This window comes from Mycobacterium gallinarum (assembly GCF_010726765.1).
Classification (GTDB): Bacteria; Actinomycetota; Actinomycetes; order Mycobacteriales; family Mycobacteriaceae; genus Mycobacterium; species Mycobacterium gallinarum.
Genome location: NZ_AP022601.1, coordinates 5,915,162 through 6,090,007, shown reverse-complemented (window position 1 = coordinate 6,090,007; position 174,846 = coordinate 5,915,162). Strand labels below are relative to the sequence as shown.

Sequence of the window (174,846 nt, the reverse complement as noted above, 5' to 3'; positions counted from 1 at the left end):
CGTAACGAAAACGACCGGCCCGGTACTGCTGCGCACGGGCAGGCATGCGTGGGATGCCAGCAGCTGTCAGCGGTACTGGCCGAGCAGATTTCGTCGGAGATTTTGCGCCGCCTACGGATTGGACTGGTCACCGACGACGACGCCGCGGGAAGCAAGTCTGCGGACCGCCCGGGCCGACGGCGGTGCCAGATGTTGTTCGGTCAGGCGACATTTCGCCGCCGATGCCTGAGCGTCACGATTCTTCGAGCTGCATTCGGCTTTCACCGCGGTAAGGTCTCTGTCATGCAGAAACCTCCTGTCGCGGGCATGGAGCATGACAGCACCGGAAAGCTCCCGCAATATCCGATCGAGTCTGTCGACAATGCTCTTCGCCTAATCCTCCTCCTGGGAGACCGCTCTGAGATCCGGCTCACTGACGCCAGCGAGTACCTGCAGGTCGCTTCGTCGACCGCGCATCGCCTGTTATCCATGCTTCAGTACCGCGGGTTTGTCCGCCAAGATCCGATCACCAGGGCATACCAGCCCGGACCGTCCTTGACGAACGTGGCGTTCGCTGTGCACTCCAGGATGGACATACCGCGCACCGCCGCGCCGATTCTGCGCCACCTCGCGGAGACGTTGCAAGAAACCGTGCACGTAGGAACGTTGGACGGCAGACTCGTTCGCTTCATCGCGGCACTCGAAAGCCCTTCTGCTGTTCGAGTGATATCGCGTTTGGGTACTACACGTCCTGCACATTGCACGTCGACAGGTAAAGTCCTACTCGCCGGACTATCCGATGACGAGCTTGACCAGTTGTATCCCGACCCACATTTGGAGCCACTCACCGAGCATTCCGTGCGTACCCTTACCGAACTGCGCGCTCAATTGGCAGAGGTCAGAAAGAGTGGGTTTGCGACCAGCAACCAGGAAAGTGAGGAAGGCGTCGCGTCCGTTGCCGTGGCCGTACCCGTAGGAGGTTCCCAGATGAGGCTGGCACTGAATGCGTCAGCGCCCAGTTATCGATTCCGGCCCTCGGATATCCGCAAAGCGCGCACTGCCCTAACAGACGCCGCCGCCGAGCTAGCTCGCAATCTCGGCTGATGACGTCCAAAAAAGTGAAAGCCAACAGTGAAATGCCCAGCGGCGCCCCAGATTTGCCAGGCTACATTGCCACCCTCGACGCGTTCCTAAACATGGAGAAGCAACGGAATGCCGAACCGATGTTCGCGGCGGTTCTCACCGACGACTTTCAGATCGGTTTTCGTGGTGGTTACCAGTGGAAAGGCCGCGATGGTCTGCAGACGTACCTTGATCAACGGGCCGGGATCTTCGACGAACGCCTGGAACTGCGCCACGTACTTTCCTATATCCCGGCGAAGGAGGGTGTGGTCGAGCTGACGACCCATCTTGAGTTCTACTTTCGACGCTGGAAAGCACCCTCGTTGGCCAGCGAAGAATTCACCGGGTCGGCCTTTCGCACGTGGCTGATTCGCATAGCTGACAACGAGATGCGCGTGAAGCAGGTGATTATCGATGGATTCGCCAATCTCAACGAAAACGCACGGGCGGTGTTTGCCATCCCAGATGAAGGGTTCGACGAATAAGCGCTACAGCGACGAAGGCGGTAGACGTCCACCGACGCCGAGGCGCACGATCAAACCTCGCTTCTCTATAGCACGATGTCGATCTCGTCGAAATGAGACATCGCAATCTGGCCCTGTAGCCCCTCACGAGTTATTGGAAACCGACATCTCCCCCTTGCGACGCCGGCTAGCGGGATCTATGCCCACCATCCCGGCGACGTCCAGTACCGCGGTAATGCGCATGATGTTCTGCAGTAGGTCGGTGCCAGGTTCCCCGAACCGATGATGGCGACTTTCGTCATTGCCATCATGCCTCTGAGAACGCGGCGGAAACCGATCCCAGAGGCTCGATCTCCGCTTCGACATGAACTCCGGGCCTGACCGCGGCCATGGGTCCAAGCGCTCCCGAAAGAACGATCTGGCCAGCGCGAAGTGGCTGCCCGTACGCAGCAGCTGTCCTGGCCAACCACATCAATGCAAGGATCGGGTCACCCAGACAGGCAGCCCCAGAGCCCGCTGATACCGGAACGCCATCGGCCGACATTCGCATGACGACGTCCCGGGGCTCGAATTCGTCGATTTCGAGCCGGTTTTCCCCCAGAACGAACAGCCCGCTGGAGGCGTTGTCCGCCACGGTGTCAGCGATACTCAGGTCCCAATTCGCTATGCGGCTGTCCACGATCTCCAGTGCCGCAACGGCGTAGCGAATCGATCCTCGAATTTGATCTTCGCTTGACACGTCTCTGTCGATATCTTCCGCGAGTACGAAGGCGACTTCGGCTTCGACCTTGGGCTGCAACAACTTTCGATAAGGAACGAGCGTCTCGCCGGATGCGTCCATGTCTGCAAATAGGACACCGAAATCCGGTTGGTCGACGCCGAGTTGGTGCTGCACTGAAGGAGCGGTCAGGCCGATCTTTCGACCGATTACCACTCCTCCCGCCGCCACCCGGCGAGCGTTGAGCTCCTGCTGAACCGCATACGCCGAATCAATGTCCTCCGCGCCGATCAGCGTGCGCACCGGTAGTGCCGGTTGCCCTGTCACGAAAGCGGTTTGGATACGGTCTACGGCAGCTCGGATGATGCTGATATCGCGAACTGTGGTTGTCATATGTGACCTTCCCTTTTTGGCGGCAACGTCATCGACGTTATGGACAGGGTTGATGGGGTTCGCGCAAGTGTTGCCAGGCAAGCCCTTCTTACTGCCGAGGGCTTTTCGCATGCCGGTCGACGTCGGCCACCCCGGCAATGGACTTGAGTCGAAGATGGGAGGAGATATCGAGCGAGCCGCCGACTCCGCTGTCTTTGTATCCCTCGGCTGGGTCGGAGACACCGTGGCTCCGCGCGTTAATCGAGATGCGCCCGGTGTGCATATTGCGCGCCACTGCCGTCGCACGCTCGACGTCACGACTGAACACCGCACCGCCAAGCCCATATGACGAATCATTGGCCATTCGTGTCGCGTCCTCATCTCCGTCATGAGGAACCACGACCAGCACGGGCCCGAATATCTCTTCGCGGAACACGCGCATCGTACGGTCGACGTCGACGATCACCGTGGGCTCGACGTAGAAGCCGGTCGCAATGGACGGACGGCCACCTCCGAGGGTCACCCGAGCTCCTTCGGCACGAGCCGAGTCGATGTAGTCCTCGACACGTGCACGCTGCGCCGCGCTGACAAGCGGACCGAAGACTGTCCCTGGATCCAGCGGGTCACCCACCTGAGCACTGGCCAAGCATGATGTGACGACCTCGAGTACATCGCTGAAGCGTGCGCGAGGCGCGATGACACGCGTGCACGAGTAGCAGACCTGCCCCGTATTCGGCAGGCAGGTGGTGACCAAGTTGTCGGAGAAGAGCTCGAGGTCCGCATCGTCGAGCAACACCGCCGCCGACTTCCCACCCAGCTCCGCTACGACCGGCTTCAACAAATGCCCTGCACGCGAGGCGATTACGCGACCGGCATCCGTGGAACCCGTGAAGGACACCATGTCTATGTTCGGATCGTCAACAACCGCGGACCCTGTCGTGCGGCCACCGGTGACGACGTTGATCACACCGGGGGGGAATCCGACTGCCGCAGCGAGCTCCCCGATGAGCAATGAGTCCAAAGGTGTTTCCTGCGCAGGTTTCACGACGACCGTGCACCCTGCGGCGAGAGCCGGAGCCAGCTTGTGGGCTAATAGTGACTGGGGCGCATTCCACGGGATGATGATCCCGACGACGCCCACCGGTTCACGTCTGACGATGTTATTGCCGTCGGCACTGGCAACTTCGGGCTCGAACGATTCGGCTTCCTCGGCATAGTGACGGTAGAGAGCTATGGGACGAGTGCCATTGGTACGACGTGACCTCGAGATGACGGCTCCATTCTGGGCCGTCACGAGGTGCGCGATCTCCTCGCGTCGTTCATCGAAACGGTCGGCCAGCGCGGCGATCAGGGCTGCACGATCTTTGGATGGCGCTTCGGCCCACCCCCGCAGCGCGGCGTGCGCCGCCACCGCCGCTGACGCTACATCGGCGGGGCTCCCGTCTGGGACGCTCCCGACCCAGTCCTCGGTGGCCGGATCGGTGAGGTCGATGAAGGCATCGGAATTGGACGTCCGCCAGACACCATCGACATAGATATGGCTGTGGCGACTGCCAATCACGCCGATTCTCCGGAAAGTACTGGATTCTTGACCGCAGCGGGCGTGAAAGTCGCAGGGACACTACGGAATCCACGCAACACGTTGTTGAGCTTGCGGATGGGCTCGCCAATCGTGATCGTCTCGACGCGCTCGATCATCGATTCTAATACCGCTTGGAGCTCGATCCGGGCCAACACCTGACCCGCGCAGGCATGAAGACCGGTTCCAAACGTCAGATGACCCGCGGCGTTTCGGTGAATGTCGAATTTGTCTGGCTCCGGATATTGGCGCTCATCGCGATTGCCGCTTCCATAGATGACAGCAACCCGCTCACCCGCGGCGATCTCAATTCCGCTTACCTCGGCGTCCACCGCTGCGACACGGGAGAAGAGCTGCGCAGGTGCTTCGATCCTCAACACCTCATTCACGACGGCGTTGACCCGGTGGGGTAACCCGCGGAGTTCGTGCCACTGCTCAGGATGCGTCCCGAGCAGCCACACCATCGCCGCAAGCGCATTGACGGTCGTGTCCATCCCCGCCGTAAGGTACGCCGAAAGTAGGTGCAGGCAGTACTCCTCGGGGATGATCCCAGCGTCGGCCGCTTCGTATACCGCGGCACCCATGCTGCCCGGCGCCAGTTGGTCCCTCGTTGCGACGGTGCGGATGTACTCGAACTGCTCTGCGATGTCGGCCAGGCCTGCGGAGGTGCGATCACTTGGCGGCCCAAAGGCGTTGAACGCACCGCTGGCCCAGCGCAGCAACTCCGAGCGAGCATCAACGGGGAGGCCGATCAGCTCTCCGACGACCTCTACGGGAAAGACCTGACTGAAGTCGGTCACCGCATCGAAGGAGCCTCTTCTGGTCATCTCGTCGACAAGCGATTGAGCTCTGGGCCGAATGATCTGCTCCACATTGCGAATTGAGCGAGGCCCCAAACGATCCTGGAGAACACCGCGCAGCATCTCGTGGCGTGGCGGGTCGGACGCGATGACGCTATGTCTACGGACCTCGTTGAACTGATTGTTGAAGCCGACACCTTTGCCGGATATGAATCGCGTGTGGTCAATGAGGACTGCCCGCACGTCGGCATACCGCGCCACCGCGAGCACGCCATTAGCGGTCAGGCGGACGACCGGCCCCAGCTCACGCATGCGGGCGTACGTGGGAAACGGATCACGCAACACCTCGTCGGAGAAGATATCGACGTCGAACTCTGGGATCGTGCTCACCGACTCTCGGCTCCTTCTGTTGTATTGGGTTGCCCCCCGCTTGCCGTGCGAGACCTATCCATGTCGCCCGTCCCCTCATCAGAAGCGGACGTCGGCTACGGCGGATCCGGTGCCGGCGAGATCTTTACTGGCCAAATGCCGGTCCAGCCGGGGATACACCCTGCGCGCGTTACCCTCCACCACTGCGTGGTGTTCTCTCTCACTCAAATCGAGTTCGTTGATGTAGACCAGCGTGTCGTCCCATGCGACACCGGTGTCCGGGTCAACTCCGCGAACCGCGCCGAGCATTTCGGACGCGAAGAGCAGGTTCGCCGGACCGATCACCCGGTGCAGCAGATCGATTCCAGCCTGGTGATAGACGCAAGTGTCGAAGTACACATTTTCGAGGAGTTCGCTTGGGTCTGGTCTGCCCAGCCGAGCCGCCAAGCCGCGGTAACGGCCCCAGTGGTACGGGACGGCGCCACCTCCGTGCGGGATCACAAAGGTCAGCTTCGGAAATCGCTGGAACAAGTCAGACTGCACGAACTGCATGAAAACGCTCGTGTCAGCGTTGAGGTAGTGCGCGCCGAGCGTGTGGAAGTTTGGATTACACGAGGTCGAAACATGCACCATTGCAGGCACTTCCAACTCAATCATGGCCTCGTACAGCGGGTACCAGTATTCGTCCGTCATCGGGGACGTCGTCCAGTACCCGGCCGTCGGGTCCGGGTTGACGTTGCACCCGACGAAGCCGAGTTCATCCACGCAACGTCGTAGCTCGTCGACCACCGCACGCAGGTCTCCACAAGGCGTCTGCGGCAACTGAGCCACTGGCGCGAAAGCGTCGGGATAAAGTTGCGCCATACGGTGGACCAGGTCGTTGGACGCACGGGCCCAAGCGGTGGCGGTGGCCTGGTCCGCTATATGGTGCTCCATCCCGGAAGCTTTCGGCGAGAACAGCATCAGATCACCACCTCGCTCGCGAAGCACGCGCAGCTGATTGTTCTCGACGCTCTCTCGGAGCTCGTCGTCACCGATCCTCGGCGCTGCCGGCGCGGGCACGCTGGGATCTTCCAACGCCGCGAGCTGTTGGTCACGAAACGCCTGATGCGCCGGCGGTGACGTGGTGTAGTGACCGTGGATGTCAATGATCACCGCACGGCGTCCTCATAGTCGACATAGCGCAACCCCGCGCAGGCAAGGTCGGCACGCATGTTGTTGACGTCCAGGCTAAGTTCACCGTGCATGTAACGCTTTCGGTTCTCAGCTTCCCTGGTCTCGCGCAGCCTGGCGGCCGCTGCGACCGCAGCGGCCTCTGTGCGGGGGACGACGACGACACCGTCGTCGTCGCCGACCACGACGTCACCCGGTTCGACCCATGCGCCGGCGCACGTGATCCCAATATTGACCGAACCAAGGCGTTTTTTAACCGTCCCCTGTGCTGAGACACATTTTGACCAGACCGGGAACTTCATGGCGGCGAGTTCAGCGACGTCCCGGCATCCGGCGTCGATCATCAGACCACCGACACCCCGGGCCGCGAGTGCCGTGGCCAGCAGTTCACCGAAATACCCATACTCCGAGGGCTCTTCGGGAGCGATCACCAAGACATCGCCTGCCTGACACTGCTCCACCGCCACATGGACCATCCAGTTGTCATCTGACGGGACACTGACAGTCACCGCCGATCCGCAGACCCGTGCACCGGTGTAGATCGGCCTCATGTACGCAGCGAGCAGCCCGGTGCGGCCCTGTGCTTCATGAATGGTCGCAACTCCGAACTGGGCGAGTTCATCCCGCACCGCGGGATGGGCGCGAGGCGGATTGCGGATGACGACAGACACCGTCAAGACTCCCTTCCCAGCCAAGGCATCAGCGAAATGTGGATCACGTCGGCGTCCTCTGTGTCACCAGCCAGCGCTCGGATAGCCCTGTCGACCTGATCGAGCGGGAATTTGTGCGTCGACAGCCGCTCCAGCGGAAACCTGTGCGACGCAAGCTGTTTGAGTGCAAGTTCACACGCGCGGTAACTATGGCCGCGTGCGCTTCTGATCGTGATGGCCTTCTCCGTGAGCTTTTTCACCGGGAAATCAGGGAACGCGGCAAGTTCCCCCTGGATGAGCATTGTGCCCTCACGGCGTTTCAAGGCGTCGATACCGAGCAACACCGGTTCCACACCAGCCCGCGAGGTGCAGTCGAGCACGAAGTCGACGCCGCGCCCGTTGGTCAGATCCATGATCCGGTCGTAGGGAGCTTCTGCGTCGATGTCGATGACCTCGTCTGCACCGAGCTCCAACGCGAGGTCCAGGCGAGCTTTGTCCCGAGAAGCGCCCGTAACGATGATTTGGGACGCGCCGGCTTGCTTGCAAGCCACGACTTGCGACAGTCCCTGCTGGCCCGGCCCTTGAATCAGAACAGTGTCGGCGTAACCGACACCCGCGGCGATCAGTGCCCACTCGATGCCGTTCGACAAGGGAGTAACGAGACCGGCCAGTTCAGCATCGACACTTTCGGGCACCTTGTGTACCACGGCATTCCACGGCAAGTACATGTATTCGGAGAAGCCACCCCACAGCGTTCCGGCGTTGTTGGCTGAGGTGTAACCGTATCTGCGCGCATCGGCGTTCGTTCGCCAGTCCGTTGCCTCGCAGTGGCGGTACTCGCCGATTCGGCACCATTCGCACTGATAGCAACCAACGTAATGCTCGACGAAGATTCGGTCGCCTTCGCCCACACCGTGCAACCGCGTGAACTTCTTTCCCACCGCGGCGATGATGCCGACGTTCTCGTGGCCCATAATCACCGGCTCGTCGAACGGCGGTTTGGAATACATCTTGACATCCGTGCCGCATATCCCCGCGACCTCGACCTTCAGCAGCGCGGAATCATCGGACAGTTCCGGCCGGGGCAACTCCCGCAACTCTGTGGTGTTCGGCGCCGTACGTACAGCAGCCAGAACGCGCTCGACCAACTCATCCTCGCAATCACCTTATGGCACGATGGTCATGCCAATTTACCATCTGCAGCGTCGGCCGCCCTTGCCGGTAACTGCCCGTTTTCCAAGGCGTTGCCACGCCGCCTGTCCTTCGACCCTCGGGAATGATCGTTTCGGCAACACACTCCGCGACACGATCCGGATACGGTGCCTCAGCATCAGCGCGATGTGCTCAAACCCGGCGCCTAAGACTGCCGCGCGCGCCGCAGGGCGGTCCGCAAATCGCCTGTTCTGCCGCGGTGATGCTTCCGAATAATGGCATGACTTGCTACTGCCCACAGCGACCGTGACACAATGGTCATGCCAATTTACCAATTTGCTATCCAAGCCGCCAGTGCCCGGAGACTGATGCCCGAAAACCGCCGCGTGCTGACCACGCTGACGCGCTCTCAAGGAGCCAACCAAGCCGTCAAGGACGGCTCGGTAGCTCCTGCAGGATTTCAGCTGAAGTTCGAGGAAATACCCGTGTTGGTCAAGGGGTTCCGCCGAATGGTTCGGCACCTGGAGTTCGACGTCAGCGAGATGGCGCTCACGACCTACCTGACCGCACGTGAACACGGTGTCGCCTTCACCGCCTTACCAGTCTTTCTCGTGCGGGGGTTTCACCACGGGGCCATCCTGTACAACCGGGACTCGACGATCCGACACCCGAAAGACCTCGAAGGCCGGCGGGTCGGCGTCAACCGCGGGTATACCGTCACCACCGGTGTGTGGGCGCGCGGCATTCTCGCCTCGGAATACGACGTCGACCTCGACCGAGTGACTTGGCTGCTTTCCGGCGACGAACACGTGGAGTCGTACGTCCCTCCGTCCAACGTGGTCTCCGCCGGCCCCAGCGCAGACATGGCCGATATGTTGATCGCAGGCGAAATCGATGCGGTCATCGGCGTCGACGTCGACCATCCTGATATCGCGCCGTTGATCGCCGACCCCCACGGTGCCGCAATCACCGCCCTGCGTGATCGTTCGTTTTACCCCATCAATCACCTCATAGTCCTCAAGGACGAGGTGCTGCAGCGCTACCCGGACGCTGCGGCTGCAGTGTACGCAGCATTCAGTAAAGCTAAGGAGCGCTATGTCGCTCGGCTCGCCGACGGACAGGTGACCAGCCCAACCGATCGGATGTACGCCGAGGTGATGAAGACGACGGGCGCAGACCCGCTGCCCTATGGTGTCGAGCTCAACCGGCCAATGCTCGAGCAATTGTTGGACTTCGCACTGGCGCAACACATTTTGAGCCGACCGATCAAGATCGATGACGTATTCGTCTAGCTTCCGCGGGTGCGGGACGGATCAGTTCGCGAAGCGAAACCGAGACATCGCGGGCATCCTGGGCCCGGATTGTGGATCCTTGGGTGAGCACCTTTTGTACTGCCATGTAGTCACCTGGCGCGTTGACGGAGTCAACCGCCATCAAAGCGTCGTCGTGGTAATAGAGCACGGAGAATGACTCACGTTCGGGAGCGCCGCGAACCAAGTAATAGTCGTGTCCCCTCGACAGGCCGGCGATACGAAGCTTGAGATCGAACTGTTCGGACCAGAACCGCGGCACCGGCAGGTCTGACTCCACCCTGCCCGTCAATGTCGCGGCAGCCGCTTTGGCCTGAATTATGGCGTTTTGAACCGACTCCAAGCGCACTTTGCCGCTGCCGGTACGCCAATCGGGTTGAACAGTGCAATCGCCCGCCGCTACGACGTTCGGATTGCTGGTACGTGCGAAGCGGTCGACGACAATGCCACCGTCACAAACAAGATCCAGTTGGTCCGCCAGTTCGGTCCGTGGCACGACTCCGATACCGATAATTACAAGATCTGCGGGAAGGCTGCTGCCGTCTGATAATTCCACCGACTGCACGCGCGCATCCTGCCCGGTCAACGACATTACTTCCGCGTTCAGACGTATGGTGACGCCGCGGCGCGCGTGCGCATCGAGGTAGAAGTCGGAGACCACGGGTGCCACGGCTCGCCCCATCAACCGATCGGCGGCCTCAACAACGGTCACCGTTTTACCTTGGGCACGCGCAACCGCCGCGGCTTCGAGTCCGATGAACCCGCCGCCGACCACGACGACGGATTCTGCTTCGCCCTGGAGCTGTCGCAGCTTCGCGGCGTCATTCGCTGTCCGGAGATAGATCACCCCATCGAGATCGGCGCCCGGCACGGCCAGTCGTCGCGGACTGGCGCCAACAGTCAACGCCAACTTGTCGAACCACAGCGTTTCTCCTGACGCCGTAAGGGCGACTCCTGACGGCCCCTCGCCCTCGAGTTCAAGCCAATTGACAAGCTCACCCGTGAGTACCGAAATGTCCTGGTCGGCCAGATACTTCGGGGCACGGAGTAGTAGCTGTTCGAAGCCGATGCCGCCTTGCAAGTAGGACTTCGACAATGGGGGCCGTTGGTACGGCGCGTGCGGCTCCTCGCCCACTAGTGTTATTGGTCCGCCTTCTCCTGCTTCACGAAGCGAAAGGGCCAGTTGCATTCCTGCTTGACTGGCACCGACGATCAACGTCCCTGCGCTCACCCTCACTGCTCCTCAGGGATGTGAACGATCAGGCCGTCGAGCGACTCGATCATCGTGATCTGACAAGACAATCGGCTGGACTCACGCCGCTCGGCGGCAGCACCGAGTTCGAGCACGTCCTCTTCCATTTCCTCAGGCCCACCAACGTACACAGCGAACTCTTCGTCGACATAGATGTGGCAGGTGGCACAGCTGCAGTTTCCGCCACACTCGCCGACGATGCCGGGGACGCCGCTGCGTACTGCGGCGGCCATGACCGACTCGCCGGGATGCGCGTCCACCACGCGCTGCACACCGTCCAAAGCGATGAAGACAACCTTCGGCATCTAATGCTCCAGTCAAAAGATTAAGGACTGACCATAATACCTTGCGGTTGGCACCTACGGGGTACGGGACGGAAAAGGATGCCCATCGACGCGAACGGCTGTGAATCGCACGCAATCGTGGCGAGCTGCCACAGGGATTTCCGCCGCTGCTCGCGGCGGATCGACTGATGACACGGGTTCTGCCCTATTAGAATTCCGCTATAGCAGTGGAATGGCGGACCAGCCAGTCACATTAGTTGTGGCACATGGGAATCGACTGCGAATGATTCGTACGATCGTGGAACAGATGATGCCCGCGCAGGTACGTGCCCTGGACATACCGACCGGAGCGGCGCTGCGTCATGACACAGGCGATAAGCTAGTGCCACTGTTACGAGGAGGCGTCTACCTCTAAGCCCCCCGCCACGCCGGCGCTCAAGTGGCGGATGGCCGCCATACTGCCGGGGCGATCTTGGCCTTATCATTGGTCCATGCCTGCATCCGAGAGTCCCGCGACGACGCCACCGCCGGCTGATTCGATGTTCAGCCCGGTCAGTCCGGGCCGGGCCTCGGCGATGATTGTCGACCAGATACGTGTGTTGATTCGGGAAGGTCAGCTGCGGCCGGGCGACCGCCTGCCTGCCGAACGTGAACTTGGTGACAAGCTCGGGGTGAGCCGGGTTACGGTGCGCGAAGCACTGCGCGGCCTCGAGGCGAACGGCATGGTGCGCATCAAGGTCGGCGCCCACGGCGGCGCGTTTGTGACGGCGCCAACGAGCCAGCGTATTGGTGAAGGCATCGAGGATCTGCTCAGCTTGTCGGGCCTGACCGACAAAGATGTGACCGAAGCGCGGCAGGTTTTCGAGATCGGAATCATCCCGCTCGTGTGCGAGCGTGCGACTGAACAGGACATCGACGAACTGACAGAGATCTGCAACCGGGGCGACGCGGCTTTGAAAGAAGGTTTCTATCCGATGGAACTGTCAGCGGAGTTCCATACACGCGTCGCCCAGGCCAGCCATAACAAGGCAATCGCGATGCTGGCTGACTCTTTCCACGGACCCACTCTGCTCTCGATGCGCCACGTCCAGCAGTCACACCCGGAGATGGGTATCCGAGGCATTCGGGAGCACCGCCAGTTTGTGGCGGCGATCAAGAAGCGCGATGTTGACAAAGCGACTTCCGTGATGCGTACCCATATCGGCCGAACGGCAAAGCACGTCTCAAAGGGCAACTGAGCCCAGAAAACTCATGACCCGCGCCGGCGCAGTTTCGGCGGTCTGGGCTGCGACCGGAACGTCCCAATACTCGTTGATGGGAAGGCACTCCTGTAGATAACGCGCCGCCGAGGGCGCATGCGATGCATCTTCACCCGGCACGATGAGCGCGGGCACGTCCGATACCAGTAGGTCATCGGGTTCAGGGCCAGGCACGGTGTCACGGTCGAACAACAGAGCCGCCATCGCCGCGACAGTGATCTGGTATTGAAGGCTGCCGAGATCACGGTACTGCGCGGCGAAATCAGGGTCGGAGCGCAACACGCTGACCCACGGACCCAGTCTGGCGTCTGAGGTGAAGTTGCCGTCGGTCGTCGCCGCAAGGTCGGCAACACCGGCCAGCCCCTGCTCCGCGGCGTAGGCAAGGTGGGCGCGGAACCGTTCGAGCTGCTTTCGCCGGTACTGTACGCCGCCGGCCGGCGAATACAGCACCATCCCTCCAACGCGCTCGCGATGAGCGCTCGCGATGCACGCCGCGATCGAACAACCAACGCAGGCACCCATGATATGCACTCGGCCCAGCCCGAGATGGTCCAACAGGCCGACACCCTGTCTCACGTAATGAGCCCATGAGACACGCTCGACGCGCCCCCCAGACTCACCGGCCTCACGCTTGTCGAACGTGATGCATTGGAACCGCTCCTGCAACTGTGACAGCATCCGCGTTCGACGATAGAGGCCGTGCGTCTCCCACGCGTCCATCGAGGCGGCGAAGCCGCCAGGCGAGAACATCAGCAGCGGCGGCCCCGAACCCGCTACCGCATAACGGGTTTCAATGCCATCGATCTTCGCCGAAGCCACGCTCAACGTCAAAGACCTCCCTTGATCTGGCGAGCAGCCCGCACGTCATCTGCATACGCCGTGATGGCGTCCAGCGCGATCTGGGCGACGTTGGCATAGGTATCTGGTGGGCTGTCGAGACCATCGACGCTGTAACCGATGGCGGCCGTGGCCATCCGGATCCGGCCGTCCAGCCACGGGCCGCCACCGAATCCACCGAGCACCGGGATGGACACCGCCTCGGCCACTGCCGCTCCAACGACGGGTCCCGAATTCGTGAAGTTCAGCAGCACCGCGCCCGCATCAGCGAGACGACGAGCCTCACAAACCATCTCGTCGAGAAATTCGTCTGAAACCGCATCCTTGGCGCTCGGTGTGGCGCTATACCTCGCACCGTATTTGAGAGAAGTCTGCGGTGTGATCCCGAACTGAGCAAACACGGGAATCCCTGCACGCGCCACCGCCGTCACGGCATCTAGATGATCGCATGCCCCGTCTAGCTTCACCATGTCGACGCCGGCTTCCTTGGCGAGACGAATTGCCGCCCGCACAGCACTCTTTCGCCCGTCCTGCAGCGGACCGAACGGGAAATCACAGGACAGCAAGGCGCGCCGGACACCGCGGCGCACTGCCTGACACACCACGACCATCTGATCCATGGTGATTTCAAGCGGACTCGGCTGACCCCACAGGTTGATTCCCACAGTGTCACCAACCGACACCAAGTCGACGCCGGCACGATCGACTATCCGAGCCATCTGGTAGTCCCACGCCACCACACCGACGATCTTCTGCCCTCGCAGTTTCATGTCCTGCAGGTCAGTGAGTTTAACGTTCGTGCCCACGACGGATCCTTTCAGGCTCGCAGCGCTGAGGGCAGATCGGAAACGTCTTCTTCGTGAGCGCTGACGACGAGTACGCGCGTGTGAGGCCGCAACACAGCCACGGTCTCACTCGCCGCTGCGCCTTCCCCAACGACGACGCCAGCGGTCATGATCGCGCGAACCGTGCTCGCCGCACTGATGATGTTGCTGCAGCGGCATCCCCACCGGTGGTGGAGACCATGACGACCACATCGGCGTCGGCAAGTTCCTCCGCAAGAGTGGTGACGGCGCCGTCGGTGTCGAGCAGCGAAACCCAACGCCGCTCCCCCGCATGCCCTCTCGGTTCGGCTACCGACAGGAAGCGTGCATGTGCCCGCGACTGAGGTGAAACCCGCTCGATGATCGCTCGTGCACCACCGTCGAGCGCAATGACGCGCACGCCCTTCCGCCCGGCGATCGGACGGTTGATCCGATATCTCATCTCGGCAGCAGATGTCGGCCGCGCACAACTACGACCGAGAATTGGCTGGAGCGGACTGGTCATACCGATGTCTGCCGCACGCCTTCGCGCACCCTGAGATCTTCTCGGCACGACTCGCTGAACGATGCGTCACGCGGGAGGACGACGGCGGCAGACCGAACACGATGATGCTCTGGGTCGACACCTGGTGGAGTCATACCCTTGTCGCGCAACGCTTCAGCCGCCCGCTTCAACTTCTGCCGCGCTTTGATGATGCCACTGTCGGCAGACACCAACCGCTCCTTGGTCCGATCGACGATCGGCCCCATACTCTCCTGCAGCGACGAGTCTTGGATCGCGATACCCCGCACGCCCGAGTACGTGTCTCCACGCTTCTGCGCCGCACGATCCATCAGATAGTCGTTGTCCTTATTCGCCTGCGGTCGGTACGTGCCAGGGATGTTGGCACTGTGCACCCCGTGCCCGACCTTCATCGCCTGAACTTCCTGCGAAGTCAACGGTCTCACGGGGTGATAGTCAAACGAGTACGCCCAACAGTTCTCATCGTCGATGGGAATCCAAAAGTGGCCGTGGACAGGATGATCCCCTCGTGGCGGCACCATCGTGAAGCACGGCATCACCCACGGCGTGATGCGCCAGTAGTAGTTGTCGGCGTCAGCGGTGCGGCGGGCACCAACGAACAAACCACCCTCGGACTCCGCGACCTCGAAGAACGGCTTGAGGTCCGCCATGTTGTACTCGTTAGCCTTGCTGCCTTTGAACAGCGGGTCCGACTTCAGGCCCCCGGAATGCAGGAACGACACATGACTGGAATCGATGCCACCCTCGAAGGCTTGCAGCCAATTGCACTCCTGCCATCGTTTGGACGTGAAGGTCTGATCGGCCGGCACGAGAGCAAATTCGAATTCCGGTAACGGCGGCTGCTTCGCGGGGTCGCCCATGTAGGTCCACAGCACGTCCCCGATCTTGACCAGCGGGTAGGACGTCAGTTTGACGTGCGCACAAAAGGTGGACCCCACAGGTTCGGACGGCACCTCGACGGCTTGTCCCGTGACGTCGTACTTCCAGCCATGGTAGGGACATCGAAGACCGCCCTCTTCGTTGCGGCCAAACCACAGTGAGGCGCCACGGTGCGCGCAGAACTCGTCGATCAGGCCGAAGTTGCCGTGACTGTCACGAAAAGCGATCATTCGCTCGTTCAGCAGCTTCACGCGTACCGGTGGGCAATCATCCTCCGGCAGCTCCTCGGCGAGCAAGGCTGGAATCCAGTACTGGCGGAACAACTCACCCATCGGCGTCCCCGGCCCGGTCCTCGTCAAAAGCTCGTTGATCTCTGCGCGTAGCACCGTTACCTCAGCTAGTTCTCTCCCACCATCCGGCGGTGACGCCCCGATCACACTGTCCTAATTGTAATACCATTAGGCATTCGGGAGCAACCAGACGCCAAGCTCGGCTCGAAATCATGGACGTTGGTCGAGCCTCACGCCGATGGTGCGCGGGTCGTCCCGCGACGGGCCGCCAAAGACGCCCGGACCTGAATTTGCCGTCGGCGGTGTGGGTGAGCGCAGACTTGCGCCGTGGAGGGATCATCGCCGGCGACTCACTTAGTCAAGAGCTCACGGTACGGCGGAGCTTAAACAAATACCCCCCCGCCATCGACGATCAGGACTTGACCGGTGATGAACCCGCTGCCGCCGCTGCACAGAAATCGCACCACGGACGCGACATCCCCGGGTGAAAGCGTCCGCTTGATCGACCGACGGTTGACCGCCTGCGCGACGTAGATGGGATCGTTGAGTTCGTTTGTGGCCTCGTCGTCCACGAGCCCTGGGGCGACTGCGTTGACGGTGATTCCGCGCGCGCCCAGCTCTCGGGCTGCAGCGCGGGTGAGGCCCTCGACCGCAGCCTTGGAGGCGACGTAGTGCGGAAAACCGAGTGTTCCCGTCCGCGCAGTCGTCGAGGACACGTTCACAATGCGACCGCCCCGCACTGGCACCGCCGGCAAAATGGCTTTCATCGCTTGCCACGTACCCCGCACATTGATGCGTAGAACGTCGTCCCATTCTTGGATGGTCAACTCTTCCAAGGTCTTCTTGGCCCCAAGCGCCCTATACATCGCAGCGCAATTGACCAAGCCGTCTATCTGGCCGAAGCGCTCCACGGTGTCTTTGACGAGTCCAGCCAGGCCGTCTTCGTCGGTGACGTCGAGACGGTGATAGATCACCGTCGGCCGCCAGGGCGGTGGCGCGAGGTCGGCAACCACCACGTTGGCGCCAGCGTCCACGAGATCTGCAACCACTTCATCGCCTATGCCACTAGCGCCGCCGGTTACCACGATGACGGTGCCGGCCACGTCGAACGGGTCCCGGTCAGCCACGGCAGCGGATCAAAGGCGAACGACGGGAGGGGTCGGCATCAGTGAGGTGCGCCGAGCTAGATGCGTGGCGTCCGTTACCGAGGACAACCGCATCTGCGAACAGGGCCCTGTCTTCATTGCCACTCATGCCCTGCCGCGCGCAGGTCGCATATTTCATCAGCTTCTCTGTCTGCGCGGTGTTTTCGAGACGTGCTAGTGGTCGGCCGCGGACATCTGCTCGAGTGCGAAGCGCTGCGACCGGATAGCTGCGCGCGGACTCATCGACATGCTCACGCTCGGAGCTCTCGATCTCATCGCGTAGCAACATGACGATGCCATCATCGTCCAAATCAAACACATCCGGCGCAGCGACAAAGTATCCCTCGCGCCGTTCCTGGTCTGCATGGATCTTGATCACGGGAATCCTGGTTCAAATATCTGACGGGCTGTTTCTGCTAAACAGAGCTTTGTTCTGTAAAATAGCAGTGGATATTACCTGGGTCAATCGACAACGACTGGTCAAACCACGAGCATTCGAGGAGCCATTAAGTCCTTGTGCGGCAATTTGTTCGGCTATATTCGCGCCCTTGCGCCTCTTGGAACAGCTGGGTGGGCGCGAGCGTTTCACTTGTGTTGCGGAGGCGGGACGTTGGAGGCGAGTCAATGGCGTCGGTGACAGCGTACGAGACCAAGGCCGGCCGAAGGTGGCGCGTGCGTTACCGGACACCGGACCGACGGCAGACCGATAAGCGCGGGTTTGCGACTAAGCGAGACGCCCGGGCATTCGCCGCAACTATCGAAGTACGAAAAGCGATGGGCACGTTCGTATCCCCGGCAGCCGGACGTGTGACTGTGGACGAACTTGCGGCAGCGTGGCTGGAAAAAAAGAAGCACTCCGCGGCCTCGTCTCACTACCGCACGCTGGAGTCATCCTGGCGGACCCATGTTCACCCGGTCTGGGCGACGCGGTCCATCGTCGAGATCACCACGATCGAGGTCGAGGGCTGGGTCACCGCGATGGCACGTCGATGACATGGGACGACCACAGTGCGTCGCGCGCACGCCGTGCTGTCAGGAATTTTGAGCGATGCGGTGAAGTCCCACCGGCTGGCCGTCAATCCAGCTCGCGGTGTGGAGAACCTGCCGCGCCGGGTCGCGCGCCGACACCGCTACCTGACTGCGTCTGAGGTTCACGCCTTGGCTGTCGAGGCGGGAGAGCACCGAGTGTTGGTGCTGCTGTTGGCGTTTTGTGGTCTGCGATGGGGGGAGGCCATTGCACTACGGGTCGGCGACGTGGAATTCCTTCGGCACCGAATCCTGGTCTCGACCAATGCGGTGCAACTAGGAGGGGGCCATCAGATTGGGCCCACAAAGGAACGCCGTTCGCGAACGGTGCCAATTCCGCAATTCGTTCTCGACGAGCTCTCACGCCTTTGCGTGGGCAAGGCACGCGACGCCCTGATCTTCCCGGGCCCTAATTGCGGCTACCTCCCCCGTCCGCGCTCCTCTACTGGGTGGTTCGCCGCGGCGTTGCGACGAGCCGGGTTGCCGTCGATCACTCCGCACGATTTGCGACACACCTGTGCTTCGTTGGCGGTATCGGCCGGAGCCAACGTGCTCGCGCTACAGCGCATGCTTGGGCACCGCAGCGCAAAAGTGACACTCGATGTATATGCCGACTTGTTCGATTCCGATCTCGACGATGTGGCGTCGAACTTGGACGACGCATACGCGCAGAAAAATGTGGGCACGACGTGGGCAGGAAGCGCGGGAATCAGTACGAGCTTTCACGCAAAAAGCCGGTTGATCAGCGAAGACGCCGACGACATACCGCCCTCGGTGGAGGTAGGGTAACCCTCCGACCGATAAAGCACCTGCACATATGTGCTGCCGTCCTTGCGTGTGCCGGGCCTTAGAGACGCGATGCCGCCGGCGTAACCGCAACATGTTGATGAGATGTTGATGGGGAACAGAAAACAGGCCAGGGATTTTGTCCCTGACCTGCTGTTACTTCGGTGGAGCTGCCGGGAATCGAACCCGGGTCCTACGGCATTCCCTCGAGGCTTCTCCGTGCGCAGTTCGCTATGCCTCTACTCGGATCTCCTGATCACGCGAACAAGTCAGGATGACGATCCCAGTCGCTGTTTGATGTCCCCACGGATTCCGCGACCGAACCCGTGGGTGGGTCCCTCTAGCTGATGCCAGGGTCCGGGCCGAGGGCGCTCCCGGTCTGACAGACTCACAGTCGCTTAAGCAGCGAGTGCGAAGTCGCGCTGATTGGAATCGGCGCTTAATTGGTTGCAACGACGCTTACGGTGGTCTCTTGCCTGCACCGGCACGCTTCCCTTGATTCGATGCGCGAAGTCGAAACCGTTCAGCCCCTCGCACCCCTGCCGACTTTCAGCAGGACATTTCATTCTACCTTTGAGCACAACACCCGCCAGCGAATAAATAGTCCCAGCTAGATCACGTAGTTCAAGTGCTCGACGACGCGCCGGCCTACGGCCTCGTCACCGCCGTACTCGATCGCATCCGCGTGCTCGGCCAGCGGCACCCGCCCGCCGGCCAGGCGGGTGAACAGCAGGCCGTCGAGCTGGATCGTCGTCGTCGGATCGTCGTCACCGAAGTCGTCGACCACCTTGGCCCTGCCGTCGACCGCCACATTGATCGTGCGGCCCAGCGGTCCCGTCAGCTCCAACGAGACCCGCGACCCGTCGGGGGCGCCGGCCAGCTTGCCGACCACGAAGCCCATGCTGGTCGCCATCTCATCCAGCGCGAGGTCGCCCGCGGGCCCGACAAGCTCCCCCGTACTCGCAGGCGCGCCGATGGCGTCGCGGATGTCGTGTTCGTGCATCCAGCAGTCGAACGTGCGCACCCGCATGAACCGCCCGTAACTGTCCGGCCCGGCCGGGGTGAAACCGACCTCGTTCCACTGGGTATTCGACAGATCCGACAACGCCTGACGCCGCTGCGCCGTCGTCGAACGGAACGTCTCGAGCAATTCCGCCCCACTGAGGTCGCGCAGCGAGCACACCCAACGCTCGTTCATTACGCCGATGTCGTTGCGCACATGATCGAGCGTCGAGACGTCGATGTCGACCACCGGGGTGTCGGCGCCCTGCAGCATCGACTCGACACCGATGACGTGGGCGATCACGTCGTGCACATTCCAACCGGGTAGCGGCGTCACCGTCTGCCACTGGCTGTCGTCGAGGTCGGCGACCAGCGCGTCGAGGTCCCTCCACACCTCGAAGAGGCCGGCGAGGACGGCCGGCTTGTCGAGCACGGTCACGGGGCGCGAGGGGCTGCTCACGGAGCCGACGCTAGCCCTCGTGGCCCACGAGCGTCCGCGAAATGCTCGGCGCCGTCAGACGGCGGTGCCATCGGCCACCCACGGCACCTTGTCCGCGGTCGAGCCGTCGAGCACGATCGACGCGACCCGGTCCCGGTGCTCCTCGGCGCTACCCAGCAGCACCGCATTGGTGGTGGCGCGCTTGTAGTAGAGGTGCGCCTGATGCTCCCAGGTGAAACCGATGCCGCCGTGCACCTGGATGGTGTCGGTGGCGACGTGACTGAGGGCCGCCGAGCAGACCGCTTGCGCGATGCTCGTCGACAATTCCGCGTCGTCGGATCCGTCGCTCAGCGCCCAGATCGCGTGGTATGCCGTCGATCTGGCGTGCTCGACGTCGACGAGCAAATTCGCGAGGCGGTGCTTCACGCCCTGGAACGACCCGATCGGCCGACCGAACTGCAGGCGCGTTTTCGCGTACTCGACCGACAGGTCGAGCAGATGCTGCGCGGCGCCGACCTGTTCGATCGCCAGCAGCGCCGCACCGACCTGCAGTGCGTGGTCGAGGACTCGCTGAGCCGCGTCGGGCCCGGCGATCAGCGTGGCCGGTGCGTTGGCGAAGGTGACGTTGGCCGCCGAGCGCGTGAGGTCGAGTGTCGCCAGCGGGGTGCGGTCCACTCCGTCTGCCGTGGCGTCGACGGCGTACAGCGCGACCCCGTCGGGTCCGCGCGCGGCCACCAATAGCGCGTCGGCGAAACCGCCGTCGACGACCTGATTGACCGTGCCCGACACCGCGTCGCCCGCTGCGGTCACCGAAACTGCCTCAGGGTCGAAGACGCCCACACGATCCACGACCGCGACCGCGGCGGTACGGCGTCCCTCGACGAGGTCGCCGAGCAGCTCGTCGCGCGCGGCTCCGGACTCCGCCGCGACCAATGCCGGGATCGCGAGGTAGACAGTGCCGAAGAACGGGCCGCACGCCAGTCGCGCGCCGAGCTCCTCGATAGCCACCGCCTGATCGACGAGCGTGCCGCCGACTCCCCCGTCGGCTTCGGGAACCGACAGGCCGAGGACCCCAAGCTCGCCGCCGAGCCGCGCCCACACCTTCGGGTCGAACGGCGGGTCGGACTCCATCAGCGTTCGGATCTTGTCCTCGGCGAAGTGGTCGCCGCTGAACTTGCGCACCGCATCGCGCAGCTGATTCTGCTCGTCGGTGAACTTGTACTCGCGTTGGACGTCGGGCTGATCCGCAAGCTTCTCAACCACGCGGAATCTCCTTCCAGGGCATGCCGGCGTCGGCACGCATGTCGCCGGGCAGTCCGAGAATGCGCTCGCCGAGGATGTTGCGCATGACCTCCGACGTGCCGCCCTCGATGGTGTTCGCACGGGCGCGCAGATACTTCTGCTGGATCGGCCCCTGCCAGTCCCGTTCGCCAGTGGGCGTGCCCCCGTGGTAGCCGCGATACAGAAGTCCTTCTGGCCCAAGGAAATCCATGCACCACTCGTAGATGTGCTGGTTCAGCTCGGCGCCGACCAGTTTGCCGATCGACCCCTCCGGACCCGGACCGCCGACCGTGGCGGCGGCGCGCGAGCGCTCCGAGGTGAGCCGCTGCGCCTCCGAGCGCAACCACAGCTGCGTGAGCCGATCCCGCAACACCGGTGTGTGACGCTCGGGGCGCGACGCCCACAGCGCGGTGGCGTCGGAGATGGTGCCCGCGCCGCGCCGGCTGCCGCTGCCGCCCAACGCGGTGCGCTCGTTCATCAGCGTCGTCATCGCGACGTTCCAGCCGTTGCCCACCTCGCCGAGGCGATGCTTGTCCGGGATGCGCGCGTCGGTGAAGTAGACCTCGTTGAACTCGGCCTGCCCCGTGATCTGACGCAGCGGACGCGTCTCAACACCCGCGCCGTGCATGTCGATGACGAAGTAGGTCAACCCCTTGTGCTTGGGCACATCGGGGTTGGTGCGGGCCAGCAGCAGACCCCAGCGGGCGCGATGGGCCAGGCTCGTCCACACCTTCTGGCCGTTGATCACCCATTCCTCGCCGTCGGGCACAGCGGACGTGGCCAGACCCGCCAGGTCAGATCCGGCGCCGGGCTCGGAGAACAGCTGACACCACAGGTCCTCGGTGGTGGCCAGCGGACGCAGCCATTGACGCTTCACCTCCTCGGTCTGCGCGTGCTCGCGGATCGTCGGCGCGGCCATGCCGTAGCCCATCGGGTTGAGCCCGAGCGGCACCGGTCCGCCGGCGCCCTGCAGGATGCGGTCGGCGACGGCCTGCAGACCGCGGGACACCCCGAGCCCGCCGAGGCCTTCGGGAAAGTGAACCCACGACAAGCCGGCGTCGTAGCAGGCGCCCAGATACTCCTGGACCGGAGCCGTTTTGGGATCGTGGTCGGTGACCACACCCCGTGCCAGATCGGCGACCTTTTCGGCATCAGCGTCGTTGCTCATAACCAGTCACGATAGGAACTCGACACCCGTCGAGTTTCACCGGCCCCCGATAGTGCCGCCGGGAGGGTTCTGGGCCGTTGCCAGCCAAACGATCGTTTCGTATTCGTTATTAAGGTTTGTCTCAGTTGTCACACGGGTAACAGGAGTAACAAGGGAGGCGTGGCTCGCCACACTCCATAACAAAGAAAGAGTGGAATGGATTATCCGAATGCACACTGTCCTGTACTGCAGCCCCAATGGCCTCGTATATGAAACCCGCGCCTATACCAAGGCCGATATCGACCAGCTCGTTCAGACTCAGGGTTTGCACTGCTTGAGCAGTGCGGATCGACAGTTCGATTTCTGGTTCTCCGCGTCCCCGCGCAAGTGCCAACGCCAAACCAACACCATCGCCACCGAACTACTGATGGCGACGACGAACTTCTCCGCCAGAACCGTTCCGCTGCTGCGTGGCTGCGTGGTCATCGCCACCCATGACTCAGACGGCGACCTCGACGGGCTCAGCTGGCAACAACTCGACCTGCTGGCCGCGAAGAACCGCGCGATCACCAATCGTCACGCGCGCGTTCTCGCCCGCCGCATCGCGCGGGATGCGCGCAAGCAGCGTCCTGAGGCCGACCGCATCGCGGCCCGCCCCGCTCCCGCCGCACCTGCCCAACTCGCGTCCACTCAATAGCCGCTATGAGCCGGACGACTTCGGACTCGATGCGGACGAGCTACGCGAACGCTTCGCCTTCCTCCCGCAGTTGTGACCTGGCGGTGGGTGCCCGGAATTCACGCCGGACGTCTCTGGTTGCCGTTACCGAGCACAGGGAGGAAGACGATGACTGGAACAGAGGTGTCAGGCCACGACGAGGCTGAGGCTCTCAAGTCGGTGGTCAGGCGCAACACGGAGCAGGTGCAGGGTCAAGGCGATTTCGCTCTGTTCGAGGAGTTGTTCGCCGACGACTTCGTCGATCACACTCCCCAACCCGGTACCACGCCTGACAAAGCGGGTGTATTGGTCCTGTACAAGCGGTTACGCGGCGCATTCCCCGATTTCAGACCCGAGATCCATTGGCAAACAGTCGATGCCGGAATCGTCACCACGTTCAAGACGTACCACGGAACCCATCTCGGTGAGTTTCTCGGCATCGCCGCGACCGGCAGGGTCATTCAATTCGAAACGGTCGATGCGATGCGAGTTCGCGATGGACGAATCACCGACCATTGGGGTGTAGCCAACCTCTACTCCGTCTTGCAGCAACTCGGCCAGCTTCCGAACCCCTGACCCGTCACTGCGGAGGCGGGGCAAATCCCGACTGCGCCACCGAAACGGATGTGCTGCTGCCGATCTCGCCGTCCTCGTCGAAAAGGATGGCGGATCCAGTCGCGATTCCGTCCTGTGTGGAATGACTGTGCGACGCCATACCGATATGCACACCCTCCGGGAGCCGGCTCAGCGTCAGCGTGTAGTCGGCGTTGATGAACTTCAGACCCTCTGAACTCCAATTCACCAGGGACGCCGTCACATCCGCCGCCATGGCTGCACGCGTGAAGGGTGTCAGCGGCGTGTCGTCGAGCAACGGCTGCGTCAACCGCAGCCATGTGTACTTCTGACCGCCGTCGCCCGGCCAGTCTTCGTCCGGATTTTGAATCGACAGTCCCCAGCCATAGGTGCGGACGAACAACGGATTCTCGTGTGGCTGCGCATCCGCTGGAAATGACGGCATTTCGACATGGGGTGACCAGATGGTCCCGCTCGGCTGGTCGCCACGACGCAGGAAAAGACCCGTCGCCTGGCCGACGATCTTGCCCTCCTGGCGAACGACGGCCTCCACCAGACGTAACCGCTTTCCGCCGCGAATCTCGCGGGTGTGCACCTCCACGGGTTCAATGGCGGCCGGTCTCGGCAGGTCGACGGTGAGCCGGGCTGGCAAAAAGTCCGGATCGTCAACGATTTCTCGACCGCCCAGCCCAACAGTCCGCCGACCACGTGTCCGCTGATCAGTGCGCCCCAGCCACCCCTGGCGAAGGCACGAGGGTGGAAGGTGTCGTCACGACGCTCGAAATACGCGGTGCCCGGCGTGCTCGTCGACTCGGCCAACGGGCTGCTCCTACAATTCGGCAATCTAACTAAATCGCCACCAGTATCACCTAGAGCAGCAGCGCCCTGGCGAACCGCTCCCCGATCAGTCGATGCGTCGCCGCGTCGGGATGCAGGTTGTCGGGCAACGGATGCGCGTCGGCATCTGCCGGACCGTAGAGGGCCAGACCGTCGAGGTAGCTGATCGCAGGGTCGTCGACCTGTCGGCGTGCGACGATCGCGGCCAACTGATCGCGAATGTACGTGAGCGTCAGCCTCCCCAGCCCGCCTGGCCGATCAGCCTGCGCCGGATCACCCGTCGCGACGAAGCGGACCTCGCCGCGGGCCAGCGCGGCGACGTCGAAAGCGCCTGGCCCCGGGGTGGTTTCGTGGATCGGGCAGTACAGGGGGCCGACAACGATCAGCGGCGTATCGGAATGTCCGTCGCGGATGGTGTCCAGGAAACCGTGCACAGCGGGACCGAAGGCACGCTGGGACATCAGATCCGCGTTCACGAGGTTGATGCCCAGCTTGACGCTCACGATGTCGGCGGGCTGGTCCCGGATGGCACGGGCGACGAACGGATCGAGCAGCGCGCTTCCGGAGAATCCCAGGTTGACCAGATCCACACCCGCCGACCCGGCAGCGAGCGCAGGCCACGTCGTCGTCGGACTCGAGGCGTTCGACCCCTGGCTGATCGAACTGCCGTGGTGTACCCAGCGCCTTCGCTCCTCCGGTAGCGCGCCGATCGGGGCGTCGGCGCGCAGCGCCACCAGCTCGATGCGCTCGTAGTGCGGCAGCCAGATCTCGACGTCGTTGTCTCCGGCGGGCAGGTCGAATCGGACTGTTGCGACGGGGCCCGGGTCCACCCGGGTGTCCCCGGTGGCCGGGTCGACGCGCACCACGTCGCCACCGCTGGTCGCCGCCTGCCGGGCCAAGCGGCCATTGACGACGAGATCGACTGTGCCGTCGGGTCGTTCCGGTACGCCGACCAGCACCACGCGCGTACGGATGACGTCGAGCTCGATCGCACTCGCGGCCGTCCGGAGCGCGAAACGCACTCCGGACGGCTGTGATTCAGCACCGAGCAACTGCGGGTCGTCGCACTGCGCGCGGGCTCGAGCAGGGAGTCGGTGCGGCAGCCAGCCTCGCCCGGTGCGCTGGAGCTCGGCGAGTCCGCGCAGCAGGCCGACCTCGATCTGGTGCTGGATCAGCTTCACGCCTCCACTGTTTGGCCGACCATCCGCTCGTTGGCCTCATCGTCGACGCGCCGCCGATTGGCGCGGCGCACCGCCCAGTACACCACCAGCAACGCCAGCGCCAGCAGCGGATAGCCCATCGCGATCCGCGCGAACGCCAGCCACCCCGCGGACCCCGCGTCGTACAGCGAATCCTGGACGACGAACCGCGCGGCGAAGACCGCGGCGAACGCCAGCGTCGCCATGTCGAATGCGTGTAGCACCGTCTTGTCACTCCGCCACGCCGGATCCGGGCCTGCACTGCGCATTAGATTCCACGCCACTCCTATCAGCGGACGTCGCACGATGAGGGACGCGGTGAACACCGCGGTCATGGCCAGGCTGAGCCAAATCCCCGGCAGGAAATAGTTTTCGGCGGACCCCGTGTAGTACGCGATCAGCGCCGCGACGACGACGCCGAGCAGCCCCGACACCGCCGGCTGCAACGGCTCCTTGCGGAGCAACCTCACGACGATCAGTCCTGCGCCGGCGCCGACGGCCACCACGACGGCCGCTGTCAACCCCGCGATCGCATCCACGATCACGTAGGCGATTGTCGGCACGCTGGCGTACACCAGTCCCGACACACCGCCCATCCGCTCGAGCACCGTCGGGGTGTGGGCGTCGGTCATGCGTTTTTCCGCTTGCCGAGGTGCCTGGCCAGGAATCGGTCGACGGCGTTGAACATGTCGATCACGTTGTCCGGGTTGACGAATCCGTGGCCCTCGTCCTCCTTGACCATGTACTCGACCTCCACGACCCCGCGACTACGCAGCGCCTCGACCAGGTTGTCGGATTCGGCCTGCACGACACGAACGTCGTTGGCGCCCTGGACAACAAGCAGCGGCGTGCGGATCTGGTCGACCTTCGTGATCGGGGATCGAGCCAGCATGTCGGCCAACTGCTCCGGGTCGTCGGGGTTGCCGACGAACAGATGCCAGTTGTTCGCCAGGTGCGGACGCGCGATCTCGGGCAGCGTCCGCATGAAGTTGGACAGATCGGAGATGCCGACGTAGTCGATCGCTGCGGCGAACACCTCCGGGGTGAACGTGACACCGACCAGCGTCGCGTAGCCGCCGTAGGAGCCACCGAAGATGGCGACCCGATCCGGGTCCGCGTAACCCTGTTCGACGGCCCAGTTGACGCCGTCGATCAGATCGTCGTGCATCTTGCCCGCGAACTGACCGATCGCCGCCTTCTGGAAGGCCTTGCCGTATCCCGCCGACCCGCGGAAGTTGACCTGCAGCACCGCGTATCCGCGATTGGCGAGCAACTGGACGGCCGGCGCGTACATCCATCCGTCGCGCGCCCACGGTCCGCCGTGCACCACCAGGACGAGCGGCAGGTTCTTCGACGGCACCCCGACCGGCAGCGTCAGATACGAAGGCAAGTCGAGCCCGTCGCGCGAGGGAATCGTCACCGGGAGCATCGGCGCCAGCTGCGCTGGATCAAGATGCGGATAGGGACGGTACAGCTCGCGGCTTTCGCCGGTTTCGTGGTCGTAGAGGAAGGTGACGCCGGGTTCGCGGTCGTGATTGAAGCTGACTACCCAGTTGCGTCCCTTGAGGTCGGAGGACAGCGCGCCGATGTCACCGTCGGACAATTTCTCCAGACCCGAGAGCACCTCGGCGAAATGCGGGTCGAGTGCCTGAATGACCTGTCGCTCACCGAGATAGCGGACGCCGAGCAGCTTGCCGGTGGCCCGGCTCTGGATGAGCGGCTCCGGTAGGCCGGCCCACACCTGGGCCCGGGTGTCGACGTCGAACGTCGGGTGGCTGTCGACGGCGTACTGCTTGCCGTCGGCGACGTCGAGCCGCACGAGCCGGGTGCGGTCGGTGCCCTCGTTCGACCCCATCCAGATCCCGGTGCCGTCGGGCGTGACCACCATGGGATACATGCCCATGGTGTAGTCCTTGCCGTCGTAATGCGCGATGGAGCGCAGCGATTCGGCCTGCTTGTCCCACTGAAGGACTTCCAGATCGCCTTCCCGGTTCAGCTTCGTCGCGAACAGATCACCGCGACGGCTCGCCAGCCAGCCGATCACGTCACCGGGGTTCTCGGCGAGCATCGTCAGCTCACCCGAGGCGATATCGAGCTCGTAGGCGTCCATCTGCGTCGGGCCGCGCTTGTTGGAGTGGACGAGCGCCTTGCCCGGTTTGTCGGGCAACAGCTCGAAGGCCGACATGACCCCGGGGAACGGGGTGAGGTCGACGGCGGGGGCGGCCGGGTCGTCGAGATCGACGCGAAAGATGTGCCAGTTCTCGTCGCCGCCGGTGTCCTGGAGGTACAGCAGCCAACGCGGGTCATCGGTCCACGAGAAGTGCAGGATGCTGCGGGTCTCGTCGGCGGTAACGCGGCGCGCGTCCGCGCCGAAGTCGCCGTCGAGGGATGCCACCCAGATGTTCAGGCGGTCCTGCCACGGCGCGAGGTAGGCGACGCGAGTGCCGTCCGGGGAGATCGCCGCCCCCGCTCGGACAGGCGACTTGAACAAGTCTTCGACGGAGATGCGCTCGGGTTTGTCCATGTCTCCATCGCACACTCGGACGTAACGGCATAGTCAACTCGCGCTGATCAACCATGATGGAACCCGTGGCGTGGAGCACCCGGGAAGTCGCCGAACTCGCCGGCACCAGCCTGCGGGCGGTGCGGCACTACCACCAGATAGGCCTGCTGCCCGAGCCGGAACGTCGCAGCAACGGCTACAAGCAGTATGGCGTCGCGCACCTCGTCCGGTTGGTGCGCATCAAACGGCTGACCGACCTCGGCTTCTCCCTCCCCCAGATCGCCGCGATGGGCGAATCCGACGATCATCCCGAACAGGCGCTGCGCGAGCTGGACGCCGAACTGACCGAGACGATCGACCGCCTGCAGCGCGCCCGCGACGAACTCCGCGAGCTGCTGGAGCACGCGGCGCCGACGGATCTGCCCCCCGACTTCGTAGCGCCAGACACCGCGGCGAAGATGACCGACGCCGATCGCAAACTCGTCGTCGTGCTGAGCCGTGTGCTGGGACCGCGCGGCAGGCGAACCTACGCGGACATGATCCGTGAGACACCGGATGACCCCGCGGCGACCGAACTAGACAATCTGCCTGCCGAGGCCGACGAGGCGACCCGTCGCGACCTCGCCGAACGACTCGCCCCCTACATCCGGGCGATCAACGACGCGCACCCCGAACTCGCGGAGTTCCGCTCGGATGCACCGCGAGGAGAACGATTCGCCGAGGAGGCGATCGGTGCCGCAATGGTCGACCTGTACAACCCGGCACAGTTGGACGTGCTGCGCAGGGCGGGCGAGATCGTGCGCAATCTCAGTGCGCGAGAGGATCATCCACGCGGATGAACACGCTCGGTCCGCGACGAGCGGCCCCAAAATGCACGCAGTTGGCGGCGTGTCGCGGGGCAAACACGGCCGCTCGCGGAAATCGCGTCGTCAGAACTCAGACCCGCCCGACGCGCGCCGGCGTCACGCTCAGTTCGGATATCGGCACCGGATACCCGTACAAATGGCCCTGGGCCAGGCGGCCACCCGCGCGGTACACCGCGTCGGACTGCGCGGCAGACTCGATGCCCTCGACGATCACGGTCAATCCGAGCTCGTCGCACAGTCCGATGACCGAGCGGTACAGCGTCAGGTCCCGTGCCTGATCGGCGGTGGCCAGGCCGCGGTCCAGCTTGACGATCTGCACCGGCAGGGCGTGCATGTACATCAGCGAATTGAACCCCGCACCGAAGTCGTCCAGCGCCACCTTCACACCGAGCGCATTCAGTCGTTTGATCTGCGCCGCAGCCTGGGCGAGGTCGACGATGGGCAGCGTCTCGGTGATCTCCACGACCAGGCGGTTCGGCGGGAGGTGATGTCGCGTCAGCGCGAGTCGCACCTGCTGCTCGAAGGTGGGGTTACCCAGCCGGCCCGCGCCGATGTTCACGTGGATGTCGAGGTCCAGGCCTGCCTGCTGAACGTCACGACATGCGGTGTCGAGTACCAGCGCATCGAGGTCTGCCGCCAGCCCCGCCGCCTCCGCCGCGGCAACGAACGTCTCGGGTGATATCTCGATTCCGGTCGGTGTGGTCCACCTGGCCAGAGCTTCGACGGCGACCGGGTTGCCCTCGGGCAACTGCACCACCACTTGATAGACGAGCCGGAAGCCGGGCGGGGCCTCGCCGTCGGCATTCCGCAGTGCCGTCGGAAAATCGATGGTCGAACCCGAAGACGGTTGATAGACCACGGCGGTGTCCTTGCCGAGCCGCTTGCCGGCATACATCGAGATGTCGGCCTGCCTCAGCAGATCGTCGGACGTCTGCGCCACGCCCTCGGTTCCGGGCCTGACCAGGCCCATACTGGCCTTGACTCGCACCGAAGTACCGTGCAGCGCAAATGGATCGCGCAGTGCGACCCGCAGACGTTCGGCCGCGCCCTCCAGCTGTTCCACCTCGCCGTCGATCAAAATCGCGAACTCGTCGCCGCCGATCCGCGCCAGCGTGTCGGTGTCGCGGACACACCGTTCAAGGCGCTCCGCTATCGCGCGCAGTAGGTCGTCGCCCGCCGCGTGCCCGAAGCGGTCGTTCACCTCTTTGAAGTCATCGAGGTCGATGAAGATCAAAACAAACCGGCCATCCAGCATCGCCTCGTCGAGACGTTCGGTGAACATCAGCCGGTTAGGCAGACCAGTCAATGCGTCGTGGTACACCTGGTGGGCCAGTCTGCGCTGGGCTTCGTAAAGGCGCCTGGTCAGGTTCCATTGTGACCGCACCTCGATGAGCTGGCGGGCCGCGACGAGCGCGACCATGACCAGGGCCCCGCAGACGACGGGTAAACTCAGCCGCTGCCCGATCATCACGTGAAACCCGAACAACACCGCAGTGCCCACGAATCCGAGATACGGCAGTAGGACCCTCAGCCAGTCCATGGCGTCGCGGTCGATGGCCGGGACCGGTGGTTGTTTCAGCTCCAGCATCCCGTATGCGATCAGCAACAAGCCCAGGACGAACCCGATGCCGCCCCACAGATCGCCGCGTTCGAATCCGACCGTTCGCAGATATGCGACCACACGGTCGGAGCTGATCAGCATCAATGAGCCGGCGGCGAGCAGAAGGACGTTCGCACGATAGGGCCGATCGGTCCGATACAGCATCGCGATCAGCACCGCCGACACGACCACCACCACTTGGAACGCGGTGTATGTGATCACCACCGCCGTGTTACCGGATCGGGGTAAGGCAGCGCCTTTGAGAGCGCCGACTCCAGCGATCATCGCGAGCGTCACAAACGCTATGGCTGCTACCAACCCGTCGATTCCGTTGACCACGCGGGCGATGCGCATCGGACCGCGGCGAGGTGGAGCTATGCCGACTCCAACCGATGCGAGCACGCCGAGCGCTGCCAGGGCCAAGGAAGCCGAGACGAAATACGCGACGACGGCCGGCCACGGTGCAGTGCCGCCTGCAGTTGCGCGGCTCGACCACCAGATCACATCACCGACCAGGTGGCACAGGATGGTTGCGACACCGAGCAGACGCCACGTTCGCGCATGGCCGGTCACCCGCCACGCCACCGTCAATGCACACACCAACGCCGCCATGCCCGCGATTGTCTGGAGCGCGAAATGCACCTGCCGCGCTGTGGCCTCGCCCCACAGTGCCAACGCGTTGACACACAGCAGCACCAGGACGCCGGCAAACAGTCCGAGGCGCAACTGGCCGTTCGTCACCGACACCCGGTTCATTTCATCCCGCTATCTCGCGAAACCTGGATGCAATGATGCCCTACCTGAGCAAACTGCATACATCGGTTAGCCCGCCGCGATCATCGCGACGGCCGCCAACGCCAACGCCATGCCGACCGCCTGCCAGCGGGTCACCCGCTCGCGCAGCACGACAATCGCCAACACCACGGTCGCGGCCGGATACAGCGCGATCAGCACCCCCGCCAACGACAGCATGCCGGACTGCAGTGCGAGCAACGTAGCGACGTTGGCGACGGTGTCGAGCGCCGCCGCTGTGAGCGCAAGCCGCAACGGCACACCCCGTTCAATGGTCAGGTTCGCGGTGAGCACCGCTGCCAGCAGCACGATCGCTGTGGCGGCGAGCCTGCCGAACACCAGCGGCCACAGCTTGGCATCGACCGGCACTTGGTCGAGCAGGACGAAATTCATGCCGAACGCTACGCCGGAACCCACCGTCAACCACGCGACCTTCACGGTGAACCTGTGCCGCGTGTCGTCCTCGTCGGTATCTGTCGCTCTTCGCGCAAGCGGCTCATCGGTGGCATCCCGGCTGACGAGCACCACCGCCACCAACGCCACAACGACACCGACGGCGGCCAACGGACCCGGACGCTCACCGAGTGCCAGGCCGACTCCAACGGGGATGCCCGCGACCAGGATCGCAGTGAGGGGTGACACAACGGAGATCGGACCCGCGCCCAAAGCGGCGTAGAACCACCAGACGCCGAACGCCTGCGCGACACCGGAGGCCAGCCCCCACACCACGGCCGGGGTCGAGACCACTCCCCCGACCGGTATGGCGATCACCGTCAACAGGATCAACGCGACCGGGTAGGAGATCACCACCACGCGCAGCGCGGCGACCCGGCGTGAGGCGATACCTCCCACGAAATCGCTTACGCCGTAACCGAACGCCGCGATCAGCGCGGTGACGAAGCTGATCAGGTCATGCCCTTGGCCCGGCGGCCGAGCTCCCGGGTGATCTCCCGCTGCGCGTCGCGCTTCGCCATGTCCTGCCGCTTGTCGCGGGCTTCCTTACCCCGTGCCAGCGCCAACTCGACCTTGACCTTGCCGTCGGAGAAGTAGAGCGACAGCGGCACCAGAGTGAGGTTGCCGTCGCGGATCCGGCCGATCAGATTGTCAATCTGGCTGCGGTGCAACAACAACTTACGATTGCGCCGCGGCGTGTGGTTGGTCCAGCTGCCGTGGTGATACTCCGGGATGTGCAGGTTGCGCAGCCACACCTCACCGTCGTCGATCGTGGCGAACGAGTCGGCCAGCGATGCCTGCCCGTCCCGCAGGCTCTTCACCTCGGTACCCACCAACTGCACTCCGGCCTCGAACGTCTCGAGCACCGAATAGTTGTGCCGCGCTCTACGATTCGTGGCGACGACCTTGTTGTTGGCAGACCGTGTCGGGTCAGCTTTTTTCGCCATGGCTATCTTCGGACGTACAGCCGCAGCGTGACATACGCGGTGACGCCCGACATCGCCAGACCGAGGAACAACATCCAGGGCGCACTGAAGTACAACACGTCCGCGTAGTCCACCTTGGCGATCAAATTGGCCCGATAGAACTGGTCGAGAGCGCTTTCCAGGAACAAGGCGCGAACCAGAATGAGCCCGACGATCGCGATCACCACACCGACGAACGCCGCCAGCATCGCTTCGACCAGGAACGGCAGCTGTGTGTACCACCGGCTGGCGCCGACGAGTCGCATGATGCCGATCTCTGTTCGCCGGGTGTAGGCGGCGACTTGAACCATGTTGGCTATCAGGAGAATTGCTCCGATCGCCTGTACAAAGGCCACCGCGAACGCCGCGTTCCTGACGCCGTCGAGGACGGCGAACAGCCGGTCGATCAACACCTTCTGGTTGAGCACCTGCTGCACCCCGGGCTGGCCGGCCATCGCCTCGTCGAACTTCTGATGCTGTTCAGGGTCGTCGAGCTTGACGATGAACGACGACGGGAACGCATCCTGTCCGGCGAATTCCTTGAATTCCGGGAACTTCTTCACAGCGTCGGCGTACGCCTCTTCGCGGTTGAGGAAGCGCACCGAGCGCACATCGTCGCGGTCCTCGATCTGCTGACGCAGCGCCTTGCACGGATCTGCGTCACACGTGGGGTCGTTGGCGGAGACGTCGTTGGTCAGAAAGACCTGGCTCTCGACGCGATCCAGGTAGATGTCGCGCGACTGGTCGGCCAGCCGCACCACCAACAGGCCGCCGCCGAACAGGCCGATCGAGATCGCCGTGGTGAGGATCATCGCGATAGTCATCGTCACATTGCGACGAAAACCGGTGAGGACCTCATTGATGAGGAATCCGAAGCGCACTAGCGATCCATTCCGTAGACGCCGCGCTGCTCATCGCGAACCAGCCTGCCCAATTCCAACTCCACGACACGCTGCCGCATCGAGTCGACGATGTGGTGGTCGTGGGTTGCCATCACCACCGTCGTCCCGGTGCGGTTGATGCGCTCGAGTAGGTCCATGATGTCCTTGCTGGTCTCAGGGTCGAGGTTGCCGGTCGGCTCGTCGGCAAGCAGCACCAGCGGCCGGTTGACGAACGCCCGGGCGATCGCCACCCGCTGCTGTTCACCACCGGACAGCTCGGTCGGCAGCCGGTTGGCCTTGCCGGACAGGCCGACCATCTCCAAGACATCGGGCACCACACGGTTGATCACCTCTGAGCGCTTCCCGATGACCTCCAGCGCGAAGGCGACGTTCTCGAACACCGTCTTCTGCTGCAACAGCCGGAAGTCTTGGAAGACGCAGCCCAGCACCTGCCGCAGGTCCGGGATGTGGCGACCGGCCAGCTTGTTGACGTGAAATTTCGACACTCGGATGTCGCCTGAGGAGGGAGTCTCCTCGGCGAGCAACAACCGCATGAAGGTGGACTTGCCCGAACCTGACGGGCCGATGAGGAAGACGAACTCACCCTTGTCGATCTTGACCGACACATTGTCGAGCGCGGGCCGCGCCGACGACTTATACATCTTGGAGACATGGTCAAGGGTGATCATCACGGCACGCCAGTGTAGCGGTGTCTGTCCGAGGGCCTAGCTCTGCGGAGCCGTGGTCGCCGGGGCTGGGCCCGGCGCGGCCGGTGCCGGGCTCACCTGAGTCGGTGTGACGATCGTCTGGGTCGTCGGTGGCAGCGGCCCGAATCCGTCGGGATCCACGACGGTGGTCGTAGGCGTGGTCGGGGTGGTCGTCGTCGGTGAGGTCGGTGACGTCGGACTGGTGGTATCCGTCGGGCTGGTGGTGGTCGGTGTCGTGGTCGTTGTGGTGGCGGTCGTGGACTCGGAAGTCTCCTTGGGCCGTCGCACGTTGGTGCGTGGCACCCACGTGTAGTTGGGGTCGGGCACGAAGCCGGGCGGCACGACCGCAGGCGCGGGCGGCTCGGGCTTCGGAGCGGGTTCGACGTTGTGATACACCCAGAACAGCGCGAAGAACGCGACGATGAGTACCGCGGTCGAGACCCGGATCCGGCCCCCGAGCTTGACCTTCAACCACGATGTCATTTGCGGTCCTCCGGCGGACCCTGCGTTTCGCCCTCCGCACCGCCGGTCGTCGCCGGATGCACGATGGCCTCCACCATCGGCTTCGCGCCTTCGGCGGGCGACGCGATCCCAGCACGCCGCAGCGCACGGACAACCAGCACACGTATGCGGCGTCCCACCTCGAATTGCTTGCCCGGCAAGGTGCGGGCCACCATCCGCAGATTGACGGTGTCCAGTTCGATGCTCTCCACACCCATCAGCTGAGGCGCGTCGAGGAGGAGCGCGCTCAGGCTGGGATCCTCCATCGCCTTTTCAGCGACCCCGTGGAGCAGATCGTTGACGACGTTGAGGTCCGCCGACGTCGGCACCGGGATGTCGATGACGGCGCGCGCCCAGTCCTTGGAGAGGTTGATCGTCTTGACGATTTGACCGTTGGGGATGGTGAACATCTCGCCCTCGCTGGAGCGCAGCTTGGTGACGCGAAGCGTGACGTCCTCCACGGTGCCCTCCGCGGGCAGCGCGATACCGGCGACGGTGAGCGACACCAGGTCACCGAAGCCGTACTGCTTCTCGGTGATGATGAAGAACCCCGACAGCAGATCCTGGACGACGCGTTGAGCGCCGAAGCCGAGCGCGGCGCCCAGCACCGCAGCCGGCGCGACGAGCGAGCCGATCGGGATCGCGAGGATCGACGTCACCTGCATGATCACGATGACGAAGAGCAGCGCGACCGTCACCCAGGAAATCACCGACGCGACGGCTTGACGGTGCTTGGCACTCTCGGTGCGCACCAGTTGGTCGCTTTCCTGATACTCGGCGTCGATGCGCTTCACGATTCGCCGCGCCGACCAGTTGATGAACCTGGCGGCCAGCAGACCGCCGATCAGGTAGAGCGCGATCGGCACGCCGCGCTCGAGGATCCACACGCCGATGGTGCCCTGCCAGAAACCGGTCCACCGGTCTCCCAAGGCGAATGCGATCAGGTTGCTATTCGTCATCTCGTCTATTGCGCCAACGAATTCCGGCCTCGAGGAATCCGTCGATATCACCGTCCAGTACCGCGGCCGGATTACCGACCTCGTACTCGGTGCGCAAGTCCTTTACCATTTGATACGGGTGCAAAACATAGGAGCGCATCTGATTTCCCCACGAGCTTCCGCCGTCGCCCTTCAAGGCGTCCATCTCGGCGCGCTCTTCTAAACGCTTGCGCTCCAATAACTTTGCCTGAAGAACCCGCATTGCCGAGACCTTGTTCTGCAACTGCGACTTCTCGTTCTGGCAAGTGACCACGATACCGGTCGGGATGTGCGTGAGTCGAACCGCCGAGTCCGTGGTGTTCACCGATTGGCCGCCCGGTCCGCTGGATCGGTAGACGTCGACGCGCACGTCGGCCTCGGGAATGTCTATGTGGTCGGTGGTTTCGGTGACGGGCAGCACTTCCACTTCGGCGAAAGACGTTTGGCGCCTGCCCTGGTTGTCGAACGGGCTGATGCGCACCAGTCGATGGGTGCCCTGCTCCACCGACAAGGTGCCGTACGCGTACGGCGCGTGCACCGCGAACGTTGCGCTCTTGATGCCCGCCTCTTCGGCGTAGGACGTATCGAACACCTCGACGGGGTAGTTGTGCTGTTCGGCCCAGCGCACGTACATCCGCATCAACATCTCGGCCCAGTCCGCCGCGTCGACGCCGCCTGCGCCGGAGCGGATGTTCAGCAGCGCCTCACGCGAGTCGTACTCGCCGGACAGCAGTGTGCGGACCTCTATCGCCTCGAGGTCCTCGCGCAGCTTCTTGAGTTCGGCGTCGGCCTCGGCTTTGGCTTCCGCCGCGCCCGCCCCCTCTTCTTCGGCGGCCATCTCGTAGAGCACGGGCAGGTCGTCGAGGCGCTGCCGGAGTTCCTCGACGCGGCGCAGCTCGCCCTGGGTGTGGGACAGCTCACTGGTGACCTTCTGCGCCCGGGACTGGTCGTCCCACAGGTTGGGGTCAGAGGCCTCGTGCTCGAGCTTCTCGATGCGGACACGCAGGCCGTCGACGTCAAGCACCCGCTCCACCGTCGTCAGGGTGGAGTCGAGTGCTGCGATATCGGCTTGCCGGTCGGGATCCACGGGAATTCAGGGTACCTGTGGAAGAACCCGACACTGTTATCCCTGACTGGCGGCAATTCGGCAGGGTTCGCCTTTAGCATCGGAGATGGCAACCAGCCCTGCCGCGACGCGACAGCCCCTTGCGCGCGGCCGGGCAGCAACAACCTTCAACAAAAGGTATTCATGCGCCCCTACCACGTGGCGATCGTCGGCTCCGGCCCCTCGGGCTACTTCGCTGCCGCTTCGCTTCTGAAATTCGCCGACGCCTCGCAAAAAGAGGGAATCGACGCGGACGTCCGCGTCGACATGCTGGAGATGCTGCCCACGCCGTGGGGGCTGGTGCGCTCGGGCGTCGCACCCGACCACCCGAAGATCAAGTCGATCAGCGCCCAGTTCGAGAAGACCGCGCTGGATCCCCGTTTCCGGTTCTTCGGCAACATCGTGGTCGGGGACCACGTGCAGGCTGCCGAGCTGGCCGAACGCTACGACGCGGTGATCTACGCCGTCGGCGCGCAGTCCGATCGGTCGTTGGGTATTCCCGGCGAGGATCTGCCCGGCAGCGTTCCCGCCGTCGACTTCGTGGGGTGGTACAACGCCCACCCCCACTTCGAGGAGATGGCACCCGATCTGTCGACCGGGCGAGCCGTGGTGGTCGGCAACGGCAACGTCGCGCTGGACGTGGCACGCATCCTGGTGACCGACCCCGACGTGCTGGCTGCCACCGACATCGCCGACCACGCGCTGCAGTCCCTGCACGACCGCGGCGTCGAGGAGGTCCTCATCATCGGCAGGCGCGGTCCGCTGCAGGCCCCGTTCACCACGCTGGAACTGCGGGAACTCGGCCACCTCGAAGGCCTGGGCGACGTCGACGTGATCATCGACCCCGCCGACTTCGCCGATATCTCCGACGAGGATCTGGAAGCCGCGGGCAAGACCGTCAAGAACAACATCAAGGTGTTGCGCGGATACGGCGAGCAGACACCGAAGGGCGCCAAGCGCCGCATCGTGTTCCGGTTCCGCACGTCGCCGATCGAGATCAAGGGCACCGACAAGGTCGAGTCCATCGTGCTGGGCCGCAACGAACTCGTCGAAGAGGACGGACGCGTCGTCGCCAAGGACACCGGCGAACGCGAGGAGGTACCTGCCCAGCTGGTGGTGCGCGCGGTCGGCTACCGCGGGGTCAAGCTGGAAGGCCTGCCGTTCCACGAGCGCAACGGCACGATTCCGCACACCGATGGCCGCATCGAGGGCCGTCGTAACGAGTACGTCGTCGGCTGGATCAAGCGAGGCCCCACCGGAGTCATCGGGAGCAACAAGAGTGACTCGCAGGAAACCGTCGACACGTTGGTCGCCGACCTGTCGTCGGCGTCGCTGTCAGATTTCGGCAGTGATCATGCCGAGCGGCTGGCGGAATGGCTGGTCGAGCGTCAGCCCAAGGTGATCACCGATGACCACTGGAAGCTGATCGACGAACACGAGCGCACCTCGGGTGAGCCCCACGGGAGGCCGCGGGTGAAGGTGACCAGCGTCGCGGAGCTGCTGCGCATCGCGCACGGTTGAAGCCGCTAGTAGATCTCGGGCCCCGGCGGTGGTGGCTGCGGCGGGGCCGCGGTCGGTGCGAATCGCCAGTTGTCGGGGTTCTTGGGCGAGTACACGACGGGAAACAACGTAGACATCGTCGGCCACTGGTCGACGTCGACCGCCATGCGCTGATAGATCACATGTTCGTTGACCGTCGGGCCGTTGATGACGCCGGTGATCGTCACGAATTGCTCTCCGGTGACGTCCTCCGGCCGCGGACTGACGCCGGTGACCAGCAGCTGGCCCTGCACCCAGTCGCTCCCCCCACCGCGCCGTCTCATGATCCAGGGGGCGGCGATGGCGACGAGCACCCCGACCATGACCAGGACCATCGCGATTTCCCACACACCGACATGGTAGGACGTGTTGCATGACGACCGTCGGTGATGACCTTGCCTTCGCGCTGCAAATGGCCGACGCCGCCGACGCGCAGACGCTGGCTCGTTTCGGCGCGCTGGATTTGCGGGTCGAGACAAAACCCGACCTCACTCCCGTGACGGACGCCGATCGCTCGGTCGAGGAGCTGGTCCGAGAGGCGCTGGCGGCGCACCGGCCCGACGACGTCGTGCTCGGTGAAGAGTTCGGCGGCACAGCGGTTTTCAGCGGCCGCCAGTGGGTTGTCGACCCCATCGACGGTACGAAGAACTTCGTCCGCGGCGTTCCGGTGTGGGCCACGTTGATCGCGTTGCTCGACGACGGCGTGCCCGTGGTGGGTGTCGTCAGCGCTCCCGCGCTGCACCGGCGCTGGTGGGCCGGCGGCGGCGAGGGCGCGTTCACGTCGTTCGGCGGGCAGACGCGGCGCATCTCCGTGTCCGGCGTCGACGACATCGCCTCGGCGAGCCTGACGTACTCCGACCTCACCACCGGGTGGGACGGTCTGCGCCCACGATTTCTGGAGCTCACCGACGAGGTGTGGCGGGTTCGCGGCTACGGCGACTTCTGGTCCTACTGCTTGGTCGCCGAGGGCGCCGTGGACATCGCCGTCGAACCGGAGGTCAAGCTGTGGGACCTGGCGGCCCTCGACATCCTGGTGCGGGAGGCGGGCGGCACGTTCACGAGCGTCGCGGGGGAACCTGGCCCTCACGGTGGAAGCGCTGTCGCCACCAACGGGAAACTGCACGACGCTGTGCTCGCGCGTCTTCGATAGCCCGATATCTGAGTTCGAATGGCGTCATCATGTGATGACGCCGTCGCGTCGATCGATTCTGCTCAGAGGGGAGCATCCGTGCAGCAGCTGAGCTGGACCGATGACATGATGTTGCGCGCCGAGCGTCCCGAGACTCCGATGCAGATCCAGATGCTGCTGATCTACGACCCGGCGACGGCGCCCGGCGGGCGAGTCACCTTCAAAGGCATCCTCGACGAGGTCGACAGTCGGTTGCACCTCGCGCCGACCTTTCGGCGGCGGCTGACCGAACTCCCCGGCGGCCTGCACATGCCGTATTGGGTGGACGACCCGAACTTCGATCTCGAGTACCACGTCCGCCACATTGCGTTGCCGCAGCCAGGAGACTGGCGCCAGTTGTGCATCCAGATCGCGCGCATCCACGCTCGGCAGATCGATCTGCGTCGTCCACCGTGGGAGATGACCGTCATCGAGGGGCTCAACGCGGTGCCCGGTGTCCCGCTTGGATCGTTCGCGGTCGGCGTGAAACTGCACCACTGCGCCGCCGACGGCATGGAAAGTGTCGAGCTGCTGGCCGCCCTGCACGATCTCGCACCCGACGGTCCTCGCCCCGCACCTCCCGAAACACCCTGGGAGCCAGACGAACTACCGTCAACGTCCACTCTGGTGTCCAAGACCGCGGTCAATATCGCGCAGTATCCAATGCGCGCGGGCAGCGTCGTCGTGCCAAGTGCGCTGAAGGCGTTCCGCCAGGTCGCCGGGCTGCCCGCCAAGGTTGCCGGTGGCGTCGCCGCGGCGCTCGGTGGCGACCCGCCGTCCTTGTTCGCCCCGACCACTCGGTTCAACGGGTCCCCTTCTCCCCACCGGGTTTTCGAGGCTCGGTTCCATGACCTCGCCGACTTCCAGCGCATCAAATCGACCGTGCCGGGGGCGACGATCAACGACGTCGCGGTGGCATATGTCGGCGGGGCGTTGAGGCGCTACCTCGAAGACCATGACGAGTTGCCGGAAGAGACACTCGTCACTGCGTGCCCCGCGTCGATAAGGGATTCCAGCGAGAAAGGGGCGGGCGGAAATCGGTTGTTCGGCAGACTGCAGTCGCTGCAGACTACTATGTCGGATCCACACAAGCGGCTCGTCTCGGTCGTGGCCGAGGCATCCGCGTTCCGTGAGAACTCCGATACGTCCAACACCAACCGGCTGATGGAGCTCGTCGGTCTCGTTCCCACCACGCTGCTCGGCCTGACCATCAAAGCGGCGTCGGCGCTGCCCTTCAGCAGTCCGCCGATCGCCAACACCAACTTGAGCAATGTGCCCGGACCCGCAGAACCGATCTATTTCAACGGCGCACGCCTGATTCGGGTCACCGGATTGGGGCCGTTGATCGCGGGCTTGAACCTGTTCCACGTCATTGCCAGCTACAACGGAACCGTCTCGATGGGCGTCACCGCGGACCGCGACGCGCTACCAGACCCCGCGCACTATGCCGAGTGCATGCAGGCCGCGTTCGACGAGCTCTTGGCCACGGTCTGACGTTGTGAACTACACAACATTCCCACCGAACTTACTGGTGAGTCAGTTCGCATACCTTACTCTGGAGTCAGTTCCGGAAATGTGAACTTCAATTTTCTAAGCGAGGCGGTCGACATGACCAATACCCTGCCGTCGAACAATGGATCCGCACCGCGGCGAAAGCGCAAAGGCAACGAAAGTGCGGTCGGCCTGCGCAAGCACAAGCGCACCGCGACAGACGTGGCGCTGGCACTGGTCACACCGCTGGTCGGCCAGGAGTTCCTCGACCGCCACAAACTGCGCGAGCCGCTGAACGGCGGTCTCAAGTACGGCGTGAAGCAGGTGTTCTCCGTCGCCGGCGCGGCCAGCCGTCAGTTCAAGCGCGCCTCCGGCGCCCAGGGTGGGCCCACCAGGCTGAAGAAGAGCGGCTCGGACTACTTCGACCTGACGCCCGACGACGAGCAGCAGATGATCGTCGACACGGTCGGCGAGTTCGCCGAGGAAGTGATGCGCCCCGCGGCCCGCGATGCCGACGAGTCCGCGACCTATCCGCCCGATCTCGTCGCCAAGGCCGCCGAACTCGGTGTCACGGCGATCAACGTCCCCGAAGACTTCGACGGAATCGCCGCCCATCGCGCAGCGGTCACCAACGTGCTCGTCGCCGAGGCTCTCGCCTACGGCGACATGGGTCTCGCGCTTCCGATCCTGGCCCCCGCAGGCGTCGCCTCGGCTCTCACCCACTGGGGAAGCGCCGACCAGCAGACGACCTACCTGAAGGAGTTCGCAGGCGAGAATGTGCCGCAGGCGTGCGTGGCGATCTCCGAGCCGCGCCCCCTGTTCGATCCGACCTCGCTGAAGACGACGGCGGTTCGCACCCCGAGCGGCTACCGCCTCGACGGCGTCAAGTCACTGGTGCCCGCCGCCGCAGACGCCGAATTATTCATTGTGGCAGCACAACTCAACGGCAAGCCAGCCCTGTTCATCGTTGAATCGTCGTCGCAAGGGGTATCCGTCAAGGCGGACCCGAGCATGGGTATCCGGGCCGCGGCTCTCGGACAGGTCGAACTGGAGAACGTCATCGTCCCGCTGTCCGCGCGTCTTGGCGAGGACGGAGCCAGCGATCAGGACTATTCGGAGGCCATCGCGCTGTCCCGCCTCGGCTGGGCGTCGCTTTCGGTCGGCACGGCGCATGCGGTGCTCGACTACGTGGTGCCATATGTCAAGGAGCGGCAGGCATTCGGCGAACCGATCGCGCACCGGCAGGCGGTCGCGTTCATGTGCGCCAACATCGCGATCGAGCTCGACGGTCTGCGATTGATCACCTGGCGCGGCGCCGCACGCGCCGATCAGGGTCTGCCGTTCGCCCGGGAAGCTGCGCTGGCCAAGCGACTCGGCGCCGACAAGGGCATGCAGATCGGACTCGATGGAGTGCAACTGCTCGGTGGCCACGGCTACACCAAGGAGCACCCGGTCGAACGCTGGTACCGCGATCTGCGGGCGATCGGTGTCGCCGAGGGTGTCGTCGTTATCTAGTCTTCTAACGAAAGTCGAATCATGGCAATCAATCTGGAACTGCCGAAGAAGCTCGAAGCAGTGATCGACATGGCGCACAACGGCGCCGCCGAGATGCTGCGGCCGATCTCACGCAAATGGGATCTGCGGGAACACGAGTACCCGGTCGAACTCGACACGCTGGCCACCCTCTTCGAGGGTATCTCGGGCGCCAACGCCATCGCCTTCGCGGGCGCCGAAGCGTTCGCGGCCGGAGAAGCCAGAGACGTCAACCACAATGGCGCCAACATGTCGGCCGTGCTCAACGTGATGGAAGTCAGTTGGGGCGACGTCGCATTGATGTTGTCGGTGCCGCGCCAGGGCCTCGGCAACGCCGCGATCTCCAGCGTGGCGACTCGTGAACAGCTCGACAAGCTCGGCAAGGACGTATGGGCCGCGATGGCGATCACCGAACCGGGCTTCGGGTCCGACTCGGCCGCGGTGACGACCACGGCGAAGCTCGACGGCGACGAGTACGTCATCAACGGCGAGAAGATCTATGTCACCGCGGGATCGCGCGCCACCCACATCGTGGTGTGGGCGACCCTGGACAAGTCGATGGGCCGCGCGGCGATCAAGTCGTTCATCGTGCCGCGCGAACACCCCGGCGTCACCGTCGAACGCCTCGAGGACAAGCTCGGCATCAAGGCCTCCGACACGGCCGTCATCCGGTTCGACAACGCGCGCATCCCGAAGGAAAACCTGCTCGGCAGCCCGGACGTCGAGGTCGAGAAGGGCTTCGCGGGCGTCATGGAGACCTTCGACAACACCCGTCCGGTGGTGGCCGCGATGGCCGTCGGCATCGCGCGCGCCGCGCTCGAGGAGCTGCGCAAGATCCTCACCGAAGCCGGTGTGGAGATCTCCTACGACAAGCCCTCGCACGCGCAAAGCGCGCCCGCCGCCGAGTTCCTGCGGATGGAGTCCGATTGGGAGTCGGCGTATCTACTGATGGTGCGTTCGGCGTGGCAGGCCGACAACAACATCCCGAACTCCAAGGAAGCGTCGATGGGCAAGGCCAAGGCCGGCCGCGTCGCCAGTGACATCACGCTCAAGGCCGTCGAATTGGCAGGCACCGTCGGCTATTCCGAGCAGACGCTGCTGGAAAAGTGGGCCCGCGACAGCAAGATCCTCGACATCTTCGAGGGCACCCAGCAGATTCAGCAGCTGGTGGTTGCCCGTCGGCTGCTGGGCCTGTCGTCGTCCGAGCTGAAGTAGGTTTCTTTTCGCCGAGTGTGGGCTCGATACACACCCTGGGCGCATTTCGCGTGCGGGTAACCCACGTTCGGCGAGCTGAACTCAGAATCCGTCGTGCACGACCACGCGCGTGCGGCCGGTGACGCCGCCGCCGATGATCGTGCGCAGCGTGTGCGGCGCCTCGAGCACCGAGACGTCCTTGGTGATGCTGCCCAGGTGACGCGGCTTGAGCTCGCCCGCGAGTTGACGCCACACGTCGCGACGCGCCCCGATCGGCAGCTGTACTGAATCGATGCCAGCCAGGGTTACGCCGCGCAGAATGAACGGCATCACCGTCGTCGGTAGGTCAGCCGACCGGGCCAGACCTGAAATCGCCGCAGTCCCACCGTAATTCAATGTGCTCAACGCGTAGGCCAGGGTGTCGCCGCCCACGCTGTCGACGACGCCGGCCCACTGCGACTTGCCGAGCGCCCGCACCTTCTCCCCCTCTGCGGGTAGCCGACCGATCACCTGCGTGGCGCCCAGTTCCATCAGCCAGTCGTGGGCTTCGGCCTTACCGCTGGACGCGACCACCTCGTACCCGAGTCCAGCCAGCAGATCGACGCTGACGCTGCCGACCCCGCCCGTCGCACCGGTAACCAGAATCGGGCCGTCGGCCGGCTGTATGCCCGCCGCACGAATCGCGTTGACGCTCATGGCCGCAGTGAATCCCGCCGTGCCGATAGCCGCGGCCTCGGCGGTGGTCAACTCGTCGAGCTTCACCAGATAGTCGGCGGGGTAGCGCGCGGTGTCCGCGTAGCCGCCGTGGCGACCGGTGCCGATGTCGTAACCATGGGCGACGACGCGGTCACCCACGGCGAATTCAGGGGACGAGCTCGAGGTGACCGTTCCGGCGACATCGATGCCGGGAATCAGCGGGTACGCCCGCGCGACTCCGCCCTTCGGCGTGATCGCCAGGGCGTCCTTGTAGTTGATCCCCGAGTATTCGACGCCAATCTGGACATCGCCGTCGGGCAGGAAGGACGCGTCGACGACCTCGTGCTGCAGCGTGATGGATCCCTCGGCGTCCTGGTGCGCGACCAACGCATTGACTTCAGACATGGAACCCATTCTCATCTGGGCCCACACCGAAGGTAGGGGAACGCAAAAGTCCCCGATCACCCGGGCAAGTCCGAGTGTCGGGGACCTTTGCGTCGGCGCTACGAGCCCAGGGTCGAGATCAGGTCGGGCTTCATCTGCTGAAGTTGCTGGCCCCAGTACTCCCAGCTGTGCGTGCCGTAAGGCGGGAAGTTGAACACGGCGTTTTTGCCGCCCGCGGCGATGTAGTTGTCGCGGAACGTCTCGTTCGTCCGGATCGTCAGACCCTCGAGGAAGGTGGCGGGGAGGTTCGCGCCGCCCAGTTCGTTGGGCGTTCCGTTGCCGCAGTAGACCCACAGGCGGGTGTTGTTGGCCACCAGCGCGGGGATCTGAAGCATCGGGTCATTGCGCTTCCACGCGCTGTTCGGGTCTTCGGTCGGGCCCCACATGTCGTTGGCCTTGTATCCGCCGGCGTCGCCCATCGCCATGTTGATCAGGAACGGCCACTGTCCCTCGGACGGGTTGAGGAAGGCCGACAGCGACCCGGCATAGATGAACTGCTGTGGATGATAGACCGAGAGGATCATCGCCGAGTTGCCCGCCATCGACAGGCCGACGGCGGCGTTGCCGGTCGTGGACACTCCGCGTTCGGCGGCCAGCCAGTTCGGCAGCTCGCTCGTCAGGAAGGTCTCCCACTTGTAGGTCTGGCAACCGTTCTTGCCACAGGCCGGCGCATACCAGTCGCTGTAGAAGCTGGACTGACCGCCGACCGGCATGATGATCGACAACGGGGTGTCGAAGTACCACTCGAACGCCTGGGTCTCGAGGTCCCAGCCGTTGAAGTCGTCGCGGGCACGCAGACCGTCGAGCAGGTACACAGCCTTCGACCCGGTGCCTTTCTGGAACTGCACCTTGATATCGCGGCCCATCGACGGCGAGGGGACCATCAAGTACTCCACCGGCAGACCGGGCCGCGAGAACGCCTCAGCGGTCGGAGACTGCCCCGTGAGGCCCACTACGCCGGGCAGCAGGGCCGCCGCTACGGCAGCCATGGTGAGCCGGCGCGCCCAGGGACGTCGAATCTTGTCAATGAAGCTCATACTGCAAACCCATCCATCTTCCGATTTCCGCTTTTCCCACGATCGAGCAATCGTCATCGACAGCGCAGCGGATTGCTGCGTTGTCGTGCCCGCTCGACTGAGCCCGGTGGCCCATGGAGCGGACCGAGAAAATTTCAGTTGTCGCGTGTGCAGTAAAACATGTGACCAGCGCGAGGAGAAAGTCCGAACGGCGGCGTCGGCGAGATTCCCGTGAACAATCTGTCTGGTGTCGATGCCGACGTGACCGGCCGTGGGCACCGTAGGCTTCGGGGTATGGCAAAGGCTCGCGCCACTCGCCTGGCCGTGGAGGACTGGATCCAGGCCGGCTATGCGGTCCTTGCCGAGGAAGGCATCAAGTCGCTGAAGGTTGACCGGTTGTGCACCCGCCTCGGCGTGACCAAAGGCAGTTTTTACTGGCATTTCGCCGATATCGCGAGCTATCGCGTCGCGCTGGTCGACGCGTGGGGCGCCTCCAGAGACGAGGAACGGCGCCACTTCGGCACGTCGACTGACGTGCCTGCCCGGGAGCGGCTCTCGCAAATGATGACAACGCTGGTTGACGCTCGGCATTGGACACTGGAGCGCGCAATGCGGGAATGGGCCCGCACCGACGAGAGAGTGGCCGCCAGCGTCCGCGCCGCGGACCGGCGTGTCGTGGCCGCGGTGCGCCAGGCATTTCTCGACTACGGGTTCGATGCCGAGGAGGCCGACCTGCGCGCAACCGCCACTTTTGCGGTCGGAATAGGGTTCCTGCATCTGTCCGGGGCGAAACCCAGCGCCCGGGGAGCCGCGCGGCGGGAACGCTTCCTCGACATCATGCTGACGCGCTGAGACACACTTTCCATACTAAAAGGTATGGTAGCGTTGAGGATCGTGACCGCGGTTTCGGCCACCCCGGCCATCACCCCCGAGTTTGTCGCCCGGCTGGCCGAGCGCGCGCCAGAAGCCGAGCGGATACGCCGCTTACCTGCCGAAACGGTCGCCGACGTCACCGCTTCGGGCTTTACCGAACTGCTGGTGCCCGCCCGCTTCGGCGGTCAGCAGGCCGCGTGGCCGTCGATCCTCGATCCGGTTCGGCGGATGGCGCACGGCTGTGCGTCGAGCGCGTGGACGCTTGGCTTCTATGCCCTGCACAACTGGATGCTTGCGCTGTTCGACGAGCGTGCTCAGGAGGAGGCGTTCGCGACGCGCCCGTTCCTCGCGCCCGCGCCGCTGGCGCCGACGGGCCGAGGCGTGCCGTCCGGCGACGGCATCCGGTTGACCGGCCGGTGGTCGTGGGCGACGGGCGTGATGGACGGCAACTGGATCATGGTGGGTGCGATCTGCGGCCCCGATGAGGATCCGGCCGCTATTTATCCGGCGCTGGCCCTACTACCCATCTCCGACGTCCGCATCGAGGACGTCTGGCACACCGACGGCATGCGGGCCACTGGATCCAACGACGTGGTCATCACCGATGCGTTTGTCCCCCACCACCGGCTTGTCCGCGTCGCCGATATCTATTCCGGCACCGCGCCGGGCGCCGGGCTTCACGACGCCGACACCTACCGTTGGCCGATGGTGCCCGCCCTGTCGCTGTTGGCGGCCATGCCGGCACTGGGCAGCGCGGAGCGCGTCGCGGAGGTCTACGCCGAGCGGCTCGGCGAGCGCATCCTCGCGTACGAAGGCGTCACGCAGAAGGAGAAGCCGCTGGCGCAGGCACGGCTTGGCGAGGCGCGCGTCCGGCTGCGTGCGCTGCGCGGACTGCTGGCCGACACCGTCGGAGATATCGAAGCCGTTGTCGCGTCGGGTGACCCGGTGCCGCGGCCGGTACGAGCCGAGGCCCGCCTCGCGGCCGCGCACATCGTGCGCGAGTCGCGGTCGGTGATCGCCGATCTGCTGGAGGCGTCCGGCGCCAGCGTGCACTTCGCCGACAATCCGCTGCAGCGCATCAAACGCGACGTCGATGTTCTTGCCGGTCATGTGGTGTTCGACTACGACACCAGTCGCGAACTTGCCGGAGCGCTCACACTGGGCATGAAGGTCTCGCGCACCGCGATGGTCTAACAAAGGGGAATCATGGCCGACGATCTGCGTGATCGGATCACGAAAACCTTCCAGAAGAACGTCGCCAACCGAATGATGCGGCTGATGCCGTTCCAGACGCTGCTGGAAACCACCGGCCGCAAGAGCGGTGAGCCCCGCCGCACGCCTCTGGGTGGACGCCGCGAGGGCGACCAGTTCTGGTTCGTCTCGGAATTCGGCGACAAGTCGCAGTACGTCAAGAACATCCAGGCGAATCCGAAGGTCCGCGTCCGGATCAACGGCAGGTGGCATCGCGGCACTGCGCACTTGGTGCCCGACGACGACCCGCACGCACGGCTGCGCTCACTACCTCAGTTCAACAGCTTCGGCGTGCGGACGTTCGGCACCAACCTGCTGACCATCCGGGTCGACCTCGAGAGCTGATCCGAGGGTTGACCCCTGCCCGAAAGTAAAACTAAACTCATTTTTAGTTCGGATCGCCCATTGTCGATGGAGACACCATGGAATCCTTTGTTCACCTCCGAAAAGGCCGTACTCCCCGACGACTGCACGCCGATCTGGATGGGCTGAAAGACGACGAACTCGGGCGCGGCGGCTTCACCGGCCGCACGGCGAACATGTATCGGCGCAACGACCCGACGGCATTCCGCTCGGTCGGCCCATTGCGGCCCGTCGACGTGCTGTCGTCGGAGCTCAAACCGAGCGACGCGAGCGACGCCGCCGGCGGTCCACTGCTGATGTTCAGCAATGCCGACTGCCTCGTGATGCTGTCGCGGCGCAGCGAGCCGATGCCGTTCTTCGTCCGCTACGTCGACGGCGACCTGCTCAGCTTCGTCCACAAGGGCTCGGGTCTGCTCGAGACGGAGTTCGGGCCCCTGCGCTACCGCGAGGGCGACTGGGTCTACATACCCAAGGCGTGCACCTTCCGCCAGGTGCCCGACGAAGAGTCGACACTGCTCATGATCCAGGCCACTGACGAGTTCCGGGTCCCGGCACCGGGGTACCTCGGTCGGCACTTCCCCTTCGATCCATCGCAGGCCGTCATCCCGGAGGCGTCGCCCATCGACGACGATGGGCGTGACGAGTACGAGGTCCGGCTGATCCACTCCCCAATAGATGGGGTGGGGACGACTTCTCTCTTCTACCAACATCATCCGCTGGACGTGGCGGGCTGGCGCGGCGACAATTTCGCGTTCACCTTCAACATCGACGACTACAACGTGGTGACGTCGAACAGCGTGCACCTGCCACCCACGGTGCACCTGTTCATGGAGGCCACCGGCGTCTACGTGATGAACTTCCTGCCCAAGCCCGCCGAAAGCGTGCCAGGCACCGAGCGCACGCCGTGGTACCACCGCAACGTCGACTTCGACGAGATCGCGTTCTTCCACGGTGGATCGCTCTACGGGATCCCGATGCCGCCCGGCTTGGTTTCCCATGCGCCGCAAGGGGTTCACCACGGTGCACCAGAGAAGGCGCGCGAGCGGGCCCGCCGCAAGTTCGATGACTACGACAAGGTCGACTGGTCGGTGATCGCGATCGACACCAGGCGTCGCCTCGTCCCGTCCGAAGAGGTACTCGCCAACGATCTGGGGCAGCACTAGATGACCACCGCGGTGAAGTACGAGTACGACCGAATCCCCTATCTGGTCGCTTACCAGAACAATTCGGGCGTCCGCGACGTCTACGGCGGCGTCGCCGAGCTCGTCATCCTCGAAAGCCATCTGCTGCGTCCGAAGGACAAGCCCTCAGACACCGTATTGGTGTTCATGCATCCCATCGGCGGGGGCGCGTACCTGCCGATGATGAACGCGCTCGCCCGCGCGGGGCACCACGTCATCTACTGCAACAGCCGCTTTCGCGGTACCGACTCCGCGCTGCTGATGGAGAAGGTGGTCGAGGACCTGGGCGAGTGCATCGAGGACGCCAAGAACCGGCTGGGCTACTCGAAGGTGGTCCTCGCCGGGTGGAGCGGCGGCGGATCGCTGTCGGTGTTCTACCAGCAGCAGGCGCAGAACCCGACCGTGACGGCCAGCCCCTCCGGTGACGGCCCCGACCTCACCAAGCTCGGCCTGATCCCGGCCGACGGCATCATGCTGCTGGCCGCGCACGTCAGCCGCCACGGCACGATGACCGAATGGCTGGACGCGTCGATCCTCGACGAGTCCGACCCGTCCAAGCGCGACCCCGAGTTGGACCTGTACAACCCCGACAACCCTAACCAGCCGCCCTACACCGCGGAGTTCCTCGAGCGCTACCGGGCCGCCCAGATCGCACGCAATCGCCGAATCACCAAGTGGGTCAAGGGCAAACTGGCCGAGTTGAAGGCGCAGGGCCGTCCCGAGGACGAGTTCGCGTTCGTCGTGCACGGCACCATGGCTGACCCGCGGTGGCTCGACCCCACGGTGGATCCGAACGAACGCACCCCCGGACAGTGCTATCTGGGCGATCCTCAGGTGGTGAACAACAGTCCCGTCGGATTGGCCCGGTTCTGCACACTGCGCAGCTGGCTCTCGCAATGGAGCTACGACGACGCCAACGGTGATGCGGTCAAGTGCGGGCCCGACATCGCGGTGCCCGCGCTGGTCATCGGCAACATGGCCGATGACGCCTGCACACCCAGCCACACACAGCGTCTGTTCACCGCGATCGGGCATTCTGACAAGGAGATGTACGAGATCCCCGGCGCGAACCACTACTACTCCGGACCCGATCAGCGCGGCACGCTGCGCGAGGCGGTCGGAATCTGCACCGACTGGCTACACAGGCACGAGTTCTCGACATGACGGTCACCGGCCCGCTCGACGGCATCCGCGTTATCGAGGTCGGCACGCTGATCTCCGGACCGTTCGCCGGACGGCTGCTCGGTGACATGGGCGCCGAGGTCATCAAGATCGAGCCGCCTGGGGCCCCTGATCCGTTGCGCACCTGGGGGCAGGCCGAACTCGAGGGTCACCATTTCTTCTGGACGGTGCACGCGCGCAACAAGAAGGCCGTCACGCTGAACCTGCGCAAGGATGCCGGACGCGAACTGTTCCTGGACCTCGTCGAGCGCTCCGACATCATCGTGGAGAACTTCCGGCCCGGCACGCTGGAGAAGTGGAACCTCGGCTACGTCGTGCTGCGTGAACGCAATCAGGGCATCATCCTGGTACGGGTCTCCGGATACGGGCAGACCGGACCCGAGGCGCACAAGGCGGGTTACGCGTCGGTCGCCGAGGCGGCCAGTGGCCTGCGGCACATGAACGGGTTCCCCGGCGGTCCGCCCCCGCGACTCGCCCTTTCGCTCGGCGACAGCCTGGCCGGGATGTTCGCCGCCCAGGGCGCACTGGCCGCGCTGTATCGACGCTCGGTCACCGGCAAGGGACAGGTCGTCGACGCCGCGCTCACCGAATCCTGTTTGGCCGTTCAGGAATCCACCATTCCGGACTACGACGTGGGCGGTGTGGTTCGGGGACCCTCCGGTACCCGACTGGAGGGTATCGCCCCGTCGAACATCTACCCGACCGCCGACGGCAGCTGGGTCGTCATCGCCGCCAACCAGGACACCGTGTTCCGTCGGCTGTGCGCCGCAATGGGACAACCAGAGCTCGCCACCGACGATCGATTCGCCACTCACGTTGCCCGGGGCCGCAATCAGGATGAACTCGACAAGATCATCGGCGACTGGGCGGCCGCCAGACAACCTGCCGACATCATCGCGACCCTTTCGGAAGCCGGGGTGATCAGCGGACCCATCAACACCGTCGCCGAGGTCGTCGAGGATCCACAGCTGCAGGCCCGCGGGATGATCGCCGACCACTGGGACGAACGCATCGGGCGAAACATCAAGGGTCCCGGCGTGATACCGGTGCTCTCGGATACACCGGGCACGATTCGCAACGCCGGCTCCGCCCGGCCCGGCCAGCACAATGACGAGGTCTACGGTGGTCTGCTGGGCCGAAGCGATGCCGAGATCATGCAGCTGGCAGAGGAGGGCGTGTTATGAGTGTGCTTCCGACGCATGTCGACATTCGCGACGTCTCACTGCGCGACGGACTACAGATCGAGGATCCGATTCCGTTGTCGGCCAAACTCGAACTGCTCGCGGCCGTCGCCGCCACCGGCGTGCGGGAGATGGAGGCGACGGCGTTCGTCTCGCCATCGAAGGTGCCCGCGCTGGCCGACGCGGCCGAACTCGCCGCCGAGCTGCACAACTTCGGAGACATCGAGTTCTCGGCGCTGGTGGCCAGTCCCAACGGCGCCAAGCGCGCGATCGCGTCGGGTTTGCGGTCGATCGAGTACGTGGTGTCGGCCGCCGACGGCCACAGCCAAGCGAACGTAGGTCGCACCACGGCGGAAGCCACCGCGCAGATTCCCGAGATCGTCGCGATCTCCCACGACAGCGGCGTCACCGTCGAGGTCATCATCGCCACGGCGTGGGACTGCCCCTTCGACGGCCCGACACCACCGCAACGCGTGCTGGACATCGTGACCGCCGCCCGCGACCACGGCGCCGATCGCCTCGCGATCGCCGACACCATCGGCACCACCACCCCGCGCCGGGTCAGCGCTCTGGTGGCGCAGGTTCGTCCCCTGATCGGTGACATCCCGCTGGGGGCGCATTTCCACAACACCCGCGGTGCCGGACTGGCCAGCGCCTACGCCGCAGTCGAGGCCGGTGTCACCCGGCTGGACGCGTCAGTCGGCGGGCTCGGCGGCTGTCCGTTCGCGCCGGGCGCCAGCGGCAACATCGCCACCGAAGACCTGGTTTATCTGTTACGGGACAGCGAGATTGACGTCGACGTCGACCTGGAGGGCGCCATCGCCGCCGCCCGCGTCGCTCAGAAAGTCGTCGGGCACGACCTACCGAGCTCGCTGCTGCGTGCCGGCGACCGGATTCTCGGCGACTGACGTGAAGGGACTTGCTCACGTCTCGGCTGTAACCGCATGGCGGAAATGCCGGCCAAAACTCGCCGTCAGGTTACACGCGCGGTCGTTCAGGGCCGGGATGTGACCGTGCCAGCCGAAACCCTCAGTGCCAAGGGTCGCCAGACCAGGGAGGCTATCGAGCAGGCCGCCCGGAAACTCTTCGCCGAGCGCGGGTTTCACGGCACCACCCTTGGTGACATCACGTCGGCGGCCGGCAAATCACCGGCGGCGTTCTATCGCTACTTCGCCGACAAGGAAGATCTGCTGGCCGTCCTCGCTGAGTCCTTCCTGCACGAGGTGGTCGCGCCGTCCGGCCTGAGCGTCGAGCTGCCGGAATCCCCGGACGACGATACGTTCTTTCGCACCGTGGTCACCGGCTACTGGAACATGTTCAAGCAGAACATCGGGATCATGATCGCGGTCGCCCAACTCGCGGCCACGCAGCCCCGCTTCGCCGCGGTGCAGAACGAATTCCGCCGTTTCGGCATCGACATCGTCGCCGCTTCAGTGCGCCGTGCCCAGGAACAGGGCCACGGTGCCGATCTGCATCCCGAGCACACCGCCGCGGCGATCGCGTTGCTCTTCGAGAACTTCACCACTGTTTTCGTCGGCACATCCGGTCTCGGGCTCGAGATGAGTGACGAGGACGCAATCGCCACGCTGTCGAGGATTTGGAAGAAGACGCTGTACGGGTTCTAGAGACCCTGGACGTAAGGAGACACAGTGGATTTCGCCCTCCCGGAGCATCTTCCGGGCCTGCTCGCCGAGATGGATGCGTTCATCGAAACCGAGATCAAGCCGCTGGAACGCGAGAACATGCAGTATTTCGACCATCGCCGGGAGTACGCTCGCACCGACTGGGAGAACGGCGGCATCCCGCGCCGGGAATGGGAGGACCTGCTCGGCGAGATGCGCAGGCGTGCCGATGCGGCCGGTTGGCTGCGTTACGGCCTGCCGTCGCAGTTCGGCGGCCGCGACGGCTCCAACATCGACATGGCTGTCATCCGGGAACACCTGGCGCACAAGGGACTCGGTCTGCACAACGATCTGCAGGACGAATCGTCTATCGTCGGGAACTTCCCGCAGGTCATCATGATGGACCGGTTCGGCACCGACGCGCAGAAGGACGAGTGGATCAACGCCATGTTGACCGGAGAGCGGTCGATGGCGTTCGGGCTGACCGAGCCCAACCACGGGTCGGATGCCACTTGGCTGGAAACCACCGCGATACCGGAAGGTGACGAGTGGGTCATCAACGGCGCCAAGCGGTTCAACACCGGTGTGCACCGCGCCACCCACGACCTCGTCTTCGCCCGTACGTCCGGTGAGCCGGGCCAGGCTCGCGGCATCACCGCGTTCCTGGTCCCGACCGATACGCCGGGCTTCACGGTGCCGTACTACTGGTGGACCTTCAACATGCCGACCGACCACGGCGAGGTCGAGCTCAAGGACGTTCGAGTGCCTATCGATGCGGTGCTCGGTGAAGTGGACCGTGGCTTGGAGGTCGGCCAGACGTTCCTGCACGAGAACAGGATTCGGCAGGCCGCCAGCAGCCTTGGCGCCGCGCAGCACTGTATCGACCGCGCGGTCGCCTACGCGGGCGAGCGCATTGTGTTCGGCAAGCCGCTGTCGGTGAACCAGGCTGTGCAGTGGCCGCTCGTCGAATTGCACACCGAGGCCCAGATGGTGCGGCTATTGGTGAGGTACGCGGCCTCCGAGTTGGACCGCAACCACCACATGGAGGTCTCCGACAAGGTGTCGATGGCCAACTATCGCGCCAACCGGCTCGTGTGCGATGCGGCCGATCGGGCGATGCAGGTGTTGGGCGGCATCGGCTACAGCCGTCACGAGCCGATGGAGCACATCTACCGTCATCACCGCCGGTACCGAATCACCGAGGGCGCCGAGGAGATCCAGATGCGACGGGTGGCGCAGCGGCTCTTCGGATTCGGGCGCAAGTGAAGGATCAGCTCGAGGCCGTGCTCCGCACGGAACTGGGCGACGGCGTGGTCGTCGAGAACCTGCGCGCCCTCACGGGCGGGGCGAGCAGGACGACGTGGGCATTCGACGCGGTCACCGATGAGCGGCGGCCGTTGATCCTGCGCACCGGGCCGCCCGACGACGTGCACGCAAGCATGGAGCTGGAGGCCGCTGTGCAGAAGCGTGCAGCCAAAGCCGGCGCCCCTGTCCCCCAGATCGTGACCGCCGATAATTCCCCTGCCGCACTGGGCAACCCGTATCTGATCTGCAACGCGATCGCCGGCGAGACGATCGTCAGGCGGATCTATCGCACCCTCGACGACGCGGGCCGGGACCGGCTGTTGCATCAGTGCGCCCAGGCGCTGGCGGCCGTCCACCGGGCAGACACCGATGTGCCCGGACTCGACGGGTTCGACGACCTTGCCGAGTGGCGGGACCGGCTCGACGAAATGAAGGACACCACAGCAACGTTCGAGTGGGCGTTCCGCTGGCTGGCCGCGAATCGTCCTGCGCCCACCCGGCAGGTGCTCGTGCACGGCGACTTCCGAATGGGCAATCTGATCGTCGACGAGAACGGGTTGGCGGCGGTGCTGGACTGGGAGCTGGTTCATACCGGCGAGGTGTACGAGGACCTGGCGTGGTTCTGCATCCGCGCCTGGCGCTTCGGTGCGCCCGAAGACATGGGCGCGGGTGGTCTCGGCAGCGTCGAGAGTTTCCTGTCGGCCTACGAAGCCGCCGCGGGAACCGAGCTGGATCGCGACGTGTTCCGCTGGTGGCTCACCGTCGCGACCCTGCGCTGGGGAGTCATCTGCCGATTCCAGGCCGAACGGCATCTATCGGGCCTGAACCGGTCGGTCGAATTGGCGGCGATCGGTCGCCGCGTCGCCGAAACCGAATGGGACGTGCTGGATCTGCTCACGGGAGGTGGTCCGAAATGAGCGGGCTGTACGGCCGACCGACCGCGGCCGAACTGGTCGGGGCGGTCGCTGATTTCCTTGACAACGATGTGCGCGGCGCCGTCGGGCCGCCGGTCAACTTCCACGCCCGCGTCGCCGCCAATGTATTGCGCATCGTGGAGCGCGAACTGCTAGACGGGTCCGCCGATGACGTCGCCGCTGCACTCAACGGGCTGGGCTACGCGGACGAAACCGAGCTCGCGATGGCGATCCGCGCCGGCGACCTCGACGACCGGTGCGACGAACTGCTGGCCGGTCTGCGCACGATCGTGCGACGACGCCTCGACGTCAACCACCCCGGCTATGCCGAGTGAATCGGGCGCGCAAACCGACCGCCACGGGCGATACGCGCGCCGGATTCACGAGTCAGAGGCGGCGGATGCGGGCCAGCCAGGCCGGTTCGTCGACCACGGTCCCGACCGGCCGACCGATCGCCTCGACATGCGGTTCCTGGACCACGCCGCGATAGGTGGTCTCGTCCAGCGCCTCCAGCGTCCAGCCGTCTCGGAACGCCTCGCGAACCACCGCCTCACTGACCTCGGGGCCGAATCCGCGGCCCTTGTCGGACAGCGCCAGCACGTGCACCACCGCGCCCGGCCTGCACACGGCGTGCAGACCGGCGACGTATCGGACGCGGTCCGTGTCGTCGAATATGTGGAACAGCGCGCTGTCGACAATCGTGTCGTAGCGCGGCTCGTCGCCGAGGTTCATCGCGTCGGCGACCTCGAAGTGGGCGTCGACGCCTTTGGCGGCCGCGTTCTCGCGGGCCTGCTCGATCGCCGTCGGGGCGGCGTCGACGCCGAGCACGTCGTACCCGAGGCGGGTGAGCAGGATCGTGTGCTCGCCGGTCCCGCAGCCGGCGTCGAGTACGGCACCGCGGATGAGACCGGCCCGTTCGACGCCGACGATCGCCGGCTGAGGTTCGCCGATCACCCACGGCGCGGTTCGGGTCTTGTAGGCATCGTCGAATCGGGAGAAGGTTGGGGTGGAATCCATGAAGTCCAGGGTTCTACCTCAACCTTGCTTTAGGTCAAGAGAGGTCAGGTGAATGTCCGTTACGGAATCGAGCGTGCTCGTCGACGTTGCCGATCGGCTCTTCGAGGCGATCGCCAACAGCGACATCGTCACGGTGAAGCAGCTGTTCAGCGATGAGGTACTGGTCTGGCATTCGGGCGACACCCGAGACAGCGCGAAAGATCGGGCGGCGCGGATCATCGACTGGTTCATCAATGCGACGACCTCCCGCCGCTACGAGGTACTCGATCGCCAGTTCTTCGACGGCGGTTTCGTACAGCAGCACATCCTGCATGCCGACAGCCGCAACGGGACATCGATCCATATGCGTGTCTGCATCGTCATCAAAGTGGGTACCGCCGGACTGATCACCCGCATCGACGAGTACTTCGACCCGGCGGAAATGGCCCCACTGCTCGATACGTCCAACTGATAGGAGACGACATGGCAAGCCTCAGCGAATTTTTCAGCGACCCGGCGTCGGCCGGAACCTGGACCGCCGTCGCAGATCAATCGACCGTCACGGCGACGAGCAAGTCACTCTGGGGTGTGATGCCGGTAAAGGTACGGTTCACCGAGTTCGACGCCGAGGGCCAAGTCACTGCCCCGCAAACGGTTTCCGGCCGCGTCGACGTCAAGGCGGCATCGCTACGCAGCGGCATCGGCAAACGCGACGAGCATCTGCGCTCCGCCGACTTCTTTGAAGCCGACAAGTTTCCAGACATCAGCGTGGTCGTCAGCTCGGCGGATTCGGTGACCGCCGACACCGTCGGACTGCGCGCGCAGCTCACCATCAAGGGCACGACGAAGCCGGTCGAGTTGAAGGCGAAGGTGACGCCCGTCGGCGACGGCGGAATGCGGCTGACGACGAAGACGACCATCAACCGTCAGGACTTCGGAGTCGACGGCAACCTGATGGGGATGATCACCGACAACGTGACGATCTCCGGCGACCTCGTGTTCCGACGCGCAACCTAGCCGTACGATCGGGCGCATGGTCGAGCAATCACCACTTCGGGTCCTTGTCTACAGCGACAATCCCAGGACTCGAGAGCAGGTGCAGCTCGCGCTTGGAAAGCGCGTGCACCCGGACCTGCCGGAGCTGACGTACGTCGAGATCGCCACCGGTCCGATGGTCATCCGACAGATGGACGAGGGCGGTTTCGATCTGGTGATCCTCGATGGCGAGGCCACTCCGACGGGTGGTATGGGAATTGCCAAGCAGCTCAAGGATGAGATCGCCGACTGCCCGCCCGTCCTCGTGCTCACCGGACGCCCCGACGACGCTTGGCTGGCCAACTGGTCGCGCGCCGAGGCCGCTGTCCCCCATCCGATCGACCCGATCCGGCTGGGCGACGCGGTGGTTTCGCTGCTGCGCACACCCGTGCAGTAACCCAAAACACCAAACTCGCTGTCGCACTTGCCCATTCGCGGCACGACGACATAGCGGAAGTGTGATCTTAGCCATACTAACCCCAAGGTGTGGCGCTCATCCCCATGCCCGCTAGGGTGTGGGTAAGCTCACATCGACAGCCCACGAGGGAGCGTTTGCTCGGCATGGATTTGTACACCCCGATACTGGTACTCGGCGGAATCGCGGCGGTGTTCGCGGTCGGCTCGGTCGGCATTGCTCTGCTGGTCGGCCCGAGGCGCTACAACCAGTCCAAACTCGAAGCCTACGAGTGCGGCATCGAACCAGTCCCGGGACTGGCCAGTGCCCACTCGGCGGGCCAGCGATTCCCGATCAAGTACTACCTGACCGCGATGTTGTTCATCATCTTCGACATCGAGATCGTCTTCCTCTATCCCTGGGCGGTCGCTTTCGACAATCTCGGACTGTTCGCGCTGGTAGAGATGCTTCTCTTCATGGTGGTGGTGTTCGTCGCCTACGCGTACGTCTGGCGGAGAGGTGGCCTGGCATGGGACTAGAAGAGAAACTGCCCGGCGGAATCATGCTGTCGACGGTCGAGAAGGTCGCCGGCTACATCCGCAAGGGCTCGCTGTGGCCGGCGACGTTCGGGCTGGCCTGCTGTGCGATCGAGATGATGGCGACCGCGGGCCCGCGGTTCGACATCTCGCGCTTCGGCATGGAGCGCTTCTCGGCGACGCCTCGGCAGGCCGATCTGATGATCGTCGCAGGTCGGGTGAGTCAGAAGATGGCTCCGGTGCTGCGCCAGATCTACGACCAGATGGCCGAGCCCAAGTGGGTGCTGGCGATGGGCGTGTGTGCGTCCTCGGGCGGGATGTTCAATAACTACGCGATTGTGCAGGGCGTCGACCACGTTGTGCCGGTCGACATCTATCTGCCCGGCTGCCCGCCGCGCCCGGAGATGCTGCTGCACGCAATCCTCAAGCTGCACGACAAGATTCAGGAGATGCCACTCGGCGTTCACCGCGAGGAGGCGATTCGCGAAGCCGAGAAGGCAGCCCTGTCGGTCACGCCGACCATCGAGCTCAAGGGTTTGCTGAGGTGACGGAACACAGCAATGGCACCGGTCACGGCCCGCAGGCTGACATCGATCCGCCCGAAGTCATCGGTGTGCGCCGCGGCATGTTCGGCGCCCAGGGCTCCGGTGACACGTCCGGTTATGGCCGCCTCGTCCGCTCCGTCGCGCTGCCGGGCAGTTCGCCACGCCCCTACGGCGGCTTCTTCGACGAGGTGGTCGACACACTGGCCGCGGCACTGGGCGAGGACGGCTACGCGGAGTCGATCGAGCGGGTGGTGGTCTATCGCGATGAGCTGACGCTGGAGGTTCGGCGTGAGCAGCTGCCCGCGGTGGCCCAGGCGCTGCGCGATGATCCCGGCCTGAAGTTCGAACTGTGCCTTGGGGTCAGCGGCGTGCACTACCCGGACGACGAAGGGCGTGAGCTGCACGCGGTGTATCCGCTGATGTCGATCACGCACAACCGTCGCATCCGCGTGGAAGTCGCCGCTGCCGACGCCGACCCCCACATCCCGTCGCTATACGCGGTGTATCCGACCGTCGACTGGCACGAACGCGAAACCTACGACTTCTTCGGCATCATCTTCGACGGCCATCCCGCGCTGACGCGCATCGAGATGCCCGACGACTGGGTAGGCCACCCGCAGCGCAAGGACTACCCGCTAGGCGGTATCCCCGTCGAGTACCACGGCGCTGAGATTCCGCCGCCCGATCAGCGGAGGTCCTACAACTGATGAATTCACCGGACAATCCGGCCAATCCTTCTGATTCGGGCGGAACCGAAACCGTGGTCGTCGTCGGCGGCCAAGACTGGGATCAGGTCGTGGAGGCCGCGAAACAAAACGCGGCCTCCCACGCCGGGGAACGCATCGTGGTCAACATGGGCCCCCAACATCCCTCCACGCACGGGGTGCTGCGCCTGATCCTGGAGATCGAGGGCGAAACGATCGTCGAGATCCGTTGCGGCATCGGCTATCTCCACACCGGCATCGAGAAGAACCTCGAGTTCCGCACCTGGACTCAAGGTGTCACCTTCGTCACCCGAATGGATTACCTGTCACCGCTTTTCAACGAGACGGTGTACTGCCTGGGTGTCGAGAAGCTCCTCGGCGTCACCGACGACATCCCCGAACGCGCCAGCGTTATCCGCGTGATGATGATGGAACTGAACAGGATCTCCAGCCACCTGGTCGCCCTGGCCACCGGCGGCATGGAACTGGGCTCCATGGGCGCGATGTTCTACGGATTCCGCGAACGCGAGCAGATCCTGTCGCTGTTCGAAACCATCACCGGGCTACGGATGAACAACGCCTACATCCGCCCCGGCGGGGTGGCCATGGATCTGCCCGACGAAGCCATCGGCCAACTACGCGACATGCTCACGTTGATGCCCAAGCGGCTCAAGGACCTCGAGGACCTACTCAGCGAGAACTACATCTGGAAGGCGCGCACCCAGGGCATCGGCTATCTGGGTCTGGAAGGGTGCATGGCGCTGGGCATCACCGGTCCCTGCCTGCGCTCCACCGGACTGCCCCACGACCTGCGCAAGTCGCAGCCCTACTGCGGGTATGAGACCTACGACTTCGACGTCATCACCGACGACGCCTGCGACTCCTATGGCCGCTACCTGATCAGGGTCAAAGAAATGCACGAGTCGCTCAAGATCATCACCCAATGCGTCGACCGACTCGACGTGCCCAATCCCGGACCGGTGATGATCCAGGACAAAAAGCTGGCCTGGCCCGCCGACCTCAAACTCGGCCCCGACGGGCTCGGCAACTCCGAAGAACACATCGCCAAGATCATGGGCCACTCCATGGAGGGCTTGATCCACCACTTCAAGCTTGTCACCGAAGGCATCCGCGTCCCCGCCGGGCAGGTCTATGTAGCGGTCGAATCCCCGCGCGGCGAACTCGGAGTACACATGGTCTCCGACGGCGGCACCCGGCCCTACCGCGTGCACTACCGCGACCCCTCCTTCAACAACCTGCAAGCCGTCGCCGCCATGTGCGAAGGCGGCATGGTCGCCGACGCCATCACCGCGGTGGCGTCGATCGACCCGGTAATGGGAGGCGTGGACAGGTGACTGTGTTCCTCGAGCTCGGTCAGCGCCCCGATGAGCCGGGCCCGCCGATTCACGGCGCCAAGATATATCCAGCCGAGGTGGCGGCACGCCTGGCGGCAGACGCCGAGACGGTCATCGCCCGCTATCCGCAGAGCCGTTCGGCGTTGTTGCCACTGCTGCACCTCGTCCAGTCCGAAGACGGATGCCTGACACCCGCGGGTATCGCGTTCTGCGCCAAGCAGTTGGGGCTGACCGACGCCGAAGTCACCGCGGTGGCCACCTTCTACTCCATGTACCGCCGCACGCCGACCGGTGAATACCTGGTCGGCGTGTGCACAAACACGCTGTGCGCGATCATGGGCGGCGACGCGATTCTCGAAGCGCTCGAAGACCACCTGGGTGTACACGCCGGCGAAACCACCGAAGACGGCAAGGTCACCCTCGAGCACGTCGAGTGCAACGCCGCATGCGACTACGCACCGGTCGTGATGGTCAACTGGGAGTTCTTCGACAACCAGACACCGTCATCCGCCCGCGACCTCGTCGACGGCTTACGCGACGGCACGCCGCCCATGCCGACCCGTGGCGCGCCGCTGTGCAAGTTCAAAGAGACGGCGAGAGTCCTTGCAGGCCTGCCTGATCCGCAGGCAGCCGCCGCGCAGACCCCGACCGGGGACGCGACGCTGGCCGGGCTGCGGATCGCCAAGGAACGTGGCATGGAGGCGCCCGCCGCCGACGCGGTGACGGATTCTCACAGCGGGCCTGACGACGAGAAGGTCGCGACCGAGGCGACAAAGGATCAAGCGGCCCCCGCACCGTCCGCCGACGTACCGGCCAAGCCGAACGAACCCGAAACCGACCCGGACGCAACGGAATCGAAGACATGACACCACTGACTCCCGTTTTGAGCCGGTTCTGGGACGAACCAGAACCCTGGTCGATGGAAACCTACCGCCGGCATGACGGCTACCAGGCACTCGACAAAGCGCTCAAAATGGACCCCGACGACCTCATCGCCACCGTGAAGGATTCGGGCCTGCGGGGGCGCGGCGGCGCAGGCTTCCCGACAGGCACCAAATGGTCGTTCATCCCGCAGGACGACTCCGGCGCCGGCGCCAAGCCGCACTACCTCGTCGTCAACGCAGACGAGTCCGAACCCGGCACGTGCAAAGACATTCCGCTGATGCTGACCACCCCGCACTTCCTGGTGGAGGGCGTCATCATCGCGGCGTACGCGATTCGCGCGCATCACGCGTTCATCTACGTCCGCGGCGAGGTGGTGCCGGTACTTCGGCGACTGCAGGCGGCTGTCGCCGAGGCGTACGAGGCCGGCTATCTGGGAACGAACATCCTCGACTCGGGCTTCGATCTGGAACTGATTGTGCACGCCGGGGCGGGCGCTTACATCTGCGGTGAGGAGACAGCGCTGCTGGACTCCCTGGAGGGCCGTCGCGGGCAGCCGCGCCTGCGCCCACCGTTCCCCGCCGTCGCCGGTCTGTACGCCTCTCCGACGGTGGTCAACAACGTCGAATCCATCGCCAGCGTGCCGCCGGTGCTGCTCAACGGAGTGGACTGGTTCCGGTCGATGGGAACCGAGAAATCCCCGGGCTTCACGCTGTACTCGCTGTCCGGTCACGTCACCACCCCCGGCCAGTACGAGGCGCCGCTGGGCATCACGATGCGCGAACTGCTCGACTACGCAGGCGGTATCCGGGCCGGCCACAGTCTCAAGTTCTGGACACCAGGCGGTTCGTCCACACCACTGCTGACCGACGAACACCTCGACGTGCCTCTGGATTACGAAGGCATGGCGGGGGTCGGAACGATGCTGGGCACCAAGGCGTTGCAGGTCTTCGACGAGACCACCTGCGTCGTCCGCGCGGTGCGCCGCTGGACCCAGTTCTACGCTCACGAATCGTGCGGCAAATGCACACCGTGCCGGGAGGGCACTTACTGGCTGGCGCAGATCTATGCACGGCTGGAGACCGGCACGGGTACCGAAGCCGATATCGAGAAACTGTTGGACATCGCCGACAACATCAACGGGAAGTCGTTCTGCGCGTTGGGTGACGGCGCGGCCGCGCCCATCCTGTCGTCGATCAAGTTCTTCCGCGACGAGTACTACCAGCATCTGTCCGGCGGCTGCCCGTTCGATCCGCACGCCTCGGCTCTGATGGCAACGGAAGGGGTGGGGGTCTAGATGACCGTGACCGAACCGGCCCACGACGCCCCGCCCGTCGAAATGGTGAACCTCACCATCGACGGTGTGGAGGTCAGTGTCCCCAAGGGCACCTTGGTGATTCGCGCCGCCGAGCTGATCGGCATTCAGATCCCGAGGTTCTGCGACCACCCACTGCTCGACCCCGTCGGCGCGTGCAGGCAGTGTCTGGTCGAGGTCGAAGGCCAGCGCAAGCCCATGGCCTCGTGCACGATCACGTGCACACCCGACATGGTGGTGAAGACCCAGCTGACGTCGGAGTCCGCCGACAAGGCACAGCAGGGTGTCATGGAACTCCTGCTGATCAACCACCCACTCGACTGCCCCGTGTGCGACAAGGGCGGTGAATGCCCGCTGCAAAACCAGGCGATGTCCAACGGCCGCCCCGAAACCCGCTTCGAGGACGTCAAGCGCACCTTCCCGAAACCGATCAACATCTCGTCGGAGGTGCTGCTCGACCGGGAGCGCTGCGTGCTGTGCGCGCGCTGCACCCGGTTCTCCGAGCAGATCGCCGGCGACCCGTTCATCGATCTGCTCGAACGCGGTGCCCTGCAACAGGTCGGCATCGCACCCGGCGAGCCGTTCCAGTCGTACTTCTCCGGCAACACCGTGCAGATCTGCCCGGTCGGTGCCCTCACCAGCGCGGCCTACCGCTTCCGCGCCCGGCCGTTCGACCTGGTCTCCAGCCCCAGCGTGTGTGAACACTGCGCGTGCGGGTGTGCCGAACGTACCGATCACCGCCGCGGAAAGGTCATGCGCCGGTTGGCCGGTGACGACCCGGAGGTCAACGAGGAATGGAACTGCGACAAGGGACGGTGGGCGTTCACCTACCCGACCCTGGGCGATCGCATCACCACCCCCCTGGTTCGCGAGGACGGTGAACTTCGACCGGCGTCGTGGTCGGAGGCCATCAGCGTGGCATGCGCGGGGCTGGCCGCGGCACGCGGCAACGCCGGAGTGCTGGTCGGTGGGCGACTGACCGTCGAGGACGCCTACGCGTACTCGAAGTTCGCCCGAATGGTGCTGAATACCAACGACATCGACTTCCGGGCCCGCGCTCACAGCGCGGAAGAAGAGGAGTTCCTCGCCGCGCACATCGCAGGCCAGCCGCTGACAGTGACCTACGCCGACCTCGAGAACGCACCCGCGGTGCTGCTGGCCGGGTTGGAGCCCGAAGAAGAAGCACCGATTGTGTTCCTGCGGTTGCGTAAGGCCGTCCGCAAGCACGGGTTGCAGGTGAAGTCGATCGCGCCATTCGCCACCCGGTCGCTGGGCAAGCTGCGCGGCGAACTGATCGCCACGATGCCCGGCGGTGAAGGCGCGGCACTCGACGCGCTTGCCGATGACGCTCAGCTGAAACTGCCCGGTGCCGTCATCGTGGTCGGTGAGCGCCTCGCCACCTCGCCCGGAGCGCTTTCAGCCGCAGGCAGATTGGCCGCAGCGACCGGTGCTCGACTGGCATGGATACCGCGCCGAGCCGGTGAGCGCGGCGCGCTGGAGGCGGGTGCGCTGCCCGGCCTGTTGCCCGGTGGCCGACCGGTCAGCGATACCGCGGCCCGCGAGCAGACCGCCGCCGGCTGGCATGTCGGTGAGCTACCGAGCTCCCCAGGCCGCGACACCGCGGGCATTCTGGACGCCGCCCGCACGGGCGAGCTGGGCGCGCTGCTGGTCGGCGGCGTCGAGCTCGCCGACCTACCCGATCCGGACGCGGCGCTGGCAGCGATCGACGCAGCGCCGTTCGTGGTGAGCCTCGAGCTGCGCGAGAGTGACGTCACCGAACGCGCCGACGTGGTCTTCCCGATCGCGCCCGTCGTCGAGAAGGGCGGAGCGTTCATCAACTGGGAGGGCCGGATTCGCCCGTTCGAACCCGCGCTGCAAACCAACGCCACACCCGACCGGCGGGTCCTGCAATTCCTCGCCGACGAGCTCGGCGTCGACCTCAACATGCCGACGGCACTGGCCGCCGGTGAGGAGTTGGCGCAGCTCGGGCTGTGGGCGGGCGAGCGGACGGGCGCGCCGACGGTGTCGTCGTCGCAGCCCGAAAAGCCCGGCGAAGGCCAGGCGGTGCTCGCCGGTTGGCGGATGCTGCTGGACGACGGACGCCTGCAGGACGGTGAACTGCATCTCGCAGGCACCGCCCGCCAACCGGTCACTCGGCTGTCGTCGGCCACCGCGGCCGAAATCGGGGCTGCGGACGACGATCTGGTGACCGTGCGCACCGAACGCGGCGAAGTCACGCTGCCCCTGGCGATCACCGAGATGCCCGACGGCACCGTGTGGCTGCCGATGAACTCACCCCAGTCGGCGGTGTACCGCCAGCTCGGTGTGACCACGGGAACCGTCGTCTCGATCGAACGGGCCCACCTGTGACGCCGGATATGACCTACCCCGACCCGACGCTCTTCGGGCACGACCCGTGGTGGCTGATCGTCCTCAAGGCTGTGGCGATCTTCGCGTTCCTCATGTTGTCGCTGCTCGTGGCGATCCTGATGGAACGCAAGATCCTCGGCTACATGCAGATGCGGCCCGGCCCCAACCGTGTCGGCCCATGGGGCCTGCTGCAATCGCTGGTCGACGGCGTCAAGCTGGCCCTCAAAGAGGGACTGATTCCCGCCGGCGTCGACAAGTTCATCTATCTGGCAGCGCCGGTCATCTCGGTGGTCCCCGCGTTCATCGCATTCTCCGTGATTCCGATGGGCGGTGAGGTGTCGATCTTCGGCCATCGGACCGCCCTTCAACTGACCGATATGCCCGTCGCGGTGCTGTTCGTCCTGGCCGCCACGTCGATCGGGGTCTACGGAATCGTGTTGGCGGGCTGGGCCTCCGGCTCCACCTACCCACTGTTGGGTGGGTTGCGCTCCAGCGCTCAGGTGATCTCCTACGAGATCGCGATGGCCCTGTCCTTCGCGGCGGTCTTCATCTACGCGGGCACGATGTCGACGTCGGGCATCGTCGCCTCGCAGGCGGGCCTCTGGTTCATCTTTCCGCTGCTGCCATCGTTCATCATCTACCTCGTCTCGATGGTCGGCGAAACCAACCGGGCCCCTTTCGATCTGCCCGAGGCAGAGGGCGAACTCGTCGGCGGATTCCACACCGAGTACTCGTCGATCAAGTTCGCGATGTTCATGCTCGCCGAGTACGTCAACATGTTCACGGTGTCGGCGCTGGCGACCACGCTGTTCTTTGGCGGATGGCACGCCCCGTGGCCGATCAACATGTGGGACGGCGCCAACACCGGCTGGTGGCCACTGCTGTGGTTCGTGGCGAAGGTGTGGGGCTTCATGTTCATCTTCTTCTGGCTGCGAGGAACGCTGCCCCGCATGCGATACGACCAGTTCATGGCGCTGGGCTGGAAGGTCCTCATTCCGGTCTCGCTGGTCTGGATCGTGATCGTGTCGTCCGTCCGGACCTTGCGCAACGAGGGCGTCGATCAACTGACCACCTACCTGATCACTATCGCCGTCGTGGTCGGATTGCTGGTGCTGTTCGCGTTGTGGAGAACGGTGCGCGCCAGAAACATTCGGAAGATCCCTGAGCCGACAGCGGAGCCGGGCACGTTCCCGGTACCACCGCTGCCCGACAAGGAGATGGCTTCAAAGGAGAAGACGCATGCCTAAGTTCCTCGACGCGATCGCGGGTTTCGGGGTCACCTTTTCCACGATGTTCAAGAAGCGAATCACCGAGGAGTACCCGGAGAAGCCGGGCCCGGTCGCCAAGCGCTACCACGGGCGGCACCAACTCAACCGTTACCCCGACGGGCTGGAGAAATGCATCGGCTGCGAGTTGTGCGCGTGGGCCTGCCCCGCCGACGCCATCTTCGTCGAGGGCGCGGACAACAAAGAGGACGAACGGTTCTCCCCCGGTGAGCGTTACGGCCGCGTGTACCAGATCAACTACCTGCGCTGCATCGGCTGCGGGCTGTGCATCGAGGCATGCCCGACCCGGGCACTGACGATGACCAACGAATACGAAATGGCCGACGACAACCGCGCCGATTTGATCTGGGGCAAGGACAAACTCCTCGCCCCATTGAAGTCCGGCATGCTTCCCCCGCCCCATCCGATGCAACCGGGAAGCACCGACGAGGACTACTACCGCGGCAACATCAAGCCCGTCACCGAGGATGTGACGTGACACTGGAGTTTCTCGCATCAGCGGCCGCCGACGTCGCCGGCCACACCTCCACCACCGAAGCAGTCCTGTTCTGGGTGCTGGGCACCGTCGCGGTCGCCGGCGCGGTCGGTGTGGTCGCCGCACCGAAAGCGGTGTACTCGGCGATGTTCCTGGCCACCACGATGATCGTGCTCGCGGTCTTCTACATCGCGCAGGACGCGCTGTTCCTCGGCGTCGTGCAGATCGTGGTCTACACCGGCGCCGTGATGATGCTCTTCCTGTTCGTGCTCATGCTCATCGGCGTCGACACCTCCGAGTCGCTGGTCGAAACGATTCGGGGACAACGCATTGCGGCGATCGTCGTCGGCCTGGGCTTCGGCATCATGCTCATCGCGGGCATCGGCAGCGTCTCGGTGGGCGGATTCGTCGGCCTGGCGGAGGCTAACGCCGGCGGCAACGTCCAGGGTCTGGCCGCCCTCATCTTCACCGAGTACCTGTGGGCTTTCGAGCTGACCGGTGCGCTGCTGATCACCGCCGCTCTTGGCGCGATGGTGCTGGCACACCGCGAACGCTTCGAACGACGCAAGACCCAGCGTGAACTGGCGCAGGAGCGTTTGCAGCCGGGCGGGCACCCGACGACGTTGCCCAACCCCGGTGTCTACGCACGTAACAACGCCGTCGACATGGCGGCCCGTCTTCCCGACGGTTCGGCGTCCGAGCTGTCGGTGAGCGCGCTCCTGCAGAAGCGAACCGTGACCAGCGACGGTGGTGACGACAAGTGAACCCGGACAACTACCTGTACCTGTCGGCGTTGTTGTTCACCATCGGCGCCTCCGGTGTGTTGTTGCGCCGCAACGCCATCGTCATGTTCATGTGTGTGGAGCTGATGCTCAACGCCTGCAACCTGGCGTTCGTGACGTTCTCACGCATGCACGGGCATCTCGACGGCCAAATGGTCGCCTTCTTCACCATGGTGGTCGCCGCCTGTGAGGTGGTGATCGGATTGGCCATCATCATGACGATCTTCCGAACCCGCCGTTCGGCCTCGGTCGACGACGCCAGTCTGCTGAAACACTAAGGTGCGATGACGATTCCAGTGTGGCTCACTATCGCCCTGCCGCTGGCGGGCGCGACGATACTTCTGTTGGGCGGACGGCGCACGAACGGCTGGGGCCACCTGCTGGGCACCGCGGCCTCACTCGGCGCCTTCGTGGTCGGCGCGGTGCTGTTCACCGACATGCTCGGTCGCGACGCCGAACAGCGCACCGTCCATGAATCGTTGTTCAGCTGGGTGCCCGTCGCCGGCCTGCAGGTCGACTTCGGGCTGCACCTCGACCAGCTGTCGATGTGCTTCGTGCTGCTCATCACCGGGGTCGGCTCGCTGATCCACATCTACTCCATCGGCTACATGGCCGAAGATCCCGAGCGGCGACGCTTTTTCGCCTACCTCAACCTGTTCCTGTCCGCGATGCTGCTGCTGGTGCTCGCCGACAACTATTTGGGGCTGTACGTCGGCTGGGAGGGCGTGGGCCTGGCGTCATACCTGCTGATCGGGTTCTGGCAACACAAGCCATCGGCGGCGACCGCGGCGAAGAAGGCGTTCATCGTCAACCGTGTCGGTGACATCGGCCTGGCCGTCGCACTGATGGTGATGTTCGCCTACATCGGGTCCATCTCCTTCGAGGGCGTCTTCGCCGCCGCGCCGAATGTCAGCGAGGGCGTGCTCACCGCGATCGGCCTGCTGCTGCTGCTGGCGGCGTGCGGCAAGTCCGCGCAGGTGCCGCTGCAGTCCTGGCTCGGCGACGCCATGGAGGGCCCGACACCCGTGTCGGCGCTCATCCACGCCGCGACGATGGTGACCGCAGGCGTCTACCTGATCGTGCGATCCGGCCCGGTGTTCGACCTCGCGCCGTATGCGCAACTCGGTGTCGTGATCGTCGGCGCGGTGACGCTGCTGTTCGGCGCGATCGTCGGCTGCGCCAAGGACGACATCAAGAAAGCGCTCGCCGCGTCGACGATGAGCCAGATCGGCTACATGGTGCTGGCGGCCGGCCTCGGACCGGCCGGGTACGCATTCGCGATCATGCACCTGCTCACCCACGGCTTCTTCAAGGCCGGCCTGTTCCTCGGTGCCGGCTCGGTGATGCACGGGATGAACGACGAGGTCAACATGCGCCGCTACGGCGGCCTGCGCAAGGCGCTGCCGATCACCTTCGCGACGTTCGGGCTCGGCTACCTGGCGATCATCGGCGTACCGCCGTTGGCCGGCTTCTTCTCCAAGGACGGCATCATCGAAGCCGCGCTCGGCGCGGGCGGCGTCAAGGGCTACCTCCTGGGCGGCGCGGCGATCCTCGGCGCAGGCATCACCGCGTTCTACATGACCCGGGTGATGCTGATGACGTTCTTCGGCGAAAAGCGTTGGGCGCCTTCGGGGGCGAGCGAAGCGACGGGAGAAGCCGAGTTCCATCCGCATGAGTCACCGAAGGTCATGACGTGGCCGATGATCCTGCTGGCCATCGGATCAGTCGGCTCCGGCGCGGCGTTCGCCATCGGCGGCACGCTCGAGCACTGGCTGGAACCCGTCGTCGGCGCACACGAGATCCACCACGTCGCCCCGGTGTGGGTGGTCACCACCGTGATCCTGGCCGTGGTGGCCGTCGGCATCGCGATCGCCTACCGCATGTACGGCAAGCGTGAGATTCCCGTCGAGGTTCCCGCCGGGTCGGTACTCGCCGTGGCGGCACGCCGAGACCTCTACGGCGACGCACTCAACGAAGAACTGTTCATGCGGCCGGGTCAGCTGGTCGCCAGGGGGTTGGTCGAAATCGACGATGAGGTAGTCGACGGCGCGGGAACCGGATTGGCGGCGCTGGTGTCCCGCTCCTCCACCGGGCTGCGTCAGTTGCAGACCGGGTTCGCCCGCTCCTACGCGTTGTCGATGTTGGCCGGCGCCTTACTCGTCGTCGGCGCGATCCTGGCGGTGCAACTGTGGTGACCTCATTCCCGTGGTTGACGGTGCTGTGGGTGGTGCCGATGGTGGGCGCCGCGATCGTGATCCTGCTGCCCGCGTCGCTGCGCGCGGCCTCCAAGTGGCTGGCGCTGATCGTCTCGGTGGTGGTGCTGGCCATCACGGTGCTGCTCGCGGTCAACTTCGATCCCGCCGGAGACCAATACCAGTTCGTCGAATCCCATAAGTGGATACCGTCATTCGGCACCGGCTACATCCTCGGTCTGGACGGCATCGCACTCGCGATCGTCGCCCTCACCGCGGTGCTGGTGCCACTGCTGCTGATCGCGGGCTGGAACGACGTCAGCGACCAGGCCGCCTGGGGCGGACGCTCCACCCACGCCTACTTCGCGCTCACGCTAGCCGTCGAGGGCATGGTCATCATGTCGCTCGTCTCGCTGGACATCCTGCTGTTCTACGTCTTCTTCGAGGCGATGCTGATCCCGATGTACTTCCTCATCGGCGGCTTCGGGGGATCTGGAGGAAGCCGAACCCAGGCTTCTAAAGCAGCCGTGAAGTTCCTGCTGTACAACTTGTTCGGCGGTCTGGTCATGCTGGCCGCGGTGATCGGCCTGTACGTCGTGACCGCGGGCAGCGACGCCTTCGAGTCGGGCACGTTCGACTTCCGCTTGATCGTCGAGGCGGTGTCCAGCGGCGAGTTCGTCGTCAATCCGGCCGTGATGAATCTGCTGTTCCTCGGCTTCATGTTCGCGTTCGCGGTGAAGGCTCCGCTATGGCCCTTCCACCGCTGGCTGCCCGACGCCGCGGTCGAGGCCACGCCCGCCAGCGCCGTGCTGATGATGGCGATCATGGACAAGGTCGGCACGTTCGGCATGCTGCGGTACTGCCTGCAGTTGTTCCCCGACTCGGCAACGTATTTCCGGCCGATGATCATCACGCTCGCCGTGATCGGGATCGTCTACGGAGCGATCGTCGCGATCGGCCAGACCGACGTGATGCGCCTGATCGCCTACACGTCGATCTCCCACTTCGGCTTCATCATCCTCGGCATCTTCGTGATGACCAGCCAGGGCCAGTCCGGGTCGACGCTGTACATGGTCAACCACGGCCTGTCGACGGCGGCGCTGTTCCTGATCGCGGGATTTCTGGTGTCGCGCAGGGGCAGTCGCCTCATCGAGTCGTACGGCGGGGTGCAGAAGGTCGCACCGGTGCTCGCCGGCACCTTCCTGGTATCAGGCCTGGCGACCCTGTCACTGCCGGGTCTGGCACCGTTCATCAGCGAATTCCTGGTACTGGTCGGCACGTTCACCCGCTACCCGGTATTCGCGGTGTTCGCGTCGACCGCGCTGGTGCTGTCCGCGGTCTACATCCTGTGGATGTACCAGCGGATGATGACCGGGCCCGTCAAGGACGGCAACGACAAGCTCCGCGACCTCGTCCCACGCGAAATCCTGGTCGTCGCACCGCTCATCGCGCTGCTGATCGTGCTGGGCGTCTATCCCAAACCCGCGTTGGACGTGATCAACCCGGCGGTCACTCACACGCTGACCACCATCGACCAACCTGATCCGGTTCCTCAGTTCGCAGAAGGGCCGACGCGATGAACCTGCAAACGCCCGTCGTCGAATATGACCTGCTGTCCCCGATGCTGATTGTCTTCGGCGTGGCCATCCTCGGTGTCCTTGTCGAGGCGTTTCTGCCGCGCCAGCGCAGGTACACCGCTCAGCTGGTGCTGTGCCTCGGCGGCCTGATCGCCGCACTGGTCGCCGTCGTGATGCTGGCCCGCGATCTGCACGGCACGATCGGCCACACCGCGATCATGGGCGCCGTCGTCATCGACAAGCCGGCGTTGTTCCTCCAGGCCACGATCCTGCTCGTCGGGGTGCTGGGCATCCTGCTCATCGCCGAACGTCAGATCGGGTCAGAACCGGAGGGCGGCAACGGATCTCGAGGGTTGGACGGGTTCACGCCGCAGGCGTCCGCGATTCCCGGGTCGGTCGCCGAACAGCTCGCCACCAAGGCCGGGGTGATCCAGACCGAGGTGTTTCCGCTGACCATGTTCGCGGTCGGCGGCATGCTGCTGTTCCCCGCCGCCGACGACCTGCTGACGATGTTCATCGCGCTCGAGGTGCTGTCGCTGCCCCTGTACCTGCTGTGCGGCCTCGCCCGCAGGCGCCGTCTGCTCTCGCAGGAAGCCGCGCTCAAATACTTTCTGCTCGGCGCCTTCTCGTCTGCGTTCTTCTTGTTCGGTGCCGCGATGCTGTACGGCTACTCGGGGACGCTGGATCTCCGTGAGATCGCCGCGGTCGTATCCGCCGGGTCAGGCAAGACGTCACTGGCCCTGATCGGTACCGCGATGCTGCTGGTGGGGGTGCTGTTCAAGGTCGGCGCCGTGCCGTTCCACTCGTGGATCCCCGACGTGTACCAGGGCGCTCCGACCCCGATCACCGCGTTCATGGCCGCCGCCACCAAGATCGCCGCCTTCGGTGCGATGCTGCGGGTGTTCTACGTCGCGCTGCCCGAACTGCGTGACGACTGGCGGCCGGTCCTGTGGGCGATCGCGATTCTCACGATGGTCGTGGGCACCGTCACCGCGATCACGCAGACCGACGTGAAGCGCATGCTGGCCTACTCGGCGGTGGCGCATACCGGGTTCATCCTCACCGGTGTGATCGCCGAGAACGAGTCCGGCCTGTCATCGACCCTGTTCTATCTGTTCGCCTACGGATTCAGCACCGTCGGCGCCTTCGCCGTGGTGAGCCTGGTCCGCAATGCTGCGGGTGAAGAAGACACCGCGATGGCGCGCTGGGCGGGGCTCGGCCGACGGTATCCGGTCGTGGCGGTGGTCTTCTCGCTGTTCCTGCTGGCGTTCGCGGGTATCCCGTTGACGAGCGGATTCGTCAGCAAGTTCGCGGTCTTCAAAGCAGCGGGCGAGGGCGGCGCGATACCGCTGGTCATCGTCGGCGTGCTCGCCAGCGCCGTCGCCGCGTACTTCTATGTGCGGGTCATCGTGTTGATGTTCTTCACCGATCCGCCCGACGACGCACCGACCGTCGTGGTGCCCAGCGTGCTCAGCACCGCCGTTGTCACGGTCACCGCGGCCGTCACGTTCGCCCTCGGCGCGCTGCCACAGCCGCTGCTGGACCTGGCGAACACCGCCAATCAATTCCTGCGCTAGCTTCGCGCGCTACGCTCGGCGTTCAGGTGAGCAGCCCGACTTGGCGATACGCCGATTCGAGGTAGCGCCGCATCTGCCGAACATTGGGCGGATTGGGCTGCAGCACACGGTAAGTGACGGCGCCCGCCAGCATGTCGACGAGCACGTCGAGATCTGCGTCAGGTGGGACCGAGCCTTCGCTTTGGGCCCGCTGGAGCATCGCGATCGCCAATGTGCGGCGGGGACCGACGTAATGGTCCCAGTAAGTCTGCATCAACAAGGGATGCGTCACCGCAGACCCGTAGATCTGCGCGACGAGCGCGCGGAACCTCGCGTCGGCGGCGGTGCGCGCGGCGGTATCGATGTTACGGCGGATCAGCTCCTGTGGTCTGACGGCGTCGATCTCGTCGCGAGACGGCCATTGCACTCCGGTGGCGACAAACGCCTCGATCGCATCCGCGACGAGCTGTTCCTTACTCGACCAGCGACGGTAGACAGTCGGCTTTCCGACGCCCGCGCGCCTGGCGACCTGTTCGATGCTCATCCCCGCGATGCCATTTTCGATGAACGAGTCCAGCGCGGCGGTGATGATCGCCTTGTCCAGTGCGGGGTCACGTGGCCGGCCACGAGTGGCGGTCATCATCGAACGCCGCCGCTTTTCAGAGCGGACCGAAGCCAGCGTTGCATCGCATCGCGATCATCACCACGCCAGGCCAGGTGGCCATCCGGACGCACCAACCAGCTATCGTGATCTACACTGCGCAACAAGGCAATTCGATGTCCTAAGTGCACACGGGCGGTCTGCATCAGCGACTCGTCGGCGCTCAGCAGCGCCCACCGTCCACGCAACTCCACATACAGCCGTGTTGACGCACCGTCAGCGCGGAAGCAGTCCCGGTCGGCTACGCGGTCTCCCGGTCCGGGCTTTTCTGTCAGCTTCCCTTGCAAGAGCGAAGTCTCGGCCAGCGGACCCCGTCGGTAGCTCACCCACAGCTGCGAGGCTCGAGAAGTGACTGAACGTTGAAGGGCGGGAATCTTGAAGATGGGCGCGACGACCCGATCGCGGATGAAGCGCCCGATGCGGCTTTGGGCCACATTGATACGCGTGACCGCGCTGGTGCCGCGTAACACCTCGGTTGCCAGCGGCCGACGCTCTGATTCATAGGTGTCGAGCAGCGCCACGTCGGCGCGGCCGTCGACGACGAGGGCGAGCTTCCACGCGAGGTTCTCCGCGTCACCGGGGCCGGTCAGCATCCCTTGCCCACCGAAGGGAGCGTGGATGTGGCCGGCGTCCCCGGCGATCAGCACCCGGCCACGCCGATATGTGTCGGCCAGCCCGCGGTGCACGGTGAACATCGACAACCAATGCGCGTCCAGAACACGAACGTCACGGCCGGTCCGCTCGGGCAGAATCTGCACGAGTCGAGCAAGGATTTCCGATTCGGTCGGCTTGTCGGCCTGCTGACCAGGATCGTACGCGAAGACACGCCACAGCCCCCCGGGCATCGGCATCACGCCGATCAATCCGCTCGGGTGGATCCAGCCAGTGGTCCCCGAACGATCCAGATCCCAATCCAATGCGACGTCGGCAAGCAGGAACCGCTCGCTGATCTTCACCCTCGGGAAGCCGATACCGGCGAGCCGGCGGGTGGCGCTGCCCGCCCCGTCGCAGCCAACCAGCCACGCCGTCGTCGTCTCCTCGTCTCCAACGGTGGCAACGACTTCGGACGCGTCTTGCCGTAGGCCGAGCAGCGGCTTTCCCCACTCGATCGCGCCGCCGAGTTCGGAGAGCCGGACCCGCAGTGTTGCCTCGACCTCGGCCTGCGAGATCACCATCGGTGGAGCGGCCGTCTTCATACCTGGGTCGCCGAAGCGGATCCGCCCAATCGGCTTGTCGCCCAAGAAGTTGGTGATCTGCATGGCGCGGACGGATCGCTGCGGCAGATCGCCGAGAGCGTCGAGTCGGTCGAGCACCTCCGACCCACGCGCGTGCAGGAAGTTCGCCCGCGATGTGGTGGCCGGGCCGGCCGCTTTGTCCACCACCCGGACCGACACATCGTGTTGCAACAGAGCACACGCCAGGCTCAACCCTGTTGGTCCGGCACCTACAACCAATACCTGCGTCATCGTCGTCACCTAAACATTACGGAACGAGTACGTAATTAAATGTACGCCTGCCGAGCGTGGCTCGCGAGACCGCAATCAGTTGACACCACCCACCTTCCGCCCTAATCTCGGATGCAAGCAAGCACTTACATGCACCTGGAGGTCGTGATGCCGCGTCGGGAGTGGGATGCAACGCAGACCGCGGTACTCGACGCAGTCATCGCGTGTGCCGAAGAAAGTGGGTTCCATGCGCTGACCACGCGCCGAGTTGCGGAAGTAGCCGGCGTCAACGAGGTGACGATATTCCGCCGGTTTGGTTCGAAGGCCAAGCTCATCACCGCGGCATTCGAGCGCGAAGCCGCTGCCATCGGTGATCAGGTCGGCGAATACAGCGGCGACTTGCACGCGGATCTCGAGCGCATCGCCGCCGCCATCTGGGACGCTGCCGGACGCCGACGGCTCACCCTGCCCGTGATCCTCTCCGAACTGTCCACCAATGCCGAACTGCGTGCGGCGGCGGGCCATTCGATGGACGCAGTCGCGCGAGTCGCCGCCATGCTCGAGCGCTACCAGGATGACGGGCTGCTGCTCAAGGAACCGCCGCTACAGGCTTACGCGTCGCTCGTCGGACCGCTGGTGTATCTCGGCATCGTCAGCCGTCTGTTACCCCAACCGCCGGAAGTCGACATAGCCACCCACGTTCAGCGCTTCCTCGACGGACACGCCGTTCGAGTGAAATCCCACCCAAGGAGGTAATGATGACCACAGCAACAACTTCGCAAGCGCCGAGATACTCGGTAGACGATTATCACCGGTACACGCGCGCCACTCAGTGGCTCAACACCGCCGGCGCAGTCGTTGCCGTGGCCCTTGGCATCTTCATTCTCATTGATCCTGTGCGCCGCACGGACCCGGATTGGGTGTTCTGGTTGATCTGGCCGATGGCCACACTGCACACGATCGAGGAATACGTCTGGCCGGGTGGCTTTTTGCGCTACTTCAACGGCGTCGCGTGGGGCAGCGCGGATCCCCACGGCCCGCTGACTGCGCGTCGAGCTTTCCTGACTGACGCCGTCGCCGGTCTTTTAAATCCCATCGCGGTGCTGGTCCTCAGCATCACGTACCTGCCCGCAGTGTGGTTCTTCATCGCAGTTCTGTTGATCAACGGGTTCTTCCATATTTGCGAGACTCTGAAGACAGGCCGCTACTTCCCCGGCGCGGTCACCGGCGCAGTTCTCTACATCCCCGGCTTCACGGTCATCACTTACTTCTACGTCGAGCGCGGTCTCGTTTCCGGTCTCGATCTAGCAGTGACATTCGCCTGCGGCCTGGCCTTCACCGCGGCGTTCTTCTACCAGGTTCGCCGCTGGCAGCGCACAGACGAGAAGGCGAGTTTGCCGGCATGACTCCTACACAAATCGTCGCCCGGACCGACATCGGCGCGGTCCGTGTGCTGACGCTCAACCGCCCCGAAGCCCGAAATGCCCTGAGTCGCGGCCTGATCCGCGCGACCCACACCGCGTTGACCGACGCCGACGCCGACGATTCGGTGCGCGCCGTCGTACTCACCGGCGCCGACCCGGCCTTCTGCGCAGGCGTCGACCTCAAGGAGGCGCAGCGCTTCGGCGCCGAGTACTTCGCGGAATTCCGGTCACACAGCTGCATCGAGGCCACCGGGGGAATGCGCACCCCGATCATCGCCGCGATCAACGGGGCGGTGTTCACCGGTGGCCTCGAAATGGCGCTCGGCTGCGACTTTCTCATCGCATCGGAGCGGGCGGTGTTCGCCGACACGCACGCCCGCGTCGGCATCCTGCCCGGCGGCGGCATGACGGCACGCCTCCCCCAGCTCGTCGGCCTCGGGATGGCCAGGCGCCTTTCGATGACCGGCGAAGTCATCGATGCGGTGCGCGCCGAGCGCATCGGCCTGGTGACCGAGGTCGTCCCCCACGACCGTCTTCTCGACCGGGCGCTTGAGCTGGCGGCGCAGATCGCCGAGGTTCCCGGCCCAACGATGCTGGGGCTCAAGGAGATCTACACGACGGGCGCGGCCGCCGTCATCGATCCGGCGCTGGCCGCCGAAGACAGCATCGCGAACGCGCAGAGCCGCGATTTCGCTGGTCTCGGCGATCGGTTCCGTGCGGTGACCGAGCGCAACAAGGGTCAGATAGAGGGCTAGCGCGGACGCTTGAGAATGAACTCGACCGTGCGGTGACCATTGAACTCCGGCCGCGGCTCGGTGGTCATGTCCACCTGCTGGCGCGCCTGTTCGAGCACAGGCGTATTCGGGTCGAGCGCCGAAAGGTAGACCTCGTGCGCGGCGAGCGAGGCGACTGCCCGCTCGTAGCACCTGTCGTCGATCACCTCGGCATGGGTCACGTCGGGACCGTTCTCGAACAACCACCGTGGCGGGTCGGATAGCAAATCGTAAGCGTCGGCAACGGCATTGGAGAACTCGATGTGGTCGCGCTGATTCGGCGCGTCGGGCGCCCATCGAGGGCCGCTGTAGATCGTGACGACCACATCGGGCGCCAGGTCGCTGATGGTCTCGGCGATCTTGGCCCGCAGTTCAGGCGTGTTGCGGATGTCGCTGTCGGGAAAGTCCCAGAAGTCGACGTGCTCGACGCCGACGATGGCGGCCGAGCGACGCTGTTCGCCTTCGCGCAACGGGCCGGCCTGCTCCGCAGGCATACCGGCTATGCCTGCTTCGCCTCGGCACGCCAACGCGTAACGCACGGTCTTGCCCGACGCCGTCCACTTGGCGACTGCGGCGGCGACGCCGTACTCGGGATCGTCGGGATGCGGCACCAGCACCAGCGCGCTGTCCCAGTCGGAAGGGAACGGTTGAAGATCGGCCACGCCTGCTATGCGACCACACCGTGGACGACGATCGCGGTGGTCTGGTCAACCCAGTCGGCCCCGAGGGGCTCGTCGGGCCACAACAACATCCGCAGCAGCGTGGCACCGCCGATCACCTCGACGAGCCTGTCCGGGTCGATGTCGGCATGTACTTCGCCGCGCACGACGGCGTCGGCCAATCGGGTACGCACAGCGGCGTACGCACCGGTGAAGCGTTCCATGACACGGGCGTTGAGATCGGCGTCGGCGGACATGTCGGAGATCAGTCCGGGCAGCGCAGCGCGCACCAGCGGGCTGGTGAACACCTCTCGGGTGGCGTCGATCATCGCGCGGATGTCGGCGGTGATGTCGCCGGGCGGCGTCTCGATCGCAGTGGGCGCTGCGGGAAAGGCCGCCTCGTGCACCAGCTCCGCCTTACTCGACCACCGGCGGTACAGCGCCGTCTTGGTGGTGCCCGCCCGCTCGGCAACGGCGGCCATCGTGAGATTCGAATAGCCAATTTCCACAAGTAGTTCGGCGGTGGCGCGAAGTATGGCAGCGTCAATGCGTGGATCGCGGGGCCGCCCGGCGCCCGGGGTCTTGTCAACGATCGACGCGTCTGATTTCATATCGCTACGGATCGTATCGTAATTACCGGCCGAAGGAACAGTTCTGATGCCAAGCGAACCGGCTGTCGAAGACATCAGCCGTCTAGAACACTCAAGCCGCGACCTGACCGCGCTACCCGAGGTGATGTCGCAATGGCTGTCGACTGTGATGCCCGGCGGGGCCGTTCCCGAGATCACCGTGGAAAGCGGGGTGGACTCCAACGGGATGTCGTCGGAGACCATCATCCTGACCGGCCGCTGGGACGAGGACGGCGAACGCCGCGAGCAGAAGTTCGTAGCCCGGGTCGCCCCCGCCAAGCAGGACGTACCGGTGTTCTCGTCCTACCGCATGGACCATCAGTTCGACGTCATCCGCATCGTCGGTGAGAAGACCGATGTGCCGGTCCCCCCGGTGCGCTGGTTGGAAGCCACCGGCTCGGTGCTGGGCACGCAGTTCTTCCTGATGGACTACGTCGACGGACGCGTGCCACCCGATGTGATGCCATATACGTTCGGCGGCAACTGGTTTGCCGACGCGCCCTACGAGAACCAGCGCGAACTGCAGGACAGCACCGTCGAGGTGATCGCCAAGCTGCATGCCATCCCCGAGCCGGAAAAGGTGTTCGACTTTCTCGACGACGGGTCGGAGCCAAACGCGTTGCGGCGCAACTTCAACTGGTTGAAGTCCTGGTACCAGTTCGCAGTTCCCGACATCGGCACCTCATCGCTGGTGGAGCGCTCCCTCGAGTGGCTGGAGGCGAACTGGCCAGAGGACGTCGCCGCCACCGATCCCGTTCTGGTGTGGGGCGACTCCCGCATCGGCAATGTGCTCTACGACGGATTCAAACCAACCGCCGTACTCGACTGGGAGATGGCCACGCTTGGTCCGCGCGAGATGGACGTGGCATGGATTATCTTCGCTCACATGGTCTTTCAGGAGCTGGCCGGACTGGCTGGCCTGCCCGGACTGCCCGACGTCATGCGCGAAGAGGACGTGCGCGCCGTCTACTCCCAGCACAGCGGCGTCGAGCTGGGCGACCTGAAATGGTTCTACGTGTACTCCGGCGTGATCTGGTGCTGCGTTTTCATGCGGACCACCGCGCGGCGGGTCCGCTTCGGCGAGATGGAAGCACCCGAGGACATCGAATCGCTGTTCTACCACGGCTCTGTACTCAAACGACTCATTGGAGATGACGCCTGATGCTCGGCCCCACCGACGAATTTCCTATCCACCAGATCCCGCAACCCATTTCGTGGCCAGGGGCGTCTGACCGGAACTTCTACGACCGCTCGTATTACAACGCTCACGACCGCACCGGCGACATCTTCCTGATCACCGGCATCGGTTACTACCCCAACCTCGGCGTCAAGGACGCATTCGTCCTCGTCCGCCGCGGTGACACCCAGACTGCCGTCCATCTCAGTGACGGCATCGACCAGGACCGGCTGAACCAGCATGTGCTGGGCTACCGCGTCGAGGTCAGCGAACCGCTGCACAAATTGCGGATCATCCTCGAGGAGACCGACGGCATCGCCGTCGACCTCACCTGGAACGGGCTCTTCGATGTGATCCAGGAACAGCGCCACGTGCTTCGGTCGGGGACGCGCGTGACGCTGGACGCGCAGCGGTTCGCCCAGGTCGGCAGTTGGGCCGGGTCGATCGCCATCGACGGCGACGAGATCAAGGTCGATCCCGATGTCTGGATCGGCAGCCGTGATCGTTCTTGGGGTATCCGGCCGATCGGTGAGGCCGAACCCGCGGGACGGCCGGCGGATCCGCCCTTCGAGGGCATGTGGTGGCTGTACGTGCCGATGGCGTTCGACGACTTCGCGATCTGCCTGATCATCCAGGAGGAGCCCAACGGGTTCCGCAGCCTCAACGATGTCACGCGGATCTGGCGCGACGGGCGGGTGGAGCAGATGGGCTGGCCGAGAGTCAAGATCCACTACACCTCGGGCACGCGTATCCCGACCGGCGCGACGATCGAGGCCACCGCGCAGGACGGCTCCCCCGTGCGTTTCGACGTGGAATCCAAGCTGCCGGTGCCTATCCACGTCGGTGGCGGCTACGGCGGCGATTCGGACTGGCTGCACGGCATGTGGAAGGGCGACAAGTTCACCGAACGCCTCACCTACGACATGACCGATCCGGCGATCGTCGGGCGTGCGGGCTTCGGGGTCATCGACCACGTGGGCCGCGCGGTGTGCGTCGAGAACGGCAAGTCCGTCGAGGGCTGGGGCCTGTTCGAGCACGGCGCGCTCGGTCGCCACGACCCGTCCGGTTTCGCCGACTGGCTCACCGTCGCCCCGTAATCAGTGATTTGGGTGCGCGAACAGTCGCTCAGCGATCGTTAGCGCACCGAAATCGCAAAGAGGGCGGCCGCGGCGACGGCTTCGACCAGCAAGTAGAACCAGTTCGGGTAGAACGCCGTTCGTTCGTCGAGCACCGCTGACACCAGGCGGCCGAACGCCATGCCGGCCAGCGCCGCGCCGACGGCGATCAGGATGCCCGTACGAACGGCGCCGTCGGCAACCACCGCGTATCCGAGCACCCCCGCGATCGCGAGCCCGAACCCGCCGTAGACCGCGCGGACCTCCGAGCGCGCCGCCGCCGACCCGAGGGTGATGTCGAACGGACGGATGATCGCGTCCGGGACCGCGAGCGCATAGCAGCCCATGCCCGCGAAGAACACGCCGATTACGGCGATGACCGCGATCGTCACGGTAGCCTCCTGTGCGATTGAAGTAGGAGCTTCAGCATGACGGCACACACGGCGGCGGCGCTTCCACAAACCTGCTGCCCCACGGTCTGGCTGTGGCCGGGCCAAGCGCTGTATGCCGGTCCGAGCCTGAACCTGGAACCCCATTCCGGGTCGGTGTGGTGCTTCGCCGTCGGTATCGACGGACCGTTGTCGGTGACGACGCCCGACGGCTCCACCCGCGAAGGCGCCAGCCTGCTCATCCCCCCGCGGCTGACTCACCAACTGACGTGCCGCGGCCGCGGGCTGGTGTCCTGCTACCTGGAGCCGACATCCGTGCGCGCCGAGTCCTGCCGGACGCGGATGTCGGAGTGGACCGGCGAGATCGGCATGGTCCACACGGCCGAGACGGAGCTGACGTTCACTCCGGCCGACGACGAAAGCGCTTGCCGCTGGCTCGACTTGGCAGCACCAGCAGCGCAGCGGAATATCGATGCACGCATCGCGGCCGCAGCCCACCGGATCCGTACGGACCCTGCGACGGCGGTCCCGTCCCACGAACTCGCCGCCGAAGCCGGGCTCTCAGAGTCGCGGTTCCTGCACCTGTTCCGCGACGAAATGGGAACGAGCCTGCGGCGCTACCGGATCTGGGTGCGACTCGTGCATGCGGGCACCGCGATCGCGGGAGGCGCCAACCTGACCGAAGCTGCGATGAAGTCCGGCTTCGCGAGTCCCTCGCACCTGGCCGACCGATTCAAGTCGACGTTCGGGCTATCGGCTAGCCGACTGCTTCAGACTGGGCTCGCGGTGCGGACGCCGTAGTGGCGCGGCCGAACACCATCGATTCCTCGATGTCCTCGAACGGCTTACCGATGGCGTCCCGCAGATAGTTGTGCGTCACTTCCCACGGCCCATCAACGCCGGACTTCGGCAGCGCACCCTGCCCGCGCTGCACGTAGCCTGACTGCAGGTTGAACACCGGCTGCTCTGCCATGTCGACATCCCCGAGATGCGGGTAGGCGTGGGTGTAGCCATGGGAATCCATATACGCCAACAGTTTCGCCACCGAGCGGGCCGTCATGTCGGCGCCTAGCGTCCATGACGCGTTCGAGTATCCGAAGCACCATGCCGCGTTCGGCACGTCTTCGAGGAGGTGCCGACGGAAGGTGAACCGGTCGTGGGGGTCGAGCTTCTCACCGTCGATGCTGACGGTGACCCCTCCGAAGGCCTGCAACTGAATCCCGGTCGCGGTGATGATCACGTCGGCGTCGAGGTGTCGGCCCGACTTCAACGCGATGCCGGTGGCGTCGATGTGGTCGATGTGGTCGGTCACGACATCGACGTCATCCCTGCCGACAGCTTTGTAGAAGTCGCCGTTGAGGATGAAGCACAGCCGCTGATCCCAGGGGTTGTACGGCGGTGTGAAATGGGTGTCGACGTCGTATCCCTCGGGCAGGTACTTCTCCGCGCCGCTGCGAAGCAGACGCTTGCTGAACTCGGGTGCCTTTCGTGCGACCAGCCAGAGCACCGAACCGAACAACGACAAGATCACGCGAGCGAGCGCATGGGAGATTCTGCGCGGCAGCACTTTCCGGATGCCGTTGATCACCGGCTGCACTCGCTGCAACGACAGCAGGTAGGACGGTGTGCGCTGCAGCATCGTGACGTGCGCGGCTTTCTCGGCCAGCGACGGGATCATGCTGATGGCCGTCGCGCCGCTGCCGATGACCACCAGCCGCTTGCCCGCATAGTCGAAGCCGTGCGGCCAGTGCTGCGGATGCACCACCTCGCCGGTGAAGTCCTCGATGCCGGGGAACGGCGGTGTGTAGGGCTCGTCGTAGTTGTAGTAGCCGCTGGCGAAGAACAGGAACCGTCCGCGGTACGTCTTCGGCTCGCCGTTCTCTTCCGTCTGGACGGTCCAGGTGTCGGTTGCCGAATCCCAGTCGGCGGAGATGACATGGGTGTTGAAACGGATGTGCTCGTCGATGCCGTGCTTACGTGCCGCGTCCGCCATGTACTGCCAGATGTCACCGCCATCGGCGATCATCTCCTTGCGCGTCCACGGCTCCCAGGGAAAGCTCAGCGTGAAGATGTCGCTGTCTGACCGAATACCGGGATACTGGAACAGATCCCACGTACCACCGAGCCGCTCACGCCTCTCCAGGATCGTGTAACTCAGGGTCGGGTTCTGCTCACGAATGCGGTAGGCCGCACCGATACCGGAGAAGCCCGCACCGATGATCAGCACGTCGCTGTAGTCAGTCATGAGAACCTCCTAGGCGGACTTCACTGCCCTGTCGTGCGCTCGGCCGAACACCATCGACTCCTCGATACGGTCGAAACGGTGGTCAATGGCGTCGAGCACATAATTGTGCCGCACGTTCCAGGGGCGATGGGTGCCCGACTTGGGCAGCACGTGTCCAGAACGCTGGACGTAACCGGCGTTGATGTTCCACGCCGGCTTTTCGGGCATCGGCTTGTCACCGAGATGCGGGTAGGCATGTGTGTAGCCATGGGCGTCCATGTACGCCAACAGCTTCGCCACCGCTCGCGCTGTGAGGTCGACGCGCAACGTCCAGGAGGCGTTGATGTAACCGACACTCCACGCGGCGTTGGGGATGTCCTCGAGCATGTGCTCCTTGTAGACGAACCGGTCCTGTGGCTTGACCTCTGTGCCGTCGACACTCAACGCGACACCGCCGAGCGCCTGCAGCTGAATCCCGGTGGCGGAAATGATGATGTCGGCGTCGATTCGCTTTCCCGAGCGCAGCACGATTCCGGTGGCGTCGATGTGGTCGATCGCGTCGGTGACCACGTCCAGGCGGCCGTCCGCGATCGTTTCGTAGAAGTCGTTGTCGAGAATGGCGCACAGTCGTTGATCCCACGGGTCGTACCGTGGCTTGAAATGCGTGTCGACCGGATAGCCCTGCGGTAGATGACGTTTCGCGCTGCTGCGTACGTAGGACCTGCTGAGCCGCGGGAACGTCCTCGCGAAAGCGTAGACGACCACCGTGAAAAAGGTGTTGTAGAGACGCGCCGCGGAATAGCCGAGTCGACCCGGCAGCAGCGTGCGCAGGAACTGCACGATGGGGTTGATGCGAGGCGTCGACAGGATGTACGTCGGTGACCGCTGCAGCATGGTGACGTGGCCGGCCTTTTCCGTCAGCGAGGGAATCATGCTCACCGCGGTCGCGCCGCTACCGATCACCACGAGCTTCTTGCCGGTGTAGTCGAGCGATTCGGGCCAGTGCTGAGGATGGATCACCTCGCCCGAGAACTGTTCGAGGCCAGGGAAGTCCGGCCGGTACGGTTCGTCGTAGTTGTAGTAGCCGGTGCCGAAGAACAGGAAGCGGCACCGGTAGGTCGTTTCGTCGCCGTCATGATCGGTGCGCACGGTCCAGGTGTCGGTGCTCGAGTCCCAATCGGCCGACAGCACTCGGGTGTTGAACCGGATGTGCTCCTCGATGCCGTGCTTGCGGGCCGTCTGGACCAGGTATTCGCGGATGTCCTCACCGTCGGCCACGTTCTCCGGACGCCGCCACGGTTCGAAGGGGTAGCTCAGGGTGAAGATGTCACTGTCGGACCGGATACCCGGATAGCGATTCAGGTCCCAGGTACCGCCGATGCGGGCGCGGCGTTCCAGCACCGCATAGGTCAGGTTCGGGTTCTTCTCATGGATTCGATACGCGGCGCCGATCCCGGAGATCCCCGCGCCGATGATCAAGACATCGAAGTCCATCCGCAACCTCCTTTGGTTCGGCTGGGTACCACGATATGGGTCAGGACCCGAGCGCGTCCACGATCGACGCCAATGACTCCACCGCGATCGGTCCGGGCTGGTAGAGGCAGATCTGGTCCGCGACGCCGTCCACCCGGCCGCGGATGTGTGCGGCAACCTCGGCGGGACTTCCACAGGCCGCGATCGTGTGCAGGATGTCGTCGTCAATGAGCTTGCCCATCTCCTCCCAGCGACCCTGCTTGGACAACGTGTTCAACTCCGGCTGCAGGTCACCCCACCCGTGCACGTCCAGGACGGGGCGGTACGCGGGCGTCGATCCGTAGAACCCCAGCAGGCGGCGAGCGGCGGTGTGGTCTTCGCCTACCGACACGATGATCTCGGGAACGATCGCGAGGTCTGCCGCGTTGCGCCCTGCAGCTGCCAGTCCCTTCCGAACATTGGGCATGGTGACCTCGTCGAGGAAGCGCCTCGACCCGAACGGCATGACCAGCAGGCCATCAGCGACCTCCGCGGTCGCCCGCGTCAGCAACGGACCCAGCGCCCCGAGGTAGATCGGAGGCGGACCGAACGGATTCGGTCCCGGGTTGAAGGTCGGCGTCATCAGGGTGTGCCGGTAGTACTCGCCGCGGAAATCGAGACGTTCGCCGTCGTTCCACGCGGCGAAGATCGCGCGCAGCGCGCCGACCATCTCCTTCATCCGCGCGACCGGCTTGTCAAAGTCCGTGCCGTAGCGCTTCTCGATCTGGGCGCGCACCTGCGTGCCAAGGCCGAGCGTGAAGCGTCCCTGCGCCAGCAGCTGCAAGTCGTTGGCCTCATGCGCGAGCTGAACAGGGTTGCGCGGGAACGCGATTGCCACGTTCGTCATGAGATCGAGGCCACCGACGGTGGACGCGACCGCCAGCGGGGCGAACACGTCGTGCGGCCCTTCGAACGTGAATACGCCACTGGCTCCCGCCTCGCGCAGCGCGTGCGCGCGTTCGATCGCATCCGTCGGGCCGAACAACGCTGTCATGATCTTCACAGCGTGAGAGCCTAGTGGCGTGACCATCCCGACGAATGCCGACGTCGTCATCGTCGGTGCCGGGTTCGCAGGCTTGGCGGCCGCGCGCGAACTGGACAAACGCGGCCGCGAGGTCGTCGTGCTCGAAGGCCGCGACCGCGTCGGCGGCCGATCGTCGACGGCGACCATCGCCGGCGTCCCCGTCGACCTCGGCGGCACCTTCGTCGGCCCGACCCAGGACGCGGTCATCGCGATGGCCGACGAGCTGGGGTGCCAAACGGTGCCGACCCACAGCCGCGGAAAGAACCTGATCCGGTGGCGCGGCAAGGTCCGCGCCTACCGCAGCACGATTCCGAGGCTGTCCATCCTCGAGCTACTCGACGTTTCCCGTATCCAGTGGCGGTTCGAGCGGGTGTGCCGGCGGGTGCCGGTGGACGAACCGTGGACGTCGCCGATCGCCGACATCCTCGACTCGAAGACGCTGGACCAGTGGCTGCGATACGTGCACGCCAGCGCCGGGACCAGGGACCTGATGACGATCATGGCCCGGGTGACGTGGGGGTGCGAGCCCGATGCGGTGTCGATGCTGCACGCCGTGCGCTACGTCAAGGCCGCCGGCGGTCTCGGCCGGATGCTCGACGTCGAGGGCGGTGCCCAGCAGGACCGCTTCCCCGGCGGCACGCAGCAGATCGCGATCCGGATGGCAGAAGAGCTGGGTCCGCGCGTGGTGCTGGACGCCGCGGTGCGCAGAATCGAACGCCAGACCGACGGCACGTTGGAGGTCACCTCGGTCAAGGGGACGGTCACCGCGAAGGCCGTCATCGTGGCCATTCCGCCGGAGCATCGCAAAGCCATCGCGTTCCTACCGGAGTTGCCGCCCGAGTACGGCAAGCTCGCACAGCACTGGCCGCAGGGCAACCTGAGCAAGGCGTACGCCGCCTACGAAACGCCGTTCTGGCGTGCCAACGGCTGTTCGGGCGAGGCGTTGTCCGACGAGGGCCCGGTGTTCATCACGTTCGACGTCAGCCCCGGCGACTCCGATGTTCAAGGTCCCGGCGTCCTACTGGGATTCACCGACTCGCGGACGTTCGACCCGCTGCCCCCCGCCGACCGTCGCGACCGCGCGCTGACCGGATTCGCGGCGTTGTTCGGTGATGCCGCGCTGCACCCCATCGACTACCTCGATCACTGCTGGGGCGCAGAGGAATTCGCGCCGGGCGGCCCGACGGCAGCGGTGCCGCCGGGCTCGTGGACGACGTACGGGCCGTGGTTACGTAAGCCGGTCGACGGCATCCACTGGGCCGGAACGGAAACCGCCGATACCTGGACGGGCTTCCTCGACGGTGCGATCCGCTCGGGTCAACGCGCGGCCGACGAGGTGGACCGGGAACTGTCGGCTAGGAGCTGACCCGTCGTTCCTCGGTGACCGAGTCGATGAGCCAGCGCAGGTGTTTGTTGACCGCATCGGGACGCTCGAGGATTGCGCAGTGACCGCCCGACAGTTCGACGAACTGCGCGAGATTCGGCACCTCTTTGGCGATTCGGCGCGACGACACCATCGGCAACAACCTGTCCTGCTCGCTGCCGATCACCAACGTCGGCACCGACAGGTTCGTCAACCCGATGTGTTGCGGTCCGAGTTGGTCGACGAGCGTGCGGGCCCAACCGCCTCGTCCGGCGGGCGGGGTCGCGGTGAACAGTTCGTAGATGAACTCCGCGATCGCAGGATCGGCGTCGCGGCCGACCGCCAGGGAAGACACGAATCGTCGGCTCGTGCGCGTAGCCACTCGCAGCAGCGGCGCCTCGCCGAACGTCTTGAGCAATGTGCCCGCAGTGAGGACGCGGGCGGCGGCCAACGGGGGTGGCACCGGCAGAAAGTTCACATGACGCAGCAGGTCGCCGGTGGTCGTGTTGATCAAAGCGGCGGCGTCGACGCGCTCTGCCACCTTGTCCGGATAACGCTCCGCCCACGACGAGATCGCGATGCCGCCCATCGAATGCCCCGCGATGACGGCGCGCTCCCCCGGTTTCAACGTTGCCTCGAGCACGGCGTCGACGTCGCCGGCCAGGCAGTCCAGGCTGTAGCCGCTGCGCCTGGCGGGTATTGCGCTGCGGCCGTGGCCGCGGTGATCGAAGGCGATGACGCGGTGATCCTTGGCCAGGTCAGCGATCTGGTAGGCCCACACGCGAAGGGCGCAGGTGATGCCGTGAGCCAGCACTACGGGGTAACCGTCCTCGGGCCCGAAGACCTCGGCGTGCAGCCGGATACCGTCCTTGGAACGCACGCCGACGCTGCGTCCGCGGCCCAACGCCTCGGCCGCGGCGAACCTTCTCGCCCGCGATCGGCCTCGTTGACCTACCGCCATGGGTGCTCCCCTCGCGCTCGGCAACATTGCCGGGTTCATCAGCCTACCGGTCGGTTGGTCAGAGTTGCCGCAGGAGTTAAATGATGGCGTCGACGAATGAAAGGCCACGATGCGCGCGATACAGATAGCCAGCCTGGACGGACCGCAAGCCGCGAAGCTCGTCGAGATCGACGAACCGTCCGGCGACGGCGCTGTCCTGATCGAGGTACACGCCGCCGGGGTGGCCTTCCCCGATGCGCTGCAGTCACGCGGGCTCTACCAGTACAAGCCCGAGATGCCCTACACCCCCGGCGCCGAGATCGCCGGCGTGGTGCGCAGCGCACCTGACGGCGCACACGTCTCCGCGGGCGATCGGGTGTGCGGCCTGACAATGCTGTGCGGGGCGATGGCCGAAGTCGTTGCGCTGGCACCGGATCGGGTGTTCAAGCTGCCCGACTCCGTGTCGTTCGAGGCCGGCGCCGGCCTGCTCTTCAACGACCTCACCATGCATCACGCGTTGCTCACCAGGGGCCGCCTCACCGAGGGTGAGACCGTGCTTGTGCACGGTGCGGCGGGCGGTATCGGGACGTCGACGCTGCGGCTGGCACCGGCGTGGGGCGCGTCGCGCACCATCGCGGTGGTCAGCACAGAGGACAAGATCGCGGTCGCCGAGGCGGCCGGTGCCTCCGACGTCATACTCGCCGATGGGTTCAAGGATGCGGTCAAAGAACTCACCGCGGGCCGCGGCGTCGACATCGTCGTCGACCCGGTCGGCGGCGACCGGTTCACCGATTCGCTGCGTTCGCTGGCGCCGGGCGGGCGCCTGCTCGTGGTCGGATTCACCGGCGGCTCGATCCCCGAGGTCAAGGTCAACCGGCTGCTGCTCAACAACGTCGACGCGGTCGGTGTCGGTTGGGGCGCCTGGGCAGGCACGCATCCGGGCTATCTGCTCGAACAGTGGGCCGAACTCGAACCGCTGCTGGCGTCGGGCAAGGTTTCCGCGCCCACCCCCGAGATCTATCCGCTCGAGCGCGCAGCCGATGCAATCGCGTCGCTGGAAGACCGCAGCGCCAAGGGCAAAGTCGTCGTCAAGCTGCGGTGAGGCTGCTTCGGCGGCGACGCCGCGTCACGGTCCGGCGTTTCGATGCGGCGACAGCTGCGTGGGTGGATGTCGATGACGTACCGGCCACCGACCGCGACGAGTTGACCGTCGCGACATTCAACATCTGGTTCGACGACTACCACGCACAGCAGCGCTACCACGCGATCGCCGATCTGCTGGGTGAGCGCATGCCCGATGTCGTTGTCCTGCAGGAGGTCACGCCGGTGGCGCTTGACATCTTCCTCGAACAGGCGTGGATACGCGAGGCGTATCTGACCGCGTCGGTGGTCGACGGTGGCACCGGCAACTACGGAATGCTGATGCTGTCGCGGGTGCCCATCGTGCGGGCCACGTACTCGCAGCTGCCGACGCGCCAGACGCGCGGATTCCTCGAAGCGGAGCTGGCCCTCGACGGCGCCCGGCAGATCGTCTGCTGTGTGCACCTGGACAGCGGCAAGTCCTCGGCACGGCTACGCGGGTGGCAGTTGCGCAGGATCTTTCGTGCGCTGCGGACCGCCGAAAATGCCGTGGTGCTCGGCGACTTCAACATGCGCGACGCAGAAAACGAACGGATCGCCGCGCCGTTCTGCGACGTGTGGCCCGCGCTGCGGCCAGCAGACCCCGGCTATACCGAGAACACATCGATCAATCTGATGCGCTTCGACGCTCGGAACAAGAAGCGACACGTGCGGTTCGACCGCGTGCTTCTCAAGGGAACCCGCTGGCGCGCAGCCGGTATCGAATTGCTTGGAACGCAACCGATCTCCCCTGAGCTGCCGAGGGTGTTTCCCTCCGACCACTTCGGCGTCGAGTGCCGCCTCGTCCGTCAGAGGTAGGGGTCGGCCCAGGCGCTGATGATCTTGGCGGCTCGCGCCGCCTGGTTCTTGCCGGTGAGCAGGTGGTCGGCCCCTTCGAGCGAGACGAAGCTGCGGGGATGCCTGGCCGCGCGGAAGATCTCGCTGGCGTTGGCGATGCCGACGGTGTTGTCGGTGGGCGAATGCATGACAAGCAGCGCCCGGCGCAGGGTCCGGATCTGCTCGCGAAGATCGGCATTGCGAACGTCTTCGATGAAGTGCCGCTTGAGCGTGAGCGCCTTTCCGCCGGCCAAGAACGGCGCCTCACCGTCGGCCTCGATCCGCGCCACCAGCGCGTCGTAGTTCTTTTCGACGTGTCCGGGCTCGTACGGCGCGCCGACACTCGCGACCGCCGCCACGGTCGGGCATTCGTGCGCGGCCGCGATCACCGCCGAGCCGCCGAAGGAGTGGCCGACGAGCAGCCGAACCTCGCGACCCGACTCGTTCATGAACTCGACCGCGCGAACGGTGTCGTCGACCTTGTGCGAGAACGAACCGTCACCCCAGTCCCCCTCGGAATCGCCGAGGCCGAGGTTGTCGAAACGGAGCACACCGATGCCCTCGCTGGCGAGCTGCTTGCAGATCCGGCTGGCGGCGGGACTGTCCTTGCCGAGAGTGAAGCCGTGCGCGAAGACAGCCCATCCGCGCAGGTCGCCCTCGGGAAGATCGACGAGCCCCGCCAAAACGGGGCCCGTGGTGCTTGGAAATCTGACACGCTCGGCCACGCGCGTCATCCTGTCACCCGAACTCGCCGGCCTCCAGGCCGCGCTTGACCTCCAGTCGACGCAGCTTGCCCGACGTCGTCCTCGGCAGCTTGCCCGACGTCGTCCTCGGCAGCGAGCCGGGGCGGACGAAGACGACATCCGACGGCACGACACCGCACTCGGATGCGACGCGCTGCACGACTTGGGCGCGAAGGTCCGCCTCGTTGGATCCTCGGAACTCCGCGACGATAATGACGCCCGCACGTATCGACCGCTCTCCGAAACCAATCGCGACGACGGCGCCCTCGCGCACCCCAGGGACCGTCGCGGCCACCTGCTCCACCTCGGCGGGGAAGATGTTGCGGCCCGCGACGGTGATGAGTTCCTTGGCGCGCCCGCACACCACCAGCGCACCGTCGACGAGGTAACCCAGATCCCCGGTCGCGAACCATTCGTCGGCGCCCAATGTGGCGTCACCGATGTAGCCCGACATCATCGACGTGCCGCGAATCATGACCTCGCCAACCTCGTGCCCGGCGTCCTGCGTCGTCGTCTCGTCGCCCGATTTGATGCACACCGACATCCCCGGGATCGGCTCGCCGAGCACCGCGTTGCCCGACTCGTCGGCAATAAGGCCACATCCCGGTTCGGGAACCGTTACTGCACAAGTGGATTCGGCCAGCCCGTAGGACGGCGCCAGTGCGCCGGCGTCGAAACCGAACCGGGCCATCTCGGTGGCGAAGCGCGCGGTGAGTTCGCAGTCGACGGGTTCACCGCCGTTGAGCGCGAACCGCATGGCGCTCAGGTCGACGTCGGTGACACGACGCGAATACTTGCCGATCATGCCGTAGGCCATGTTCGGCGCCGCGGTGATGGTCGCCCCGCTTTCGGTGAGCCAGTTCAGCCATCGGAACGGCGACGCTTGAAACGCCGTCGTCGGCGCCTGCCAGACGGCTGTGCCCGCCAGCGCCCCTGCGAGAAGCAGGCTCAGCCCCATGTCGTGATACAGCGGCAACCAGGAGCATCCGACGTCGACTGTGGACACCCCGATGCGGGCGTTGAGCCCGCTCAGGTTGGCCAGCACGGCGTCCGGCGAAAGCTGTACCGTCCGCGGGACTCCCGTCGACCCCGCGGTGCCCTGCAGGATCGCCACCGGGGCGAGGCGGTCCGGCGGTACGAACGTCGTCGATCGACCCGCGGGTGCGACGGAGTCGAGTTCCTTGACGACGAGCGGCCCCTCGGCGGCCGACAGCTGCTCGAGGTGGGCGCCGTGGCTGAGCACGTGGCTGACACCCATGCCCGCAAACCTGCCGAGCGTCGTGCGTGCCCATTGATCGGTGTCGGCGCCGCGGACCGGCCCGTGGGTGATCGAAACGGCCGCGCCGGCCTGGAAGGCGCCCAGAATCGCGGAGATGAACTCGACCGTGGGTTCACCGGTCAGGCCGAGCGCGGCGACATCGTCGTTCAGCAGCCATTCCGCGACGTTCTGGGACCGCGCGTGCACCTCCGGCCATGGATGACGGGTCCACTGCCCGTCAACCAGGACGGCCAAGTAGTTGTCGCTGCTGGACAGCCGGTTGGCAAGAGCCGTTGCCAACGAGTTCATTGCCGCCCTCATAGCCTTGGTGTTTGCAGAACCGTCAAAGTCGATACGGTTCGTGACCACCAAGGCTAATGTATGCAGGTTCGCTGTGAACGCGCACGGTCGACAACTGGCGCGCAGCGCAGCTACACGGTACGAGCCAACTGATCTGCAAGCAATCCGGCGAACTTCGCCGGATCGTCTGGCATGTCGCCTTCGGCGAGAAGTGCTGTGCCGTAGAGCAGTTCAGCAGTATCGGCGAGTTGCTGCAATTGGGCATCGCCGCCGCTTTTGTGCGCCTGCTGCAGCCCCACGACGAGTGGATGCTTCGGGTTGAGTTCGAGAATCCGCTTCCCCACCGGAACCGCTTGTCCGGAAGACCGGTACATGCGTGCGAGGGCCGGTGTCATGCCGTAGGCGTCGGTGATCAGACAGGCAGGTGACTCGGTCAGGCGCGTCGACAACCGCACTTCCTTGACGTACTCGCCCAAAGTCTCCTTCAGCCAGGTCAACAGCTCGGCAAAATCTTGCTCCTGCTCCTGGCGCTCGGCTTCGTGCGCCGCCTTTTCATCCTCGGAGTCGAGGTCGACGTCGCCTTTGGCGACCGATTGCAACGGTTTGCCATCGAATTCGGTCACCGATCCCACCCAGACCTCGTCGACCGGGTCGGTGAGCAGCAGCACCTCATAGCCTTTGGCTTTGAACGCCTCGAGATGCGGCGACTTCACAAGCTGCTCACGCGACTGTCCCGTGGCGTAGAAGATCTGCTCCTGACCGTCCTTCATTCGCTCGACATACTGGACCAATGTCGTGAGTGCCTCGTCGCTTTGTGTCGAGGCGAAAGACGAGATATTCAGAAGGGTTTCCTGGTTGTCGAAGTCCGACATCAGACCTTCTTTGAGGACCGCGCCGAATTGCGTCCACAACGTGGCATAGTCCTGCGGGCGCTCGGACTGCATGGTCTTGATCGTCGACAGAACTTTCTTGGTCAGCCTGCGACGGATTGCAGACACCTGCCGATCCTGCTGCAGCATCTCACGGGAGACGTGGAGCGACATGTCCTCTGCATCGACGACCCCTTTGACGAAACGCAGATGTCTGGGCAGGAGTTCGTCACAGTCAGCCATGACGAACACGCGTTTTACGTACAGCTGTATGCCGGTCCTGGCGTCCCGAGTGAACATGTCGAACGGAGCATTCGACGGAATGAACAAGAGCGCTCGGTACTCGAAGGTCCCTTCGGCCTTCATCGGGATCACCTCAAGCGGGTCGTCCCATGCGTGCGCAATGTGCTTGTAGAACTCCTTGTACTCGTCCTCGGAGACCTCGTCTTTGCCTTTGGCCCACAGCGCCTTCATGGAGTTGAGTGTCTGCGTTTCGACGGTGAGCTGTTCGTCGCCACCATCCTCGGTGGCCGGAGCACGTCGTTCGACCTGCATCCGGATAGGCCAGGCGATGAAGTCGGAATACTTCTTCACCAGCTCCCTGATCTTCCACTCCGATGTGTAGTCGTGCAGCTCGTCCTCCGCGTCTTCGGGCTTGAGGTGCAGGCTGATCGACGTGCCTTGCGGAGCATCACCGACAGATTCGACGGTGTAGGTACCGTCTCCGCAGGACACCCAGCGGGTGGCGCCACTTTCGCCTGCCTTGCGCGTCAGCAACTCGACCTTGTCGGCGACCATGAACGTCGAATAGAAGCCGATGCCGAACTGACCGATCAGATCCTCGGACGCAGCGGCGTTCTTGGCCTCACGCAGCTTTTGACGCAGCTCGGCGGTACCTGACTTGGCCAGAGTGCCGATCAGATCCACCACCTCGTCGCGCGTCATGCCTATGCCGTTGTCGCGAACGACGAGAATCCGCGCATCCTTGTCCGCTTCGATCGCGATGTGGAGGTCGGAGGCGTCGACGTCCAGTTCCTTGTTACGCAGCGCTTCCAGCCGCAGCTTGTCGAGTGCATCGGACGCGTTCGAGATCAACTCGCGCAGGAACGAGTCCTTGTTGGAGTAGACCGAGTGGATCATCAAATCCAGCAGTTGGCGGGCCTCCGCCTGAAACTCCAGCTGCTCGACATGTGACGTCATGTGATTTCGCTCCAAACAGTGCAGACCTTCGATGACAGGACCGGTCGATAATATCGAGCATGCTTTTCTCGGCGCCCGGGCAACGCGTGCGCAGGGGGTTCGCGCACATCTTCTGGGTAGGCAGCGGTAGTTTTGGCCGGGAGTACCGGCTGCCCGCTCCCGACGTGCGCTATTGAGCGCGGTACCGGACGAACGTCAAGGAGGATGCGTGAATAACGTGCCCAAGATGTTGGCACTCGGACTCGTTGAGCCTGTGGTGTTCGGGTTGATCTTGTTCTTGGCGGCAGGCACATTCGACTACTGGCAAGCGTGGGTTTTCCTGGTGGTGTTCGCGGTTTCGGGGTGGGTTCCCAGCATTTACTTGATGCGCACGAATCCCGTTGCGCTAGAGCGGCGGATGCGTGGTGGACCCACTGCGGAGACTCGAACCACCCAGAAGATCGTTATGGGGAGCTCATGGCTGTCGCTCGCAGCGATGTTGGCTGTCAGCGCCCTCGACCACCGCTTTGGCTGGTCGTCAGTACCCACGGCGCTGTGCTTGATCGGCGACGTTCTGGTGGCTGTCGGCCTAAGTGTGATGATGCTGGTGGTCATTCAGAACAGCCATGCGGCCGCCACGGTCCGAGTCGAGGCCGGGCAGAAGGTCATCTCCACCGGATTCTATGGAATGGTGCGACACCCCATGTACACCGGCAATGTGATCATGATGGTCGGTATCCCGCTTGCGCTCGGCTCCTACTGGGGCCTCATCTTCGTCATACCCGGGGTGATAGTGCTGGCCTTCCGCATCCGCGACGAGGAGAAACTCCTCCGCCAAGAGTTAGACGGATACCGCGAGTACACGAAAAAGGTGCGCTATCGCCTCGTGCCGGCTATCTGGTAGTTGGCGGCCGCGCCGATCCCTCACTGCGCCAGCAAGTTTGCCAACTTCTGACTCAAGCTTTCAGCCGACGGCGCGTCGTACAGCGCTACGACCGTCAGTCGGACACCAAGGGCGTTGTTGACAGCGGCGATCGCGCGCATCGCGGCAAGCGAGTCCCCGCCCAGGTCGAAGAACGACTCGGTGACGCTGATGTGGTCAACACCCAACACCTGCGCATAGATGCCGACCAGAATCTGCTCGATCAGGGTCGCTGGTGCGCGAGCATTGTCAACCGTGTCGTAGTGAGCGCGTTCCGACTCCATCGTCTTCGGCCGAGTCGGTTCATTTCCCGGGAGCAGACCATGCGCCGACAACCGCTGTCCACCGTCGGCCGCCATGGCGACCAACACCTGCTGAAACCGTTCGATCAGATCAGCGATGGTGGCCACATCGAACACATCCGTGCGGAACTGGATGCGGAATTCGAGTTCGCGGCCCGGAAGTACTTGGACCGTGAGCGGGTAATGGTAGTAATCGCGGTTGAAGACCTCGGCGATGACCAACTCGTCGACGTTCCCGGACGCCGCGGCGGCGGCCGGGTAGTTCTCGTACACGAAAACCGTGTCGAACAGCGCCCGTTGGCCGGCGATGCGATGTATGTCGCTGAGTGCCAAGTGCTGGTGTTCGAGGGTGTGGTTGTGGGCGGCTTGCAGCTGCTCAAGCAGGTCGGCGACCGTCGCCTCCGCCGCGATGCACGCCCGCACCGGCACGGTGTTGATCAATAGTCCCACTATCGAGTCGGCGCCGACCACCTCGGCCGGTCGACCCGAGACCACGGCGCCGAAGACGACGTCCTGTTGCCCCGTCATCGAGCACAGCAGCTGCGCGTACGCAGCCTGCAGCACCGTGCTGACGGTGGTGTGGTGCGTGCGGGCCAGATCTTCTAATCCCCGCGTGGTCTGTTCTGACACCCGGAACGGCGTGAAATCTCGGGGCCCCAACCCGAGTGGCTCCGACGGACCCACCAACGTGGGTGCATCAAGACCGGTCAACACCTCAGACCAGGCCACCTCGGCGGCATCGCGGTCTCGACCGGATAGCCAGTCGACGAACCGGCGATACGACGTGGGCGCGGGGAGCCGGTGGCCGAGATAGCTGGCGAAGATTTCCTGCAACACGATCGACAGCGACCAGCCGTCCATCACAATGTGATGGTTGGTCAGCACAATCCGATGCCGATCGTTCGCCGTCCGGATCAGAGCCACCCGGAGGGCCGGCTGCTCGGCGAGATTGCACACGGCGCCGCGTTCCTCGGCCAAGACTTGTCGGATCTGCGCTTCGGCGTCGATGACGCTGTCGCGCAGGTCGACGTAGCGCCAGGGTGTCTCGGGATCGGCCGGGATGATCTGCACCGGCTCATCAAATTGATCGCAGAACTGCGCTACCAGATTGGGATGTCGGCTGATCACGGTGTGCACTGCGGATCGCAGCCGATCTCCGTCGAGTGGTCCGTCCAACGTGATGTCCAGCTGCACCGCATAGACGTCATCGGCGTATTCATGTGCGACGCTGGCGTGGAACAGCAGTCCGTGCTGCAGCGGCGTCAGGGGCAGTATGTCGGCGATATCGCTGCGCCGCTCAAGCTCGTCGATTTGCTGTTGACTCAGCCGCGCCGGGGCGATGTCGGAGGGGGTCAACCCGCCGCCGCCGCGGCGTACGTGCGCGCAGATGCCGGCCAGCGCCTCGAACCACAGGCGGCTCAGCCGGCTGACCTGGTTCTCCTCAACCGCCGAGGGGGCCCACGTCCAATTTGCCTGCAGATGCGGGCCAGAGTCGGTCTCTGAAGTGCTGGCGTTGAGGTCGATCGAGTGTGGCAGCGCCAGTGGGATATCAAGCGCGGCCCGGGCAACGGCCCCCGCGTCAGCGCTGACCCGCCAAAACTCGTCGGACAGTTCACCGGCTGCGGCGCCCAGTCGTCCCAGGTAATTGAATCCGATCTGTGGATCGGGGCCGTCGAGGTCGACATCGGGGCTCAGGTAGCGCAGGAGACCGTAGGTGAGGCCGTCGGGAAGTGCGCGCAACTGTTCTTTGCCGTCCTTGATGACCGCGCCCAATGCGGCGTCACCAGCAACCACCTGTGCCCACGACAATTCACCGATGATCAACGACACCGGGTACTTGGTCGTGAACCAACCAACTGTGCGGGACAAGTCCAAATCGTCGGCCAGGTCGTCCGCGCGCCCATGGCCCTCGACATCGATACCGATGGGTGCGCCACGATTCTTCAAGAACTCCGACAGCGCCAGTCCAAAAGCGATCAACAGAATGTCTTGCACACCGGCGTGGAACGCCGCGGGTGCCTCACCGAGTAACAAGCGCGTCGTCTCGGCATCGAGTTCCGACGACAAGTGTCCAGCGTTGACGAAAGTGTCCACCGCAGGCTCCACCGTAGGCAACACCGCAGGCGTCGCGGCCACTCGCCGCCACACTTCAGCTTGTTCCACCACTGCCGGATCCTGCGCGTGTTCTGCTAACAGAGTTGCCCACCTGGCAAACGACGTCCCACCCGCCGATAGAGCGACCGGCTGCCCGCTAATATATTGAGCCCAAGCAATATTCAAGTCTTCCAACAAGATTCGCCACGAGACCCCATCGACTGCCAAGTGATGGACGACCAACGCCAACTGGTTGGTGGAGGTCGCCCAGACCGCGCTGAGCATTGCTCCGGCCAACGGGTTCAATCGCGAACGGGCCTCCACCACAGCCGCGTCGGACAGCACGTCGACGGCCTGCAGGCACCCACCAGCGTTCACTGACCCGGCCTCGGGCACCGTGAATGTCCATACGGCCCCGCGGTAGTAGTTGTCATCGACGCGGGCCCGCAGCATCGGATGTCGATCCAACAAGGCCTGCAGAAGTTCCACCACATCGGCCTCGGTCACCCCTGCGGGGGCTTGCACCACAACCGTCTGATTGAACTGATCGACTGCGCCGTCCGCTTGCTGAAGCCACCGCATGATCGGGGTGGCTTCCACCTTGTCGGTGCCGTGACCATTCTCCCCACCGTCACGGACCACGACCCAGGCCACTCTCGCCACGCGAGCCAACCGAGACACTGTCTGCTCGACGAAGACGTCGCGGGGTTTCACGATCACCCCGTTGAATGCGGCGCGTGACACGACCTGCATAGACAGGATGGAGTCGCCGCCGAGTTCGAAGAAGGATTCGTCGACTCCGACTCGCTCTAGTCCAAGGACTTGGGCGTAGATCCCGGCCAGGATCTCCTCGGTGGAGTTGCCCGGGGCGCGGTAGTGATCGACTTCTTGGTATTCCGGTGCCGGCAGGGCGCGTTTGTCGAGTTTTCCGTTCACCGTCAGGGGCAGGGTGTCAATCGCCATCACCGCGGCCGGAACCATGTAGGCCGGCAGACGCTCAGCGAGCTTGGCGCGGGTAGCCGAGGCTTCTGCGGTGCCGGTGATATACCCGACCAGCCGCTTGTCCCCGGGCCGGTCCTCACGGGCGATCACGACCGCTTGTTTCACCCCGTCAAGGGCCGACAACGCCGCCTGAACCTCACCGAGCTCGATGCGGTAGCCGCGGATCTTGACCTGCTCGTCAGCGCGTCCAAGATATTGCAGCTCTCCATCCGCGCTCCAGCACGCCAGGTCTCCGGTGCGATACATCCGCACCCCGGCTCCGCCGAACGGACACGCCACAAACCGCGTCGCCGTCAAATCCGACCGCCGCAAATACCCACACGCCAGCCCCCCACCGGCGACATACAACTCACCGATCACCCCGGCCGGCACCGGACGTAACCACTTGTCCAACACGAAGAACCCGAGATGGGCCAGCGGCACCCCGATCGGGCTGATATTGCTCTCAACGTCACTGTCGAGGATCTCGCGGAACGACGCATGCACCGTCGTCTCGGTGATGCCATACATGTTGACCATCCGCGGCAACCCCGGATGGTGCTCAAACCAACTCCGAAGACGCTGGGGCTCAAGGGCTTCCCCACCGAACACCACCGTCTGCAGGTTGAGACGACTCCCCCGCTCGGGGGCCAACGCATCAGCGGTCTGCAACGCATAAAACGCCGACGGCGTCTGACTCAACACACTGACCTGCTCGGCAACCAGCAACGCGTGCAACTCTTCTGGCGACCGCACTACCGCATCGGGCACCACCACCAGCCGCCCGCCGTGCAGCAACGCCCCGAAGATCTCCCACACCGAATAGTCGAAGGCCAACGAATGACACTGCGTCCACACCTGCCCCGCCGACAAATCCAGATCGCCGTCCAACACCTCCAGCAGCCGCACCACATTGCGATGGGTAATGGCCACCCCCTTGGGCACACCCGTGGTGCCCGAGGTGTAAATGATGTAAGCAATCTCATCAGGGGCCGGCACCGCCAAACCCGAAACCGGATAGGTCTGGATACCGGCATCCTCGACATCAATGATCGGCAGACCCGACCCGCCCAACCGATCCGCCAACGCCGCAGTGGTCAACACCGCGATCGGCGCGGCATCGCCAAGCATGAACTGCATCCGCGTCGACGGATGCGCCGGGTCCATCGGCAAATACGCCGCCCCCGTCTTGAGCACCGCCATAATCGACACCACGGCCACCGCGGAACGCTCCACCAACACCGCCACGCACTGACCCGGACCAGCCCCCCGCTCGACCAACACATGGGCCAACCGATTCGCCGCCTCATCAAGCTCGCGATAGGTCATCGCGCCACCATCAAAGGTCAACGCCACCGCCTCCGGCGTCTGCGCCGCCTGCATACCGAACACCGCCGGAATCGACATCACCGCCGAAACCGGCCGCGTCAACACCGCCCGATTACCCCACTGCTGCAGGCGGGCATGCTCACCAACATCCAACACATCCACCGACGACAACCGCCGCGACGGATCGGCGGTCATCGCCACCAACACCCGGCGCAACCGCCCGATCAACGCCTCCACACTGCCGGCATCGAACACATCGGTGCGGAACTCCACCCCACCACCGATACCCGCCGGCTCACCGGTCTCAGTCCAACGCTCAGCCAACGAAAACGACAGATCCATCCTGGCGGTACGGGTATCCGCCGCCAGCGCCGACGCCTCCACATCACCCAACGACAACCCCGCAGTGGCGTCTCTCTGCCCGGCAAAGTTCTGCCAGGCCAGCATCACCTGCACCAACGGATGATGGGCCAACGACCGGGTCGGGTGGAGCCGCTCCACCAACACCTCGAACGGCACATCCTGATGCTCGTAAGCCTCCAGGCTGCGCTGACGCACCTGGCCCAACACCTCCGCGACCGTCGGATCACCCGCGACATCCACCCGCAACACCAACGTGTTGACGAACGACCCGATCAACTCATCGAGTGCCGAATCACGCCGCCCAGCGATCGGGAAGCCCACCGCCACATCCGAACTGGCACTGACCTTCGACAACAGCACCGCCAACGCGGCCTGCATCACCATGAAAGTGGTTGCATTGTGCTCGCGAGCAACCCGGGCAACGTCCTGCTGCAACTCCGCCGGCCAGTCCACCACCACATTCGCCCCGCGATAATCAGCCTCCGCGGGATAAGGCCGATCCGTGGGCAGCTGCAACCGCTCAGGCAACCCAGCCAGGGCGTTCTCCCAATAGGCCAACTGGCCGGCGATGCGGCTCTGACTGTCCTCGAGATCGCCGAGCTGGGCGCGCTGCCACAACGTGTAATCGACATACTGCACGGGCAATGGCGCCCAATCCGGCGCCTGCCCGGCACACCGGTGGGCATACGCCACACCCAGATCCTGCACCAACGGAGTGATAGACCACCCATCAGCAGCGATATGATGAACTACCGCCACCAACACATGAGCCGACTCATCGACACGGAAAAGCTTTGCCCGCAAAGGGATTTCGGTCGCCAAGTCGAACAAGTGACCCACCACCGCGCCGATGGCCTCCTGCAGCCGGCCCGCCGACCAGCCAGTGGCATCAACAACCTCCCAGCCGAAATCGGCCCCCTCCGCAGGGACCACCACCTGATGCGGCAACCCCTCAGGCGCCGCGAACAGCGTGCGCAAACTCTCATGGCGGCCCACCACATCCCCCAGCGCCGCACCCAACGCCTCGACATCCAACCGCCCGTCAAGCCGCAACGCCACCGGCATGTTGTAGACCGGCGAGGACCCATGCAACTGATCGATGAACCACAACCGGCTCTGCGCAAACGACAACGGAACCACCGACGGCCGGACAGCAGGCACCAACGGCTCGAACCCATCCCCGTCGGCACCGATAAGCGGAGCCAGCTGAGCCACCGTCGGCGCCTCGAACAAGACGCGCACCCCAAGATGGGAATCCAGGCCCGCGTTGATCGCCGCGATCACCCGCATCGCCGAAATGCTGTCACCACCGAGCTCGAAGAACGAGTCGTCGACCCCCACCCGCTCCACACCCAACACCTGAGCGAAGATGCCGACCAGAATCTCCTCCACCGCGGAGGACGGCGGACGGTGAACACCCGCGGAGTACTCCGGTGCCGGCAGCGCCCGGGTGTCGAGCTTGCCGTTCGGTGTCAGCGGCAGCGCATCGATGGCCACCACCGCCGCGGGAACCATATACGCCGGCAACCGCTCCGCCAACGCAGCACGCATCCCGGTCACATCAGCAGTCCCGGTCACATAACCCACCAACCGCTTATCACCGGGACGGTCCTCGCGAGCGATCGCGACTGCCTGCTCCACACCGCCTAGTTCTGCCAGTGCAGTTTGAATTTCCCCCAACTCGATCCGATAGCCGCGGATCTTGACCTGCTCATCAGCACGACCCAAATACCGCAACTGCCCATCAGCGCCCCAACACACCAAATCGCCGGTCCGATACATCCGCCCCCCGGGACCCCCGAACGGACACGCCACAAAACGCGACGACGTCAACCCAGCCCGGCCGACATAACCGCCTGCCACCCCGCGGCCCGCCACATACAACTCGCCGACCACCCCGGCAGGCACCGGACGCAACCAGTTGTCCAAGACAAACAACGCCGCTCCACACACCGGCGAACCAATCGGCGGCGCACCCGAACCCGCAGCCAACGGCGCACTGATCGCCACACACATCGTCGTCTCGGTCGGACCATAGGCGTTGATCATCACCCGACCAGGCGCCCACCGATCCACCACCTCGGCCGGACACGCCTCACCCGCCACCACCAACGCCATGGATTCCAAACCGTGGGGTGAGATCGCGGCCACCGCTGAAGGAGTCTGTGTGAGCACGCTGACCTGTTCGCGAATTAATAGGTCGTGGAGGTCTTCTGGCGAACGGACGACGACTTCTGGCACGACCACCAACCGCCCGCCACGCAGTAACGGACCGAAGATCTCCCACACCGACACGTCAAACGCCAAGGAGTGGCACTGCGACCACACACCGGCCGACGGCAGGCTGGCGTCCAGTGACTCCAGCAACTGAGTCACATTGCCGTGCGTAACCGCCACACCCTTGGGCACACCCGTCGTGCCAGACGTATAAATCAGATACGCAATGTCACCAGGAGTCGGCGGGGGTCGATGAAGGGCGGGGTAACCCTCGATCTCGGGGTCATCGACATCGATAATCGGCAGGCCATGCCCGTCTAACCGGTCGGCGAGCGCTGCAGTGGTGATTCCGGCGATCGGCGCGGCGTCCTCGAGAATGTACTCCGCCCGCGAAGACGGGTGTGCCGGATCCATTGGCACATACGCCGCGCCGGTCTTGAGTGTTGCCAAAATCGCCACAACTGCCTGAGCTGAGCGCTCGAGGAGCACGGCAACACACGAACCCGCGCCGACCCCTCGATCGATTAGCAGGTTCGCCAACCGATTCGACGCCGCGTCCAGCTCGCGATAGGTCAATGAACGAGCGCCAAAGCTCAACGCCGCTGCATCCGGGGTCTGCGCCACGTGCTTGGCAAACAAGGCCGGAATCGACACCGCGGCAGGGGCTTCCGCGGTCAGTACCGCGCGATTACCCAGCCCGTCCAACCGAGCATGCTCACTCGCCTTGAGCACATCCAGTGACGACACCCGCCGTCCAGGGTCGGCGACCATCCAATCCAACACCCGCCGCAACCGCTCGATCAACGCCTCGATGCTGGCCGCATCGAACACGTCTGTGCGGAACTGCACGCTCCCACCGATTCCGGCAGGCTCACCGTTCGGGTTCCAGCGTTCAGTCAATGAAAACGCCAGATCCAAGCGGGCGGTGTGAAGGTCGACGGGCACCGACGCGACTTGCAGCTCACCCAGGGCGAGTCCGGCAACCGGATCATTGTCCTGCTGGTTCTGCCAGGCCAGCATCACCTGAACGAGTGGGTGATGGGCCAGCGATCGAGTCGGATTGAGTCGCTCGACGAGCATCTCAAAGGGCACATCCTGATGCTCGTATGCTGCCAGGCTGCGGTGACGCACTTGGGCGAACAGGTCAGCGACGGTGGGATCCCCCGCCAAATCGACTCGTAGCACCAACGTGTTGACAAAGAACCCAACGAGATCGTCGAGTGCGGGATCACGCCGCCCGGCGATCGGGAAGCCGACCGCGATGTCGGTGCTGGAGCTGTGTGCCGCAAGCAGAACCGCGAGGGCGGCTTGAACCACCATGAAGCTGGTCGCACCGTGCTCGCGAGCCACAGCGCTCACCCGCTGCTGCAGCTCGGCCGACCAGTCAACGGCCACAGCGGCGCCGCGTTGATCGGCAACCGGCGGGTAGGGCCGATCTGTTGGCAGTTGCAGTCGCTCGGGCATTCCCGCCAGCGCGCCCTGCCAATACACCAGCTGCGCGGCGATGCGGCTGTCGACATCGCTGAAATCACCGAGCTGCGCGCGCTGCCACAGCGTGTAATCGGCATACTGCACCGCCAACGGCGCCCAATCCGGCGCCGAACCGGCAGACCGACTGTCGTAGGCCACTCCCAAATCGCGCACCAGTGGCGCCACCGAAACACCGTCGGCTGCGATGTGGTGCACCACAGCAACGAGTATGTGTTCATCGGCGGTGACGCGGAAAAGCGTGGCCCGCAGAGGGATTTCGGTGGCTAGGTCTATCGCGCGCTGCGCGGCGCTCCCGACCCCTTCATCCAACTCAGAGGTCGACCAGCCGGTCGCATCGACAATCCGCCAACCAAAGTCGGCATCGTCGGCCGGCACAATCAACTGATGAGGCATCCCATCAACCGCCGGGAACATCGTTCGCAAGCTCTCGTGACGGCCCACTAGGTCAGCCAGTGCCGCGCCCAACGCCTCGACGTCGAGATATCCGGCCAGTCGCAGCGCCACCGCCAGGTTGTAGACCGGTGACGGTCCCTGCAACTGGTCCAGGAACCACAGCCGGGTCTGGGCAAAGGACAACGGAATTACCGATGGGCGCACACCTGCGTGCAGCGGTTCGAGGCCGCCGCTGCCGACACCGACAAGCGGCGCCAACTGAGCGACCGTCGGCGCCTCGAACACCGTGCGCACCGCGAGGTCGACATCAAGGGCGGTGTTGATCGCCGCGATGAGCCGCATCGCAGAGAGCGAGTCGCCGCCGAGTTCGAAGAAGGATTCGTCGACTCCGACTCGCTCTAGTCCAAGGACTTGGGCGTAGATCCCGGCCAGGATCTCCTCGGTGGAGTTGCCCGGGGCGCGGTAGTGATCGACTTCTTGGTATTCCGGTGCCGGCAGGGCGCGTTTGTCGAGTTTTCCGTTCACCGTCAGGGGCAGGGTGTCAATCGCCATCACCGCGGCCGGAACCATGTAGGCCGGCAGACGCTCAGCGAGCTTGGCGCGGGTAGCCGAGGCTTCTGCGGTGCCGGTGATATACCCGACCAGCCGCTTGTCCCCGGGCCGGTCCTCACGGGCGATCACGACCGCTTGTTTCACCCCGTCAAGGGCCGACAACGCCGCCTGAACCTCACCGAGCTCGATGCGGTAGCCGCGGATCTTGACCTGCTCGTCAGCGCGTCCAAGATATTGCAGCTCTCCATCCGCGCTCCAGCACGCCAGGTCTCCGGTGCGATACATCCGCACCCCGGCTCCGCCGAACGGACACGCCACAAACCGCGTCGCCGTCAAATCCGACCGCCGCAAATACCCACACGCCAGCCCCCCACCGGCGACATACAACTCACCGATCACCCCGGCCGGCACCGGACGTAACCACTTGTCCAACACGAAGAACCCGAGATGGGCCAGCGGCACCCGATCGGGCTGATATTGCTCTCAACGTCACTGTCGAGGATCTCGCGGAACGACGCATGCACCGTCGTCTCGGTGATGCCATACATGTTGACCATCCGCGGCAACCCCGGATGGTGCTCAAACCAACTCCGAAGACGCTGGGGCTCAAGGGCTTCCCCACCGAACACCACCGTCTGCAGGTTGAGACGACTCCCCCGCTCGGGGGCCAACGCATCAGCGGTCTGCAACGCATAAAACGCCGACGGCGTCTGACTCAACACACTGACCTGCTCGGCAACCAGCAACGCGTGCAACTCTTCTGGCGACCGCACTACCGCATCGGGCACCACCACCAGCCGCCCGCCGTGCAGCAACGCCCCGAAGATCTCCCACACCGAATAGTCGAAGGCCAACGAATGACACTGCGTCCACACCTGCCCCGCCGACAAATCCAGATCGCCGTCCAACACCTCCAGCAGCCGCACCACATTGCGATGGGTAATGGCCACCCCCTTGGGCACACCCGTGGTGCCCGAGGTGTAAATGATGTAAGCAATCTCATCAGGGGCCGGCACCGCCAAACCCGAAACCGGATAGGTCTGGATACCGGCATCCTCGACATCAATGATCGGCAGACCCGACCCGCCCAACCGATCCGCCAACGCCGCAGTGGTCAACACCGCGATCGGCGCGGCATCGCCAAGCATGAACTGCATCCGCGTCGACGGATGCGCCGGGTCCATCGGCAAATACGCCGCCCCCGTCTTGAGCACCGCCATAATCGACACCACGGCCACCGCGGAACGCTCCACCAACACCGCCACGCACTGACCCGGACCAGCCCCCCGCTCGACCAACACATGGGCCAACCGATTCGCCGCCTCATCAAGCTCGCGATAGGTCATCGCGCCACCATCAAAGGTCAACGCCACCGCCTCCGGCGTCTGCGCCGCCTGCATACCGAACACCGCCGGAATCGACATCACCGCCGAAACCGGCCGCGTCAACACCGCCCGATTACCCCACTGCTGCAGGCGGGCATGCTCACCAACATCCAACACATCCACCGACGACAACCGCCGCGACGGATCGGCGGTCATCGCCACCAACACCCGGCGCAACCGCCCGATCAACGCCTCCACACTGCCGGCATCGAACACATCGGTGCGGAACTCCACCCACCACCGATACCCGCCGGCTCACCGGTCTCAGTCCAACGCTCAGCCAACGAAAACGACAGATCCATCCTGGCGGTACGGGTATCCGCCGCCAGCGCCGACGCCTCCACATCACCCAACGACAACCCCGCAGTGGCGTCTCTCTGCCCGGCAAAGTTCTGCCAGGCCAGCATCACCTGCACCAACGGATGATGGGCCAACGACCGGGTCGGGTGGAGCCGCTCCACCAACACCTCGAACGGCACATCCTGATGCTCGTAAGCCTCCAGGCTGCGCTGACGCACCTGGCCCAACACCTCCGCGACCGTCGGATCACCCGCGACATCCACCCGCAACACCAACGTGTTGACGAACGACCCGATCAACTCATCGAGTGCCGAATCACGCCGCCCAGCGATCGGGAAGCCCACCGCCACATCCGAACTGGCACTGACCTTCGACAACAGCACCGCCAACGCGGCCTGCATCACCATGAAAGTGGTTGCATTGTGCTCGCGAGCAACCCGGGCAACGTCCTGCTGCAACTCCGCCGGCCAGTCCACCACCACATTCGCCCCGCGATAATCAGCCTCCGCGGGATAAGGCCGATCCGTGGGCAGCTGCAACCGCTCAGGCAACCCAGCCAGGGCGTTCTCCCAATAGGCCAACTGGCCGGCGATGCGGCTCTGACTGTCCTCGAGATCGCCGAGCTGGGCGCGCTGCCACAACGTGTAATCGACATACTGCACGGGCAATGGCGCCCAATCCGGCGCCTGCCCGGCACACCGGTGGGCATACGCCACACCCAGATCCTGCACCAACGGAGTGATAGACCACCCATCAGCAGCGATATGATGAACTACCGCCACCAACACATGAGCCGACTCATCGACACGGAAAAGCTTTGCCCGCAAAGGGATTTCGGTCGCCAAGTCGAACAAGTGACCCACCACCGCGCCGATGGCCTCCTGCAGCCGGCCCGCCGACCAGCCAGTGGCATCAACAACCTCCCAGCCGAAATCGGCCCCCTCCGCAGGGACCACCACCTGATGCGGCAACCCCTCAGGCGCCGCGAACAGCGTGCGCAAACTCTCATGGCGGCCCACCACATCCCCCAGCGCCGCACCCAACGCCCGACATCCAACCGCCCGTCAAGCCGCAACGCCACCGGCATGTTGTAGACCGGCGAGGACCCATGCAACTGATCGATGAACCACAACCGGCTCTGCGCAAACGACAACGGAACCACCGACGGCCGGACAGCAGGCACCAACGGCTCGAACCCATCCCCGTCGGCACCGATAAGCGGAGCCAGCTGAGCCACCGTCGGCGCCTCGAACAAGACGCGCACCCCAAGATGGGAATCCAGGCCCGCGTTGATCGCCGCGATCACCCGCATCGCCGAAATGCTGTCACCACCGAGCTCGAAGAACGAGTCGTCGACCCCCACCCGCTCCACACCCAACACCTGAGCGAAGATGCCGACCAGAATCTCCTCCACCGCGGAGGACGGCGGACGGTGAACACCCGCGGAGTACTCCGGTGCCGGCAGCGCCCGGGTGTCGAGCTTGCCGTTCGGTGTCAGCGGCAGCGCATCGATGGCCACCACCGCCGCGGGAACCATATACGCCGGCAACCGCTCCGCCAACGCAGCACGCATCCCGGTCACATCAGCAGTCCCGGTCACATAACCCACCAACCGCTTATCACCGGGACGGTCCTCGCGAGCGATCGCGACTGCCTGCTCCACACCGCCTAGTTCTGCCAGTGCAGTTTGAATTTCCCCCAACTCGATCCGATAGCCGCGGATCTTGACCTGCTCATCAGCACGACCCAAATACCGCAACTGCCCATCAGCGCCCCAACACACCAAATCGCCGGTCCGATACATCCGCCCCCCGGGACCCCCGAACGGACACGCCACAAAACGCGACGACGTCAACCCAGCCCGGCGCCAATATCCTTCGGCGACGTGGCGGCCCGCCACATACAACTCGCCGACCACCCCGGCAGGCACCGGACGCAACCAGTTGTCCAAGACAAACAACGCCGCTCCACGCAGCGGCGAACCAATCGGCGGCGCACCCGAACCCGCAGCCAACGGCGCACTCGTAGATACGTAGATCGTGGCCTCGGTCGGACCATAGGCGTTGATCATCACCCGACCAGGCGCCCACCGATCCACCACCTCGGCCGGACACGCCTCACCCGCCAACACCAACGCCATGGATTCCAAACCCTCCGGCGGGAGCATCCTCGCCGCAGAGGGGGTTTGATACAGGACGCTGACCTTCTCGGCCACCAACAGTTGGTGCAGATCGTCGGGCGACCCCGCCACCGACTCGGGCACGATCACCAACCGGCTCCCGTGCAACAGGGCACCGAAAATCTCCCACACTGAGACATCGAAGCTGTGAGAATGCCATTGCGACCACACTTGGCCCGGTCCCGCCGGCAGATCGACGGGCAACGACTCCAATACCTGAGTCACATTGCCGTGCGTAACCGCCACACCCTTGGGCACACCCGTCGTGCCAGACGTATAAATCAGATACGCAATGTCATCAGCGGCAGGCACCGGCATTTCAGAACCCGAATAGCGTTCGACCGCGGGATCATCTATTTCGATGACCGACATACCAGACCCGTCCAACCGCGAGCGCAGCCCCGCCGTCGTAACCGCCGCGGCCGGCTCGGCATCGGCGAGCATGAACTCCAACCGCGCCGTAGGCACCGCCGGATCAAACGGCAGATAGGCCGCCCCCGTCTTGAGCACCGCGAGGATCGACACAATCGCCTCAGCAGACCGCGGAACCAAAAGCGCCACAGACTGTCCCGGACCCGCACCCCGCTCGACCAACACATGGGCCAACCGATTCGACGCCGCATCCAGCTCGCGATAGGTCATCGAGCGGCCAGCACACGTCAACGCCACCGCCTCCGGCGTATGCGCCACCTGTTCAGCAAACACCGCCGGAATCGACACCGCAGCCGATCCTGGCCGCGTCAACACCGCCCGGTTGCCCCACTCCTGCAACCGAGCATGCTCACTCGCCTTGAGCACATCCAGTGACGACACCCGCCGTCCAGGGTCGGCGACCATCCAATCCAACACCCGCCGCAACCGCTCGATCAACGCCTCAACACTGGCCGCATCGAACACATCACTGTCGAACTCCACGCGCAGCGCGAGTTCAGCGCCTGGCAGGACCATAATCGCGAGCGGGTAGTGGTTGAACTCGCGGCTGTTGACGTCGGTGATCGTCAACCCGTCGTCTCCCGACAACGCGGCCTTGCCGACCGGGTAGTTCTCATAGACGAAAAGGGTGTCGAACAACTGCTCGTGGCCGCTGATCCGATGAATCTCGTTCAGCGCCAGGTGCTGGTGCTCGAGAGTGCCGGTATAACCACGTTGTAGCTGCTCGAGCAGGTCAGCGGTGGTTGTTGTCGTCGTAATGTTCGCCCGCACCGGCACGGTGTTGATCAACAGGCCCACTATCGAGTCCGCGCCGTTCAGTTCAGCCGGCCTACCCGAGAGCGCAACACCGAAGGCTACGTCTTGCTGGCCAGTCAGCGTGGTCAGCAATTGTGCCCATGCGCCCTGTAGCACGGTGTTGACCGTGGTGCGCTGCGCGCGTGCCAAATCCCCAAGCGCCTGCGTGGTCGCTTCTGGCACGCGGAAGGATGCGACTGCCCGCTGCCCGAGTTCCAAGCGGCCGCGCGGTCCAACGAAAGTAGGGGTGTCGAAGCCGGCGAGTACCTCGCGCCAAGCGGCGCGGGCGGCATCCATGTCTCGGTCGGCCAGCCAGGTGTGAAAACTGCGATACGACGCCGGCGCGGGTAGCCGTTGCCCGTAGTAGGTGGCAAAGACCTCTTGCAGAAAGATGGGTAGTGACCAGCCATCCACCACCACGTGGTGAAACGTGAAGACACACTGATGGCGATTTTCTGCCGTGCGAATCACGGCGGCTCGAACGAGAGGCGGGTGGTCGAGATCGCAGACCGCTTCGCGTTCGGCGGCGCACACTCCCTGAACCTTGTCCTCGTCGCTCGAACCAGCGGTGTCAAGTTCGATATACCGCCAGGCGGGCGCGGGACGGTTCGGGATGATCTGGACGGGCTCGTCGAACTCGGAGTGGAACCGCGCCGCGAGGTTGGGGTGCCGGTCGACAACGGTGTGCACCGCCTCGCGCAAGCGGTGCTGGTCGAGCGGACCGTCTACACCGATCGCGAGCTGCACCGCATACACGCCGTTATCGCCCGCCTGCGCGGTCCTCGCGTGAAACAGCAAGCCCTGCTGCACGGGAGTCAGCGGCAGCACATCCGCGACCTCGTTCTCCCGGCACAGCTCATCGATTTGCTGTTGGCTCAATCGTGCGGGCCTGATATCGGACGGCGAAAGACCGCCTCCACCCGCAAGCACGTGTGCGCAGATACCGCCTAGTGCTTCGAACCACAGCTGACTCAGTCGGCTTACCTGGTGGCGATCCAAGGACGAAGGCGCCCACGTCCAATTGGCGTTCAGTTGTGGGCCGCCGTCGGTGTCGAGGGTGACGGCGTTGAGCTCCACCGTGTGCATCAGCGGCATAGGCACCGCCGCAGCGGCCGCGCCGGTCGATGACAAGCCCTCTTGGCCGATTCGCCAAAGATCGTCGGAGAGTTCGGCGGGCCCGCCCAGGCGCCCCAGATAGTTGAACCCGATCGGCGGGTCGTCGCCGTCCAGGTCAACATCGGGATTTAGGTACCGCAGCACGCCGTAGGTCAAGCCATCGGCGAGGGATAGTAGGCGCTCTTTGGCTTCTTTGATCACCGGTCCGAGGACAGGCTCACCAGCAACCACCTGCTTCCACGACAGTCCGCCGACGGCCAACGACACCGGATACTTGGCGGTGAACCATCCGACTGTGCGGGACAAGTCGACATCGGTGCGCAACTCCTCGTGGCGCCCGTGGCCCTCGACACCGATACCAATCGGCCCGTCATGATCGCCCAAGAACTCGGCCACGGCCAATCCGAACGCGATCAACAAGATGTCATGCACACCGGTGCGGAATGCGGCTGGCACCTCACCCAGCAGCATCCGGGTCGTCTCGAAGTCCAATTCCGCCGACAGGTGCTCGGCGCTGATATAGGTATCCGTTTCGGGACGCACCGCAGGCAATACCGCCGGTGCCGCTGCCACCTGCCGCCATAGCTCGGCCTGCTCCACCACCTGTGGTTCGTGTGCATACTCAGCCAATAGCGCCGACCAACGGGCGAACGACGTACCGCCCGCCGGCAACGCCGGAGGCTGCCCGTTTCGGTGTTGCGTCCAGGCGAGATTGAGATCGTCCTGCAAGACCCGCCATGACACCCCATCGACGGCGAGATGGTGGATGATCAGCGCCAATTGGTTTGCGGCGGTTGACCATAGCGCGCTGAGCATCACTCCCTCGGCCGGGTTGAGTCGCGATCGCGCCTCCACCAGCGCTTCATCGGAGAGCGCCTCGACCGCTTTCAGGCATCCGTCGGCACGCACCGATCCCACCTCGGGCACTGTCAACGACCACGCACCGGAGCCGTCGTCATCGACTCGTGCTCGCAGCATGCCGTGGCGGTCGAGCAAGGCCTGTAACAACGCCACGACATCGGTTTCGGTAACGCCAGCGGGGGCCTCGATCACAACCGTCTGATTGAACTGGTCAACCGGACCGTTCACCTTCTGCAGCCATCGCATGATCGGAGTGGCCACGACCGTCCCGACACCGTCATCGGCCACGATGCCTGCACCGTCGGTCAGCTCCGCGACACCGGCCAATCGGGCCACGGTCTGCTCGACGAAAATATCGCGCGGCCGACACCGCACGCCAGCCGCCCGTGCTCGCGCCGCTACCTGCATCGACAGAATGCTGTCGCCGCCGAGCTCGAAGAATGAGTCGTCAGCGCCAACCCGGTCGATCCCAAGCACCTGGGCATAGATACCGGCGAGGATCTCTTCGACCACCCCCGCCGGCGCGCGATAGTGCTCCGTATCCCGGAACTCGGGCGCTGGCAGGGCCTTTTTGTCGAGCTTTCCGTTGACCGTCAATGGCAATGCATCGAGCACCACAAAAGCAACTGGGACCATATACGCCGGCAGTCGCTCGGCGAGGGCGGTCCGCATGGCGGCGGGGTCGGCGGTACCGGTGACGTAACCCACTAGGCGCTTGTCGCCGGGACGGTCTTCGCGGGCGATCACCACCGCCTGCTCTACCCCGTCACAGCCGGCAAGTGCGGCTTGAACCTCACCCAGCTCGATGCGATATCCGCGGATCTTAACCTGGTCGTCGCCGCGTCCCAAATACTCCAACTGGCCATCGGCGTTCCAGCGCACTAGGTCTCCAGTGCGATACATACGTGCACCCGGCCCGCCGAAGGGGCACGCCACGAATCGCGATGCGGTCAGCCCGGCCCGGCCGACATAGCCATACCCTGACCCCGCACCCGCCACATACAAGTCACCGACTACACCTGGCGAGACCGGGCGCAGCCACTTGTCCAGCACAAAGAAGGCGAGATTCGCCAGCGGCACCCCGACAGGGCTTACCGTGCCGTCGGCGTCGCCTGCGACGATCTCGCGAAATGAGGCATGCACAGTCGTCTCGGTGGTGCCGTACATGTTGATCAGGCGTGGCTTCTGGGGGTGATTGTCCATCCACTTGCCGAGACGATGTGGCTCCAAAGCTTCACCGGCGAAGATCACCGTCTCGAGCTTCAGCTCACGCGCCATTTCGGGCTGCAAAGTATCGACCGTTTGCAACGCGTAGAACGCCGATGGCGTCTGGCTCAGCACGGTGACGCGTTCAGTCACCAGCAATGCGTGAAACTCTTCCGGTGCGCGCGCCACCAGTTCGGGTACCACCACGAGTCGGCCGCCGTGCAAAAGAGCACCCCAAACCTCACATACCGAAACGTCGAACGCCAGCGAATGCCATTGTGACCACACCTGATCCGCCATTCGCAGCTTGGCGGCCAGGGACTCCATCAGCTGAACCACGTTGTGGTGGGAGATGGCGACGCCCTTGGGCACACCGGTAGTGCCAGAGGTGTAGATGAGATAAGCGATGTCATCGGCCGCCGGAGCCGGCAGACCGGCGCTCGAGTACGTGCGGATGCGAGGGTCGTCGACATCGATGAGCCGCACGTCACAGCCTGCTAGTCGATCCGCTAACGCGACGGTGGTCAGCGCGGCCATCGGCGCGGCATCGCCAACCAGGAATTCGATCCGAGCCGCTGGCACCGAGGGGTCGATCGGGAGATAGGCCGACCCCGTCTTGAGCACCGCAAGGATTGCCACAATCGCCTCGGTCGACCGAGCGAACAGCAGCGCAACGCGCTGACCGGGGCGGGCCCCTTCGTCAATCAACAGCCGCGCCAACCGATTGGCCGCGTCATCCAGCTCGCGGTACGTCATCGAGCGGCCTTCGAACGTCAGCGCCACCGCGTCAGGTGTGCGCTTCGCCTGCGCAGCGAACAACGCCGGAATCGATTCCGACGGGCGCGCGGGCCGGGTCAGTACCGCCCGGTTGCCCCATTCATCGAGCTGGGCGTGCTCGCCACCGTTCAGCAGGTCGATCGAAAGCAGAGGCCTCGAAGAACCGCCGGTCACGACCGCCGCTCCAGGTCGGCGGTGATGGCCGCCAAGACCCGTTGCATCCGGTCGATCAGTGCTTCGATTCTCCCCGCACCAAACACGTCAGTATCGAACTCCACGCGAATACTCAGCTCGGCGCCAGGCGTGACCTGCACCGCTAGAGGGTAATGGTTGAACTCACGATTGCTGACCTCGGTAATCGCCAACCCGTCGTCTCCCAACGGTGTGCCGGTCTCGATCGGATAATTTTCGTACGCGAACAGCGTATCGAACAACTGATCGTGCCCGCTCACACGGTGGATCTCACGTAGCGCTAGATGCTGGTGCTCGAGAGTGTCGTTGTGAGCGCTCTGTAGCTGGTCTAGCAGATCGGCGATAGTGGTTGCCGGCGTGATATTCGCCCGCACCGGCACGGTGTTGATCAACAAGCCCACGATCGAGTCCGCGCCCGCCACCTCTGTCGGCCGACCCGAAACCGTGACGCCGAAAGCGACGTCATGCTGACCGGTAAGCCACGTCAACAGCAGCGCCCATGCACCCTCCAACACGGTGCTGACCGTGGTGCGGTGCATCCGCGCCAACTCGCCAAGCGCCCGCGTGGTCTCCTCCGGCACCAGGAACGTTTGCGCGCCTCTTTGTCCATGCGCCAACCGATTCGGCGAACCAACCAAAGCGGGGGTATCGAAACCGAAGAGCATCGCACCCCACGCCGCCAGGGCGGCATCTCGGTCCCGGTCGGCCAGCCAATTCACAAATCGGCGATAAGGCGTCACGGCGGGCAACCGCTGCCCGTAGTAGCTGGCGAAGATTTCCTGCAGGAGAATCGACAGCGACCAACCGTCCACCACGATGTGGTGATTGGTGAGCACGAACCGGTAACCGTGTGGTGCGACACGGACGAGAGCCACCCGGAAGGGCGACTGGTCGGCGAGGTCCAGGACCCCAGCACGTTCAGAAGCACAGACCCGCTGAACTTGTTCCTCGACATCGCCCCCAGCGGAATCCAGCTCGATATACCGCCACTCCGCCACCGGGTCCGCGGGGATGATCTGCACCGGCTCGTCGAACTCTTCGCAGAATCGCGCCGCGAGATTCGGATGCCGATTTATCACCGTCTGCACCGCGTCATGCAGCCTATGTGGTTCGACCGGGCCGCTCAACGAAATGTCCAGCTGCACGGCATACACATCACTGGAATCGCCTGAGTCGCGCGCAGTTCCGGAATGGAACAACAGCCCCTGCTGGACGGGGGACAGCGGTAGTACGTCAGATATCCGGTACTGCCGCTCGAGTTCGTCGATTTGCGGCTGGGTGAGCTTTGCGGGCGCGATATCTGATGGGGTCAGGCCACCGCCACTTTGTCCGACGTGCGCACAGATACCGGCAAGTGCCTCGAACCACAGCTGGCTGATCCGGCCGATCTGGCCCTGGTTCAGCGCCGAAAGTGCCCAAGTCCACGTCGCATGTAGGTGAGTCCCCGACCCACTTTCCAGAGTGGCGGCATTGAGCTCAACGGTGTGCGCCAACGGTATCGAAACCGCCGTCGCTACCGCGCTGATTGCCGCACCATCGGGGTCGAGGCTCCACAGATCGTCGGATAGGTCGGCGTTTCCGCTGCCAAGACGGCCAAGGTAGTTGAAGCCGATCGCCGGATCAGCTTCGGCGACATCACTATTCGTATTCAGATAGCGCAGTAGACCGTACGTCAACCCATCAGGTAGAGCATGCAATTGTTCTTTGGCATCTTTGATGACTCGGCCGAGTGCTACGTCCCCGGCGGTCACCTGGGACCACGAAAGACCACCAAGCGCCAAAGACACCGGATATTTGGCGGTGAACCATCCGACCGTGCGTGACAGATCGACGTCAGATGCCAGATCGTCACCACGGCCGTGACCCTCTACGTCGATACCGATCGGTTCTCCGCGGGTGCCAAGGAACTCCGACCACGCCAACCCAAACGCGATCAGCAAGATATCTTGCACGCCGGCATGGAACGCTGCCGGCACCTCACCGAGCAACAGGCGTGTTGTCTCGTCGTCCAGCGAGACCGACAAGTTTCCCGAGTTGGCGTATGTATCGATCTCGGGTTGTACGGCCGGCAGTGCAGGGGGGACTGCCGCCACTTTCCGCCAGGTGGCGGCCAGCTCTGTCGCCGCAGTCGACTGTGCATGCTCAGCCAGCAGCGATGACCATCGCGCAAACGACGTGCCACCGACGGGCAGGGCGATCCCCTGGCCGTTGTGATGCTGCGCCCATGCGATGTTGAGGTCCTCGAGCAAGATTCGCCACGACACCCCGTCGACGGCCAGGTGATGAACGATCAACACCAGCTGTCGGGTCGAAGCCGCCCATACCGCCGACAGCATGGCTCCGTCAGCCGGGTTGAGGCTTAGACGTGCGGCCACGATCGCCTCGTCCGACAGCGCATCGACGGAATGCAAGTACTTCTGCGCATCGACGGAATCGGGCGCGGCTACCGTCAACGACCAGCCTGCGGCGTCGTCATCATCCACGCGCGCCCGCAACATGGCATGCCTGTCCAGCAACGCCTGCAGGAGCACGAGCACATCGGCTTCGGTCGCACCGGCGGGGGCCTGCACCACGACCGTCTGGTTGAACTGATCGACTGGGCCGTCCATGCCCTTGAGCCACCGCATGATCGGCGTCGCGACGACAAGACCGAGACCCTCGTCGATCACGCCCTCTGCACCGTCGGCCACCACGGCCACCCGGGCAAGTTGAGAGACCGTCTGCTCTACGAAAATGTCGCGCGGGCGGCACCGTACGCCAGCAGCGCGGGCCCGAGACACCACCTGCATCGACAGAATGCTGTCACCGCCGAGTTCGAAGAACGAGTCGTCGACCCCGACCCGCTCTAAACCCAGCACCTGGGCATAAATTCCGGCCAGGATCTCCTCGATGGCATCGCCAGGAGCCCGATACCCACCATCGTCGCGGTACTCCGGCGCCGGCAGCGCCCGCCTGTCGAGCTTGCCATTGACCGTCAACGGCAGCGCATCGATGGCCACCACCGCCGCGGGAACCATATACGCCGGCAACCGCTCCGCCAACGCAGCACGCATCCCGGCCACATCAGCAGCCCCGGTCACATAACCCACCAACCGCTTATCACCGGGACGGTCCTCGCGAGCGACCACCACCGCCTGCTCCACCCCAGCACAGCGGGCAAGCGCTGCTTGAACCTCACCCAACTCGATGCGATACCCGCGGATCTTGACCTGCTCATCAGCACGACCCAGATACCGCAACTGCCCATCAGCGCCCCAACACACCAGATCACCGGTGCGATACATCCGAGCCCCAGGACCCCCGAACGGACACGCCACAAACCGCGACGACGTCAACCCGGCCCGGTGTACATACCCGATCGCTACACCACGACCCGCCAGATACAACTCGCCGACCACCCCGGCAGGCACCGGGCGCAACCACTCATCGAGAACAAAGGTAGCCGTCTTGGGCAGCGGCGAGCCGATCGGCACCACACCCGAGCCTGCAGCCAACGGCGCACTGATCGCCGCATAAATCGTGGCCTCGGTCGGACCGTACGCGTTGATCATCACCCGACCCGGCGCCCACCGATCCATCACCTCGGCCGGGCACGCCTCACCGGCCACCACCAACGCCGCGCCTTCCAGACCCTCCGGCGAGAGCATCCCCACCGCAGAAGGGGTTTGGTACACGACGCTGACTTGCTCGGCCACCAACAGCTGGTGCAGATCGTCGGGCGACCCCGCCACCGACTCGGGCACGATCACCAACCGGCTCCCATGTAACAGGGCACCGAAAATCTCCCACACCGAGACGTCGAACACCAACGAGTGCCACTGCGACCACACCTGGCCCGGTCCCGCCGGCAGATCGACGGGCAACGACTCCAATACCTGAGTCACATTGCCGTGCGTAACCGCCACACCCTTGGGCACACCCGTCGTACCGGAGGTGTAGATGATGTAGGCAATCTCGTCAGCCGCCGGCAGAGGCACCGCCGTGCCTGGATAGCTCTCCGCGACCCGGTCATCAAGGTCGATGACCGAGACGCCTGACCCGTCCAACCGCGAGCGCAGCCCCGCCGTCGTAACCGCCGCGGCCGGCTCGGCATCGGCGAGCATGAACTCCAACCGCGCCGTAGGCACCGCCGGATCAAACGGCAGATACGCCGCCCCCGTCTTGAGCACCGCGAGGATCGACACAATCGCCTCAGCAGACCGCGGAACCAACAGCGCCACAGACTGTCCCGGACCCGCACCCCGCTCGACCAACACATGGGCCAACCGATTCGACGCCGCATCCAACTCGCGATAGGTCATCGAGCGGCCAGCACACGTCAACGCCACCGCCTCCGGCGTATGCGCCACCTGTTCAGCAAACACCGCCGGAATCGACACCGCAGCCGATCCTGGCCGCGTCAACACCGCCCGGTTGCCCCACTCCTGCAGGCGGGCGCGCTCACCGGCATCCAACACATCCACCGACGACAACCGCCGTGACGGATCGGCGGTCATCGCTACCAACACCCGGCGCAACCGCGCGATCAACGCCTCAACACTGCCGGCATCGAACACATCGGTGCGGAACTCCACCCCACCACCGATGCCGGCCGGCTCACCACCCTCGGTCCAGCGCTCAGCCAACGAGAATGTCAGATCCATTCGCGCGGTTCGAGAATCGACCGGAAGTGGCGCAGCCTGGACGTCACCCAGGGCCAGCCCCGTCGTCGGATCGTCGAGTTGCCAGTTCTGCCAGGCCAAGACCACCTGCACCAAAGGATGATGGGCCAACGAGCGGGTCGGGTTAAGCCGCTCCACCAACACCTCGAACGGCACATCCTGATGCTCGTAAGCCTCCAGGCTGCGCTGACGCACCTGGGCCAACACCTCACCTACCGTGGGATCACCGTCAAGATCCACCCGCAACACCAAGGTGTTGACGAAGAAACCGACTAGTTCATCAAGTGCCGAATCACGCCGCCCAGCGATCGGGAAGCCCACCGCCACATCCGAACTGGCACTGACCTTCGACAACAGCACCGCCAACGCGGCCTGCATCACCATGAAAGTGGTCGCGTCGTATTCGCCGGCCACCTCACGCATCCGCCGCTGCAACTCTGCAGGCCAGTCCACCGCCACAGTCGCCCCGCGATAATCAGCCTCCGCGGGATAAGGCCGATCCGTGGGCAGCTGCAACCGCTCAGGCAACCCAGCCAGCGCATCGTCCCAATACGCCACCTGCGCGGCAATCGGGCTTTCGGCATCGTCGAGATCGCCTAGCTCGGTCCGCTGCCACAACGTGTAATCGACATACTGCACGGGCAATGGCGCCCAATCCGGCGCCTGCCCGGCACACCGGTGGGCATACGCCACACCCAGATCCTGCACCAACGGAGTGATAGACCACCCATCAGCAGCGATATGATGAACTACCGCCACCAACACATGAGCCGACTCATCGACACGGAAAAGCTTTGCCCGCAAAGGGATTTCGGTCGCCAAGTCGAACAAGTGACCCACCACCGCGCCGATGGCCTCCTGCAGCCGGCCCGCCGACCAGCCAGTGGCATCAACAACCTCCCAGCCGAAGTCGGCCCCCTCCGCAGGGACCACCACCTGATGCGGCAACCCCTCAGGCGCCGCGAACAGCGTGCGCAAACTCTCATGGCGGCCCACCACATCACCCAGCGCCGCACCCAACGCCTCGACATCCAACCGCCCGTCAAGCCGCAACGCCACCGGCATGTTGTAGACCGGCGAGGGCCCGTGCAACTGATCGATGAACCACAACCGGCTCTGCGCAAACGACAACGGAACCACCGACGGCCGCTCGACCGGCACCAGCGGCTCAAGAAGATCCTCGCCCGTACCCAGATGGACGGCCAGCTCGGCTACCGTAGGCGCCTCGAACACGCTGCGTATCGACAGGTGGGCATCCAGACCTTCGTTGATCGCCGCGATAAGACGCATCGCCGATAGCGAATCCCCGCCTAGCTCAAAGAACGAGTCGTCGACCCCCACTCTCTCCAGTCCCAGTACCTGGGCGTAGATGCCGACCAGAATCTCTTCGACGGAGTTGGCCGGAGCCCGGTACTTGTCGGCATCATATTCGGGTACTGGCAAGGCCCGCTTATCCAGCTTGCCATTCACCGTCAAGGGCAGGATGTCCAGCACCACGACCGTGGCTGGGACCATGTAGTTGGGCAGTCGTTCGGCTAGCACGGAACGGACCTCTGCCGGATTCGCGGAGCCGGTGATGTAGCCAACCAGCCGCTTGCCACCGGGACGGTCTTCGCGGGCCACCACGACGGCCTGGTCCACCCCGTCCACTTCTGCCAGGACGCTCTGGATTTCACCAAGCTCGATGCGATGGCCGCGGATCTTGACCTGCTCGTCGGCTCGGCCCAGATACTGCAACTGTCCGTCAATGCCCCAGCACACCAGATCGCCGGTGCGATACATCCGCGCCCCGGGAGCGCCGAACGGACACGCCACAAAACGCGATGCGGTCAAGCCGGAGCGTCGCCAGTAACCGCACCCGACGTTGGCGCCGGCTACGTACAACTCGCCTATGACGCCTGTCGGCACGGGCCGCAACCACGCATCGAGTACGAACAATGCCGTGCCCGGCAGCGGCGAGCCGATCGGAGGTGCACCCGAGCCAACGGTCAGCGGCGCACTTAGCGCCACCCACATCGTGGTCTCCGTCGGCCCATATTCGTTGATCATTACCCGTTCGGGCGCCCACCGATCCACCACATCGGCCGGGCATGCCTCTCCGCCCACCAAGAGTGCGACTGATTCGAGACCCTCCGGTGAGAGCATTCCGACGGCGGACGGGGTTTGGCTCAGCACGCTGACCTTTTCGGTCACGAGCAAGGCGCGAAACTTCTCCGGGGAGCTCGCCACCGTTTCGGGCACCACCACAAGCCGACCGCCGCGCAGAAGTGCACCGAAGATCTCCCAGCCGGAGATGTCGAAACTATAGGAGTGCCACTGAGACCAAACCTGTCCTGCACCCTGCGGCAGGCACGTGGCATCCAGTGAAGCCATCAGCTGGCTGACGTTGTGATGGGTGATCGCCACCCCCTTGGGGACACCCGTGGTACCGGAGGTGTAGATGATGTAGGCGAGATCGTCGGCGGCCGGTGCCGGCAATGCGGTGCTGGGCTGATTGTCGATGCGGGGGTCGTTGACATCGAGGACCCGAAGATCGCAACCGTCCAGTCGATCAGCCAAGGCTGCGGTCGTGATCACGGCCATTGGTGCGGCATCGCCGATCATGAATTGCATCCGCGATATAGGCACCGCCGGGTCTATGGGCAGATAGGCCGCTCCGGTTTTCAATACCGCCAACATCGACATGATCGCCTCGGCGGACCGGGAAAACTGCAATGCGACACACGCACCCGGGCCGACGCCGTGGCCCGCCAGCAGATGCGACATGCGGTTCGCCGCCTCATCCAGTTCCCGGTAAGTCCATGAGCGCTCTCCACAGACCAGAGCGACGGCGTCCGGTGCCGCCGCTACCTGTGTGCCAAACAAGTCCGGAATCGACAGCAGCTGATCGGCAGGTCGGGCAAGCACCGCCCGGTTTCCCCACTCCCACAACTGAGCCTGCTCAGCTGCATCAAGCACATCCAACGACGACAACCGCCTCGCGGGATCGGAGGTCATCGCCATCAGCACCCGCTGCAACCGCGCCGCCAGTTCAGCGGCATCGAGATCCGCGAATGTCTGGCCTACCCCCAACGTGCTCAAAAACAGCTGGTCACCGACTCCGGAGAAGACCAACCCGAACCTTCCGGGCAGACCGGAATTCGTCATCGTCGCGGATGCCGCGATACCACCGAAGTCCAAAGCGAATGCCGTCGGAAAGAAATCGACGGCCACTCTCTCGGCCAGCTGTCCTACGTGGGTCGTATGGGTACGGCGCGCGAGGGCTTCTACAGGAAACCGCTGATGCTGCAGCGCTTCCCGTAGGCGGTTATCTACGTGTTCACAGAATTCGGAAACGGTCGATCCTGGCGAAACCTTCAACACCAGCGGCACAACGCCGGCAACCATCGCCGGCAGCGTTTTAGATTCTGGAAGCACTCGCCGGCTGACCGGAAAGTCGAGCACGACCTCCGAGCCCTCACCGCTGCGCCCTCGCACCATCAGCGCGCACGCGGCGGTGAGCACCGACGAGCGGGGCATGTTCCAAATGTGGGACAGCTCTTCAACTCGTCGAAGGACCACCTGGTCTAATTGCACTGGGGCAGAGAATTGATGAGCGTCCCGCTCGGCCACGGCTTCTGGCAACCGAGAATGGGGCTCACTTGCCGGCGGCAGATTCTTAGTCCAGTACGCCTCATCGGCGTCATAATCCGAGGACGCTTCGTAGTCGAGCTCGCAGTCCACGAATTCCTTCAACGACCCGAAGAAGGCGGGAGGGATGGGCTCGCCAGAAACTATCGCGGAGTACACCGCCGCAATACGCTGGCCGACCATCGCAATGCCGGCTCCGTCCACCACTATGTGGTGCAGACACGCGAACAGATAGAATTCCTCGAAACCCGTGTGGAATAGCGCAAATTTGAAAAGCGGGCCGGTCAGTCGCATCGGGGTGCGTTGGATTGCCGAGGCCATCTCGTGGGCGTCTTGCACGGCATGGCGCGAGCCGCTCAAATCGTAGAACGCGAGCTCAACGTCCGGATAGTCAAAGGGCTTTTGGAAAACCTGCCCGTTCTCCTCGAAGCAGGAAATCCTCAAAGGTTCGGCTTCTTGCACTACACGGCGGATGGCCCACTCAAGGACATCGTGTTCTACCGAGCCCTCGATTCTCACGAGGAGACCGACCTGCCACTCTGTACCGGAGCGACCGGTTTCCTGCGCAAGCCAGATATCTAATTGTGCCCGCGTAAGCGGAAGTGCGCGGTCATCGAGATCCATCCGACTCCCCCAAAAAGTCCGCAAATTTAGACAACCTATTTATCGAGCGCTCCGCCGGCTTCTAGACGCTGGCGCAGACTCTTGGGCCGAATGTCGGCCCAGTTCTGCTCGATGTACTCCAGGCATGCTGCCCGGTCGGCCTCACCGTAAACGACGCGCCAGCCCGGAGGGACGTCGGAAAAGGTCGGCCATAGGCTGTGTTGCTCCTCGTCGTTGACCAAGACAAAAAAACTGCCATTGTCGTCATCGAACGGGTTGATGCTCACGTTACTCCAGACCTTGTCAACTTCGGCAGGAACCGTTCCACCATACTGGAGGCCGATGGAGTCGGTCAGGGTTTCGGCAAAGTCCCTGGCACGGTTCCCAACGCTGCCCCAGTAAACCATCTTAGTGACGCGGTTCGCAATTTGAGCCTAGTGCATAGCCCGGGCTGAAACACCCTCCGAAGCTACGACCTGCAACGATGTGTTCGTACTAGAAATTGGGCGCAAGTCGGCACCTTGGAACCCCTCCGCTCAAGTGAAGTTTCCGCGGCCGTCGCGAGCGAACGCGATCTTGATGCCGCTAACCAAGTTGACAGCAAATTCCCGGCTTCGGCGAGAGAATTAGTTGCCCAGGAGGGGCGCCCATGGCCGAGGCGCTCGATCCGCGTGCCGAGTCGGGGTGGTCGAGGGCGCCGATCCTGCTGAACCGCGACAGTCGGGGCATCTCAGGTGGGCGGCATCTCGCGGCCCGCACTCGCAGAGCAATACCTGCCTTCGCCAAGCATAGGAGGGCGGCACGCTCGCACGATCCACCGCGACCACCACGCGGGTCCATCGCAAAACGCGTAATTTGATTTATACAACCGACCGCTACCAGTAGTTGCTTATTTACCGTAACTCGTCGGTGTTATGCGAGACGAATTATTTTCCATGCGCCAATACGATTATTTGAACTATGGTCGAGAACCGTCCAGCAACCGAGGTCACCAGACGTGCAATTGTGCGTTCATCCGTTTATTTCACGCCGATTCTGGCGACCCGAATTCGAGCCGATGTAGCGAAACGCGCCTTACCATCAAGACTGTTAACGGCCACTCAGCGAACAATCACAATGGCCTCACAAAACAGTTACACAAAGCGCGTGTACAGCCTGTGGCGGTTCGCCAATTATTTCTGAAGCGTAACGCACTTCACGTCTCTCGACGGCCAGTGTACCGAAGACCGTAAATGCGCACGGCGCTCCACGCATCCGAGAATCATGAAGATCCGATTAATATTGACGCTGTCTTAAATTTTCGGTGGATTGCTGACCTCGACGAACGCGTCAAATGTCACCCCAAAAAGGGTCCACCTCCCCTAATGACTACATAGCCACGCGAGCTCGTCACGGACCGGTCGGCGCGTTATCCGCCGAATTCCGGCGACCGCCTGGGTTGTGGTGGATGCTGAACGCCGATTAGGTACACGCAGGGCGTGGAGGTGGTCAACGTCGCTGCGACTTGCTTACCCCGAAACGTCGAGGCCACCCTGGCCCGGGCTACCTTTTACTCTCGCGCTCTGTCGCCAGAAAATCGCCAACATACGAGGGTGACTTCAGGTTGAGCAACCGCTTGCGGTCGGCCGCGAGATCTGAGTAGCCGAGCGCCTCGACTTCCTCAACGGTGTAGGGCAGCCGCGAATCCGGCGATCCTTTCCGTATGATCCCGACGCCGAAATCACACTTCAAAACCGCGACTCGCAGGTCGTCTCGAGTGCTCCGCAAGTGGACGATCGCCTTCCAGACGTCCCCGCTCCAGAGAAGATTCCACCAGTGGTGCTGTGCTGAGAAGTCGGCTATCGACTCTGCGGGATAGCCGATCGATTCGAGCGCAGGGTTGCAGTCGTGCAGGACAATAACGCCGTCGTCTTTCAGGTAGCGCAGTGTGTTCTCGACGTCACGCAGGACCTGGCCGTACGTGTGGAGCCCGTCGATCAGCGCTACGTCAATGCGGCGCTGCTCGAGGAAGTCCTCCTTCGTCGCGAAGAAGTCGTCGCTGGTCATCTCGAAGTAATGGGTCTCGCGCGCCTTCGCCTCGGCAAGCCGGCGATACAGCGGCGGGATCTTGAAGGCCGGATCCACGGCGACCTTCACGTCGGCGGAGATCCCCCGAAACGCGGCTCCGCGCTTGACACCGATCTCCAAATAGACGGGCGTTGGTCGTCCGTCGAGCGCCCGCCGGACCACCTTCTTGCGGTTCACGCGACAATCCCTCCCGGTGTTTGGACGCCCTGGCGCTTGCGCGCATGACGCAACTGCAGCGAGTGAACCTGCCGCCCGTACTCGATGCCTGAAATCCAGAGTCTAGAGCAAGTCGCGCACGAGGGAGGCACAGGGCACGGATGCACGGAGGCCGACCCATCGAGTGGGCGAGCTTCGCGGATGACTCTAATCCCCGCCCGCCGCAACGCCGCTCACTCGGTGCTGAGTCTCGTGAGCAAGAGTGTCTTGGTAATGCCGACAGAGTTCCGGATACTATCGACCAGCCGACGCTCCCCGAAATCGGGTACGGTCACCTGATTCGGCTCGGCAGACGAACCGGAGGCTTCGGCTATTGTCAACATCCGTGCTCGTCACCGGTGGTGCGGGTTTCATCGGGTGCGCGCTGACCCGCCGCCTCGTGAATGCGGGTCACGAGGTCGCAATCATGGACGTGCTGCACCCCCAGGTGCACGGCGGTCGCCAAGCGATCGACCTACCGCCATCCGTAAAGATGTTCACCGGTGATGTCACCCACGCCCCTGACTTGGATGCTGTGCTCCGGCTGTTTCGGCCCGCCCAACTCGTCCATTTGGCGGCCGAGACGGGAACAGGACAATCGCTCACCCACGCGACGCGGCACGGATCGGTCAACGTGGTCGGCACTGCGCAACTTCTCGATGCGCTGAGCCGCTCAGCACTCGTGCCCGACCAGCTCGTCCTCGCGTCGTCACGGGCCGTATACGGCGAGGGGGCATGGCGATGCGGTACACGCAACTTCTATCCGCGCCCTCGGAGCCACGCACAGCTGGCGGCTGGTGTGTGGGACCCCAAGGGGCCCATGGATGAGCCTGCGGTACCGCTGCCGAGCCGCGCAGACGAGACAGAACCTCGGCCTACTAATATCTACGCCGCGACAAAGCTGGCGCAGGAGCACATGTTGTCGGCCTGGGCGGCCGCGCACGACACCCGCCTCAGCGTGCTGCGGCTGCAGAACGTCTACGGACCCGGCCAGTCTCTGACCAATTCCTACACTGGCATAGTCGCCCTTTTCGCTCGACTAGCCCGGGCGCAGCGCACGTTGGAGGTCTACGAAGATGGCCGTATCGTGCGAGATTTCGTCTTCATTGACGATGTCGCCGATGCGCTGTTCGCCACGGTGGAGGCGCCGGCCACCGAGCAGCGCTGCCTCGACATCGGGTCTGGCATCGCTACCACCATCCATGAACTCGCTCGCGAAGTTGCCCTCATCTGTAACGCCCCCGAACCGATAGTCGTTCCAAAATTCCGCGACGGTGACGTCCGCGCCGCCAGTTGCGTCATCTCGCCGGCATTGAGCGACCTTCATTGGCGCCCAAAGTGGACCCTGCAGGACGGTCTGCACAGACTGCTCAAATGGATCGACGAACAACCTGAAACACGTTCTTGATCAATCCAACACGTGTTCACGTCTGAAGAGAACTGAGATCCAACTCAGGCGGTGTCACTGATCTCGCCAATCAGCCCACATGCTCCAGACGAACTTTCTCCTCCAAGAGATCGGCTGCGGCGGAAATGCTTTCGCCAGGTTTAGTCATACGGTTGGCTAGCTCACGCGACCGAGCGACGTAGTCCGGGGCGAGGATGGTGCGGAGATCCTCCACCAGAGTTTCTGGCGAAGTGCTTGAAAAGCGCCTGGTAGTACCAACCTTCAGTCGTTTCACCTGGCCGCCCCAAACCGTCTGATTGACGTCCATCGAAAGGACCAGCGCGGGCACCCCAGCGCGCAGACCGATCGCTGTGGTGCCTGCGCCACCGTGGTGCACGACCGCACGGCAGGACGGGAAGACAGCCGCGAAGTTCACCGCGGTCACAACCTTGACATTCCCGGCTTCGGAGACGCCGCCGAAATCACTCCAGCCCGCGCACACTAACGCTCGCTCGCCCAACTTCGCGCAGGCCTCCCCGATCATGGCCAACGTGTCGGCCGGAGATTCCACCGGCATGCTGCCAAACCCGAAAAAAATCGGCGGCGGCCCAGCGGCAATCCACGCGGCGACATCCCCGTCGGTCGCCGTCGGCAATTCCATCGTCAGTGCACCGACGAAGGGTCGTTGATACTTCTGTTGCGCCCATTCGGCTGCCAGCCCGGGAAAGCACACGTCGTCGTAAGCCTGGATTTCCAGCGATCCGCGTTCGGCGATTCGCCTCGACGCTGGACGGGTGGCCTTCGGTAGGCCCAGCCGACGACGCTGAGCGTCTTCTAGCTTCTTGTCCATGCGCCAACCCACCCAGTCGTATGTCGCCATTGCAGCGCGCCCCAACGCAGCCGGCAGAAACGGCAGGAGCTGGCCATTGGCCCGTACCGGGAGATAATGCAGCGTGGCCAAAGGTATGTCGTAGTATTCAGCGACGCTTATCGCGGGCTGTTCGAAACTTAGACCGGTGAACAGCAGATCGGCCCCGTCAGCGAGCGACGTCAACGTTGTGCTGATCTCGTCCCAGCACACGACCAGTGGCTCGTAGAGTTCGGGCCACAGCTTGCGCAGCTCCCCTATCCGCCAAACATTGCGAAAGACGGCGGTCCAGAAGTTGCGGTACGCGTCTATCCACGCCCGCGTCTCAAGCCCGTAAGCGCTTGTAACAAGCCCAGCCGACTTCGCGAAGGCGACCAGGTCTGGCGGGACCGCCATCCGTACCTCGTGCCCGCGACTCTGCAATTCGCGGCCGATGGCCACCGCAGGCTCGATATCGCCACGAGTTCCATAGCTTGCCAGCACAAATTTCATCGCGAGTCATAGCCTTTCATGTCCCGTGCGCGTGCGCGAGATCAGGGCGTCCGCAATTATCCCGGTCTCTGGGACCGTGGTCCGTTGTCTGGGGTTCGCTGTGGCCCATCGATCGCCCTCGACTCCGAACGCTAAGGTGTTCATCCGTGGCTGGCAGCGCCGGGTACCGGAGAGCTGGCGCGGGGGATGCGCGCGGTCAGGACTGTCCGTACCGGGTCGATGGTACTTTCGTGATTCGTCCGAACCGGGCAACATGCTGGCTCTCATTTGCTAGGAGTTCGATTGGCTGACGGCGGGCTGAGCGCACGCGAGGCAGAACGTGTGACCTGGGACGTGATCGTCGTAGGTACCGGTATGGGGGGCGGGATGCTCGGCTACTCGCTGGCCCGCTCCGGCCGCAGCGTGCTGTTCGTCGAGAAGGGGCGCTCCACACTGCCAGGCGAGCCGGGAACCATTCGCGCGCTGCCGGAAGTGGCCGAGCCGCTGGCCGGCCGATCGGCCGAAGCCTATTACGACGCCTTGGCCCGAGCTGGACGCTCCACCGACGAGATCCAAGACATCAGCGGACGCTTCTCGCGGCGGTTCGTGCCGTACCTCGGCAGTGGCACAGGAGGGTCATCGGCTATTTACGGCATGGCCTGCGAGCGGTTTTTCGTTCGCGATTTCACCCCCCGCCAAGACTTCCGCCACCCCGGCGATTCCACCGTGCCAGAAGCCTGGCCGATAACCTACGATCAATTATCGCCGTGGTATGCCGAGGCGGAGAAGCTGCTAGGGGTCCGCGGGCAACCCGATCCCCTACGGCCGGAGACGGCCGAAATCAATTTGCCTGCGGCGCCACCGTTTTCCGCAGACAATCAGCGGCTGGTCGACTATCTGGTAGGCCGAGGGTTACATCCTTACCACCTTCCCATGGCGTGCGATTACAGCGATGGTTGCGCTTCGTGCCACAGCCACCTCTGCTGGAATGCATGCAAAGGCGATGCAAGCCGCAATTGCGTGCTGCCCGCGGTGACCGAACACGGCGCCCACCTGTTGTCCGAGTGTCGAGCGGTGCGCCTGGAAGCGGACGGCACACACGTCCGCAAAGTGATCTGCGAGGACCGCTCCGGCACTTTGGCGCTGACAGCCCGGGTGGTGGTCCTTGCAGCCGGGGCGCTTGTTACGCCCGTGTTGTTGCTCAATTCGCGCTCCGGTGATTGGCCAGGCGGACTGGCGAACAGTTCAGACTGGGTGGGGCGCAACTTGATGCGCCATTTGATCGATCTGGTCGAAATCTGGCCGGAGTCCAACAGCAAGATCACAGACCCGAACAAGGAGATCGGGCTGAACGATTTTTACTTCTGGGAGGGTGAGAAGTACGGCACCGTGCAATCGTTCGGCGCAATGCCGCCGATGGAACTGCTCACTAACCGCCCTGGCCTCAAGGCAAGTGCGTTGCGTTTGGTACGACCAGCGGCGCGCCGCGTCTATGAGCGCTTCTTCACTGGCGGGCTGGTGCTGGCCCCGCTCATGGAAGACCTGCCCTACCTGGACAACCGCGTCCTGCCGTCCGATCAACCCAGCCCTGACGGGCGCCAGCGGCTGAAAATTCAATATCGTCTTCACGCCAGCGAGACCGAGCGCCGCGCAACGTTTTTGGGACAATTGAGAGACGTCTTCAAACCGTTTCGCAAAATCACGTTGCGGGGCGCCGAAGACAACGAGGCGCTCGGCCACGTCTGCGGGACATGCCGCTTCGGCACCGATCCGATGACCAGTGTCTTGAACCCCCAAAATCGGGCGCATGAAGTGGACAACCTGTACGTGGTCGACAGCTCGTTCTTCCCGTCCAGCGCCGGTTTGAATCCGAGTTTGACGGTGGCCGCCAACGCACTGCGGGTGGCCGCCCATATCGACCAATCGCATTTCGCCAGCTAATCCGACCGATCAGATCGATGTTTTAGACCAGGCATGCGTGCTGGCGGACCGTGAAACATACACCAGCACAACAAGATTAGCGATCAAGTTCGGTGCCGCCCACGTGTGCACGTCTCCGACGTCATCGATCAACCGATGAACCGGGCGCGGGCGAAGGCCTCGACGCGATCGGCGGCGTTCGCAGCACTTTCGGTCGGTTTGGTCATTTTGGTCGCGAAGTCGCGAGCCTCGGCAACGCAATCCGGGGCGAGTATGGTGCGTAGGTCTTCAAGTAGCGACTCTTTGGTGGTACTCGACAAACGTCGGGAAGTTCCGACCTTCAACCGCTTGACCTGAGCCCCCCACAGCGCCTGATCGAGCCAGGTCCAGAGGATCAAAGAGGGGACGCCTGCGCGCAGGCCCGCAGCGGTGGTGCCCGTGCCACCGTGGTGCACGACCGCGCGGCAGGACGGAAAGATCGCCGCGAAATTGAGCGTATCCACCACCTTGAGATGCTCGAGACCCGGAACGTCGTTGAAGTCAGTCCCAGCGGCGCAAACCAGCGCCCTCTCGCCCAGCTCCGCACAGGCCGCACCGATCATCGCCAGCGTGTCGGCCGGAGACTGGACCGGCATGCTGCCGAAACCGAAGAAGATCGGCGGAGCTCCTGCGGCAATCCATCTGGAGGCTTCCTCGTCAGCTTTCGCCGGCATTTCCACTGTCAGCGCACCGACAAGTGGCCGTCGGCGGTCGTTCTCAGCCCAGTCGTCCCCCACCCCCGGGAAGCACGCCTTGTCATAGGCCTGAATTTCCAGCGAACCGCGTTCGGCGATACGTTGCGGCGACGGATTTGTCGCCCTGGGCAGGCCCAACTCACGACGCTGCGCGTCCTCGAACTTCTTGGCCAAGCGCCAACCCAGCCACTTGGAGAATGTCATCGCAACGCGAATCAGCGGCGACGACTTGGGGACCAACTCGCTATGCGCTCTCAGCGGGGAGGTATGCAACGTCGCCAATGGAATGTCGAAGTACTCCGCCACATTTGCCGCAGGCTGATCAAAACCCGCGTCGGCGAACAACAAGTCGGCCCCTCCGGCAAGCGATGTCAGCGTGGTGTTTGCCTCCCTCCAGAATTGGGCGTACAAATTCCAGTCTTCGCGCGCCAATTTGATCAGCTCCCGAACGCGCCAGAAGTTGCGGAACAGGTGCATCATGAAGTCGCGGTGCAGCTCCTGCCATGTCCGCGCATCCGGCCCGAATGCAGCGGCCGTGAGCCCCGCCGACTCAACGAATTCGACAAGGTTCGGCGAGACGGCCAGCCGCACGTCGTGGCCCCGGCAAAGGAGCTCACGGCCAACAGCCACACACGGCTCGACATCGCCACGACTTCCATAAAACGCAAGGACAAATTTCATCTCGGGGACCGTAGCCTTTCACTATCCGTGGACGTCGCGAACCATGAAGTGTCACCTCGTGTTCGCGGATGAACGCGTCTGGATCTGATAGACCGAGATCGTCCATGGGTCCCGGTGATTAGAGCGAGATCACTTGCGCCACAACGCACCGGTCCCGTCGATGTCGACAACTTCCGCGCATATCCCATGCTTCTGACGGTAATCCGTCACCGCTTGCCGACACGCCGGGATCGAGTAGTCGTCAATGATGCAATAACCCCCAGGGGACAGTCGCGGGTAGAGGGCGTCAAGAGCTTGTATCGTCGATTCGTACAGGTCGCCGTCGAGTCGCAGTATCGCTATCTGTCCGATCGGCGCATCGTGAAGCGTGTCTTTGAACCACCCTGGAAGAAAGTGGACGCGTTCATCGAGCAACCCGTAGCGCTCGAAATTCGCCCTGACTTCCGATTCCGGCACTCCTAATATTCCCGCAAAGAGGTCAAGCCGAATCCCCTTGTCCGCCTGATAATTTGCGGTGTCGGGGCGTGGCAAGCCTGCAAAGGAATCGGCTAGCCAGACGCATCGTTTCTCATCGCCATATGCCGCCAGGACCGCGCGCATCAGGATGCAGGCGCCGCCGCGCCACACGCCGCACTCGACCAGATCGCCAGGGATGTCCTCTTCCAACACCGTTTCGACGCAATGCTGCAGACTGGTGAGCCTCTGCATGCCGATCATGGTCTCGGCCTCGGCGGGCCAGTCGACGCCCAAGTCGCGCTTGGTCTGACCGAACGGGCTCACTCGGTTGAGCATCGGCAGAATTGCATTGGCGGTCTTGAAGACGAGGCGTCGCCGTAGTGACCACCGTGCGGGCATCCGCTCGTGCATCCCATATCTGGTCAGATTCCGTCGGAGCAAATCGAGGTACAAAGGTCGCACATCGCGATCAGTCACGGCCAAAACTGCCCCTATCCACTGCGATTGCCGTTGCCGGTGTTGCCGGCGATGAGTTTAGACCCCCGATTTCGGCCTGTCCCGGAGGCCACCAACATTGTGTTATTTCATCGACGTCGGCGGCGTCAAGGGGCAAAGTGATCGACGGGGGGCTGAACCATTTGCTGCGTTGGTAGTGCCAGCGCCGCATCCGACGAGGTCGTCGACCGCTCGTATCCCCTTTTCAGCTAACATATTTTCGCCTTGCTGTAGGGTGATCCGCGATGGCTTCTCAGGATGCGGAGCAGACATTACCTCCCCGACAACAATGGACAACAGAGCCTGCGGAACGAGCTAAGGCCGTCCCCAACAGACAGACCGGAAGGCACCGTCGAATGCGGTCTTCGAGTCGGCCGCCCGGCTGGTTCATAGCCGCAGTGACCGCTATCGGTGCTATGCAGCTGTTGTCCATCATGGACGGCACCATTGCAGTCGTCGCGCTCCCGAAAATTCAGAGCGAGTTAGGCCTGTCGAACGCCGGCCGGAGCTGGGTCATCACTGCGTACATCCTGACCTTCGGCGGACTGATGCTGCTAGGCGGTCGCTTGGGCGACACTTTTGGGCGCAAGCGCGTCTTCATCGTCGGAGTTGCGTTGTTCACTGTGGCCTCAGCTGTGTGCGGAATCGCCTGGAACGGGGGCTCACTCGTCACTGCCCGGCTGTTGCAAGGGGTCGCCGCGGCAATCTTCGCCCCGACTTCGGTCGCGTTGGTGGCAACGACATTCCCGAAGGGCCCGATGCGCAACGCCGCGATGGCCGTGTTCAGCGCGATGATCGGCGTCGGCTCGGTAGGCGGTCTGGTAGTCGGCGGAGCTCTAACCGAGGTGTCGTGGCGACTCGCGTTCTTGGTGAACGTTCCGCTCGGGCTACTGGTCCTTATTCTCGCTCGCGCCGCCCTGCGAGAAACTCAGAAGGAGCGGATGAAGCTAGACGTCAGCGGGGCTGTGTTGGCCACGCTCATCTGCACCGCTACGGTGTACGGCTTCACGATGGCACCGGAGAAGGGCTGGTTGTCCCCCATTTCGATCGGTTCGGTGGTGCTGCTTGTCGGAGCCTTTGTGGCATTCATTCTGGTGGAGCGAACGGCCGAGAACCCCATCGTTCCATTCACCTTGTTCAACGACCGCAACCGACTGGCCATCTTCGCGGCGGTATTCCTGGCCGGCGGGGTGCTGTTCACTCTGATGGTGCTGGTCGCCTTGTACATCCAGGATGTCATGGGCTACAGCGCGCTGCGCGCAAGCCTTGCCCTTCTCCCCTTCGCCATTGCGGTGGCCCTCGGGGCTGCTGCGTCGACACGTCTAGTCAAGTTGTGGTCCCCCCGAGTGGTCATGATCGCCGGCGGGAGCCTGATGCTTGGCGCCACCCTTTACGCCTCGACGCTCACCCGCGACGCGCCGTACTTCCCGAACCTGATGGTGCCGCTCGTCGTCGCCGCTGTGGGGATCGGCGTGGCAAACGTCCCGCTTCGACTATCGTTGATCGCCAGCGTCGGCTTGGACCGGATCGGCCCCACCTCGGCGATTGCGCTCATGCTGCAGAACCTCGGCGGCCCGATCGTGCTCGCCGTCATCCAGGCCATCATCACCTCGCACACATTAGCTCTGGGCGGCACCACCGGACCGGTGACTTCTATGGACGCCGTCGCGTTGAATGCCTTGGACCAAGGCATCACCTACGGTCTGCTGTGGTTGGCCGGGGCGGTCGTCTCCGTCGGCTTCGTGGTCCTGTTTATCAGCTACTCAGCGGAGGAGGTTGCTCATGCGCAGGCTGCCAAAGAGGTCAGCGACGCCGAAGATCCCGCCGTCGACGCCGCCGCAAACCAACCCGCACAAGATCCCCCACCCACGCACGACATCAGCGACACCCGTGGCAGCGCAACCACTTTCGAACGGGATTACAGCTCTGAGAGCGCCGACGACGGCAGACGCGTCGACTACGAAGCGCGCAGCCAACAGCAGGCTAGCCGTTCGAATCGTTGACTATTTCCGAATCATGAAGCCATTCGTGGCGAAGGTGAACCCGAACTTCACCTCCCGCTCTCGATCGTGAACGTAATCGTCGGGAAATTCCGCCTCGTAGTCTTCGATCGCCTCGAAAGGACCCGGGCCCATTCCGGGAAGCACCGGGTGGCCGTTCACGTTGGAGTCCTCGACAATCATGTAATCCCCGGCCCGAAGCAGGGGCCGCAACGATTTCATCTCGGCCAGCACATGATCGCGGCTATGGTCGCTGTCCAAGATCGCGAAGACCGGGCCCGGAAATTCGGATCGCAACTGAGAGATCTTCTCAGCCACCTGCGGTGCAATCGATGACGACTCGAACCACACCACGTCGGGATCCTTCACCGCGTTGGCATGCAGATTCTGATGCGTGATGTCGACCGACAACACCGCGAACCGCTGTCCGGTCTGACGCAATATGTGGGCGAAGAAAACACCGGAGCCACCCTGAAACGAGCCGAACTCCACAACCAACGAGGGGCGTAGCGACCAGAGGATCTCTTGGTAATTCCACATGTCGCTGACCGACTTCTGACACGGAACACCCATCCAGGAGGTGTGAAGCCACACCATCGTGCCGTAATACCACTTGTGGTATTCCTCGGCGATCGCGTCGCTGGGCCGGTAAATGGCTCCGGCCACTCCGCTGGCTATCTGCCGAATCACACCCATTTATTTCCCCTCACGGCACTGCCCGATTACTTCAATAGGGTCTGCCAAATGTAGCGAAGCGAGACTATCAGGAGTTGCCCCTGGCGGCGTACGGCTCGAATGTTCATGGTTGCAGACGGCACGGGCGCTCCAATTCGGCTTTCCGACTGGACCTCTCAACAAAGGGGCCTACGCGAGCCCGCCGGCAGGCGTTGTGCCCGACCGCAGACTTGGCAACTTGCCGAGCCGGAGTCCGATGTCGGGATCGCCGCACAAGACGACACAGCCGCGCTTGGCGCCGGTTTCTTGGCTGGCCGGTAACGACGGATAAAACCTGAGTATGTCGCTGCGTCCGAGCGTGTCGAGATACTCGTCATTCAAAACCGCGCCAGGCCCGTAGTCGTCGTAACTGTAGGAGTCGCCGGGGACGGCGAAGTCGTCGATCATGATGACCGACCGCTGCCATGATCCGAAGATCATCTCGATCTCCTCGGCGAGCGGTAGGTCTGAATACCAGTGTGCGTCAAGGTAAAAGAAGACACCATCCTTCGGAAATGACGGATCCGCGGCCAGCTGACGCAGCAGGGCGCGGCTGTCTGCCAGCACGACGTGCACCCGGTCACGCGCCGAACGAAACCGTTCTTCTGCAAAGGCGTGATACCGAGGCTTCTTCTCCGCCGTGTAGACCGGCACACCGAAGTCGGCGAAGAACTTCGTTGTGTTCCCGATGAAAGTGCCTGTTTCGACGATCGCCGCTGGCGGCAACTCCGCGAAGATCTGCCGGCACAGGTCTAACCGGCCAGTTTGACCGTTCAGCGGTTCGCCCCAGTTCGAGCGCGCTGATCTCAACCTGTACTCCAACCTGCCGAGCACCGCGGGGCCGGAGCTATTGACGTAGAGCACAAAGGAGTTGATCGAGTTCCGTCTAAGAGAGTTGATCGACTTCAGTGACCTGGCGGCCAGATTCGTCACCTCGAAGTCAGCCGGCACGGCGGCTCAGAACTGACGTCGTCACGAACCCATTGGGGCGAACCAAAGCAGTCACGGCCTTGAAGCGTACTCGCCGCAAGGACTCACGGGTCGAGGATCCCGTCCGGCCCAACCTCATCGATGTGCCCTTCTCCGTCGGTATATCGCAGCGACACGGCACCTAGTCTTTCGCGAAGAAGTACATGCGGTACGAGAATTCCCCGCTCTCCATGGCGCGATAGACCTTCGAGCCTTGCACGAACTGACAGGTTGCGCGCAACAGCTTGGAGTCGTGGCGATCGAGTAGTTTTTGCCAGCGCTTTGAATTCTCATCCATCCCGCGCAAGATCTCCGTGTTGATGTCCCGGTGCGAGAGCATCTTCATCGGCGCACTCGCCAAGGCCGCCTCCCAGTCAGAGATATGAGGAGAGAAGCGGCCGTCTGCGTAGAGGAACCGTCCGCCCGGACGAAGCACCCGCTCCACTTCAGTAAGAAACAGCCGAAAGTCCGGGTAGTGGATCGAAGACTCGATATTGATCACCGCGTCGAACGACTGATCGGGAAACGGCAGGTCCTGGGCGTCGCCGACGACGAATTCCAGCCCCGGCAGTTGGTGGCGCCGGCGGCAGAAGTCTATCCCATTGGGATTCAGGTCCAATGCCACGTAACGGGCCGGATGCAGGGTGCGCGCTAGATAGGAGGCGCCACCACCGTGGCCGCATCCAACCTCGAGTACATCGGAACCGCTGAGATCACCGGCCTGAGTCGCGGTGCGATGGTAGAGCTGAATGGGATACCGGTCCCGTTCGTCCCCGGCATCCAGGCTAATCCCCATCGGCGGGTCTTCCTCGTAACCGTAGTTGAGGAATACGACGTCGTCGGCGTCGAACCTACGAGTGATGTTGCGATAACTGCGCTTTTGAAGTTTGTAGCCGAGGTTCCAGATAAGCGGGTGGTAGTTCAAGCGATCCATGATTCCCACGGGCGTGTCCTTTCACCTTCGCGACCCGATGTGCGGGCCTCATCTCTCAATGCGGTGGCTTAGCTCGACACACCGAGATATCGCCCCCCACCGCGTTAGCCGGACACTACATAGTTTGCCGTGCTGTCGCAGCGACTCCCGGGTTCTTCGTCTTGTCGAAGCCGGTATGCCGAGATCTTCCTGTCAGTCGGCCGCGCCTTACCAGGCCGGATCTCCGACTCCTCGTCGCCGTCGAGGTGGTACTTTCGCACTCGCAGTGCGGGGAGCTTCAAATCGTCATTCACTGAGGAGCTGGTATTGGGCATCGGCGAGCTGAGCGCGCACGAAGCGGAACGCGTGGCGTGGGACGTGATCGTGGTCGGCACCGGCATGGGTGGCGGAACGCTGGGCTACTCGCTCGCCCGCTCCGGCCGCAAGGTGCTGTTTGTTGAAAAGGGACGATCGACGCTGCCCGACGCGCCGGACACGATCCGTTCGTCATGGCCGGAAGTGGCCGAGCCGCGGGCGGGACGATCGGTCGAGACGTACTACGCCGCCCTGGCGCGGGCCGGGCGGTCTACGGACCAGATCGAGGACATCAGCGGACGCCGCACGAAAATGTTCGTGCCCTTCCTGGGCAGCGGGACCGGTGGATCGTCGTCCCTGTACGGCATGGTCTGCGAACGTTTCTTCGAGCGCGATTTCACGCCCCGGCAAGACTTCCGCGACCCCGGCGCCTCTACCGTGCCCGAAGCCTGGCCGATCACCTACGACGAGATGCGACCCTGGTACACCGCGGCCGAAGAACTGATGGGTGTCCGCGGCCAGCGCGATCCTCTGCGTCCCGAGATGGCCGACGTGCATCTACCGGCGGCGCCGCCGTTTTCAACCGACAACCAGCCGCTGGTCGACTACCTGACGGGCCGCGGTTTACACCCCTACCACCTGCCAATGGCCTGCGATTACACCGATGAATGTGCGACCTGTCAGGGCTATCTCTGTAAAAAGTCGTGCAAGAACGACGCTGGCCGTAATTGCGTACTGCCCGCCATCACCGAGTACGGTGCGAATCTGCTCGCGCAGTGCCGCGCCGTACGCCTGGAAGCAGACGGTAGCGAGGTGCGGCAGGTTATTTGCGAGGATCGTTCCGGCACCGTGTGCCTCAAGGCCAAGGTGGTGGTGCTGGCCGCCGGGGCCCTCGCCACTCCGGTGCTGTTGCTCAATTCCCGCTCCGGCGATTGGCCGGGCGGACTGGCCAACCGGTCGGATTGGGTGGGGCGCAACTTGATGCGCCACCTGATGGACATGATTGAGATCTGGCCGGAATCCGACAGCAAGATCACCGCCCAAAACAAAGAGATCGGTCTCAACGACTTCTACTTCTGGGAGGGACAGAAATACGGCACCGTGCAGTCCGCCGGTTCAGCAGAAGGCCCCATGGAGCTGATGACGAACCGCCCAGGCCTGCAGGCAAAGGCGCTGCGATTGGTGGGCCCGGCGGCACGCCGGGTTTACGAGCGGTTCTTCAGCGGCGGGTTGGTTCTGGCGTCGATCCTCGAAGACCTGCCATATCTGGACAACCGCGTTCTGTTGTCGGGCGAGTCCACTTCGAACGGCCGCCAGCGTCTACGGATTCAGTACCGGATCCACGACAACGAATCCGCTCGCCGTGCAACGTTTCTGCGGCAACTGAAAGATCTGTTCAAGCCTTTTCGCACTCTCGTTCTCCCCGTCGCGAAAAGCAATACGACCGTCGGCCATGTCTCTGGCACGTGCCGCTTCGGCACCGATCCCAAGTCCAGTGTGCTCGACCCGCAGAACAAGGCACACGGGGTGGACAACCTCTATGTTGTCGACAGCTCGTTCTTCCCGTCCAGCTCGGGATTGAATCCGAGCCTCACCGTTGCCGCCAATGCGTTGCGGGTGGCTGCCCACGTCGAGCAGGCGCACTTCACCAGCTGATCGATCATGGACCTGTGGCCGCGCCGATCCAGCTAACGGTGCCGTCGGAGCTTGAGACGTGGCGAAGTGAAATCACCGCTTGGCGGGTTCGCGAAGCGGCAGGCCTGCGGCCCGATAGATTTCGTCGATGACCGTCATGTTTTCGACCGCCTCTTCCGGTGTCGTCCCCACCGGGGCACCGCGCAGCACTGCCGCGGCAAATGCGTCGAGCTGATAGTCGTAAGTGGAGCGTGGAGAGAAACGCTCAACCCGATTGCCGCCGGGTGACCGAACCGTGAGTCGACGGAAAGGAGCCCTCTGACTGAGCACGGTCAACTCCCCACGATCGCCAATCACCTTTGCGCTCACGCGCATCAAGTCTGAAGACCACATGGAGCAGCGGACCCGCCCCGAGTGTCCACCTGCGAACCTCAACTCGGCCGTCATCGCCCGGTCCACCTGAGGATCGCGCAATTTCGCCCGCGCGGACAGTACTTCAGAGATAGGGCCGCCGAACGTGCGTGCCATGTCGACCGTGTAGCACCCGACGTCCATGGTCGCACCACCGGCAAGAGAGTAGTCGTAACGGATATCCGAAAACTTGGGAAGCAGCAGGCACAAGGCGACCTCAACCCGCTTCAACTCGCCCAACTCGCCCGAGGCGATGATTTCCTGAGCTCGCGAAGTCAGCGGGTGGTGGCGGTAGTGAAACCCTTCCATGACGACCCTGTCCGACTTCGCAGCCAGTTCGGCCACTTCTCGGGCCTCGGCCGCGTTTGACGCGAACGGCTTTTCGCACAGCACGTGCTTGTCGGCTTCTAACGCGGCGCGAGTCCACCTGCCGTGCAGGCCGTTTGGTAACGGGATATAGACAGCATGAATATCTGGGTCGGCGATCAGCGACTCGTAGCTATCGTGTACTCGGGCGATACCATGCTTGGCGGCGAAGGTATGAGCGCGAGCAGGATCTCGTGCCGCCACCGCGGCCACCTCGACCTCGGCGTTCTGCTGAGCAGGCTTGAGGAGTGCCAGTGGCGCGATGCGTGCTGTGCCCAGGATGCCGATCCGCACCTGGCCCCCCTGTGTCGACACGGACCCGATGCTAGCAGTTGAACTCGATTGCACCGCCCGAATGCACAGGGCTGAAACGCCGCGACGAGCATGCAAGCGACGGCTGACGACCCATCTCTGCCTCGTGAGATCAGTGTCTTCGGCGCCTTGCGCCCCAGGCATTTTCAGCCATACGACGGACTACTACGCCCAGGTTCCGCGGCGCCGGTGAGCGAGTGCTACGACCTCTAGGCTCAACTTGGCGATTGATGGCGGGACGAGTCTGGTCCGGCGCTGGAAATAGCGGAAATCCTCGACGGCCGTTCGGAAACTGTGCTCACTTGCCCGATACGCCGCCAGGACACGATCCAGCGCGGATTCATCTACGGCCTCATCGCCCGCGGCCGCGCGAAGCGCGTTGAAAACGGTGGCAAACCAGTCGGTGCCGAAGAACTCCGTCACCGGGCCATCGTGTCGCTGGTTGTGAAGATCCGGTCTCAGAAAAGCCTCGATGGCATTCTCATCGCGGGTCTCGAGATCTATTCGCAGCGCCGCGGAAATCCGTTTTACCTCGCGACGCCAATCTTCGAGGAGGTTCGCGTACTCGACGACGACGCGCGGCAGGCCTCGCGTGTGCCGTTCAGCCAGCAGCGTGAACTTCAGCCACAAGGCACTCGCAAGCTCCGGCGTGGTGCCATCCCGGGCAGTGAACGAGGCGATGGCCTCTTGCGGGTGGCGCACTGCTATCACGGCCGCGACATCGAAACCCGCCTGACGCGCCGCCTCGAACCACATGTCGGACAGCACCGATATCTGCAGGTCTTTGATCACCACCACCGGCGCTGCGGGCAGCGAACTGAGGTAGGCCCTGATTTTGGCGATCGATGCAGCGTTGGTCTCGACATCCAATGCACCCGCGGCTTGCAGACGAAACGTCGGGTCGAAGGCGGCACTTCGGTGGCGGCGAAGTATTGCATCGTTGAGGAGTAACGATGCGCGAGGCTCCCAACGACCGAGTGGGTTGTCCGAGACCGCGCCGTGCAACCGGGCCGGGAGTGCGGCGCCGCACAGCGAAAGTACCCGCGTGAGCGCCGACGTACCTGACCGGGGCATACCCACGATGAACAGGGCGACCGGACGAGTACCGTCGCCGGGCTGCGTGGCGGCGCTCACCCGCATGACTCCGTTGACGATGCTGTCGGCGAGTTCGAGGAAGGAGTCTTTACGGTGCGCCCGCCGCCGGTCCACAGACTGCCCATGGCGGCAACAATATAGGGAGGAACGGCGCTGTTGTTGCGATGTTCCGTGTGTCGGGCAAACCATGCTGATGGGCGCCGGCGGTTGCACCCGCGGGATCAGAACGCAAGTCCATATCAGCTACCCTCAGGTGATGACCCACTACACAGTGGAGATCCCCGCTGTCCCACGCAGACTCGCCGCGCAGGACAATGCACCGGCCCCGTGTGCCAAAGCGGGCGAACCGATCCGGATGGGCGGGGGCTGATCCGTGTCGGTCCGGATCCCTGCACGCGCAAAATCGAAAAGGCTCGCCTCCAATGGCGATGCGCAGCCTGACAATCGGGTCGCATTGCTGGATCAGGCCTTCTTTTCGTGGCAACGCGCCACTGGCGAGGAGATCGCCATTCAGCTCGTATGGGTCTACGAGCATCCAATCGACTTCGACGCGGTTAGACGATTTCATTACCTTCTCGGGCGTGGCCTGCTGGGACGGCGCATCGAGCGTTCGCCGCTGCCGTTCTTCCGACATCGCTGGGTAGTGGACCGCGGGCCGGCAGACATCGACATCGCCGACCAGCCCCGTCCACGCTCAGAACTCAGCGACTGGGCTGATGAACGCGCGCAGGTACCGACTGATCCAGAATGGGGGCCCGGCTGGCACATCGGTGTAGTTCCTTTTACAGATGGCTCCACCGCGGTCAGCTTGGTTGTTTCGCACTACATCGTCGATGGCCTAGGGCTCGCCGTCGCGGTAGCCGAAGCGCTGTTGGGCCAAACGCGCGATCTCGGCCTGCCAGCGGCGGGATCACGCAGGCGATTGCGCGCGGTGCTGCACGACGCCCGAGATGCTGCACGCGACGCAGCCGAGATCAGCCGGGCGGTTGTCGCGGGGGTGAAGATGGCGCCGAGCTACTGGCGAGGGCGATGGCGAGAGCGTGCCCTATTTGCTGCATCGCAACCTGCGGCCCTCAAAGGGGCTGACGAGCGCCGAGGAGGTGGCGACGACGATGAGGTCGTCGTCATACCGGCGATCACCATCCACGTCGACGTCGATGAGTGGGATTCCCGCGCCGACGCTCTGGGCGGAACACGGACCGCGATGATCGCCGGATTCGCCGTCAGACTTGCTGATCGCATGGGGCGGCGCCGTGCCAGCGACGGCGCTGTCACCCTGCAACTGCCCGTCAGCGAGCGGACCGAGGGTGATACGCGGGCGAATGCAATGTCCATTGCGCGCGTCAGCATCGACCCGACGCAAGTCACCAAAGATCTGCGGGACGTCCGCGTCGCCGTGAAAGAGGCGTTGAGCACGTTGAGGGAAACGCCCGATGCCGCGCGGCAGTTCCTATGGCTGGCCCCGTTCAGGCCCGGGTGGGCGTTGAGACGGGCGGCTGCGGCCGCATCGGCTGACCCAGATCTCCCGGTGTTTTGTTCCAATCTCGGCGATCATGCCTCACTTTTGTGCCGCCTCGATGGCACCGAAGCCGAGCACCACACCGCGCGGGCGGCCTGGCACCACACCACACGCCAGTGGCTCGAGCGAACAGGTGGGGTGATGAGACTGCAGGCATGGCGAATCAGCGGTAAGACCGGCATCACGGTGGTCGCCTACCAACCGGGCACTACGAACACGAAGGCAGCCCTGCGCGAGCTGGCCGCCCAGACACTGGCGGACTTCGAGCTGACCGGCACGATCGAATAGGTGATCGCTCGTTTAGAAAACCGCCGCGGAAGTCAGCCGACCCGCCCCAACCGAGCGAAATTCTCGACGTGGTCAGCTGCGGACCTGACGCTTTGAGCAGGTGTAGTCATCCGGGTGGCGAATTCCGCGGCCCGTGCAACGACATCCGGAGCCAGGATCGTGCGCAGGTCCTCGACCAGCGATTCTCGGGTGATCCCCGAGAAGCGCCGCGCGATGCCCAAGCCCAGGCGCTTCAACCGAACCCCCCAGAACGACTGGTCTGGCAGCGTCCAGAGGATCAGCGTGGGGACACCAGCTCGCAGTCCCGCAGCAGTGGTGCCCGCGGCACCGTGGTGCACGACCGCGCGGCAGGAGGGAAAAATGGTCGCGAAATTCACCGTGCCCACCACTTTGACATGGTCGAAAGTTGGGACGTCGCTGAAGTCGCTCCAACCAGCACCTATCAACGCCCGCTCCCCCAACTGCGCGCAGACCGCGGCGATCATGACGACCAAGTCCGCCGGAGATTCGACGGGGATACTCCCGAACCCGAAGAAAATCGGTGGGCTTCCAGAAGCGATCCACTCCTCGACGTCCTCATCGGACTCGGTCGCCAACTCAAGTGTTAGCGCCCCGACAAACGGTCGCTGCCCGTCCCATTTCGCCCACTCGGCTGCTAAACCTGGAAAGCAAGGCTCGTCGTAGGCCTGGATTTCCAGCGATCTGCGGCCGGCGATCCTTCCTGACGCGGGACCGGTCGCCTTTGGCAGGCCCAGTTCACGACGCTGCGCATCATCGAGCTTCTTCGAGATCCGCCAACCTACCCACTCGTCCACCTTTATCGCGAATCGGCCTAACGGCGCAGGGACGAAGGGCATCAACTGATCATTGGCCCGCGCTGGATGATAATGCAGCGTCGCCAATGGAATCTCATAGAACTCAGCGACGTTCGCGGCAGGTTGCTCGAAACTCAGCCCCGTAAACAACAGATCGGCCCCGTCCGCGAGTGACATCAGCGGCGTGCTGATTTTCTCCCAGCACTCGGCGATGGGCTCCCGAACTTCGTGCACCAGCCTGATCAGATCCTGAACCTTCCAGACATTGCGGAAGATTCGCGTCCACAGGTCGCGATGCACTTCCAGCCACGCTCGCGTATCCAAGCCGTAGGGGACCGCGCAAAGTCCAGCCGACTCGACGAAACCTACGAGGTCGGGCGGGACGGCCATCCACACGTCGTGCCCTCGGCGCTGCAGTTCACGGCCGACGGCGGCGCAGGGCTCGATGTCGCCACGGCTTCCGTAGCTTGCCAGCGCAAACTTCACGCGAAGATCCTAGCCTTTCACTTCGGTCGCGAGTTCGATGACAACCGCGGAGAGCCGAGCGTCCGCATGAGCGGCGGTCTGCTTCCACCCCGCAAAACCGAGGTGCACAACGCAGGCAGCACGAATGTCGAAATCCGCGGACTTCACATCTCGCGTTCGCAGCGGCGCTTGTCTTCACACGAGGCCGAGTACCGTCGCGACCAATCGGTGGGTCTTACGAAGAGTTCCTCGGTTGAGCGACGACTTCTGCAAGCCAGCTCCGCTTCACGTCTCGTCCCGCACAGATTTCGATCATGTTGTGACGCAAACCTTCTCAGCATACTTTGGCATTCGGGCCCGTCGGCGACGGTCGACCGCTGCATTGCGGGGTGTGCCGCCCGAGTTCCGGGCAACTGTTCGCCGGAGGAGTCCGATGACTGAGCCGACGGTGCACGCCATGGGTTCGATCGACGCACGAGGGCTTGCCGTCCACCCAACGCCGAGACAGCAACGCTTTCCCGAACGCACTGGATTGCAGGGGAATACATCGCCGGGAAGAAGATGCCCGTGTGTATAAAGAATATGGACGCATTGCACGTCGGCCGCGACGGATGATAACTTCGACCTCTGGCAAAGGGGGCAGCATGAACGAGGTGCGTGGGTTCCTGGCGCGCGCATTCGGACGCCTGTTCATGGCCGTTTTCGGCGCGCTATACCGGCTGTACACTCGCGCCTCGCTGCTCGGTGACCACGAGTTCTTTGATAACAAGGACTTTCCGTGGGTCGGGGCCGTCGAAGCCGATTGGCGCAAGGTTCGAGCCGAACTCGATGCACTGTTGCCCTACGCAGCGGATATGCCGAACTTCCAGGACATTTCGAAGGACCAGAAAGCTCTTTCCCAGGACGATGGCTGGAAGACCTTCTTCTTCTATGCCTACGGAATAAAGGCCGCACCGAACTGCCGCCGCTGTCCGGAAACCGCCCGGCTCCTCAAGAACATTCCGGGCATGAAGACTGCTTTCTTCTCCATTCTCGCCCCAGGCAAGGAGTTGCCGCCGCATCGTGGCCCATACAAGGGAGTCCTTCGCCTCCATCTCGCGCTGCTCGTTCCCGAGCCGGCCGAGCAGTGTGGCATCCGCGTCGGGTCGCAGACCCGTCACTGGCAAGAAGGTCGGGTGATGATCTTCGACGACACCTTCGAACACGAAGCTTGGAACCGAACCGACGGCTTCCGGGTGGTGCTCTTCGTCGACCTTATGCGGCCAATGCGCTTCCCAGCCAACGTGCTCAACTCCGTGGCGACGTGGCTGATCGCACTCTCGCCCTTCGTCCTTGGCAACCTTGGCAGCTACTCCCGCTGGGAAAAGCGCTTCGAGGCAGCCGTCAATCAGGGCGCCGCCGCCAACTAGCGATCGGCGCGAGGCGCGTTGGGGTAGCTGTGCCGGCCTGAGTGGCGTCCAAGGTGCAGCCTCTCGCTGGTGCCTCCACTATCTTGGCCAGCCTTGCGTCGCGTCACAGAGCAGCTGCTCTTAAGCAGAGCATTGATTAGCGGCGAGGTCGTCCCGTGTATTCGGTTCAACCTGTCTTCGGAGGCTGGGGATGGCAATCCGCATGACACATCTCTTGCTGCAAGTTTGCTACATCCTCCCTGCGGCCATGCAACAATCCTCTCCGAACTACGCATCTCGAGGTGGAGGACCGTGAGCCAGACCAATCGCGCATTGCCCATCGAGGCTGTGCATAGTCCGCGGTCGGCACAGTCGGGGTTCCGCGATGACATCGAGGGCCTGCGCGCGGTCGCGGTGTTAGCGGTTGTCCTGTTTCACGCGGACGTGCCCGGCGTGGGCGGTGGGTACGTCGGCGTGGACGTGTTCTTCGTCATCTCCGGCTTCCTGATCACCAGATTGCTCTTTCGTGAGGTGAGCACCGTCGGTACCGTGCGGCTCCGTCGGTTCTACGGTGCACGCGCCCGCCGACTGCTGCCGGCATCAGCCACGGTGGGCATCGTCACTGCAATCGCCTCGGCTTTGCTCTTACCTCCGCTGCAGGCCCGGAGTGTATTCGGAGACGGGATCGCCAGCGCACTGTATGTCGGCAACTACTGGTTCGCGCTACACAACGTCGACTACCTCGCACCGATAATGCCGGAGTCGCCGTTCCAGCACTACTGGTCTCTGGGCGTCGAGGAACAGTTCTACCTGGTGTGGCCGCCCATGATCATCGCGACAGCCTGGCTCATACGGCGTCGGCGCCGACGCAAGGGGACTCACGCCGCACCACCGAAGCGTCCATACGTCCCATTTCTGATAGTCCTGTCTCTTGTCGCGGCCGGATCGTTTGCGATGTCGCTGGCGATTACGTATGTGCTCCCCGCTGTGGCCTTCTTCTCGCTGCCCACACGAGCCTGGCAGTTGGCCGTCGGCGGCTTGGTAGCGCTGACGGCCAGCCAGTGGGGCCGACTATCCGCGACACCGGCCGCGATTGCGGGGTGGGGAGGGCTGGCTCTCGTCCTGCTGTCCTGCACCCTGTTCAGCGCGAGCACCCCGTTCCCTGGTGCTGCCGCGCTGATGCCCGTCCTTGGCGCCGCTTTGGTGATCGGTGCCGGCTGCGCCGCACCCTCTCGAGGATGCGGTTCATTCCTAGCCGTGTCGCCGATGCGAGCGATCGGCCGAGTGTCGTATTCGTGGTACCTGTGGCACTGGCCGGTGCTGCTGTTCGCACCACTGCTGCTCGGCCAACCGCTAGGGCTAGCGGGCAGGCTGGCGGCGGCCGCCGTCTCCGCCGGACTGGCGGTGCTCACCCTGCATCTCATCGAGAACCCTTTGCGGTTCGCCGCCCCGGTACGCCGGTCCCCCGCCGTCAGTCTCGCGCTTGGTGGCGCCGCCACTGCAGCCGCCGCTCTTGTGTGCGTAGTGCTGCTGGTATGGGTTCCGGTCCCGGTCGGCCGCGGCGCGCCCCAGGCACCGCTGACCATCACTGCCGCGCCTCCCCCCACGGGTGGCAACGTGGACACCTACAACGCGGCGGTGCAGCACTCGTTCGCACAAGTGCAATCCGCACTCGCGGCCGCCACTCATCAGAAGGCCGTACCGTCCAACCTCGACCCGCCACTCAGCGATGCCGCAGCTCAACTGAACGCCATTTTCCTCAACGGCTGCATGCGCAATGCTCTCCAATCCGGACAACCAGAATGCGCGACGGGCGAGACCGCCTCCTCGACGACGGTCGCCCTGGTCGGCGATTCGAATGCTGCGATGTGGAGGCCGGCTTTCCAGCAAGTCGCCGAGCAGCGGGCGTGGCGGTTGGTGACGATGGCCAAGGCGGTCTGCCCAATGCTCGATCTGCCATTCGCCAACCCACTATTTCGCCTGGCCACCCGATGTGAGCAATGGCGCGCTCAGATCATTGACCGCTTGCACGCCGAGCACCCTCGGTTGGTCGTGCTGAGTGTGTATCGGGGATATCGCGCGGGGAACAGATTCCAGCCGGGTTTCACGTCGTACAGTCCGGCGTGGCTAGAAAGCTTGACACGCCTGGTGAGGCAGCTGCGCAACACGGGTGCGGACGTTTTGGTGCTCGGACCCATCCCAGACCCGCCCTCGGACGTTCCGATTTGCGTGTCTGGACACCTCGATGACGCGATGGCGTGCTCGGAGCCTAGGTCGGCGGTGGTCAATCCGGCCGGCATCGCGGCCGAGTCCACCGCGACCGAAGCCGGTGGCGGGCAATACGTTGACCTCACACAGTTGTTCTGCACACCCGACCGTTGCCTGGTGATCGTCGGCAACACGCTAGTTTACTTTGACAGCAATCACGTGACATCGGAGTACTCGCGACAATTGGCGCCGGCTATCGAAGCAATTGCGGACCGCGCGCTCGCTCGCAGATAAGAGTCGACAACGCCATCGCAGGCGCTCTGTCGGCGAAACCTTTACTCGCGGTGCTACTTACGCGTCTTGGCGGGTGAATTGGCCGGTTCGGTAGTGGTCGATGCATGTTGCTCGTCGTATTTTGCCGCTTGTGGTGATGGGTATTGAGCCGGGTGATACCAGCACTACGTCGGCGACGGCGAGGTCGTGGGTATGGGAGATCGCTGAGGTGATTTCACGTTTGAGGGTGTCGAATTTGTGCATCACCTCGTTGCCGGAGTCGCCGCGTCGTTTGACTTCGGCGATGACGACGAGTTGTTCGATTTCGTTGTCGGGTACCGCGATGGCGGCGACCCGGCCGCCTGATATTTCCTGAATCGTGGCTTCGATGTCATCAGGAGAGTGGTTGCGCCCGTAGACGATCAACAGGTCTTTGATGCGGCCGACGATGAACAGGTCTCCTTCGGTGACAAAGCCCAGATCCCCGGTCCGCAGCCACGGTCCGGCCGGGGTGCCTGCTGACGGGTTGATCAGGGTGGCGCCGAAGGTGCGTTGGGTCTCTTCTGGTTTGTGCCAATAGCCCAACGCGACGTTGTCGCCGTGCACCCAGATCTCGCCGGTGGTGGCCGGCGGGCATTCGGTGTGGGTGTCGGGATCGACGATGCGCACCGTGGGCGATGGGGTGAGCGGATAGCTGATCAGTGGTGTGCCGCCGCCGTTGGTGCAGCGTTTGGCCTGACCTGCGGCGAGTTTGTCGGTTTCGAAGTCCACGATGGTGGGGGCTTGGCCCGCTCGGCTGGTCGCGGCGTAGACGGTGGATTCGGCAAGTCCGTATGAGGGTCGGACCACCCAGTCGTGGAGGTTGAACCGGGCGAACCGCTCGGTGAAGCGTTGCAGTGTGGCCGGGTGTACGCGTTCGCTTCCGCTGAGAATGGTTTCCACGTTGCCCAGATCGAGTCCGGTCATGTCCTCGTCTGAGGTCTTTCGTGCGGCGAGTTCGAACGCGAAATTCGGCGCCGCCGAGAATGCGTGAGTGTTGGTGGCCAGCAACTGCATCCACCGGGCCGGGCGCTGCAGGAAAGCCACCGGACTGGTGAGCACAGCGCTGTATCCGCCCAAAATCGGTGCGCATACTCCCAGAACCAAACCCATATCGTGATAAAAGGGCAGCCACGACACGATGGTGCTGTCGAAGGGTGCAATACCGTCTCGGTGCGCGAAATAACCCGCCATCAATTGCTCGAAGTTCGCCTGAAGGTTGGTATAGGAGATCATCACGCCGGCGGGTTGGCGGGTGGATCCCGATGTGTATTGCAGATACGCGGTCGTCTGTTGGATATCGCCCGGGTCCTCAGCTCGCACCGGAGCGTCCAGTTCCAACGAATCGATCTCGATGATCGAGGGTCGCGGCTCCAACGGCTGCGCGGTGACGTGTGGGACGACGTGATCCACGACTGCGGACGTGGTGAGAACCGCCGTGGGTGACGCATCGCGCAGCACCGAATCGACGCGCTCATCGCTGGCGCCGCCCAGCGGGACCGACAGCGGCACCGCGACGATCCCGGCCTGTAACGCCCCCAGGAACGCCAGGATGTAATCCAGTCCCTGCGGGGCCAATATCACCGCACGATCACCAGGTGCTGCACAGCCTCGAAGCTCACGGGCAACGTTGCGCACTCGCCGATACAGCTGCGGCCATGTCACTCGTTCGGGAACGCCGGCCCAATCCTGCTCATAATCGACGAACGTGAATGCGATCTCATCCGGCTGAAGACTGGCGTGTTCGCGCAGCAGATCCGGGAGGGACGTTTCAACCACCGCCTGAGGTTAACGTCAACCACCCGCAAACGTCGATGAACAGGCTTGTCCAGCGCGCGCAGCAAAGTCACGATTAGATAACGGCCAGCGCAGCTCCGGATGCCATCCATGCGTAAATGGCGGCTTCGCCGATACCACCCGACCCTCGTGACGTGCCAGTAAGCCCTGATACGGTGGGCACCAAATGACGGAGACCTAGGCGGTCCCGCGGTTGGGCGCAACGCCACGTCGTGAGTCAAGCAACCGATGGCGCGAACTTGACGTTGCTGTGAGGAGATGCAATGGATTCATCTGGCGCAATCGATGATCGAACTCACCGTTCAGCCTCGGCGAAGTCGTCAGCCAGTACGAGCAGCACAGCCGTCACTCCGGTTGCTGTCATTGGTATGGCGTGTCGACTTCCTGGGGGTATCGATTGCCCGGAGCGGTTGTGGGAGGCGTTGCTTCGTGGCGATGACCTGGTGACCGAGGTTCCGCCAGATCGTTGGGACGTCGAGGAGTATTACGATCCCGAGCCTGGGGTGCCTGGTCGGTCGGTGTCGAAGTGGGGGGCGTTTCTCGATGATGTTGCCGGCTTCGATCCGGAGTTCTTCGGGATCAGTGAGCGGGAGGCGATCGCGCTTGATCCGCAGCATCGGCTGTTGTTGGAGAACTCCTGGGAGGCCATGGAGCACGCCGGCCTCGGTCCCGAGCGGATGCGCGAATCGCGCACCGGTGTGTTCGTGGGACTGACTCACTACGATTACCAACTCGTCACGGCCGACTCCCCTGAAATGGAGGGGCCGTACGGCTTTCAAGACAATTTGTTCAGCATGGCGTCCGGTCGGATCGCCTACGCCCTGGGGCTTCGTGGCCCGGCGGTGACCGTTGACACCGCCGATTCTTCCGGCCTGACTGCGGTGCATATGGCGTGCCGCAGCCTCGATGTGGGGGAGAGCGACATGGCGTTCGCCGGCGGCGCGTTCGTGATGCTGGAACCGCGAAAGTTCCTTGCGGGGACGGCGAACGGCCAGCTATCTCCCACGGGTCGCTGTCATGCCTTCGACATTGCGGCGGACGGGTACGTATGTGGTGAAGCTAGTGCGGTGGTGTTGCTCAAGCGCTTGCCCGACGCGCTCAGCGACGGTGACCGCATCCTGGCGGTGATACGCGGCACCGCAGCCAACCAAGACGGCCATACGGTGAATATCTCGACGCCGTCGCTGAGCGCGCAGACCGCGGTATACCGGGAAGCCTTGCAGATCGCAGGTGTAGACCCCGCTAGCGTTGGCATGGTCGAAGCACACGGCACCGGAAGCCCCGAGGGCGACGCAATCGAGTACACAAGCTTGACAGAGGTATATGGCGTCGAGGCTCCTTGCGCTCTCACTTCGGTGAAAACCAACCTCGGCCATACCCAGTCAGCATCTGGAACTCTAGGGCTGGTGAAAGCGGTTCTCGCTTTGCAGCGTGCCGCGATCCCGCCAAACCTGCACTTCACCCGCCTGCCCGATCAGCTCGCCCGCACCGACACCAAACTCTCGGTGCCACACGAGATCACAGCATGGCCGCAAGTCGAATGTCCGCGTCGTGCGGCGGTGTCGTCGTATGGGTTGTCGGGTACCAATGTTCATGCGATTGTGGAGCAGGCGCCGGAATCTGCTGTGCGCGAGGATGGTTCGTTGGGCGCACCGGCGGCTGCACAGTTGTTTGCGCTGTCGTCGACCTCTGCTGTGGAGTTGCGGCGCACTGCTGGCCGGTTGGCTGATTGGGTCGACGCCCATGCCGATGTGGCGTTGTCGGATCTGGGTTACACCTTGGCTCGCCGGCGTGCGCATCGGCCGGTGCGCACCGCTGTCATGGCGCGCAGCCGGGCCGAGCTTTGCGCGGCGTTGCGGCAGGTCGCCGATGACGAGATGCCTTATCAGGCGGCGGTGGGCCGTGATGACCGGGGTCCGGTGTGGGTGTTTTCTGGACAGGGATCGCAGTGGGCAGCGATGGGCGCGCAACTGTTGGCCACCGAACCGGTGTTTGCGGCCACGGTGGGGCAGGCCGAACCACTGATCGCCGCTGAGTCGGGGTTCTCGGTGACCGAGGCGATGTCAGCACCACAGATGGTGACCGGTATCGACCGGGTTCAGCCGACTCTGTTCACCATGCAGGTCGCGCTGGCGGCAACCCTCAAGGCTTACGGGGTGCGTCCTGGCGCGGTCATCGGGCATTCGCTGGGTGAGGTCGCCGCGGCGGTGGTCGCGGGTGCGTTGTCGCTGCAAGATGGGGTGCGGGTGATCTGCCGGCGTTCGCGGCTGATGTCACGTATCGCGGGTTCGGGAGCGATGGCATCGGTGGAATTACCTGCCAAACAAATACTTTCAGAATTCACCGCGCGCCGCGTGAAAGATGTGGTGGTGGCGGTCGTGGCCTCACCGGGATCCACGGTGATCAGCGGGGCTGCTCACACACTTCGCGAGCTGGTCTCAACATGGGAGCAGCGGGGCGTGATGGCCAGTGAGATCGTCAGCGATGTGGCCGTGCATTCGCCGCAGGTCGATCCGATTCTCGATGAGCTGAAAGAGGCGTTGGCAGAGCTGGATCCGATGACTCCGGAGGTGCCGTTCTACTCAGCGACCCAATTCGACCCGCGTGAACAGCCGGTGTGCGACAGCAGGTATTGGGTGGACAATCTGCGTCGGACGGTGCGGTTCGCCGCGGCGGTGCGGGCGGCGTTGGAAGACGGCTATCGGGTGTTCGCGGAGCTGGCGGCGCACCCGTTGCTCACCCACGCTGTGGAGCAAACCGCACACAGCCTTGACATGCCGTTGGCCGTTCTCGCCGGCATGCGTCGTGGGCAGGACCTGGCGCACGGTCTGAGCGGCTTCGTGGGGGATCTGCACAGTGCGGGGGCCGCGGTCGATTTCTCTGTACTCCACCCGAACGGGCGCCTGGTGGATGCCCCGCTGCCGAGCTGGACACACCGTCGGCTGTGGTTGACCCCCGACGGTGCGCACTCACCAACACGCGGTGCAAATACGGTGTCGGTGCACCCGCTGTTGGGTCAGCATGTGCGCTTGCAGGAAGAACCAGAGCGCCATGTGTGGCAAGCCGAGGTCGGCACCGTTGCCCAGCCCTGGCTGGGCGATCACCGGGTCCGCGATGTGGCGGTGTTTCCCGCGGCGGCCTACTGCGAAATGGCCGTGACGGCCGCACGTACCGTCCTCGGCGACACCTGCGAGATCCGCGACATCCACTTTGAACGGCCGCTTCTGCTGGATGAGCAGATCACGGTTGACGCCGCGGCGGTGGTGGTATCGCCTGGCGTCCTCGATTTCACAGTTGAGACACAGGACCTCGACGGGAAGGTATGCCGAGCGTCCGCGGTCTTGCACGTCACAGCGGATGAGCCGCCCCCTGCCCGCGACATGTCTTCGCTGGTTTCTGCGCACCCGCGTCGTGTCGACGGCACCGAGGTGCGTAACCGATTGGGCCAGCGTGGTGTTCAACACGGTCCGGCTTTCAGCGGGCTGCGTGTGGTGCATACGGGCGACGGGGGTGGTGCATCCGTGTTGGCCGAGGTGGCGTTACCGCGAGATCTTCGCTCACAACAGGAAGCTTTCGGTATCCATCCGGCTCTGCTGGATGCGTGTTTTCAGTCCGTTGCGGCTCATCCCGACATCGAGGCTTTGGGCACCGGGGCGCTGGCCTTGCCCTTGGGTGTGCGGCGGCTGCGTGCCTACGGTGGTGCCCAGAACGCGCACTTCTGCTATGCAAAGGTGACCAGGGCCGATGCGTCTGGGGTGGAGGCCGACCTCGATGTGCTCGACGAGCACGGAACGGTTCTGCTCGCGGTACAAGGGCTGCGCTTGGGCACCGGCGAATCCGAAGATGACCACAGAGATCGAGTACTGAACGAGCGGCTACTCACCATCGAATGGCGGCACCGACAATCGCCTGATCCCGCGCAGGCTGATTCCGGTAACTGGCTGCTGATCAACGCTGTCGACATAGATGTGGCCACTACGGTTTTGGCCGATGTCCTCAAACGGCATGGCGCACAGTGCACAACTTTTGCGTGGCCAGCGCATGCCGATGCCACCACAAAAGCGGCGGGACTTCGCGATCATCTGCGCGCAGGCACATTCAGCCGAGCGGTCGTCCTGACGGGGCGCAGCAGCGGCGATGCGACCGACCCAATGCCGCAACTGGGACGAGAGTACGTAAAGCTGCTGTCGCACATCACTCGCGAGTTGTCCGAGATGCCTGCCGGATGGCCTCATCTGTATGTCGTGACCTGTAATGCTCAGACCGTGGTTGCGGGTGACGTGGCGAACTTGGAGCAGGCCGGGTTGCGGGGTTTGACACGGGTGATCGGGGTTGAGCATCCGCATGTGCGCGCCACCCAGGTCGATCTGGATGAAGGCACTGATGTCGAGCTGTGGGCGCGGCAGCTGCTCAGCGAGTCCGACGAGGATGAGACGGCCTGGCGAAACGGTGAATGGTATACCGCGCGCTTGTCTCCCACGCCGCTGCGCCCCGACGAGCGACGCATGACCGACGCCAGCCATGAGCACGATGGAATGCGTCTACAGATCCGCGCTCCCGGCGACTTGGAGACATTGGAACTCGTTGCCTGCGAGCGTATTCCGCCCGGCCCAGGACAGATCGAAGTCGCGATCACCGCGTCGAGCATCAACTTCGCAGACGTACTGGTCGCCTTCGGACGCTACCCCGCCTTCGAGGGAAGGCTACCCGAGCTGGGCACTGATTTCGTCGGCGTGGTCACCGCAGTCGGGTCCGACGTGGGTACCCATAAGGTGGGCGACCGTGTTGGGGGCCTGTGCGCTGACGGGTGTTGGGGCACGTTTGTCACCTGCGACGCCGATCTGGCTGCGACAGTCCCTGCTGAATTGTCCGACGGCCAGGCTGCCGCGGTGACCACCGCGTATGCGACCGCCTATCACGGTCTTCACGATCTGGCGCACATCACCGGCGGCGACAAGGTGTTGATTCACTCGGCAACCGGTGGCGTGGGGCAGGCAGCGATCGCCGTCGCCCGCGCCGCTGGGGCCGAGATCTTCGCGACCGCAGGCAGCCACGAGCGTCGCCAGATGTTGCGCGACATGGGCATAGACCATGTCTACGATTCGCGCAGTATCGAATTCGCCGAGGCGATACGCCGGGATACACACGGTTACGGCGTTGACATCGTCCTGAATTCCGTCGCCGGTGCGGCCCAGCGTGCGGGCATCGAATTGCTGGCCTTCGGTGGACGTTTCGTCGAAATCGGCAAACGCGACATCTACGGCGATACGCGGCTGGGATTACTTCCATTCCGCCGCAACCTCGCGTTCTACGGCCTCGACCTCGGGCTGCTGTCCTACGTTCATCCCGGACGGCTGCGTGAGTTGCTGAATACTGTGTATCAACTCATCGCCGACGGCACACTGCCGGTGCTGGCGAGTACGCATTACCCGCTAGCGGATGCCGCGGCGGCGATTCGGATCATGAGCGGTGCAGCACACCGGAAAACTCGTGCTCGATGTGCCGCGCGAGGGGCACAGTCGGGTGATCGTGGCCCCGGCGCAGGTGCCCGTCTTCCGTCCCGACGGCGCCTACATCGTCAGCGGCGGGTTGGGGGGCCTGGGACTGTTTGTGGCCGAGAAGATGGCCGCCGACGGTTGCGGGCGGATCGTGGTGTCGTCACGCTCGCAGCCATCACCGGAGGCGATGCATGCCATCGAGCGTATGCGCGCCAAGGGTGCCGACATCGAGGTGGAATGTGGTGATATCGCCGATCCGGAAACCGCGGCCCGGTTGGTGGCTTCAGCGACCGCCACCGGCCTTGCGGTGCGCGGCGTGCTGCATTTGGCAGCGGTGGTCGAGGACGCCACCCTGAGCAATATCACCGATGAGCTCCTCGAGCGTGACTGGGCGCCAAAGGTTTACGGTGCCTGGAATCTGCACACCGCCACCATCGCCCAGCCGTTGGACTGGTTCTGCTCGTTCTCCTCGGCAGCCGCGCTAGTGGGCTCACCCGGGCAAGGCGCCTACGCTGCGGCCAACAGCTGGCTGGATGCCTTCACCCTGTGGCGCCGTGCCCAGGGCCTGCCGGCCACCGCGATCGCCTGGGGTGCCTGGGGGCAGATCGGACGCGCCGCCGCGCTGGCCGAGGGCGCCGATGTTGCTATCGCACCCGACGAGGGCTTCTACGCGCTCGACGCGCTGTTACGCCACAACCGCGCCTACACCGGCTATGCACCGATCACCGGAATCCCCTGGTTGAGCTCTTTGTCCCACCGCAGCCCATTCGCCGAGGCGTTCCGTTCCACCGGCACGACCACAACGGGTACGGGCACGCTCCATGCGGAGCTCGCCGAGCTGGCCCCTGACGAGTGGCCCACTCGATTGCGGCGCTTGATCTCTGATCAGGTCAGCCTGATCCTGCGCCGCAGCGTCGACCCCGACCGGCCGCTCGCCGAGTACGGCGTCGACTCGCTAGGCGCCCTTGAGCTACGTACCCGCATCGAGAGCGAAACCGGGATCCGCCTCACGTCTAGCGATGTCGCCACCACTACTATCCGCGGTTTGGCAGCGCTGCTGTGCGAGAGGCTCGCTCCGGACGACGCCGTCTAGGGGCGAGGCTTCGAATGGACTAACTAAGCGATTTCGCCCGTCAGGTCGAACTCAGACAGAGTCTTATCGGCCAGTTCGCGTAGAGCGTGCTTTGTGTTCAGAGCCCCGGGTTGGTAGGCGACAACGCTGATGCCGACTTTGCTGCCGATACGCCCCGACTGCAGGTGCATCAGGCCGCCCGCTCGCTCGAGCCACCGGCGCGTAACACTACCGGCGCCCCGGGTCGTGACGTACTCGGCGTCGGTGCCGTCGAGACGGCACATCATCATTCCGAAGTCTCCGAGGTTGGAACAGAACACCGGGAAACTGGGGTCTCCGAACGTCAAATCCGACAGCCGACCCAGCGCCCGCTTCGGCGCGAATTGCGTTAGCCAGACGATTCCGATTGCGGCCGGCGGCATCACATTGTGCAACGACGGATCCGGCGCCTGGCGCAGGGTGCTCAGCGCTTGGTCGACCGCGGCGCGGACGTCACGCAGATCTGTTGTGACGTGTGTCGGGTCAATGCAAACGGGTGCGAACGACACTGCGAGCGCGCGCGTATCGTCTTCGGCGCGGTCGCTCCTGGGAAGTTGCAGGGTGACAGCGCCATCGGTCGCACGGCGGCGCCCGACGTGCTCGGCGAACTTCGCGGCCAATCCGGCGAGCAAAGTGTCGCTTGTTCCGCCTAGAGCTTGCGCACGAGCATCCCATTCATCCACGTCGACGTAGATCGTGATGCCCGGTACGACGATGGCCTCATCGCCATCGTCTGCGCACACGCCTACGGGTTTCGGGGGGGATGGTTGAACATGATCCAGGCGGTCGTGTCGGGCTGCTCTTGCCGCCGCGACAAGATCACGGCGGTGGCGACGAACAAGGTCGACCACCGCGCCAAGTGCTCGAGCGACCTCGGGTACGTCCTGCGCAAATTGCCGAACGTCCTTGGCCGCCGTTCGCAGTCGGGTCTGTGAACACGGCAATGGGAGACCGAGATCGCGGGTACGGCCCGTGACCGCATCGGTGATCGCGACGGCCAGCCCCAGACCGTCGAGAAGGTAGTGAGATACCACCAGGCTGACCGCGGTCGAGCCGTCGTCAAGAGGGAGCACGCCCAGATGCCAACCCGATCCCGATTCTGGATCAGTCGTCAGTTGCGATCGTTCATCAGCCCAGTCGCTGAGTTCACTACGGGGCCGAGGGCATTCAGCAATATCGATGTCCGACGGCCCCCGGTCCACAACCCATCGATGCCGGGCAAACGGCAATGGCGAACGCTCGATGCGTCGCCCCAATAAGCCGTGACCGAGATTGCGGTGGAAACGCCTCAGCCCATCAAAATCGATGGGGTGCTCGTAAACCCACACAACCTGCATCACTTGCTCTTGGCCGGTGGCTCGCTGGGCCGTATAAAAGGCGTGGTCCGCCAACGCGAGCCGATTGTCCGGCCGCGCACCCGCCGAGGATTCGACACCGATGAAGTCTGTTTCTGTCGCGGGGCTGTCAGGCACCGGCACGGGTCTCGCATCGCCATCAGACGCCGGGTCGTTGACGGGTGCCGCTTGCGCACCCGCCAGCTTTACGCACAGCAGCTCCGCCAAATCGCGGATAGTGGTGGAAGAGGAGGCGGCCTCTCTGGGTGTGATACGTATACCGGTTTCGGTCTCGATGCGGGTACGTAGCTCAAGGGCGCCTAGCGAGTCGACGCCGTACTCGGCGAGCGGCCGGTCGGGGTCGACGCTGCGGCGCAGGATCAGGCTGACCTGATCAGAGATCAAGCGCCGCAATCGAGTGGGCCACTCGTCAGGGGCCAGCTCGGCGAGCTCCGCATGGAGCGTGCCCGTACCCGTTGTGGTCGTGCCGGTGGAACGGAACGCCTCGGCGAATGGGCTGCGGTGGGACAAAGAGCTCAACCAGGGGATTCCGGTGATCGGTGCATAGCCGGTGTAGGCGCGGTTGTGGCGTAACAGCGCGTCGAGCGCGTAGAAGCCCTCGTCGGGTGCGATAGCAACATCGGCGCCCTCGGCCAGCGCGGCGGCGCGTCCGATCTGCCCCCAGGCACCCCAGGCGATCGCGGTGGCCGGCAGGCCCTGGGCACGGCGCCACAGGGTGAAGGCATCCAGCCAGCTGTTGGCCGCAGCGTAGGCGCCTTGCCCGGGTGAGCCCACTAGCGCGGCTGCCGAGGAGAACGAGCAGAACCAGTCCAACGGCTGGGCGATGGTGGCGGTGTGCAGATTCCAGGCACCGTAAACCTTTGGCGCCCAGTCACGCTCGAGGAGCTCATCGGTGATATTGCTCAGGGTGGCGTCCTCGACCACCGCTGCCAAATGCAGCACGCCGCGCACCGCAAGGCCGGTGGCGGTCGCTGAAGCCACCAACCGGGCCGCGGTTTCCGGATCGGCGATATCACCACATTCCACCTCGATGTCGGCACCCTTGGCGCGCATACGCTCGATGGCATGCATCGCCTCCGGTGATGGCTGCGAGCGTGACGACACCACGATCCGCCCGCAACCGTCGGCGGCCATCTTCTCGGCCACAAACAGTCCCAGGCCCCCCAACCCGCCGCTGACGATGTAGGCGCCGTCGGGACGGAAGACGGGCACCTGCGCCGGGGCCACGATCACCCGACTGTGCCCCTCGCGCGGCACATCGAGCACGAGTTTTCCGGTGTGCTGCGCACCGCTCATGATCCGAATCGCCGCCGCGGCATCCGCTAGCGGGTAATGCGTACTCGCCAGCACCGGCAGTGTGCCGTCGGCGATGAGTTGATACACAGTATTCAGCAACTCACGCAGCCGTCCGGGATGAACGTAGGACAGCAGCCCGAGGTCGAGGCCGTAGAACGCGAGGTTGCGGCGGAATGGAAGTAATCCCAGCCGCGTATCGCCGTAGATGTCGCGTTTGCCGATTTCGACGAAACGTCCACCGAAGGCCAGCAATTCGATGCCCGCACGCTGGGCCGCACCGGCGACGGAATTCAGGACGATGTCAACGCCGTAACCGTGTGTATCCCGGCGTATCGCCTCGGCGAATTCGATACTGCGCGAATCGTAGACATGGTCTATGCCCATGTCGCGCAACATCTGGCGACGCTCGTGGCTGCCTGCGGTCGCGAAGATCTCGGCCCCAGCGGCGCGGGCGACGGCGATCGCTGCCTGCCCCACGCCACCGGTTGCCGAGTGAATCAACACCTTGTCGCCGCCGGTGATGTGCGCCAGATCGTGAAGACCGTGATAGGCGGTCGCATACGCGGTGGTCACCGCGGCAGCCTGGCCGTCGGACAATTCAGCAGGGACTGTCGCAGCCAGATCGGCGTCGCAGGTGACAAACGTGCCCCAACACCCGTCAGCGCACAGGCCCCCAACACGGTCGCCCACCTTATGGGTACCCACGTCGGACCCGACTGCGGTGACCACGCCGACGAAATCAGTGCCCAGCTCGGGTAGCCTTCCCTCGAAGGCGGGGTAGCGTCCGAAGGCGACCAGTACGTCTGCGAAGTTGATGCTCGACGCGGTGATCGCGACTTCGATCTGTCCTGGGCCGGGCGGAATACGCTCGCAGGCAACGAGTTCCAATGTCTCCAAGTCGCCGGGAGCGCGGATCTGTAGACGCATTCCATCGTGCTCATGGCTGGCGTCGGTCATGCGTCGCTCGTCGGGGCGCAGCGGCGTGGGAGACAAGCGCGCGGTATACCATTCACCGTTTCGCCAGGCCGTCTCATCCTCGTCGGACTCGCTGAGCAGCTGCCGCGCCCACAGCTCGACATCAGTGCCTTCATCCAGATCGACCTGGGTGGCGCGCACATGCGGATGCTCAACCCCGATCACCCGTGTCAAACCCCGCAACCCGGCCTGCTCCAAGTTCGCCACGTCACCCGCAACCACGGTCTGAGCATTACAGGTCACGACATACAAGCGGGGTGGCCGGCCTGGCATCTCGGACAACTCGCGAGTGATTCGCGTCAGATGCTGCACATATTCTCGGCCTGACGATAAAGATGCACCCGCGGCATCGCGCTCGCTGGTGCCTATGACGACCACCACGCCGGTGATCCCGCCGATATGCAGATGATTTGTCAACTGAGCAACTTTTGTGGCGCCGTCGTCATCCGATGGCCAACACATCGTGGTGCACTGCGCGCCATGGCTTTTCATGGCATCAATCAACGCAGCAGTAACGGCCGTGCTCGTGGCCGCGACGCCGATCAATAGCCAAGTCCCTGCGTTGGCAGCAGGCACTGCAGGCGATTGTCGGTGCCGCCATTCGATGGTGAGTAGCCGCTCGTTCAGTACTCGATCTCTGTGGTCATCTTCGGATTCGCCGGTGCCCAAGCGCAGCCCTTGTACCGCGAGCAGAACCGTTCCGTGCTCGTCGAGCACATCGAGGTCGGCCTCCACCCCAGACGCATCGGCCCTGGTCACCTTTGCATAGCAGAAGTGCGCGTTCTGGGCACCACCGTAGGCACGCAGCCGCACACCCAAGGGCAAGGCCAGCGCCCCGGTGCCCAAAGCCTCGATGTCGGGATGAGCCGCAACGGACTGAAAACACGCATCCAGCAGAGCCGGATGGATACCGAAAGCTTCCTGTTGTGAGCGAAGATCTCGCGGTAACGCCACCTCGGCCAACACGGATGCACCACCCCCGTCGCCCGTATGCACCACACCCAGCCCGCTGAAAGCCGGACCGTGTTGAACACCACGCTGGCCCAATCGGTTACGCACCTCGGTGCCGTCGACACGACGCGGGTGCGCAGAAACCAGCGAAGACATGTCGCGGGCAGGGGGCGGCTCATCCGCTGTGACGTGCAAGACCGCGGACGCTCGGCATACCTTCCCGTCGAGGTCCTGTGTCTCAACTGTGAAATCGAGGACGCCGTTCGATGCGGCCGACGCCCAAGCACGTAGCGTCGTCTCCCTGTCTAGAAGCAGCGCCTGCTCAAAACACATGTCGCGGATCTCGCAGGTGTCGCCGAGGACGGTACGTGCGGCCGTCACGGCCATTTCGCAGTAGGCCGCCGCGGGAAACACCGCCACATCGCGGACCCGGTGATCGCCCAGCCAGGGCTGGGCAACGGTGCCGACCTCGGCTTGCCACACATGGCGCTCTGGTTCTTCCTGCAAGCGCACATGCTGACCCAACAGCGGGTGCACCGACACCGTATTTGCACCGCGTGTTGGTGAGTGCGCACCGTCGGGGGTCAACCACAGCCGACGGTGTGTCCAGCTCGGCAGCGGGGCATCCACCAGGCGCCCGTTCGGGTGGAGTACAGAGAAATCGACCGCGGCCCCCGCACTGTGCAGATCCCCCACGAAGCCGCTCAGACCGTGCGCCAGGTCCTGCCCACGACGCATGCCGGCGAGAACGGCCAACGGCATGTCAAGGCTGTGTGCGGTTTGCTCCACAGCGTGGGTGAGCAACGGGTGCGCCGCCAGCTCCGCGAACACCCGATAGCCGTCTTCCAACGCCGCCCGCACCGCCGCGGCGAACCGCACCGTCCGACGCAGATTGTCCACCCAATACCTGCTGTCGCACACCGGCTGTTCACGCGGGTCGAATTGGGTCGCTGAGTAGAACGGCACCTCCGGAGTCATCGGATCCAGCTCTGCCAACGCCTCTTTCAGCTCATCGAGAATCGGATCGACCTGCGGCGAATGCACGGCCACATCGCTGACGATCTCACTGGCCATCACGCCCCGCTGCTCCCATGTTGAGACCAGCTCGCGAAGTGTGTGAGCAGCCCCGCTGATCACCGTGGATCCCGGTGAGGCCACGACCGCCACCACCACATCTTTCACGCGGCGCGCGGTGAATTCTGAAAGTATTTGTTTGGCAGGTAATTCCACCGATGCCATCGCTCCCGAACCCGCGATACGTGACATCAGCCGCGAACGCCGGCAGATCACCCGCACCCCATCTTGCAGCGACAACGCACCCGCGACCACCGCCGCGGCGACCTCACCCAGCGAATGCCCGATGACCGCGCCAGGACGCACCCCGTAAGCCTTGAGGGTTGCCGCCAGCGCGACCTGCATGGTGAACAGAGTCGGCTGAACCCGGTCGATACCGGTCACCATCTGTGGTGCTGACATCGCCTCGGTCACCGAGAACCCCGACTCAGCGGCGATCAGTGGTTCGGCCTGCCCCACCGTGGCCGCAAACACCGGTTCGGTGGCCAACAGTTGCGCGCCCATCGCTGCCCACTGCGATCCCTGTCCAGAAAACACCCACACCGGACCCCGGTCATCACGGCCCACCGCCGCCTGATAAGGCATCTCGTCATCGGCGACCTGCCGCAACGCCGCGCAAAGCTCGGCCCGGCTGCGCGCCATGACAGCGGTGCGCACCGGCCGATGCGCACGCCGGCGAGCCAAGGTGTAACCCAGATCCGACAACGCCACATCGGCATGGGCGTCGACCCAATCAGCCAACCGGCCAGCAGTGCGCCGCAACTCCACAGCAGAGGTCGACGACAGCGCAAACAACTGTGCAGCCGCCGGTGCGCCCAACGAACCATCCTCGCGCACAGCAGATTCCGGCGCCTGCTCCACAATCGCATGAACATTGGTACCCGACAACCCATACGACGACACCGCCGCACGACGCGGTGCATGACCGTTTGTCGGCCACGATGTGGTTTCCTGCGGCACAAAAAGGTCTGTGTCGATGCGACTGAGATCATCCGGCAGACGGGTGAAATGCAAATTCCGCGGAACCACCCCATGCCGTAACGCGAGGACCGTCTTGATAAGACCCAGAACACCGGCGGCCGACTGCGCATGGCCGAGGTTGGTCTTCACCGACCCCAGAGCGCAGGGGGAATCAGCGCCGTATACCTCTGTCAGGCTGCCATATTCGCTGGGGTCGCCGACGGGAGTTCCGGTGCCGTGTGCTTCGACCATGCCGACGCTAGCGGGGTCTACACCTGCGATCTGCAAGGCTTCCCGGTATACCGCGGTCTGCGCGCTCAGCGACGGCGTCGAGATATTCACCGTATGGCCGTCTTGGTTGGCTGCGGTGCCGCGTATCACCGCCAGGATGCGGTCACCGTCGCTGAGCGCGTCGGGCAAGCGCTTGAGCAACACCACCGCACTAGCTTCACCACATACGTACCCGTCCGCCGCAATGTCGAAGGCATGACAGCGACCCGTGGGAGATAGCTGGCCGTTCGCCGTCCCCGCAAGGAACTTTCGCGGTTCCAGCATCACGAACGCGCCGCCGGCGAACGCCATGTCGCTCTCCCCCACATCGAGGCTGCGGCACGCCATATGCACCGCAGTCAGGCCGGAAGAATCGGCGGTGTCAACGGTCACCGCCGGGCCACGAAGCCCCAGGGCGTAGGCGATCCGACCGGACGCCATACTGAAGATGTTGCCCTGGAAACCGTATGGCTTCTCCATCGCATGAAAGCCGGCCGTGACGAGTTGGTAATCGTAGTGAGTCAGTCCCACGAACACACCGGTGCGCGATTCGCGCATCCGCTCGGGACCGAGGCCGGCGTGCTCCATGGCCTCCCAGGAGTTCTCCAACAACAGCCGATGCTGCGGATCAAGCGCGATCGCCTCCCGCTCACTGATCCCGAAGAACTCCGGATCGAAGCCGGCAACATCATCGAGAAACGCCCCCCACTTCGACACCGACCGACCAGGCACCCCAGGCTCGGGATCGTAATACTCCTCGACGTCCCAACGATCTGGCGGAACCTCGGTCACCAGGTCATCGCCACGAAGCAACGCCTCCCACAACCGCTCCGGGCAATCGATACCCCCAGGAAGTCGACACGCCATACCAATGACAGCAACCGGAGTGACGGCTCTCGTGTCAGGAAGAGAATTCGCTGAGGCTAAGCTGTGTGCCCCCCGTAACCCAAGCACCCGACAAGACTATTAAACATTGCGTCAGTTCGGGTCAGAATGGTTGGTCTGCGATTACGGGCCATTCAGACGGGCCGTTTCATGCTGTAGGCGAATTCGACTCAGTGGACGAAAAGTGGTTCATCAAATTCGCTATCGGGGATGCACTGGCGACGTAACCTCAGGCGGTGGTTGCGACGTCCATTCCGACACTGATATGCGAGCGTGCCAGTCTTCAGCCGGATGAGATCGCATTCACGTTCGTCGATTATGAGCAGGATTGGGCCGGCGTTCCCGAACGAGTGACATGGCCGCAGCTGTATCGGCGAGTGCGCAACGTTGCCCGTGAGCTTCGAGGCTGTGCAGCACCAGGTGATCGTGCGGTGATATTGGCCCCGCAGGGACTGGATTACATCCTGGCGTTCCTGGGGGCGTTACAGGCCGGGATCGTCGCGGTGCCGCTGTCGGTCCCGCTGGGCGGCGCCAGCGATGAGCGCGTCGATTCGGTGCTGCGCGATGCGTCACCCACGGCGGTTCTCACCACGTCCGCAGTCGTGGATCACGTCGTCCCACACGTCACCGCGCAGCCGTTGGAGCCGCGACCCTCGATCATCGAGATCGATTCGTTGGAACTGGACGCTCCGGTGCGAGCTGAGGACCCGGGCGATATCCAACAGACGACCGCGTATCTGCAATACACATCGGGATCCACCCGCCAACCCGCCGGCGTGATGATCTCCTATACCAACCTGTTCGCCAACTTCAAGCAGATTCTGCATGGCTATTTTCCGCATTACGGAGGTGTTCCGCCCCTGGACACCACCTTTGTCTCGTGGCTGCCCTTTTATCACGATATGGGTTTGGTTCTGGGAGTATGCGCACCGGCGCTGCTTGGACTTCCCGCTGTGCTCACCAGTCCGGTGGCTTTCCTGCAGCGCCCGGCCCGGTGGATGCAGTTGCTGGCCACCAACACTCACGCATTCTCGGCGGCGCCGAATTTCGCGTTCGAACTCGCCGCACGAAAGACCTCAGACGAGGACATGACCGGACTCGATCTGGGCAACGTGGAAACCATTCTCAGCGGAAGCGAACGCGTACACCCGGCCACACTGCAACGCTTCACCGAGCGGTTCGCCCGGTTCAACCTCCACGACTGGGTGGTCCGACCCTCATACGGACTTGCCGAATCCACCGTCTACGCCGCGACCAGCCGAGCGGGCCAAGCCCCCACCATCGTGGACTTCGAAACCGACAAACTCGCCGCAGGTCAGGCCAAACGCTGCACCAACGGCGGCGGCACACCACTGATCAGCTATCCGCTCACCCCATCGCCCACGGTGCGCATCGTCGATCCCGACACCCACACCGAATGCCCGCCGGCCACCACCGGCGAGATCTGGGTGCACGGCGACAACGTCGCGTTGGGCTATTGGCACAAACCAGAAGAGACCCAACGCACCTTCGGCGCCACCCTGATCAACCCGTCAGCAGGCACCCCGGCCGGACCGTGGCTGCGGACCGGGGATCTGGGCTTTGTCACCGAAGGAGACCTGTTCATCGTCGGCCGCATCAAAGACCTGTTGATCGTCTACGGGCGCAACCACTCTCCTGATGACATCGAAGCCACGATTCAGGAAATATCAGGCGGCCGGGTCGCCGCCATCGCGGTACCCGACAACGAAATCGAACAACTCGTCGTCATCGCCGAAGTCAAACGACGCGGCGACTCCGGCAACGAGGTGATGCACAAATTCGACACCCTCAAACGTGAAATCACCTCAGCGATCTCCCATACCCACGACCTCGCCGTCGCCGACGTAGTGCTGGTATCACCCGGCTCAATACCCATCACCACAAGCGGCAAAATACGACGAGCAACATGCATCGACCACTACCGAACCGGCCAATTCACCCGCCAAGACGCCTGACGACGGCGAACCGAACGAGCCGCCTCACCGCATTTAGCTCGCTCGGCTGCCCCGCACCGGGAAAAGTTTCAGGTGACCGAACTTCAGGTCCGCGCCGACACCAAATAGTTGGCCGAACTCGCGGAACTCGATCAGAAGCTCTGACAGGTGTTAAACGCGGCCTGGATGGAACCGAGGTATGGCTGAGCCCATGGAGCGACCGCAATCCTGCCGGCCATCTGCTGCCGTTGAGCCGGCCCCGAGGCCAGGAACTGTTGTAGACCGGCTTTCAGCACCGGCGCCCGATTGAAGGCCGCGGCGGCTTCCGGGCTTTGCGCATTCAACGCCGAAACCAACTGCGGATAAGTGCAGGTTGTATTGACGGCCGGACCCAGATCAGGCTGCGCGGACGCCACTCCCGCCCCTGCGGCCAATGACAATCCGACGCCAGCCACTGCGACGGCCAGCTTGGTCAACGACAGTTTGATCATGTGGTAGAGACCTCCCCTGTAGGTGCATAACTCTCATCTTCTGTTGTTCGTAGCCACGATCGAGATTACCCATAATCGGGTGAGCTACTACCATCTCGCTAAACCCAGCCTTTGCGAGACATGTACTACCCGTATCGGCCAGCGTCTCACCTACGTTACGCCGCGCCGCGCCTTAATCTCAGCTAGGGAGAAGGCGTAGGTATCGGGGCTGTGACCGGGTCTTCGCCGCCGCTTGGCTTCTCGCCCAGCAGGTAGCGCCGCGCCGCCCAACGGGGCCCTAACGGCTCCAAGAGGAAACTTGCAGGGCGTGGGCGCACACGTTGCGGCCACCAGAACCACCGTCCGAGCAGTGCAGCGATGGAGGGTGTCATGAAAGATCGCACGATCAACGTGTCGAACAGCAGACCCAGCGCGATCGTGGTCCCAATCTGACCGATTATCTGCAGGTCGCTGACCACCATCGAGGCCATGGTCGCCGCGAACACCACCCCTGCCGTTGTGACGACCTTTCCGGTACCGCCCATTGCACGAATAATTCCCGTGCGTATGCCAGCACCGATCTCTTCTTTCATGCGGGATACCAGCAGCAGGTTGTAATCAGAGCCAACCGCCAGAAGGATGATCACGGACATCGCAAGGACCATCCAGTGCAAATTGATTCCCAAAATGTACTGCCAGAGCAGCACCGAAACCCCAAACGACGCACCCAGCGACAACGCGACCGTTCCGACAATGACCAAGGCCGCAATAACACTTCGAGTGATAATGAGCATGATAACGAAAACCAGGCAAAGCGCAGCCACACCGGCGATCCAAAGGTCCCATGTCGACCCGTCATGCCAATCTTTGGCGGTGGACGCGGCGCCAGCGATAGATATCTTGGCGTTAACGAGAGGTGTCCCCTTCAACGACTCCTCGGCCGCTGCCTTTATCTGATTGATCCGTTCAATCCCCTGTATCGAGGCCGGATCACCGCGATGCGAAATGATGAATCGGGCGGATTTTCCGTCGGGAGACAGAAACGATTCCATCGCCTTTTTGAAATCTTCGTTGTCGAAAACCTCCGGCGGCAAGAAGAAAGAATCGTCGTTTCGGCTGGCGTCGAACGCCTGCCCCATCGCCGTGACATTCTCGGTCGATTCATTCATGGTGGCAATGAAGCCCGACATCGTGCTGTGCATGGTGAGAATCATCGCCCGAATACTCTGCATACTCGCAATCAACTGCGGGAATTGTGCCGTCAGCTGGGGCATGATCACATCTAGCTCATCGAGATTCTGCAAAAGAACTTCCACTCGGTCGCTGATCACGCTGACACCGTCGATCGTGTCGAATAACGCGCGGGCAGCATTACAGATCGGGATATTCATGCAATGCGGTTCCCAATAAAAGTAGTTCCGGATAGGCCGGAACCAATCATCGAAATTTGCTATGCTGTCCCGCGTCTCGTCCAGAGCAACTTTTAGGTCGTGGGTTTGGGTCACCATTTTATGAGTGATTTCGTTCATCTGCCGCATCAGCGAGTACTGATCCTGCATGATCCGAATCATCGTCGCAATATCGTCGGCCTGCCGCAGCAGATCGTCCATTCGCGCTTCCTGAAACTTCATCGTTTGAACCTGGCCAGCACTTTGCAGGCTTAGGATAAACGGAATCGACGTGCGACCGATCGGCGTTCCCTCGGGCCGAGTTATGCCCTGCACACGAGAAATACCTCGGATATTGAAGACTGCCTTCGCTAGTCGATTCAGCACCAGGAAATCTGCGGGATTGCGCATATCGTGATCGGCTTCCACAAGCAAGATATCCGGCATCAATCGCGCCTGGGAAAAGTGACGCTCGGCGGCGGCATAGCCCTGATTGGCTGGGATGTCATCGGGAATGTATAGCCGGTCGTTATAACTCGTTTGATAGCCGGGCAGCGTCGCTAAACCGAGAAATGCGAGCGCGAGCGACGCAGCCAGAATGGGGGCGGGCCAGCGGACGATCGCCGTCCCGATTCCACGCCATCTGTGGACGCGGACAGAGCGTTTCGACTCCAACATGCCAAATCGGCTGGCAAGGGCCACACCGGCCGGGACCAGCGTAACCGCGACCGCGACCGCGACAAGCATGCCGATGGCGCACGGGATCGCCATGCTGTGAAAGTACGGAAGCCGGGTGAAACTCAGGCAGAAAATTGCACCGGCGATCGTGCAACCCGACGCCAACACGACAGGCGCGACTCCGCGATACATGCTGTAGTAAGCAGTTTCTCGATCTTCACCAGCTTGGCGCGCCTCCTGATATCGACCGAAAAAGAATATCCCGTAATCGGTCCCGGCCGCGATACTGAGGAAAACCAGCATATTGACGGCGAACGTTGACAGCACCAAAACGTCAGTGTGGCCGAGGAACGCGACAATTCCTCGTGCCGCCGCTAATTCGAACCCCACCATGATCAAGAGCAAGATCACTGTGACGAGCGACCGGTATACAAGAAGAAGTACGATGAAAATGATCACGACCGTCACGATGGTGATCTTCAGGACGGAATCGTTCCCGCTCTGCTGCATATCCGACGCCAGTGGTCCCGGGCCGGTTACGTATGCCGCGACGCCCGACGGCGGCGTCGTCCGATTCACGATATCCCGGACGGCTTCCACTGATTCGTCGGCCAGGGCGGTTCCCTGGTCGCCCGCGAGATTCAACTGCACATACGTCGCCCGGCCATCGGGGCTTTGCACGCTCGATGAGGTAAGGCGATCCCCCCACAGATCCTGCACATGCTCGACATGCTTCGGATCGTTCCTCAGATCCTGAATCAACCGGGCGTAATATCGCTGCGCCTCTTGTCCGAGCGGCTGCTGCCCCTCCAACACAATCATCGCGGAATTGTCCGAATCGGATTCCTCGAAGACATGGCCAATGCGCGTCATCGCCTGCACCGAAGGGGCATCCTTGGGCATCAAGGATACAGAATGCTCTTCCGCCACCCGCTCCAACGACGGGATCGCCGCCGCCCAATTCCCACTGACGGCCGCGAGCGTCGAAATGACGATCAACGCCAGCCAAGCCACGATGATGACTAGCGAAAACCTGCGTATGGTCCGCGCGATAAGCGAGGGCCGCCGGTGTTCGATGCTCATGCGGACTTCGTTAGTCCCTCATCATCAGGGAACGCACGAGTGGACGCGGCCCAACCGGCCGAAGTAGTGCACTCGCGGGTCGAGGACGCACGTGTTGCGGCCACCAGAACCAGCGTCCCAGCAGCGCTGCGATGGAGGGCGTCATGAACGCGCGCACGATCAACGTGTCAAACAACAGACCCAAGGCAATGGTGGCTCCCAGCTGACCCAAGGTCAGCAGGTCGCTCACCAGCATCGACGCCATGGTGGCGGCGAATACGAGACCCGCGGCCGTGACGATCCGGCCTGTCCCGCCCATTGCGCGGATGATGCCGGTGTTTATTCCCGCCGCAACTTCTTCTTTCATCCGCGATACAAGTAGAAGGTTGTAATCAGACCCCACCGCCAGGAGCACCATCACCGACATCGCCAGAACCATCCACTGCAACTGGATGCCGAGTAGGTATTGCCAGACCAGAACGGACAATCCGAAGGACGCACCTAAAGAAAGGGCCACGGTCCCCACGATGACCAGCGCGGCGACAAAACTCCGCGTGATGATCAGCATGATGATGAAAATCAAGCAGAGTGCGGACACTCCCGCAATCAAAAGATCGTATCTGGAGCCGTCAACGATATCTTTTACGCTCGCCGCGCTGCCGGCGAGGTAAATACGGCTGTCTTCGAGGGGAGTGCCTTTGAGTGCTTCTTCCGCGGCATTCATTATCGGTTCGACCTTCGAGACACCCTCAGGCGTAGCCGGATCGCCCCTTTGGGCAATCAGCATGCGTGCCGCTTTCCCGTCCGGGGACAAGAAGATCTTCAGGACACGCTTGAAGTCCTCGTTCTCGAATACTTCCGGCGGGAGATAAAACGAATCGTCGTTCTTCGCGGCGTCGAAGGCCTTCCCCATTGCAGTCGCATTATCGCTCGATTCCTCCATCGCGCTGATGGTGCCCGACATCGTGCTGTGCATCGTCAGCATCATTGTGCGGGTGCTTTCCATCGTCGCGATCATCTGCGGGAAAGACACGAGGATTTGAGGTAGAAGCGCATTTAATTGATCGAGATTCTGGACCAGCGCCTCCATTTTGACGGTGATCTGGTCGATACCGTTCAGTGAGTCAGCTACCGATCTGATTGCCCAACAAATGGGTATGTTGTAGCAGTGCGGCTCCCAGTAAAGATAATTGAAAATTGGTCGAAAGAAATCCTGGAAGTCCGCGAGATTATCTCTCAGTTCGTTCGTGACCTCTTGCAATTCGTGTGTGGTTTCGACCATACGAGTTGTTGTGCCGACTATCTGTTGCATCAGCCCGTACATACGTTGCATGATGCCGATCGTCGTGGTCATCTCGTCGGCTTGCTTGAGCATGTCTGCCATGCGTTCCTTTTGGAACGGCAAGCCCAGAAGCTGGCCAGCGTTCGAGGAACTCATCATATATGGGATCGTCGTGTGCGCGATCTGGGTTCCCTGTGGACGAGTAATCGACTGCACGTTGGCAATGCCTGGAACGGCGAATACAGCCTTGGCGACTTTATTCAGTATCAGCAGGTCACTAGAATTCCGCATATCGTGATCGGACTCGATCATCAGCAAGTCGGGCGCCGTCATTCGCGACTCTGGAAAATGTCTTGCTGCAGCCGCGTAACCCTGATTGGCGGGGATATCCTGGGGGAGGGACTTTACGTCGTTGTAGCTGGGCATGTATCCCGGCAACGTCAATAGCCCGACCAGCGAGATTGCTGCTGTGGTGATGAAGATCGGTGCGGGCCAGCGGACGATCGCTGTACCTATCCGCCGCCACCTACGTGTGTGAATTTGTCGCTTCGGGTCAAACAAGCCGAACCGGCTGCCTGCGGCCAAAATGGCAGGAACCAACGTAAGGGCAACCGCAACCGCGACGATGATCCCCAACGCGCCAGGAACCCCAAGGGGTTGGAAGAAGGGCAGACGGGTAAAGCTCAAACAGAAAATTGCGCCGGCGATCGTGACACCAGATGCCAGGACCACCTTAGCCACACCCAGATAGGTGGTGTAGAAGGCGCTTTCGCGATCCTCGCCCGCTTCCCGCGCCTCCTTATACCGCCCAAAAAAGAATATTCCGTAATCTGTTCCTGCAGCGATCCCGATGGAGACCAAAAGATTAACGACGAATGTCGTCAGCCCGACAACCCCGTGCATTCCGAGAAACGCAATGATTCCTCGTGCAACCTGCAATTCGATACCGACGGTCAGCAATATTACGATTGTTGTGGTGACAGAACGAAAGACCAGGAGCAGCATCACGAAAATCACTGTGAGGCTGACCGCCGTGATCAGGATGACCGTTCGGTTGCCGCTCTCGCCCATGTCGGCGACGATCGCCGCGGGACCTGTGACATAAGCCTTGACCCCCGGGGGTGCGGGAGTGCGCGCCAAGATGTCTTGCACGACTTCGACCGACTTATTGCCCTCGGCCTGGCCCGGCTGGCCGATTAGGTTGACTTGAACATACGCAGCTTTGCCATCAGCGCTCTGCGCTGCGTCAGCCGTGAGCGGATCTCCCCAAAAGTCCTGAATGTGCTGCACATTCTCCGGTCGGTCTCTCAACTGACGGATGATTTCGTCGTAATACCGGTGAGCATCGTCGGCAAGGGGTTGCTCACCCTCCAAGACGATCACGGCCAACGCACCGGAAGAGGTTTCGTCGAAAGCCTGGGCTATCCGCTGTGACGCTTTGAACGATGGCGCATCCTCCAGACTCAGCGCCACTGCATGGTCTCGTTCGACCTGCTCCAGGGGCGGGACGCCAAGCGTCAAAACCACGGTTATCGCCACCCAGACGAAGATGATGAGCAGAGAAAATCGATAAATCGTCCTCGCGATCAGCGGGCGACCGGTGCGTCCTTCGCTCTTCCTGATCATGCGGCCTTCAGCAGACAAGACGTGAAGGCATTGAACTGGTTGGTGATCTTCTCGGATTTGACTTCGTCGTCCACGAGAATGCGACAGCCGATGCTATCGCTATTGCCTTGCGCCAGAATGCTTCCCGCGCCTGAGGTTTCGGTGATATCGAACTTCACCGACCATGGCAAACTTGCTCCCTCGATGAAGGTGGGTTCAGCGTTCTCATCGAAGTAGCTGATGTTGGCTACTGTACCCGCCGGCCCGAATACCTCGTACGTCAACTGCTTGGGATTGAACGGCTTGGTGTCGTCGACCTTCGTATCGGCATACGACGGGCGAGTGTCGGAGCCGAAGATGCCATGTAACCGCGACACGGTGAAGCCCCCAGCGCCGAGCACTACCAGCACCAGGAGCGGAATCCACAGCCGCCTCAATAACCGGAAAATGGTCGAACCCTCCCTATCTCCGTACCGGCGGCTTGCTTTTCGCTCGCACATGTCAACTTACGTCGGTGCGCCCGCC

The 174,846-nt window shown here is 63.8% G+C and carries 116 protein-coding genes, 1 other RNA gene and 7 pseudogenes; 60 read left to right on the top strand and 64 right to left on the bottom strand.

Going from position 1 to position 174,846, the window contains the following annotated elements; translation table 11 throughout:
* Positions 1 to 282: 282 nt before the first annotated feature.
* On the top strand, positions 283 to 1,083 hold the full coding sequence (locus G6N42_RS29855) for an IclR family transcriptional regulator (protein ID WP_163736705.1): 801 nt from the start codon (positions 283 to 285) through the stop codon (positions 1,081 to 1,083).
* On the top strand, positions 1,083 to 1,586 hold the full coding sequence (locus G6N42_RS29850) for a hypothetical protein (protein ID WP_163736703.1): 504 nt from the start codon (positions 1,083 to 1,085) through the stop codon (positions 1,584 to 1,586). Before G6N42_RS29855 ends, G6N42_RS29850 begins: the two co-directional genes overlap by 1 nt.
* Before the next feature lie 286 nt (positions 1,587 to 1,872).
* Here G6N42_RS29850 and G6N42_RS29845 read toward each other — a convergent pair whose 3' ends face one another.
* The 6 genes from G6N42_RS29845 to G6N42_RS29820 form a co-directional block, all read right to left on the bottom strand.
* Positions 1,873 to 2,676, bottom strand: a complete 804-nt coding sequence (locus G6N42_RS29845; protein ID WP_163736699.1) for a 2-keto-4-pentenoate hydratase — start codon at positions 2,674 to 2,676, stop codon at positions 1,873 to 1,875.
* An 88-nt stretch (positions 2,677 to 2,764) separates the two neighbouring features.
* Entirely contained in the window at positions 2,765 to 4,216 is a 1,452-nt protein-coding gene (locus G6N42_RS29840) for an aldehyde dehydrogenase family protein (RefSeq protein WP_163736696.1), read from the bottom strand.
* On the bottom strand, positions 4,213 to 5,424 hold the full coding sequence (locus G6N42_RS29835; RefSeq protein WP_163736693.1) for a cytochrome P450: 1,212 nt from the start codon (positions 5,422 to 5,424) through the stop codon (positions 4,213 to 4,215). Before G6N42_RS29835 ends, G6N42_RS29840 begins: the two co-directional genes overlap by 4 nt.
* 78 nt (positions 5,425 to 5,502) lie before the next feature.
* Entirely contained in the window at positions 5,503 to 6,558 is a 1,056-nt protein-coding gene (locus G6N42_RS29830) for an amidohydrolase family protein (protein WP_163736689.1), read from the bottom strand.
* Positions 6,555 to 7,247, bottom strand: coding sequence for a 4-carboxy-4-hydroxy-2-oxoadipate aldolase/oxaloacetate decarboxylase (locus G6N42_RS29825; protein ID WP_163736686.1), 693 nt, complete (start codon positions 7,245 to 7,247; stop codon positions 6,555 to 6,557). The genes G6N42_RS29830 and G6N42_RS29825 overlap by 4 nt, the downstream gene beginning before the upstream one ends.
* Before the next feature lie 2 nt (positions 7,248 to 7,249).
* Positions 7,250 to 8,236: a zinc-dependent alcohol dehydrogenase gene (locus G6N42_RS29820; protein WP_232076753.1), complete on the bottom strand. Its 987-nt coding sequence runs from the start codon at positions 8,234 to 8,236 to the stop codon at positions 7,250 to 7,252.
* A gap of 510 nt (positions 8,237 to 8,746) precedes the next feature.
* Here G6N42_RS29820 and G6N42_RS29815 point away from each other — a divergent pair.
* Positions 8,747 to 9,670 (top strand): substrate-binding domain-containing protein, encoded by a 924-nt coding sequence (locus G6N42_RS29815; RefSeq protein ID WP_163736680.1) that lies wholly within the window; start codon positions 8,747 to 8,749, stop codon positions 9,668 to 9,670.
* Here G6N42_RS29815 and G6N42_RS29810 read toward each other — a convergent pair.
* Positions 9,645 to 10,904, bottom strand: a complete 1,260-nt coding sequence (locus G6N42_RS29810) for an NAD(P)/FAD-dependent oxidoreductase (RefSeq protein ID WP_232076432.1) — start codon at positions 10,902 to 10,904, stop codon at positions 9,645 to 9,647. The two genes, G6N42_RS29815 and G6N42_RS29810, sit on opposite strands and share 26 nt — an antisense overlap.
* A gap of 17 nt (positions 10,905 to 10,921) precedes the next feature.
* Positions 10,922 to 11,245 (bottom strand): 2Fe-2S iron-sulfur cluster-binding protein, encoded by a 324-nt coding sequence (locus G6N42_RS29805; RefSeq protein ID WP_083128677.1) that lies wholly within the window; start codon positions 11,243 to 11,245, stop codon positions 10,922 to 10,924.
* A 470-nt stretch (positions 11,246 to 11,715) separates the two neighbouring features.
* Here G6N42_RS29805 and G6N42_RS29800 point away from each other — a divergent pair, with 470 nt between their 5' ends.
* A complete protein-coding gene (locus G6N42_RS29800) occupies positions 11,716 to 12,462 on the top strand; it encodes a FadR/GntR family transcriptional regulator (RefSeq protein WP_083128675.1) in 747 nt (248 codons plus the stop codon).
* Here the strand turns inward: G6N42_RS29800 and G6N42_RS29795 are convergent.
* The 6 genes from G6N42_RS29795 to G6N42_RS31650 all read right to left on the bottom strand — a co-directional run bounded on the left by G6N42_RS29795 (position 12,448) and on the right by G6N42_RS31650 (position 17,360).
* The gene (locus G6N42_RS29795) at positions 12,448 to 13,314 is read right to left on the bottom strand and encodes an alpha/beta fold hydrolase (protein WP_232076430.1); all 867 of its coding nucleotides are present in this window, start codon (positions 13,312 to 13,314) and stop codon (positions 12,448 to 12,450) included. The genes G6N42_RS29800 and G6N42_RS29795 overlap by 15 nt on opposite strands.
* Positions 13,311 to 14,126 (bottom strand): 3-methyl-2-oxobutanoate hydroxymethyltransferase, encoded by an 816-nt coding sequence (locus tag G6N42_RS29790; protein WP_163736672.1) that lies wholly within the window; start codon positions 14,124 to 14,126, stop codon positions 13,311 to 13,313. The genes G6N42_RS29795 and G6N42_RS29790 overlap by 4 nt, the downstream gene beginning before the upstream one ends.
* A gap of 145 nt (positions 14,127 to 14,271) precedes the next feature.
* Complete coding sequence (locus tag G6N42_RS31370; protein ID WP_232076427.1) at positions 14,272 to 14,586, bottom strand: hypothetical protein; 315 nt, start codon at positions 14,584 to 14,586, stop codon at positions 14,272 to 14,274.
* A gap of 59 nt (positions 14,587 to 14,645) precedes the next feature.
* Positions 14,646 to 15,878, bottom strand: coding sequence for an aromatic ring-hydroxylating dioxygenase subunit alpha (locus G6N42_RS29780; RefSeq protein WP_232076425.1), 1,233 nt, complete (start codon positions 15,876 to 15,878; stop codon positions 14,646 to 14,648).
* 341 nt (positions 15,879 to 16,219) lie between these two features.
* The gene (locus tag G6N42_RS29775) at positions 16,220 to 16,939 is read right to left on the bottom strand and encodes an SDR family NAD(P)-dependent oxidoreductase (protein ID WP_197905571.1); all 720 of its coding nucleotides are present in this window, start codon (positions 16,937 to 16,939) and stop codon (positions 16,220 to 16,222) included.
* A 16-nt stretch (positions 16,940 to 16,955) separates the two neighbouring features.
* Positions 16,956 to 17,360, bottom strand: coding sequence for a ferredoxin (locus G6N42_RS31650; protein ID WP_317150068.1), 405 nt, complete (start codon positions 17,358 to 17,360; stop codon positions 16,956 to 16,958).
* Between the two features lie 245 nt (positions 17,361 to 17,605).
* On the opposite strand from G6N42_RS31650, the pseudogene G6N42_RS29765 reads away from it, so the two are divergent.
* Positions 17,606 to 18,712 (top strand): annotated as a pseudogene (locus G6N42_RS29765) (site-specific integrase); the annotation flags it as partial.
* A gap of 243 nt (positions 18,713 to 18,955) precedes the next feature.
* Here the strand turns inward: G6N42_RS29765 and ssrA are convergent.
* The 4 genes from ssrA to G6N42_RS29745 form a co-directional block, all read right to left on the bottom strand.
* Positions 18,956 to 19,324, bottom strand: a transfer-messenger RNA (tmRNA) gene (gene ssrA / locus G6N42_RS29760).
* 79 nt (positions 19,325 to 19,403) lie between these two features.
* Complete coding sequence (locus tag G6N42_RS29755) at positions 19,404 to 20,255, bottom strand: maleylpyruvate isomerase family mycothiol-dependent enzyme (RefSeq protein ID WP_232076424.1); 852 nt, start codon at positions 20,253 to 20,255, stop codon at positions 19,404 to 19,406.
* Positions 20,256 to 20,309: 54 nt separating this feature from the next.
* The gene (locus tag G6N42_RS29750) at positions 20,310 to 21,497 is read right to left on the bottom strand and encodes an acyl-CoA dehydrogenase family protein (protein ID WP_163736663.1); all 1,188 of its coding nucleotides are present in this window, start codon (positions 21,495 to 21,497) and stop codon (positions 20,310 to 20,312) included.
* A complete protein-coding gene (locus G6N42_RS29745) occupies positions 21,490 to 22,683 on the bottom strand; it encodes an acyl-CoA dehydrogenase family protein (RefSeq protein WP_163736660.1) in 1,194 nt (397 codons plus the stop codon). The genes G6N42_RS29750 and G6N42_RS29745 overlap by 8 nt, the downstream gene beginning before the upstream one ends.
* A 208-nt stretch (positions 22,684 to 22,891) precedes the next feature.
* On the opposite strand from G6N42_RS29745, the gene G6N42_RS29740 reads away from it, so the two are divergent.
* Positions 22,892 to 23,359: a hypothetical protein gene (locus G6N42_RS29740; protein WP_163736657.1), complete on the top strand. Its 468-nt coding sequence runs from the start codon at positions 22,892 to 22,894 to the stop codon at positions 23,357 to 23,359.
* Positions 23,360 to 23,506: 147 nt separating this feature from the next.
* A complete protein-coding gene (locus G6N42_RS29735; RefSeq protein WP_197905570.1) occupies positions 23,507 to 23,953 on the top strand; it encodes an ester cyclase in 447 nt (148 codons plus the stop codon).
* A 4-nt stretch (positions 23,954 to 23,957) separates the two neighbouring features.
* Here G6N42_RS29735 and G6N42_RS29730 read toward each other — a convergent pair.
* The 4 genes and pseudogenes from G6N42_RS29730 to G6N42_RS29715 form a co-directional block, all read right to left on the bottom strand.
* A pseudogene (locus G6N42_RS29730) lies at positions 23,958 to 24,769 on the bottom strand (thioesterase family protein).
* A gap of 50 nt (positions 24,770 to 24,819) precedes the next feature.
* Entirely contained in the window at positions 24,820 to 25,968 is a 1,149-nt protein-coding gene (locus tag G6N42_RS29725; RefSeq protein WP_163736654.1) for an SGNH/GDSL hydrolase family protein, read from the bottom strand.
* Positions 25,965 to 26,618, bottom strand: coding sequence for a DUF3159 domain-containing protein (locus G6N42_RS29720; protein ID WP_163736651.1), 654 nt, complete (start codon positions 26,616 to 26,618; stop codon positions 25,965 to 25,967). Before G6N42_RS29720 ends, G6N42_RS29725 begins: the two co-directional genes overlap by 4 nt.
* The gene (locus G6N42_RS29715; RefSeq protein WP_163736648.1) at positions 26,615 to 28,510 is read right to left on the bottom strand and encodes a S9 family peptidase; all 1,896 of its coding nucleotides are present in this window, start codon (positions 28,508 to 28,510) and stop codon (positions 26,615 to 26,617) included. The genes G6N42_RS29720 and G6N42_RS29715 overlap by 4 nt, the downstream gene beginning before the upstream one ends.
* A gap of 56 nt (positions 28,511 to 28,566) precedes the next feature.
* Between G6N42_RS29715 and G6N42_RS29710 the strand changes: the two genes are divergently transcribed.
* Positions 28,567 to 29,328: a MerR family transcriptional regulator gene (locus tag G6N42_RS29710; RefSeq protein WP_232076751.1), complete on the top strand. Its 762-nt coding sequence runs from the start codon at positions 28,567 to 28,569 to the stop codon at positions 29,326 to 29,328.
* A 97-nt stretch (positions 29,329 to 29,425) separates the two neighbouring features.
* On the opposite strand, the gene G6N42_RS29705 is transcribed toward G6N42_RS29710, so the two are convergent.
* The 8 genes from G6N42_RS29705 to prfB form a co-directional block, all read right to left on the bottom strand.
* Positions 29,426 to 31,711, bottom strand: coding sequence for a putative bifunctional diguanylate cyclase/phosphodiesterase (locus G6N42_RS29705; RefSeq protein ID WP_163736642.1), 2,286 nt, complete (start codon positions 31,709 to 31,711; stop codon positions 29,426 to 29,428).
* Between the two features lie 66 nt (positions 31,712 to 31,777).
* The gene (locus tag G6N42_RS29700) at positions 31,778 to 32,656 is read right to left on the bottom strand and encodes an EamA family transporter (protein WP_491052781.1); all 879 of its coding nucleotides are present in this window, start codon (positions 32,654 to 32,656) and stop codon (positions 31,778 to 31,780) included.
* Entirely contained in the window at positions 32,653 to 33,147 is a 495-nt protein-coding gene (smpB, locus tag G6N42_RS29695) for an SsrA-binding protein SmpB (protein ID WP_163686646.1), read from the bottom strand. Before smpB ends, G6N42_RS29700 begins: the two co-directional genes overlap by 4 nt.
* Positions 33,148 to 33,149: 2 nt before the next feature.
* A complete protein-coding gene (gene ftsX, locus G6N42_RS29690; RefSeq protein WP_163736640.1) occupies positions 33,150 to 34,046 on the bottom strand; it encodes a permease-like cell division protein FtsX in 897 nt (298 codons plus the stop codon).
* On the bottom strand, positions 34,046 to 34,735 hold the full coding sequence (gene ftsE, locus G6N42_RS29685; RefSeq protein WP_163738558.1) for a cell division ATP-binding protein FtsE: 690 nt from the start codon (positions 34,733 to 34,735) through the stop codon (positions 34,046 to 34,048). Before ftsE ends, ftsX begins: the two co-directional genes overlap by 1 nt.
* Positions 34,736 to 34,771: 36 nt before the next feature.
* Positions 34,772 to 35,236: an Rv3103c family proline-rich protein gene (locus G6N42_RS29680; RefSeq protein ID WP_232076422.1), complete on the bottom strand. Its 465-nt coding sequence runs from the start codon at positions 35,234 to 35,236 to the stop codon at positions 34,772 to 34,774.
* Positions 35,233 to 36,213: a mechanosensitive ion channel family protein gene (locus G6N42_RS29675; RefSeq protein ID WP_163736637.1), complete on the bottom strand. Its 981-nt coding sequence runs from the start codon at positions 36,211 to 36,213 to the stop codon at positions 35,233 to 35,235. Before G6N42_RS29675 ends, G6N42_RS29680 begins: the two co-directional genes overlap by 4 nt.
* Entirely contained in the window at positions 36,203 to 37,318 is a 1,116-nt protein-coding gene (gene prfB, locus G6N42_RS29670; RefSeq protein WP_163736632.1) for a peptide chain release factor 2, read from the bottom strand. Before prfB ends, G6N42_RS29675 begins: the two co-directional genes overlap by 11 nt.
* 162 nt (positions 37,319 to 37,480) lie before the next feature.
* Here prfB and G6N42_RS29665 point away from each other — a divergent pair, with 162 nt between their 5' ends.
* Positions 37,481 to 38,857 (top strand): FAD-dependent oxidoreductase, encoded by a 1,377-nt coding sequence (locus G6N42_RS29665; protein WP_163736629.1) that lies wholly within the window; start codon positions 37,481 to 37,483, stop codon positions 38,855 to 38,857.
* Positions 38,858 to 38,862: 5 nt separating this feature from the next.
* Here the strand turns inward: G6N42_RS29665 and G6N42_RS29660 are convergent, their stop codons facing one another.
* Entirely contained in the window at positions 38,863 to 39,225 is a 363-nt protein-coding gene (locus G6N42_RS29660; RefSeq protein WP_163736625.1) for a hypothetical protein, read from the bottom strand.
* 23 nt (positions 39,226 to 39,248) lie between these two features.
* On the opposite strand from G6N42_RS29660, the gene hisN reads away from it, so the two are divergent.
* The 4 genes from hisN (at position 39,249) to G6N42_RS29640 (ending at position 44,282) form a co-directional block, all read left to right on the top strand.
* Positions 39,249 to 40,025, top strand: coding sequence for a histidinol-phosphatase (hisN, locus tag G6N42_RS29655; RefSeq protein ID WP_163736621.1), 777 nt, complete (start codon positions 39,249 to 39,251; stop codon positions 40,023 to 40,025).
* Between the two features lie 78 nt (positions 40,026 to 40,103).
* Positions 40,104 to 41,537: a WS/DGAT/MGAT family O-acyltransferase gene (locus tag G6N42_RS29650; protein WP_163736618.1), complete on the top strand. Its 1,434-nt coding sequence runs from the start codon at positions 40,104 to 40,106 to the stop codon at positions 41,535 to 41,537.
* 114 nt (positions 41,538 to 41,651) lie between these two features.
* Entirely contained in the window at positions 41,652 to 43,049 is a 1,398-nt protein-coding gene (locus tag G6N42_RS29645) for an acyl-CoA dehydrogenase family protein (RefSeq protein WP_163736614.1), read from the top strand.
* 21 nt (positions 43,050 to 43,070) lie between these two features.
* On the top strand, positions 43,071 to 44,282 hold the full coding sequence (locus tag G6N42_RS29640) for an acyl-CoA dehydrogenase family protein (RefSeq protein ID WP_163736611.1): 1,212 nt from the start codon (positions 43,071 to 43,073) through the stop codon (positions 44,280 to 44,282).
* 81 nt (positions 44,283 to 44,363) lie between these two features.
* Here the strand turns inward: G6N42_RS29640 and G6N42_RS29635 are convergent, their stop codons facing one another.
* Positions 44,364 to 45,362: an acrylyl-CoA reductase family protein gene (locus G6N42_RS29635; RefSeq protein WP_163736608.1), complete on the bottom strand. Its 999-nt coding sequence runs from the start codon at positions 45,360 to 45,362 to the stop codon at positions 44,364 to 44,366.
* Between the two features lie 98 nt (positions 45,363 to 45,460).
* Complete coding sequence (locus tag G6N42_RS29630; protein ID WP_163736605.1) at positions 45,461 to 46,438, bottom strand: esterase family protein; 978 nt, start codon at positions 46,436 to 46,438, stop codon at positions 45,461 to 45,463.
* Between the two features lie 273 nt (positions 46,439 to 46,711).
* On the opposite strand from G6N42_RS29630, the gene G6N42_RS29625 reads away from it, so the two are divergent.
* From G6N42_RS29625 to G6N42_RS31365, 11 genes are all read left to right on the top strand, one after another.
* The gene (locus G6N42_RS29625) at positions 46,712 to 47,269 is read left to right on the top strand and encodes a TetR/AcrR family transcriptional regulator (protein WP_163736602.1); all 558 of its coding nucleotides are present in this window, start codon (positions 46,712 to 46,714) and stop codon (positions 47,267 to 47,269) included.
* 42 nt (positions 47,270 to 47,311) lie between these two features.
* Positions 47,312 to 48,484, top strand: a complete 1,173-nt coding sequence (locus G6N42_RS29620) for an acyl-CoA dehydrogenase family protein (RefSeq protein ID WP_232076420.1) — start codon at positions 47,312 to 47,314, stop codon at positions 48,482 to 48,484.
* A gap of 12 nt (positions 48,485 to 48,496) precedes the next feature.
* Positions 48,497 to 48,886 carry a nitroreductase/quinone reductase family protein gene (locus tag G6N42_RS29615; protein ID WP_163736596.1) on the top strand — a complete coding sequence of 130 codons (390 nt, stop codon included), beginning with the start codon at positions 48,497 to 48,499 and terminating at the stop codon, positions 48,884 to 48,886.
* A gap of 77 nt (positions 48,887 to 48,963) precedes the next feature.
* On the top strand, positions 48,964 to 50,067 hold the full coding sequence (locus tag G6N42_RS29610; RefSeq protein ID WP_163736593.1) for a homogentisate 1,2-dioxygenase: 1,104 nt from the start codon (positions 48,964 to 48,966) through the stop codon (positions 50,065 to 50,067).
* On the top strand, positions 50,068 to 51,249 hold the full coding sequence (locus tag G6N42_RS29605) for an alpha/beta hydrolase family protein (RefSeq protein WP_163736591.1): 1,182 nt from the start codon (positions 50,068 to 50,070) through the stop codon (positions 51,247 to 51,249).
* Complete coding sequence (locus tag G6N42_RS29600; protein ID WP_163736588.1) at positions 51,246 to 52,451, top strand: CaiB/BaiF CoA transferase family protein; 1,206 nt, start codon at positions 51,246 to 51,248, stop codon at positions 52,449 to 52,451. The genes G6N42_RS29605 and G6N42_RS29600 overlap by 4 nt, the downstream gene beginning before the upstream one ends.
* Complete coding sequence (locus tag G6N42_RS29595; protein WP_163736585.1) at positions 52,448 to 53,356, top strand: hydroxymethylglutaryl-CoA lyase; 909 nt, start codon at positions 52,448 to 52,450, stop codon at positions 53,354 to 53,356. Before G6N42_RS29600 ends, G6N42_RS29595 begins: the two co-directional genes overlap by 4 nt.
* A 105-nt stretch (positions 53,357 to 53,461) precedes the next feature.
* Positions 53,462 to 54,073 (top strand): TetR/AcrR family transcriptional regulator, encoded by a 612-nt coding sequence (locus G6N42_RS29590; protein ID WP_163736582.1) that lies wholly within the window; start codon positions 53,462 to 53,464, stop codon positions 54,071 to 54,073.
* Positions 54,074 to 54,097: 24 nt separating this feature from the next.
* Positions 54,098 to 55,336 carry an acyl-CoA dehydrogenase family protein gene (locus tag G6N42_RS29585; RefSeq protein WP_163736577.1) on the top strand — a complete coding sequence of 413 codons (1,239 nt, stop codon included), beginning with the start codon at positions 54,098 to 54,100 and terminating at the stop codon, positions 55,334 to 55,336.
* Positions 55,333 to 56,292: a phosphotransferase family protein gene (locus tag G6N42_RS29580; protein ID WP_163736573.1), complete on the top strand. Its 960-nt coding sequence runs from the start codon at positions 55,333 to 55,335 to the stop codon at positions 56,290 to 56,292. The genes G6N42_RS29585 and G6N42_RS29580 overlap by 4 nt, the downstream gene beginning before the upstream one ends.
* Positions 56,289 to 56,624: a DUF6285 domain-containing protein gene (locus G6N42_RS31365; RefSeq protein WP_163736570.1), complete on the top strand. Its 336-nt coding sequence runs from the start codon at positions 56,289 to 56,291 to the stop codon at positions 56,622 to 56,624. The genes G6N42_RS29580 and G6N42_RS31365 overlap by 4 nt, the downstream gene beginning before the upstream one ends.
* Positions 56,625 to 56,676: 52 nt before the next feature.
* Here the strand turns inward: G6N42_RS31365 and G6N42_RS29570 are convergent, their stop codons facing one another.
* A complete protein-coding gene (locus G6N42_RS29570; RefSeq protein ID WP_163736567.1) occupies positions 56,677 to 57,306 on the bottom strand; it encodes a class I SAM-dependent methyltransferase in 630 nt (209 codons plus the stop codon).
* Between the two features lie 52 nt (positions 57,307 to 57,358).
* Here G6N42_RS29570 and G6N42_RS29565 point away from each other — a divergent pair, with 52 nt between their 5' ends.
* The 17 genes and pseudogenes from G6N42_RS29565 (at position 57,359) to nuoN (ending at position 74,310) form a co-directional block, all read left to right on the top strand.
* On the top strand, positions 57,359 to 57,757 hold the full coding sequence (locus G6N42_RS29565) for a nuclear transport factor 2 family protein (protein WP_163736563.1): 399 nt from the start codon (positions 57,359 to 57,361) through the stop codon (positions 57,755 to 57,757).
* An 11-nt stretch (positions 57,758 to 57,768) separates the two neighbouring features.
* Complete coding sequence (locus G6N42_RS29560; RefSeq protein ID WP_163736561.1) at positions 57,769 to 58,302, top strand: YceI family protein; 534 nt, start codon at positions 57,769 to 57,771, stop codon at positions 58,300 to 58,302.
* 16 nt (positions 58,303 to 58,318) lie between these two features.
* A complete protein-coding gene (locus G6N42_RS29555) occupies positions 58,319 to 58,717 on the top strand; it encodes an Rv3143 family two-component system response regulator (protein ID WP_083128525.1) in 399 nt (132 codons plus the stop codon).
* A gap of 164 nt (positions 58,718 to 58,881) precedes the next feature.
* Positions 58,882 to 59,253 (top strand): NADH-quinone oxidoreductase subunit A, encoded by a 372-nt coding sequence (locus G6N42_RS29550; RefSeq protein WP_163736558.1) that lies wholly within the window; start codon positions 58,882 to 58,884, stop codon positions 59,251 to 59,253.
* Positions 59,244 to 59,798: a NuoB/complex I 20 kDa subunit family protein gene (locus G6N42_RS29545; RefSeq protein ID WP_014208709.1), complete on the top strand. Its 555-nt coding sequence runs from the start codon at positions 59,244 to 59,246 to the stop codon at positions 59,796 to 59,798. The genes G6N42_RS29550 and G6N42_RS29545 overlap by 10 nt, the downstream gene beginning before the upstream one ends.
* Positions 59,795 to 60,502, top strand: coding sequence for an NADH-quinone oxidoreductase subunit C (locus G6N42_RS29540; RefSeq protein WP_163736556.1), 708 nt, complete (start codon positions 59,795 to 59,797; stop codon positions 60,500 to 60,502). The genes G6N42_RS29545 and G6N42_RS29540 overlap by 4 nt, the downstream gene beginning before the upstream one ends.
* On the top strand, positions 60,502 to 61,854 hold the full coding sequence (gene nuoD / locus G6N42_RS29535) for an NADH dehydrogenase (quinone) subunit D (protein ID WP_163736554.1): 1,353 nt from the start codon (positions 60,502 to 60,504) through the stop codon (positions 61,852 to 61,854). The genes G6N42_RS29540 and nuoD overlap by 1 nt, the downstream gene beginning before the upstream one ends.
* On the top strand, positions 61,851 to 62,720 hold the full coding sequence (gene nuoE, locus G6N42_RS29530; RefSeq protein WP_163736551.1) for an NADH-quinone oxidoreductase subunit NuoE: 870 nt from the start codon (positions 61,851 to 61,853) through the stop codon (positions 62,718 to 62,720). Before nuoD ends, nuoE begins: the two co-directional genes overlap by 4 nt.
* Positions 62,717 to 64,033: an NADH-quinone oxidoreductase subunit NuoF gene (gene nuoF, locus G6N42_RS29525; RefSeq protein ID WP_163736546.1), complete on the top strand. Its 1,317-nt coding sequence runs from the start codon at positions 62,717 to 62,719 to the stop codon at positions 64,031 to 64,033. The genes nuoE and nuoF overlap by 4 nt, the downstream gene beginning before the upstream one ends.
* Positions 64,034 to 66,421 (top strand): NADH-quinone oxidoreductase subunit G, encoded by a 2,388-nt coding sequence (locus G6N42_RS29520; RefSeq protein ID WP_163736544.1) that lies wholly within the window; start codon positions 64,034 to 64,036, stop codon positions 66,419 to 66,421.
* A gap of 8 nt (positions 66,422 to 66,429) precedes the next feature.
* Positions 66,430 to 67,668, top strand: a complete 1,239-nt coding sequence (gene nuoH, locus G6N42_RS29515) for an NADH-quinone oxidoreductase subunit NuoH (protein WP_163738554.1) — start codon at positions 66,430 to 66,432, stop codon at positions 67,666 to 67,668.
* Positions 67,649 to 68,185, top strand: a pseudogene (gene nuoI, locus G6N42_RS29510) (NADH-quinone oxidoreductase subunit NuoI); the annotation flags it as partial. The gene nuoH and the pseudogene nuoI, both read left to right, overlap by 20 nt.
* Positions 68,182 to 68,946 (top strand): NADH-quinone oxidoreductase subunit J, encoded by a 765-nt coding sequence (locus G6N42_RS29505; protein ID WP_174262194.1) that lies wholly within the window; start codon positions 68,182 to 68,184, stop codon positions 68,944 to 68,946. The pseudogene nuoI and the gene G6N42_RS29505, both read left to right, overlap by 4 nt.
* Positions 68,943 to 69,242: an NADH-quinone oxidoreductase subunit NuoK gene (gene nuoK / locus G6N42_RS29500; RefSeq protein WP_083128479.1), complete on the top strand. Its 300-nt coding sequence runs from the start codon at positions 68,943 to 68,945 to the stop codon at positions 69,240 to 69,242. The genes G6N42_RS29505 and nuoK overlap by 4 nt, the downstream gene beginning before the upstream one ends.
* A 6-nt stretch (positions 69,243 to 69,248) precedes the next feature.
* On the top strand, positions 69,249 to 71,159 hold the full coding sequence (gene nuoL / locus G6N42_RS29495) for an NADH-quinone oxidoreductase subunit L (protein WP_163736537.1): 1,911 nt from the start codon (positions 69,249 to 69,251) through the stop codon (positions 71,157 to 71,159).
* The gene (locus G6N42_RS29490) at positions 71,153 to 72,736 is read left to right on the top strand and encodes an NADH-quinone oxidoreductase subunit M (protein ID WP_163736534.1); all 1,584 of its coding nucleotides are present in this window, start codon (positions 71,153 to 71,155) and stop codon (positions 72,734 to 72,736) included. The genes nuoL and G6N42_RS29490 overlap by 7 nt, the downstream gene beginning before the upstream one ends.
* Positions 72,733 to 74,310: an NADH-quinone oxidoreductase subunit NuoN gene (gene nuoN / locus G6N42_RS29485; RefSeq protein ID WP_163736530.1), complete on the top strand. Its 1,578-nt coding sequence runs from the start codon at positions 72,733 to 72,735 to the stop codon at positions 74,308 to 74,310. Before G6N42_RS29490 ends, nuoN begins: the two co-directional genes overlap by 4 nt.
* A gap of 22 nt (positions 74,311 to 74,332) precedes the next feature.
* Here nuoN and G6N42_RS29480 read toward each other — a convergent pair whose 3' ends face one another.
* Together G6N42_RS29480 and G6N42_RS29475 are read right to left on the bottom strand one after the other, a co-directional pair.
* A complete protein-coding gene (locus G6N42_RS29480) occupies positions 74,333 to 74,932 on the bottom strand; it encodes a TetR/AcrR family transcriptional regulator (protein WP_163736528.1) in 600 nt (199 codons plus the stop codon).
* Positions 74,929 to 76,416, bottom strand: a complete 1,488-nt coding sequence (locus G6N42_RS29475) for an FAD-dependent monooxygenase (RefSeq protein WP_163736525.1) — start codon at positions 76,414 to 76,416, stop codon at positions 74,929 to 74,931. The genes G6N42_RS29480 and G6N42_RS29475 overlap by 4 nt, the downstream gene beginning before the upstream one ends.
* Before the next feature lie 129 nt (positions 76,417 to 76,545).
* On the opposite strand from G6N42_RS29475, the gene G6N42_RS29470 reads away from it, so the two are divergent.
* Genes G6N42_RS29470 through G6N42_RS29460 form a run of 3 tightly spaced genes read left to right on the top strand, consistent with a single transcriptional unit; the run spans position 76,546 to position 78,574 of the window.
* Complete coding sequence (locus G6N42_RS29470; RefSeq protein ID WP_197905567.1) at positions 76,546 to 77,151, top strand: TetR/AcrR family transcriptional regulator; 606 nt, start codon at positions 76,546 to 76,548, stop codon at positions 77,149 to 77,151.
* Between the two features lie 2 nt (positions 77,152 to 77,153).
* Positions 77,154 to 77,801 carry an HXXEE domain-containing protein gene (locus tag G6N42_RS29465; RefSeq protein ID WP_163736522.1) on the top strand — a complete coding sequence of 216 codons (648 nt, stop codon included), beginning with the start codon at positions 77,154 to 77,156 and terminating at the stop codon, positions 77,799 to 77,801.
* Positions 77,798 to 78,574: an enoyl-CoA hydratase gene (locus G6N42_RS29460; protein WP_163736519.1), complete on the top strand. Its 777-nt coding sequence runs from the start codon at positions 77,798 to 77,800 to the stop codon at positions 78,572 to 78,574. Before G6N42_RS29465 ends, G6N42_RS29460 begins: the two co-directional genes overlap by 4 nt.
* Here G6N42_RS29460 and G6N42_RS29455 read toward each other — a convergent pair.
* Together G6N42_RS29455 and G6N42_RS29450 are read right to left on the bottom strand one after the other, a co-directional pair.
* On the bottom strand, positions 78,571 to 79,254 hold the full coding sequence (locus G6N42_RS29455; protein ID WP_163736516.1) for a PIG-L deacetylase family protein: 684 nt from the start codon (positions 79,252 to 79,254) through the stop codon (positions 78,571 to 78,573). The two genes, G6N42_RS29460 and G6N42_RS29455, sit on opposite strands and share 4 nt — an antisense overlap.
* Before the next feature lie 5 nt (positions 79,255 to 79,259).
* On the bottom strand, positions 79,260 to 79,862 hold the full coding sequence (locus G6N42_RS29450; protein ID WP_163736513.1) for a TetR/AcrR family transcriptional regulator: 603 nt from the start codon (positions 79,860 to 79,862) through the stop codon (positions 79,260 to 79,262).
* Between the two features lie 46 nt (positions 79,863 to 79,908).
* Between G6N42_RS29450 and G6N42_RS29445 the strand changes: the two genes are divergently transcribed.
* Positions 79,909 to 81,042: a phosphotransferase family protein gene (locus G6N42_RS29445; RefSeq protein WP_163736510.1), complete on the top strand. Its 1,134-nt coding sequence runs from the start codon at positions 79,909 to 79,911 to the stop codon at positions 81,040 to 81,042.
* The gene (locus G6N42_RS29440) at positions 81,042 to 82,154 is read left to right on the top strand and encodes an Rv3169 family protein (RefSeq protein WP_163736508.1); all 1,113 of its coding nucleotides are present in this window, start codon (positions 81,042 to 81,044) and stop codon (positions 82,152 to 82,154) included. The genes G6N42_RS29445 and G6N42_RS29440 overlap by 1 nt, the downstream gene beginning before the upstream one ends.
* 38 nt (positions 82,155 to 82,192) lie before the next feature.
* On the opposite strand, the gene G6N42_RS29435 is transcribed toward G6N42_RS29440, so the two are convergent.
* Positions 82,193 to 82,564 carry a DUF4345 family protein gene (locus G6N42_RS29435; protein WP_174262193.1) on the bottom strand — a complete coding sequence of 124 codons (372 nt, stop codon included), beginning with the start codon at positions 82,562 to 82,564 and terminating at the stop codon, positions 82,193 to 82,195.
* A gap of 36 nt (positions 82,565 to 82,600) precedes the next feature.
* Here G6N42_RS29435 and G6N42_RS29430 point away from each other — a divergent pair, with 36 nt between their 5' ends.
* The gene (locus G6N42_RS29430; RefSeq protein ID WP_163736505.1) at positions 82,601 to 83,362 is read left to right on the top strand and encodes a helix-turn-helix transcriptional regulator; all 762 of its coding nucleotides are present in this window, start codon (positions 82,601 to 82,603) and stop codon (positions 83,360 to 83,362) included.
* Here G6N42_RS29430 and G6N42_RS29425 read toward each other — a convergent pair.
* Genes G6N42_RS29425 through G6N42_RS29415 form a run of 3 tightly spaced genes read right to left on the bottom strand, consistent with a single transcriptional unit; the run spans position 83,319 to position 87,300 of the window.
* Positions 83,319 to 84,806 (bottom strand): flavin-containing monooxygenase, encoded by a 1,488-nt coding sequence (locus tag G6N42_RS29425; RefSeq protein ID WP_163736502.1) that lies wholly within the window; start codon positions 84,804 to 84,806, stop codon positions 83,319 to 83,321. The two genes, G6N42_RS29430 and G6N42_RS29425, sit on opposite strands and share 44 nt — an antisense overlap.
* 9 nt (positions 84,807 to 84,815) lie before the next feature.
* A complete protein-coding gene (locus G6N42_RS29420; RefSeq protein ID WP_163736499.1) occupies positions 84,816 to 86,279 on the bottom strand; it encodes a flavin-containing monooxygenase in 1,464 nt (487 codons plus the stop codon).
* Positions 86,280 to 86,319: 40 nt separating this feature from the next.
* Positions 86,320 to 87,300 (bottom strand): TIGR03617 family F420-dependent LLM class oxidoreductase, encoded by a 981-nt coding sequence (locus tag G6N42_RS29415; RefSeq protein WP_163736496.1) that lies wholly within the window; start codon positions 87,298 to 87,300, stop codon positions 86,320 to 86,322.
* Between the two features lie 19 nt (positions 87,301 to 87,319).
* Between G6N42_RS29415 and G6N42_RS29410 the strand changes: the two genes are divergently transcribed.
* Positions 87,320 to 88,687 carry a flavin monoamine oxidase family protein gene (locus G6N42_RS29410; RefSeq protein WP_163736494.1) on the top strand — a complete coding sequence of 456 codons (1,368 nt, stop codon included), beginning with the start codon at positions 87,320 to 87,322 and terminating at the stop codon, positions 88,685 to 88,687.
* Here G6N42_RS29410 and G6N42_RS29405 read toward each other — a convergent pair.
* The gene (locus tag G6N42_RS29405; RefSeq protein WP_163736492.1) at positions 88,677 to 89,645 is read right to left on the bottom strand and encodes an alpha/beta fold hydrolase; all 969 of its coding nucleotides are present in this window, start codon (positions 89,643 to 89,645) and stop codon (positions 88,677 to 88,679) included. The two genes, G6N42_RS29410 and G6N42_RS29405, sit on opposite strands and share 11 nt — an antisense overlap.
* A gap of 109 nt (positions 89,646 to 89,754) precedes the next feature.
* On the opposite strand from G6N42_RS29405, the gene G6N42_RS29400 reads away from it, so the two are divergent.
* Entirely contained in the window at positions 89,755 to 90,726 is a 972-nt protein-coding gene (locus G6N42_RS29400) for an NADPH:quinone oxidoreductase family protein (protein ID WP_163736489.1), read from the top strand.
* A gap of 62 nt (positions 90,727 to 90,788) precedes the next feature.
* Complete coding sequence (locus tag G6N42_RS29395) at positions 90,789 to 91,562, top strand: endonuclease/exonuclease/phosphatase family protein (RefSeq protein ID WP_232076418.1); 774 nt, start codon at positions 90,789 to 90,791, stop codon at positions 91,560 to 91,562.
* Here G6N42_RS29395 and G6N42_RS29390 read toward each other — a convergent pair.
* The 3 genes from G6N42_RS29390 to htpG form a co-directional block, all read right to left on the bottom strand.
* Positions 91,553 to 92,305, bottom strand: a complete 753-nt coding sequence (locus G6N42_RS29390; protein ID WP_163736483.1) for an alpha/beta hydrolase family protein — start codon at positions 92,303 to 92,305, stop codon at positions 91,553 to 91,555. The two genes, G6N42_RS29395 and G6N42_RS29390, sit on opposite strands and share 10 nt — an antisense overlap.
* 13 nt (positions 92,306 to 92,318) lie before the next feature.
* Positions 92,319 to 93,890, bottom strand: coding sequence for a long-chain-fatty acid--ACP ligase MbtM (gene mbtM / locus G6N42_RS29385; RefSeq protein WP_163736480.1), 1,572 nt, complete (start codon positions 93,888 to 93,890; stop codon positions 92,319 to 92,321).
* A gap of 122 nt (positions 93,891 to 94,012) precedes the next feature.
* Positions 94,013 to 95,950, bottom strand: a complete 1,938-nt coding sequence (gene htpG, locus G6N42_RS29380; RefSeq protein ID WP_163736477.1) for a molecular chaperone HtpG — start codon at positions 95,948 to 95,950, stop codon at positions 94,013 to 94,015.
* Between the two features lie 208 nt (positions 95,951 to 96,158).
* On the opposite strand from htpG, the gene G6N42_RS29375 reads away from it, so the two are divergent.
* Positions 96,159 to 96,833: a methyltransferase family protein gene (locus G6N42_RS29375; protein ID WP_163736474.1), complete on the top strand. Its 675-nt coding sequence runs from the start codon at positions 96,159 to 96,161 to the stop codon at positions 96,831 to 96,833.
* Positions 96,834 to 96,853: 20 nt separating this feature from the next.
* Here the strand turns inward: G6N42_RS29375 and G6N42_RS31360 are convergent.
* From G6N42_RS31360 to G6N42_RS29350, 3 genes and pseudogenes are all read right to left on the bottom strand, one after another.
* Positions 96,854 to 124,731: pseudogene (locus tag G6N42_RS31360) on the bottom strand (non-ribosomal peptide synthase/polyketide synthase); the annotation flags it as partial.
* Positions 124,732 to 124,766: 35 nt separating this feature from the next.
* Complete coding sequence (locus tag G6N42_RS29355; RefSeq protein ID WP_163738541.1) at positions 124,767 to 124,997, bottom strand: MbtH family protein; 231 nt, start codon at positions 124,995 to 124,997, stop codon at positions 124,767 to 124,769.
* Positions 124,998 to 126,252: 1,255 nt separating this feature from the next.
* Positions 126,253 to 126,954, bottom strand: a complete 702-nt coding sequence (locus G6N42_RS29350; protein ID WP_163736466.1) for a class I SAM-dependent methyltransferase — start codon at positions 126,952 to 126,954, stop codon at positions 126,253 to 126,255.
* 364 nt (positions 126,955 to 127,318) lie between these two features.
* On the opposite strand from G6N42_RS29350, the gene G6N42_RS29345 reads away from it, so the two are divergent.
* Positions 127,319 to 128,380: an NAD-dependent epimerase/dehydratase family protein gene (locus G6N42_RS29345; RefSeq protein WP_163736463.1), complete on the top strand. Its 1,062-nt coding sequence runs from the start codon at positions 127,319 to 127,321 to the stop codon at positions 128,378 to 128,380.
* Between the two features lie 70 nt (positions 128,381 to 128,450).
* Here G6N42_RS29345 and G6N42_RS29340 read toward each other — a convergent pair whose 3' ends face one another.
* Positions 128,451 to 129,719, bottom strand: coding sequence for a glycosyltransferase (locus G6N42_RS29340; protein WP_163736459.1), 1,269 nt, complete (start codon positions 129,717 to 129,719; stop codon positions 128,451 to 128,453).
* 321 nt (positions 129,720 to 130,040) lie between these two features.
* Between G6N42_RS29340 and G6N42_RS29335 the strand changes: the two genes are divergently transcribed.
* The gene (locus G6N42_RS29335; RefSeq protein ID WP_232076416.1) at positions 130,041 to 131,639 is read left to right on the top strand and encodes a GMC oxidoreductase; all 1,599 of its coding nucleotides are present in this window, start codon (positions 130,041 to 130,043) and stop codon (positions 131,637 to 131,639) included.
* Between the two features lie 128 nt (positions 131,640 to 131,767).
* On the opposite strand, the gene G6N42_RS29330 is transcribed toward G6N42_RS29335, so the two are convergent.
* Together G6N42_RS29330 and G6N42_RS29325 are read right to left on the bottom strand one after the other, a co-directional pair.
* A complete protein-coding gene (locus tag G6N42_RS29330) occupies positions 131,768 to 133,033 on the bottom strand; it encodes a glycosyltransferase (RefSeq protein WP_163736455.1) in 1,266 nt (421 codons plus the stop codon).
* Between the two features lie 129 nt (positions 133,034 to 133,162).
* A complete protein-coding gene (locus G6N42_RS29325; protein ID WP_163736452.1) occupies positions 133,163 to 133,972 on the bottom strand; it encodes a TylF/MycF/NovP-related O-methyltransferase in 810 nt (269 codons plus the stop codon).
* Positions 133,973 to 134,229: 257 nt separating this feature from the next.
* Between G6N42_RS29325 and G6N42_RS29320 the strand changes: the two are divergent.
* Positions 134,230 to 135,798 (top strand): annotated as a pseudogene (locus G6N42_RS29320) (MFS transporter); the annotation flags it as partial.
* A 189-nt stretch (positions 135,799 to 135,987) separates the two neighbouring features.
* Here the strand turns inward: G6N42_RS29320 and G6N42_RS29315 are convergent.
* From G6N42_RS29315 to G6N42_RS29305, 3 genes are all read right to left on the bottom strand, one after another.
* Positions 135,988 to 136,680 (bottom strand): rhamnosyl O-methyltransferase, encoded by a 693-nt coding sequence (locus tag G6N42_RS29315; protein ID WP_163736446.1) that lies wholly within the window; start codon positions 136,678 to 136,680, stop codon positions 135,988 to 135,990.
* 168 nt (positions 136,681 to 136,848) lie between these two features.
* Positions 136,849 to 137,649, bottom strand: a complete 801-nt coding sequence (locus tag G6N42_RS29310; protein WP_163736443.1) for a class I SAM-dependent methyltransferase — start codon at positions 137,647 to 137,649, stop codon at positions 136,849 to 136,851.
* Between the two features lie 160 nt (positions 137,650 to 137,809).
* Positions 137,810 to 138,601, bottom strand: a complete 792-nt coding sequence (locus tag G6N42_RS29305; RefSeq protein ID WP_163738534.1) for a phthiotriol/phenolphthiotriol dimycocerosates methyltransferase — start codon at positions 138,599 to 138,601, stop codon at positions 137,810 to 137,812.
* A 306-nt stretch (positions 138,602 to 138,907) separates the two neighbouring features.
* Between G6N42_RS29305 and G6N42_RS29300 the strand changes: the two genes are divergently transcribed.
* Positions 138,908 to 140,551, top strand: coding sequence for a GMC oxidoreductase (locus tag G6N42_RS29300; RefSeq protein ID WP_232076414.1), 1,644 nt, complete (start codon positions 138,908 to 138,910; stop codon positions 140,549 to 140,551).
* 72 nt (positions 140,552 to 140,623) lie between these two features.
* Here the strand turns inward: G6N42_RS29300 and G6N42_RS29295 are convergent, their stop codons facing one another.
* Together G6N42_RS29295 and G6N42_RS29290 are read right to left on the bottom strand one after the other, a co-directional pair.
* Positions 140,624 to 141,601 carry a Gfo/Idh/MocA family protein gene (locus tag G6N42_RS29295; protein WP_232076412.1) on the bottom strand — a complete coding sequence of 326 codons (978 nt, stop codon included), beginning with the start codon at positions 141,599 to 141,601 and terminating at the stop codon, positions 140,624 to 140,626.
* Between the two features lie 183 nt (positions 141,602 to 141,784).
* Complete coding sequence (locus tag G6N42_RS29290; RefSeq protein ID WP_163738528.1) at positions 141,785 to 142,759, bottom strand: sulfotransferase family protein; 975 nt, start codon at positions 142,757 to 142,759, stop codon at positions 141,785 to 141,787.
* Between the two features lie 340 nt (positions 142,760 to 143,099).
* On the opposite strand from G6N42_RS29290, the gene G6N42_RS29285 reads away from it, so the two are divergent.
* Positions 143,100 to 144,521, top strand: coding sequence for a hypothetical protein (locus tag G6N42_RS29285; protein WP_163738524.1), 1,422 nt, complete (start codon positions 143,100 to 143,102; stop codon positions 144,519 to 144,521).
* 32 nt (positions 144,522 to 144,553) lie between these two features.
* Here G6N42_RS29285 and G6N42_RS29280 read toward each other — a convergent pair whose 3' ends face one another.
* Positions 144,554 to 145,822 carry a glycosyltransferase gene (locus G6N42_RS29280; protein WP_163736438.1) on the bottom strand — a complete coding sequence of 423 codons (1,269 nt, stop codon included), beginning with the start codon at positions 145,820 to 145,822 and terminating at the stop codon, positions 144,554 to 144,556.
* A 623-nt stretch (positions 145,823 to 146,445) separates the two neighbouring features.
* Here G6N42_RS29280 and G6N42_RS29275 point away from each other — a divergent pair.
* Complete coding sequence (locus tag G6N42_RS29275; RefSeq protein WP_163736434.1) at positions 146,446 to 147,210, top strand: aspartyl/asparaginyl beta-hydroxylase domain-containing protein; 765 nt, start codon at positions 146,446 to 146,448, stop codon at positions 147,208 to 147,210.
* A 291-nt stretch (positions 147,211 to 147,501) separates the two neighbouring features.
* A complete protein-coding gene (locus tag G6N42_RS29270; RefSeq protein WP_163736431.1) occupies positions 147,502 to 149,691 on the top strand; it encodes an acyltransferase family protein in 2,190 nt (729 codons plus the stop codon).
* A 57-nt stretch (positions 149,692 to 149,748) separates the two neighbouring features.
* Here G6N42_RS29270 and G6N42_RS29265 read toward each other — a convergent pair whose 3' ends face one another.
* Positions 149,749 to 151,488 (bottom strand): AMP-binding protein, encoded by a 1,740-nt coding sequence (locus G6N42_RS29265; protein ID WP_163736427.1) that lies wholly within the window; start codon positions 151,486 to 151,488, stop codon positions 149,749 to 149,751.
* Between the two features lie 281 nt (positions 151,489 to 151,769).
* Between G6N42_RS29265 and pks2 (G6N42_RS29260) the strand changes: the two are divergent.
* Positions 151,770 to 158,097, top strand: a pseudogene (pks2, locus tag G6N42_RS29260) (sulfolipid-1 biosynthesis phthioceranic/hydroxyphthioceranic acid synthase).
* 1,535 nt (positions 158,098 to 159,632) lie between these two features.
* Here the strand turns inward: pks2 (G6N42_RS29260) and pks2 (G6N42_RS29255) are convergent.
* Positions 159,633 to 165,863, bottom strand: a pseudogene (gene pks2 / locus G6N42_RS29255) (sulfolipid-1 biosynthesis phthioceranic/hydroxyphthioceranic acid synthase); the annotation flags it as partial.
* A gap of 254 nt (positions 165,864 to 166,117) precedes the next feature.
* On the opposite strand from pks2 (G6N42_RS29255), the gene G6N42_RS29250 reads away from it, so the two are divergent.
* Entirely contained in the window at positions 166,118 to 167,857 is a 1,740-nt protein-coding gene (locus G6N42_RS29250; protein WP_163736419.1) for an AMP-binding protein, read from the top strand.
* Positions 167,858 to 167,988: 131 nt separating this feature from the next.
* On the opposite strand, the gene G6N42_RS29245 is transcribed toward G6N42_RS29250, so the two are convergent.
* From G6N42_RS29245 to G6N42_RS29230, 4 genes are all read right to left on the bottom strand, one after another.
* Positions 167,989 to 168,327 carry a hemophore-related protein gene (locus G6N42_RS29245; protein WP_163736417.1) on the bottom strand — a complete coding sequence of 113 codons (339 nt, stop codon included), beginning with the start codon at positions 168,325 to 168,327 and terminating at the stop codon, positions 167,989 to 167,991.
* A gap of 182 nt (positions 168,328 to 168,509) precedes the next feature.
* Positions 168,510 to 171,455 carry an MMPL/RND family transporter gene (locus tag G6N42_RS29240; protein ID WP_163736414.1) on the bottom strand — a complete coding sequence of 982 codons (2,946 nt, stop codon included), beginning with the start codon at positions 171,453 to 171,455 and terminating at the stop codon, positions 168,510 to 168,512.
* Positions 171,456 to 171,465: 10 nt separating this feature from the next.
* On the bottom strand, positions 171,466 to 174,342 hold the full coding sequence (locus G6N42_RS29235; protein ID WP_163736411.1) for an MMPL/RND family transporter: 2,877 nt from the start codon (positions 174,340 to 174,342) through the stop codon (positions 171,466 to 171,468).
* Positions 174,339 to 174,758, bottom strand: coding sequence for an MmpS family transport accessory protein (locus G6N42_RS29230; RefSeq protein WP_163736408.1), 420 nt, complete (start codon positions 174,756 to 174,758; stop codon positions 174,339 to 174,341). The genes G6N42_RS29235 and G6N42_RS29230 overlap by 4 nt, the downstream gene beginning before the upstream one ends.
* Positions 174,759 to 174,846 lie beyond the last annotated feature (88 nt).

Excerpts from the sequence above, each read along its gene's own strand:
- G6N42_RS29855 (WP_163736705.1), top strand. The coding sequence starts at position 283 with ATGCAGAAACCTCCTGTCGCGGGCATGGAGCATGACAGCACCGGAAAG.
- G6N42_RS29850 (WP_163736703.1), top strand. The coding sequence starts at position 1,083 with ATGACGTCCAAAAAAGTGAAAGCCAACAGTGAAATGCCCAGCGGCGCC.
- G6N42_RS29845 (WP_163736699.1), bottom strand. The coding sequence starts at position 2,676 with ATGACAACCACAGTTCGCGATATCAGCATCATCCGAGCTGCCGTAGAC.
- G6N42_RS29820 (WP_232076753.1), bottom strand. The coding sequence starts at position 8,236 with ATGTATTCCAAACCGCCGTTCGACGAGCCGGTGATTATGGGCCACGAG.
- G6N42_RS29815 (WP_163736680.1), top strand. The coding sequence starts at position 8,747 with ATGCCCGAAAACCGCCGCGTGCTGACCACGCTGACGCGCTCTCAAGGA.
- G6N42_RS29805 (WP_083128677.1), bottom strand. The coding sequence starts at position 11,245 with ATGCCGAAGGTTGTCTTCATCGCTTTGGACGGTGTGCAGCGCGTGGTG.
- G6N42_RS29800 (WP_083128675.1), top strand. The coding sequence starts at position 11,716 with ATGCCTGCATCCGAGAGTCCCGCGACGACGCCACCGCCGGCTGATTCG.
- G6N42_RS31370 (WP_232076427.1), bottom strand. The coding sequence starts at position 14,586 with ATGAGATATCGGATCAACCGTCCGATCGCCGGGCGGAAGGGCGTGCGC.
- G6N42_RS29780 (WP_232076425.1), bottom strand. The coding sequence starts at position 15,878 with ATGGGTGAGTTGTTCCGCCAGTACTGGATTCCAGCCTTGCTCGCCGAG.
- G6N42_RS29745 (WP_163736660.1), bottom strand. The coding sequence starts at position 22,683 with ATGAGCAACGACGCTGATGCCGAAAAGGTCGCCGATCTGGCACGGGGT.
- G6N42_RS29740 (WP_163736657.1), top strand. The coding sequence starts at position 22,892 with ATGCACACTGTCCTGTACTGCAGCCCCAATGGCCTCGTATATGAAACC.
- G6N42_RS29735 (WP_197905570.1), top strand. The coding sequence starts at position 23,507 with ATGACTGGAACAGAGGTGTCAGGCCACGACGAGGCTGAGGCTCTCAAG.
- G6N42_RS29720 (WP_163736651.1), bottom strand. The coding sequence starts at position 26,618 with ATGACCGACGCCCACACCCCGACGGTGCTCGAGCGGATGGGCGGTGTG.
- G6N42_RS29715 (WP_163736648.1), bottom strand. The coding sequence starts at position 28,510 with ATGGACAAACCCGAGCGCATCTCCGTCGAAGACTTGTTCAAGTCGCCT.
- G6N42_RS29710 (WP_232076751.1), top strand. The coding sequence starts at position 28,567 with ATGGAACCCGTGGCGTGGAGCACCCGGGAAGTCGCCGAACTCGCCGGC.
- G6N42_RS29705 (WP_163736642.1), bottom strand. The coding sequence starts at position 31,711 with ATGAACCGGGTGTCGGTGACGAACGGCCAGTTGCGCCTCGGACTGTTT.
- smpB (WP_163686646.1), bottom strand. The coding sequence starts at position 33,147 with ATGGCGAAAAAAGCTGACCCGACACGGTCTGCCAACAACAAGGTCGTC.
- ftsE (WP_163738558.1), bottom strand. The coding sequence starts at position 34,735 with ATGATCACCCTTGACCATGTCTCCAAGATGTATAAGTCGTCGGCGCGG.
- G6N42_RS29680 (WP_232076422.1), bottom strand. The coding sequence starts at position 35,236 with ATGACATCGTGGTTGAAGGTCAAGCTCGGGGGCCGGATCCGGGTCTCG.
- G6N42_RS29675 (WP_163736637.1), bottom strand. The coding sequence starts at position 36,213 with ATGACGAATAGCAACCTGATCGCATTCGCCTTGGGAGACCGGTGGACC.
- G6N42_RS29665 (WP_163736629.1), top strand. The coding sequence starts at position 37,481 with ATGCGCCCCTACCACGTGGCGATCGTCGGCTCCGGCCCCTCGGGCTAC.
- hisN (WP_163736621.1), top strand. The coding sequence starts at position 39,249 with ATGACGACCGTCGGTGATGACCTTGCCTTCGCGCTGCAAATGGCCGAC.
- G6N42_RS29645 (WP_163736614.1), top strand. The coding sequence starts at position 41,652 with ATGACCAATACCCTGCCGTCGAACAATGGATCCGCACCGCGGCGAAAG.
- G6N42_RS29640 (WP_163736611.1), top strand. The coding sequence starts at position 43,071 with ATGGCAATCAATCTGGAACTGCCGAAGAAGCTCGAAGCAGTGATCGAC.
- G6N42_RS29635 (WP_163736608.1), bottom strand. The coding sequence starts at position 45,362 with ATGTCTGAAGTCAATGCGTTGGTCGCGCACCAGGACGCCGAGGGATCC.
- G6N42_RS29630 (WP_163736605.1), bottom strand. The coding sequence starts at position 46,438 with ATGAGCTTCATTGACAAGATTCGACGTCCCTGGGCGCGCCGGCTCACC.
- G6N42_RS29625 (WP_163736602.1), top strand. The coding sequence starts at position 46,712 with ATGGCAAAGGCTCGCGCCACTCGCCTGGCCGTGGAGGACTGGATCCAG.
- G6N42_RS29615 (WP_163736596.1), top strand. The coding sequence starts at position 48,497 with ATGGCCGACGATCTGCGTGATCGGATCACGAAAACCTTCCAGAAGAAC.
- G6N42_RS29610 (WP_163736593.1), top strand. The coding sequence starts at position 48,964 with ATGGAATCCTTTGTTCACCTCCGAAAAGGCCGTACTCCCCGACGACTG.
- G6N42_RS29605 (WP_163736591.1), top strand. The coding sequence starts at position 50,068 with ATGACCACCGCGGTGAAGTACGAGTACGACCGAATCCCCTATCTGGTC.
- G6N42_RS29600 (WP_163736588.1), top strand. The coding sequence starts at position 51,246 with ATGACGGTCACCGGCCCGCTCGACGGCATCCGCGTTATCGAGGTCGGC.
- G6N42_RS29595 (WP_163736585.1), top strand. The coding sequence starts at position 52,448 with ATGAGTGTGCTTCCGACGCATGTCGACATTCGCGACGTCTCACTGCGC.
- G6N42_RS31365 (WP_163736570.1), top strand. The coding sequence starts at position 56,289 with ATGAGCGGGCTGTACGGCCGACCGACCGCGGCCGAACTGGTCGGGGCG.
- G6N42_RS29570 (WP_163736567.1), bottom strand. The coding sequence starts at position 57,306 with ATGGATTCCACCCCAACCTTCTCCCGATTCGACGATGCCTACAAGACC.
- G6N42_RS29565 (WP_163736563.1), top strand. The coding sequence starts at position 57,359 with ATGTCCGTTACGGAATCGAGCGTGCTCGTCGACGTTGCCGATCGGCTC.
- G6N42_RS29560 (WP_163736561.1), top strand. The coding sequence starts at position 57,769 with ATGGCAAGCCTCAGCGAATTTTTCAGCGACCCGGCGTCGGCCGGAACC.
- G6N42_RS29555 (WP_083128525.1), top strand. The coding sequence starts at position 58,319 with ATGGTCGAGCAATCACCACTTCGGGTCCTTGTCTACAGCGACAATCCC.
- G6N42_RS29550 (WP_163736558.1), top strand. The coding sequence starts at position 58,882 with ATGGATTTGTACACCCCGATACTGGTACTCGGCGGAATCGCGGCGGTG.
- G6N42_RS29545 (WP_014208709.1), top strand. The coding sequence starts at position 59,244 with ATGGGACTAGAAGAGAAACTGCCCGGCGGAATCATGCTGTCGACGGTC.
- nuoD (WP_163736554.1), top strand. The coding sequence starts at position 60,502 with ATGAATTCACCGGACAATCCGGCCAATCCTTCTGATTCGGGCGGAACC.
- nuoF (WP_163736546.1), top strand. The coding sequence starts at position 62,717 with ATGACACCACTGACTCCCGTTTTGAGCCGGTTCTGGGACGAACCAGAA.
- G6N42_RS29520 (WP_163736544.1), top strand. The coding sequence starts at position 64,034 with ATGACCGTGACCGAACCGGCCCACGACGCCCCGCCCGTCGAAATGGTG.
- nuoH (WP_163738554.1), top strand. The coding sequence starts at position 66,430 with ATGACCTACCCCGACCCGACGCTCTTCGGGCACGACCCGTGGTGGCTG.
- nuoL (WP_163736537.1), top strand. The coding sequence starts at position 69,249 with ATGACGATTCCAGTGTGGCTCACTATCGCCCTGCCGCTGGCGGGCGCG.
- nuoN (WP_163736530.1), top strand. The coding sequence starts at position 72,733 with ATGAACCTGCAAACGCCCGTCGTCGAATATGACCTGCTGTCCCCGATG.
- G6N42_RS29480 (WP_163736528.1), bottom strand. The coding sequence starts at position 74,932 with ATGATGACCGCCACTCGTGGCCGGCCACGTGACCCCGCACTGGACAAG.
- G6N42_RS29475 (WP_163736525.1), bottom strand. The coding sequence starts at position 76,416 with ATGACGCAGGTATTGGTTGTAGGTGCCGGACCAACAGGGTTGAGCCTG.
- G6N42_RS29470 (WP_197905567.1), top strand. The coding sequence starts at position 76,546 with ATGCACCTGGAGGTCGTGATGCCGCGTCGGGAGTGGGATGCAACGCAG.
- G6N42_RS29465 (WP_163736522.1), top strand. The coding sequence starts at position 77,154 with ATGACCACAGCAACAACTTCGCAAGCGCCGAGATACTCGGTAGACGAT.
- G6N42_RS29460 (WP_163736519.1), top strand. The coding sequence starts at position 77,798 with ATGACTCCTACACAAATCGTCGCCCGGACCGACATCGGCGCGGTCCGT.
- G6N42_RS29450 (WP_163736513.1), bottom strand. The coding sequence starts at position 79,862 with ATGAAATCAGACGCGTCGATCGTTGACAAGACCCCGGGCGCCGGGCGG.
- G6N42_RS29445 (WP_163736510.1), top strand. The coding sequence starts at position 79,909 with ATGCCAAGCGAACCGGCTGTCGAAGACATCAGCCGTCTAGAACACTCA.
- G6N42_RS29440 (WP_163736508.1), top strand. The coding sequence starts at position 81,042 with ATGCTCGGCCCCACCGACGAATTTCCTATCCACCAGATCCCGCAACCC.
- G6N42_RS29430 (WP_163736505.1), top strand. The coding sequence starts at position 82,601 with ATGACGGCACACACGGCGGCGGCGCTTCCACAAACCTGCTGCCCCACG.
- G6N42_RS29425 (WP_163736502.1), bottom strand. The coding sequence starts at position 84,806 with ATGACTGACTACAGCGACGTGCTGATCATCGGTGCGGGCTTCTCCGGT.
- G6N42_RS29420 (WP_163736499.1), bottom strand. The coding sequence starts at position 86,279 with ATGGACTTCGATGTCTTGATCATCGGCGCGGGGATCTCCGGGATCGGC.
- G6N42_RS29405 (WP_163736492.1), bottom strand. The coding sequence starts at position 89,645 with ATGGCGGTAGGTCAACGAGGCCGATCGCGGGCGAGAAGGTTCGCCGCG.
- G6N42_RS29400 (WP_163736489.1), top strand. The coding sequence starts at position 89,755 with ATGCGCGCGATACAGATAGCCAGCCTGGACGGACCGCAAGCCGCGAAG.
- mbtM (WP_163736480.1), bottom strand. The coding sequence starts at position 93,890 with ATGAACTCGTTGGCAACGGCTCTTGCCAACCGGCTGTCCAGCAGCGAC.
- htpG (WP_163736477.1), bottom strand. The coding sequence starts at position 95,950 with ATGACGTCACATGTCGAGCAGCTGGAGTTTCAGGCGGAGGCCCGCCAA.
- G6N42_RS29340 (WP_163736459.1), bottom strand. The coding sequence starts at position 129,719 with ATGAAATTTGTGCTGGCAAGCTATGGAACTCGTGGCGATATCGAGCCT.
- G6N42_RS29330 (WP_163736455.1), bottom strand. The coding sequence starts at position 133,033 with ATGAAATTTGTCCTTGCGTTTTATGGAAGTCGTGGCGATGTCGAGCCG.
- G6N42_RS29315 (WP_163736446.1), bottom strand. The coding sequence starts at position 136,680 with ATGGGTGTGATTCGGCAGATAGCCAGCGGAGTGGCCGGAGCCATTTAC.
- G6N42_RS29305 (WP_163738534.1), bottom strand. The coding sequence starts at position 138,601 with ATGGATCGCTTGAACTACCACCCGCTTATCTGGAACCTCGGCTACAAA.
- G6N42_RS29290 (WP_163738528.1), bottom strand. The coding sequence starts at position 142,759 with ATGCGGGTGAGCGCCGCCACGCAGCCCGGCGACGGTACTCGTCCGGTC.
- G6N42_RS29275 (WP_163736434.1), top strand. The coding sequence starts at position 146,446 with ATGAACGAGGTGCGTGGGTTCCTGGCGCGCGCATTCGGACGCCTGTTC.
- G6N42_RS29245 (WP_163736417.1), bottom strand. The coding sequence starts at position 168,327 with ATGATCAAACTGTCGTTGACCAAGCTGGCCGTCGCAGTGGCTGGCGTC.
- G6N42_RS29240 (WP_163736414.1), bottom strand. The coding sequence starts at position 171,455 with ATGAGCATCGAACACCGGCGGCCCTCGCTTATCGCGCGGACCATACGC.
- G6N42_RS29235 (WP_163736411.1), bottom strand. The coding sequence starts at position 174,342 with ATGATCAGGAAGAGCGAAGGACGCACCGGTCGCCCGCTGATCGCGAGG.